Raw genomic sequence first — 229,196 nt, 5'->3', positions numbered from 1 at the left:
GGAGTCGACGAGCCCGGCCCAGCGCGCCATCACCGCAGGCGCGGATGCCTGGCGGGCCGCCTATCCGCTGATCTCAAGCATCTTCGTCGACGCGGCCACCGGCGAGATCGTGCTCAATGTCCGAGGTTCGGAGGCGGAGGCGCGAGCCGCAGCCGCCGGCGTTCGGCAGCTGGCCGCGGACACCACGTTGCGGTTCCGCGCGGTTGCGGTCGGCCAGGTGAAGCAGGCCTCCGCCCCTCACTGCCTGTGTCAGGACATCGACTCCGAGGGCAAGCTCAGCCGTTGACCCGGGAACGTCGCGGCGCTGCCACCGAGTCGCGCAGCACCGGCGGGCAGGGCAGCTTGAGGGTCACCGGCGCCGGGCGGGCTCCTCCACTCAGCTGGCTCAGCAGCATCCGCATCGACTCCTCGCCGATCTGGCGGTGCGGCAGGGCGATCGTGGTCAGCCGCGGTGCCATGCAGGGGGCGACGTTCTCGTCGTCGTCATAGCCCACCACCGACAGGTCCTCCGGTACCGCGAGCCCGAGCCGGCCGGCCGCCAGCACCACCCCGACCGCGGCTCGGTCGTTGGCGCAGAGCACGCCGGTCGGGCGCCGTGGCCCGCTCAGCACCTGGATGGCGGCCTGGTAGCCCTTGTCGATCTCCCAGCCGCTGATGATCGGCTCGGCCACCGGAAGGCCGGCCTCGGACAGCACCTGACGGTATCCCTCGATCCGGTGATGGGTTGCCTCGACGTCGGTGGTGCCGGCCAGCATGACGATGTCGGTATGGCCGGCATCGACCAGGATCTGGGCCGCCGCCCGGCCGCCGGCCAGCTCGTCGGCCGTCACGGCCGCGATCGAGCTCGCCGGGTCGAAGCAGTTCGCCAGCATCGCCGGCACCGACCGCAGCAGCTCAGGTGGGGTGTACGGCCGAAGCCCCATCGCGGCGTACAGGTAGCCGTCCACCTGGCGGTCGCGCAGGGTGATGAACGCCTCCCGCTCCCGGTCGGTGTCGTAGTGGGTGTCGACCACCAGCAGCAGGTAGCCGGCCTGGCGCGCCTGCTCGGCGGCACCCTGCAGCAGACCGCCGCCGAAAGCCGTGGTCGCGATGGCATCGGTGACGACACCGATCGTGCTGGTCCGTCGGTTGCGCAGGCTGAGCGCCACCGAGTTGGGCGTGTAGTTCAGCTTCTTGGCCGCAGCCAGGATCGCCAGCTGCTTGTCCGCGGCGATGTTGCCGTCTCCGCGTCCGTTGAGGACCAACGACACCGCACTGCGCGACACTCCCGCCAGCGTCGCGACGTCCTGCGACGTTGCCTTGCGCACCATGCGGACACTCTAACCTAACGCGAGTGAGGTCGCCCTCCGGGGATCGCCGGGCTCCGGTCAGAGCAGGTCGTGAAGAGTGATCGACTGCTCGCGGCTCGGACCAACGCCGATGCCCGAGATGCGGGCACCGCACAGCTCCTCCAGTCGCCTGACGTAGGCCTGGGTCGCCTTGGGCAGGTCAGCGAAGTCGCGGCACCCCGAGATGTCCTCGGTCCACCCGTCCAGCTCCTCGTAGATCGGGACGGCATGGTGGAAGTCGGACTGTGACATCGGCATCCGGTCATGTCTGGTCCCGTTCACGTCGTAGCCGACGCAGACTGGGATCTTCTCCCACCCGGTCAGAATGTCCAGCTTGGTCAGGAACAGGTCGGTGAAGGCGTTGGCTGCGGTGGCCGACTCGACGACCAGAGCGTCGAACCAGCCACAGCGGCGCTTGCGCCCGGTGGTGGTGCCGAACTCGGCGCCGACCTGGCGCAGCCGCTCACCGTTCTCGTCGTTCAGCTCCGTCGGCATCGGCCCCTCCCCTACGCGGGTGGTGTAGGCCTTGACGATCCCGACCGTACGGTCGATCCGGGTCGGCCCGACCCCGGTGCCGACACAGGCCCCGGCCGCGATCGGGTTGGACGAGGTGACATAGGGATAGGTGCCATGATCAACATCAAGATGGTGCGCCTGGGCCCCCTCGAACAGCACCACCTTGCCACGGTCGAGGGCATCGTTCAGGACCCGGCTGACGTCGGTGACGTGCGGCTTGATCCGGTCCGCGTGCGACAGCAGGTGTTCGGTCACCTGCACCGGGTCGAGGGCGCGACGGTTGTAGACCTTGACCAGCAGATGGTTCTTCTGCTCCAGCGAGGCCTCCACCTTCTGGCGCAGGATCGACTCGTCGAAGAGGTCCTGGATCCGGATGCCGATCCGGTTGACCTTGTCGGCATAGGCCGGGCCGACACCGCGTCCGGTGGTGCCGATCTTGGCCTTGCCGAGAAAGCGCTCGGTGACCTTGTCGATGGTCTGGTGGAAGGAGGCGATGATGTGCGCGTTGGCCGACACCAGCAGGTGTGAGGCGTCCACACCTCGGGCAGCGAGCCCCTCGATCTCCTGGAACAACACGTCCAGGTCGACGACGACGCCGTTGCCGATCACCGGAACGGTGTTGCGGTTCAGGATCCCCGAGGGAAGCAGGTGCAGGGCATAGCGTTCGCCGTTGACGACGATGGTGTGACCCGCGTTGTTGCCGCCGGAGTAGCGGACACAGAAGTCAACCCGGTCGCCGAGTTGATCGGTGGCCTTGCCCTTTCCTTCGTCGCCCCACTGTGAACCCACTATCACAATGCCCGGCATGTGATCGCCGCCTCTGCTCAAAGAGTGAAGTCCCCAGGCACTCGCCGCGGGGACTCTTGCGGCGTCACTCTACCGGGTTTCAGTGCTGCGTGCCCGATCCCGTCAGTTCGGCGTACGCGGTCTCGGAGGAGTCCCGCAGGAACTGTGCACACCGTTGCTGTTCGACGGTGTCACCGATCCGCTCGGCTGCGCGGGTGAGTGCCCACAGCGCCCGGAGGAAACCGCGGTTCGGCTCGTGCTCCCACGGGACGGGCCCGGCACCCTTCCAGCCGGCCCGGCGCAGCGCATCCAGCCCGCGGTGGTAGCCGGTCCGGGCGTACGCATAGGCGGCGACATTGCCGGCCGGGGTGTCAGGTTCCAGTGATTCCTCGGCCAGCATGGCCCAGCACAGGCAGGAGGTCGGGTGCGCCGAGACGATCTCGAGGAACCGTTCCCGGCCACCCTGGGCCAGCTCGGCGGCCGCCGGGTCCACCGGCAGCTGGGTCGGTGCAGGTCCGGCGCCGCCGGCAAGAAGGTTCTGGTGCACGTGAGGCTCGGTCATCTCCCCATCCTGCCCCATCGTGCGGTGCGCTGAACCAGCGGGAGGCGCGGCGCAGTGGAGGCGCTGAGGGTCAGACCCAGTCGATCCGCTTGAACAGCGCGTAGAGCGCCAGCGAGCCGGCGACCATGATCACCAGGTAGAGCCAGAACCCCTCCTCGGTGCCGTCCAGCGGGAACAGGACGTTCATCCCGACGAAGCCGGTCACCAGGGTCGGGACCGCGATGATCGCGGCCCAGCCGCTGAGCTTCTTCATCACCTGGTTCATCCGCAGGTCCGCGAGGGCCAGACTAGTGTCGAACACCGACGAGAGGGCCTCCCGCAGCGAGTCGGCGGCGCTGGCCACCCGGGTATGGCGCTCCTTCAGGACCGCCCACTGCCGAGAGATCCTGCCGGCCCGATCGGCGAAGCTGTCGGACACCTCGGTGACCACCGAGCGCATCGGTTCGGTGAGCCGGCGCAGCTGGGACAGCATCGAGCGCAACCGGAAGGCCCAGAGCTGCTCGTTCTTGGTCAGCGGACGTTCCTCGAACAGCGCATCGGCCAGCCGGTCGCTGGCCTCCTCGAGCCACCCGACCGCCTCCTCGTAGGAGATCACCACGCCGGTCAGCAGCACCTGCAACGCCCGTTCGACCCCGTCGGCGGAGATCTCGTCCGCGCGCGCCGCCAACCGGGCAGCGGGGTTGAAGGCTCCCGCTGCAGGGTCGGCGAGACACACGATGGCCCGCTCCGAGAGCACCATGGAGATCGGCTGCGTGATCAACTCGGCCGCGGTCGCGTCGAACGAGACCGCGCTGGTGACCAGCAACCGGTTCTGGGCCAGCTGCTCGAACTTGGTCCTCCGGTCGTCGGCGGTGAGATCGTCGATCGCGGCATCGTCGAGATCCAGCGCCCGGGCCAGGTCGTGCAGGTGACCGCCGGCCTCGCGTGGCAGGACCCACCAGGCGGCGGCGTCCTTGTCGTGCTGCAGGACGTCGGCAAGATCATCGCCGTACAGGTTGTCGGCGATGATCTTGCCCCTGGACCACACCCGACTGGTGGGAGTGGGCCGCGTCCTGTCCTGCTGGTTCACCGACTGCGACGCTGGCTCAGGCCAGCAGCGAGGTGCCGGTGCTGCGCAGGTCCTCGCAGGCGGTGACGACGCGGGCCGCCATACCGGCCTCTGCCAGCTTGCCCCAGGCACGGGGGTCGTAGGCCTTCTTGTTGCCGACCTCGCCGTCGACCTTCAGCACACCGTCGTAGTTGGTGAACATGTGACCGGCCGCCGGGCGGGTGAACGCATACTGGGTGTCGGTGTCGATGTTCATCTTGACGACGCCGTAGTCGAGGGAGGCCCGAATCTCCTCCAGGGTCGAGCCGGAGCCACCGTGGAAGACAAGGTCGAACGGGTTCTGCTTGCCGATCTCGGCACCGACGGCGTCCTGGATCTCCTTCAGCACCTCGGGACGCAGCTTCACCGCGCCGGGCTTGTAGACGCCGTGGACGTTGCCGAAGGTGAGCGCGGTGATGTAGCGACCCTTCTCGCCGGTACCGAGCACCTCAACAGTGCGGAGCCCGTCGGCGACGGTGGTGTACAGCTTCTCGTTGATCTCGTGACTGACGCCGTCCTCCTCGCCACCGACCACGCCGACCTCGATCTCGAGGATGATCCTGGCCTTCGAGGTCAGGCCCAGCAACTCCTCCGCGATGGAGAGGTTCTCCTCGACGGGAACCGCGGAGCCGTCCCACATGTGCGACTGGAACAGCGGGTTCTCACCGCGCGCGACCCGCTCGGCGGAGATCTGCAGCAGCGGCCGGACGAAGCCGTCCAGCTTGTTCTTGGGGCAGTGGTCGGTGTGCAGGGCGATGTTCACCGGGTAGTTCTTGGCCACCTCGTGGGCGTACGCAGCGAGTGCGACGGCACCGGTCACCTGGTTCTTGATGGTCGGTCCGGACGCGTACTCCCCACCACCGGTCGACACCTGAACGATGCCGTCGGAGCCTGCCTCGGCGAAGCCCTGCAGCGCCGCGTTGAGCGTCTGCGAGGAACTCACGTTGATCGCCGGGTAGGCGAACGAGTTCTGCTTGGCCTTGTCGAGCATCTCGGCGTAGACCTCGGGAGTGGCGATAGGCATGGTTGCTCTTTCTGTCGGCTGTGGATGGGAACGGGCGGACCCGACGCAGTCAGTCTCTCAAAAAGGACCGGCCCAGGGACATACCGGCCCAGGTGCTGGTCTTAGCCGGTGCTCGATGGGGATGCAGCGCAGGCGACTCAGCTGTCGAGAGCGCTGAGGTCGACACCGTGCCGGCCACCGGAGTAGGCACGCGCCACACTGTCCAGGGTCGCCGGCGGCACGTCGATGTGGTCGAAGGGCACGGACACCGGCTCGCCCGAGTGGCGGCTCAGCTGCAGCAACGGCCCTGCGAACAGCCGGCCCTTGACCGCGGCAAGCCCGCTGACCTGCTGCCAGGGCACCCGGACGCCGGCGAGCTCGACACCGGAGCGGTCGATCACCACCGCTGTGCCACTGCCCATCGCGGCGAGTTCGTTCTTCGCCATCCGGTAGCCCAGATAGCTGACCACCAGCCAGGCCACCGAAACGGCCAACATCAGGCCGTAGATGCCGAAGACGGCCGCGCCATTGAACCGACGGCCCAGAAAGATGGACAGCGCCAGCAGGACCAGCACGGTCACGCCCAGACTGACCAGTCGCGAGCGGAACCGCTGTCGGCGGCGCCTCACCTTCTGCTCGACCGGGCCCGGGTCATAGGGCACGGCCAGCTCCTCGATCGAACGCGGGCTCATGCACCCATCCTGTCAGGTCGGTCCTGCCTCAGTGGGCTTTGACCCGGGCTCCGCTCGCCGCCAGGATCGCCAGGAAGGTGTGCGCCTGCCGTGCCTGCAAAGGGCGGGGTGGCGGTCAGTTCTCTCGGGCGCCGCGTGGGGTGATGGCCATGTGAATACGGTAGCGATCGGCCCGATACCACGAGGTCGAGAGCTCGATGGCGCGCTCGCCGGCGCAGGTGACGCGTTCCTGCACCAGCAGCGGCGCGCGTTTGGCGATGCCGAGGATGCGGGCCTGGTGCGCGTCGGCCGACTCGGCCCGCACCGTCTGTTCGCCGCTGGTCACCACCACCCCGTACTCGGCGGCGAAGACGTCGTACAGCGACCCGAGCTCCCGGTTGAGCAGCCCGGGGAAGAGTGCCGAGGGGTAGTAGCCCACTTCGTAGGCCATCGGAGTGCCGTCGGCGGTCCGCAGCCGCTCGACCCGGATGACCGGGCGCCCCGGACGAATCCGCAGCGCGTACGCGACGTCGTCGTCGGCGGAGTCCTCGCTGGCCGACAGCACCACCGTCGCCGGGATCAGTCCACGATCACGCATCTCCCGCGAGAACGAGGTCAGATGCAACCGGGAGTCGACCTGTGGGCCGGTGACGTAGGTCCCCTTGCCGTGTACCCGTTCCAGGGCGCCGGCGTCCACCAGGTCGGCGATGGCCTGCCGGACCGTGACCCGGCTGACGCCGAGACGGACGACCAGGGCCCGTTCGGAGGGGATGGCGTCGCCGGGGTTCAGCTCTGCGTCGATGAGCTGCTCGAGGATGCCTCGCACCTGAGCCCGCTTGGTGGTGGCTGACCCGAGCGGCCGGTCCATCCGATAGCCCCCGAAATCGCCTCGTTCGAAGTCATACGGCAACTGGGGCTCCTCTGCGATAAGTTGACGGTCGACAAGACCAGTCCATACCAGTATGGCTGAGGGCGGTGGCGTCGACCAAACGCCCCTCCGAGCCGGCCGCCGGGCAGGGATCCGGAGGCCGCCGGGCTGCGTCGGTACCGTCGGCAACGCCCCATCGTCAGGAAGGTGACTCCGCTGTCTGAGCGCTACCCCACGAACCAGCTGCCTGCCTACGGTGCGGGTGCCCAGGACGGGCACCCCGTCGGCAACCCGTTCCTCGGCGGCGCTCCGACCTCAGGTGCGCCCGCACCGCCCGCACCCGAAGGCGGTGCCGACACGCTGTGGCTGCCGATCGCGCTCTCGGTGGTGATGAACCTGGTCAGCATTGTCGGCGTTGTGGTGTTCGGTTGGCCGGCCGGGAACATCTTCGCCCTGTTCTGGGTCGAGAACGTGATCATCGGATTCTGGAGCCTGATCAAGGTCGCCTCGGCGCGCGGTACCGGCGGGTCGGGAGTCACCAACTTCACGGTCAACGGCGTGCCGCGCCAGCCCACCTCGGCGGCCCTGGCGCCGTTCTTCTGCCTGCACTACGGGATCTTCTGCCTGGTGCACGGCGTGTTCACCAGCATCGTGGCGTTCCGCGTCGGGGTCGAGCTGAACTTCTGGTTCTTCGGTTTCCCAGCGATCCTGATCATGATCCGCTATCTGGTCGAGACGCTGACCACCTGGTTCGGTCGAGGGGGCCAGCGCGAGCGGGTCTCCCCCGGGGCGGCCATGATGGCCCCGTATCCGCGGATCATCGTGCTGCACCTGGCGGTGATCCTGGCCTTCATGGTCACCATGGGCGGCGTCGCCCACTCGGAACGTCTGGCTCAGCTCAAGGAGGCGCTGGCTCCGGTGCTCGCCCGGCTGCCGGAGGGGGCGCAAGGCGACGGCGTGCTCATCGTGCTGATCCTGATGGTGATCAAGACCATCGTCGACGTGCTGACGACCAGGAAGGCGCTCCGGGCCGGCAGGTGAGCAGGGGGCCGGTCAGCGAGCGAAGCGGAGCAGCCGCACCCCGTGCGATGCGACCTCCAGCGGCAGCACTGCGTCATCGGCGATCACCGACTCCCCCGACCAGAGGTCAACGGCACTGCCCGGGTCGACGCCGACCGAGCTGAGCGGCAGCTGGATCGTCGTCGGTGCAGCACCGGTCCAGAAGACTGCCACACTGCGGTCGGCGCCGTCGGAGCTGTCACTGACCCAAAGGACCAGGTCGCCCTCGCGGACCACCTCCCGGCCGCCCTCGGCCGTCAGCAGGGAGAGCACTCCGCGGTTGGTCAGCAGGCTGAGCGTCGCCTGGTCGTTGGACGGCAGGTCACCGCCGAACATCAACGGTGACCGGCCCAGGCACCACAGCGTCATCAGTGTCTGCTGCTCGTCCAGGGTGAGCCGGCTCATCCGGTCCTCGCCGCGTTCGGCCCGGATCCCGATCCGGCCGAGCGGCAGCATGTCGGCGTCAGCCCAGCCGCCGGGCTGCTGCAGAGCGGTCCAGCGGGCCATCCGTGTGAACTGGGCGTAAACGTCCTCCCACCGGTCCCACAGGTCCTCTGAGACGCGCCACATGACCGCGTTGGCACGGAGAAAATCCAGGTGCATGGTCGACAGGTGGGTGCCCGGCGAGAGACTGAGCGCGATGTCACGGCCGGAGCGGCGGATGGCCTCGGCGTACGCAGCGATCTCACGGTGATGGAACGGGCTGAGCATGTCGTCGGCCTTGATGAAGTCGACACCCCAGTCAGCGAACTGCCGGACCTGAGCGTCGTAGTAGGCCTGAGCGGCCGGATGATCATGGTCGAGGCCGTAGTTGTCGGGGTTCCACGGGCAGGTGGACGTCTGGTCGGCGGCGTCGCGGGCGGTGAACGAGGTGCCCTCGATCGGCAGGTCCAGCTCGACGGCCCGGCGTGGGATGCCGCGCATGATGTGCAGCCCGAAAGCGAGTCCGAGGTCGTGGATCTGTTGAGCCAGCGGCCCGAAGCCCCGGCCGTCCGCAGCCGAGGGGAACCGGTTGATGGCGGGCAGCTGCCGCCCGAACTCGTCCAGCACCACCGGAGGGTTGTCGTTGTAGCCACCCGAGCGAGCCGTCGGCTCGTACCACTGGATGTCGACCACCACATAACGCCACCCGTACGGCAGCAGGTGCTCGGCGAGGTAGCTGGCGTTGGCGAGGACCTCATCCTCGGTCACCGCCGTGCCGTAGCAGTCCCAGCTGTTCCAGCCCATCGGTGGGGTCGCGGCTCTGGCGTGGTCGAAGTTGTCGGCAGACACAGTCGGCATTCTGTCAGGTGGCGGTCGAGTCTGATCACGGCACTAGACTCACCGCCATGAGCGCTGGCCCCGGCTGGTATCCCGACCCCGGCGGCCAACGGGGCCGCTTCCGCTACTGGGACGGCCACACCTGGTCGGCGCAGACGACAGCGAACCCTGCTGCCTCCTTGTCCCCGGCTCAGCCGCCGGCGCGACGCCCTGGCCGCGGCAGCCGCGCCGGCTGGTGGGTGGCCGGCGTGGTGGCTCTCGTGGTGCTGACCATCGTCGGCGTCTTCGCGATCAGGACGGTGGCTCGGCAGGTGGTGAGCCCCACCGCGGAGCCGAGCAGCAGCAGCACGGCGACGCTCTGCCCGGATGCGAGCGAACAGACCGCCGGGCCTCAGCCGGAGGGCGGCGCCCGGGTCCGCAGCGGTCGGCTCTCCTACCCTCGGTTGCCGGCACCGTTCTCCTCGCCGAAGTGGGACAGCAGGGTGCCGTTCGGTCGCGACGTGCAGAGTCAGGATGCGACCGTCGAGACCGCCACCAACGGCGGACCCAGTTGGGTGGCGGGTGTACTGATCGCTCGGCTGCTGGCCGGGGACGGGTTCTACGGGCCGAAGCAGGGTGCCACGGTGGTGGCGGAGTGCATCACCGCCAAGTTCTACGGCGACTCCGAGGTGCACCGGGGCGACAAGAAGAACAAGGCGCTGACGATCGACGGGCACGACGCCTGGATCATCGAGTCGCATCTGACCTTCGACGTACCCGACGTGCGGACCAAGGGCGAGCTGATGATCGTTGTCGTGGTCGACGTCGGCGATGGTGAGGGCGGACTGTTCTATGCCTCGATCCCGGACACCTCGCCACAGTTCGAGCAGCCGGCCCGGGACGCGCTCGCCGGGCTGGAGGTCAGCGGCTGATCAGATCAGGGCTTCCCTCTTGTTGCGCCGCCTGGCCAGCAGATACTCGACGCCCATCGGGATGAGGGAGACCACTACGATCAGCAGCAGCACCGCATCGATGTTGTTGTGGATGAACGGGATCTGACCCAGGTAGAAGCCGAGCACGGTCACGCCGACGGCCCACAGGATCCCGCCGACGGCGGTGTAGGTGATGAACTTGCGGAAGTCCATCCGGCCGACGCCGGCCACCAGGGTGACGAAGGTGCGGATGATCGGGACGAACCTGGCCAGCACGAGCGCACGATTGCCGTACCTCTCGAAGAACACGTGCGTCTTGTCGACGTACTGCTGCTGGAAGATCTTGCCCATCAGCCCGTTGCGGGGCTTGAACAGGGGTGGCCCGATCAGCCGACCGATCCAGTAGCCGACCACGTTGCCGAGGATCGCGGCGATGGTGAGCACCACGCAGGCGAACCACAGCGGGTGGTCGATGGCCCCGATGGCGACAAACAGGCCGACCGTGAAGAGCAGCGAGTCACCGGGGAGGAGCGAGAACAGCCCGCACTCGGCGAACACGATGACCGCCACACCCCACAGCGCCCACGGACCCAGCGCCTTGATCAGGGTGTCGGGATCCAGCCACGACGGCAACAGCATCGGCGTCAGGAGCACGGCGTCGAGGATTGGGGTCACAAGGGTTGAGGGTACCGTCGCTTTCTGTGAAGTTCCTAAGCGAGGACGAGATGGCCCGGGCCGAGGAGAACGGCGTCGGGCCCCATCCCGAGCCGTGGCCGGACGACCCCCGGCTGGACCCGGAGCTGCTGGCGGCCGGCGACCGGCGCAACGTCGTGGACCGCTACCGCTACTGGAAGATGGACGAGATCATCGCCGATCTGGACCGCACCCGGCACCCGTTGCGGGTGGCGATCCAAAACTGGGAGCACGACTTCAACATCGGCTCCATGGTCCGGACCGGCAATGCTTTCAACGTCTCCGGCGTCCACATCATCGGCCGGAAACGGTGGAACCGCCGTGGGGCGATGGTCACCGACCGCTACCTGCACGTCCACCACCACCCCGACGTGGCCGACTTCGCCGACTCACTGCGCGGGGCCGGATATGCCATCGTGGGCGTCGACAACCTGGACGGTTCGGTCCCGCTGGAGCGCACCGAGCTGCCGGAGAAGGTCTGCCTGGTATTCGGCTCCGAAGGCCCCGGGCTGACCGACGAGATGGTGTCGGTCTGCGAGAAGCTGGTCGCCATTACGCAGTACGGCTCGAGCCGCTCGATCAACGCCGGCGCGGCCGCCGCCATCGCCATGTACCACTGGGCGCTGCGCTGGGCCTGACAGTGAAATCGGCTCGTCATCGCCGGCGTGGCCAGGAGCGGAGATTCGGCGCGTCAGTGAGAAGCGAAGGGGCAACCCGCGCTCGGGATCGCGATCCGACGGTCAGTGACGAGCCGATTTGTCCGTGATCGCCAGCAGCGCCTCGAGATCATCGCCGTTCGGCACCCACAGTCCAGCCGCGACGTTCTGCCCGATCTGCTCCACGGAGGTCGCGCCCGCGATCACTGAGCCGACGGTCGGCATCGAGGCGAGACCACCGATGGCGACCTGCAGCATCGTGAGGCCGCGATCGGCGGCGAACTTGTCGATCGCCTCCACCGTGTCGAAGTCGGCTGCGCCCAGCCGATCCGGCTGGTTGGCCAGCCGCGAGCCGGCCGGCGCTTCCTGGCCACGACGATATTTGCCCGTCAGCAGCCCTGATGCCAGCGGGAAGTATGGGAGCAGGCTCTGCCCGGTGTGCTCGAGAGCAGGGATGAGCTCGGCCTCGGCGCCGCGCTTCAGCCACGAGTATTCGTTCTGAGCCGAGATGAACGGCTCGTAGCCGCCGCTGGTCGCCGTCCAGTCGGCATCGATCACCTGCCAGCCGGAGAAGTTGGAGCTGCCGAGGTAGCGCACCTTCCCCTCCGTCACCAGCTCACTCAAGGCGGCGAGCGTCTCCTCGATCGGCGTGTGGGGGTCAGGCGTGTGCATCTGGTACAGGTCGATCCAGTCGGTGCCGAGGCGGCGAAGGCTGCTCTCGACGGCAAGCCGGATGTAGCGACGTGAGCCCCGCACGCCCCAGTCCGGGCCGTTGGCGCCGCGCATGTCGGAGCCGAACTTGGTCGCGATGATGACCTCACCGCGGCGAGAGCCGAGAGCCTTGCCCAGCAGAGTCTCCGATCCGCCTGCGTTGCCGTAGACGTCGGCCGTGTCGAACAGGGTGATGCCCGCGTCGATCGCGGCGCCGACCACGGCCGGGACGTCCTCGGCCGCCATCCGGCCGCCGAAGTTGTTGCAGCCCAGTCCGACGGTGGAGACCGTCAGGCCCGAGTTGCCCAGCTGCTGGTAGGTCATCTCTGACGACACGTCGTTGCTCTCCTAGCGTTGGTTCGGGTTCTGACCCTGCGGCGGCGGGCCCCACTGCTGGCCACCCTGCGGCGGGTAGGGCGGCTGCGGCTGCGACGTCTCGGGCGGCAGATAGCCACCCTGCTGCGGCGGGTTCTGCGGCTCGGGATCCTGCCCCCACGGCTGCTGCTGCGGCGGCTGGTTGTACGGCTGCTGCGGTGGCTGGTTGTACGGCTGCTGCGCCGGCTGGTTGTACTGCTGCGGCTGGTTGTACTGCTGCGCGTTGGGCAGGCCTCCGCCGTACTGCTGCACTGGCGGGTTGCTCTGCTGCTGCGGCAGCTGCCGGCCGCCCTGCTGATCGCCGCGGTAGGCGATCTCACCGAAGTTGACATCGGGAGCCTGCCGGACGGCCTGGTCCTGCACCTCGAAGTAGGTCGCCTTCTCGAAGTGGAACATGTTGGCGACGATGTTGGAGGGGACCGACTCCACCTTGGTGTTGTAGACCCGGACATTCGCGTTGTAGAACCGCCGCCCGGCGGCGATCCGGTCCTCGGTCTCGGTGAGCTGGCGCTGCAGCTCGAGGAAGTTCTGGTTGCTCTTCAGGTCGGGGTAGGCCTCGACGCTGACGATCAGGTTGCGTACGGCGCCGGACAGCTGCTCCTCGACGTCGGCACGCTGCTGGCTCGGTAGCGGGCCTTCATGCTGAGACAGGCTCTGGGCCTGGTTCCGCAGCCTGGTGACGTCCTCGAGCGTGTTGCGCTCGTGGGCCGCATAGGCACGCACCGTCTCCACCAGGTTGGGGATCAGCTCGTAACGCCGGTTCAGCTCGACATCGATCTGGCGCCAGGACTCCTGGATCAGGTTCCGGGACTTGACGAATCCGTTGTAGGCACCCATGAAGACCAGGGCGAGGACCACCACGATGACCAACAGAATGACGATGATGATGACGGCTGTAGTCATCGGCGACTCCTCAAGAGAGTGGTTCGGGCCCGCTGCGCACCAGGCCTTCTACAGACTAGTGCCTGAGAGGGTGAACGGGCTCAGGAGAGTCCGAGATCTGCCGAACTGAGCGCATAGCGGTAGGGCAGTCCGGCGGCCTCGATCCGCTCCCGGGCACCGGTGTCACGATCGACGATCACGGCCACCCCGACAACCTCAGCGCCCGCCTCCCGCAGGGCCTCGACCGCGGTCAGCGCCGAACCGCCGGTGGTGCTGGTGTCCTCGACGGCCAGCACCCTTCGGCCGGCCACCTCGGTGCCCTCGATCCTGCGTTGCAGGCCGTGCGCCTTCTCGCTCTTGCGGACCACGAAGGCATCGAGCCGTTGCCCCGAGGCTGCCGCCGAGTGCAGCATCGCGGTCGCCACCGGGTCGGCGCCGAGGGTGAGACCGCCGACAGCGTCAAACTCCCAGTCGGCGACCAGGTCACGCATCACGCGTCCGACCACAGGCGAGGCGACCCCGTCCAGGGTGACCCTGCGCAGGTCGATGTAGTAGTCGGCCTCACGGCCCGAGGACAGGGTGACCCTGCCGTGCACCACGGCCAGCTTCTTGATCAACTCGATGAGGTCGGTGAGGTCTGCTGACATGCCCTCGACCCTACCGGCCCGTTCAGGCCTTGTTCTTGGTGCTCGCCAGATGACCGAAGCCGACCGACCGGTCCGGTGACCGGAACAGGTCCTGACAGGTGGTCAGGGTGATCAACGGCTGGCTGGGTTCGGCGTCGGGCGCACCTGGCACCGGGTCGAGCACCCAGGTGTCGCTGGCGGAGACGGTGAGGTCCTTCGGCGCGACGTCGATGACATAGGTGTAAACGGCGTCTTGGGTCTCCACCACAACGTGATCACCCTTGCGCAGCTCGAGCAGCCGGGCGAAGGGCTGACCGTGGGTGACCCGATGCCCGGCGAGGGCGAAGTTGCCGACCTGCCCGGGGCCGACCGACGACAGGTAGTGCCCGACGCCGTGGGCGAGGGTGTCCAGATCCGTTCCAGCCAGGATCGGCATCTCGTACGTCGACCCGAACCGCGGGATACGCAGCAACGCGAACGCCTCGTCCGGCTGCGGCCGGGCGGGTGCCGGGGACGGCGTCGACTGAGCACCGGCCGAGAGTTGCCATTGCGCCCGCAGCTGCTGCTTCTCGTGCTCGAACGATCTGTGGGACAGCACCGAGGTGCCGACGTACTCATTACCGATCCAGCCGAGGAGGGCCAGCGCAAGTACCAGCAGCAGCGCACCCGCCACTGTGATCGGCGAGGCTCGCCGGGATCGGTGCGCAGAGTTCACCCGCCCATTGTGCCGCCTGAGGTCCGCCGGCGGTCAGGGGCTTGACCGCTGCGTGCCTCCATGGTGAGATGGAGACCTCTTATGAAACCCCCTTTCGTAAATCTGGCCGAGTCGGCGGAGGAGCCACCCGGCGCCACCGTACGTCGTCTCAACTCGATCGCCTGCCTCCAGGCGGTAAGGGACGCTGCGTCGCCTCTCAGCGTCTCCGGGATCGCGGAGCGCACAGGGCTGTCCCGGCCGACCGTGGAGGCCGTCCTGGCCGATCTTGCGGCCGGCGGCTTGATCAAGGAGTCCCATGCCTTCCCGCGCGGAACAGGCCGACCGGCACGCCGGTTCGTCTTCGATGCCACGGCCGGGCGGGTGGCTGGGGTGGACGTCGGCCCACACAGCATCCGGGTGCTCGTCGCCGACCTGTCCGGCCACGTCATCGGCAGGTCAACGACCAGGATCAGTGGACGGGAAGACGCCGACAGCCGGCTTACCACGGTGCGGGATGCGGTCGAGTCGGCCCTCGGGAAGTCAGGGGCAGGCCTCGGTGATCTTCGAGCCGTCGGCCTCGGCGTGCCCGGCATCCTCGGTGTCGATGACCGGATCGTCAGCAGTCTGGCGATCCCGGAGTGGGTCGGGGAAGATCTGACCGGGCGGCTCGGCTCGCTGCTGCACTGTCCCGTCGTGATCGAGAACGACATCAAGCTCGCAGCACTGGCCGAGCTGCACGCAGGTGCGGCACAAGGGGTGCGCAACCTGGCGTTCTTCCAGATCGGTCACCGGGTGTCGCTGGCGTTGATCATGAACGGTCAGATCGTCCAGGGCAGTCATCGACTGGCCGGCGAGCTCGGCAGCCTTCGAGGGATGAAGTGGACCTCCACTTCGGTCCGTGGCGAGCTGCGCTGGAGCTCCGCTCCGACCGCGAGGGACGTCTTTCGCGCGGCCGCCGAGGGAGACGTGAGCGCACGTGCCGAGGTGCAGTCCTTCTGCGCGGAGATCGCTCCTCGCTTCGGGACCATCCTGCTCACCGTCGACCCCGACCTGGTCGTCATCGGTGGCGGCCTCTCCGGTGCCGGCCGGCAACTGCTCGACCCACTGCAGGCAGCGGTCGACCGCGTCCTGATGACCCCGGAGAAGCCACCGATCACGGCATCCGCATTGGCATCGGCCGGCGCGGTCACCGGCGCCCTCGGCAGCGCCTTCCACCACTGTTCGGCCGAGATCCTGCGGCTCCCCGGAGTGCCCGCACCCTGGTCGGTGTGGTCTCCGGAGTTCGGCGAGCTCCAGCCGACACCCGACATCACCCACCACCACTACCCCAACGAAGTCCACAGTAGAAAGAAGGCACAATGAAGTTCGGTTTCAGCTCCTACAGCTTCCACCAGCGACTCCAGAACGGCAGCATGTCGCTGTCCGACGTCATCGACTGGGTGGCAGAGAGCGAGGGTGAACACCTCGAGCTCGCCGTCCTGTCGGGCGTACCCGAGGGTCCCCTCCCGACCATCAACTCCGACCCGGACTTCGTCCAGGCGATCAAGAAGAAGGCCGCCGACGCGGGCGTCGAGCTATCCAACCTGGCCATCCCGGCAGGGTTCTTCCACGACGACCCGGCCGAGGTCAGGGCCGAGATCGACCGGGTGAAGAAGTACGTGGACCTGGCCGACGAGCTGGGCATGCGCCTGCTGCGCCATGACGTCGCCCACCGCAACGAGCCCGGTGACGACACACCGGTCTTCGAGAAGGCCCTACCGATCATCGTCGAGTCGGCCAAGGAGATCGCACAGTACGCAGCTGAGCGCGGCATCACCACCAGCCTCGAGAACCACGGCTTCTTCGTGCAGAGCAGCGACCGGGTGCGGCGCGTCGTGCACGCCGTGGACGAGCCCAACTTCCGGACCACGCTCGACATCGGCAACTTCCTGTGTGTCGACGAGGATCCGACTGTCGCGGTCCCGCAGAACCTGCCCTACGCCTCGATCGTGCACCTGAAGGACTTCTACGTCAGGCCGCAGAACGAGAACCCCGGCGAAGGCTGGTTCCGCAGCCGCGGCGGGAAATACCTGCGTGGCGCCATCGTAGGCAACGGTGACATCGAGATGCGGACGGTGATCAAGTCGATCAAGGAGTCCGGCTACGACGGGTTCGTCTCGATCGAGTTCGAGGGTCACGAGGACTGCCTGATCGGCTGCGCCCGGGGAATCGCCAACGCCATCCGCCTTTTCGACGAAGCCTAGAAAGCGAAATCACTCCATGACCAAATTGAGAGTGGGCGTCATCGGCACCGGAAGCATCGCCGGCTGCCATCTCGACGCCTATCTGGACAACCCCGACGTTGACCTGGTGGCCGTCTGCGACATGAACCTGGAACGGGCCAAGAACGTCGCCGACCGCTACCACGCCCAGCGTGCTTACGGCGAGGTGGACGAGATGCTGGCCGATCCGGAGATCGACGCCGTCAGCATCTGCACCTGGAACAACACCCATGCCGAGTTCGCGATCAAGGCGATCGAGGCCGGCAAGCACGTCCTGGTCGAGAAGCCGCTCAGCCGTACCTACGCCGAGGCGCAGGCCGTCGAGAAGGCGGTGGCCGGGTCGGACCGGGTGCTGCAGGTCGGTTTCGTCCGCCGCCACTCGCCCAACTGCCAGGTGCTCAAGTCGTTCATCGACGAGGGCGAGCTGGGCGAGATCTACTACGCCAAGGCGAGCTGTATCCGTCGGATGGGCAACCCCGGCGGCTGGTTCGCCGACAAGGAGATTTCCGGCGGCGGCCCGTTGATCGACATCGGCGTGCACGTGATCGACCTGTGCTGGTATCTGATGGGTTCGCCCAAGGCGGTCTCGGTCAGCGCCAACGCCTACAACAAGCTCGGCAACCGTTCCCATATCAAGACGATGCCACGCTATCGGGCCGCCGACTACGACCCGGAGAAGAACAGCGTCGAGGACATGGTCAATGCGCTGGTCCGGTTCGAGAACGGCGCGTCGCTGCTGCTGGAGACGTCGTACTCCCTGCACGCTCCGAAGGACAACCTCTCGGTGTCGGTCTATGGCGACAAGGGTGGTGCGGACCTGGAGCCGGGTCTGATGATCGCCACCGAGAAGCACCAGACGATCCTGAACGTCACTCCGCAGCTCGCCTCCTCCACCTTCCAGCTGAAGGAGGGCTTCCAGAACGAGATCGACAACTTCGTCGCCGCCTGTCGTGGTGAGGCCGAGGGTCTCTCCCCGGCCTGGCACGGAGCCGAGATCATGAAGATCATGGATGCCATCTATGCATCCGCCGAGAGCGGCCGCGAGGTGTCCCTCGTCTAGCCGCCCTTCGACAGGCTCACGGCGCGTTCAAGGCCCTTCGACAGGCTCAGGGCGCGTTGAAGGCCCTTCGACAGGCTCAGGGCGCGTTGAAGGCCCTTCGACCGGCTCACGGCGCGTTCAAGGCCCTTCGACAGGCTCAGGGCGCCTACGTGGCCTGAGCCTGTCGAAGGCCTCCTGGTCGTTGCTGACCATGACGTCGGCGTTCGCGCTGCTGCTGGCGCTCACCTGGATCGTTTCGGATGCCGCCGTCCGCCGGTCGTCACCCGATGTGGTGGCGGCCGGCCGGTCCTTCTTCAGCTGTCTGGGCATCTGCCTGCTGGCGACACGCAACAGCGGGGCGCTCCGACGGTCGCTGAACCTCCTCCGGGCCAGGCCCGCCTCGTTGGCACTGTCGGGCCTGCTGGGAGTGGCCCTTTACGCGTTCTCCTCCCTGCAGGCAATCTCCCTGTTGGGGGTCTCGATTCCCAATCTGCTGCTCGCCACCACCCCCTGCCTGTCGATGGGGATCGGTGCACTGCTGTTCCGGCTGCGGAGCCCTCGGATCGCGGTCCTCGGGGTCCTGTTCGCCACCGTCGGTGCGGTGGTCTACGTGCTCGGGTCCTTCACAGTGTCGGGTCCAGGTTCACAGCCGGGTGCCGGGTGGGGAGTCGCGGCTGCCGTGGTGGCAGTGGTGGCCATCGCCGTCTACGGTCAGCACTACGCCCGGCTGTCCAAGGGGCACGATCCGCTGGACCTGCTGCCGGGCATCTTCGGGCTCGGGACGCTGATGCTGCTGCTCCTGCTGGCCGTCACTGGGCGGCTGGTCGCGATCGTCGATATCGACCCGGCCACGCTCGGCCTACTGGTGCTCCTTGGCGTGGTGATCTACGTTCCGGTCTACGTCATCCAGCACCTGCTGATCCACCGCCAGGGCGCGGTCTATATGGCTTCCATCTCGCTGGTGGTGCCCTTCCTCGTCCGGGCCCTGGACATGCTGTTCTTCGACGCTCCACCGCCCAGCCTGGCAGAGGCCATCGGGATGTTGATCTGCCTGGGTGGAGTATTGCTGGTGGTTCGACACCCGTCTCAGCAGCGGCCCCAGGAGAGCGATGACCACTGATCAGCAGCAGGCGCCCACCTGGTCCCCTTGGCGCGCCGTCGTCGGCTTCGGCGTCGTCAGCCTCGCCGCGGACATGGTCTACGAGGGTGCCCGTTCGATCACCGGACCGTTGCTGGCGTCGCTGGGCGCCTCAGCCGTTCTGGTCGGGCTGGTGACCGGCGCGGGAGAGACTGCGGCGCTGGTGCTCCGGCTGGTGTTCGGCTCGCTGGCCGACCGGACCCGGCACTACTGGGGGCTCACCCTGATCGGCTACGCCCTGACCGCGATCTGCGTACCGCTGCTCGCCGTCACACCCTTCGTCGGCGGGGCCGGACTGGCGCTCGCCTGCACCCTGGTCATCGCTGAGCGGACCGGGAAGGCGATCCGGAGCCCGTCCAAGTCGACCCTGCTGGCCCATGCGGCTGCACCGATCGGGCTGGGGCGCGGTCTGGGGGTGCACAAGGCCCTGGACCAGGTGGGGGCGTTCGCCGGCCCGTTGTTGGTGGCTGGGCTGATCGCTGCGACAGCGGCGATCTGGCCGGCGCTGGCCTTTCTTGCGGTGCCTGGCGCTGTCGCCATCGGGCTGCTGCTGTGGCTGCGCGGCCGGCTCGGCGAGCCGGTGATCAAGACGTCGGAACCGGTCCGCGTCGTTCGCGGCAGACGCAGCCGGATTCCGCTGCCTGCCAGGTTCTACTGGTTCGCCGCAGCAGCCGGTGCGACCACCGCAGGACTGGTCACCTTCGGCATCATCTCCTTCCACCTGGTCCGCGAACAGGTCGTCGCCACCCCAGCCGTGCCGGTGATCTACGCCGCCGCGATGGCCACTGAGGCAGTCGCCGCGCTGGCGACCGGCTGGGCCTTCGACCACGTCCACGGCCGGGTGCTGCTGCTGCTTCCCCTGCTGGTGGCCGCCGTCCCAGCGCTGGCGTTCTCGAACCATCTGACGACGGCACTGATCGGCATCCTGGTGTGGGGCGCGGCAGGTGGCATCCAAGACTCCACCGTCAAGGCACTGGTGGCCCAGCTGGTCGCCCCCGACCGGCGGGCGACCGCCTACGGGGTCTTCGCTGCCATCCAGGGGGCAGCAGCGCTCCTCGGCGGTGGCCTGGCCGGCGCCCTGTACAGCCGGTCGATACCGGCGCTGATAGCGGTGATCGCGGCCACCCAGGTGGTCGCGCTGGCCCTGCTGATGATCACGCTGCGCCGCTCGGACCGGCCGAACCGGGCATCCTGACTTGACGTTGAGGGTTCCGTCGCGGAAAGCCATGTGGTTGGATGCGACAAAGATGGACACCGAGCAGAGGAAACCTGTCGCATGCGTCGAACACTGATCGGAGTCGCGGCCCTAGCCACGATCGCCGCCGCCTCTCTGACCCCCGCCAACGCCGCCGATCCGCAGATCGGCATCAACGTCGTGCTCAAGCAGGACATCAGTGCCGCGGTGGTGAAGGACCTGTCCCGCTTCGGCACCGTGAACGACCAGTACCCCGACATCGACGGGGTCACGATGAAGGTGCCCAGCTCGGCACTGACCAAGATCCGTGGCCTGAAGTACGTCGCTGCTGCCAACAAGGATGCCAAGCGGGTGGGCAAGCCGGTCCCGTCGAGCCCGTTCGAGGACACCGCCAACGGCATCACCACCTGGAACCTCGACCAGATCGACGTGAGCGAGCAGGGCAACCCCGACCAGCGCACCGTCGCCCAGACCGGCGCCGGGGTTTACGTGGCCGTGATCGACACCGGCCTGGTGAGCAGCTGGCGGTACTACTTCGGTGAGTCGCGGATCGCCTCCCAGTACGGCATCGCCTTCGGCGGCGGCGGCGGCGACAAGGGCACCGTCTCCACCCAGCCGAACAAATGGTCCACCGACCAGAACAGCCACGGCACCCACGTCACCAGCACCATCCTCGGCTACAACCTCAACGGCACCCCGGTCGGCGGTGTCGCGCCGCAATCGACCGTCATCCCGGTCAAGGTGCTCAACCAGAACGGTTCGGGCCAGTCCTCAGCGGTGGCCGCCGGCATCATGTATGTCGCGGACCTGAAGGCATCCGGCAAGCTGGGCTCAGCACCGGTGGTGATCAACATGAGCCTGGGCGGGCCTGACCTGGATGCGATGGAGAAGGCTGCGCTGGACTACGCGATCAGCAAGGGTGTCTTGATCGTCGCGGCTGCAGGTAACGAAGGGACGGCGGGCATGGGCTACCCCGGTGCCTACGCCCCGGTGATCAGCGTCGCTGCCACCGGCTGGACCGGCGAATGGCAACCGGGCGCCGATGGCAACCCGAGCAACTGGTGGAACGCCGACGACGTGCCCGACCCGACCTCGGCTGCCGATACCTACATCACCGACTTCTCCAGCCGGCAGCTGTCCGGCCAGCAGCTCGACCTGGCGGCGCCCGGGTCCTGGGTGGTGGGGCCCTACCAGACGAACGGGCAGACCAGCTACTACTTCCTGGGTGGCACCTCGATGGCCAGCCCGCACGTGGCCGGGGCGGTTGCGCTGATGCTGCAGAAGAACCACGGTCTCACCCAGGCCCAGGCTGAGACGGCGCTGAAGTCGTCGGCGACCCCTCTGCCGGGTGGCTGTCGAACGGTCCTGACGGGACCCGGCGGACCGACGACCCAGTACTGCTGGGAGACCGGCTCCGACACCGCCGAGGCGACCGGTGCCGGCATCCTGAACGTTCCGGCTGCGCTGGCCGCCACCCGCTGAGTCAACCTGGGCGGGCCGGCTCAACCGAGCCTGGCCCGCATCAGGGTCGGGCCGTCCACCAGCCTGATCTCCACAGCGGAGATCTGGGACCGCTTGAGCCTCGTCGTTGCCACCGGATGCATCACCTTGTTGGGCTTTGCGGTCCAGGTTTTCGCCTCCTCCGCATGGCCCTGCCGGTCCACCAGGTAGATCGCGTACTCGGCGTAGGCCCAGCTCGATGAGCCGGGGCTGGCTATGCCGTACTGGCACTCCACCCGCAGCTCGGTCCCCGACGGCACCGGCACGACATCGACGACGGCCGTCATCGAGGAGGGAACGACCGGGGAGAATGCCAGCCGACTCGACGCGTTCGCCGGCGTGGCCTGCTGGGCCACGCCACGCAGGGCGAAGCCGGCGAGGCCGCCCAGGACCAGGATCAGTGCAGCGGCCGCGGCGAGAAGCAGTGTGCGAGCGGGTCGGGTGGCCCGGCGGCGCGCCACCGCATCCAGCAGGGTGGGGGGCGGCGGCTCCGCCTCCATGTCGATATCGCCGTCCGGCAGCTGGGACAACAGCCCAGGCATGGCGGCCAGCTCGGTGACTGCGGCTCGGCAGTCGGGGCAGCCGGCCAGATGATCTTCGAACTCGTGCCGCTCGGCCGGCGACAGCGCACCCAGCACATAGGCGGCGTCCCACTGCAGATAGCGGTCCGCGCCCGACGCAGACCCTGAGCCGTAGGGGCGATCCGGATCGGGAACGCGTCGGCCGGTGTCCGGGCTCATGATCGGGTCACTCCCTTCTCCTGCAGGATCAGCTTCAACGTACGCAGTCCGTAGTGCAGCCGAGACTTCACTGTCCCCTCCGGGATTCTGAGCCGTTTGGCGATGTCGGCCACCGACTGGCCCTCGTAGTAGGCCGCACCGATGACGCTACGGTGTTCAGCCGAGAGCCCACTCATCGCCTCGGCGATGAGCCAGCGGTCCAGCACCTGGCTCGAGTCGTCGGACACCGACCGGTCCTCGACCACTGCGGTACCGACCTCGTGACGGCTGGCGGCGCTGCGCCACTTGTCCACGATCAGGTGACGGGTGACGGTGAACAGCCACGCTCGGGCAGCCGCGTCGTCGCGGGTGACCAGGTCCGGATCCCGCCAGGCCCGCAGCAGCACTTCCTGCACGACGTCCTCGGCCAGCTCCCGATCGTGGGTCATCCGCAGCGCGAACCGCCACAGCTCGGCGGCGTGCCGGTCGTGCAGCGCCTGCAGGGCCAGATCCTTCCGGCCCACCGCCGCCAGATCCTTCCGGCCAGCCGCCACCGATCGCCTCCTCCGCCATCCTCACCTTACGGCCCGTCCCGCTGTGGCTCGTCGTGATGGAGGACGACACAGGCCCGCGAAAAGTTCAGCTCCAGGAAAGTCACCTCGCTGGTGAACTGTGGAGGGGGTTGTCTCGTCTTGATCACTGCGAAGAGTTCGCGCCGCAGAGAGGATAGCCATGAGATCGAAAACGTTCGTCACGCTGGCCGGGCTGACCCTGTCGGTCGTAGCGCTGGCCGGTTGCTCGTCAGCCCAACAGGCCGCCACACCGGCAGGTGGTTCCACGCCGTCGCCGTCGGCTTCGAAGGCAGCCGCCGAGCTCAGCGTCGCGGACAGCTCGCTGGGCAAGATCATCGTCGATGCCCACCAGATGACCGCCTACTACTTCACCAAGGACACCGCCAACTCTGGCAAGAGCGCCTGCGCAGGCCCCTGTCTGCAGGCGTGGCCCCCGATCACCACCACCTCCGACAAGCCTGTGGTGGAAGGCATCACCGGGAAGGTGGCCACCATCACCCTCGCTGACGGCAAGAAGCAGCTGACGGTCAACGGCATGCCGATCTACCTGTTCGCCAATGACAAGTCGCCTGGTGATGTCAACGGCCAAGGGGTCAACAAGGTCTGGTACGTCGTCGCACCAGACGGCAAGATGATCACCAAGGCCGGCGGCGGATACTGACCGGCCAAGCCATGACCACGATCAATGGGCTGCCCGCACATGTGCTGCTGATCCACATCGTCGTCATTGTGCTGCCGCTGGCCAGCGCACTCGCGGTCATCGGCAGCCTCTGGCCGAAGGCGCAACGCAAGCTCACCTTCCTCACGCCGCTGGCGGCACTGGCAGGCATGGCAGCGGTGCCTTTCACCACTGCGACCGGCGCCCAGCTGGCGCAGCGGCTGGGAAACCCTGCCTTCATCGCCGAGCACATGCGGCTCGGCCTGCAGGTGCTGCCGTGGGCGGTCTCGTTGTTCCTGGTCACGGCCGGCCAGTGGGCCTATCTTGCCTATGCGCCGCGGCGGCGCTGGGTGACCGTACTGCTGTCCGTTGCGGCGGTGGTGAGCGCGATCGGCACCACCGTCATGGTCGCGCTCACCGGCGACGCGGGTGCCCACGCCGTCTGGGGTGGGCTCGCTGCCAGGTAGCCGAGCATTACCTTTCGCCAGGCCCGGTCTGGAAGACTACAAGTTCGACCGGACGGACCGAGGTGAGGACATCAGTGAGCGCAGGACACTCAGTGAAGCCCGGCGCTGAGCCCAGCGCCGCGGAGATCCGGAGATGGCGGCAGTACCTGGCGGACGAGCGGGCCGAGGCGCGCATCTATCGAGACCTGGCGAGCCGGCGCACCGGCGAGGAGCGGGAGATCCTGCTGGCGTTGGCCGAGGCTGAGGGGCGTCACGAGGCGCACTGGCTCGCCCTGCTCGGCGACCGGGTCGGACGAGCGGCCCGGGTGGATCTGCAGACGGTGCTGCTCGGGTTCCTGGCCCGGCGGTTCGGCTCGGTCTTCGTCCTGGCACTCGCCCAGCGGGCCGAGGCCCGCTCCCCCTACGACCAGGACGTGCACGCCACCGACGCGATGGCCGCCGATGAGCGGATCCACGAGGAGGTGGTGCGCGGGTTGGCCGCTCGTGGCCGCAGCCGGCTGTCGGGGAGCTTTCGGGCAGCCGTCTTCGGCGCGAACGACGGACTGGTCAGCAACCTGGCGTTGGTGCTCGGCATCAGCGCCAGTGGCGTCTCCAACCAGACGGTGCTGCTCACCGGCCTGGCCGGACTGCTCGCCGGGGCGTTGTCGATGGGGGCCGGCGAGTTCGTCTCGGTCCGGTCGCAGCGCGAGCTGTTGCAGGCCTCGACGCCCAACGAGTCCGCGCGGGCCGCCCTGCCGCACCTCGATGTCGACGCCAACGAGCTGGCGTTGGTCTATCGGGCCCGAGGCCTTGACCAGGTCGAGGCCGAGGCCCAGGCGGCGCAGGTGCTGCAGGACATCGACGCGGTGTCGCGAGCCGCCCCGCCGTCCGCGCCCGACGATGTCGACGAGCATGAAGCGATCGGTACCGGACTCGGCGCGGGACTGGCCAGCTTCTGCTTCTTCGCGTCCGGCGCGATCATTCCCGTACTTCCGTTTCTGTTCGGGATCGGCGGCCTGGCGGCTCTCGCGGTGGCCTCGGTCCTGGTGGGGATCGCGCTCTTGAGCACGGGGGCGATCGTCGGTCTGCTCTCCGGTGGACCTCCGCTGCGGCGGGCGCTACGCCAGCTCGCGATCGGATACGGCGCCGCTTCGGCGACCTATCTGCTCGGGCTGCTGTTCGGCACCGCGGTCGGATAGTCAGGTCAGGGCTGCTCGTACAGCAGATCGCGCCGCCGGAAGCCGACGAAACCGACGAGCCCCAGCACCAGCGCGATCCCGCACAACCAGCCCAGCGGCCACCAGTCGACGGCCTCGGCTGTGACATTCGGTACGTGCCTGAGCGGGCTGACGTCCAGCAGCCAGCCTGGCAGGTTGAGGCTAGGACCGAGGATGGTCAGCCCGAAGGTGGCGACCACTCCCACCCAGGCCGCCAGTCTGGCTGCCGGATGCACGCCGACCACGACCATGCCGACGCCGACGAGGATCCACAGGGCCGGTACCTCGACCACGCTCTGCAGCACCAGGTCGTGGACCGATACCTCGGTGCCGGTGGCCTGCGCCGTCAGCGCGAGCACCAGGCCACCCAGCACCAGCACCAGTGCGGGTCCAGCCAGAGCGATCACCACATGGCTGGCCATCAGCTGTGGCCTGGAGACGGCGGCCGCCAGGACCGGCTCGGCCCGATATTCGGTCTCCTCGGTCAGGAACTTCATCAGCACCTGGATGCCGAAGACCGCGGCGATGATGGCGAGGATCTGCAGCAGGGTGTGCAGGAAACCGAAGACGAGATCGGCCCGGGTATTACCGGTGACCGCGAGGAAGATCTCGACCTGCGGGTTGTTCGCGAACAGGTCGCCGATCGAAGGTGACAGCAGCCCGAACACCGTGCCCAGTACGACGAACGCGACCGCCCACGAGGTCATCAATCCGCGCTGCAGCCGAAGGGCCAGCCCCGCAGAGCTGGTCACCAGCCGACCGCGGTCCGGGCCAGGCGCCGGTGGCAGCAAACCCATTCCGAAGTCGCGGCGACCGGCCAGGACGAAGGCGATCAGGAGCAGCACCAGGCTCAGCCCCAGGCAGGCCAGCAGCGGCCACGGGTTGTTGTCGCTGTTCGGCGCCACCTTCTGCGTCCAGCCGAGCGGGGTGAACCAGAGCAGCCAGTCCTCGTCCGGCGAGGCGGTGGCGAACCCGCGGGCGAGGTAGCAGACGCCGAGCAGGGAGACGGCGAGGCTGTTGGCGGTCTGTGAGAAGGATCCGATCTGTGCCGTCACCGCAGCGACCGCACCGAACACCATTCCGCTGGCGGTGAAGGCGGCAGAGGTCAGCAGCGTCGCCACCAGGTCACCGCCCAACAGCAGGGTCACGGCGCCGGAGACGACGCCGACCATCAGTGAGGCGATCCAGGCGAGGCCCACGGCGGCAGCCAGTCGCGCCTGCCTGCCGACGACGCCGGAGGCGACCAACTCCGCCTGACCCGAGTCCTCGCCGGCCCGGCTGTTCGCAGTGACGACCAGGATCGCCATCAGCGAGGTGAAGAAGCTACCCAGCCCGAGGGCTCGCCAGACGTTGAACGCGTCGGCGGTGGCGAAGTCCGAGGGTGGGCCGAACAGCAGGCTGAAGGCGGGGTTGGTGCCGATGGTGGCACTGAACGTCCGGCGGAAGACCGGATCGTCGAAGACGATGGCATAACCGATCATCGACGACGCGGTCAGCACAGTGACGATCCCGACCCACGGAGCGATGATGCGACGGCTCTGCCGGGCGTCGACCTCGAGCAGCTGCCGGAACCCGACGAAGGCGTTCATGCTCCGCCTGTCCGGGTGCCTTCGAGGTCGTAGTGACGCAGGAAGAGATCCTCCAGCGAGGGCGGGACGACCTCCAGGGTGTTGATTCCCAGGGCGGCGAGGCGCGCCATCACAACCCCCACCTGGTCCACCTCCACCAGCAGGCTGACCCGTCGGCCGTCGACACGGAGCTCGGAGACGCCCGGCAGGGTCTCGAGGCCGGTGGGCGCGACGGACAACACCGCGGTAATGGTGGTTCGGCCCAACCGGCGCATCTCGGCCAGCGTCCCGGTGTCGACGACCTTGCCGGCACGGATGATGCTGATCCGGTCCGCCAACGCCTGCACCTCGCTCAGGACATGGCTGGACAGCAGGATGCTGCGGCCCTGCTCCTTCTCCTTGGCGATCTCCTCCTGAAAGACCGCGCCCATCAGCGGGTCCAGGCCGGAGGTCGGCTCGTCCATGATCAACAACTCGACCTGGGAGGACAGCGCGGCAACGATGGCCACCTTCTGTCGGTTGCCCTTCGAGTAGCTGCGACCACGCTTTGTCGGGTCCAGCTCGAAGCGGGCGAGGAGGTGCTCTCGTCTCTTCTCATCCAGTCCGCCGCGCAGCTTGCCGAGCAGATCGATGGCCTCGCCGCCGGTGAGACTCGGCCACAGGCTGACATCACCGGGGACGTAGGCCAGCCGACGGTGCAGCGGCACCACGTCACGCCAGGGGTCACCACCCAGGACCGAGACCGACCCCGAGTTGGCCTTGAGCAGCCCCAGCAGCACCCTGATGGTGGTCGACTTGCCAGCCCCGTTGGGGCCGAGGAAGCCGTGCACCTCGCCTTGTTCGACCTCCAGGTCCAGATGATCGAGGGCGGTGAACCGACCGAAGGTCTTCACCAGGCCCTTGATGCTGATCGCCCGATCCATGACACCACTGTGATCCTGTCGGGACGGTTTGTCAGGCACGGCAGCAAGGTTGTCCGCCTGGCCGCCGGCGGCCTGCCGGTGGGGCGGGGACCAGCTGATCCCCGCCCCGGCAGGATCAGCTGACTTCGCTGAGTCCGTCGATGGCGGACACCTCGTCGGCGCTCAGCTCGATCCGTGCCCCAGCCGCATTGGCGACGATGCGCTCCTGGTGGGTCGACTTCGGGATGACAACGAACTCATGCTTGACGTGCCAGGCGACGATCACCTGAGCCGTGGTGGCGTCGTGGGACTCGGCGATCGATACGAGCGTCGGGTCCTCGAGGTTGCTCGCCCGGAAGGGGCTGTAGCCCTCAAGCACGACACCGCGGTCCTTGAGCCCGTCGACGATCGTGGCGTCGAAGAGCGACGGACCCCACTTGATCTGGTTCACCGCGGGCGCGACCCCGGTGGCCTTGATCAGCTCATCGATCTGGTCCAGGGAGTAGTTGCTCACCCCGATCGACCGGGCCAGGCCATCCTGCTGGGCCTTGACGAACTCTTCCCACGCTTCCGGCGTGGCCTGCTTGTTCGGCGGCCAGTGCACGAGCCACAGGTCGACCTGGTCGAGGCCGAGCTTGCTCAGGCTCTCCTCCAAGGTCTGGCGTTCACGGCCCACGTTGTCGGGCGGCATCTTGGTGGTGACGAAGATGTCGTCGCGAGGCAGTCCAGCCTCAGCAAGTGCCTTGCCGATCCCGGCCTCGTTGCCATAGCCGGTGGCGGTGTCGATGTGTCGGTAGCCCGCCTCGAGCGCGAAGCGGGTGGCCTCGCCGACCTCGGAGTCCTCGATCTGCCAGGTCCCGAATCCCAGCAGCGGCATCGAGGCTCCACTGTTCAGCGCAACCGCGGGTGTGGCGTAGTCCAAAGTAGTCATGTTGCATCCTGTACCCGGTCCGGGCTACGTTCACTCAGCGGTCTTGAAGGATGAGAAATCGTTCCCACAGCGGCCGCCCGACGGGATGGCCGTTACGCGCCGGGGGTCTGGCTCGAGTCACGCCGAGTTCCCTCGGGGTCGTCGGTGCGTTCATCCGACTCCTCCAGGATTGCCTCCGCCTGGCTGCGCGCGTCATCGCTGCCAGCCGCCAGCTCCTCGGGCAGCAGGTGCGCCCGCTCCTCGATCCGGTCATCGTCAGGGATTGAAGTCATGCCGACGACGATACGCGCCACGCGCGCCCTGAGCCTGTCGAAGGGCTCAACCTGGCAGCAGCGCAGCGATCCCCAGGCGCGTGATCATGACCACAGCAGCGGCCACCACCAGGGTCATCAGGACCGTCGCCCATATCAACCTCCTCCGGCGCGCCTCGATGACCTGTGTGTGTAGGGCCTCGAACTCCGCCTGGTCAGCGCGGGCTCTCTCCCGCTGAGGCGTGGAGCGCCAGGTGTCCCAGCGTTCCGCCACCGAGGCGATCCGGCACACCTGGTCGGCGTTCAGGCAGGTCCTGCGTCGTCGGAGGCTACGCAACAGCCGGGAGTCGGTGACGACCAGGACATCCACGGGCTTATCGCGGATCGTGAGGCGCGCGGGTCGGACGACCACGATCATCCCGGTGACCTCGACCGAGGCGCCGACCGCGGCCGACAGGAGCTTCGCAGCCCTCGCCGCCTCGTGCGCCGCATTGAACAGATGACGCTGTTTCTTCCCAGCCACCAGGAAGGACCGGCCGGCCACCCAGACGGCTTGTCCGGAGTGGTTCTTCGTGTTCAAGGTGAAGACACCCGGCGGTCCGATGATCACGTGGTCGATGTCGGAGTCGCCACGGCCGACCGGGATCGAGTGCAGCACCCTCCATTCCGGGCCAAGCTGCGCCAGCTGTTCACCGACGGCGATCTCACCCAGCACACCCTTGTACCAGGAGGAGCTGTCGCTGCCGAGCGGCGATGCTCCGAACGTCCGCCCGAGCCAGCCGCGGGGCCGGTCGAGGGCGTGTACCCGCATCAGCTGGTCGATGGCCTCCTGGCCAGCTCGACGGCTGCTCAATTGATCTTCGGCTGCTGGCTGCACGGCAGGCATCCTAGGGGTGATCGATCAACTCGGCGCTCGCTGGCCCAGTTCGACTCTACCCTCACGTGAGGGTAGAGTCTGGCACCGCAGTGACGAAGCCGCGCGACCGCAGCAGCGCCACCCGATGTCAGGCAGCAGTCGTCGGTCGGGCTCCGTCCTGAAGTGTCCTCCTCGATACAGCTCGGCGATGGGAATGATCATGACCTCTGCGGCACCCGCCCCAGCCAAGGCGGCTCCTGCCGTCGACCGTGAGCTCACTGTCCTCGGCGCCCTCCGCTCGCCGCGCCGGCTGCGGACCGAGGTGTTCGCCGGCCTCGTCGTCGCGCTGGCACTGATCCCCGAGGCGATCTCGTTCTCGATCATCGCCGGGGTACCACCGCAGGTGGGGCTCTTCGCTTCGTTCACCATGGCAGCCACCATCGCCATCGTCGGCGGCCGACCGGCGATGATCTCGGCGGCCACCGGGGCAGTCGCCCTCGTCGTCGCGCCGCTGACCAGGGAACACGGCTTCGACTACCTGGTGGCCACCGTGCTGTTGGCGGGCCTGTTCCAGATCCTGCTGAGCCTGCTCGGGGTCGCCAAGCTGATGCGCTTCGTCCCGCGCAGCGTGATGGTCGGCTTCGTCAACGCACTCGCCATCTTGATCTTCCTGGCCCAGCTCCCCCAGCTGATCGGCGTCCCCTGGCTGGTGTACCCGATGGTCGGCGCCGGCATCCTGATCATCGTCTTGCTGCCGCGCCTGACCCGCATCATTCCCGCCCCGTTGGTCGCCATCGTGCTGCTCACCGTGCTGACCGTAGGCCTGGGCGTCAGGGTGCCGAACGTCGGCGACCAGGGCGAGCTGCCGCACAGTCTGCCCTCCTTGATGGTGCCGAAGGTGCCACTCAGCCTAGACACGTTGGCCATCATCGCTCCGTACGCCTTGGCGATGGCGCTCGTCGGGCTGTTGGAGTCGCTGATGACCGCGAAGTTCGTGGACGACATCACTGACTCCCACTCAGACAAGACCCGAGAGGGCTGGGGTCAGGGCGTGGCCAACCTGGTCACCGGTCTCTTCGGCGGCATGGGAGGCTGCGCGATGATCGGGCAGACCATGATCAACGTCAAGGTGTCCGGCGCACGGACGCGGATCTCCACCTTCCTCGCCGGTGTCTTCCTGCTCATCCTGGTGGTGGGGTTGGGCGACATCGTGGGCCTGATCCCGATGGCAGCGCTGGTCGCGGTCATGGTCATGGTGTCGGTCGGCACCTTCGACTGGCACAGCGTCCAGCCGGCGACACTCCGCCGGATGCCGCTCAGCGCGACCACCATCATGCTCACGACGGTCGTCGTCACCGTCGCCACCCACAACCTGGCGTACGGAGTCATCCTCGGGGTGATCGTAGCCATGATCTTCTTCGCCCGTCGGGTGGCGCACTTCACCGAGGTGGTCGACATCGCCCACCCGGACGAGAACACGAGGGTGTACGCAGTGAAGGGTGCGCTGTTCTTCGCCTCCAGCAACGATCTCGTCTACCAGTTCGACTACGCCGGTGATCCGGCGAACGTGATCATCGACCTGAGCGACTCGCAGATCTTCGACGCCTCCACCGTCGCCGCGCTCGATGCCATCGTCTTCAAGTACGAGAGCAGGGGCAAACACGTCGAGATCGTGGGTCTCAACGAACCCAGCGCCAAGTGGCACGACACGTTGAGCGGCAAGCTCGGCGCAGACCACTGAGGCACGTGAGCCGACGGTGAGCGAGACCCAGTTCCAGATCGGCCAGGTGGCCGAGCGCACCGAGCTGTCCATCCGGACGCTGCGCCACTATGACGAGGTGGGCCTGGTGACCCCGTCCGCGCGCAGCGCGGGAGGCTTCCGCCTGTACACCGAGGACGACGTTCGACGCCTGCTGGTGATCCGTCGGATGAAGCCGCTGGCCTTCAGCCTGGACGAGATGCGCCGACTCCTTGAGGCCCTGGACACACTGGCCACGTCGACCTCCACTGCGACGGAGCGGGCGGCGGCGCGGGCGTTCGTTGTCGAGTGTCATCGGCGGGCCGAGGACAGCTGTCAGCTGCTACGACGTCAGCTGGGCTATGCCGAGGAGCTCACCGAACTGCTGGCCCGGCTCGGCGCAGACACCCCACCCGATCCGGACGATCAGCCCAGTCACAGCTAGCGACCGGAGGGGATCGGCGGGGGCAGGGTGACCCCGAAACCTGCGACGGCCAGCCGCAGCAGCACCTGACCCGGCCGCAACAGGTCCGCGACCTTGGCTGCGCTGAGCAGCTCGAGCTCGGCCAATCGGACGGAGTAGTCCTCGGCTCCAGCGACCCTCGCGTGGTGTAGCTCGACGGTGTTGTGCCAGACCTTCTGTCGGGCCTCCCGGAGGAACCGCCGCGAGCCGAGCCGGTTCAACGGTGTCAGCAGCCGGTCGAGCAGGGTAGTCGCTCCGGAAGCATCCAGCTCGTGGTCCTCGGCCGCAACCCGCGAGGCCAGCACAGTGTCGATCCGTTCATGATCCCGACGGCGGCGCTCGATCACTGCCGAGACGGCGAAGTCGTCCACGCTGATGACAGCAAGCAAGGCCTGCGGGAGGTCGAAGTTGATGTGCGCGTTGATCCCGAGCAGGACGTGTCGTAGCGGGGGCTGATCCGGCCCGGCGCCGAAAGCGAGCCGCCAGGGCCGGGGCACCCGGCCACCGGCGAGCTCGGCGTCGAGGGCACGCAGGTACAGCTCAGCGAAGGCCACGTCCCAGCTCTCCACCCAGTCGCCGTCGTCAAAGAGACCCTGGTCGATGGCCCGTCCCACCGCCTCGGTCGTGCGCTGGTAAGTCGAGAGAAACACCCGCTGGCTGCCGAGACGCGGCGGGAGCAGGTCCAGGCGCTGCTGCAGTCTGGCCACCACCGCCGCAATCGGCGAACCCGCCCCCTGGCCCGCTGCCGTCATGGGCGCTCCCCTCACCGACGTGGATACGACGATTCTCGTCCTTCCGCGGGCGGGCCGGAAGACCACCACCCGAAGACCCTCATCGGGCCGCGGGTCACGACGCCGGCATGGAGGGCTCAGGTCCGCCGATAGGGTGTTGACGTGATCAAAGTCGTGGTGAGCCGTTCGATCGTGGATGACGTCAGAGCCCTGCTTGAGGAGTCAGGTGATCACGCACCATCGGTGGACACCGCCGCGATCGAGCTCGTCGCGGTGGACGAATCCGCAGCCGGCGCAGAGCTGGGCGACGCCGAAGCCGCGGTCCGGTGGGACCTCGACGATGACGGCTTCCAGCGGCTGCTGAACGAAGCCCCAAGACTGCGCTGGCTGCACAGTCCGGGAGCAGGAGTTGAACGCTGGCCGCTGCAGGAGTTGGACGCCCGGGGGATCACCCTGACCAACGGCGCCGGAGTCTTCGCCATCCCGATCGCCGAATGGGTCCTGTCGACGATGCTGACGGTCGTCAAGCACTCGGACGCCGTGCGTCAGGCACAGACGCAACACCGCTGGGCGGGAGATGAGCCGGCCGACGAGCTCTACCGAAGGACGCTGCTGGTTCTCGGGACCGGAGGGATCGGTCAGGAGATCATCAAGCGGGCCAGCGCGTTCGAAATGCGGATCTGGGGCTCCAACCGTCAGGGCCGCCAGGTCGAGCATGCGGATCGGGTCGTCCAGGGCGACGAATGGCGCGCCCTGCTGCCGGACGCGGACTTCGTCGTCTCAACGGTGCCGCTCACGGCCGAGACCGCGCACATGATCGGCGCCGCCGAGCTCAGCTCCTTCAAGTCCGGCGCCTGGCTGATCAATGTCGGGCGCGGAGGGACCATTGACGAAGAGGCACTGCTGCAGGCTCTGCACGACCAGACGATCGGCGGCGCCGCTCTCGACGCCTGGACGACTGAACCACTTCCCGCCGACCACCCCGCCTGGTCGCAGCCGAACATGATCGTCTCACCGCACCGATCGGGCAGCTCTCCCGCGGGCCGGGACCGCGGCCTGCGCCTCTTCGTCGCCAACCTGCGCAGGTTCGCGGCGGGTGAGCCGATGGCCAACGTCGTCGATCTGTCGGCAGGCTACTGACCGACCGGCCGTCATGCGAAGGACCCGAGGGGGCGGCCCGACACCGGTCCGGGTCAGCCGCCGGCCAGCGACCCGACAGCGCGGGCGATGACCAGCAGTGAGATGAGCAGGGCTGCCGTCGCTTCCAGGCCCATCAGGATCTTGGCCCGGGTCGTCAACGGCATGGTGTCTGTCGGGCTGAAGGCGCTGGAGTTGGTGAGCGAGAGGTAGAGGTAGTCGATGAAGGTCGGCACCCAGCCGGACTTCGCACTGGCACCGATGGAGACCTCCACCACAGCATCGTCATTCTCGTCCTGCGAGAACCGCCAGTCTGCGGGAGGCAGCTCCTCCCGACGCACATTACGCCGGGCCACCGGGCCGCCGCGGTCGAGCTCCCAGTACACCAACCCGAAACCGATCACATTCGTCAGCCAGACCTGCATCGCCCCCAGCAGCAGTGAGCTGCCGGACGTGCTGGGCACCAGGAGCGTGCGGATAAGCATCCCCAGGGCGACCAGGTTGGCGGCGATGACCAGTGCGGCGAGCAGGACGGCAGCGATCCTCGACCACCGGCTCTGCCGGACCATCCGGCGCGGGTTCATCAGGACCACAGCAGTCAGCAGGGCCAGCTCGATGAGCGGGATCGTCAACCGCGGCCCGAACAGCAGAGGCTCCGGCAGGAGGGCGTAGGCGACGGCCGCAACCAGCGTCGCTATGGCGGGCGGCAGCCGATTCTCACCGGCAGCCGTACGACGGTGAGACAGTTCCTCGTCGAACGGGTTACGGCCGGTCACCCGGTCAGTATCACAGACGCCGTCGGGCCTGAAGACGGCTCACCACCTCGACCGCGACACCGCCAGCCACGCTCAGCACCAGGGACGCCCAGACGAGGCTGGTCGGTGGCCACTCCAGGGTGAAGAAGTCTCTCAGCGTCGAAAGGGTGAACAGCAGCACCAGTCCGGCGTACATGGCGCCGATGATGGTCATCCTGCGGAGGTTCACGGGTCTGGCGACGACCACCAGGATCCACAGGCCGACGAGTGACAGGACCAGGACGGAGCTGCTCTGCACCGCCCCGCCGGTGAAGCAGCAACTGACTCTGCTGAAGACATTGAGGCCAACGACGATGGCACCGATGATGAGACCGGCTGGCCCTGCGAACATGAGTGATCGTCGAAGCAGGCCCGGACGATAGCGACGAGGGTTGGCCATGATCGCGAGGAAGAACGCAGGGATCCCGATGGTCAGCCCGTCAACGGCCGAAAGCTGCCGGGAGAGGAACGGAAACCCCCACAGCAGAGCGCCGAAGACCAGCGAGATGCTCATCACATAGACGGTCTTCGTGAGAAACAGGATCGAAATGCGCTCGATGTTGGCAATGACGCGTCGTCCCTCCGCGACCACTGTCGGCAGCCGGTCGAGACGACCGTCCAGCAGCACGAGCCGGGACACCGCCTTGGCGGGCGCCGCCGCCGAGTCCAGGGTGACGCCGATGTCCGCCTCCTTCAGGGCAAGGGCGTCGTTCACGCCATCACCCGTCATCGCGATCGTGTGTCCGCGACGGCGAAGGGCCAGCACCAGCTCCCGCTTCTGCGCAGGGGTGACGCGGCCGAACACCATCTGCTCCTCCAGGACTTCCGCCATCAGGTCCAGATCAGTCGGCAGCTCACGGGCGTCGTAGCCCTCCCGTGCCTCGAACCCCAGCTCCCGAGCCACCGCAGCGACGGTGCGGGGATCGTCGCCGGAGATGATCTTCAGGGCCACACCCTGGTCACGGAAGTACGCCAGCGTGCGGGCTGCCTCGGGACGCACCCGCTCGCGGAACGTGAGCACGAGGACGGGAACAAGGTCGCTGGGCAGCCCGATCCGGCCGTCGTAGCGGGATGGTGGCGTAGACCCGTGGGCCAGTACCAAGGTCCGCAGGCCGGTCGCCGCAAGGGCGGTCGCCACCGTCTCCGCCTCATCCCGGTGCGAGGCGTCCTGGCCGAGAACCACGTCAGAGGGGCCGAGGACCCACGTGCCCGCGGCACGGTCGGCGCCGAAGGTGACCGCGCTCCACCTCCTCACCGAGGTGAAACCCACCGAGTCGACCGGCTGGAGGGCACCATCGGACAAGAACCGCTCGGCCAGGCACTTGGCGGTAGCGTTCGCCTCAACGTCGGCGCCGAACCAGGCAAGCGCCCTGTGCCAGCCGCGCGGCGGCGTCCCTCCGACCTGGTGGGTGGCATCGAAGACGATCCTGCCGTCGGTCAGCGTGCCTGTCTTGTCCAGGCAGAGCACATCCACACGCGCAAGGACCTCGACCGCTGCCAACTCCTGGATGAGGGCCTTGTGGCGCGCCAGCCGTACCGCACTGACAGCGAACGCGACGCTGGTGAGAAGCACCAGGCCGAAGGGGATGACGCCGATGACGCTCGCAATGGTGCCCACCACAGCACTGCTCCAGGTGCCGGTGGAGAACGCCTGGGCCCAGCCACCGCGGGCCTGCATCTGTCCATTGGCGACGATCAGCACGAGCGGAAGGAGCGCCCAGCTGACCCAGCGGAGAACACGGTTGAGCCCGTTGCGCACCTCCGAGCTGACCAGGGAGAAGCGTTTGGCTTCGACACTGATCCGGTTGGCGAAGGCCTCGGCACCCACCCGGACGACCCGAGCGCTCCCATGTCCGGCAACGACGCCGGAGCCCGACAAAACCTCGGCGCCGCTTCCCTTGGCGACAGAACTGGATTCACCCGTCAGCAGGGACTCATCCACCTCAAGCCCTTGAGAGTCGAGAATCGTGGCATCGGCCGTCACCTGATCCCCGACGCGGAGCATCAGCACGTCATCACGCACGACGTCGCCCCGGTCGATGACCTGGATGACACCATCACGGACAACGCGGGCGTGCGGCGACTCGAGAATCGCGAGCCGGTCGAGTAGCCGCTTGGCCCGATACTCCTGGGTGACGCCGATGACCGCGTTGCCGACCGCGGTGAGTCCAAAAAGTGCGTCCTTCCACTGACCCAACACCAGCAGCGATACGAAACTGACGCCGACGATGGCGTTGACGAGGGTCAGGACATTGGCGCGGACGATCTGCCACAGACTCCTGCTGGAGGCACTCGACACCCCGTTGGTCAGGCCCGCCCCGACCCGAGCCGCAACGTCAACGCCGGTCAAGCCGGTCATGGACGCCGTTCCTTCGGCTGGTCGTGCCGGGTCCTGGCCACCTTCTTCCACCCCCACCCCGGCAATTCTGGCAGCCCTGTCGCCAGGTAGTGCGCACCAGCATCAGGTGAGCGGCGCACAGGTGTCTCCCACCGCGCCACCAGACACGAGAAGTGATCAAGACGCGACTTGTGCGTCGTGATCCAGACGCCCGCACCTGTGGCCCGCGTGCACGGTGGGCTCGGCGGGACCATCGACTCTGCCGGTCTCCCCCGGCCTGTCGGATGCTGTTGATGGAAGGGTCGTCAACCCGGTGAGAAGGAATCGCAGTGTCTGCAGTCACGGCGCAGGGCCTGACCACAGCCGAAGCGGCCAGCCGGCGAGCTGAGCACGGCCCCAACCGGCTGCCAGCATTGAAGCGGCCCTCCGCCGGGCGGCGCCTGGTCGGGGAGCTCACCCACTTCTTCGCCGTGATGCTGTGGGTCGCAGGGATTCTCGCCCTCGCCGCCCGACTGCCCCAGCTCGGGATCGCGATCTTCGCGGTCATCGTCCTGAACGCCGTGTTCGCCTTCGCGCAGCAGGCTCGGGCGGACCGCGCTGCAGACCGGCTGCGCGCCCTGCTCCCGACCCAGGTCTCGGTGTGGCGCGACGGCCGGCGACGGATCATCGAAGCCGAGGACGTGGTGGTCGGTGACGTGCTGCTGCTGGAGAGCGGTGACCGAATCCCGGCGGATGCCGCCCTCACCATGGCGAACCGGCTACTGGTGGACTCGTCGCTGCTCACCGGCGAAAGCCTGGCGGCGGCCATGGGGTCCGGCGACCTCGTGTTTGCCGGGACGTTCGTGGTCGAGGGCGAAGCACGGGCCGTCGTCCAGGCCACCGGGGATGAGACGCGGTTGGCTGGGATCGCCAGGCTCGCCACCACCTCGGCCAAGCCTGACACCCCGCTGACGCGCGGACTGAAGGGTGTGGTGCGGCTGATCGCCGCCATCGCGCTCGGCGTTGGGGGGCTCTTCCTGGTGATCTCGATGCTGGTCGGCAACCCGATCCAGGATGGTTTCATCTTCGCCATCGGCGTCACAGTGGCACTGGTGCCTGAAGCGCTGCTGCCGACGGTGACCTTGTCGCTGGCCTGGGGTGCCGAGCAGATGGCCAAGCGGCAGGTCCTGGTACGCAACCTGGAGGCCGTCGAGACCCTCGGTTCGACGACGTTCATCTGCACCGACAAGACCGGGACGCTAACCCGCAACCAGATGGCTGTCGTCGAGGCCTGGACTCCGGCCGGGTCGGTGACGGTGAACGGCTCGGGTTATGACCCGGACGCCACTCTCAGCTGGTCGGGGACCGGCCACGAGCCGTGCACCGCTCTGGCTCTGGCGGCGATGCGGTGCTCGACCGGCTACGCGCAGCGGGTCGGCGGTGAGTGGCGGGCACACGGCGACCCGATGGAGGCCGCGCTGGATGCGTTCGCCCGACGCCTGGGGATCGACACCGACGGTGACCGGTCCAGGCATCCGGTGGAGCTGCGCTTCCCCTTCGATGCGCACCTGCGCAGGATGTCCGTCGTGGTCGATGACGGGGTCATCGTCAAGGGCGCGCCCGACGAGGTGATCCAGTTGTGTGGCAACGGGGTGGCCGCCCGAGCCGTTGTGGACTCCCTGGTGGTGCGGGGGCTGAGGGTGTTGGCGATCGCCGCCGCCCCCCTCGCCGGCCGCAGGCCGAGCAGTCCGGAGGAGTGCGGGCAGGGCCTGCACCTGGTCGGTGTGGTCGCCCTCGAGGACCCGCCGCGCGACAACGTCACCGAGGCGCTCGCCGCCTGCCGGAGGGCTGGCATCAGCGTCGCGATGGTGACCGGTGACCATCCGGCGACGGCGAAGGCGATCGGAGACGAGGTGGGGCTGCGCCTGCCCGGCGCCCCGGTGCTCACCGGTGCGGACCTCCCGGCGAACGAGCGTGTCCTGGCCGCCCTGCTCGACCACGATGGGGCGGTCGTCGCGCGCGTCTCACCCGAGGACAAGCTGCGCATCGCCAGGGCGCTGCATTCCCGGGGTCATGTGGTGGCCATGACAGGCGACGGGGTGAACGACGCCCCGGCGCTGCATGAGGCGGACATCGGCATCGCCATGGGGCGGTCGGGCACCGACGTCGCGCGCGAGGCGGCGGACCTGGTGCTCCTCGACGACGCGTTCGCGAGCATCGTCGGTGGTGTCGAGCAGGGTCGGGCCACCTTCGTGAACATCCGCCGGTTCCTCACCTACCACCTGACCGACAACGTGGCCGAGCTCACCCCGTTCCTGATCTGGGCTCTCTCGGGCGGACGCTTTCCCCTCGCTCTGGGCGTGTTGCAGATCCTCGCCCTCGACCTCGGCACCGACACGCTGTCGGCAGTCGCCCTCGGCGCAGAGCCGCCGGCACGCCACCTCCTCGATGGGCCACCAGTGCAAGGTCGACTCATGAATGCCACCGTGCTGAGGCGGGCGTTCGGGCTCCTGGGGCCACTGGTGGCGCTGTTCACGATGATCGCGTTCGTGGTGTCCCTGCTGGCGGTCGGCTGGTCGCCGGGCCGGCCGTTCCCCACCGGGCACGATCTGATGGCCGCCTCCGGTGCCGCGTTCATGACGGTGGTGATCGCGCAGACGGCCAACGCCTTCGCCTGCCGCAGCTCGACCCGATGGCCCGGTGCCCTCGGCTGGACCACCAACCGCCTGCTGATACCGGCCGCGTCCACCGAGCTCGCCTTCTCGCTGGTGGTGCTGCTGGTGACCCCGATCGCCCTGGTGCTCGGTCAGGCCCCCCCGCCGCTGGCGGGCTGGGCGGTGGCTTTCGGCTCAGCAGCGGCCCTGCTGGCCGTTGACGCCCTGGACAAGCGGATCCGGTCCCGGCGGCCTCGACCGCCAAGCCCAGTTAGGCAGCGCTGATCTTGATCACCTTGGTCTTGGTCTTGACGTTCGCGTAGGCCTTGAGCGATCTGCGCAGCACCGTGCAGTTGTCGGCCCGCCACGCAACGGTCACCTTGAAGCTCGGCTTGGCGCCCCTGGCCACCCGCACCCACTTCTGCACCGACCAGGTGCGGAACCGGTTCAGGCTGTAGATGTCATAGCGCACAGCGTTGCTGGCCAGCCGCGTGGTGTGCAGCTGAGCCTTGTCGCAGGTGGAGAACTGAGCAACGGTCGAGCCGACACCGACCGGGCCCATCGACAGCCCGATGTTCAGCGGATAGGTGTGGCAGTCGTCCTTGAGCGTCTTCTTGGAGTAGATGTTGGAGGTCATGTTGACCTTCGAGGTGGGATCGATGGTGATCGACATCCGCCCCTTGTCGCCGTCACCCTTGCGCTTGTAGGTGTTGGCCGTGACGTCGACGAAGTAGTAGTCGTAGCGCTTCTCGCGCTCCTTGAGCCGGTACATCTTGACCGAGTACCGCACCTTGCCTCGGTTCGGTGGGTACTTCGCACACCCGTCAGGGTTGGCACCGTAGTAGCAGACCAGGTCACCTTGTCCGATGTGGTCGATGTGCTCGTAGTAGCTGAAGGTGTACGGCGACTTGTCCTTGATCAACACTGCCTGCTGCACCACGGGCGGGTCGGCCGCGGCAGGCAGCGCCGCGCTCCCGCCAACGAGAGTGGCGCCGAGCGCGAGAGCGAGCACCGATGCGGCAAGGCGTGTCCGCAGCATGCCTGGGACTGTAGCAAGGTGGAGGCTCATCCGACAGGCAAGCCTGGCGGGATTGTCAGACCAGCTCCAGTCGGTCGGCACAGGAGCCGAGCACGGTCTCGTCGTCGCTGGCAAGGACGCACGAGACTCCCTGCGCTGTGACCTCGTGTAACACCCCGTCCACCAGCTCGACGGTGTCCGGGTCGAGCTCGCTGGTCGGATGGTCCAGCACCAGCAGCCGCGGCCGGAGAACGAGTGCCCGCCCCAGCGCCACCCGTTGCTGCTGGCCACCGGACAGTTGCTCGACCAGGTTGTGCCAGGTCGCCGGCGCGAGCGCGAGGGCTTGGAGCTGTTCTTCGGCCCGCAGCGCTGTCGACCGGTTGGCCGGTTCGCCGCCCGCGATCATGGTCACCAGCAGGTTCTCCACCGCGGTCAGGGTGCCGATCAGTCGATGATCTTGACTGAGATAGCCCACCCGGTCCGGCGGCGGGGCCAGGCCGACCGGACTCTCGTCGATCATGATCGAACCGGTGGCCGGGGCGCGTAGTCCGGCGAGAGTCGCCAGGACAGCCGTGACGTCGGCGCTCGACGGGCCGGTGACCGCTGCGCGGTGACCGGGCGGGACGTCCAGCGTCAGACCGCGCGCGATGTCCCTGGAACCGTCTCGGACCACCAGCTCGCGGACGACCAGTCCCGTCGATCGGGTGTCTGCGGAATGGGTCACTGCGTCTCCTCGGCCGGTGGACGGCGTTTGATGGTGATCTCGTCGGCCGAGGCGGCCTCGACGGCCACAGTGGAGCCGGCCGGCCAGGCCAACAGCAGCTCCTCCGGCAGCTGCACCGATCCGTCCGCGCCGATCACCGCGTACTGCTCGTGCCGCTGCCCCTCGGCACCGACCCGGCCGTCGCGCATCCGGACCATCCGCTGCATCCGGTGGGCGACGTTCTCGTCGTGGGTGACCATCAGCAGCGTCGTGCCGGCGGCGGCGGTCGCCTGGACGAGGGTGTCCAGCAGGCTCTCCCGGGCATCGTCATCCAGCTGGCTGGTGGGTTCGTCGACGAGCAGCAGTCGCGGGTCGCCGGTCATGGCGACGGCGAGAGCGGTGGCCTGTTGGTCGGCGCGGCCGAGGCGGGCGACCGGACGACGCTCGTCGGCCAGTCCCGCAGCCTCGAGGGCCACCGAGCTCGTACTCTGAGCGCGCCGACCCTTGCGGGTCCTGCCGGCGACAAAGGCGACGTTCTCGCGTGGGCTGGCGTAGGGCAGCAGGTTGGACACCGTCCCCTGCATCATCAGCCCGAGGCTACGCGTCCGGTAGTCGTAGAGCTGCGACTCCGAAAAGCGGGCGATGTCGTCGCCGTCGACCAGCACCGCCCCTGCCGAGGGCCTGCGCAGGCCGGCCACCACGCTCAGCAGCGTCGACTTGCCCGAACCGGAGGGCCCCAGCAGCGCAACCCGCTCGCCGGGGGCGACCGACAGGTCGACGCCGCGGAGGGCCGCCACGTCCGTACCGGCCACCCGGAAAACGTGCACCACACCCACTGTGCGGATCGCCGCTCCGGTGCTCACCGGCCCTCCTTCGATCGGGTCTCGGCCATGGCTCCGACCTGGGCGATCACCATGATGACCAGCACAGTACCGAGGCCCAGCAGCAGGATAGGCGGCCAGGACAGGTGCAGACTCAGCGGCGGTCCAGGCTCCGTCCGGTCCACCAGCGGGAGCCGTGCCCCCGCGATCCGGGCAGCAACGGCGCCGCTGAGCATCCCGACCAGGACGCCCAGCACGGCGGGAACGGCGATCTCCACCCGGACGAGGTGGCGGAGCCTGCGGGGGCTCACGCCGCCCTCACGCAGCGCCCGCCAGTCCTCACCTCGTTTACCGGCGTCGGCCCAGCGGGCCGCGACCAGGGCGAGCATCGTCAGCAGCAGAGCTGCGAAGCCGACGATGACCGCCACCGCGGCGCCCCGGGTGCTCGCCTGTTGCTGCAGGTCGTCGCGGGTGTCGCTCAGCAGCTCCCTGGTCTGCACCCGGATCCCCTGAGCCGCCAGCCGTTTTGCGATGCTGGGGGCGGCGTCCGGCGCCAGCCACACCTCGTTGCTGGTCCGGCTCAGGGAGGGGTCGGACAGACCCTGCGCGTTGGCGAGGTCCACCAGCACCCCCTCGTCAAGCGAACGGGGCAGGACCGCCGCCCGCCCGACGATGGCGAGCTTCTGCTGCTGACCGTCCAGCCCGGTCCCGAACCCCGCGCCGGCACTGCCCGGCACCGGTTCGGCGGAGGTGGTCGGGCCCAGGACCGCCGGGAGTGGGTCCGCTGTGTCGGAGGGTGAGACCGAGGTCAGGTTGGCACCCTGGGTGTCGAAGGCCTCGATCGCCAACCCCTCGGCAGTGGCGCTGGGTATGGCCATCGACACCGGCTTGGGCAGGGTGTCGTTGGCCGACTGCGATCGCCAGCGCCCGCCGGTCGTCAGCCAGGTTGCCGAGTCCCCCATCGGTTGCTTGTCGGTGGCGATGCCGGCCACCGTGAACCACGCCTTATAGGGTGCGTTCTTCCCGGCCAGCAGGCCGAGGGACACCAGTCGGCAACCCTGCACGCATGGAAGTTCGGCGCTCAGCTGCCTGCTGCGCGAGCTCTCAGGCCCCTTGATCGGGCCCAGGTTGACGGTCTGCCAGTGGCCCTTGCCCTCCACGGTCAGCACCAGCGCCGGTGGCTGCACTGGGGCGTTCGCCGGCGCACTGGTGGGGTCGGCGGGCGGCTGCGGAAGCACCCGCACCCCGGCCAGGTCGACCTGAACCCGGCTACCCTGCAGGGTGATCGGCGGGGTCGTGCGGCCCCGGAGCGCTCGGGTGAGGTCTGCCACCCCAGACCACTCGGGAGACCAGCTCGAGACCGCCTCCAGGCGAGGGGTGTCGACGGCGACGATCCGGGAGATGCCGTTGAAGCCCTCGACCGGAGTCTCCTTGACGGCCATCGCCTGCCGACCGGTGGGGTCGGCGGCGCGGACGGCCGCAAGCAGATCGACGTCGGGTGGTACAGAAACAGTGAGCACCGTGCTGGCTCCGGTGACGGCATCGGCCCGCAGAGCCTGGTTGCGGACCGACAGAGCGAAGACCTGCGTCGCGAACACGGCCAGCGCCACCCCGACCGCGATGATCATGGCCGGGTTCAGGGCCGATTGCATCCGGGCCGCATGCCGGCCGACCACCAGCGCGGCCAGGCTGCGGGGTGGTCGGGTGGTGCTCCGGCGGACCACCAGGACGGCCACGCGCACCGTCACCAGGGCAGCGGCGAGCGCAAACAGCCCGGGGGCGAGCAGCCCCAGCTGGGGGCCGCCCGAGGTGAGTAGGCCGCCCGTCACCAGTTGATAGATGGTGACGGCGGCAAGCAGGAACACCCCAGAGTGGACCACGGCGCCGAGCGTGGACAGCCGCCGGCTCTCGGCCTGCTGCTGGACGAGATCTGCCAGCGGTTGACGTACGCTGCGGAGGCTGACCGCAACCAGGGCGCCGAAGGCGATCACTGTGGCCACGCCGGCAGACGCGAGCACCGGCCAACGCCAGATCTCCAGCGGCGTGCCCGGACGCAGGGTGAGGGTCACGCCCAGCCGTGCGACCGCAACTCCTGCGGCGAAGCCGAGCGGTAGCCCCAGTAACAGGGCAGCCGCCGGTTCGACGTAGACCGAGCTCAGCCAGCGCCGCCGGGTCACGCCACGGAGGCGCCCCACGCTCCACTCCGCGGCGCGTGCCCGCCCGATCCGCTGCAGCACCACCGCGAGGGCAAAGACGGCGAGAAACAGTGCCTGGACGTCGGTGACCAGGACGAGCACCTGCGCCAACCTCGCCTGGTCGTCGACCCCGTCCAGCAGCTCCGGCAGGTCGGTGCCGATAGCGATCACCCGATCCTGGGCGTTGGCTGACATCTTGATCTGCTCGACCGAGGTCTGCACCGCCGGCTCGTCGGCGATGGTCATCCCGGGGAGCGCCGTCATCCGGGCGGTGATCTTCACCGGGAGCGGCAGGTTCTCTGACTGGATGGCGGTCATCACCACCGGATCGCTCTGGACTCCCGCCAGCACGCCGCTGGTGCTGCCCGGGCGGGTGAGATCAGCGGCGGTCGAGGTGACGGGATCGTAGATGCCGACGATCTTGACCTTCGTCACCGGAGCCCGGGCCAGAGCGAACGAGATGACCGAACCAGTCTTGATCTTCGAGCGCTCAGCGTCGACGCTACTGATCATGGCCTGGCCGACACCCTCTGGGCAGCGACCGGAGGTGATCACATAGTCGTCACAGCCGTCGTCGAGGGCGTTGACCAGCGCATTCCGCTCGCCATCGTCCGAAGCAGACTTCCAGATGATGATCGTGGTCGACTTGATCAACACCGCTGGCCGGTGCCATAGCTGCTCCGACCCATCCTCCTGGCCGGCGGCGAGCACGCCGACGGCCAGATCCCTGGCGGGCTGCCAGGGCTCATCGGCTGAGACGTCGCCGGACACCGAGATCGATGTGCCGTCCAATCCCGCGGTCTCCAGAGCCCCGGTCAGAGCCGACTGATGAACGGCGCGCACCAGCAACGGGCCCACGATCGACGTCATCACCACGACCGACGACAGCAGAAAGAGCAGCACCGCAGTGTGCGGCCGCCGCTGGATGCTGCGCAGCCACAGAGGAACGGTCACCGCCGCCGTACCGTCCGCCGATGAGCCACAGCGCGCGTGACATCGTCCGAGTGATCCTGATCGCACCATCCTGGGGTGGGTCCAGGACGGTTACGAGGTGTGGCGCTGAGGATGGTCTGCTCCTTCACCGGGGAGAACGGACAACGCTCCCGAAGGAGACCTTGACTCTACCCCGACACCCAGGAGCCGATCACGGCGCCGACCAGACCCGGAGGCGAGTGTTGACAAGACACCGTGTTCGTGGTGTATTTGACGTGTTGTTTAATTAACTAGATAGGCAAATGCAATGCCGGATCCGCTCAGCGCGATCTTTGCAGCGCTGGCCGACCCCACCCGGCGGGCCATCCTGGCGCAGCTGGCGAGGGGCGAGTCGACGGTGAACGAGCTGGCGGCACCCCATCCCATCAGCCTGCCGGCGGTGTCCCGACACCTGAAGGTGCTGCAGAACGCCGGCCTGGTGGTCAAGGGCCGCGATGCCCAGTGGCGACCCTGCCGGCTCGACCCGACACCGCTGCATGACGTCGATGCCTGGCTGGCGAGCTACCGCGAGTTCTTCGACGGCCGCCTCGACCGCCTCGAGGAGCACCTCAAGACCCTGGGGGGCGGCCGACGAACGCCCGCCGGCGCTGCTCAGCCGAACCAGCCCGGCAGCACTCAACAGCACGACCGGAAGAACCGACCGACGAAGGAGAGATCAACATGACTGCAGCAACCCAGGTGGAACGCAGCTTCACCATCACCCGACGGCTGGACGCCCCCCGGGAGCTCGTCTTCCAGGCCTGGACCGACCCGGATCAGCTGGCGCAGTGGTTCGCAGGCGAGATGCCGAGCCAGGGCATCGCCACCACCGTGGACCTGCGAGTAGGCGGCTGCTGGCGCCTTCACATGATCGAGGACGAAAACAGGTCGTACATGACAGGCGGGATCTACCACGAGATCGTTCCGCCGGAGAAGCTGGTGTTCAGCTTCGGCGCCATCGACGGCTGGCCGCAGCTCGACCCCAGCAACCTCGATGACGCACCCCTCGTCACGATCACCCTGGACGAGATGAACGGTGCCACCGAGATGGTGTTACAAGTCGCCTTCGCCGACCGGCTGACCGATGATCGCGTCCGCGAGTGGCTCGCCACCGGCATGACCGAGGGGTGGAATATCACCCTCGACCGCCTCGCCCCATACCTGCACGGGATGGTCGGCTGAGGAGGAGTGGACCGTTGTCAGGTGTCGGCGGACGAGGCTTCGCGTACTGTGAGAACTACCAAGGAACTTCTCCGCTGACATCTGGTCGACGGGTCCCTGGCGATCGACAGCCGGCCCGACCGATGGGCCTTTACGGACCTCGATATGAACACCATTCCTCCGGTCGTCCTCCCCGACGTGCTGTGCCCGACCTGCCACCATCCGTTGTCAGCGCACGACGCGATCAGCTCGCGTTGGTGCGCCGTCACCGGGTCGGGAGTGGGCCATCGCGAATGCATCTGCTCCGGCGTGACGCACCAGCGGGTACCGGCTCACTATTGACCGGGCTGCCTCGCCCTAGTTGACGGGCGCCTCGCCCGACTTGAGGGCTTCCGCGATCTCGGCCGCCCAGGCCTCGATAGCCGGCCAGTCGCGAAAGTCGCCGGCGGGCAGCGCCTCCTTGGAGGCAGGCATGTGGCGCAGCAGACGCTCACCGATCCCGACCGGAGGTGCGGAGGGGTCCCAGGCGCCGAAGAAGACCTGCTCGCCACGCGGGTGAAGCAGACCCTTGAGTTCCTCGAACTCCTTGGGCTGGCCAGTCTCCAGGACATCTCGGCCCTCCTTGTCCACCCGGTCAGTGCCGAGCGGACCGCTGCTGAAGAGCCACACCGGCCGCTCGGCCAGCTCTGCCCGGTGGCGTTTGACGAAGGCGGTCGCGTCCTTCAGCCAGTGGTACATGTAGGCGGCGCCACCGATGACGAACGCGTCGTAGGGCGTGAGGTCGGCGACCTCGCTCACCGGGTGCGCCTCGGCCGACACTCCCGCCGTGCCGAGAGCTGCGGCGATCCGCTCAGCTATCCCGGCAGTCGAACCGTGTCTGGTGGCGTAGGCGACGAGGACATTCATGACAGTGCCTTTCTCGGGTCGGTCATCCTCTCCAGCCAAGCAAGGGACGGCCACACGGGTCAGAGTCGAAAGTCCCCCGTCGATGGGTGCCGAGCGCCAAGGGCAGGCCGAATGGTTCACCGGTGACGTCTGGTTCGACGTGATCGCGAAGGTCGAGAAACTCTCCGGCCTGAGCAGGAACCGTCGCTAGAGCGCAGCTGCGGCCGCGTTCCGGTCGTACTCGTGACCACGGGGAGCGTGGATGTGGTCGATCGGGTCGTCGGTGAAGGTGGCCGCGGTGATGAGGATCGGGTGGTCGAAGAAGGGTTCGGTCCCGGTCGGAAAAACCAGCGGATTGCCGGTGGCCAGCCACTGGCTGCTGTGGACCATGGCGATCATCGGCCGCGGTGCAGTGGTGTGGTTGGGCATGCCGGCATGCCAGAGCCGAATGTCGCGGATGAGCACGCTGCCCCGCCGGACCGTGGGCTGCATCGGCGGGCAGATCGCGCGGCGGGCCTCAAGCGCCTCGGGTCCGATCTTGATGTCATCGCCGACACCGACGCCGAGCTCGCGGTGGGTGCCGGGCCAGATCTCGGTGGCGCCGTTCTCCGGCGAGACGTCGACGGTGGCCACATTCACCACCAGCTGGGCCGCCGGGTGCGGGCCTTCGAGCATGCTGGTCGGCCACAGGTGGGCGTGGTCGGCGTGCACAGGCTGGCGCTGATCACTCGGCAGCGAGGTGTTGCCGCCGTACATGACGTTCTTGATCCGCGGGCCCAGCACCGCCGAGGTGACCGAGATGACGAACGGGTTGAGCAGGACGTCGTCGAAGAGGTACGGCGGGAACGGTGGTGGATCCTGCTGGAGGTTGCCCGCGGTCCAGTTGTATGGTGCGTCCGATCGCGCCTGCAGGGCCCTGACATCAGCGATCATCCGTTCGTGCAGGATATCGAGATGGGCCAGGTCGACGACATCGTTCAACACGACGAAACCGTCGATGCGCAACGCCTCCACCGCCTCCCGCAGGGCATCGCCGGACAGCTGCCCGGCAGTGCGATCAGCCTCGGGAACGTCGATCGTGATCATGGTCCAGCTGTCCTTTTCTGCAGGTCGACCCAGGGGTGCATCGGACAAGGAAATTGACCGATCCTGGCACAAGGATAGGGGTGCAATAGAAGGCGCGGGGGCCAACCCGTGCGGCGCCGTCCAACCAACACGAACCGGGCCGAGCTCGGGTCGATGCCGCGGATCTCCCACCCCTGGGCCATCCGTGGTTTTGTAGTCAGTGTCAGCGCGCAACAGTGCGGTGACGCCCGGCATGGTGACTCAGGACCTGAGGAGGGAACATGACTATTGATTGGACCAGCGAGGTGAAAGGTGTCGGCGCGTATGCAGAGATCAACGGGCTGAACCTCTATTTCGAGACGCACGGGGCCGGACGGCCGATGATCCTGCTGCACGGCGGACTCGCCTCGGGGGAGATGTTCGGGCCGATACTTCCCGCCCTGGCGGAGCGCCACCAGGTCATCGCGGTCGACCTCCAGGGGCATGGCCGTACAGCAGACATCGACCGGCCGATCGACATCCGGCTCATGGCCGACGACATTTCGGCTCTCATCGACCACCTCACACTCGAGAAGCCGGACGTTGTGGGCTACTCACTCGGTGGCGGTGTAGCGCTCTTCACCGCAGTGAAGTATCCGGAGAAGGTGGGAAAGCTCGTCAGCGCAGCTGCGAATGTGCGGCGTAACGCGATCCCGGCGGACATGCTCGCGCAGCAGGCCCAGGTGAATGCGGCGGCGATTCCCTTCATGAAGGACACCCCGATGTACCGGCTGTACCAGCGCGTCGCGCCGCGGCCGGAAGACTTCGGACGGCTGCTGGACAAGATGGGCGAGTCGATGAGCAAAGACTTCGACTACAGCGAGGAGGTTCGAGGTTTGCAGGTGCCCACGCTCATCGTCGCCGCCGATGCCGACATGGCGCCGCCCAGCCACTATGTCGAGGTGTTCAAGTTGCTTGACGGCGGCCTACGCGACGGCGGCTGGATGGGTGAGGGGCGACCGAAAGGCGGCCACGCGCTCGCGATCCTGCCCGGACTGACCCACTACAACCTGGGCACCTCACCCCTCTTCGCCGCGGTGACCCTGAACTTTCTCGACGGCCAGGAGTGACGGCTGAGGCGACCACCGGTAAGACGGGCTATCGAGCGAATAGCTGCGACTGTGCCCCACGGATAGCCCTTCGACAGGCTCCACCTCGGGCGGAGAAGCTTGGAACAGTTTTATCTCTTATCGCTCTTGACTTTTCGCAGACTGTCAATGCATCTACGTTTCCTTCCCGATTCACCTAGACAAACCACGGGCCAAGGAGTACCGATAGTCATTAAGATCTAGTGGAACTTGGGGGAAATCATGCGAATTCTACGTTCCATGACCGGCGCTGCACTGCTGGCCATCGTCCTGTCCATTGGCGGCCTGCCCGCGATGGCCGCACCACCCAGCAACGACACCATTGCCGGCGCCATCCCGGTTTCACTCGGTTACAGCGCCACTAGCGACACCACCGAGGCCACCACGGATGCGACCGATGCCCAACTCAACGAGACCTGCGGTGCGCCGGCAACTGACGCCAGCGTCTGGTACAGCCTCACCGTCCCGGCCGATTCGGGAGTGATCGTCGACGTCTCCGGTTCCTCCTATTCAGCCGGCGTGATCGTGGGTGTGGGGACTCCTGGCGCCCTGACCAATGTCGCGTGCGGACCAGGAACAGTGGCCTTCTCCGCGACGGCTGGCACGACGTATTACGTGCTGGCAATCGACTACCAAGGAGATGGTTCCGGCAATGGTGGCACCCTGAGCATCTCGTTCAGCGTCGCGCCACCGCCCCCGACACTGAGCGTCACCGTCGACCCGCGGGGAACCTTCAACAGCAAGACAGGGGTGGCCACGCTGCGTGGCAGCTACACCTGCACCGACGCGGATTACATTGACGTCTACGGCGACGTCGCTCAGTCCGTGGGACGCATCGCCACCATTCGAGGATCGTTTGACTTCTTCGAAGTCGGAACCTGCGACGGCACCAGTCACCGATGGACCGCCGAGGTGGCCCCCTACAGCGGAAAGTTCAAGGGCGGTAAAGCCCTCACGGTGGCTTTCTCATACGCCTGCGGCGTCTACCAATGCGCTGAGGGCGGCTTCGCCGAGCAGACCGTCCAGCTCAGTGGTGGCGCCAAGTAGGAGATTGACACGCATGCACAGCCGAGGCCGGATCAGCACCGAGACTGACCGTGATTGTCCCAGTGAAAAGCGCAGACACACCGCGCTACCAGCTGGTTGACACTGGAGCCGCCTTGGGGAATCGAACCCCAGACCTACGCATTACGAGTGCGTTGCTCTGCCATCTGAGCTAAGGCGGCCTGCCCGCTGGCCGGACACTGAGCCCAGGCTACGAACGATCGCCAACTATAGCGATTCTCACACAGAGCCGTGAAATTGAGCGATGCGTCAGCCTGCGGCCCAGGCACCCCAGGGTGACACGACCTCGAAGGCATCCTCGGCGCGCAAGGCGAGCGCACAGTGGTCGGGCATCCGTAGCGATCGCCAAGCCGCGACATCGGGCGGGGTTCCGGTGAGGGCACCGACGAGCAGGGTGAAGGCGATACCGTGACCCACCAGCACACTGTCCTCGTCGGGGAAGGCGGCTAACACCCCCAGTGCCGTGTCGACGATCCGCAGAGCGACGTCCACTCGCGGCTCCCACCCTGCCCCGTCGGGAACGGTGCCCTTGACGAGGTAGTCCTCGACGGCACGGTCAAGCTCCGTCGGATCTTCGAACCAGGAGTCCCTGGCCGCCTCTCGCAGGCTGTTGACCACCTCGACCGTGCCGTCGACCAGAAGGCGGGCGGTCTGCTGCGCCTTGGGCTCCGGAGAGGAGAACCAGCGTGCCGGCGTGGGCAGGACTCGGCTGTCACGCAACGCAGCGATGCCCTCGGACTCTGCTGCGAGTGACCAGTCGCTCGGACGTACGGCGGGGTCGATCGCCGGGCGGGCATGGCGGATCAGGTGCAGGGTGGTCACGGGCCGAGACTGCCACAGGGCTGGGCTTGGGTGAGAGCGCGGCCCTTCGACGGGCTCAGGGAGCCGGGCTCAGGGTGCGGCCCTTCGACAGGCTCAGGGCGCGGACCTCAGGGCGCGCGGCCCTTCGGCAGGCTCTGGGCGCAAGGGAACACACCGCAAGGGGACACACGAAATGGCGCGTCAGAGCGGGGTGGTCGAGTTCCACGCTCAGGGGCGGCGGGGAGTCAGCGATGACGCGCCGATGCATCTGTGGCGGGCGTTCAGCAGGTGGTGCCGTTCCTGGGTACCGTCCCCTTGACCAGATAGGCGACGGCGATCTGCTGGATGCAGGTGCTCTGGCCGTAGGCAAGGTGGCCTTCCCCCTTCAACGTCACCAGCACCCCGGACTCGAGCTGTTTGGCCATCATCTGGGCGAACTCGTAGGGCGTGGCGGGATCGCCGGTGGTGCCGATGACAACGATTGGTGCTGCCCCGGCCGCAACGATCTTCGGATGGTCGGGCACCGCGGCGACCGGCCACATCGGGCAGGTCATGTCGGGGCCGAAGAACCGTCCGATGGAGGGCGCCCGCTTGGCGTCCTTGGCGGCGTCGGCCCGGGCGCCGGTGACGCCCTTGTCCTTGGTGTCGAGGCAACGCACGGCCGGGAACGAGTAGTTGGACTGGCCGTAGTTCCCCCGCCGATCGCGCTGGTTGTAGAGGTCGGCGAAGTACAGCAGGTAGGAGCCGTCGCGCTTGAAGACGGCATCCTCGAGGCCCTCCCGCAGGTATTTCCAGGAGTCCTCGTTCTCATACAGCACCAGGGCCACACCGGTCACCGCAAGAGACTGGGTCAGCTCCCGGCTGCCCACCGGCAGCGCGTTCCGGTCCAGGTCGTCCCAGAGCGCGATGATCGACTTCAACACCGCCGCCGTCGTCGCGCCCAGCCGGCAGCCCTGGCTGGCGCACCAGCTGGCGAAGTTGTTGAGGGCCCGGTCGAAACCCTCGGTCTGGCTGACGGTCTCATCGTCGGTGATGTTGACCGCACCGTCGAGCACCATCCGGCCGACGTTCTTGGGGAACGTCTGCGCGTACAGCGCTCCGATGTACGTCCCGTACGACGAGCCGAAATAGTTCAGCTTCCGATCACCGACCAGGCCGCGCAGCAGGTCGAGGTCGCGCACGGTCTCCGGCGTTGACACGTGCTCGAGCAGGGCGCCGGACCGCCGCAGGCAGGAGGCGCCGAACTCCCGGTTGACGTCGATCCAGGCCTTGTCCTCGCTGGCGTTGTCTGGCGAGTTATCGACCTCGGTGTAGTTCTCCAGGTCCTTGCCGGTCAGGCACTCGACCGGCGTCGACTGCCCGACCCCACGCGGGTCCCACCCGACGATGTCGTAGTCCTCCAGGCCCTTGTGCTTGAAGTAGCCGGTGTACTCGACGCCCGAGCCACCCGGCCCGCCCGGGTTGATGAACAGGCTGCCGAGCCGGTGGCCCGAAGTGCTCGCCCGACGCGACAGGGCCAGCGTGATCGCCGGCCCGTCGAGGTGCGCATAGTCCAAGGGCACCAGAGCCGTGGTGCATTCCAGTGTCTTCTGACAGCCGGACCAGTGCAGCTGCTGGCCGCGGTAGCGGGCCATTCCCTGCCCCGCGGGCGGGTCCACCATGCCCTTCGGTGTGACGTCAGGTACGGGTTGGAGCGGTCGACCGCTGGCGGTGGCGTCCGGCTTGCTCTTCTGCCACGGTATCTCCACGCTCCACACCGAACATCCGCCGGCGACGAGCAACAGCGCCAGCAGACCGCAGAGCAGGGTGAGTCGTCGCACGTAACGAGCCTAGCCGGGCTGAGCGTTTCAGCCTTCGGAACTACCTGACTCGCCACTCTGGGTACGGCGCCGCCGCGGCTTGCTCCCCTCGTAGGCCTTGCGGGAGCCACAGACGTCTGCCTTCGAGCAGCTGCTGGTCGCACCGGTGGCGTTTATCCGCACCACCACCGAGTCGGCGGGCACCTGATGACCCACCACCACTCCGTCTCCCTCGGGGGTGCTGACCGCCGAGCCGATCGACGGCGCGGTCCGGTTGAACTCGACATAGAGCGGGTGCTCGTACTTCAGGCAGCACATCAGCCGCCCACAGGCGCCGGAGATCTTCATGGGGTTGGGCGGCAGGTCCTGCACCTTCGCCATCCGCAGGCTGACCGGCTCGAAGTCCTTCAGGAAGGTTGCACAGCACAGCTCGCGGCCACAGCTGCCGATCCCCCCGAGCAGCTTCGCCGCGTCCCGCGAGCCCACCTGGCGTAGGTCGATCCGCGCGCGCAACGCCCGCGCCAGCTCGCCCACCAGCACCCGGAAGTCCACCCGGTGCGGGGCGTTGAAGTAGATCACGATCAACTCGTCGAAGTCTTTGCCCTGATCCAGATAGTCGACCCCGACCACCTTCATCGGCAGCTCGGCCCGCTTGATCAACTTCTTCGCCACCAGCTTCGCCTCGGCCCGGCGGCGCCGGTTGGTCGCATCGCGATCAAGGTCTGCCGGGGTGGCCGGTCCGCCGCACTTGGGCAGGTCCTGGTAGCCCGTCTCGGCGTCGTCGACCCACTCGGGAGCCCAAACGCACTCGGCCACCTCGAAGCCGGACTCCGTCGGCACCAGCACCCGATCCCCCACCGCGTACGAACGCGAGTCGGGGTCGAGGTAGTAGAGCCTGCCGTACCGCTCAAAAGAGACGGCCATCACCTGCGCCATGGACCAAGGGTAAGCGAGGAGCCACGCGGGCGCGCCAGGTGTCGTGATCGGGAGGGCGACTGTGACAAACTCGGTCCGGTGACGTTACGTGTCAGTGTGATCGGGACGAACTATCTCGGCGCCACCACCGCCGCCGGAATGGCGGAGTTCGGCCACCAGGTCATCGGCGTCGACATCCTGCCGGAGCGGATCGCGAAGCTCAACGCCGGCACCTCGCCCATCTACGAGCACAACCTCGAGCCGCTGCTGGAGCTGCACACCCGCTCGGGACGGCTCCGCTTCACCACCGACTATGCCGAGATCGCCGACTGGGCCGACGTGCACATCCTGTGCCTCGGCACCCCGCAGAGCGCCTCCGGCGCCGCCGACCTGAGCCAGCTCCATGCCGCCATCGACACCCTGGCGCCACAGCTGACCCGGCCGGCGCTGATCCTCGGCAAGTCGACCGTCCCGGTCGGCACCGCCGCCGAGTTGCAGGAGCGCGCCCGCCGACTCGCTCCCGCCGGGGACGGTGTCGAGATCGCCTGGAATCCGGAGTTCCTGCGCGAGGCCTTCGCCGTAGAGGACACCCTGCGGCCGGACCGCATCGTGCTCGGCGTGCAGTCCAGCTCGGCCAGGACCCTGCTCGAGCAGGTGTACGCCATCCCGCTGAGCGAACAGACCCCGCTGGTCACCTGCGACCTGGCAACTGCCGAGTTGATCAAGGTCGCCGCGAACGCGTTCCTTGCGACCAAGATCAGCTTCATCAATGCGATGGCTCAGATGTGCCAGGCCGCCGGCGGCGATGTCACCCTGCTGGCCGATGCCATCGGCTACGACTCCCGGATCGGCCGGGAGTTCCTCAATGCCGGCCTGGGCTTCGGTGGCGGCTGCTTCCCGAAGGACATTCGCGCCCTCGCGGTACGCGCCGACGAGCTCGGCGTCGACGTGCTCAGTGACTTCATCAGCAGCGTCGAGGCGATCAACGAGGGCCAGCGCGCCGCGGTGGCCGAGCTCACCGTCGCCCAGGTCGGCGGTGACATCAGCGGCAAACGGGTCGCCGTACTCGGTGCCAGCTTCAAGCCGGGCACGGACGACACCCGCAACTCGCCCGCCCTGACCGTCGCCGCCCAGCTTGCCGACCAGGGTGCTGAGGTGTACGTCTTCGACCCGCAGGCGGTGGTGGTACGTCCGGGGCTGACCCAGGCGGCATCGGTCGAGGAGGCGGTCACCGGGGCCGACATCGTGCTGCACCTGACCGAGTGGCCGGAGTTCCGCTACCTCGACCCAGCCCGGCTGGCGGAGCTGGTCCGCACCCGGATCATCATCGATGGGCGACTCAAGCTGCATCAGCCGACCTGGCAGCAGGCCGGCTGGAAGATCGTCCAGATCGGGCGCGCGGCGACTCTCTGAGACCGGAATGTGACCAGGCTGCGAACAGCGCAGAGGCCCGACGGATGGTGTTTCCGTCGGGCCTCTGTGCGTTGGTCAGCTGCTCGCCCCTCGACAGGCTCGGGGCACGTCCGACAGGCTCGGGGCACGTCCCGGGAGGTCGGGGCACGCCCCGAGAAGTCCGGGCAGAACGTGGGTCAGCGGACCCGCAGCACCTGACCGATGTAGATGGCGTTCGGGTTCTTCACGGTCCGCTTGTTCAGCTTCCACAGACCCTTCCAACCGCCACGGACGTGGTGACGCTTGGCGATCTTGGCGATGGTATCGCCGCGCTTGACCCGCACCGTCTTGCCGTGGACCTTGTGACTCTTCTTCTTGGCCTTCGTGGCCTTCTTCTTCGTCACGGTGGTCTTGTGCGCACTCGCCGAGGCGTTGGTGCTCGCACCACCGTTGGCTCGGGTCAGCCCTGCCTTGCGGCCGCAGACCGGCCAGGCGCCGGGTCCCTGGGCAGCCAGTGTCCGCCGTGCCACGGCGATCTGCTCGGCCTTCGATGCCCTGTTGGCGGTGGAGGCATACTGCGTGCCGCCGAAGGCCTTCCAGGTGCTCCGGGAGAACTGCAGCCCGCCGTAGAACCCGTTCCCGGTGTTGATCGACCAGTTGCCGCTGCTCTCGCAGTCCGCCACCCGGTCCCACACGCTGCCACCCGCACTTGCCGGCGCCGCGGTGGCGGCGCCCATGCCGACCGACAGCGCGACGGCGGCGGCAACGCCCACCAGCCGCTTCATGATCTTGGAGTTGTTCAAGTTCCTCGCCCTTCCTGACGAACGCCTCCGGGGTTAGCTGTCGGATTCGGGCTGTCAGGTGCCCTGGGCCTTGACGCGAGGTCATCGCGCTCCGGCCGTTCACCCCAAGGTCAGGTCCTCACGGACATGACCAGAGTGGTTTCCCCACCTTCACTGCGCTCGGGGCTCTCCCGACGAGGTGTCCGACCAGTGAAGTTCGGCGTATCGGACACGCGATCTCGCCGGCATATCCGATGCGCAGCGAGTCCTGCAGGCCCCGTGAACGACACGCGTGTAATTGATAACGAATTGGACACGAAACCGGACACACCGTAAGCCGTGCGGACCACCCTGTGCAAGTCCGACGACGCGCCCGGGAACCGTTTACCGGGCCGTGGGTTCAGGACTAGCCCTCGACCAGCCCGATCAGCATGGCCTCGACCGCGAGCAGCGGGCTCACATTGGTCTCCAAAGCCACCCGGCAGGCCAACAGGGAGTCGATCCGTCGCAGCGTCGACTCGGGGGTCGACTTCCGTGCCAGCACAGTGATCTGAGCCTCCAGCTCGGGGTTGACCAGGGCAGCGCCGGACCGGGTCTGGATGCTGAGCACGTCGCGGTAGTAGGCGGTGAGCTCGGTGAGCGCGCGGTCGATCGCGTCGCGCTGGTATCGCTTGGCTCTGGCCTTCTGCTGGTCGTCCAATTCCTTGAGTGCTGCTTGAGCCTGCCGGGGCCGGGCGCCCTTGGTGCCGAACCCGAGGGCCTCCTCGAGCTCCTTGCGCTCCCGGGCGTCGATGTCGGTGGTCGCGCGGGTCGCCTCCTCGGCGCAGGCCTCGACCAGGTTGGCCGCGGCCGTCAGGCAGGCTCCGAGCCCGCGCAGCTGGGTGGGGATCTGCAGGATCTCGTGCCGCCGGTTCCGGGCCGCCTCGTCTCGGGCCAGCACCCGGGCTCGGCCGACATGGCCCTGCGAGGCTCGGGCGGCGTACGCAGCCAGGGCCGGGTCGACGCCGTCCCTGGTCTGCAGCAGCTGGGCCACCGCAGGAATGGTCGGGGTCTGCAGCGTCAGCAGCCGGGACCTGGACCGGATGGTCGCCACCACGTCCTCAACGGTCGGCGCGCAGAGGATCCAGACGGTCCGGGCAGCCGGTTCCTCGATGCTCTTCAGCAATGCGTCAGCGCCCCGCTCGGTGACCCGGTCGGCGTCCTCGACCACCAGGACCTGGGCCCGGCCCATGGTCGGGCTCATCGCCGCCCGCCGCACCAGGTCGCGCACCTCGTCGACCCCGATGGACAGCATCTCGGTCCGCACCAGCGTCACATCGGGATGGGCGCCGCTGAGCGAGGTCCGGCAGTCGTTGCAGGTGCCACAACCGCCGTCGCGGCACTGCAGCGCCGCCGCGAACGCGCGGGCGGCGTTGGAGCGACCCGACCCGGGTGGCCCCGTGATGAGCCACGCGTGCGACATCGCATGCCGCGCCCCACTGACGGCCCGGCGCAGCGTCGCCACCGACTGGTTCTGCCCGATCAGCTCCGCCCAGACCCCGGTCAGCTGTTCGGCGGCCGGAGCACTCATGAGACCAGTCTGCCGGGGGGTGCCGACACCAGCTGGTGCACCCGGTCCTGGACGGCGGCCGCGATCTGCTCCACCGAGTCCCGGGCATGCAGCACCAGGTAGTGCTCCGGATCGCGGGCGGCCAGCTGCAGAAAGTACTCGCGGGTGCGCTGATGGAACACGTCCCCGGCCGCCTCCAGCCGGTCCTTGTCGACCTTGGAGTGCACGGCCTCGCTGGGGTCCACATCCAACAGCACTGTCAGGTGCGGCCGCAGGTCGCCGGTGGCCCAGCGGGCCACCCGCTCCACCTCGGCGATGTCGAGCACCCGGCCGGCGCCCTGGTAGGCCAGCATCGAGTCGACGTAGCGGTCACAGACCACGACCGCTCCGCGGCGCAGCGCCGGCTCAACCAGCTCATAGAGGTGGTGGGCCTTGTCCGCGGCGTAGAGCAACGCCTCGGCCCTGGGGGCGAGGTCCCCGGTGGCAGGGTCGAGGACGATCTGCCTGATCTTCGTGCCGACCAGGGAGTCGCCGGGTTCGAAGGTGCGTACGCACTCGACTCCCGCCTCGGTCAGCCAGCGGCAGAGCAGGTCCGCCTGGGTTGACTTGCCCACGCCGTCACCGCCCTCGAACACGATGAACAGGCCCTGGTCCGGGCGCACCGGCTCGGACCCGCTCACTGGTCCAGCTTCTTGGCCGCCCGGGACCATTCCTGCAGGAAGGCCGCTCGGGCATGCTCCGCCCGCACCAGCTCCTGCTCGTACCGTCGACCGGCTTCGAAGGCCTGCGTCGGGGGCGTGCCTTCGGCCAGCACGCCGACTCCCTGCGCGGCTCGGGCGTGCCGGTTCGCCTGACTGAGCAGCTCGACCGCGTCCTTGATCCGATCGGTCAGCTTCCGGCTCGGCCGATCCCCGATCTGGGCGGCGATCTCGCAGACGCGGAAGAGGTCCGCGGCGGCGACCTCCACCGCGTCCCAGTCCTGCTGGGAGGACTCCGGACGGACCCGGTCGGCGAGCTTGCGGAGCCGCTTCAGCCGGCTCTCGACCAGCGTACGCACCACCTCACCCGTCGGCAGCGTGCTCGAGTCGCCCAACCGGGGCGCGCGGCTGGCATTGACCAACCGGTCCAGCATGGTCAGGTAGCGCTCGCCGCGCAGCCGGTCGGCCAGGCTACCCGGAGGCTGGCCGTCGAAACGGTCGGTCACCCGCAGGTGCTCCGTCTCGGCTTGGCCGGCGATCCACTCGAGCTCCTCGTCGAGGTCCTCGGTCCAACCCGGGTCCATCACGGCCGACAGTCCCGCCAACTGACGGTCCAACAGCGAGGCGCGGCTACCGAGCTCGGCGGCCGCGTCCCGCCGCCCGACCCGGACCGCGAGATCGGCCTCCAGGATCTCCCTCAGCCGGGCGGCCAAGAGGGCCGAGACGAAGTGGGCGAACGGGGTGTCAGCGTCGGACGGCTTGGGCACCGGGAAGTCCGTGAGCCCGGTGGCCGGCGCACCCAGCCGGATGGGCAGCGGCGGGAAGGCCTCCACCTCGGTTGAGCCGCAGGAGAGCAACGCCTGAGTCAGCCAGGCCTGCTGTTCGGCGGTCAGGCCCGGGCCGATCGGGGTCAGGGTCACCTCGCGGTAGCGGGCGGTGGTCAGACCGCCTCGGCGTACGGTCACCCGGTCGTCGCGGAGCAGGGCCAGCGTGTGGCCGCGGTCGTCACGGAGCGCGAACTCCCGTCGCTCGCAGCTGAGCGCCGCCACCGGGCCGAGCGTGGCCCGACGTCTGAACGGCGCGATCAGATCGGCGAACTCCTGCGGGATGTCGGTATGCCCCATCGGCTCGATCCGCTCCTCCGGGAGCAGCGGTGCCCACTCAGGCGCCCCGAGATACCACTCGCCGCGCCCGTCCACCACCCGGTGCGCGAGCAACACCCCGGAGCGGATCAGCCGGTGGTCGGGCGCGTCCAGCAGGGTCACGTCGATCAGATAGCCGGCGTTGTGACCGGCGCGGGCGACCAGGTTGTGCAGCCCCAGCTCAGGGTTGATCAGCCGCGGTGCCGTAGCGCTGTAGGGCATGTCGAACAGACGCGAGACCGCCTCACTGGCGCGGCTCGGCTTGACCTTGGTGCTCTTGGTCTTGGTCACATCTCGTCCTCGAGGCATCAGCTGGGTTTGGCGACAGCCTTCTTCGCCGGGGCCTTCTTCGCCGGGGCCTTCTTCGCTGCCGTCTTCTTCGCCGGGGCCTTCTTGGCGGCCGACGTGGCGGGCGCCTTCTTGGCGGGCGTCTTCCTGGCGGTCGTCTTCTTCGCCGCGCGTTTCTTCGGCGCCGGACCCTTGGCCCGTTTCTCGGCCAGCAGCTCGGCCGCCCGTTCGGCGGTCATGGCCTCGATCTCGTCGCCACGCCGCAGGGTGGCGTTGAACTCGCCGTCGGTGACATAGGGGCCGAACCGGCCGTCCTTGATCACCATCGCACCACCCGACACCGGGTCCGGACCCAGCTCCTTCAACGGCGGCTTGGCTGCGGCCCGCCCACGCTGCTTCGGCTGGGCGTAGATCGCCTCCGCCTCGGGCAGGGTGATGGTGAAGATCTGCTCCTCGTCGGTCAGCGACCGTGAGTCGGTGCCCTTCTTCAGGTACGGGCCGTAACGGCCGTTCTGGGCGGTGATCTCGACACCCTCGGCGTCGGTGCCGACCACCCGGGGCAGGCTCATCAGCCGCAGCGCCTGCTCGAGGGTGACCGACTCGACGCTCATCGACTTGAACAGCGACCCGGTCCGCGACTTGGCGCTCTTCGGCGCGTCCTCCTCCAGCACCTCGGTCACGTACGGGCCGAACCGGCCGTTGCGTGCCACCACGGTGCGACCGGTCTCCGGATCCGTGCCCAGCTCCCGCTCAGCTCCCATCGGGTTGGACAGCAGCTCCCGGGCCAGCTCGACGGTCAGCTCGTCCGGCGGCAGGTCCTCGGGGACGTTGGCCCGGTGTTCCTCGGCGTCCTCGACGTAGGTGCCGTAGCGGCCGACCCGGACGACGATGGGTCCGGCCGCGCCGTTGCCCGACTCGAGGTCGCCGATCGGGAAGGTCGACAGCCTGCGGGCGTCGATGTCTCCGAGCTCGGAGACCAGCTTGTGCAGCCCCTCCTGGTCGGCCTGGCCGAAGTAGAAGCCGGTCAGCACCGCCAGCCGCTGCGCGTTGCCGGCCGCGATCTGGTCCAGCACGTCCTCCATCTGCGCGGTGAAGGTGTAGTCGACCAGCCGCGGGAAGTGCTCCTCCAGCAGTCGGGTGACCGCGAAGGCCAACCAGGTCGGGACCAGCGCCGAGCCTTTCTTGAAGACGTAGTCGCGGCTGGTGATGGTGCGGATGATCGAGGCGTACGTCGACGGCCGGCCGATGTCCAGCTCCTCGAGCTTCGCCACCAGCGACGGCTCGGTGTAGCGGGCCGGTGGACGGGTCTCGTGCCCGGATGCGGTGACCTCCTCCGGGCGCAGGGACTGGCCCTCGGTCAGCCGCGGCAACCTGGTCTGGGCGTCGTCGGACTGCCCGCCCTCCACCTGCTCGTCGACCGACTCGACGTAGGCCTTCAGGAACCCGTGGAAGGTGATCGTGCGTCCCGACGCTGCGAAGGTGCAGGGATCGCCCTGAGCCGGGAGCGCGTTGATGCGGACACTGATGCTCTGCCCTTCGGCGTCCTTCATCTGGGAGGCGATGGTCCGCATCCAGATCAGCTCGTAGAGCCGGAACTGGTCGCCGTGCAGACCGGTCTGGGCCGGCGTCTGGAAGACCTCTCCGGCTGGGCGGATCGCCTCGTGAGCCTCCTGGGCGTTCTTGACCTTGGAGGTGTAGACCCGCGGCTGGTCGGGCAGGTAGTCGGCTCCGAACAGCTGCCGCACCTGGTTGCGGGCAGCGGTGATCGCCGCACCCGACAGGATGACCGAGTCGGTACGCATATAGGTGATGAAGCCACCCTCGTACAGGTCCTGAGCGACCGACATCGCCCGCTGTGCGGTGAAGCCGAGCTTGCGGCCCGCCTCCTGCTGCATGGTGGTGGTGCGGAACGGGGCGTACGGCCGGCGGGTGTACGGCTTCGACTCGACCGACTCGACCGTGAAGGCGGCGTCGCCGAGACGGGCGGCCAGCTCACGGGCGGCAGTCTCGTCCAGATGGACCAGCGCACCGGCCTCGGACGCCTTGGCGGTCAGGTTGCCGCGCTGGTCGAAGTCGCGCCCCTGCGCGATCCGGTTGCCGTTGACGTGGGTCAGCCGGGCCGGGAACTGCGGCGGCTCGGCCCCGCTGCCGGCGTCGAGGACGGCGTCCAGGTCCCAATACGAGGCGCTGCGGAAGGCGATCCGCTCCCGCTCCCGGTCCACCACCAGTCGGGTGGCGACCGACTGCACCCGCCCTGCGGACAGCCGTGGCATCACCTTCTTCCAGAGCACCGGCGAGACCTCGTAGCCGTACAGCCGGTCTAGGATCCGCCGGGTCTCCTGCGCGTCGACCTTGTCCTCGTCCAGGTCGCGGGTGTTGGCCAGCGCCTCGTCGATCGCTGACTTGGTGATCTCGTGGAAGACCATCCGCCGGGTCGGCACCTTCGGCTTCAGCTCCTGCAGCAGGTGCCAGGCGATGGCCTCACCCTCACGGTCGTCGTCGGTGGCGAGCAGCAGCTCGTCCGCACCGGCGAGAGCGTCCTTCAGGGAGCGGACGGTGGCGCGCTTGTCCGGGTTCACCACATAGAGCGGCTCGAAGTCGTTGTCGATGTCGACGCCGGTGCGGGCCCACTTCTCGCCCTTGTACTTGGCCGGGACCTCGGCCGCTCCGGTCGGCAGGTCACGGACGTGGCCCCGGCTGGACTCGACGACGAAGCCGTCGCCGAGGTAGCCCGCAATCGTCTTCACCTTGGTCGGTGACTCGACGATCACGAGCCGGTGCCCGTTTGTTTTCCCTGCCACGCTGGCCTCTCTCGTTCATCCCCGCGACATGCTCGACCCATAGCCGAGACACGTGATCTGTTGCCTATTGCGGCGCTCACTCTACGTTGTCGCGCCGCGGTCGCCGCCAACCCATCAGATGCTAGCCACGACGTCAAGACCGGTTCGTCTTGATGTGCTGGGCGGCATCGCGGACCTCGCCGACCAGCTCCTCCAGAACATCCTCGAGGGCAACGACCCCGATCAGAGTCCCGTCGTCATTGACGACCCGGGCCAGGTGCGAGCCGCGCCGCTGCATGATCCGGAGCGCATCTCGAAGACTACTCGTCCGTCGCAGACTCGCCATCGGACGGATCCACTTAGCGCTGATCGGGCGGCTGCTGCGCTCCGGATCGGTCTCCAGCACATCCTTGATGTGCAGATAGCCGATCACGTCGGTCGCATCCGCCGGATGCTCGGCTGACCGGGCCCGGGTCACCGGGAACCGGGAGAAGCCGGTCTCCGCGCAGAGGGCCTCCACCTCGGCCAGGGTGCTGTCCGACCGGACGGCGCGCAGGGCGGCTGTCGGCAGCAGCACCCGCTCAACGGTGCCCTCGGTGAACGTCAGCGCCCCGGCCACCAGCTGATAGGAGTCGTCCTCGATCAAGCCCCCGCGCCGCGACTCGTCGATCAGCCCGGACACCTCCTCCCGGGTGAACGTGGTCGCCACCTCGCGGCGAGGTTCGATCCGCATCAGCCGCAGACACCCGTTCGCCGACACGTTGAGCAGCCAGATGAACGGCCGCAGGATCCACACGATCGCCACCAGTGGCGGCCCGAGCAGCAGCGCAGCCCGCTCCGGGCCGGCCAGCACCAGGTTCTTGGGCACCATCTCACCCAGGACGACGTGCAGGGTCACCACCAGCGCCAAGGCCAGCCCGAACGAGACCGGGTAGACGGCCACCGCGGGCAGGCCGAGCAGCGTGAACAGCGGCTCCAGCAGATGGGCGACCGCGGGTTCGCCGACGGCGCCGAGACCCAGCGTGCAGGCGGTGATGCCGAGCTGGGCCCCGGCCAGCATGTCCGACACGTGCTCCAGCGCACCCAGGGTGGTGCGGGCGGCGCGGGATCCCTGCATCGCCCGCGGCTCGATCCTGGTCCGGCGCGCCGAGATGAGCGCGAACTCGGCCGCGACGAAGCCGAAGTTGAGCGCGAGCAGCAGCGCGGCCAGGCCGAGGGCGGCGGGCGTGCTCATCCGTCCTCCTGGTTCAGGTCGTCGTGGCTGCTGAGCAGGATGCGGTCGATCCGGCGCCCGTCGAGCCGCTCGACCGTGAGTGTGACGGTGAACTCGCCGACCTCGTCGGGCCCGTTGCCGTCGAGGTCGATCAGCCGCGGGAGGGTGACCTGGACCGAGTCGCCGACGTCGGGAAGTGAGCCGATGCGTTCGAGCACCAGGCCGGCAAGGGTGTCGTAGTGCTCCCCCTCCGGCAGCGCGATGCCGGTGATCTGGGCCACCTCATCGGGCCGGAGCAGCCCGGAGAGGTGCCAGCTGCCGCTGTCCTCCTGCCGGGCCCGCACACCGACCCGGTCGTGCTCGTCGGCGATCTCGCCGACGATCTCCTCCAGCAGATCCTCCAGGGTGACGACGCCGGCGGTGCCCCCGTACTCGTCGATCACCACAGCCATCTGCAGCCCCTCCTGGCGGAGCATCGCCAGCAGCGGGTCGAGCTCGAGGGTGTCGGGGACCAGCACCGGGGGTTGCATCACCTGGCGGACGAGGGTCTGCGCGCGCCGCCCGGGCTCGACCGCGACAGCGTGCTTGATGTGCACCATCCCGGTCACCGAGTCGGCGTCGGCGTCGACCACCGGGAAGCGCGAATGCCCGGTCCGCCGGGCCGCCTCGATGATGGCTGCCACCGTGTCGTTCTGGTCCAGCGACTGCAGCCTGACCCGGGGGGTCATGATGTCGTCGGCGGACTTGTCGCCGAAGGCGATGCTCCGCTCCACCAGGGTCGCGGTGGCATCGTCCAGCACCCCGTGCCGCGCCGACCTTCGGACCAGCGAGGTGATCTCCTCCGGTGTCCGGACCGAACGCAGCTCCTCCTGCGGCTCGACGCCGAGCGCCCGGACGATCGCGTTGGCGGAGCCGTTGAGCAGCCGGATCGGCCAGCGCATGACGGTGGTGAAGGCGCGCTGGAAGGTGCTGGTGGCGAGGCTGACGGCGAGCGGCTTGGCGATGGCCAGGTTCTTCGGCACCAGCTCGCCGAACAGCATGGTCACGACATTGGCCACCACCAGGGCGACGGTGAGGGCGATCGGCGCGACCGTGGCCGGCGGCAGCCCGACTGCTCGCAGCGGGCCGACCAGCAACTGGGCCAGCGCCGGCTCCGCCAGGAATCCGATCGCGAGGTTGGTGATGGTGATCCCCAGCTGCGCACCCGACAGCTGGGTGGACAGCGACCTGAGGGCACGCAGCGTCCCGACCGCTCGACGGTCGCCGCCGGCAGCGGCACGCTCCACCGTGGCCCGGTCGACGGTGACGAACCCGAACTCCGCTGCGACGAACAGCCCGCAGGCCAGCACCAGCAGCAGCGCCACGCCGAGCAGGATCCACTCGGTCATGGACTGAGCAGCCCGTCCACGACCAGCTCGCGGATCCTCGGCAGCAGTGACCGCCTCAGATCGGCCTGGTCGGCATCGAGCAGATCGGCCACGACGGCGATGATCCGGTCCAGCCGCAGGTCACCGTCGCAGGCGCCCAACACGCCCGCCAGCGCGGTATCGGCCTCGACGGCCCGGCGGAAGCCCCGTTGTTGGCGGAGCACGATGTGCTGCGGGTCCGGTTCGCCCGGGCGGCCGATCGACTCCTGGACGACGTCGTCCGCCAGCACCCAGGCGGTTTGCAGAACGGCCGCGTCGTCCAGGCCGGCCTCCAGGTCGACCGCCGCCTCACGCCTGCCGAAGGCGGGACCGATCGGCTGCTCGACCGGATAGGGCCAGTCCTCGATCCGCACCCGAGGTGACTCCCGGTCCGTCCGATGCAGCGAGATCCAGCCCATCCCGACCGCCTCGACGCCGAGCGCGCCGAAGTAGTCCAACCACTCGACGTAGCGCCGCGGATAGTCCGGCGCCCCGGTCAACCCTGCGTCGGCGAGCCACAGCTCGATGTACTCGTAGGGGTCCAGGGTCTCGCGCTGCACGACGTGGGCGTCGCAGCCGGTGCCGGCCACCCACCCGGCGAGCCGCTCGGTCCAGTCCTGACCGCGCCGGTGGGCCCAGTTGCCGAGCACCTGACAGCTGCCGCCAGGCGCCAGGTGCCGGGCACCGTCGCGGACCACCTGCTCGACCAGGGCATCACCACGGTGGCTGCCCTCGCGATAGACGAGCCGGCTCGAGTCGGTGCTGGGCGGCGACATCACGTACGGCGGGTTGCTCACGATCAGGTCGAACAGCTCGCCCTCGACCGGCTCGAACAGGCTGCCGAGCCGCAGGTCGAGGTCGACGTTGTTGATCTTCGCCGTCAGCCGGGCGTGCTCGACCGCTCTGGGGTTGAGGTCGGTCGCCACCACGGTGTCGGCGTGCCGGGCCAGGTGCAGGCTCTGCACACCACAGCCCGCGCCCAGGTCGAGGGCGCGCGCCACCGGGCGGCGGATCGACATCTGCGCCAGGGTGGTCGACGCCGACGAGACGCCGAGCACGAAGTCGGGCCGGATCGGGGACCGGTCACCGTCCAGGCCCGGCGACAGGTCGGAGACGATCCAGCCGCCGGCGCCGTCGTCGCTGGCGTACGGCCTAATGTCGATCACCGCGCGGATCTGGTCACCGACGGCGCTGAGCAGCCCGGCGTCGAGCAGCGGGCGGACCAGTCCTGGCAGTGCCTGGTCAAGGTCGGCCCGGCTGACCGGCTGCTGCAGCAGCCACATCATGGTCAGCGTGGCCAGCACTCCATGATCATCGGCAAGCACGGTCCGGGCGGGAAGGGTGCTGTTGCGACCCAGGGCCCGATGGGCCGGCTCGCCGATCAGCTCGACGACGGCGTCGACGGTGTAGTCCGCCTCGACGAACGCCTGCCGCAGCCCGGCGCAGACCTGGTCACTCAGCATGCACCCATGCTTGCATGCAGTCAGCTGAAGTCGATCTGACCGGTCCGCTCGCGCTTGAGCTCGGAGAAATAGGGGAAGCCGGCCAACGTGACGGTGGCGTCCCAGAGGGTTCCGGCCTCCTCGCCACGCGGGATCTTGGAGATGACCGGGCCGAAGAATGCCATCCCGTTGACGTGCAGCGTCGGAGTTCCGACCCCCTTGCCCACCTTGTCCATGCCGGCGTGGTGGCTGCGGCGCAGCTCCTCGTCGTATTCGGTGGAGGTCGCCGCCTCGGCCAGCTCGAGCGGCAGACCGAGCTCGTCCAGCGACTCGACGATGACCACGTCCAGGTCCTTGTTGCCCTGGTTGTGGATCCGGGTGCCCATCGCGGTGTACAGCGGGGAGAGGATCTCATCGCCCTTGAACTGGGCTGCGGCGATCGCCACCCGAACCGGGCCCCAGGCCCGTTCGAGACCCTTGCGGTAGTCCTCGGAGATGTCCTGGCCCTCGTTCAGCACGGCCAGGCTCATGACATGGAAGTTGACCTCGATGTCGCGCACCCTCTCCACCTCCAGCACCCAGCGGGAGGTGATCCAGCAGAACGGGCAGAGCGGGTCGAACCAGAAGTCGGCGCGGTTGCGGGCGGTCTCGGGGGCGATCGTCATGGCTCTCCTGTCGGTGGGTGCGGGACATCCAGCCCCGGGCACTCGTCATCCGTATGTTCCATAGTCATAGCAATAATGAGCACGGCTTTGTTCCCGACCCCACCCGGGAACGGCCACCCCTGGTGCCTCCAAGAATGTTGTGTTGTCCCACATATCGATGGGAGGCTCGTTCACGTTCACGGCAGGTGCAAGGATGGGACCCGTGACTGCTGACAAGAACGCACTGGTCGTCCGTGGTGGGTGGGAAGGGCATCAGCCCAGAGAGGCCACCGACCTCTTCATCCCGTTCCTCGAGAAGAACGGCTTCGTGGTGCGGGTGGAGGAGTCCCCCGACATCTACGCCGACGCCGGTGTGATGGCCGACACCGATCTGGTGGTGCAGTGCTTCACCATGGGCAGCATCGAACGCGAGCCGCTGCAAGGCCTGATCGCCGCCGTCGAGGCGGGCACCGGCATGGCCGGCTGGCATGGCGGCATCGCCGACTCGTTCCGCAACTCGTCGGACTACCTGCATCTGATCGGTGGGCAGTTCGCCTGCCACCCCGGCAAGGCACCCCACCTGCGGGTAGGCGGCGCGGAGGACAACTTCGTCCCCTACCGGGTGAACTTCCTGCCGGCCGCCGCCGAGCATCCCATCACCCAGGGCCTGTCCGACTTCGACCTCGTCACCGAGCAGTACTGGGTGCTGGCCGACGACTACTGCGATGTGCTGGCCACCACCACCCAGGCGGTCCGCGAGGGTGACCCCTGGCATCGGCCGGTGACCTCCCCGGCGGTCTGGACCCGCAGCTGGGGCCAGGGCAAGATCTTCGTCTGCACCCCGGGGCACCAGCTCGACGTGCTGGAGGACCCGAACGTCCGAACGCTGGTCGAGCGCGGCCTGCTGTGGGCGAGCCGATGAGCGCCGCGCGGGTCGGCATCGTCGGTTGCGGGAAGATCTCCCAGCAATACCTGACCACCCTGGCCAAGACCTCGAACCTCGAGCTGGTGGCGGTGGCCGATCTCGACCTTGCCCGGGCCCAGGCGGTGGCTGCCGACTACCCGCAGGTCCGTGCCCTCAGCGTCGTCGACCTGATGGCCGATGACGAGGTGGACGTGGTGCTCAACCTGACCGTCCCGGCCGCGCACGCCGAGGTGGCGCTGCTGGCGATCGACGCCGGCAAGGACGTCTACCTGGAGAAGCCGCTGGCCAGCACCACCCAGGAGGGGCGCACCATCCTCGCGGCCGCGCAGGCCGCCGGCGTCCGGGTGGGCTGCGCGCCCGACACCGTGCTCGGCACCGGAACCCAGACCGCCAGGAACGCGATCGACTCGAACCTGATCGGCCGGCCGATCGCCGCGACGGCGACGATGGTGACCCCAGGCCACGAGCGCTGGCATCCGGACCCCGACTTCTACTACCTGCCCGGCGGCGGCCCGCTGCTCGACATGGGCCCCTACTACGTCACCTCACTGGTCACTCTGCTCGGTCCGGTCTCGTCGGTGATCGGCGCGGCCAGCCGCACCCGGGACGAGCGCCTGATCGGTTCCGGGCCCCGGGCCGGGGAAAGCATCAAGGTCACCATCGACACCCATGTCACCGGCGTCCTGGTGCACGAGTCCGGCGCGCTGTCCACGCTGGTGATGAGTTTCGATGCGGTCGCGACGAAAGCCTCCAACATCGAGGTCCACGGTGACCAGGGATCCCTGGTCGTGCCCGACCCGAACCAGTTCGCCGGCGAGGTGCAGCTGCACCGGCTCGGCGGGAGCGGCTGGGAGACGCTGCCGGTGAGCGCCGGCTACCCCGAGGCCGGCCGCGGTATCGGCCTGTCCGACATGATGGCCACCCCCGCCGGAGTGGAGCACCGGGCCGGCGGCAAGCTCGCCTACCACGTACTCGATGTGATGGAGTCCCTGCTGGACGCCGCCCACATCGGCACCTCGGTCAGCGTGGCCAGCAGCTGCGAGCGTCCGGCGGCTGTCGAGCTGCCCTGAGGCGGCTCTGCTGCACCTGCCAGAGGGCGGGCGGGCCCTCTCAGGAGGGCGCCACCTGCACGGGCCAGAACACCGTCGTGCGGGTCTGTTCCGGAGCTGTCTCCGGGCCGCTCCAGTACTCCTCCCACATCGGCCCCGCGGTATCGACGAGTAGGCCCCGCTGTCTGGCAGACTCCTGGAGGGCCTCATACGCCTTGCCGAGGTCCTGGTAGGGCCCGATGTGCGTCGTGGTCGCCACCGGTCCCGCTGGCAGCTGCAGCGGGACAACGGTGCGGTCACCTTCGATCGGGGCGTCGACCAGGAAGCCGGAGGTGACGTCGAAGTGATCCCCCACCATCGTGTAGTAGCTCACGGCCGGCCCGCTCGGGTTGATGCCCTTGCTGGACAGGTAGGCCATCACCGTCCCGAAGGCCTGCCCCACCAGCCGGCCCATCTCCTCTGGCCGGGCCGAGTATCTGGTCACCGCCAAATGGCGTCCCGGCTCGTCCACGATCTGCACCTCGTAGCTCATCACTGCCTCCCCATGGCTCCGCTGTCACAGTAGGCGCGCGCTGCCCGCCGCTACCAGGGCCGAATGGCACGATCCGGCTCAGGAGGCGCCCGGTCAGCGTCTCGAGGAGGGGCTGACGTCTGGGATGGAGGGACCGCAGGTCGCGGTGAGCACCTTGGCACGGTGCTCCTCGACCAGCTTCGCGAACCCGTCGTCATCCTGGGGTCCGACCGGCTCGCCCTCGTGCAGCAGCACGGTCGCGCCGACCAGCAGCGGTGCGTAGTCGTACGCCGGCTCCGCCCGGGCCGCTTCGGTGGTGGTGTAGACCACCTCGCCAGGATGGATGTCATGGCTGACGCGCATCGAATGGCACAGCGCGACCGCCTGCCCGCCGGTGTCCCGGACGATGCCTTGCGGTCTTCCGCTGATGCCGGAGGTGTAGAGGATGTCGAGCGGGTCTTCGGCGGCCACCGCCACGCAGGCTGCCGGCTCGAAGGCTCCCGGCCGCATCAGCTGGCGGAAGTCGAGATCGCGCGGGCCGCTGAGCTCGGCCCGCGCCTGGTGTCGTTGCACGATGATGCAGTGGTCGGGTCCGTGGTTCGCGTTCGCCAGGGCGGCGTCCAGCATCGGCTTGTACTCCACTACCTGCTCCCCAGCCAGGCCACAGGAGGCCGCCACGACCACCGTGGGCCTGGCGTCATCGACCCTGTCGGTGAGCTCGCTCGGCGCAGCCCCGGCGTCGACGACCGAGTGAACGGCTCCGATCCGGGCACAGGCCAGCATCGCCATCACCGCCTCGGCAATCCTCGGGAGCTGGATGATGACCCGGTCTCCGCGGCGTACGCCCAGCCCGCTCAGTGCCCCGCCGAGCCGCGCCACCCGGTCCAACAGCTCGGCGAAGCTGAAGGAGCTGCGCTCCCCGGGAATGGCCGAGTGGAAGATCAGCGCCGGCTCGTCGGCTCGGCCGCGGATGATGTGCCGGTCCAGCGCGTTGTAGCAGACGTTCAGTGAGCCGCCCTCGTACCTACGGTCGTGCGGAGAGCGGCTGTCCAGGTTCCGCCGCGGTCGGGTGAACCAGTCCACCGCGTCTGCCTGCTCGACCCAGGACTCCTCGGGGGCGGACAGCCTGCGCTCACCGGATCCGTCGCTCATGGGGCCCAGCGTACGATCACAGGCGTGACCCCGACACTCGGCAGTGCGATCTTCGAATCGGACCTGCTGGACCGGCCCCGGGCCAGCGTTGCCCGGGCCGTACGCAACAGGATCGCCGGGAAGGACTTCGAGGAGGTGCACGCCCGGATCTGGTACGCGCCCGGCGAGCGTTGGTTCGTCGAGGCTGACCCGATCTGGCAGGTGCATGCCGATACCTCGATGTTCATTGGCGGGATCCGTGCCCTGCTGCTGCAGTCGCTGCACCCCGTCGCGATGTGGGGGGTGCACGAGCACTCCGGCTACCGGGGCGATCCGTGGGGCAGGCTGCAACGGATCAGCCACTTCCTGGCCTTCACCACCTATGGTCCGGTCGACGCCGCCGAACAGCGGATCGACCGGCTCAACCGCATCCACGCCTCGATCAGCGGTGTCGCCCCTGACGGCAGGCCGTACCGCGCCGACGACCCCCAGCTGCTGGCCTGGGTGCATGCCGCGGAGGTGGACAGCTTCCTGAGCGCCCATCAGGCCTTCGGTCGGCGTCCCCTGACCGCTGAGGGCTGCGATACCTATGTGGCCCAGAGCGCGCTGGTCGCCGGCAAGCTGGGAGTGCTCGAACCACCCCGGACGGTGGCGGAGCTCGACGCCGTTCTCACGTCGTATCGGTCGCAGCTGCGCTGGACCGCGCAGGCGCAGGAGGCGGCCGACCTGCTCATCTCCGATCCACCACTGCCGAGACTGGCCCGACCCGCGTACGCGCCGCTGGTAGGGGCCGCAGTGGCCCTGCTGCCGTCCTGGGCGCGGACCGAGCTCCGGCTGCCATCCACACCGATCGCCGATCGGCTGCTGTCCCGACCGCTGGCTGCGGCCGTGACCGGTCTGATCCGCTGGGCATTGAGTGGCACCGGCCCCCAGGGCGGCGCCGTCTGAGCTTGCCGCCAGCAGCGTCAGCTGTCGAGCCGAGCAGTGGCGAGCGCTCGGGCCTCCCCGGTCGGCGGCGACGTCACCGTCGGCTGGTAGAGCCGCTGGATGCCGGCCCGCTTGGCCTGCCAGAGGATCAGCGCCAGCGCCACGCCGTTGACGAGGGCCGAGATGCCCAGCGCAAGAGGCGTGCTGGTGGTGTTCTCGCCGACGAACGCGTCCTCCCAGCCGCCGAACAGGATCACGGTGAAGAAGACGGACATGTTGTTCACGGCATGGATGGCGATGCCCGCCTCCAATCCGCCGGTGCGCCAGGTGGCGATCGCAGCGACGACGGCGAACAGCCCGAGGTCGGCGAGCACCCAGAAGTTCGGACTGCCGTGGGCCGCCGCGAAGGCGCCGACCGACAGCACCATCGGGACGACGAGCGCAACAATCGGGTGGCGGAACCAGGAGCCGATGCTCTGCAGCACGAAGCCGCGGAACGCGTACTCCTCACCCGCCGCCTGCAGCGGGGTCATCAGTACGACCATCACCAGCAGCAGCACCCAGTGGGCCGGGCGCGCGCCACTCTGCGGCTCGACCAGCAGCGAGATCGTCATATAGACCAGCCAGACGGGCACCGTGATCAGCACGCAGCGGAGCAGCCACCGCCAGCGCAGCCCGCCGGCCACGGACGACAGGAAGCGTGGCCGGATGCGGTGAGCGATCCAGATCGCCAGCATCGCCGCCGGGATCAGCACGATGAGCGAGAGGTTGGTCGCCAGGAAGCCGGTGGCGGACATGTTCTTCTGCACCGCGAGCGTGTCCAGTGCCCAACGCAGTGGATGCGGTTCGCCCAGCGCCACCCCGATCAGCAGCACGACTGGGAACACCAGCTGGATCAGCAGGAAGGCGATCACCGCGAACAGCAGCAGCGACAGCAGCGGTCGCCACCACCGGTGTCGCGGTCCTCGCAGCATCTGCTGGTATTCGCGCGGTCCGTCGGGCAGCGCGCTGGGCTTGGCCGTCGGCATCGGCAAGCCGGGGGCCGGCATCGCCGGATATCCCGGCGGTGGCCCGTACGGCTGCAGCTGCCCGTAGCCGGGATCACCGTACGGCTGCCGCGGGGCAGGCCCGGGGATGGGCGCCCAGGTGGCGTCGGTCGGACGGTCCGGCGGCTCGGTCTGCGGCCACTGCGGGCCGTGGTCATCGGTAGTCATCGCGCCTCCAGTGTTTCATCGCTGCCCAACCTCGCCACCCTCCCCGGCACATCTGTGGAGATCCCCGCTGGGCCCGCCCCTGTCGTCCTCGGTGGTGTCGGTGTCGGGGGTGTCGGCCTCGGTGTCGGGGGTGTCGGCCTCGGTGGTGTCGGTTTCCCAAGTCGACTTGGGAAACAGTCACGAAGCCAGGGAAATCTGCCACGCTGAGTGACAGTTTTGTACGTCATGTGGCCGGCCCGGGCCTCCAGTCAGCGGAGCCACGAAGCGGCGGCCCGGGTGTCGACGGGGCAGCAGACGACTGAAGGCCCCGCCCGGAGGGGCAGGGCCTTCACGTCAGGGTCGTGCTTGGGTCAGCCGGCGGAGTGCGTCTCCGTCTCGCGTTCGGTGTTCGCGGTGTGCGACGTACGGCGGCCGGCTCCGCTCCCCGGAAGGGAGCCCAGGCTCGGATCGTTGTCGTTGTCGCTGTCGCCGATCGCGACGTCCCGCCGGGTGCTGATCACGACAGCGACCACCACGATGGCGAAGGCGACCAGCGCGATCACGTAGCGCAGTGCGGAGGGTGAGTCGCTCATGGTGGACATGCCCACCACAGCTGGGGCGATCAGTACGGCAACCAGGTTCATCACCTTGATCAGCGGGTTGATGGCCGGCCCGGCGGTGTCCTTGAACGGGTCGCCGACAGTGTCACCGATGACGGTGGCCTCGTGAGCCGGGGAGCCCTTGCCGCCGTGGTGGCCGTCCTCGACCAGCTTCTTGGCGTTGTCCCAGGCCCCACCGGAGTTGGCGAGGAAGACCGCCATCAACGTCCCGGCCGCGATCGCGCCGGCCAGATAGCCGGCCAGCGCCGGTGCACCGAGGCCGAAACCGACGGCGATCGGCGCCATGATGGCCATCAGGCCCGGCGTCGCCAGTTCGCGCAGCGAGTCACGGGTGCAGATGTCCACGACCTTGCCGTACTCCGGCTTGCCCGTCCCCTCCATGATCCCGGGGATCTCCTTGAACTGCCGGCGGACCTCGAACACGACCGCGCCCGCGGCCCGGCCGACCGCACTGATCAGCAGACCGGAGAAGAGGAAGACGACAGCGGCACCCACCAGCAGGCCGACCAGGGTCTGCGGTGCGAACACCACCGACTGGGCGGTGAACTTGGAGTAGTTGTCGGCCAGCACACCCTTGATCGAGTCGGTGTAGGAGCCGAACAGCGCGGTGGCCGCGAGCACCGCGGTGGCGATGGCGATGCCCTTGGTGATGGCCTTGGTGGTGTTGCCGACCGCATCCAGCTCGGTCAGGATCTGGGCCCCCTCACCGTCGACGTCGCCGGACATCTCGGCGATGCCCTGGGCGTTGTCCGACACCGGACCGAAGGTGTCCATCGCCACGATCACACCGACCGTGGTCAGCAGGCCACAGCCGGCCAGCGCAATCGCGAACAGCCCGACGACGCCCGAACCACCGATCAGGAACGCCCCGTAGACGGCGGCGGCGATGACCAGCGCGGTGTAGACGGCCGACTCCAGGCCGACCGAGATGCCGGAAAGCACCACCGTCGCGGCGCCGGTCAGCGACGTCCGACCGACGTCCTTGACCGGGCGGTCCTCGGTGCCGGTGTAGTAGCCGGTCAGCGACAGGATGATGGCGGCCAGCACGATGCCGATCAGCACGGCGACCAGGGCCACGACCCGTGGGTCGTCGACCGGTCCGGTGAAGGCGAGCCCTTCGACGCCGAGATCGGCGAAGTTGCTGGGCAGGTAGGCGAACGCGGCGATCGCACACAGCACTGCCGAGATGCCGGCCGACAGGTAGAACGACCGGTTGATCGTCTTCAGACCGTTCTCGCCGGTACGCGGGCGGGTCAGGAACACGCCGATGATGGCGGTGATGACACCGATCGCGGGCACGATCAGGGGGAACACCAGTCCGTAGGAGCCGAACGCGGCCTTGCCGAGGATCAGTGACGCGACCAGGGTCACGGCGTAGGACTCGAACAGGTCGGCGGCCATACCGGCGCAGTCGCCCACGTTGTCACCGACGTTGTCGGCGATGGTCGCCGCGTTACGCGGGTCGTCCTCGGGGATGTTCTGCTCGACCTTGCCGACCAGGTCGGCACCGACGTCGGCAGCCTTGGTGAAGATACCCCCGCCGACACGCATGAACATGGCGAGCATCGCCGCGCCGAAACCGAAGCCCTCGAGAATCGTCGGGGCGTCGCTCTTGAAGATGAACACCACGATCGACGCACCGAGCAGGCCCAGTCCGACCGTTGCCATTCCGACATGGGCCCCGGTCCGGAAGGCGATCTTCATGGCCGAGTCACGGCCGTCGGCACGGGCAGCAGCGGCCACCCGAACGTTGGCCCGTACGGCCAGCCACATGCCGAGGTAGCCGATCAGGGCAGAGAAGATGGCGCCGGCCAGGAAGGCGATCGAGCGACCGATCTTCAGAGTCCAGATGCCGAAGGCGGAGTCACTGTGCACGGGAAGCAGCAGCAGCAGGAAGAAGGCCGCCGCCGCGAACCCGGCCAGGGTGCGGAACTGCCGGCCGAGGTAAGCCGACGCGCCCTCCTGCACCGCCAGGGCGATCCGCTGCATATTGTCGGTGCCCTCACCGGCCGCCAGCACCTGACGGCGGAAGACGACAGCCATCACCACGGCGACAAGCGCAATGACCCCCACGATGGCTACAAAGGTGAGGTTGGCCCCGGCCAAGACCACTTCCATCGGAAGTCGGAACATAGAGAAACTCCTGAAAGCTGAGAAATAGCACGCCCCATCCATGGCGTGAACCATGCCGGAGTCTAACCAGATATACAGGTGGTCCGCTCGATCGGGTCCATTCCAGAGAAACATGGCCGTCAATTGACACTTTAGAGTCGTGACACCCTGGGAGGGTGCCTCTTTCTCTTTTCGACCCGATGACCTTGCGTGATGTGACCATCCCGAACAGGATCTGGCTGGCGCCGATGTGCCAGTACTCGTGCCTGGAGCGCGATGGGATGCCCGGCGACTGGCATCTGGTGCATCTGGGTGCGCGAGCGACCGGAGGTTTCGGCCTGGTGCTGACCGAGGCCGCGGCGGTGTCCCCCGAGGGCCGCATCAGCGTGCACGATGCCGGTATCTGGAACGACGACCAGGCCGCCGCCTGGGCCCGGATCGCGGCCTTCATTTCGGCCCAGGGCGCAGTGCCCGGCATCCAGTTGGCTCACGCCGGGCGGAAGGCGTCGACCTTCTCCTTCCGCCAGCACGGCCACGGAACGGTGCCGCTGGCTGAAGGCGGATGGCGGACCGTGGCCCCGTCCGCCCTCCCGTTCGACTCCTACGCCACTCCGTCGGCTCTGGACCAGGCCGGGATCGACCAGGTGGTGGCCGACTTCAGCGCCGCAGCCGCGCGCGCCGACCGCGCCGGGTTTGCCGTCGCCGAGCTGCATGCTGCGCACGGCTACCTGCTGCACGAGTTCCTCTCCCCGCTCTCGAACCGGCGCACCGACTCCTACGGTGGGTCGCTGGCCAACCGCGCCCGGCTGCTGATCGACGTGGTGCGTGCCGTACGGGAGACCTGGCCGGCGACGAAGCCCCTGTTCGTCCGGTTCTCCGGTACGGACTGGACGGAGGACGGCTGGACGGTCGACGACACGGCCGAGGTGGCCGGCTGGCTGGCCGATGAGGGGGTGGACCTGGTCGACATTTCCAGTGGCGGCAATGTGGCCTCGGCGCCGATCCCGGTCGGCCCCGGCTACCAGGTGCCGCTGGCCCAGCAGGTCCGCACCATCAGCGGCCTTCCGACGGCGGCCGTCGGCCTGATCACCGAGCCTGGCCAGGCGGCCGACATCGTCGCGTCCGGCCAGGCCGATGCGGTGCTGCTGGCCCGGGCGGCGCTGCGCGAGCCGGCCTGGCCGCAGCGGGCCGCGGCCGAGCTCGGGCTGCCCACGACGGAGTCGCCCTACCCGGCCCAGTACGTCCGCGGTGCCTGGCCCGAGCAGACGGTCCGGCCCTCCTACCTGGACCTCGGGCGCAGCGCCTGAGCATGACCACCGACACCTCCTGGCTGGTGGACTCCCCCCAGGTCCGGCACGTCCACAGTCGGCCAGCCCGGACCGGATCGGTGGCCGACTGGCCGAGATGGCTGCCCGCACCGATCCGCCAGGCCTGCCAGCAGCAGGGCATCGTCGCTCCCTGGCGGCACCAGGTGGAGGTGGCGGAGAACCTGTTCGCTGGTCGGCACACTGTCGTCTCCACCGGCACGGCGTCCGGCAAGACGCTCAGCTATCTGCTGCCGGTGATGGCCGCCTGCTACGGCGGGCCGGAGGCGACCGCCGGGGTGGTACCGGCGACGGTACGCGAGCAGCTCGTGCGGCCCCGACGTCCGCACACCTCGCTGTACCTGGCACCGACGAAGGCGCTGGCCCACGACCAGCTCCGGGTCTGCACCGAGTTCGGCCTGGACTCCTGGTCGGTGGCGACGCTGGATGGCGACACCGAACGCCCCGAGCGCGACTGGGCCCGTGAGCACGCCAGCTCCATCCTGACCAACCCCGACATGCTGCACCGGTCGCTGCTGCCGCAACACGCGCGGTGGGGAGCGTTCCTGTCCTCGCTGCGCTACGTGGTGATCGACGAGTGCCATCGCTACCGAGGCGTGTTCGGCGCCCAGGTGGCGGCGGTGATCCGGCGGCTGCGGCGGATCTGCGCAGCGTACGGTTCGGACCCCACCTTTGTGCTGGCCTCGGCGACGAGCACCAACGCCAGCGAGGCAGCGGCCGAGCTGGTCGGGGTCAGCGCGGATCAGATCAGTCTGGTCGACCACGACTCCTCGCCCCATGGGGCACTCCGAATGGTTCTCTGGGAGCCGGACGGCGCCGCCGACGATGACGCGGCGATGCTGCTCGCGCGGCTGGTTGACGAGGACCGCCAGACGCTCGCCTTCATCGGCTCCCGGAAGATGGCCGAGCTGGTGGCGGTCCGGGCCCAGGACCTGAGCAGCGGCCATGCTCGGGTCGAGGCCTACCGCAGCGGCTACCTCGCCGCCGACCGGCGGGCGCTGGAGCGCGCCCTGCAGGATCGCACCCTGCGCGGCGTCGCCGCCACCAACGCGCTCGAGCTGGGAGTCGATATCGCCGGGATGGACGCGGTGATCATCTCCGGCTTCCCTGGGACCAGGGCGGCCCTGTGGCAGCAGGCGGGACGGGCCGGCCGGAGCGGTGCCGATGCGACTGTGGTGCTGATCGCACGCCAGCAGCCGCTGGACGCCTATCTCTTCGACCATCCCGAACTGCTGCTGGCCACACCGGTCGAGGCCACGGTGCTGCACGCCGACAACCCGTACGTGCTCGGGCCGCACCTCGCTGCGGCCGCCCAGGAGATCCCGCTCACCCCCGCCGACCAGGTCTACTTCGGGCCCAGCATGCCAGCCCTGCTGGATCGACTGGTCGCTCAACAGACGCTTCGGCGCCGGCCCACCGGGTGGTTCTGGACCAGGACCGACCGCGCCGTCGACCACATCGACCTGCGGGCGATGGGCGGGAAGGCCGTCGAGATCGTCGAGATCGACACCGGGCGGGTGATCGGCCACGTCGATCCGGCTGCCGCTGACGGGACAGTCCACCCCGGTGCGGTCTACCTGCATCAGGGAGACACCTACCTGTGCGAGGAGCTGGACCTGGCGGCCGGCGAGGCCATGGTCCGCCCGGCCCGTCCGGGCTACTACACCCAGCCCCGGGTGCATGCCGGCATCAGCATCGTCGCCGAACGTCGCACCCGCGCGTTCGGCCGCGGCGCCGTGCACTTCGGCGAGGTCGACGTCTCGTCGCAGGTCGTGGGCTATCTCCGCCGGGACGAGGTGACCGGTGACGTCTGGGACGAGACAGCACTCGACCTTCCGGAGCGGAGGATGCGCACGACAGGCATGTGGTGGACGCTCGATCCGGCCGCGATCGGCAGACACCTGAACCCCACCCAGCTGGCCGGCGCCGCCCATGCCGCCGAGCACACCGCGATCGGGCTGCTGCCGATGTTCGCCCCCTGCGACCGCTGGGACATCGGTGGCCTGTCGATGCTGGACCACCCAGACACCCAGACCCTGACCGTGTTCGTCCACGACGGTCAGGCGGGCGGTGCCGGCTTCGCCGAGCGGGGGTACGAGGTCGCCGGGCAGTGGCTGCCGGCGACACTGGAACGACTCCGCTCCTGCGAGTGTGCGAGCGGCTGCCCGTCCTGCGTCGTCTCGCCGAAGTGCGGGAACGCGAATCAGATGCTCGACAAGCAGGCGGCCATGCTGCTGCTGGCTGCTCTTTGCGAGACGGCGAGGCCGGCCGTCGTCTGAGGGCCGGGTCGGCGCGCCGCACGCCGGGCGTGGGTCGGGTTGCCCGGATCGGGCAATACTTGGTTCATGATTCCCATCGCGATCGTCCTGCTGCTGATAGTGATCGTGTTCACGATTGCGGTCGTGGTGAGCAACCCGGGCGTGCAGAACCTGTCCATCTTCGGGGCCAATATCCCGGTCAACGATGCAGGCCTCTACCTCACCGGTGCTGGCGCGATGCTGGTGCTCGTGCTGGCGCTCGCCCTCCTCCGTACCGGTCTCCGGCGGGCCAACACCAAGCGGAAGGAGATCCGCGCGCTGGTGGCGGCCGCCTCGGCCAACCCGCGCCCGGCGGCCGAGAGGACCGCAACCGCTGGCCGCCCGAGCATGCAGCCGGCGAGCACGGAGTCGGCGAGCACGGAGTCGGCGAGCACGCCGCCGCGAAGCACCACCCCGGAGACCACCGCCAAGTCCAGCCCTCCGCAGCAGCCGGAGAGCTCTTCGCTCGACCTGGAGTCAACGACCGCCGAGCGACCCGACGCCGCCCCGTCCTCACGACAGGCCGATGAACCGACGGAGAGATGACCTCGTTCTTCGAGATCTTCCAGCCGGGTCTGCAGCATCTGCGTGAAGAGAGGGACAGACAGAGAATGCTCGTCTCCAAACCCACCCACGGTGGTGGCGCCCCGCTCGGGATCGACCTCGACGGCGGCGTCGCCAAGATCACCCTGCCGGCCCGGCGCGCCGACGAGGCGGCCACCACGGACCTCGTTGCGGAGGCCGACACGGCCGCGATGCGGTCCGCCGGTGACAGCCATCCAGCACCGCCGACTCAGGACGGCGCCGAGCCGGCATAGGCCTTGGCCGTGACGGCGGTCGGCAGCCCTGGGACGATGGCTCTCAGGGTGACCACGGCCGTCAGGCTGACCACGAAGTCCTGACGGTCGCCCACCACCGCGCAGTCGCCGACCCTGGCCCGGTTCTGCGCAACGCTGACGCGGGCCGCCGAGCAGGCGTCCGCTCCGGTGGCCACCGCGCCGGCCGCAGCCAGGGCACCCAGGTCGGCTGCTGCCTTGGCCCGATGCGCGGCCACCAGGTAGCCGGCGATGCAGAGCGCGGCGAAGCTGAGCATCACGGTGACAGCCGTCAGGCCGAGCACCAGGACGGTGCCGCTCCCGCGTTCCGACCTCCGGAGTCCCCAGGAACGGCCGCGCGCACCGATGGCCTTCATCGCTCGTGCTCACCTGGTTCCCAGATCGCGACCGCCCCTGCTCGAATCGGGACGGCAGGCAGCCCGCGGCGAAACGGTCGGGCCCGCAGCTCGACCTGGACCCGGACGGCATCCGGTCCTTCGTGAATAGCGATCGTGGCATCCGCTGGAGCGTCACGACGGCTCTGCCGTACGCCGGCGGCGTCTCCCCTGGCCGCCTGCCGGGCCACCTCTGCAGCGGTGTCGATGCAGCGGACCTGCATCACCACCAGGAACACGGCCCAACAGATCATGATCAACAGTCCGACCAGGGCCAGGCTGCCGAACGCGAGCTCGACGGTCACCATCCCTCGATCGGATCGGGATCGCGCCCAGTGGGCGTGGAGTGGCGGAACAGACCGGACCACTCCACGCCCTCCGGAGACGGCGGCCTGCGGCACCGTCAGTCGCCCCAGAACTGCCGCAGCACCCACAGGATCAGCTTCAAGATCAGCTGGTAGACCGACGGGTCCAGCAGCACCTTGATCAACACCCCGACGAACGTGACAGCCGCCACGGTGCCGACGGCGTACTCTGCCGTGGTCATCCCCCGCTGACCGCGGTTCCGCCACCAGGCCAGACCGGCGCATGGCCCAGCACCCTCTGGTACCACCCGGACCAGCTCGGTGCCGGGCGTCTCTGATTGCGACATGCTTGCTCCTTTCGACCGGCGCCTGCTCTGTGACGCCGCACCCGTTGTTGGGTGTGACAGAAGGTTGCGTACAAGTGCGGGAATCGGTCACCCTCAAGGTCAATCTGTTGACAACGCTTGGTGGTCGTTGCGCCCTGTGCACAGTGATCAGCTTCCGAGAAAGCAACCCCCGTGGTCGGCACGCCTGCCTCCGGCAACTGTTCGTCCCATCCATGACGATCTCCCTTGCGCCCCCCGTGTGGGCGCACCGGCGTCCATCTGAAGGATGTCTTTCGACGGAACGAGACCGGCCACGAATGGAAAAGTCTGTGCACGACCGGATGGCTGCCGGCGATACTGTGGATGGCGCTAGCCTCAAGAGGTGGACACCTGACCTGATGGGCATCCAGAGTGTGGAGCTGCTCCTCGACGAGCAGGGCGACGCGGCGATCCGAGCGCAGTGGCAGGCGCTGCTGGACGCGGGCCTGCCCAGTTCCGGGAGCCATCCGGCGCCGTCGAACCGCCCCCACATCACCCTGACAGCCAGACAGCGGATCGATCCTGCCCGCGAGAACGTGGTTCAGCGGCTGCTCAGTGCGCTGCCACTGCCCATCCAGATCGGATCCCCGACGATCTTCGGCCGACCGCACCGAAGCATGGTGCTGGTGCGGACTGTGGTTCCCACCGCCGCCCTGCTCCGCTTCCAGCTGGCCGTGCACCTGGCCCTCGGTGACTCGCCAGACGTCAGCCGGGTCTGCCTGCCGGACGCCTGGACCCCGCATGTCACCCTGGCCCGGCTACCCGCGGCGCAGATCTCGGCGGCCATCACGGTCATCGCCGGCATGGACTGCCCACCGGTCAACGCCGTGCGGCTACGCCGCTGGGACTCCGACGCCGCGCGTGAGTGGATGCTCTGAGCCTGTCCCACTCGCGGCTGCTCTCTCACTGCAGGGCCGCCGCCATGGCGCTCACCACCGTCGGGACGATCCCGATCAGGAAGAAGGCCGGCAGGAAGCAGATCATCAACGGCAGGACGCTGCGGACGCCCACCGTCTTCGCGGCCGCCTCGAGCTCCGCGCGGCGATGGCGGCGCGCCTCCTCGGCGTGGTGGCGGAGGGTCTGCACCAGCAGGCTTCCGGTCTCCACCGAACGGGCCAGATCGGTCGCGGCCCGGCCCAGCAGAGGGTGGTGGCGCAGCGACCGCCACGACTCGGCCTCCCCCGCACCCAGCTCGATCCGGCTGACGACCTGTTGAAGCTCCCACCCCACCGGACCCCCCATGGCTGCGGCGACCTCCGCGGTGGCCGAACGCAACGGAAGGCCGGCACCGAGGCAGGCGCCGAGCAGCTCATAAGCCTGAGGGAGATCCAGCACCATCCGGCGTCGCCGCCGGGCCGCTGAGGCCGGCTCCAGTCGCCCCAGTCCCACATACACCACGCAGCCGAGTACGGGCAGGGCGACCAGGCCGAACGCCCACCAGCCACCGCCGTACAGCAGCCACCCGCCGACGGCTGCGAGCGCGGCGGATGCCGTCGCCCGTCGTCGCGCAGGCCAGGCGTCGGGCCGAGCCTGCAGCCAGCCCGGCATCCTCGACCGCCGGGCACTGTCGCGCTGGAGCATCCCCAACGTCACGCGGAACCGCCGAGGCGAGCTCACACCTGCGACCGCGGCCAGGACCGCCGCCGAAACCGCCACCACGAGCCAGCAGACGTCGACCATCTACCACCGCTCCGAGGCGCCGGCGGAGATCCGCTCCATCCAGAGCACACCGAAACACGCCAGGCCGACGCCGAGGAGCAGACAGCCCCAACCGTACGGCGACCCCAGCAGGAACCCGAGCGGGTCGCCGCCGATCAGGAAGCCCAACGCCAAGCCCACCGCAGGCAGCACCGCCAACATCCGCCCGGTGGCTCGTGCGGCGGCCAGCTCCGCCCGCACCACCCGGTCCAGCGCTCGATCGGCATCCAGCGCGACGGACACCTGTTCCAGTGCCGTGGCCAGCTCGGCGCCGGTGGTGCGACTGATCTGCCACGCCCGGGCGAGATCCGCCAGCCCCTCCTGGCCTGGTCGGTGCGCGCAGTGCCGCCAGGTCTCCACCACATCTCCGCCGATCCGCAGCGCAGCCGCCGCCTCGACCAGGGGCCGGCAGTCGGCGGCCGCGATCAGCAGCGCCTGTTCGGGAACCGCACCGATCCTCGACTGCCCGGCCAGCACGGAGCACGCCTGGGCCACCTCGGTTCGCGCTTGGACGACCAGCCGGGATCGCCGCTGCAGCAGCACCAGTCGGGCCGTGGTTCCGCCGACCATCACCGCCGCGGTCGCCGACACCACACCCGCTGACCCGGCAGTGGCGCGCACAGCGAGCAGCAGCCCCAGCAGAGGTACAGAAAACAGCAACCAGCGCGCCCAGTTCCCGCGTCTCGGACCAGGTGATCCTGCCGACCGGCTGTCTGTGGGTGCGCCGCCGCCAAGGCGTCGCAGCAGCCTTCCACCGCCCGAGGGTGGCAGCAACAACAGCATGGTGAGAGCGGCGAAACCCGCCGACACGGCGGTCATCGGCCCACCAGGGCTTCCATCCGGCGACTGCCCGGCCCGCGTTGGACCGTCCCGTCGGACCCGAAGGAGAGGGCCATCCTTGTCGCTACCAGCCCGGTTCTTGGGTCTCGGACGAGGACGTGGATCTCCGCCACCCGGCGCTGGCCCGTGGGGTCCCGGCGCAGATGGATCACGACATCCAGCGCGGCGGCCAGTTGGGCGTGCAGGGCGTCTCTCCTCAGCCGCCCCAGCGCCGCCAGCGCCTCCAGCCGGGCCGGTACATCGGTCGCCGAGTTGGCGTGGACGGTGCCGCAGCCGCCCTCGTGCCCGGTGTTCATCGCCGTCAGCAGGTCACAGATCTCCGCCCCTCGGACCTCCCCGACCACCAACCGGTCCGGCCGCATCCGGAGCGACTGTCGCACCAGGTCGGTCAGGGTGACAGCCCCGGCGCGCTCCGCATTGGGCGGTCGGCACTCCAGCCGGATGACGTGGGGATGGTCCGGCGCCAGTTCCCGGGAGTCCTCGACGATCACCATCCGTTCAGCCGGCGGCACCAGACTCAGCAGAGCGGCCAGCAGAGTGGTCTTGCCGGAACCGGTGCCACCGCTGACCAGGAACGCCAGCCGGGACTCGACTATCTGACCCAGCAGCTGGGCCGCACCGTGGCTGAGCGAGCCGGCGCTGACACAGTCGCGCAGCGAGAAGGTTCGTCGGGCCGGCACCCGCAGACTGAGACAGGTGCCGGGCGCAGCGAGCGTCGCCAGTACGGCGTGGACCCGGGTGCCGTCGCCGAGCCGGGCATCGACGAACGGGGCCGCCTCATCCAGTCGCCTGCCGACCGAAGCAGCCAACCGTTGCGCCAGGCGACGCAGCTCCGCCTCGTCGCGGAAGCGGACATCGGTCAGCTCCAGACCGTGGCCACGGTCGACGTAGACGCGGTGCGGCCCGTTGACCAGAACGTCGGTCACACCTTCCGCCCGCAGCAGCGGCTCGAGCCGACCGGCTCCGACGCTCTCCCGGCGGAGCGCCTCCAGCGTCTCCAGCAGGGACTCATCAGTGACCACCTCTCCCGCCGACTTCATGGCCAGCGCCACATCGGCTGGTGTGTGAGCCCGGCCCAAGCCGATCAGCTGGTCGCGGATCGGATCCAGGTCGTCAGCGACGCTCATGCCGCCTCCGCCGCGTTCACACCGTCCAGGATCTTCCGGCAGGCGCGAGCCAACGGGCCACGGCTGACCCGCCCGGGTGGGTCGGCTCGTTCCACGCCGCCCCGCAGTGTCGGGTCGTCCGCAACAGTCGCCAGCAACGGGAGCCCTAGTCCCGAAGAGACCAGTCGGGAGTCCAGGGCCAACGGCTGCGAGCTGCGGACGACCAGCCGCAGGTCGGCTGCCGTCTCGACCAGCTGAAGGCGCACCTGTCGCGCTGCCGCCGCACCGCGCAGGTCGGCAGCCGCGAGCAGCAAGGTGCAATGCGCGTGCAGCAGCGCCTCCCTGGCGACCGGTGGAAGGTCGCGGCTCAGGTCGACGATCACCAGGTCATGACTCCGCAGCGCCGAAGTCAGCACCGCGCGGATGGCCGCAGCGGGCAGCCCCGTCGTCGGTTCGCCTCGTGCTGCGGACAGCACATCGACGCCGGCCGATCTCGGCAGCTGCCCAGCCAGGTCACCAAGGCTGCCCCGGGCGGACACCAGCCGCGGCCAGCGCCATCCTTCCACCCGTTCGGCGCCCAGCAGCAGGTCGAGGCCACCACTCAACGGGTCGGCGTCAACAAGCAGGGTCTTCAGCCCGCGGTCGGCGGCGACCACAGCGAGACCGGCGGCCAGCGTCGAGGCTCCCACGCCACCGCAACCACCGACCACGCCCAGCACCCGCCCACCGCCGCGGTGACCGCCCGCGCCTGTCACCGCGGCAGCGAGCAGGCCGACGCCGGCTGGCAGGGCCACGACTGCCGCCCCGAGCGGCGCCGACCAGGAGCAGGCGTCGTCACGCCGCTCGTCATCGGCCACCAGATAGACCTGCAGTCGAGGCGGCAGCACGAGCCCAGCCAGCTGTTCAGCAAGGTCGACGCCGACAATCACTATCGAGGCACCCGACCAGAGGGGCCGCACGGTTGCCGGGTCCGCGAGCACGGCCGGTTCGAGCCCGGCCGATGCCGTCACTGCCAGGATCCGTTCCAGGAGCGCCGTGTCAGCGCTGACCACCAACAGTGCAGTGCCGGCGGGGTCGGCAGCTCGGAGCTCCATGCCTGAAGGTTGTGCCGGCGCCTCGGGAATCGGTCACCTCCGTTGAGATCTGTGGATGACGCTTCGACGAGATCCGGCCCTGTGGACAGCGCGGCCAGCACGCGGGAGACGCTGCGCAGCCGACACCACAACGCGTAGGCTCCGGCTGTGGGAAGCGCGGCATTCTTCGACCTCGACAAGACCATCATCGCCAGGGCGAGCGTGCTGGCCTTCGCCGGCCCGCTGTATGAGGCGCAGCTGCTCACCAGGCGGCATCTCACCCGCAGCGCCTACGCCCAGTTCGCCTTCGCCACAGGACGGGCGGACCACACCCAGATGGAGAAGATGCGGACCTATCTGTCGGCGATGGTCGCCGGTTGGAACACGACCACGCTGCGCCGGGTCGTCAAGGCGCATCTGGCCCAGATCGTCTCCCCGCTGGTCTATGCCGAGGCGGTCGAGCTGATTCGCCAACACCAGCTGGCCGACCGCGACGTGATCATCGTCACGTCGACCGGCGCCGACCTCGCAGAACCCATCGGAGCGCTGCTCGGAGTTGATCATGTCCTGTCGACCAGGATGGTGGAACGCGACGACAGCTACACCGGCGAGATCGCCGACTACATGTACGGCGAACGCAAGGCCGAGGCCATCCGGGAGCTGGCGGCCGAACGCGGCTACGACCTCGAGGCGTCGTACGCCTACTCCGACTCGGGCACCGACCAGCCTATGCTGGCCGTTGTCGGGCACCCGCACGCGGTCAACCCCGACCGCGATCTGCGGCGGATCGCCGCCGCGAGTTCCTGGCCCATTCTCGAGTTCCGCCGGGCCCCAGTCTTCAACCCGGGGCGGGACCGGTCGCAGTTGATCATGACCTTCCTGGCGGTCGGTCTGGTCGGTGTCGCGATCGCGTTCTGGATGGGCCGTCGCCGAGGCATCGAGGAGACCACCGGCTGACGTCCGAACCCCCCGGCTCGACGGATTTATCTTTCACCCCAACCCTTTTCTTCCGGTCGAGTTCACGGTAGAAAGGTGTCAAGGAATGCTGACTCGTTGGTATTGAGTGCGTGACCAGGTTAACTCCTGCGGAACCTGAAGTGGTTCCGGCGCAGTCGGGACTGACGATGCAGAGGACCTGGCGCGGCACCGAAGTACCCACGCGGCGATCACCCATCCGCAACGGGCAGTTGAGTCCAGGCTTTGTCCCGGACCAACGTTGAGAACTGCACGCATGGTCACTTCGACTGCCACGCAAGGCGGCGCCCGTAGGATTACGGGCGCCGTATCACGTCCGGGCCGTTCCGCCCCCGGGTGGCGACTGCGCCAACGGTGACAGCTCAGCGCCGTAGGCGACCGCCCGGGCGCAATGGATCAGCCAATCCCTCACCCCCCGCGCAGTCCCGCTGCGATAACTCGTTAGCGATGCGAAGTAACTTCCGCCCTGTCGCTCGGCCCGAAGATGGCCGGCGGCCGGGACTGTCGCCGCCCGCGGGTCGAGCCCAGCCGAGATCAAGATCATGTGCTCGACAGCGCGGCCGAGGATCCCGTCGCCGGGGCCGAACGGCACCAGGGTGGCAAGCTCAGCGTGAGCCACCGCGGCCAGCACCAGAGCCGGCGCCTCGGTCCGGCCGGTCAGCGTCTGGTTGAGGCCTCGCACGCGCTCCGAGACCTCGCCACCCGGCCGAAGGCGGCCGAGGGACTCCTCTGGCGCCTGGCCGTGCGCCAGCAGGGTGTGTGCCCTGGCGAGCACCTGACCCGGCGAGGTCCGGATGAGCTGGGCCAGATCGATGAGCTCGGTCGACAGTCGCACCGCCCCGGGCAACCACCGCTCCCGGTCGCCCTCCAGCTCTGCCGAGGCGCTGGCTCCGGCGAGCAGGGCCTCGGCTGTCGTCGCTGCCGGGATCTGGCGCAGCCCGCGATCGCGCAGAACGGCATCCACGGCGTCTCTGGCGGCTACCACGGCTGAGGGTACGCCCTCCAGCCGAGCGAGGTCGGCGAGCGGATCGGTCACGCTCTAGAGTCTGTCGTATGGATCGACCTCGACGTACTCCCTATCCAGCCGCTGCGCCAGGCTGGCTGGTGGGTGGCAGCCGACGGCGGGTGCTCGACCTGGGCTCCGGGTCGGGAGCCTTCGCTGAGATGCTGACCGGCGATGGCCACCAGGTGTTCTGTCTGGATCGCGAGGCGGCCAACGTGGCTGCCGTCGCCGAGCGGCTCGGCACCCGGCTCCACCTGGTGGCCCGAGCCGAGGCACTGCCGTTCGAGTCCTGTCATTTCGACGTCGTCACCGCTTCGCAGACCCTGCACCGTTTCGCACCGGGCCTGGCATTGTCAGAGATCGCCCGGGTATTGGTGCCTGGCGGGCATCTGGGCATCGCCTACAACACGCGTGACGACACGGTGCCGTGGGTGAAGCGACTGACCCGACTGATGCGGGAGGCGGACCCGAACTCGATGACCGGCGACTTCGGTGTCGACTCCATCGAGATGGTGGCCGAGAGCCCCTACTTCGGTCCGCTGCAGCGTCGTGACTTCCGCAACTGGGTGCCGATCACCCGTTCCGGACTGATCAAGCTGGTCGATCGACGACCATCGACCCGAGATCTCCCGGCAGACGTTCGAGAGCAGCTCCTGCGCGACGTGGGTGAGCTCTACGACACCTCCGCGCGGCCACCTGAGCCGCTGCTGCTGCCCTTCCAGGCATCCTGCTGGCGAGCAGAGGTGGATCACTCCCAGCTCACCTTGACCGATCCCGACGACGACGGCCTGGAGATCCCCCTGCGCTTCTGATCCGGCTGCCCCACAACGGCCCTGAACGCTGTCGCTCCACCTTCGCGACCGAAGGTCGATGATGATCATGATCGTCATGGTCATGATCATCAACGGCCGGTGCGGACGTCCGTGGGCGCCGTCCCGGCGTCAGTGGGACCCGAGGATGCGCCACCCGTGTGCTTCGACGACATCGCCGGAGTGTTCACCCGAACCCTCGAGCCGGTCCAGCCCACCCGGCTGCAGATCGAACGAGACGGCCGAGGCGCCGATGTTCAGTAGCACGACCAGCTGCCGCGCCGGGTGGTCGGGATCGAACGTGCGAAACGCGAGACTCTCGTTGGCGACCTGGAGAGTCTCGGTCCTCGCCCGAACCAGCCAGGGATGCCGCCGTCGGAGACCGATCAGCCTCTGATGCAGGCGATAGGTCGCCCAACCGAAGGGCGCCAGACCGCCGGGCGTCGGCGGGAACTCCGGCCTGACCGCATCATCGCCGCCGACCCTGTCCTCCTTCACTCCCCTGAACGCCTGCTCGTCGCCGGCATAGATGGAGGGGATGCCGCCCACCGTGAGCAGCGCGACCAGCGCATGCTGGAGACGGCGCTCATCCTCCACCCGGGTGCCGATCCGGGTCACGTCGTGGTTGCCGACGAAGATCAGGGGCGTGGTCGAGGCCAGGAAGTCGTTGTGGCGCTGCAGCGTCCATTCCAGCTCGAAGAAGTTGCCGTCGTTCAGGCTGCTCCAGATCGCCTTCCACAGCTCGTACTGGGTGACCGAGTCCACTCCCGAGGCGCGCGCAAAGTCTCCGTAGTCGCCGTGGATCACCTCGGCGACGAACCAGGCCTCCGGATGTGTCTCGCGCACCTGCTCGATCGCCTTCCGCCAGAAGCCGGTCGGCACTGCATAGGCGGCGTCCAGCCGCCAACCGGATGCGCCCCGATCCAGCCAGTGACGCAGGACCTGGACGACGTAGTCGAGCACTTCGGGCTCGTCATGGTTCAGGCAGACCAGCTGGTCGTGGCCCTCGAAGGTGTCCCAGCCGCCATCACGGCGCCTGAACCACCGCCCCGCGGCAGACTCCGGGGCGCACTCGGCCTCGACGAACTTCGGGAAGGCGCGACCGACGTGATTGAACACGCCGTCCAGCACCAGGTGCAGACCGTGCTCCGATGCCAACCGCTGGAGCCGCTCGAAGTCCGCGTCGTCCCCCAACCGGGGGTCGATCCGGAAGTGGTCGACGGTGTCATAGCCGTGGCTGGCAGAGGCGAAGATCGGACCCAGCATCAGCCCCGAGCAACCGAGGTCGGTGAGGTAGTCCAACCACCCCTCGAACCTGCCCAGCGGATGCGCCACCCCGGTCTGCAGGGGTGCTTCCTTGGCTGCGCCCACAAAGCCCAGCGGGTACACGTGCCAGAAGATCGCATGATCTGCCCACAAGGTCATCTGTGCATCCTTCCAGCAGTGGGCTGGGTCGGCCAGCTCCCGCCCCGGGGCCTCACAGTGCGGCCCTGCGCGGAGCGGCTTCCGCACCCGCGGACTCCAGTCCCCGCCGCTCCGCTCGACGGCGCTTGGTGGTCTCGACGAGCTCGTACAACACCGGCACCAGCACCAGCGTCAGCGCCGTCGAGGAGATCAGGCCACCGATCACGACAATGGCCAACGGCTGCGAGATGAACACCCCGCCCCCCGTGACGCCGAGGGCCATCGGGGTCAACGCCATGATCGTCGCCACCGCCGTCATCAGGATAGGTCGAAGTCGCTGCCTGGCCCCGTTGATCAGTGCATCCTCGATCGACTGACCTGCTGTCCGGTAGTGGTTCACCAGATCGATCAACACGATGGCGTTGGTCACCACGATGCCGACCAGCATCAACAGCCCGATCAACGATGGTACGCCCAGAGGCGTGCCGGTGATCAACAACGCCAGTAGCGCGCCGGTGGCGGCAAACGGCACGGAGACGAGCAGGATGAGAGGTTGAATCAGGCTCTTGAAGGTCGCCACCATCACGACGTACACGATGGCGATGGCCACCAGCAGCGCCAGTCCGAGTTGGGTGAAGGCGTCCGCCTGGTCTGCGGTCACCCCGCCCAGCTTCGCGTCCACCCCCTCCGGCAGGTCGACCCGGGTCAGGGCCTGAGTGACTGCTGCGTTCACCTCTCGCAGGTTCTCACCGGCAGGGGTGAGTGAGACTGTGGCGCTGCGTTGGCCGTCGGTGTGGGCCACCGAGGTGGCCACCTTGACCTCCTCCACCCGCGCGACGTCCCGCAGCTTCACCTGACCGGTGGAGCTGTTGATCATGAGGTCTCGCAGCTCGTCCAGGCTCACCGGGACGTCCCCGCTGCTCAGCACCACGTCCTGGGTGCTGCCGCCGGTCTCGATCGAGCCGACCGTGGCCGGCGCCAGAACTCCCTTCAGGGTCTGCGCCACGGCCCGGTCGCTGACTCCTGCCTTGGCCGCCTTGGCCCGGTCGACACTGACCTGGATCATCGGTTGGTCGGCCGACAGGGAGGAGCTGACCTCAGCTACCCCGGGCACCTTCTTCATCTCCGTCAGGACGGCAGTGGCGGCATCGCTGAGCCTGCCGGAGTCGGGGGCGTTGATCACCACCTCCACCGCGTTGCTGCCGAACCCGGAGTCACTGGCCGAGACGGTGAGCGCGTCACCATTGGGCAGCCGGTCCAGTGACGCCCTGACGTCCGCCTCGATGGTGGCCTGGTCGACCTTCTCGTCGGTGGTGACGGAGAAGATGGCTGAGTCGCTGCTGCTGCCTCCGAAAGCCGCCTCGGCGCCCCCGCTGCTGCCGACCGTCGTCTGCACCGTGACCACTCCGTGCACGTCTCGGATGGCCTGCTCGACCTTCCGCGCCTCGTCACTCTTGCTGTCCAGGCTGAGGGAAGGCTCGTACTGTTGCCGTACCGTCAGCGTGTTCTGGCCGCTGGATCCGAGGAAGTTCGTCTGCAGCAGCGGGGTGAGCGCCACCGTCCCACCCAGGATCACTGCGGCAAGCAGCAGCGTGATCACCGGATGCCGGATGGTGCGTCGCAACAGCGGCAGATAACCCCGTTGCAGGATCGAGGTGCGCTCCTTCTCTTCCGCCCTGTGGCGGACCTCGGCCGGGACCACCCGGCCGCCCGGCGAGCGCAGGAACCAGTAGGCCAGCACCGGAACGATGGTCAACGAGACCAGCAACGACGCAAGCAGCGCGAGCCCAACGGTGACCGCGAACGGCCGGAAGAGCTCCCCCACCTGGCCGCCGACCAGGCCGATCGGCAGGAACACCGCGACAGTCGTCATGGTGGCTGCGGTGATGGCCGATGCCACCTCTCTGACAGCGGTCAGGATCGCCGTGAGTTTGGGTTCGCCGTACGACAGGTGCCGCTTGATGTTCTCGATCACCACGATGGAGTCGTCGACGACGCGTCCGATGGCGATCGTCAAGGCGCCCAGCGTCAGGATGTTGAGCGAATAGTCGCTCACTCTGAGTCCGATCATGGTGATCAGTACCGAGACCGGGATGGAGATCGCCGTCACCAGGGTGGCCCGCACCGACAGCAGGAACACCAGAATCACGATGACGGCCATCAGCAGGCCGAGGCCACCCTCGGTGGTGAGATCGTCGATGGACTGGGTGATGAACGGGGCCTGGTCGAAGACGGTGGTGAAGGCGGCGCCTTTGCCGAGCTTCTTGGCAAGGTCGGGAAGCGCCGCGTTGACAGCGTCACTGACGTCGACGGTGTTGCCGTCCGGTGTCTTGGTGATCGACAGGGACAGCGAATCCTTGCCGTTGGTCCTGGCCACCGAGGTGGCGGGCGCCACCGCGTCAGTGACCTTGGCCACGTCACCGATGGTGGTCTGCTGACCGCGTGGGTTCACCATCGGCAGTCCAGCCACGTCGGCGGCGGACCGGAGCCGCTTCCCCACGGTGACAGCCAGTGTCCGCGATCCCTCGGTCAGCGTTCCGGCCGAGATGACCGCGCCGCTGGCCCCCAGGGCACCGGTAACGGCGGTCGGCGCCAAACCGGCGGCGGTGAGCTTCTTCAGATCGAGATCGATCTGGACGCGGGGCTGCGGGGCGCCCGCTACTGAGACGGCCCGTACGCCGTCCACCTTCTCCAGCTCCGGCACGACGACGGTCTTCAACCGTTCGGCGAGGGCGCTCTTGGACCCCTCGTCGGTGACACTCAGCTGCAGGACCGGGAAGTCGTCGATGCTGCCGGTGATCACCTGGGAGTCCGCCTCATCGGGAAGCAGGGCCTTGATCCGACTGATCGCCGCCTGCAGATCCTGCTGCACGGTCGACATGTTGGTGCCGTAGGTCATGTTGACCGTCACCGCCGAGACGCCGGTACTCGAAGTGGACGACGAGGACTCCAACCCGGAAAGCCCCAGCACGGCCTGCTCGACCGGGACGGTCACCCGTTCCTCGACGACCTGCGGCGAAGCTCCCGGGTAGGTGGTGTAGACCACCGCCGTCGGGATCGTCAGCGACGGGATCAACTCGCGCTTCAGCTGCGTGGTGGTGATGACGCCGAAGATCATCACGAACACGGTGACGAGGGCGATCAGGGCCCGATTGCGGAGGCTGAGGTGCGCCAGCGTTGACATGTGATTCTGCTTTCGTATCCGTGGTGCGAGGTCAGCTGTCGGAGTCGAGGGTGGCCCGGCAGGCGGGCAGCACGACCTCGTCGATGATCTGCCTGATGCGCTCAGGGGTGGTCTGGACCCCGAACAGGAACGCCTCGTGGCTGCAGAGGGCGGGCAGGATGGAGCCCAGGGTCTGGAGGTCGGCCTGTCCGGCGACCTCGCCGCGATCCCGGGCACGCTCGAAGATCGTCCGGGTCTGGGTCAGCTTGGGCTCGAGGAACCTCGTTCTGAAGGCCTCGGTCAGCTCCGCGTCCCGATGCAGGGCGGCCACCAACGCCCCGATCATTCCGGGCAGATCGTCGGCGAGGTCACCAGGCGTCTCGGCAGCCGCCATCAGGTCACCGCGGAGCGAACCGGTATCGATCACCCGATCGGCGCCACCACCGGCAACGGCGTCGATCACCAGGTCGGCCTTGCCCGACCAACGGCGATAGAGCGTCGCCTTGCTGGCCTTCGCGGCCGACGCGACGGCGGCCAGGGTCAGTCGGTCGTAGCCGTACTCGACGAGCAGTTGGCGGGTCGCGGAGAAGATCTCAGCCTCACGTTCGCCCTCCACCCGGGGGCGGCTACGCGGTGATGTGGTCGTCATCGGTCCAAGGGGTCGCAGGGCCTCGCGGCAGTCCGCGACGGATGAAACGCGATCGTTTCATCCCGACCCTAGGCCGGTCCCGGCCGGCCGTCAATCGGAACGGCGCCCGCAGCTAACCGGAGGACGGTGCCCTGCTCACCAGCCCGACCAGATTGTCCTCAGAATCGCGGACGAAGGCCATCCACTCGTCGGTCCCTGCCGGGCCGAGTGCGTCATCGGCATGGCTGAAGATGACGTGCGGCTCGCTTTCGACCACCCCGCCACGCTCGCGCCAGTTCCTGGCGAAGTCTCTGACGTCGGGGACCTCGAAATACAGCAGCGCCGTCGGCGCCCCCCGGTCGAGGAGCAGCCGCACCCCATCGACCTGGAAGAAGACCAGGCCCGGCGGATCGAAGACTGCGCTTGGTCCGACACCGAGCAGGTCGGAGTACCAGGCTGCCGCACGCTCGAGATCGGCAGCCCGCTGAGCCACCTGCAACACCTTCATCTGGCCTCCCCTCACCGCGACTACGACCAATCTAGCGACGCTGGGCATGACACGATCGTCCAACGAAGCAGATGCGGTCGACCATCTTGGGGCAGATCCGGCCTAGTCTGTGATTATGAACACGATCCAGTTGACCGATGCCGAGTTGGCGATGGTCCATAACGCGATGTTGACCTATCTGCGGTCCTTTGGACACGACGAGGCAGAGGTGGTCGCGCAGGTGAAGCAGATCCTGCTCAAGCTGTCGCTGGCGACCCGCGATGAGAAGAGCGAGATCGTCGGATAGCTGCCGGTGGCCTGCACAGACGACAGCCGGTGCACCGAGATCTACGAACTCGGTGCACCGGCTGCGTCATGTCAACTTTCGGTGGGTCAGATCCCCTTGCCACCCTCTGTCGCCAGTGCCGGCCGCAGCCGACCCGGCCTGACCATCGACCGCTGCTCCTTGTTCCGACGGAACTGCGGAGCCAGGATCGACCTGGTGTCGTAGCTCTCGTTCGGGCAATCGCGAAGCTCAGCTTCGGTCCTGATCCATTGGGTCATCGTGCCCATGGGCGTTCCATTCATGGTCTTGCTCCTCATTCGTGCTGGTGATCGTCAACGCGGTGGCGACACTGACACGCTTTGGGACATCTCCAGTGTCCCCCAGGACGAGGACTTTCCACGAACGATCTCAGCCCGAGACCCGTTTCCGTCAGGTTACGTGTGGCGGTCGAAGCCGCCTCGGTAGTCTGAAGCCGATCGAATCATCCCCGAGGAGGATCTCCAGTGAGCGACGAAGCCCTGTCCAATCTGCTGCGTGAAGACCGGCGGTTCCCGCCCCCGGCCGAGCTCGCGGCGCACGCCAATGTGACGACCGCCACGTATGAGCAGGCCGACGCTGACTTCGAGGGGTTCTGGGCAGCGCAGGCCGAGCGGATCAGCTGGGGCAAGGCTCCGACCCAGGTGCTGGACTGGAGCAACGCGCCTTTTGCCAAGTGGTACGCCGACGGCACCTTGAACGCCGCCTACAACTGCCTCGACCGTCACGTCGAGAACGGGCTCGGCGACAAGGTCGCCTACCACTTCGAGGGCGAGCCGGGAGACACCAGGTCGATCACCTACGCCGAGCTGACGGCCGAGGTGTGCCAGGCGGCCAACGCGCTGACCGAGCTCGGCGTCAAAGCGGGTGACCGCGTCGCCATCTACATGCCGATGATCCCCGAAGCGATCATGGCCATGCTGGCCTGCGCTCGGATCGGCGCCCCGCATGTGGTGGTGTTCGGAGGTTTCTCGGCCGAAGCGCTGGCCACCCGGATCCAGGACTGCGGTGTCGAGATCGTGGTCACCACCGACGGCGGCTTCCGTCGCGGGTCGCCGTCGCCGTTGAAGCCGGCCGTCGACGAGGCGCTGCTGGAGTGCCCGACGGTCCGCAACGTGCTGGTCGTCCAACGGACCAAGCAGGACACCCCGATGACCGAGGGCCGCGACCTGTGGTGGCACGAGTTCGTCGGCAAGCAGTCCACCCAGCACGCGTACGAGAACTTCCCGGCCGAGCACCCCCTCTATGTGATGTACACGTCCGGCAGCACGGGCAAGCCGAAGGGCATCCTGCACACCACCGGTGGCTACCTGGTCGGCACCTCCTACACCCAGTGGGCGACCTTCGACCTGAAGCCCGACACCGACATCTTCTGGACCGCGGCCGATATCGGCTGGGTGACCGGGCACTCCTACCTCGTCTATGGCCCGCTGGCCAACGGCAGCACCAGCCTGATGTACGAGGGGACGCCGGACACGCCGCACCGCGGTCGCTGGTGGGAGCTGATCGAGAAGTACAAGGTGAGCATCCTCTATTGCGCGCCGACCGCCATCCGCACCTTCATGAAGTGGGGGGCCGAGCATCCGGAGAAGTTCGACCTGAGCTCGCTCCGGGTACTCGGATCGGTGGGTGAGCCGATCAACCCGGAGGCGTACGTCTGGTACCGGCACTTCATCGGCGGAGACCGGACCCCGGTGGTCGACACCTGGTGGCAGACCGAGACCGGGATGCACATGATCTCCCCGATGCCGGGCGTGACCGAGGGCAAGCCCGGAGCGGCCATGCGGGCCATCCCGGGCGTCGTGGTCGACGTCGTCAACGACGAAGGCGTCCCGGTCGCCGACGGTGAGGGCGGCTATCTGGTGGTGCGGAAGCCGTGGCCGGCGATGCTGCGGACGCTGTGGGGCGACGACAAGCGCTACGCCGAGACCTACTGGTCGCGGTTCCCGGGCGCCTACTTCGCCGGCGACGGCGCGAAGAAGGACAGCGACGGCGACATCTGGCTGCTGGGCCGGGTCGATGACGTGATGAACGTGTCCGGCCACCGCCTCTCGACGACGGAGATCGAGTCCGCACTGGTGTCCCACCCGAAGGTGGCGGAGGCGGCCGTGGTCGGCGCGACCGACGAGACGACCGGACAGGCGATCGTGGCCTTCGTCATCCTGCGCGGCGATGCCGGTGACGGCGGACCCGATGTGGTCACCGAGCTCCGCAACCATGTGTCCAAGGAGATCGGTCCGATCGCCAAGCCGCGCCAGATCATGGTGGTGGAGGAGCTGCCGAAGACCCGCTCGGGCAAGATCATGCGACGGCTGTTGCGCGACATTGCCGAGAATCGGGAGCTGGGCGACGTCACCACCCTGACTGACTCCAGCGTGATGCATCTCATCAAGGAGAATCTCAGTTCTTCTTCGTCAGCCGAGGACTGACCCAGCACGACGAGCGCAAGGAATCGACCACTCGTGAGACTCGCGGGTGCCGCGCGCGGAGGGCGCCGTGCCACTCGCGTCAACGAGTGGTCGTTTCCTTGCAGCCACCGTCGGTGAGCTGACCAGGTAGAGTGGCCGCCATTGCACGGGTGTGCCGGGAAGTCTGGTCGGCGATTGTTGCCGCCGACCCGGAAGAAGTAGATGAACCTCGCCCGCAAGAAGCTCGTTCTGTTCGGCGCTGCGGACAGCCGCGACCAGATCGCCGTCGCAGACGTGCTGCGTCAGGAGACCGTCGGTGGCGCACTGATGCTGGTGGCCACGGTCGTCGCACTCGGCTGGGCCAACCTCGGCACCTCCTCCTACGACCACGTCCGGCATCTGCAACTCGGGCCGCTCAGCCTTCAGCACTGGGCCGCCGACGGGATACTGACCATCTTCTTCTTCGTCGCCGGACTGGAGCTGAAGCGTGAGCTGACCGTGGGATCGCTGTCCCGTCCGGCCGAGGCGCTGGTGCCGATTGCCGCGGCCGCCTGTGGCATGGTGGTTCCGGCCGCGCTCTACCTCGCTGTCAACGTGCCGATCCCTGGTGGTCAGCCGCAGGGCTGGGCGATCCCGATGGCGACCGATATCGCCTTCGCCCTGGCGATCCTGGCGGTAGTGGGTTCGAGACTCCCGGCCTCGCTGCGCGCCTTCCTGCTGACTCTGGCGATCGTCGATGATCTTGGTGCCATCGTCATCATCGCCACCGTGTTCACCTCGGGCATCCAGCTGCTCTGGCTCGCGGCTGCGGCCGGCTGTGCGGGCCTTTGGTGGCTGCTGCAGCGTCGTCAGGTCCCAGGCTGGTACCTCTACCTCCCGCTGGCCGTCATGACCTGGGCCTGCACCCTGCAGAGCGGTGTGCACCCTACTATTGCCGGGGTGGCGCTGGGGCTGCTGACACGGTCCGGGACCGCTACCCACGACCCGCTGATCGACCGCTGGGAGCATCTCTGGCGGCCTGTCTCGGCCGGCTTCGCCGTGCCGGTCTTCGCCCTGTTGTCGGCCGGTGTGGTGCTCTCACCAGCCGTCCTCAGCCAACTCGTCCGCGAGCCCCTGGCGGTGGGGGTGATGGTCGGCCTGCTGGCGGGGAAGTCGCTGGGCATCTTCGGCGGGGCCTACCTCACCGCCCGGTTCACGCGCGCCGAGCTCGCTCCCGACCTGCGCTGGCGGGAGGTGTTCGCGGTCGCCGTGCTGGCAGGCGTCGGTTTCACGGTGGCGCTGCTGATCTCCGACCTGGCGTTCGCCGGCGACACCGAGAAGGCCGACCAGGCCAAGGCGGCCGTACTGATCGCCTCCCTGGTCGCCGCGGTTGTGGGGGCCGTCCTGCTCAGACGCCGGGGCAACCAGCGGCGCGGCGGTGGCACCGCCGCCAGGCAGTCCCACGATGACGACCTCCCAGCCGAAGAAGGGTCCTGATGCGCGCTCGTGATCTTGTCCTCCACCATCCCGTCCTCAGGTCCGACGACGACGCCCTCGATGCTGCCCGGGTGCTCGCCGAGCAGCGACTGCCGGGTGTACTCGTGCTCGACTCCCGGGGCCAGCCCAGCGCGGTGCTGCTCGCCTCCCGCCTCATCCAGCTGCTGGTGCCCGGCTACGTCCTGGAGGATCCGACCCTGGCGGCCGTCGTCGACGAACCGCACGCGGACAGGCTCAGCCGCGCCCTGGCCGGACTCACGGTCGGCGACTGCCTGCCCAAGGCGCCGATGACGCCGTCGGTGGCCGACCCGAATGACACTGCGCTCGAGATTGCCGCCTTGATGGTCCGCGAGCACACCTCGATGGTGGCTGTGGTCGAGCGGCGGTCAGAGGAGAAGGAGCCTGCCGTGCTCGGAGTGATCACCGCCTCGCACCTGCTCCAGCGCCTGCTCGACGTGCGGGCCTGAGCGAGGACCGAGATGAGCGACTGGGTCAGCTGGGCTGCCATTGCCGCGTTTGTGGGTGCCTACGCCCTGATCATCAGCGAACGCATCCACCGCACGGCCGCCGCGCTCGGCGGCGCCGGCGTGATGCTGGCGCTCGGGGCGATCGACGCCTCCGGAACCTTCTTCGACGAGCACACCGGCATCGACTGGAACGTGATCTTCCTGCTGATGGGGATGATGGCGATCGTCGGTGTCCTTCGGCAGACCGGAGTCTTCGAGTATGTGGCCATCTGGGCTGCCAAGCGGGCACGGGGTAAACCGTTCCGGGTGATGGCGATGCTGGTGGTGATCACCGCACTCGCATCGGCCCTGCTGGACAACGTGACCACCGTGCTGCTGATCGCACCTGTCACCCTGCTGGTCTGCGAACGACTGGCGCTGCCTGCGGCGCCGTTCCTGATCGCCGAGGTGCTGGCCTCCAACATCGGTGGCGCGGCCACCCTGGTCGGCGACCCACCCAACATCATCATCGCCAGCCGGGGAGGCCTCTCGTTCAACGACTTCCTAGTCAACCTGGCTCCGCTGTGCGCCGTGTTGATCGTGGTGCTGCTCGCCTTGTGCCGGTTGATGTTCCGCAAGATCTTCGTCTTCGACGAGGTCCGGGCAGCCGAGGTGATGGAGCTGGAGGAACGGGAGGCCATCCATGATCCGCGACTGCTGATCCAGGGTCTGGTGGTGCTGGCGCTGGTGGTGGCCGGGTTCGTCCTGCATCCGGTGCTGCACTACGAGCCCAGTGTCGTGGCGCTGCTCGGCGCTGGACTGTTGATCGGGATCTCCAAGGTGGAGACCCGTGAGGTGCTGAACGAAGTGGAATGGCCCACGCTGGCCTTCTTCGCCGGACTTTTCGTGATGGTCGGAGCGCTGATCAAGACCGGTGTGATCGCACACCTCTCCGCAGCTCTGGCTGCCGCCACCGGGAGCAACCCGTTGGGGCAGGCACTGCTGTTGCTGGTCGGGTCCGCGGTGCTGTCCGGGATCGTCGACAACATCCCCTACGTCGCAACCATGGCACCGATCACCGCAGACCTGGTCGAGGCCAGCGGTGGCAAGAGCCACGTCCTCTGGTGGGCCCTCGCCCTCGGTGCCGATCTGGGCGGCAACGCCACAGCCGTCGGCGCCTCAGCCAATGTCGTCGTGCTGGGCATCGCCGAGCGGAACGGGGCCCGGATCAGCTTCTGGCAGTTCACCAGGTATGGGTTGGTGGTGACCGCCGTCACCATCACCCTGTCCGCGCTGTACCTCTGGTTGCGGTACTTCGTCTGAGTCTGGTGTCCCGGGCGAATCGCGCTCGTCTCGCAGGATCGGTGGGGGACCGGTTAGGCTGCCAGTAGTCTGACAGGCGCCCGGTCCTCCGGGGGAACCAGGCTGGCGGGTGTACGGGTCGACCGGCGCACCCAGACGACAGAACTCGAGCAACAGGCCGAAAGGAGATACGCGATGGCTGAGTCCCCAGCGGTGGGCGACATCGTCAAGAACATCACCGACGACGTGAAGATCTTGGTTCAGGGCGAGATCGACATGGCCAAGGCCGAGCTCGCCCCGTCGGCGAAGAACGCAGGAGTGGGGGCCGGCCTGTTCGGGGCGGCCGGCTACTTCGGCCTGAACGCCCTCACCCTCCTCTACATCGCCGGTGCTCTCGGCATCGCCGCCCTCGGCCTCCCGATCGCGCTCGGGTTCGTGATCATGGCCGTGATCTTGTTGGTGATCGCCGCGATCCTCGCCCTGGTTGGCCGAGCGGCCGTGAAGAAGATCAAGGGGCTCGACAAGACCGTCGCCGAGGCCAACGCCTCGGTGGCCGCGGTCAAGGGGGCCGTCTCGCGCGCCACAGCGGCCGCAAAGGCACCGCAGATCGAGGGACGTGTGGTCAGCGAGCGGGCCGCCCTGCGTGACACGTTCGGACGGTCGAACGGATCACCGCGCTGAGCTGAGCCGATGGCGGGCGCCGGCGTCCGGGACCTCCTGATCGAGGGCCCGTGGCAGCATCACGATATCGCTGCCAACGGCATCCGGTTCCATCTGGCCGCCGGTCGATCACTCGCCCCGGACCGGCCACTTGTGCTGCTGCTGCACGGCTTCGGCGAGTTCTGGTGGGCGTGGCGGCATCAGATCCCGGCACTGGACGAGGCCGGTTTTGCCGTCGCCGCCCTCGACCTGCGCGGCTACGGCGCCAGCGACAAGACTCCTCGCGGTTACGACCCGCTGACCACGGCCGGCGACATCGCCGGCGTCATCCGCAGCCTGGGCCATGGCACCGCCGTTCTGGTCGGACACGACTGGGGAGGCATCGCCGCCTGGTCCACGGTCGCCTACGCTCCTGCTCAGGTGCGCGGCCTGGTGAGTGTCGCCGCTCCGCACCCGCTGGCCTACCCGTGGCGCCACGGCCTGCGCGATCTCGCCTTCTTCCAGATCCCTCTGCTGCCCGAACGCCGGATCATGGCCGAGGACGGCGCCTTCATCGAGAACCTCCATCGGAGCAGGACCGCACCCGCCAGCCTATTTCCGAACGCAGCGGAGGCGCGCCGCTACCGTGACGCCCTGATGTTGTGGCCGAGTCCCCACTGCGCACTGGAGTACCAGCGCAGCTTCGTGCGCAACCAGGTACGCAGCGCGGGCCGGAGCTATCGACGGGCCTTGCACGCCACCTTCGCGGGCCCGGTGCTGTCGGTGCACGGCCAGCTGGACCCCATCGTGCCGCTGGCAGCCATGGCCGCGGCAGGCCCCTACATCGACGGCCCGCATACGGTCATTGATCTTCCCCGGGTGGGGCACCTTCCGCACGAGGAGGCACCGGAACTCTTCACCGCTGCGCTGCTGCAGTGGCTCGAGCAGCGGTCCTGACCGGCGCGCCTTCACTCGGCGAGCATCAGGTCCATCACCCGGAAGGCGTTGGCGAAGATCGTCAGCACCGGATTGACACCCCCGTTGGTGACGTTCAGGGAGCCGTCCACCACCCGCAGGTTGTCGTGGCCCCAGACCCGCCCGTGCGGGTCGGTGACGGAGGTCTTCGGGTCGATACCCATCCGGCAGGTACCGGCCTGGTGCTGGCCACCGCTCGGGCCGACACCCAGCGGGCGGGCGGGCGCCTTGATCACCCTGTGCGCCCCCGCCGCTGTCAACCAGTCGGCGGCGCGTTCGCTCAGGAAGGCCTGGGTGCGGTTGTCCTCCGGATGGTGCGATCCGCTCAGCCTGACCACCGGGATGCCGAAGGAGTCCCGGACGCCCCGGTCGAGGCGCACCCGAGCCTCCGCCGACGTGAGCTCCTGGATGGGGCCCACCACCCGCTGCATCCTGGGCACCAGGTGGCGCATCCCCCTTTTGGCCTCGAAGCCGTGCAGCGTCAACAGACCGGCCCCGAACAGGTAGGAGTGATAGCCCACCGGGGTCGGGACGAACTCGTTGGCGAGCATGCCACCGCCGATGATGCCCGGGTTGTGATGGCGGAAGTCGTTGGTGGCCACTGCCGCGCCCGGACCGACATGGTCGTTGACCGGGTCGGGGAAGATGCCGAGCGCCCCCGCATACACATGCCCCTGCAGATGCCTGCCGACCTGGTCCTGGTTGTTCCCCAGCCCGTCGGGCTCCTGGTCGCTGGGGCTGTTCAGCAACAGCCGCGCAGTCTCGATCGCACCTGCGGAGATGATCACCTCATCGGCGTCCACCTGGGCCCGCCACTGACTGCCGCCGATGTCACCGACCAGCGTCACGCCGCTGACCCTTCCGCGGGCATCGGTGGTCACCCGCTCGGCCCGGGTGCCCAACAGCAGCGAGGTTCTGCCGGTCGCCAGCGCCCTGGCCAGCACGGTGTTGTGCGCGCCGTTCTTCGCCTCGACCGGGCAGGCGAAGCCGACGCACTGGGCGCACTGCACGCAGGCGTTGCGACCGCCGTACGGCTTCGAGTTGATCAGGAGCGGGACCGCGAGCGTGCTGATCTCGAGCCGTTTGGCTGCATCCGCCAGCAGCTGGCCGGGTCGGGTGATCGGCAGCGGCGGCATCGGGTAGTCGGTGCTGCGCCACGCACCCGACGTATCACCGATGACCGAGCCGCTGACCCCGATCTCGCGCTCGGCCCGGCCATAGTACGGCTCGAGATCGGCGTAGCTGATCGGCCAGTCCACCAGAGCGCTGCCCTCCGGTACCCCGTAGGTGCTGGCCATCTGGAAGTCCTCGGGTGCGAACCGCCACGCCTGCGCACCGTAGATGCGGGTGCCACCGCCGACGGTCATGGCGTTGTTGCTCCATCGACCGTCGGTGGGCACCAGCTCGACAGCGCTGCCCCCGAGCTGCAGGGTCCGCGGGTTCCCCCGGGTGGAAGGGGCGGTCCGGTGGTCGAACCCGACGTCGGTCCGGGCGTTGCGCAGATGGTCCCGGGCGAGGAAGTCGGCAGTGGGGAAGTCGCCGCGCTCCACCACGAGCACTCTGCGGCCGGACTCGGCCAGCACACAGGCGGCCACGCCGCCGCCGGCGCCGCTGCCGATGACGATCGCGTCGTAGTGCGGCAGGAGCCCGTCGCGGCTGACCCAGCCAGACCGGTCGATCGGCGCGCTGCTCGACGGCCAGCCGCCGGCCGGGTCGGGCGTCCAGCCGATCATGTCCCAGGACGCGGCGTCGTCGTTGCCACCGTTGGCCGGGTCGGCGTAGAACCCGTCGGTGACCAGGAGGGCGAACCACCGGTAGTCGGGATCGTCGGACAGCGTATCCAGGACCGCGAGCCGCTGATCGATGTCCAGTCGGTCGAACGTCACCTCACCACGGCTGCCGGTCGCGGCCGACACCACGGCTAGGGCGCGACGGACCCGGTCGAGCCATTCGGGGCGGTCACCCGTCAGCACGCCGTAGAGGAAGCGCAGTCCGCCCGACTGCAGTGCCGAGGGATAGTCATCCTCGGGCACGATGGTGTCGAGCAGGGCCCGCAGCAGCAGCCGCTCCGCAGGTTCCGGGATCAGTCCGTCGATCGGTTCGGCGGCGTGCTGCCCTGTTGCGGCGGGCGCTTCGTTGTTCACGTGATGATCCTGTTCAGTTGGCCGGCGACATGCAACAGCACGACTATCTGGTGGGACGCCCGAGCCTGCCGGAGCAGTCCGGTCGTCTCGGTCGGATGGTCACCGCTTCAGCAGCAGGATCCTCGACTCCCAGGGCTGCAGCGTCGCGGCGGAGCTGTCGCGGTGCGTGCCCAGCAACAGCTCGGCACCGGCGAGATCGGGCAGCGCCCCCGGCGGAATCTCCACCACGCCCGACGAACAGTTAGCGACGGTCAGCAGCACCTGCTCCTGATAGCTCCGGGTGAACGCGTAGAGGTGATCATGCTCGGGCAACAGCAGCGCGAAGGTGCCCTCGACCACCACCGGGTGGTCGTGCCGGAGCTTGATCAGCTTGCGGTAGTGGTGGAAGACCGAGTCGGGATCGGCGACTGCGGCTGCGGCGTTGACCTCGACGTAGTTCGGGTTGTTCGGCAGCCATGGGATGCCGCCGGTGAAGCCGGCGTGTCTGGAGTCGTCCCACTGGACCGGTGTCCGGGCGTTGTCGCGGCTCTTCACCGCCAGCGATGCCAGCACATGGGCCGCTTCCATCCCCAGACTGGTCGCGTCGGCGTGGTAGTTGATCGACTCGATGTCCTGGTACTGGGTGATCTCGGTGAAGTAGCTGTTCGTCATCCCGAGCTCTTCACCCTGGTACACATACGGAGTCCCCTTGTGCATGTGCAGGATGGTGCCGAGCGTCTTGGCCGAGTTCACCCGATGCTCGTGCGAGTCGTCGCCGAATCGCGACACCGCACGAGGCTGGTCGTGGTTGTTCCAGTACAGCGAGTTCCAGCCGACCTCATCCAGCGCGGTCTGCCAGTGGGCCAGGTTCTCCTTCAACCGTGGCAGGTGCAGCTCCATCAGGTCCCACTTGCTGGATCCCGCCACCTGGTCGAGGTTCATGTGCTCGAAGGTGAAGACCATGTCCAGCTCCTGGCGAGCAGGATCGGTGTAGAGCCTGGCCTCCTCCACCGAGGCACCCGGCATCTCGCCGACGGTGAGCAGGTTGTTGCCGGCCAGCACCTCGCGGTTCATCTCGTGCAGGAACTCGTGGATCCTGGGCCCGTTGGCGACGCTCCGGAACGAGCTGGCGAACCGGCGTCCTGGCTTCACCTCGCCGTCCGGCAGGGCCGGATCCTTGGAGATCAGATTGATGACATCCATCCGGAAGCCGTCGACGCCACGCTCGACCCACCAGCGCATCATCGCGTAGATGGCCTGCCGGACCTCGGGGTTCTCCCAGTTCAAGTCGGGCTGCTTCCTGCTGAACAGGTGCAGGAAGTACTCGCCGCTGACCTCGTCGAACTGCCATGCGGAGCCGGAGAAGGCCGACTCCCAGTTGTTCGGTTCGGCCCCCTCGGTACCTGGTTCGTGCCCCGCACGGGCCGGCCGCCACCAGTACCAGTCACGCTTCGGTGAAGCCGGATCACGCGACTCGACGAACCACGGGTGCTCGTCCGAGGTGTGGTTGACCACCAGGTCCATCACCAGCTTCATCCCACGCTGGTGCAGACCGCGGATCAGGGCGTCGAGGTCAGCCAGCGTGCCGAAGGTCGGGTCGATGTCCTGGTAGTTGCTGATGTCGTAGCCGTTGTCGTCCTGCGGTGACGTGTAGACCGGCGACAGCCACACCACGTCCACGCCGAGCTGGTGCAGGTAGTCCAGCTTGGAGGTGATGCCGGGCAGGTCGCCCATGCCGTCGGTGTTGCTGTCCATGAACGAGCGGGGATAAATCTGGTACACGACCGCGTTGCGCCACCATCCTTCCGGCCGCGCGGCTGAACCACCGGCGCTCACCGGGCGGCTCTCGTTGCCTGGGATCTGGGTCATCGTCGCTCCTGCCAGAGGTCTTCTGCGGCCTGGTCGCCCGCGAGGTCACGGTACTGGCGCTCGAGTGCAGCCAGCTCGGTCTCCAGATTGGTACGGGCCTGCGGCAACAGTCGCCGACCCTTCGCAGTACGAAAGATGTCACCGTCCGAGAGGGTGGTCAAGAGATCATGGCGGCCGAGGATGAAGTCGAGCCGGTCGACGTGCGCGTACTCGGCGGTGATGTCCTCGACGTAGCGGCGGTACTCCTCGGCCGGTGCCGCCAGGATGGCCAGGTCGGCGTCGCAGAGCAGGTCACCGTTCCGGTCCTGCGAGCTGGGCTGGTGGGTGGCAGTGACCCGGACCAGGCGGGCGACCTCATTCAGGTCCTCCTGCTCCAGACCGGTCCGCCCCAGCTCGCGGATGGTCAGCCGTGCGGATGCCTCTTCGTTGCTGACCTGTCCTTCCGGAACCGCGTAGACAGCGTCGTGGAACCAGGCGGCCAACCGAACCAGGAACAGGTCATGATCTTGGTCGGCGAACTCCTCGATCCTCCTCAGCACCATCGCCAGGTGCTCCGTCGTGTGGTAGCGACGGTGAGGCTCGGCATAGCGAGCCAGCAACGCGGCCCCCAGTTGCCGCTGACCTGGGAGGTTCCGCTCCCAGGCTTCCAGCAGCTCCTCTTCGAGTGCGGTCAGGTCAGTAGGCATCGTTACCCCTTCGGGATCGACTGTCGGTGAGATAGCGCTCGGGAATCGAGGCCATCCTGGTCTTGTCCCACGCGGTCTGCCAACCGGCAAGGTCGAGCAGGCCGTCGACGAAGTGGGCGGTGAGGCCCCAGATGAAGAGGTCGTGAACCTCAAAGGCCGGCCCGGTATAGCCCGAAGGGTGCCGCACCTGCACCCTGCTGGCCGGATCGCTGAGCTCGTGTACGCCGACCCGATGGACCGAGGCGACCTCACGAGGGTCCGCGGCAGCTACCGGGCTGGGTTGGCGCCACCAGGCGGTGACCGGAGTGACGTCGTAGCCGCTCACCGCCACGTGCGCGGTCGGCAGCGACCCGAAGACCTCGATCCCCGAAGGTTCCACCCCGGTCTCCTCCACCGCCTCCCGAACCGCGGTCGCAGCAAGATCAACATCAGCCTGGTCGGCACCTCCGCCGGGAAAGGCGATCTGTCCGGGATGTGACCGCATGGTTGCAGCCCGCTCGACGAACAGCAGGTCCGGTCCCTGGTCGGTCTCCCCGATCAAGATCAGGACCGCCGCCTGCCGGGCCCCGACACCGGGCCGCAGTGACCGAAGTCGCTCCAGCCGCTGGGCGTCGGCCAGGGCCGACTGCAGTGGCTGCAGCCAGCCGGGCAGCTCGGCTGGGTCGCCGCTGCTCACAGCGTCACCCCCAGATGGGTCTGGGCAAGTTCCCGGATCTGTTCTGCGGAACTGAACGGGCCCGAGTGACGGTAGACCACGACCCCTTGCGCGTCGACGAACAACGTCTGCGGCGGCCCGATGATCTTCAGCGGGTCCTTCAGGGCATGATCCTGGTCGACGAGCTGCGGGAACCGCCACCCTGACAGCTGGGCGAACTCGATCGCCAGCTCGGGTCTCGGATCGGCATAGTCGACGCCGAGGACCAGCAGCCGGTCCTGCTTCTGCTGCGCCACCTCGGAGATGAAAGGAGCCTCCTGCCGGCATGGCGGACACCACTGGGCCCAGATGTTGATCATCATCGGCCGGCCCCGCAACCCGGCCAGCCGCACCGGTCGGCCGCCGCCGAGGCACTGAAGGACCAGGTCGGGCAGACCCTGCTGGTGTGCGGGCACGGACGGGTCGGAAGCCGGGCAGTCCTCGATGGCTGCCTTCTTCTTGGCCGCCGACAGCTCCCCGGTTGCCGGGGTGGTCGCCGGTGCGGCCAAGCCGGTCGACGACGCCGGCCCGGCACCTCTGGTGACGGCTGGTTGACCGCAGCCGGCGAGCAACAGCAACAGGCCGAGGACGAGCCCCGAGCTGCGACGCAACCTCATCCGCGCGGCTCCCGGACGAGCTTGGCGGCCTTCTTCGGGTCAGTCTCCCCCTCACCGAAAGCGGGACACCAGCGCGCCACCGGGCAGGCGCCGCAGGCGGGGTTGCGGGCATGGCAGCGCCGCCGACCATGCCAGATCAGGTTGTGGGAGAGCTGGGTCCAGTCACGCCGCTCGAACAACGCGCCGACCTCGGCCTCCACCTTGTCCGGGTCCGTCTCGGTGGTCCAGCCGAACCGCCGGACCAGCCGGCCGAAGTGGGTGTCGACGGTGATTCCCGGCACCCCGAAGGCGTTGCCCAGCACGACGTTGGCGGTCTTCCGGCCGACACCCGGCAGTGAGACGAGATCGGCGAGGTTACCCGGGACCTGCCCGTCGAACCGTTCCACCAGGGCAGCGCCCAGCTTGAGCAGAGCGTCGGTCTTGGCGCGGAAGAACCCGGTCGGCTTGAGCAGCTCCTCCAGCTCGGCCCGGTCGGCACCGGCGTAGGCAGCCGCGTTCGGGTAGCGCGCGAACAGCACCGGCGTCACCAGGTTGACCCGCTTGTCGGTCGACTGGGCGGACAGGATGGTGGCCACCAACAGTTCGAGGGGGGTGCCGAAGTCGAGCTCGCAGTGGGCCTGGGGATACGTCGCGGCGAGAGTGCGGTTGATGGTGCGAGCCCGGCGCACCAGGGCGGTCCGGGTCTTGTCCATCGATGCGATCTCTGGTTTGGCCGCCGCGGTTGTGCTCATAAGGGCCAGCCTACGTGAGGCGTGTCGAAGCCCGTACGCCCTCGGACGAGGGGCAGGGAACCCGTTTCCTGCCATTGCCCGACATTCGACGGTAGCCTTGGGCCGACAGTTCGTCTGGATGCCAGGAGGATGCGTGGACCCGGAAGTCTTGAAGCAAGCCCCGCTCTTCAAGGGGCTGGAAGACGAGGCTGCTTCGGCGCTGTCCGCGGCGATGGGGACGATCAGACTCAGCAAGGGCGAGATCCTCTTCCACGAGGGTGAGCTCGAGGACCGGTTGTACGTGGTGGTGAAGGGCAAGATCAAGCTCGGCCGCAGCGGGTCCGCCGGACGGGAGAACCTGCTCGCCGTGCTCGGTCCGGGGCAGATGTTCGGCGAGCTGTCGCTGTTCGACCCTGGACCCCGATCGACGACCGCGACCGCGGTGACCAACTGTGAGCTCCGGACTCTCGAGCATGACGAGCTGATGACCTGGTTGACGGGTCGACCCGAGGTGGCTCGCGGTCTCCTGGGCCAGTTGGCGGCCCGGCTCCGGCGTGCCAATGACGTGGTCGCCGACCTGGTCTTCTCCGATGTCCCTGGCCGGGTGGCGAAGGCGCTGCTGGACCTCGCGACCCGGTTCGGTGAACGCAAGGACGACGGGATCCATGTCCATCACGACCTCACCCAGGAGGAGCTGGCCCAACTGGTCGGGGCCTCCCGGGAGACGGTCAACAAGGCGCTCGCCGACTTCGCCGCCCGTGGTTGGATCAGGCTGGAGCCCCGCTCGGTGACCCTGATCGATGTGGACCGGGTCGAGCGTCGGGCCCGCTGACCGCTAACGCGAGCCGAGTGTCACCCGGGTGGTGTCGGTGGCACCGCTGCGCTGGTAGGTGACGGTGACGGTGCTGCCTGGCGCGTAGAACCGGGTGGCTGCGATCAGGCCGTCGGCGCTGGTGGTGTCGAAGTCGTTGACCTTGGTGATCACGTCACCGGCCCGCAGCCCCGCCTTGTCCGCCGCACTCCCCTTGGTCACCGACTGCAGGGCCACGCCGGTCGCCGTCGGGTCGGTGCTGTCGCTGCCGGCCACGCTGACCCCCATCACCGCATCCGGTGAGGTGCCATGGGCGATGATGTCTCCTGCGACGCGGCTGGCCACGTCGGCCGGGATGGCGAACCCGATGCCGATGCTTCCCGACTGGCTGCCCTGGCCCTGGCCGGAGCCGGTGCTGGCGATTGAGGAGTTGATGCCCAGCACGGAGCCGTTCAGGTCGACCAACGGTCCACCAGAGTTGCCAGGGTTGATCGCCGTGTCGGTCTGAACGGCCAGATAGACCGCGTTGCCGTCGACGCCGGAGCGCACCGGCCGGGCGGTGTTGGAGACGATCCCGCTGGTGATCGTCTCGGACAGGCCGAGCGGTGCACCGGCCGCCACCACACTCTGGCCGACAACAACCGAGGACGACTTGGCGAACACGACCGGCACCAGGTTCTTGACCCCGTCGACCTTGATCACTGCCAGGTCATTGGTGCTGGACGATCCGATCAGGGCGGCGGTGGCGGTCTGACCGTCATGGAGCGTGACGGTGATCTTGCCGTTCTTGGCGGCTGCCTCGACCACATGCCAGTTCGTCAGGATGTGGCCGGCGGTGTCCAGGACGATGCCGGTGCCGATGTCCTCGGCCTGCGCTCCCTGGACGGTGATGGTGACGACCGACGGCTCGATCTTGGCTGCCGCGGCTGAGATCGTCCCGTTCAGGACGGCCGTCTTGGCCGCGGGCGCGGTCGTCACCCTGATCGGGACCTGGACGCTGTCGGAGTGCGTCGCGTACGCGAAGGAACCGATGCCGGTGCCGGCACCGACCAGCGCCGAGAGGGTCACCGCCGCAATGAGGCTGCCCATTCGGCGCCTCGGTCGCTCCAGCACGGCTACCGGGGAGGTCGCTCGCGCACGGGACTCATCGGGGCCGGCCGGGAACACCTGGGTCGGCTGATGATCGGAGTGCTGGTGCGGGAAGGGGTGCCCACCGGGAGGAACGAAGCCGGGGCCGACGTCGGGGCCGGTGTTGAACCCTGACCCCGGGTCGGGATGGCCGGCAGCCCTGTCGCGCTGGTCGAGAGGTCCGCCGTGCGCGACGTGGCCGAAAGGGGGTGTGTTCAGTCCGCTGTGCTCGTCGTTGTTCATGTCTTCGACGATGCCCGCCGACCCTGTGCCTCACCTGTGCATCTTCGATGAGGCACCTACGGACCTGGATTGGGGGCGAAATGGAGGAGTCAGGCGGCTCCGGCGCGCGCACTGCGGTGTCGCTCGCAGAGTGCTGTCGAGGCACAGTCGTCGCACAGCAACGCCCGGCCCTTGCATCGATCCGCCACGCAGTCGCGGTAGTCCTCCGTCGGTTCGGCGCAGACCTCGCACCGACCGATGATGACCGCGTCCTCAGAGAAGTTGATCTTGATCCGGTTGTCGAAGACATACAGCGCGCCCTGCCACAGCCCGCGGTCTCCGTACTGCTCGCCGTAGCGGACGATCCCACCGTCGAGCTGGTAGACCTCCGAGAAACCCCGGTTGATCATCATCGACGAGAGCACCTCGCAGCGAACCCCGCCGGTGCAGTAGGTGACGACCGGTCGGTCCTTGAGGTGATCGAACTTGCCGCTGTCGAGTTCCTGCACCAGGTCGCGGGTGGTGGTCGCCGCAGGCACGACCGCATCCTTGAAGCGGCCGATCTCGGCCTCGAAGGTGTTGCGCCCGTCGAAGAAGGCGACCTGGTCGCCGCGCTCAGCCACCAGGGCGTGCAGCTCGTCCGGTTTCAGGTGTCGACCGCCACCCACCACTCCGCGATCGTCCACCCGCAGCTCGTCTGGGGCGCCGAAGGTGACGACCTCGTCGCGGACCTTGACACTCAGCCGCGGAAAGTCGCTGGCCGTACCGTCGCTCCACTTGAAGTCGATGTCGCTGAAGGCTGGGTACTCACGGGTGCTGCGGGTGTACTGCTTGATGGCACGGACCTCTCCTCCCACGGTCCCGTTGAGACCGTGGGAGGAGATGATGATCCGGCCCTTGAGCCCGAGGCGGTCACACAGCTCGCGCTGCCACAGCCTGATCGCCTGGGGGGCGACGATCGGCGTGAACTTGTAGAACAGCAGCAGCTTGTGGATGGCCATAGCGGTACTCAGGCTATGGGTTGGCCCCCTGTCGTACCAACGGAGCGCGGTCCAGGAGGCGCGCGCAGGCGCCATGGTGCGTAGACATTGTGCAGACTCCCCCGAGACTTGAGCAGCCGAGCGGACCGCGCCGCGGTGCCCGTGCAGACAACCGCACGGCCGATGACCGCCGTGCGCCCCAGATACTAGCGAGTGATCTCTGGGCGCCGGCAAATCGGCAAGCACCGGACACGCATCCCCTGTGAAATCGTTATCCTGTCGTGACCAGGCTGCCGGAAGACCGTCAGGGGTCCTCAGCCAGATATTTGAGCTGCGCCATCACGGACTGCTCCGCCGCCGGCCAGAGCGAGTGGTCCACGTCCGCGTACACCCGGGCCACCACCTCGGCCGCGGTCCGGTCGCCGGCGGCCAGCGCGGCGCGTACCTGCTCCAGCCGCTCCAGCCGGTGCCGGCGGTAGAAGTCGAGCAGCTCAGCCGGTCGGCGCACGACCGGTCCGTGCCCGGGAAGGATCTCCGTCACGTCCTTGTCGACGACCAGGCGGCGCATCAGCTCGACGGATGCGAGGTAGCAGGCTAGGTTGCCGCCGGGATGCGTGATCACGGTGGTCCCTCGTCCAAGCACCATGTCCCCAGTCAGCAGCCGGGCCACCCCATCGGGACCCTGGAGCAGCAGTGAGTACGAGTCATCGGTGTGCCCGGGGGTGGCCACCGCCGTCAGCGCGGTGCCGCCGGCGACGAGGAGGTCACCGTCGGCCAGCGGGCGGGAGCCGATCTGGAACCGCGGGTCGGCGGCACGCGCGTCGCAGCCCGCCAATTCCGCCAGCCGGGCCACCCCGTCGGAGTGGTCAGGATGACGGTGGGTCAACACGATGGTGCCGATCCGGCCGCCACAGGCCTCCAGCACGGCGCGCAGGTGCCCCTCGTGCAACGGCCCCGGGTCGACAACGATCGGTGGCGCTTCGCCGGGGTCGCCGACGATCCAGGTGTTCGTCCCCTCCAGCGTCATCGGTCCCGGGTTGGGCGCCAGCACCCTCGACAGGTACCAGGGATCAGGCACGGTCGACACCCCCGGGATAGCTGAAAACCCAACGACGGCCCGCCCGGGTGAGGACCGGCAGGACCACGTCGACTCTCCGCTCCGCGGCCAGGCTGAGGGCGCCCTTGACCGAGCCCACGTCCGCCAGCTCCAGCAGGATGGACAGGGTCGGCGGCATCAGCGCGATCACCGAGTCGGCCGCCTGCCGGAGCGCGTCGGCCGGCCTGGCCCACAGCGCGCGGTCGGTCTCGCCCGAGATGTCGCGTGCGGTCTGGAAGGGCGGCATCGCGGCCAGGAAGAAATGGGTGTCGTAGCGCCGCGGCTCCATCTCGGGGGTGATCCAGTGGGCCCACGGCTGCAGGTGGTGGTCGCCGAGTTGGACGCCGGTCTCCTCGGTCGTCTCGCGGAGCGCGCAGGCGCGGACGGGGTCGCGGCCGTCGCTGTCGTCGGCCGGGTCGACCCTGCCGCCGGGGAAGACCACCATGCCGGCCGCGAACGGCATCCGCGCGTGCCGGTGCAGCAGATAGGTCTCGATTCCCTCTATGCCGTCGCGGACAAGGATCACGCTGGCCGACAGCGCGGGGGTGGCAGCCACGCTGTCCGGGCTCCAGGCCTCGGCGCGACGGGCGAGAGCGTCCGGCACCTCGACCGGGAGCCGGCTCAACACCTCCCAGGAGTGCGACCCCATGCCGGTCAGGCCTCGCGTACCGGCTGCATCCTGGACTGGGCGGCCACCTCGACGACCAGCTCCACCTCGACCGGGGCGTCCAACGGCAGCACCGCGACACCGACCGCACTGCGGGCATGCTTGCCGGCCGCACCGAACAGCTCACCGAGCAGCTCACTGGCACCGTTGGCCACCTGGGGTTGGCCGGTGAAGCTCGCGGCGCTGGCCACGAAGACGACCAGCTTGACCACCCGGACCAGCTGGTCCAGCCCGCCCGCCTCGGCGGCCGCCGCAGCCACCGCGTTCAGCACGGCGGTCCGGGCCGCCTCGGTGGCGAGCTCCGGTGTCACCTCGGCGCCGACCTTGCCGGCCACGGTGAGCTTGCCGTCCACCATCGGCAGCTGGCCCGAGGTGTGCACCAGGTTCCCGGTGCGGACCGCCGGGATGTAAGCCGCCAGCGGGGCGGCCACCGGAGGCAATGCCAGGCCGAGCTCAGCCAGCCTGTCGGTCGGTCGGCTCACGCATCGGCCCCGGCGTTCTGACCCGGCAGCGGTCGCTTCAGGTACGCCACCAGGTTCTCCGCGTTCATCCCCGGCACCACCTGCACCAGCTCCCAGCCGTCGGCACCCCAGTTGTCCAGGATCTGCTTGGTCGCATGCACCAGCACCGGCACGGTCACGTACTCCCACTTAGTCATGGCCTCACCCTACTCAGCCGGCCGCGCCGCCCACACGTACACGTCGAGGGGAACTCCGGCGGCTGCGGCGGCCACCTGACCAGGGAAACTGTCACTGGGCTAGGAGGATCTCCCTGGCTGAGTGACAGTTTCCCAAGTCGACTTGGGAAACCGACCTGCCCGACCTGCCCGACCTGCCCGACCTGCCCGACCTGCCCGACCTGCCCGACCTGCCCGACACGCCCGACGCGCCAGGCACACGGCAGCTAGCGGGCCAGCTTGGGCAGCACGTCGGCGGCGAAGGTGTCGATCCACTCGCGCTGGTTGCGGCCGACGTTGTGCAGGTAGATGCGGTCGAAGCCGAGGTCGACGAACTTCTGGATGTAGGCGCGGTGCTCGTCGGGGTCGGAGGAGATCACCATCCGGCCCTCGAAGTCCTCCAGTCGGACCAGCTTGGCCATCTCGGCGAAATCGTGCGGGGAGCGGATGTCCGCCTTGGGAAACTTCATCCCGCCGTTGGGCCACTCGACCAGTGCGTTGCGCTGGGCCTCCTCGTCGGTCGTCGCCCACGACAGGTGCAACTGCAGCACCTTCGGCATCGTGTCCGGGTCCTTGCCGGCCTCGCGCGCCCCCTCGGCGAACTTGTCGAACAGGCCCTGGATCTTCCCCAGCGGTGCGCCGACGGTGATGATGCCGTCGGCGAACCTGCCGGTCCGCTTGGCGTTGAACGGGCCGGCCGTGGCGATCAGGATCTCCGGCGGCGTCTCCGGCATGGTCCACAGCCGGACGGTCTCCATCTTGTAGTACTCGCCGGAGTGCTTGACGTCCTTGCCGGTGAAGAGCTTCTTGATGATCTCCACCGCCTCGAACATCCGGTGCGAACGCTCCGCCGCCTCCGGCCAGTAGCCGGCGATGAGGTGCTCGTTGAGGGCCTCGCCGGCACCGATGCCGAGCCAGTGCCGACCCGGATACATCGCTGCGAGCGTCGCCGACGCCTGGGCGGTGATCGCCGGGTGGTAGCGGAAGTGTGGCGCGATCACGCCGGGGCCGATGTCGCCCACCGTGCGCTCCCCGAGGGCGGTCAGCACGTTCCAGACGAACGCAGACTGCCCCTGCTGGGGCACCCACGGCTGGAAATGGTCCGCGGCCATCACGCCGGAGAACCCTTTCTGCTCCGCATAGGCGCTCAGGTCGACGACCTCGGTCGGATGGAACTGCTCCAGCATGGCTGCATAGCCAATCGTCAGGCTCATGACCTTCATGATGGCACCCGGATGCGAGACTGAGGCATGCAGTACCGCTCCTCGGTGCGCAGCCAGGTGGCGCCGTTCCAGGTGATGACGCTGCTGGCCCACGCCCAGGCCCGGGCCGCGGCCGGTCGGCCGGTGGCCAACCTCACCGCAGGCCAGCCCGGTACGGGTGCGCCAGGCCCGGTCCGCGAGGCGGCCCGGCAGGCGCTGTCGCTGCCGCTCGGCTACACGCCCGTCCTCGGCCTTCCGCAGCTGCGGGAGGCGATCGCCGGTCACTACGCCCGGTCCGGCGTGCGCGTCGACCCGGCCAACGTCGCCGTCACGACCGGCTCCTCGGGCGGGTTCCTGCTCGCTTTCCTGGCGGCGTTCGAGGCGGGGGACCCGGTCGCGATGGGCCGGCCCGGTTACCCGGCGTACCGCAACATCCTCAGCGCCCTCGGCAACCGGGTGGTCGAGCTTCCCTGCGGTTCCGACAGCCGGTTCGAGCCGACGGTGCCGATGCTGCGGGGCCTCGACCGTCCGCCGCGCGGGCTGGTGGTCGCCTCGCCGGCGAACCCGACCGGCACCATGCTCGACGCGGACCGGCTGGCCGCTCTGGTCGGCTACTGCGCGGAGCAGGGCACCACCCTGGTCAGCGACGAGATCTACCACGGGCTCACCTACGAGCGGGCCGCGATGAGCACCTGGGGACCCGAGGTGGCGACAGTCCTGGGCGACGATCGGGCCCGGGAGAGCTCGATTGTGGTGAACAGCTTCAGCAAGTACTTCGGCATGACCGGCTGGCGACTCGGTTGGCTGCTGCTGCCGGACCATCTGGTCGGCCCAGTCGAGGCGCTGGCCGGCAACCTGGCGCTGTGCCCACCGGCGATCTCCCAGTACGCCGCCCTGGCCGCCTTCACCGAGGAGTCGTACGCGGAGTGCGAGGCGGCGCTCGACGGCTACCGGCAGAACCGTCAGCTGCTGCAGTCCCGGCTGCCAGCGATGGGTCTCACCCGGCTGGCACCGGCGGACGGCGCCTTCTACGTCTACGCCGACATCAGCGAGCTCACCGAGGACTCCCCCGCCTGGTGCGAGCGGCTGCTGGACGCCACCGGCGTGGTCTGCGCTTCGGGCCTCGACTTCGACCCCGTCGACGGGCACCGCTTCATCAGGATGTCGTTCGCCGGACCGCGAGAGGAAGTGGCCCGCGCGCTGGACTGGCTGGAGGGCTGGCTGGCTTCGACGCGCTAGCGTTCGGCCGGCTGCACTAGCCTGGGGCCATGGCCGGCCCACCCCACACCCTGCACATCGTCAGCGGCAAGGGCGGAACCGGCAAGACCACCGTGGCCGGAGCGCTGGCCTGCGCGCTGGCGACCCGGGGCAGGCGGGTGCTGCTGTGCGAGGTGGAGGGCCGCAACGGGCTGGCGGAGCTGTTCGAGTCGACGCCGCTGGCCGGGACCGAGGAGCGTCGGCTGCGGCGCACCCCGGACGGCGGACAGGTGTTCGGGCTGGCGGTCGACGCCGAGGACGCGCTGATGGAATACCTCGACACCTTCTACCATCTCGGTCTCGCCGGGCGGGCGCTGGACAGGGTCGGCGCCGTCGACTTCGCCACCTCGATCGCCCCGGGACTGCGGGACGTGCTGCTCACCGGCAAGGTGTACGAGGCCGTCCGCCGCCAGACCAAGAAGCTTCCCAACGCCTACGACGCCGTCGTCCTCGACGCGCCGCCGACCGGCCGGATCGCCCAGTTCCTCAATGTGCACGAGGCTGTCGCGGGGCTGGCCCGGATGGGCCCGATCCGCAGCCAGGCCGACTCGATCATGCGGGTGCTGCGTTCGTCCCAGACCATCGTCCATCTGGTCACCCTGCTGGAGGACATGCCGGTGACCGAGACCGAGGAGGCGATCAAGGACCTGCGGCCGACCCAGATCAGGGTCGGCTCGGTGATCGCCAACATGGTCACCCCCACGCCGCTCACAGGCGACCAGCTGGCATTGGCCGTCAAGGGCCAGCTCGAGTTGTCGGTGCCCGGGTTCAGTGCCCGGGAGAACGCCGCGCTGGCGGCCGAGTTCAGCACCGTAGCGTCCCGCATCCAGCTGGAACGTGAATGTCACGAGAGCCTGGCTGGTCTCGGCCTGCCGCTCGTCGAGGTGACCTACGACGCCGCCGGGATCGACGAGGGCGCCCTGTTCGGCATCGCAGATCAGTTGGCAGCACAGCTGCCGGCCGAGGTGGCCCGATGAAACCGGCCTTCCTGGACATCGACGCGATCACTGCCGACCTTGGCACCAAGATCATCATCTGTTGCGGCTCGGGTGGCGTGGGCAAGACGACGACGGCGGCCGCCATCGCCGTCCGGGCCGCTGAGGCGGGGCGCAAGGTGGTCGTTCTGACCATCGACCCGGCCCGCCGGCTGGCCCAGTCGTTGGGGCTGGGCGAGCTGGACAACACCCCCCGCCCGGTGGCAGGTCTCGACCCGGTGAACGGCGGCAGCCTGGACGCGATGATGCTGGACATGAAGCGCACCTTCGACGACGTCGTGCTCGCCCACTCGAGCCCGGCCAAGGCGGAGGCCATCCTCTCCAACCCCTTCTACCAGGCCCTGTCCTCCTCCTTCGCCGGAACACAGGAGTACATGGCGATGGAGAAGCTGGGTCAGCTGCACACCCAGGCCGAGGCGGACGGCAGCTGGGACCTGATCGTCGTCGACACCCCACCGGCCAGGTCTGCTCTCGACTTCCTGGACGCGCCCGAGCACCTCAGCTCGCTGCTTGACGGACGTTTCCTGCGGATGCTGCTGGCTCCGACCAAGGGTCCGTTCAGGATCATGAGCGTCGGGTTCAACCTGGTCTCGTCAGCCATGAACAAGGTCCTGGGCGCTCAGATCCTGACCGACGTGCAGACCTTCGTGAGTGCGTTCGAGGCGCTGTTCGGCGGCTTCCGGCAGCGTGCCCAGGAGACGTTCACACTTCTGTCGTCCGACCACACCACGTTCGTGGTGGTGGCGACGGCGGAGCGCGACGCACTGCGTGAGGCGGCGTACTTCGTCGACCGGCTCAGCGACGAGGACATGCCGCTGTCCGGCGTCGTCGTCAACCGGGTGCACGCCACCGAGCTGCGCGTCTCGGCCGAACGGGCGATCTCGATCGCCGAGGATCTCGACAGCGAGCAGCAGCTCCCGATCGAGGAGGTCGCGCTGCGTCGGCATGCCGACCTCATGCGCGTAATCGCCCGCGAGAAGCTGATGATGGAACGCTTCGCCAGTGCCCGGCCGGAAGTCCCCCGGGCACTGGTTCAGGCGTTACCCACCGACGTGACCGACCTCTCCTCGCTTCGCAGCGTGGGGGCTCTTCTTGCCGCAGAGGACTGAGCTCCACGACGAGACGTCCGAGCGCTGACGGAGCAGCAGCCGCCGCTCCCGCTCGGTCATCCCGCCCCACACACCCCATTCGATCCTGTTGTCCAAGGCCTCGGCCAGACATTCCGACTGCACCGGGCAGCCAGCGCACAGCAACCGTGCCCGCTTCTGGTCCGACGCTTCCGGGAACAAGGCATCTTCCATGCCACGACACTTGGCCTTGATGGTCCAATCGTCTTGATACACCGCAGTCACGAGCTCTCCCCTTTTCTCCAAACCACCTCAGCGCATCTGCACCGAGCCCTGAGCGTGGCACTTCGTATGCTACGAATGCTTTGAGGGCCTGCATAGCCCACAGGAGACACAAAAACGCGGAATAGCGCCTGAAACCCGTAACAATTCGGTAAGCATACTTTCGTCACGTACCCTGGTCAGCATGCCTTTGAGCCCTAAACGTGTCGGCAGCGTCGTGTACTCGATGGCGATGTTCGTCGTCGTCAGCGTTCTGGCTGGTCTCCTGGTCGCCGGGCTGTTCGTCCCGTTCGCCGGGATCGCCGGGGTCGGTAGCCGGGCGGCGGCGGCCGAGCTGGAGAACATTCCCACCGCGTTCACCACTCCGCCCCAGTCCGAGCGCTCCAAGGTGCTGCTCGCCGACGGGTCGGTGCTGGCGTACTTCTACAACGAGAACCGCAACTACGTGAAGCTGGACAAGATCGCGCCGGTGATGCGGCAGGCCCAGCTGGCCATCGAGGACCACCGCTTCTACGAGCACGGCGCCCTTGACCTCAAGTCGACACTGCGTGCGTTCGTGAAGAACCAGGCTGCCAGCGGGGTCGCCCAGGGTGGCTCGACGATCACCCAGCAGTACGTGAAGATGGTGCAGATCGAGGAGGCCGTCAAGAAGGACGACGACAACGCGGTCAAGAAGGCGCAGGAGACCACCTACGCCCGCAAGATCCAGGAACTGCGGTACGCGATCGCACTGGAGAAGGAGCTCAGCAAGGACCAGATCCTCGAGCGCTACCTCAACATCGCCTACTACGGTGACGGCGCGTATGGGATCGAGTCGGCGGCGCAGCACTACTTCGCGATCCCCGCAAGCAAGCTCTCCCTGCCGCAGGCCGCCCTGCTGGCCGGACTGGTACAGAACCCGGACGCCAACAACCCGGTCCGCAACGAGCCGGCCGCGATCGACCGCCGCGACGTGGTGCTCAACCGGATGGCCGAGCTGAAGCTGATCACCCCGGCGCAGCTGACCCCGGCCAAGTCGGTCAAGTTCGACCGCACGAAGGTCAAGACCACCCGCAACGGCTGCGTCGGCACCAAGTACCCGTTCCTGTGTGACTACGTCTACCGCACCCTGCTGCAGCAGCCGAGCCTCGGCAAGACCGTCCAGGATCGCGAGGACCGGATCAAGCGGGGCGGTCTGACCATCACCACCAAGATCGACAAGCAGTCGCAGAAGGCGGCCCAGAAGGCCGTCAGCAAGATGGTGGACCCGCGGGACCCGATCATCTCCACCATGGTCATGATCGAGCCTGGCACCGGACTCATCCTAGGTATGGCTCAGAGCCGTCCGGTGATGGGCTCCAACAAGAAGAAGGGCGAGACCTACTACAACTACGCGGTCTCCCAGGGCATGGGTGGGGCCGAGGGCTACCAGGCGGGGTCGACGTTCAAGGCGTTCACAGCTGCGGCTGCGCTGGAGAAGGGCATTCCGCTGACCAAGCGGTACAACGCCCAGCGGACCATGAACTTCAGCGGGAAGACCTTCCGCAACTGCGACGGTCCGTTCAAGGTGGGTGGCAAGTGGACCGTCGGCAACTCGACCGCAGCCAGCGGCGTGATGGACATGTACCGGGCCGCGGCGATGTCGGTGAACACCTACTTCGTCCAGCTCGAGCAGACGACAGGTCTGTGCGAGGTCACCAAGATGGCCAAGAAGCTCGGCGTCCAGCTCTCCGAGGGTGACCGGGACCTGGTCGACTACTACCAGAACGTGCCATCCTTCACCCTCGGCACCGCCGAGGTGACCCCGATGTCGATGGCCGAGGCGTACGCGACGTTCGCGGCCCGCGGTGTGCACTGCAACCCGATCATCGTCGACAAGATCAAGACGAAGAGCGGCAAGGAGCTCGCCGCCCCCGACGCCGGCTGCAAGCGGGTCATCTCCAAGGATGTGGCCGACGGGATGAACAAGCTCCTCAGCCGGGTCATGCAGCCGGGAGCCACCGGCTTCCGGGCCCGGATCCCCGGCGTCGAGGACCAGGCCGGCAAGACCGGGACGATCGACGGCAACGAGGCGGTCTGGTTCGCCGGTTACACCCCTGAGGTCGCCGGCACCGCCATGATCGCCATCGACAAGACGAAGAAGCCGTTCCGTAAGGGCAGCGCCAACCGCAAGACCAACGGACTCAAGAACTACACCCTGCCGCACAGCGGCACCTTCCTCGAGGGCTCCGGCGGTGGCGACGCCGGTATGAAGATCTACAAGCCGGCGATGGAGGCGGCGCTCCAGGGCCGCGACCACAGCAGCTTCGCGAACCCGTCCAAGAAGGTCGTGGAGGGCAAGAAGGTGGACATGCCCAACGTCTGCTCGATGGGACCCGCCGAGGGCAAGGCTGCCCTCGAGGCCGAGGGTTTCACGGTCGCGATGACCCAGCGGTACAGCAGCAGGCCGGCCGGTGCCTTCCTGGGCTTCTCCCAGTGCAGCGGATCGATCAGCGAGTTCGCCACGATCTACCAGATCTACTCGGCGGGTGAGGATCCGACGATCGCGGCGGAGCGGCAGCGCAAGGCGCAGGAGCAGGCGGCCAAGCAGAAGGCCGCTGCGGAGAAGGCCGCTGCGGAGAAGGCAGCCAAGGACAAGGCAGCCGCGGACAAGAAGAAGGCCGAACAGAAGAAGAAAAAGAAGAAGCCGGGCGGCTAGGTCCGCCGACCGCGACTGGGCGCTCTCGACTGGATCGGGGGCGCCCAGTCTCGTTCTGGGGGTTGATGTTCAGCCCTGGGCGGCTGCCAGCTGGCGCTTCACCTCAGCGGCGACAGTGCCGCCGTCGGCCCGGCCCTTCGTCGCCGGAGTGACCAGACCCATCACCTTGCCCATCGCCCGCATCCCCTGCTCGGCGGCACCGGACTGCTCGATGGCGTCGGCGACCAGCGCGGTGATCTCCTCCGGGGTCAGCTGCTCAGGCAGGTAGTCGGCGAGCACCTCGGCCTCCGCGCGTTCCTTCTCGGCCAGCTCTGGGCGCCCGGCAGCGGTGTAGGCCTCCTCGGCCTCGCGACGCTTCTTGGCCTCGCGTACGACGACGTCAATCACCTGCTGCTCGGACAGCTCCACCGCCTGCTTGCCGGCGACCTCGGCCTCCGTGATGGCGGCGAGCACCATCCGGATGGTGCCTGAGCGGACCTTGTCCCGGCCCTTGATGGCGGCGGTGAGGTCGTTGCGGAGCTGCTCTTTGAGTCCTGAATCGGGTTGAGACATGCCTCAAGTGTGACAGTGCCGTCGACCGGTAATCTTCCGATCATGTCTGCCCGCACCCGTCCGCGTTCTCTGCCCCGGCTTCTGGGTCGTGCTGTGCTGGGGGTCGGTGCTGTCGGTGCGGGCACCCTGGGCTACGCCATCTGGGAGGCACGGAGCTTCCGGCTGCGCCGAGTCGACGTCCCAGTGCTGCCCGCCGGCACGGACCCGATCCGGGTGCTGCACATCTCGGACCTACACCTGACCCCGGACCAGCGGGCGAAGCAGCGCTGGCTGTCCCGGCTGGCCGAGCTGGAACCCGACCTGGTGATCGACACCGGGGACAACCTGGCGCATGTCGACGCGGTCCCCTACGTCACCCGCAGCCTGGGCCGGCTGCTGGACCGGCCCGGCGTCTTCGTCTGGGGATCCAATGACTACTACGGCCCCTCGTTCAAGAACCCGCTGCGCTACCTGACCCAGCCCGAACGCAAGGGTGCCGCTTCGACCAATGTCCTGCCGTGGGGGGACCTGCGGGACGCGTTCGTGAACCGGGGCTGGCACGACCTGACCCACCGGGAAGTGCGGCTGGAGGTCGCCGGTGTCCGGATCACCTTCCGCGGCACCGATGACGCCCACCTCAACCAGGACGACTATCCGCAGGTGGCCGGTCCGGTGGACCCTGCCGCGGACCTCACCATCGGAGTCACGCATGCGCCCTACCTGCGCGTACTGGACCCGATGGCGGCCGACGGCCACGACCTAATCGTCGCCGGGCACACCCATGGCGGTCAGGTCTGCGTGCCGCTGTACGGCGCCCTGGTCACCAACTGCGATCTGGACACCGCCCGGGTCAAAGGACTGAGTTCGCACCGTGCCGGCGGTCACGAGTCGCTGCTGCACGTCTCGGCCGGTCTCGGCACCTCGCCGTACGCCCCGATCCGGTTCGCCTGCCCGCCGGAGGCGACCCTGATGACGCTGGTGCCGCGCCCGGCGGCTTGAGTCGGCGGCCCTCTGGCGTACCGATTGCCGACTCCGGTCGGAGATGGGCTAGACTCTCCGAGGTCCTCGATGAGACTTCATCGGGTGCGGGGTGTGGCGCAGCTTGGTAGCGCGCGTCGTTCGGGACGACGAGGTCGCAGGTTCAAATCCTGTCACCCCGACCATGGTCGAGATACTCAGCCTTACCTGGTCCCCCAGGTCGAACTGAGTCGTGCGGCGGCAAAGGTCCTGAGCACCTCGTCGGGTCGAAGTCGCGGCGGCCGGCCAAGCAGATAGCTGCAGAGCCGATCGCGGCTGACGACATTCACGTCGGGCGGCTGTTCCTTGACCACCAGAGCCCGGACATTGACGGGCACCACGAGCCCAGTAGCGGATACCTCCAGCCTGGTCGCGCGCGAGAGCAGGCGAGCGGCCCGTTGCGCCTCGAACCTGCTGTTACGGACGTACGGATGCCGGACCCCGTTCACCATCAGCGTGTCGCCGCCCACCCAGATCCTCGCGCCACTGTGGTACTTCGCGTTGATCGTGAACACGCCGCCCGAACCAATGACCAGGTGGTCGATATCAGCCCCGTTGGACCCGACGGGTATGGAGTTCAAGAACCCCCAGCGCAGATCGGCCTGGGCCATCTGCCGCAGCGCTCCGAAGACCAGAAACTCGCCCAACGCGCCACGCTCCCACGGGAGTCCTGGCCTGCGGGCGGACTGACCCATACACGGGACGCACACCAGGGGCCGCCTGTCCTCCCGTCATCCAACGGGTCGGCGAGTCAACAGCAGTCCCCGAAACCGGGGCCGCCCTGAGATGCCATCCGTCCACGGCGTGCCTGAGCAGGTCAGCCAGCTGAGGAGTAATCGGATGCCCGTCGTCGGTGGCCAGGTCCCACCACCCGAGATCATTGCGTTGGCATCCCGGACATACAACCGGTCCCTGCCGTACCGTCTCCACCGGGTCACCTGCACGCCGGGAGCCTATCGATCACGAAGGCGAGCCTGAAAATCTGGATCGCGTGAGTGCGGCGCCCTCGCGTTCAGGCTCAGCCGCGGCGTATCCGCCTCGCCGAGATCCAGATATTCAGGGTCTCGGCCGAAGCCTTCATGTGACCTTTATCATGTCGGCTGTCTGGCGGTGGCACACCCCTGGCAAAAGCCGCTATATTGTCCCGCGTTGGCCCGAAAGAGGACCTTCGGGGAAGTACTCGGGGCCCTGCATCCCTCCGTGGGTAAATCTGATTTACCTCACATCTGTTTCAGACAGCGCTGCTTCGGTGGCAATCGTGAAGCCGGTCTGAACTGGGGGGAACTCGGGGTCGGGGCATCAGAAGTCCGCCCACAAAGGAGCTATCTCCCATGCGATCCACATCCCTTGTTGCACTTGCAGCGGCCGCAGCCACTGCATTTGTCACCGTCCCAACTCCCAGTCTGGCAGCGGAAACCGCGCCGGCTGGCGTCACCGTTGCTGGAGTCAGCGCGAAAGCGACGAGCACTCCGGTGCGTTTCGCCACCTTCAATGTCCGCACCTCGCGCGCCGACATCGGGACCTCCCGCCAATGGCTACGACGAGCCAATTCAGTCGCGCGAGAGATCAACGCCAAGAAGCCAGGGATTGTCGCGATCCAGGAGCTGGGCCCCGGCCGAGCCGACGGCAAGAGGATTTCCGTTGGAAAGGGACTCCGCCAGACCCAGAGCCTGGTGAATGCCCTGCACAGCGTCGGTGCCAGCCAGTACCGGCTGACCCGGACAACGGCGTATGTGGCGCCCGGGGAATACCACGGCAGTCAGGGCCCTCGGATCCTCTATGACGCGAACAAGTACACGTTGGTCAGCAAGTGCATCGAGACCACCGGTAAGTCGAACTGGAACCGGTCCTGCAGCATGACCATGCCGATGAAGAACGGGGCCCCGACGAGCGCCGCGTATGCCGAGTTCGAAGATCGCAGAACGGGCCTGAACTTCTTCGTGGTCTCTGCGCACCTCGACGCCCGGCACGGCAGCACTGCCAAGAAGGAGCAGTTCTACGACTCCCTCCGCGCTGCGCAGGTCCGCGCCATCTACACAAGGGTGAGCCGCCTTGCCGGCAGCAAGCCGATCCTCTTCGGTGGGGATCTCAACTCCTGGAAGACCAAGATCGGCAGCCATGCGCCGTTCAACTACCTGTCCAGCCAGGGCTTCCGCGATTCCACCCGAGCCTCGCGCCGGATCGACTCCAGGTTCCCGACGGTCAACCACTTCAAGACGAGGCTGAAGGCCAACAGGCCAGGTCGACAGGTGGCTCTCGACGTCGTCATGGCGAAAGGTGCCAAGAAATTCAGCACATACGAGAATGTGATGAAGGTCGTCGACTCCCGCCGGTCGTCGGACCACAACATGGTCATCGCGAACCTGGTTCTCTAACCGAACCTGAAAAGCTGGATCGCGTGCGGGCGGCGCAACCGCCTCCAGCCTGAACGGCGGCGCGAACGCCTCTTGAGATCCAGATATTCAGGGTTTCGCAGACCGATGACTCGGTCGCGCTACCGTGTTGGCACACGGATCGAGGTTCGGAGGGCGGATGGACAAGGTGGTTCCGAGCGCCGTCGACGCGGTGGCGGACATCAGTGACGGTGCCTCACTGGCGGTCGGAGGGTTCGGTCTGTGCGGAGTCCCGAGCGTACTGATCGCCGCCCTGCTCGAAGCCGGGGTCAAGGACCTCGAGTGTGTCTCCAACAACTGTGGCGTCGATGACTGGGGGCTCGGTCAGCTACTGATGGCCAAGCGGTTGCGCCGCATGGTCGCCTCCTACGTCGGGGAGAACAAGGAGTTCGCCCGGCAATACCTGGAGGGCGAGCTGGAGGTCGAGCTGACCCCCCAGGGCACCTTGGCCGAGCGGATGCGGGCCGGCGGGTCGGGGATCCCCGGCTTCTTCACCGCGACCGGGGTCGGCACCCAGGTCGCGGACGGTGGCCTGCCCTGGCGCTACGACAGCGCAGGCAACGTCGTGGTGGCCTCGCCGCCGAAGGAGACCCGCGTGTTCGAAACTGCCGAGGGCGACAAGACCTTCGTCCTGGAGCGCGCCATCGTCTGTGACTTCGGGCTGGTCCGGGCCTGGAAGGGCGACCGGCACGGCAACCTCGTCTATCGTCGGGCCGCCCGCAACTTCAACCCGGTCGCGGCGATGTCGGGCCGGATCACCATCGCCGAGGTGGAGGAGCTGGTCGAGCCGGGTGAGATCGACCCCGACCAGGTGCACACCCCAGGGGTCTTCGTCCACCGGGTGGTGCCCCTGACCCCGGCACAGGTGGCCGAGAAACGGATCGAGAGGGTGACGGTACGTCCGAGGGTTGCTGGTGCCCTTCGACAGGCTCAGGGCACGGAAGAGGCGGCTCAGGGCGCGGCGGGGGGCGCGGCCCTTCGACAGGCTCAGGGCGCGGAAGGGGCGGCTCAGGGCGCGGAAGCGGCGGCGGCTCAGGGCGCGGCGGGGGGCGCGGCCCTTCGACAGGCTCAGGGCGCGGAAGAGGCGGCTCAGGCCGTGGAGGGGGCGAGCTGATGGCCTGGTCACGCGAGCAGATGGCCGCCCGAGCCGCCGGAGAGCTGGAGGACGGCAGCTATGTGAACCTGGGCATCGGCCTGCCGACACTGGTGCCGAACTATGTCGCCGACGGGGTCGAGCTGGTGCTGCAGTCCGAGAACGGGCTGCTCGGCGTCGGCCCCTACCCGTGGGAGGGGGACCAGGACCCGGACCTGATCAACGCGGGGAAGGAGACGGTTACGCTGCGCCGCGGCGCCTCGGTCTTCGACTCGGCCACCTCGTTCGGCATGATCCGCGGAGGCAAGATCGACGCGGCCATTCTGGGGGCTATGCAGGTCTCGGCGTCCGGGGACATCGCGAACTGGATGATTCCCGGGAAGATGATCAAGGGGATGGGTGGCGCCATGGACCTGGTGCACGGCGCCAGAAAGGTCATCGTGCTGATGGAGCATGTCGCCAAGGATGGCTCCTACAAGATCGTCAACGAATGCTCGCTGCCCTACACCGGTCGCGGAGTGGTGCAACGGATCATCACCGATCTCGGCGTGCTCGACGTCACCGCACGCGGGCTGGTGGTGACCGAGCGTGCACCCGAGGTCACCGAGGCCGAGATTCGAGAGAAGACCGAGCCGCCGGTCACCTTCGGCTGAAGTCAGCCCCGCCCGGACCGTGCTGTTCGACCGGCCGCGGGTGGCCCGGCACCGAGTTCGAGTTCCGCCCAACGATCGCCGCGCCGATTAGCAGCGCAAGTCCGATCACATCGATGATCGAGAACAGGACGTTGGCGAAGCCGAACGCCAGAGCCATGTTGCTCCCGCGGGCCAGCGTCGGCACCAGGGCGTAGAACAGGATGCTCGTCACCGCCTCGAAGGAGAGCAGGATGCAGCCGACGACGCCCAGCACCCGTGCCGTGCTCCTCAACCGCAGAGCGATCACGACCACACCGGCCAACGGCACGACCAGCCGGATCAGGACAGGCAGATACTGCAGCGGGCTGGCGAACTCCATCTGCTCAGCGCCCGGTACCGGCGTAGACGACGGCTTCCTCGGTGCTGTCCAGCCCGAAAGCGGTGTGTGCCGCTCGCACCGCTCGGTCGACGTCGTTCTCGTCGACCACCACCGAAATTCGGATCTCCGAGGTGGAGATCATCTCGATGTTCACCGCTGCCTCGGCCAGCGCCGAGAAGAACTTGGCGGTGACGCCGGGGTGGGACCGCATCCCGACCCCCACCACGGACACCTTTCCGATCTGGTCGTCATAGAGCACGTCCTCGAAGCCGACGTCGTCCTTCAGGGCGTTCAGCGCCGCCACGGCCGTCTTGCCGTCCGTCTTGGGCAGCGTGAAGGAGATGTCCGTACGCGAGGTGGAGATCGCCGAGACGTTCTGCACGATCATGTCGATGTTGATCTCCGTCGCGGCCACGGCCTCGAAGATCCGGGCCGCTTCGCCGATCCGGTCCGGCACCCCGACGATGGTGACCTTGGCCTCGCTGCGGTCGTGGGCAACCCCGGAGATGATGGCCTGTTCCATGCGTGTTCCTTCCTCGAGATCTTTCACCCAGGTGCCCGGCATGTACGAGAACGACGACCGGACGTGCACTGGCACACGTTCCCGGCGGGCGTATTCGACACAGCGGAGGTGCAGGATCTTGGCGCCGCAGGCGGCCATCTCCAGCATCTCCTCATAGCTGATGTTGGGGATCCGCCGCGCGCCCGGGACGATCCTCGGGTCGGCGGTGTAGACACCGTCGACATCGGTGTAGATCTCGCAATAGTCGGCGTCCAGGGCCGCCGCCAACGCCACTGCTGTGGTGTCGGAGGCGCCGCGGCCCAGCGTGGTGATGTCCTTGGTGTCCTGGGCCACACCCTGGAAGCCGGCCACGATGACGATGTCGCCGCCGTCCAGCGCGGACTTGATCCGACCGGGAGTGATATCGATGATCTTGGCGTTGCCGTGGGTTCCGGTGGTGATCACGCCCGCCTGCGAGCCGGTGAACGACCGCGCGGTCGCGCCCAGATCGGAGATGGCCATGGCGAGCAGGGCGGCGCTCATCCGCTCGCCGGTTGTCAGCAGCATGTCCAGCTCGCGTGGGGCCGGCTGAGGCGACACCCGCAGCGCGAGATCCATCAGCTCGTCGGTCGTGTCCCCCATCGCGGAGATGACGACAACCACCTCATGACCGTCCTGCTTGGTGGCCACGATGCGCTTGGCGACCCGCTTGATGCTGTCCGCATCCGCAACGGAAGACCCGCCGTACTTCTGCACTACCCGGCCCACGCCGTCTCCTTCTGGACTCGCGCGGGAGACCCGCTCGGTGGCTCTTGCCGAAGCCACTCTAACGGCGGCTCGGGGGCGGTCCCCCGGCCATTCATCCCGTGGACCATCGACGGACTAGCGCCGCTGCCCGCGGTTGAGCCACCACGGAAAGAACAGCGGGATCAACATCACCCACCAGTAGCGCCAGTCGGTGGCGAAGCAGAAGATGATCGCGGCCGGCCAGGCGAGGGCGGACACGATCCCCCAGACCTGGTTGAGCCGAGCCACCTGCTGCGGCTGGGACGGCTGCGAGACCACGGCCTGCGGAGCGGGCTGCTGGTTCTGCCATGGCGGTGGCTGGAACGGCGAGGCGGGTTCGAGGTCCTGCACCGGTCTCGGACCGGGCAGGTCGGCGAACAGTGGGTCGAGATCGGCCTGGGTCCGTGCGGACAGCGCCAGCGTGAGGCGGTCGTCGAACTCCTGCTGGTCGAGCCGCCCCTCGGCCAGATGATCGCGGAGCAGCGCGACGGCCCGGTCACGCTCGACATCGCCGATGCGCTGGGGCAACGGCCGGCTGTCGTCAGTCACAGCACCAGTCTCCCACCGTCGGCCGGTCAGTTGGACCGGGCATCCCGCCGCAACTGCAACTGGACCCTCGCTCAGTACGAGCCCCGGACCAGCGCATCGGCCGTGGTCTGGCGCTTCCGCGCGGTGGCCATCACGCTCACCGTCACCGAGACCAACAGCCAGGCCGCGAGCAGGCCAACCTGGCGGCCGGCGCCCGTACCACCCCCGGCCACCGCCTTGATCCCCTCCAGAGCCGGAGAAAGCGGCAGCAGCGGGCGGACGACGTCGAAGAAGCCCGGTACGGCCGAGAGCAGCGAGCCAGCAGCGGTCAGCACCACCAGAACGACCGAGATGAACCGACCGGCCCCGCCGAAGGCGGCCACCAGGGCATGGTTCAGGGCAACGAAGGTGAGCCCGGCCAGCAAAGAGAGGCCCAGCACACCGGCGAACCGTCCGGGACTCAGATCCAGCAGGTGCCCGGTGATGATCGTCAGCCCGATCGCCTGCAGCACGCTCATGGCCCAGCCAGGGGCCAGCGCCTGCAGCGCGAGCAGCCAGGATGGCCGCATCGAGCTCAGCGTCCGGGCCGAGACGGCTCGGACCACCAGGTAGGTGGCGAGCGCGCCCAGCCAGAGCGCGACCACTGCCAGGAAGGCCGCGGCGGAGACGTCGGAGAAGATCGACGCCTGCTGATCACCGGTGGTGACCGGCGCCGCCACCACCTCAGACAGGTTCTTGCGCTCGGCGGCTGAGTAGGTGGGCACCTGTCCGGCACCCTTCACCAGCCCTCGGTGCAGTGCCTGGGTCCCGTTCGCCAAGCCGGTGGCACCGGTGGCCAGCTTGCCGAGCCCGTCGGCGAGCTGGCCGGCGCCGTCTGCAGTGCCCGCCGTGCCCTTGGCCAGCCCGTCGGCGCCGAAGCTCAGCTGGTCGGCCCCGTCGGCGAGCTTCTTTGCACCGTCTGCCGCATCGGCCATCCCCTTGGCCAGGCCGGGAACGCCACTGGCCAACCGTTCCGCACCGTCTGCGGCATCGGAGATCCCCTTCACCAGCGGGGCCGCTCCGTCGGCGAGCTGCTGGGCGCCGTCGGCCGCACCGGCGATCCCCTTGACCAGGGCCGGCACCCCCTTGGACAGCTGACCGGTGCCGTTGGCCAGCTGGGTGGCTCCGGCCGCCAGGGCGTCCGCCCCATCGGAGAGCTTGGCGCTCCCGGTCGCCAGACCGGCGACACCGGCCACCAGACCCGGCTGCTGGGCCGTGCCGTTCACCCCGGAGGCCAGCTGGCCGGCGCCCTTGCTGAGGGCCGCAGCCCCGACAATCAGGCTGGGCTGGTTGCGCGGGCCCGGCTGCTCGAGTCCCTGGACGGCGGCCTTGCTGGCAGCCGACACTCCGGCCTCGAAGGCGCGGCAGGAGGCCGGATCGGTGATTCCGGCCGCCTGACAGGTGATGGCCGTCGGCAGACCAGCGACCGCGTTGCGGTAGGTGTCCAGCCCGGCGGCGAGTCCCGACGCGCCAGTCGCGACCTGAGTCGAACCGCTCGCCAGGGCGGGCAGGTTCCTGTCCAACTGCGCCGCGCCGTCGGCAAGCCTGCCGGCACCGTCAGACAGACTGCCGACGCCGCCGGCGAGTCCGGAGGCTCCCTTGTCGAGGAGCGCAACCTGAGACGGAAGGTCCTTGCTGCCGGACTTGAGCTTCTGCAGCCCGCTGGCAAGGTCCGCGGTGCCGCTCTGCAGGCCACCGCTGCCGTCGGCGAGCTTGCGCATCCCGTCAGCCAGGCCCTGGGTGCCGGTGCTGAGCGCCTTGCCACCGGTGGCCAGGTCCTTCAGGCCGGCGGCCAGGTCACCGGTCCCGGTGCTCAGTCCCTTGACGCCGGTCGCCAGCTCTCCGGCACCGCCGCTGAGATCCTGCAGTCCGCCAGCGAGGTCCTTGGCGCCCTGGTGGGTGTCGCCGATGCCCCCGGCCAACTGCTGAGCCCCGTCATCAAGCTTGCCGGCGGCGTCGGCGACCGTCCCGAACTGCTTGTTCAGTTGGTTGAATCCGACGTAGATGTTGTCCAGGTACGTCGTGGTCAGCTGGCTGTTCAAGGCGCCGGTGGCAGCCGCAACGATCGCCTGGCTCAGCGCCGGATCGACGATCTGGGTGACCGCGGACACCTGGACGTCAATGGTCGCCTGTCGCGCCTTCGCCGGGTCGTCGCCCCCGTACGAGGTGGCGGCCGCGGAGAAGTTCTCCGGGATCGTGACCACCGCTGTGTAGCGACCCGACCGGAGCCCTTCGGCGGCGTCGGCGTCGGAGCTGAGGGTCCAGTTGTAGTTCTTCGGCGCCTCCTCGGCGGACTGTCCGCTCGTCGGTTCGGGCACGTCCTTCATCAGTCCGGCGCTCAGCTGTCGGCCGAGCGGCACGACCTGGCCCTTGATGGTGACGGGCTTGTCGTTGTTCACGATCGCGGCATCCACCCGGTCCAGCCGCTGGGTGTTGTCCCAGGTGGCCCAGACGAAGCCCCCCGCGATCAGCAGCGGGATGAGGAGCAGTCCCACCAGCCCCGGCCAGCCCACCTTGCGACCGGCAGTGGCGTGTTCGATGTGCACAGGCATGTGGTTGAGGATCCCTCTTGGTTCGGTCGGACTGGGTTCGGTGCTGTCGGAGTTACCGCGCGGCTCAGTGGTGGCCAGGCCCGGCGGCAAGCGAGGCGCCGGAGCGGCCTGCCGGTACGTCGCCCAGGCTCGGGTCGGGTGGCGGTGCGAGCACCAACTGCCACGCCGAGTCGGGCACCAGGTCCGCGACCGCGCTGCGGTGGACGACGCCGAGCAGCACGGCAGGGGCGCCGTCGAGCGGGGCCACCGCGTCCGCTGGCGCTGCGTCGCCGCTGGCCGGGGACACCAACTCCGCCAGGGCGGCGCGGGCGGTGTCGCTCCTCACCTCGTCGGCGTCGTCGATGACGATCACCCGGGCACCGGCGCGCCGGGCCGCGGCCAGTCGGCGCTCAAAGGCCGCCTCGTCCCGGCCGTCGATGTACGCGGTTCGGCGCCGGACCAGGCCGGCCTGCTCGGGCAACACCAGGCCGGCGACCTTGACCTGGCCCGAGTCGATCTTGAGCCGTCCGACCAGGGCCAGCAGGAGTGCGGTCTTGGCGGTGGCGGACGCATCCTCGACCACCAGCAGCTCACCGGGGCGGAGACCGACGTCGACCTTGCTGAAGAGCCCACCCTTGCGGCCTTCGACGCCGACGCCCTCGGCATAGACGGCGTGGTCGTCCGCCGGACGCGGCCAGTCGGCCAGCGCCAGCTGGTGCTGCAACGACTCGCCCTCGACGTCGAAGGTGGGCAGGATCCGGTCCAGCCACCGGGGCAGGTACCAGGCTTTCGGCCCGAGCAGGGCGAGCACGGCGGGGACCAACGTCATCCGCACCACGAAGGCGTCCACGAACACCCCGACAGCCAGCCCGAGAGCGATCGACTTGATGGTCGCCTCGCCCTCCGGCACGAAGGCGGCGAACACCGAGAACATGATCACAGCAGCGGCGACGACAACCTTGGCCGAGGAGGTGAAGCCGGACTCGACCGCATGCCGGGCGCGCTCGTGGGGGGCAAAGTGGCCACTGTGCACGTAGTTCTCCCGCATCCGCGAGACCAGGAAGACCTCATAGTCCATCGCCAGCCCGAACAGGACCCCCATCAGGATGATCGGCAGGAAGGAGATCACCGGTCCGGTCTGGTCCACGTTCAGCAGCCCGTTGAGCCAGCCCTTCTCGAACACGAGCGCCACCGTCCCGAAAGCCGCCCCCACGCTCAGCAGGTAGCCGACGGTCGCCTTGAGCGGGACGGCGATCGAGCGGAACACCATGGTGAGCAGGATCAGCGACAGGCCCACCACCAGCACCGCGAAGGGCACCAACGCCAGCGCCAGTCGCGTGGACACGTCGATCTGCATGGCGGTGGCCCCCGTCACGGCGATGTCCACCCCGTAGCGGTCGTTGAACTCGGGGGCCATCGCCCGGATCCGGTTGACGAGATCCTGGGTCTCGGACGAGCTGGGCCCCGCAGCCGGGATCACCTGGATGATGCCCGTGTCAGCGGACCGGTTGGGCGTCGCCAGCGGCACCTGGACCACGCCGGGAAGCTTCCTGATCTCCGCCGCCAGACTCTTCATCAGGCCCAGAGGGTCGGTGCTCTGGATGATGTCAGCGGTGACGATCAGCGGCCCGTTGTAGCCCTCGCCGAAGTGATCGGTCACCAGGTCGTAGGTGACCCGGGCCGGGGTGCCGGCCGCCTGGGTGCCGTTGTTGGGCAGGGCCAGCCGCAGCGAGCCGGCCGGGATGGCCAATGCCCCGAGAGCGACGATGACGAGCACGACAGTGGCGACCGGCCACCGGGTCACCGCCTGTACCCAGGCGAGCGCGAACCTGGTCCGGGCCGGCGTCCTTGGCTCCGACAGAGGGAGACCCGCCGACCCTCGCCGCGCCAGACTGCGGGTCTTCGGCGTACGCGAACGGGGCGGCAGCCGGCCGCCGGCGAAACCCAGCAGGGCGGGCAGCAGGGTGAGGGCGATCATCACCGCGATGGCGACGGCGACCGCCGCGGCGACGCCCATCGTGCCGAGGAACGGGATCCCGGCGACCGACAGCCCGGCCAGGGCGATCATCACCGTCAGCCCGGCGAACACCACCGCCGATCCGGCAGTAGCCACCGACTGGGCGGCGGACTCCTCGGGGTCCATCCCGGAGGCCAGCTGGTCGCGGTGGCGCGAAACGATGAACAGCGAGTAGTCGATCCCGACGGCCAGTCCGAGCATCAGAGCCAGCATCGGGGTGGTGGAGTTGACCTTCGCCACCGCGGTGGAGAACACGATCAGGCCCATCGAGATGGCCACCCCCAGCAGGGCGGTCGCCAACGGCATTCCGGCCGCTCGGAAGGAGCCGAGGGTCAGCAGCAGTACGACCAGGGCCACGGCGACCCCGATGACCTCGACGATGCTGAGTTGAACCCCGGTCTGGGTGTAGATCTCGCCCCCGACCTGCGCTGTGGATCCGGGGACCCGCTGTTGAAGATCGGCTGCCAGGTGTTCCAGCCGGGACTTGGTGGACTCGGTGACATTCTGCATCTGGGTGTCGAACTGGACGCTGACCATCGCAGCCGAGTCGTCTGCGGAGACGGCGCCGGAGATCAGCGGGTCATACGGTGACACGACCGTGTCCACCTGGGGCACCGCGCGGATGTCCTTGACGGTCCGCTCGACCTCGGCGCGGAGCCCGGCGCTGCGGGCCGACTGACCCGACGGAGCGACGAAGATCAGCTGGCCGCTGGCGCCGCTCATCTGCGGGAAGGTCAGCCGCATCGAGTCGAGGGCTTGCTGGGACTGGGTGCCGGGCAGCGTGAACGCGTCGTCGAAGGCCTTGGAGAACGCACCGGCGGCTCCACCCACCACGATCAGCACGACCAGCCAGGCGCCGAGGGTGAGTCCGCGGCGGCGGTAGGCGGCGCGGCCGAGCCGGTACAAGAACGATGACACGGGCTATCTCCTGTTCGGGCCGCGGCGACCATCCGACGGGTCGGCGGCCACGGTTGGATACATAACTGTATTCGATGCAGTACTGTATGCGAATCGTGCAGGTCAGTACAGCGCTAGCCTGTGCGACGTTCATCACGGCGCCCTCGCACCACCGGCGCCCGACAGCATCCGAGGGGGTGTTCCGATCGTGACCGAGGCTCCGCACCTCACCCGCCGCAGGGCAGAGACGCGCGACAAGCTGCTGGACGCGGCTGTCTTCGTCTTCGCCGAGAAGGGCATTCTGGGGGCCAGCGTGGAAGAGATCTGTGAGCAGGCACAGTTCACCCGTGGCGCCTTCTACTCCAACTTCGCCTCCCGCGACGAGCTGGTGCTGGCCCTGCTGGAACGGGAGGCCAAGCAACAGATCGCCCGCGCCCAGGCTGCCATCGACACGATCCTCACCCGTGACCCCGGCGAGGACTACACCTCGAACACCAGGATGGCGATGACCATCAACGCCTTCGCCCAGGCGCAGCCGGCCGACCGCAGCTCGATCCTGGCCCAGCGCGAGCTCCGCCTCTATGCCATCCGCAACCCGGACATCACCGAGGAGTTCCTCGCCTTCGAGGAGCGCTCCATCGCCGAGGTCACGCAAGTGATCATGGATGCGCTGGCCTCCGTCGAGCGGGAGTTCACGATACCGGTGGAGTCGGCGATCGCCATGATCACCGCGCTGTACGAGGACAGCATGGTCCGCTCCCTGTTGCGTCCGCGGACAGCGGAGTCGGACGCGACATCCTTCGACCTGATGACGGCCTTCCTGGAGACGATCACCCGCCCGCTGGAAGGCTCCGATCCGGGCCGTTAGCCGTCCACTGCGGGTCAGGGAATGATCCCGACCCACCGTCCCTTGACCCGGCGGGTGATCCGCACCGCGCCGTGGCTGGCGACGACATCCACCGACTCTGCCAGCACCACCGCCGCACGCCGGGCCAGGGCGTCCTCCTCAGCTCGGGTGGAGGCTTCGACCAGGAACCGCACGGTGATCACCGGGACAGCGCCGACGATTTCGAGGCCGTTCGCCTCCAGGTGATGGACGCTGCCGATGCCCTCCAGCGCCGCCTCCATGACCTCCTCGGGCGCATGTCCGGGTCGGACGTCGAAGATCGGGATCATGCAGCGGAAAGACGGCATGGCCCTATCCTGCCCACCCCTGGAAGGCCTAGGGTGATGGCACCGGGCGTCGCGGCCCAGATCATGATCATGAAAGGCGATCCGGGCCCACCGCGGCCCGCGGGCTCGTCCCTTGGGAAGGAATGATCATGGCAGAGCAGCATGTCGGCACCGAGCCGACCGAGGAGCTCCCACGGACAGTGGTTCCCTATCTGGCAGTGGCTGGGGGTGGCGAGGCCCTCGACTTCTACGCCAGGGCCTTCGGAGCCCGCGAGGTGATGCGGATGGATGAGGGCGGTCTGATCGCCCATGCCGAGTTCACCATCGGCGGAGCGCGCTTCTTCCTCTCCGACGAGTGGCCCTCACTGAACGTCCGAAGTCCGGCCACACTGGGCGGTTTCTCGGTGTCGCTGGCCATCGAGGTGGCCGACGCCGACGCGCTGGTCGAACGGCTGGCCGAACACGGAGCCACGATCGAGCGGCCGGTCGAGGCCGGCCCGGTCGAAGGTACCCGCGCCGGCTGGGTGGTGGATCCCTACGGCCACCGCTGGCACATCTCCAGCCGGGGCGACGCCTGACCCGTACGGGCTAGGCGTCGACGAAGCGTCGACCCTCGAACGCGCGGCCGAGGGTGATCTCGTCGGCGTACTCCAGGTCACCGCCGACCGGCAGCCCGCTGGCCAGCCGACTGACCTTGACCCCCATCGGGAGCAGCAACCGACTGAGATAGGTGGCGGTCGCCTCCCCCTCGAGGTTGGGGTCGGTCGCCAAGATCACCTCCGTCACGGTGCCGTCGGCCAGTCGGGTGCAGAGCTCACGGACCTTGAGGTCGCCCGGTCCGATGCCGTCGATCGGACTGATGGCGCCACCGAGGACGTGGTAGCGGCCCCTGAACTCACGGGTCCGCTCCACCGCGACGACATCCTTGGACTCCTCGACCACACAGATCATCGTCTGGTCGCGCCGCGGGTCACGGCAGATGCGGCATTGGGTGTCCTCGGCGACGTTGAAGCAGGACTCGCAGAACTTCACCGTGGCCTTCACCTCCCGGAGGATGTTCGACAGCCGCATCACGTCGTCCGCATCGGCAGACAGGATGTGGAAGGCGATCCGCTGGGCGCTCTTCGGTCCGATCCCGGGCAGCCGCCCGAGCTCGTCGATGAGATCCTGGACCGGACCTTCGTACACGTGTTCTCCTCAGTCTTGCGTCGATCTTGGGCCTGGCTCGATCAGAACGGCAGACCCATGCCGCCGGCCATCGGGCCGAGCTTGGCGGCAGCCAACGCCTGGGACTTGCTGCTCGCGTCGCGGACCGCAGCGAGGACGAGGTCGGCCAGCGTCTCGGTGTCCTCGGGGTCCACCGCTTCCGGCTTGATCGTCAGCGCGACCAGCTCGCCGGCGCCGGTGACCGTCGCTGTGACAAGGTCACCACCGGCCGAACCCTCGACCTCCGTCTCGGCCAGCTCCTGCTGGGCGTTCAGCAGTTGCTGCTGCATCGCCTGCGCCTGCGCCATCAGACCGGACATGTCTCCGTTGCCGGGAATCATCGGATACTCCTCGTGATCGGGGTCGAGAGCCATCGCCCTCGAAGGGTTCGCTGGCAAGCCTATGCGCCATGGTCCTCTTCAGCGATGATCTCCGCGCCGAGATGCCTGGCCAGCAGCTCGGTGTGCGACTCGGAGTTCTCCTCCAGATCGGTGTCGTTGCGGTCGACGGCGGCGTCACGGTCGTCCACGCCCTCCTCGGCCGGCGGTCCGGTTCGGGTGGGCCGGATGCTCTGGCGCAGGTGTTCCTTGAGGGGGTGTTGCTTGAGGGCCGGGTCCATCGGAGACGTGGGCGCACCCGGCGGCTGGCGGGAGGCAGCGTGTGGACCAGCCGGCTGGGCGGCCTCCGAGCGGCCGGGCACATCCCAGGGTGGCGTCTCCTCGCGGATCGGCTCAGCTGTCTCACCGGCGGCCGGGGCGGTCTCGGGCATGGTGCGCCACGAGGCGGCGGCCGCGTCAGCTACCGGCTGCGGCGCAGCCGGGGCGGCCGACGGGCCGGTGCGCCCCTGGCCGGCACCCGACTCGACGATGGCGTCAATCTTGAGGTCCGCTCCGAGCACCACGACCAGCGCTTCCCGCAGGATGTCCTCGCTGCCGCCCTTGGCGAAGCTGTCTCTGGCTCCGACGTTGGGCATCGCCAGCACGAGGGTGCCATTGCTGACGTCGGCGACGTGCGCGTTCTGACTGAGCAGGATCCAGGTGAAGCGCCGCTTGCTCTTGACCTCTTCCAGCACCTCCGGCCAGAGCCGGCGTACGTCGGTCACCGAAAGCACCTGCGCCGGTGCGGCCTGGCTGGACCCGGTCGGTTCGGCTGCCTTTGGTGCGGGGCTGGTCCGGGTCGCCTGCGCGGGCGGGACATCCCCGTTCGCCGACTGCGGCGAGGACGGGGTTTGCCGCCGCTGACCAGCAGCGGCTTCCGTGGCCGGCGTCGGTGGCGTGACCGTACGTTCTACCGCGGGCAGCTCGTCCCGATCTTGTGGGCTGGCGGAGTCCGGTGACCGGGTGGGGTCAGGTCGCTGCGGGGTGGGCGACGGCGAGCCGAGCAGGATCGGGGCGTCGCTCTCGATCGCACCCGTACCGGTCATCCCGATCCGCCGCTCAAGCCGGTCCAACCGGGCGTGGATGCCGCGGTCGTCGACGTCGGCGCCGGGCAGCAGCACCCGCGAACACATCAGCTCGAGGTGCAGCCGGGGGGCCGTGGTGCCGCGCATGTCGGTCAGCCCCTGGGCGATCACCTCGGCGGCCCGGGTGAGTTCACCGGCCCCCAGCGCGGCGGCCTGGGAGGTGAGTCGTTCCCCCTGGTCGTCCGACACCTCCACGAGTCCGCTGCTCAACGCGTCGGGTACGGCCGCGACGATGACCAGGTCCCGCAGCCGCCGCAGCAGGTCCTCACCGAACCGGCGCGGGTCCTGACCCACCTCGATCACCTTGTCGATACAGGAGAAGACGCCGCCGGCATCCCCCGCGGCAAACGCGTCGAGGAACTCGTCCAGCAACGAGTCCGGGGTGTAGCCGAGCAGGGCCGCTGCCTGCCGGTAGGAGACGCCGGTGTCGGCGGCGCCGCCCAGCAGCTGGTCGAGCACCGACAGCGAGTCGCGTACGGACCCAGCACCGGAGCGCACCACCAGCGGGAGCACGGCCGCCTCGACCGCGATCCCTTCGGCCTCGCAGACCTTGGCCAGATAGCTGCTCAGCACCCGCGGCGGCACCAGCCGAAACGGGTAGTGGTGGGTCCGGGAGCGGATGGTGCCGATCACCTTCTCAGGCTCGGTGGTGGCGAAGATGAACTTCACATGGGGCGGCGGCTCCTCCACCAGCTTCAGCAGGGCGTTGAACCCCGCCGGAGTCACCATGTGCGCCTCGTCGACGATGTAGACCTTGTAGCGGCTGCTGACCGGGGCGAAGAAGGCGCGCTCCCGCAGGTCGCGGGCGTCGTCGACACCACCGTGGCTGGCGGCGTCGATCTCGATCACGTCGATGCTGCCAGGACCACCGGTGGCGAGGTCCTGGCACGAGTCGCAGGTCCCGCAGGGCTCCGCTGCCGGGCCCTGCTCGCAGTTGAGCGCCCGAGCCAGGATGCGGGCCGAGGTGGTCTTGCCACAGCCCCGCGGCCCGGAGAAGAGGTACGCATGGTTGACCCGGTTGTTGGCCAGGGCGCGCTGCAACGGCTCGGTGACGTGCTCCTGGCCGATGACGTCGGCGAAGGTGTCTGGCCGGTAGCGCCGATAGAGCGCCAGCGGCGCCCCGGACGGGGCGACCCTCGGCTCGACCAGCGCATCTTCGATCACAGCGTCCTCCACAGGTGAACCTTAGTCGCTGGGTCGGACAGTCGCTGGGCCGGACAGTCGCTGGGCCGGGCGGGTGGTGGCCGGGCAGGGGCCGGGCCACGGCAGAATGGGAGGAACCATGATCCGCATCGGCATCTCCGGCTGGAACTACCCGCCCTGGCGAGGGTCGTTCTATCCGCGCGGCCTCCCGCATCGCAAGGAGCTGGCCTATGCCGCCGAGCATCTCAGCTCGATCGAGATCAATGGCACCTTCTATGCGCTGCAGCGGCCGACCAGCTTCGCCTCTTGGCATGACCAGACCCCGGACGACTTCCTGTTCTCGGTCAAGGGGCCAAGGTTCATCACCCATATGAAGAAGCTGTCCGATGTCGAGGCACCCTTGGCCAACTTCTTCGCCTCCGGTGTGCTGGCGCTTGGTCGCAAGCTCGGCCCGGTGTTGTGGCAGCTGCCGCCCAACCTCGGTTACGACCGCCACCGGTTGTCCCGGTTCTTCGACCTGCTCCCTCGTACTCAGGCGGCGGCGGCCGAGCTCGCCCGCCGGCACGACGACAAGATCGGCGAGGACCGCGCCCTGCTGACCAGCACCGCCCCGGAACTGCCGATCCGGCACGCCCTCGAGGTCCGGCACGACACGTTCCACTCGGCCGACTTCCCTGCCCTGCTGCGGGAGTACCAGATCTCCGCCGTGCTCGGCGACAACCCGGGCAAGTGGCCCATCATCGAGAAGGTCACCACCGACTTCATGTACGTGCGACTGCATGGCCACGAGGAGCTCTATGCCAGCGGGTATACCGACGAGGCGCTGGACTGCTGGGCGACCAAGGTCGCCGGCTGGCATGCCGCAGGCCAGGACGTCTTCGTCTACTGCGACAACGACGCCAAGGGTCATGCGCCCTTCGACGCGATGAATCTGATGAGTCGCCTCAGCCCCGTGCGATGAGACTCTCCCACGTGCCCTGAGCTTGTCCCACGTGCCCTGAGCTTGTCCCCCGTGCCCTGAGCTTGTCGAAGGGCCCCCTCGCTACATTCAGTGCATGCCGGAACGCCTGAGCCCCTCGCAGCTCAGGGAGCGGGCCCTTCCCATCGCGATCTTTCTCACCGGCCTCCCGATCGGGCTGGTGGTGTTCGGCGTCGCGGGCCACTGGCTGGCCGAACCCGTCGCCCTGACCACCCTGCCGGCGTACCAACCCGGCTCGGACCCGACCGTGCACCGCCTGCTCGGGCTGACGACCTCGATCGTCCCGTTCACTCTGCTGTGCCTGCTCATTGCCGTGAGCGTGCGGGCACGGAGCCCTTTGTCACGTCGGCTGTCGGCAGGCAGCTCGACAGTCCTGACCCTGGCGCTGGCCAGCAATGCGCTCTGGCTCCTGCCGGGACATGGCTCGAACGCAGCGCGCAGCGTCGCGAGATTCGGGTCGGCGTATCTGCGCGTCCAGGCATTCCAGATGGGAATGGGTGCGGGACTCCTCGGCATCTTCACCGCGCTGGCGCTGTTCGGCGGCGGAGTGTTAGTCCAGGACCGGTCGGCCCGGGCGCGAGGCTCCCGCCGCCCGACCGATCGAGGGTTCCAGGTCGGCTTCGTATTGGCGATGCTGCTCGGCTGGATCCTGGCGCTGCTGCTGGTGTTGCTGCGGTAGCCCCCGAGGAGATCACGGCGCGTGAAGGGGCCCACCACCACCTGCGCCGCTAACAGATCAATTGGGCGCGTCATCGCTGGTGCCTGCGTCCTCTGAACGTGGAGCTCGACGGGGGCCCTCGCTGCCTCACGCGGAGAGGCTCGAAAACTCGACAGAACGCGACTTCTGCCGCCCAATAGCGCCGATCCGGGCCTAGATCTCGACACAACGCGACTTTTGGCACGACAGGGTCGGCGAACGGTCCCCTCCTTCGACGCTTCGCCGCACCCACCACCGTGACGTCAACCAGGAGCATCAGGCTTACGGCCCGGGGCTAGCGCGAGGCCCTTCGACAGGCTCAGGGCACGGAGACAGGCGCGAGGCCCTTCGACAGCCTCAGGGCACGGAAGCGGCGCGAGGCCCTTCGACAGGCTCAGGGCACGGGAACGGGCTCAGTGCGCGGGGACGGGCTCAGGGCGCGGGGACAGGCTCAGGGCGTGGGGACAGGCTCAGGGCACGGGGACGCCCGCTGCATCAACAGCCGAGCCATCACGGAGAATGGAAAGCGTGTGCGCGCCGAGGCCGCCCTGGTCCGATGCACGCGGAATGGGTGCCCTCTGCTGATGTCTGTACTCCTCGACCTGACGCCACTGCGTGCCAGCCCAGCGTTCCGCCGCCTGTGGTGGGGGCTGGGCATCTCCAACTTCGGCACCCAGTTGACGGTCGTCGCGGTCGGTCTGCAGGTCTACGACCTGACCCGGTCGACGCTCGCTGTGGGGGTTCTGGGCATCTGTGCCCTGGTGCCGCTCGTCGGTCTCGGGCTGTACGGAGGCGCGCTGGTCGACGCGCACGACCGGCGGCGGGTGGCGCTGCTGTCCTCGTTCGGCCTCTGGCTGGTGGTGCTGGCGCTGGCCGCCCAGGCGTGGCTGGGCGTCGGTTCGGTCGAGTTGCTCTACGCCCTGGTCGCGCTGCAGTCGGCCGGGTTCGCCATCAACAACCCGGCCCGGTCGGCGATCGTCCCCAGGCTCATCGACCCCCAGCTGCTACCTGCGGCCAATGTGCTGCAGACGATCGCGTGGAACGTGGCACTGACCGTGGGGCCGCTGGTCGGGGCGTTCCTGGTGGCCAGCTGGGACTTCTCCGAGGCGTACACGATCGATGCAGTGCTGTTCACTGTGGCGTTGTGGGCTCTCTGGCGGCTGCCCGAGCTGCCTCCGCTGCATGAGAGCGCCGACAACCCGGAGGCGGCCGCGCCGAAGCGAGGGCTCTCCTCGGTGCTGGAGGGGCTGCGCTATCTTGCTACCCGGCCCAACGTACGGATGACCTTCGTCGTCGACCTGATCGCCATGATCCTGTCGATGCCTCGGGTGCTGTTCCCGGCGGTCGGCGTGCTGTTCCTCGGCGGCGGCGCCACCACCACCGGCATCCTGAGCGCCGCCTTCGCCGCTGGTGCGGTGCTGGCCGGGCTCTTCTCCGGAGGCCTGGTGGGGATCCGCTGGCAGGGCCGGGTGATCGCTGTCGCGATCTGCTGCTTCGGGCTGTCCGTAGTGGGCTTCGGCGTGGTGCTGGTGCTGGTCGGGCCGACCTCACCGGATCGGGTGCTGGTCGGTGCCCTGATCGTGGCACTGGCCTTCCTGGCGCTGGCCGGAGCCTCCGACGCGGTCAGCTCGGTATTCCGGCAGACCATCCTGCAGTCGGCCACGCCGGACGACATGCGGGGCCGGCTGCAGGGCATCTTCATCGTGGTGGTGGCCGGCGGGCCCCGACTCGGGGACCTGGTGCTGGGCGCCGAGGCGTCGCTGCTGCACGAGGGTTGGGCGGCCGTGATCGGCGGCGCCTGCTGTGCGGTGCTGGTGGTGGCGGTGACCGTCTGGCAGCGGCGTTTCCTGGCGTACGACGGCCGCCATCCGGTGCCCTGAGTTCGTACGCCGAGAGGGCCACGGGCATGAAAGGGCCCCCCGCGTACCCGAAAGAGCTCACTTACCCTTGCTGTCTTCCGACCCTGGGGGAGTTGGGCGAGTTATCGCCACACGGGGGGCTGACTAGCAAGTGTACGGGATGGCGCGCTCCGGCCCGAAACCCGATCGCCTCTCCCTAGCGCCGGCTGCCCGGTTCGCGGTTGCCAGGCATTACCGGTAATCTTCCGCGCGGAGGATTCGCCTAGTGGCCTATGGCGCTCGCTTGGAAAGCGGGTTGGGTGCAAGCCCTCAGGGGTTCGAATCCCCTATCCTCCGCCAACTCTGTCCAGGGCAAGTGCTCTGGCAGCAGCAGTCGACTTGAGCCGCCGCCCGTCGCCGGCTCACCTGCATCCTCGGGCCCGTCCAGGATCCCACCCCGGCTGTTCTGGTCAACGCTCACGCCGTCCGTCCGGACGTGGCGGCGGGCCTGGTGACCGCTGGGGGGCGACGACGTTCCAGTTGCCCAGGCCACCCTGCGCCTGGGGGGTTCTGCCAGACCCTGGTTCGACAGGGCCTCCCTGTGGCACCTTCGACACGGTTAAGTGGAAGCAAGCAGCAAAGCCCGCGCACGCCGGGAGAATGATCATAGGCGTCGCGCCGCTGCACCTGATCCACACGAGGAGGTGACCGACTGATGCGAGAACCATCTTGTACGCCCCGGGCTCGGTGCCGAACGGATCATCGCCATGAGCCGGCACGAGACTCGGCAGAAGCTCGCGATCGAGTTCGGGGCCACCGACATCGTCTCGGCCCGGGGCGACGAGGGGGTGGCGGAGATCATGCAGCTCAGTACCGGCATCGGCGCTGACGCCGTGTGCGAGGCGGTCGGCTCCGGGGAGTCGATGACTCAGGCGGTACGAGCGGTCCGACCGGGCGGCAGGGTCGAGGTCGGGGTTGTACCGCACGACGTCGACCTGCCGCTGAAGCAGATGGTCTTCCGCAATGTCGGGATCCAGGGCGGCCCCGCGTCGGTGCCGCAGTACCTGCCCGAACTGCTCGACAAGTTGCTCGAGCGGCGGATCGAGCCCGGCAAGGTTTTTGATCTTGAGCTCCCCTTGGAGGAGATCGCCGACGGCTATGCGGCGATGGATGAGCGTCGTGCCATCAAGGCCCTGCTGTGGCCCTGATCACAGGCCAACCGGTGACCGCACCTCGCGGTCACCTTCGAAACCGCCCGGCGCCGCAGCCGGACAGAGAGGGACGAATCGATCATGGAGTACACCCGCCTCGGCAACTCTGGACTGAAGGTCAGCCGGATCGCGCTCGGTTGCATGAGCTTCGGTGAGAATCGCGGCTTCAACGAGTGGTCGCTGGGCGAAGAGGAGGCCGGACCGTTCTTCTCGCAGGCCGTCGAGCTCGGCATCAACTTCTGGGACACGGCGAACGTCTACCAGAAGGGGAGCTCTGAGGAGATCACCGGAAAGGCGATCAAGATCTACTCCCGCCGCGAGGACATCGTGCTCGCGACGAAGGTGCACTTTCCGATGCACGCGGGTCCGGGTGGCTCGGGCCTGTCCCGGAAGGCGATCATGGAGCAGATCGATGCCTCCCTCACGCGGCTCGGCACCGACTACGTCGATCTCTACCAGATCCACCGCTTCGATCCGAACACACCGATCGAGGAGACGATGGAGGCGCTCCACGACGTGGTCAAGTCCGGCAAGGCTCGCTACCTCGGCGCCTCGTCGATGTGGGCCTGGCAGTTCGCCAAGATGCAGCACGCTGCCGACCTCAACGGGTGGACCAGGTTCGTGTCGATGCAGGATCTGTAAAACCTGCTGCAGCGCGAGGAGGAGCGGGAGATGTTCGGCCTGCTGGCCGACGAAGGCGTGGGTAGCGTCCCCTGGAGCCCGCTGGCGAAGGGTCGGCTCGCCCGCCCGTACGGGGAGCACACGACCCGCGGGGACTCTGACCCGGTGGCCCAGAGGTTCTTCGGCGACGGCAACCAGGAGATCATCGACACCGTCCAGCGAATCGCCACTGATCGCGGCATCCCGATGGCGGCGGTTGCCCTGGCCTGGGTGCTGAACAACCCGGTGGTGAGCGCTCCGATCGTCGGGGCGACCAAGCCGCACCACCTGGCCGATGCGGCCGCCGCCCTGGACGTCCGGCTGACCGACGACGAGATCGCCGCCCTTGAGGCTCCGTACGTACCGCAGCTGCCGGCCGGTTTCTGAGGCGAGCGAGGAGAAGGCATGACCATCAGCGAGAACGCCGGGCGCAACCACGACGAGCTGTTCCCCGGGCAGGTGTCCACCCTCGCGACCACCGATCCGGAGCTGATCGAATGCTTCGACCTGATCATCTGACCCGGAACGGTCTGGAGCTGGCCCCCGGGAGTTGATCACGTTCTCGCTCCTGACCTCGTTGGGTGGTTGCGATCCGCAGGTCAAGGATCACCTCCGCGGCAACCTGCACGTGGGCAACGATCGGGAGTCGTTGATCGAGGTCGGCACCCAGCTGCGGCCGTTCATAGCTATCCCAGGTCGATCAATGCGATCAACGAGATCGTGCCGCTTTTCAGTGGCGGCCGCGTCGACGCGACCGGCGGCAACGCCAGCCGACCGAGTCGTATCGTCAGGCTCCCGCTCTCCCCCGCACTCGGCGAGACATTGGGACTGCCCACACCCGGCCCGGCCTACTAGGGTCCTGATCATGAGCGAACAGTCGGGGCCCGTGTCACCCTGGGCGCCGTTTCGACGTCGCGCCTTCTTCTGGCTGTGGCTCGGCGTCGTGGTCAGCAGCGTCGGCATGTGGGCACAGACGGTCGGAGCCCAGTGGCTGTTCGTCGACGACCCGCACGCGGCCACCATCGTCACGCTGGTGCAGACCGCAAGCACGCTGCCGATGATGCTGCTGGCCCTGCCGGCAGGCGTGCTGGCCGACGCGTTCGACCGGCGCTGGCTGCTGTTCGGCGTGCAGACCTACTTCATCGCGGTGGCCGTCCTGCTCGCTGTCCTCACCGCCGCCGGGCTGATGCCGCCGGCGTTGCTGCTCACGTTCACGTTCGCCATCGGTGCCGGCGGCGCCCTGCTGTCTCCCACCTGGCAGGCCCTGATCACCGACCTGGTACCCAGAAACGAGCTGGCGGCCGCCACCCGGCTCGACATGGTCAGCGTCAACGTGGCACGCGCGGCAGGCCCGGCGCTGGCCGGCTTCGTGATCGCCCATTGGGGGGTCCCGCCCGTCTTCGCGATGAACGCGGTCTGCTTCGGCTTCCTGGCCCTCGTGCTGCTGGCCTGGCGTCGTCCACGCGTCACTCACCGGGAGCGGGAACCCTTTCTCCCGGCGCTGGTGGCCGGCGGGCGCTATGTCCGTCACGAGCCGGTGGTCCGCAGGATCCTGTTGCGCCTGGCCACCTTCATGCTGCCGGCCTGCGCGGTGTGGGCGCTGCTGCCGCTGGTCGCGAGCCGGCAGCTCGGCCTGGCCGCGGACGGGTACGGGCTGCTCTTCGCGGCCCTCGGGATCGGTGCCGTCATCGGCGCACTATGCCTGGGCTGGGTCAAGCGGTATCTGTCATCCAACGGGGTGCTGGGGCTGGCAGCGATCTCGTTCGCACTCGCCTTCGGGTCTGTGGTGCTGGTGCCGAACCTCTGGCTGGCGCTGCCCCTGCTGGTGGTGTGCGGCTTCGGCTGGACGGCCACCGTGTCCACCATCATCTCCGAACTGCAGCTGTTCCTGCCCGGCTGGGTGCGTGCCCGGGCCATCGCGATCTATCTCATGGTCTTCCTGGGCGCCCAGGCGGTCGCCTCGCCGATCTGGGGACTGGTCACCCAGCAACGGGGTCTGAGGACGTCCGTGCTGGCCGCCGCCGTCCTGGTGGCGGTCAGCGCGATCGGCGGCCTGGTGCTGAAGGTCCCCGAGAACCAACATCTGGACCGCTCGCCGATGGCCTACTGGGGCCCGACAACGGTGGCCCTCGAACCGGAGCCGGATGCCGGACCGATCATGGTGTCCATCGAATACGAGGTGTCAGCCGACGAGGAGGAGGCCTTCCTTCAGGCGATGGAGTCGATGCGCCGCTCTCGACTGCGCAGCGGCGCCTCACGCTGGGACCTTTACCGGGTCGGCGAGAGCCCTGACCTCTTCTTCGAACAGTTCCAGGTGCCGACCTGGCAGGAGCACCAACGGCAGCACGACGGACGCCTCACCGCCGAGGACCAGGCGATCGAAGACGCGACCTTCGCCCACGTCGTCGGAACGCCGCGCGCCCAGCATCTCCTCCCGCCGGGTACCGCACGCAACTCGCTCTCTCCGCATCCGGACGATTCCGCAGCGCAGGAGCCCTCCTAGGCCGGTCAGGGGGTGCGCTACCGCTGCTCGCTCATCCGGGCGGCGAGCTGGGAACGTGAGTCGATGCCGAACTTCCGGTAGACGTTTCGGAGGTGGTACTCGACCGTCTTGGGGCTGAGGAACAGCGCGCTCGCCACCTGACGGATGGTGCGTCCGTCGGCCAACGGCACCGCGATCTGCAGCTCGCGGGGGGTGAGCCTGCTGATCGGGTTCTGCCCCGGCCGGGCAATGGTCATCCCGGTGGCCTGGAGCTCGTCGGCGGCAGCCTCGGCCCAGGGCCGCGATCCCAGCCGGGTGAAGGTCTCGAGCGCCGAGCTCAGCATTGCCCGGGCATCGACCCGGCGGCGTGCTCGCCGCAGCCGACCGCCGTAGCTGAGCTGGGTGCGGGCCCGCTCGAAGGCGTCGAGAGTCGCAGTGTGCAGTTCGAGGGCCCGGCCGAATGCTTCGTCGAGCTGGGCGTCATCGCACAACAGCGCCTGCGTCCGGGCCGCTCGCGCCAGCGCCCACGGTTGGCCCTTCGCGACGGCCCGGTCCTGATAGGTCCGGCTCATCACCGCCGTCCCGCCGGTCTCTCCGCAGCGCAGCATGGCCTCGACCAGCTCGGGGACCGGGGACAGGTCCACGTCGAGCAGCCCCAGCTGGCCGAGCACCCTATCGACCGAACGGTAGTGCTCCAGCGACGACGCGATCGATCCGTACCCCAGCGCAAGGTCCCCCAGCGCGAACAGCGCCCAGATCCGGCCGATCTCGACGCGATGGGTCTCAGACAGCTGCAGGGTCTCGGCGGCATGGGTCCTCGCCTCACCGGATCGACCCTGGCGGGCCTCAAGCCAGCACAGCCCGGCCAGCGACATCGCCAGTTCCGTGCTCTGGCCGGACTCGCGGGCCAGCCCGATCGCCTCGTTGTAGTCAGCCTCGGCGTTGGCCCAACGGTCTGTCGTGGCCTCGTCGCGGGCGATGTGAAACAGCAGATGGGGCAGGGCGCCGATCGCCGACCGGGCCCGCTGGTCCGCCACCACCCGCTGCACCAGCTCGCGACCCCCGCCGGAGTCACGGAGGAACATCGGACCCATCACCAGCCAGAAAGCCTCGTACGGCTGTCCGACGGCCGCGTCCTGCCCGGGTGTGGCGATTCCGGCCCGTTCCGCCCGCTGCACGGCCTCCCGAATCAGCGGCGCTCCGTCCTGACCGGCCAGCACCTTGGCCATTCCGGCCGCAATGAGACCCAGCACGCCGGCCTCGGCGTCGGCCTGCCTGAGCAGGGTCTCGACCCGCTCGGCGGCCAGCACTGCCGTAGCCGCATCACCCAGGTAGTAGCAGGCATCGATGGCCTCGGCATAACAGGCGATGGCCTCAGAGGCGTCCGGCGACTCGGCTCCGGCGTGCATCAAGAGGTCGCGGGCCTGATCCACCGCGCCACAGCGCGCGGCGATCACACCCTGCAGTCGTCGACTGCGGACGCGACCGGTGGAGGTCGCCTCCAAGGCTGCCGCCCGCGCCAGCAGGGCCTGCGCTGCGACGACCTCACCTGCATGCCAGGACCAGGTGCCCGCTGCGCTCAACCTGGCCGCCTGCTCGGCGGCTGTCGGCGACAGTACGGCAGCCCGCTCGGCCGCCTTGGCTGCGACCGCGTAGGCGCCGCGACCGGCCGCTCGTCCGGCTGCCGCTTCCATTTCATCGGCCGTCGCCGCGTCGGGGCCCAGCGCCGCCTCGCTGCGATGCCAGCAGCGCCGGTCGGCGTCGGCAGCGGCGTCGCCCATGGCATCGGCGATGGCCGCGTGCAGCAGCCGCCGCCTCGCCGGGGTCGCGGCGGCATACACACCTGACCTGACCAGGGGGTGCCTGAATCGGACGCGGTCCGCCGTCACGCTCACCAGACCCGCCGCCTCCGCGTCGGCGAGCGCAGCCACGGGTGCGCCCAACACATCACAGGCTCGGCGCACCACCGCCAGATCCTCACCCGCAGCAGCCGCCACCAACAGAGCCGTCGCGGCAGCCGGGTCCAGGTCAGCGGCGCGACGGGAGTACAAACCGGCCAACACCGCCGACAGTGGCCCCGGCGCGTCGGGCGGTAGGGAAAGCAGCCGGTCCCGCTCGAGCACCAGCTCACGCACCGCCAGCGGGTTGCCGCCGGAGAGGGCGAACACCCGGTCGGACAGTTCCGCGGTGGCCAGCACACCGAGATCGGCTCCGACCAGCTCGCGGGTCGCCACCGCGTCGATGCCGGCCAACCTGAGCTGAGGCAGGTCGTCGGCAACCAGCAGGCATGGTTCGCCGGTTCGCGCGGCCACGATAAGCGCAACCGCGTCGGCGAGCAGGCGCCGCGCGACGAAGACCAGGGCCTCCTGGGACGGACGATCGACCAGATGGGCGTCATCGATGACGAGACACAGGGGCCGGTCCTCACTGCGCTGGGTCAACAGCGTCAGCAGGCCCGCCCCTACCGAGAACCGGTCAACGGCCTGGCCGGACCGCAGGGCCAGCGCGACCGCCAGAGCCTGGGCCTGCGGCGCAGGCAGCCGCTCCAACTCAGTCGCGGTGAGCCGCAGCAGCTGCGCAAGCCCGGCGAAGGGCAGGTCGCGCTCCGCGTCGGTGCCGACCGCGGTCAGGATCACCATGTCCTCGGTCAGGCGCTTCGCATGCTCGAGCAACGCCGTCTTGCCGATGCCCGGGTCGCCGGTGATCACCAGGACGCCGCTCTGCCCGACCCGGGCCGCCGCGAGCAGGGCACCGATCCGTTGCTGCTCCCGATCCCGACCGACCAGCACCCACGTCATCCTATCCGGGACCGCGGCTCCTTGGGATCCCTGCAGCAGGGGGTGATCTCAGCCCAGGGGGCTGCTCCGCAAGGACTAGGTGGGGCACCTGATGCGGGTCAGCGCCCGTCTAGCTGTGATGTCCAGCGAGGTTGGTCAGCCGGGTGACTGGCGGCTTGCCTCCGATGGCGGAGTGGGCTCGGTGATGATTGTAGAAGTGGAGCCAGCCGGGCAGGGCGGTGTTGCGTTGCTCGGTTGATTCATAGAACCGGGCGTAGGCCCACCCGTCGGCCAGTGTGCGGTGGAACCGCTCGATCTTTCCGTTGGTCTGCGGCCGGTAGGGACGTGTGCGCTTGTGGGTGATGCCAAGCTCGGCGCAGGCGTCGCGCCAGGCGTGGGACCTGTAGGCCGATCCGTTGTCGGACAGCACACGCTCGACGGTGACACCGTGGTCTGTGAACCATGCCGCGGCACGATGGAGAACCTCGATCGCCGTCGCTGCCTTCTCGTCGGCACAGATCTCGGCGTAGGCCATCCGGGAGTGGTCATCGATGACGGTATGCACGTATGCGGTGCCGATCAGCGGGCCACGCACTGGGCCTCTTCGCCGCTGGGTGTCGGTTGCAGCGCGGTTGCGATCTCCTTGCTGCTTGCCGAGGTAGCGCCATCCACCACCATCGGGAATGTTGCCGAACTTGGTGACGTCGACGTGGATCAGCGAGCCGGGGTGTGGGTGTTCGTATCGGCGCAGCGGCTCGCCTGTGACCCGGTCGATATGGCAGAGCCGGTTGATCCGACAACGCACCAGTACGGCGTGCACGGTGGAGGCCTGCATCCCAAGCCGGCCGGCGATCTGGACCGGGCCGAGCCGGTGCCGCCACCGAAGCCGCACGATCCGCCGGACCACGTCCGGCGTGGTCTTTGTCGGGCTCGAATGTGGCCGCGAGCTGCGGTCGACCATCCCGGCAGCACCTTCGCTCCGATAGCGGTCGGCCCACTTCTTCGCTGTGCGAGGCGCGACCATGAACATCTTCGCAGCGGCGGCGAAGGTCCAGCCGCGGTCGACGACGAGTTCGGCGAGCCGTAAACGGGCGCGGGGGGTGAGGGCAGCGTTAGCGTGGGACACGAGGGCCTCCGGTCAGCGAAGCGGTGAACTAGACAGCTCCACTTCACAACCGGAGGCCTTCGTCTGTCAGGCAGGCTCACCGATCCCCGGCGATACAACCTCCCTGGACATCACATCTAGCCGACCCTGAGTGGGAGGTCCGGAGAGGCCGGGCAGCACAGAGGGGACAGACAGCATGACCATCCAGGAAGAGGTCAAGACGGTCGATGGGGAGAAGCTGATGGCGTTCGTGTTTCGCGCCGTCGACGAGGTGGGCGCCGCCCTCAACGCGGCACTTGTGGTGATGGGAGACAAACTCGGCTACTACCGGGCGCTGAACGCACGCGGCCCGTCCACACCGGCCGAACTGGCGGAGGACACCCAGACCGGGGAGAAGTACGCACGGGAATGGCTCAACGCGCAGGCCGCCGGCGGCTATGTCGCCTACGACCCCGGCACCGGGACCTACACCCTGCCGATCGAGCACGCCGTCGCGCTGACCGACGAGACGAGCCCGGCCTTCGTCCCTGGGCTGTTTCAGATCGCCCACGGCACGATCCGGGATTCGTCACGGATCGTCGACCTGGCGCCCAGCGGTGACGGCCTGGGCTGGCACGAGCATGTCTCCGACGTGCACGAAGGGTGCGAGCGGTTCTTCCGGCCCGGCTACCTGGCCAACCTGGTCGACGGCTGGCTGCCGGCTCTCGAGGGCGCCGTCGAGAAGCTGCGCCGGGGTGCGCGGGTGGCCGACGTCGGTTGCGGATTCGGGGCCTCGACCGTACTGATGGCCCAGGCCTTCCCCAACTCGACTTTCATCGGGTCCGACTATCACGAACCGTCCATTCGGACCGCGCGTGAGCGCGCCGAGACAGCCGGGGTCCTGGATCGGATCAGTTTTGAGACATCGTCGGCGGCAGCTTTCTCGGGCAGCCGCTACGACCTGGTGACGACCTTCGACGCGCTGCATGACATGGGCGACCCGGTCGGCGCGGCTCGACACGTCTTCGACGCTCTCGACGACGACGGTAGCTGGATGATCGTCGAGCCTGCTGCTGGAGACCATGTCGAGGACAACCTCAACCCGATCGGACGCGTCTACTACGGCTTCTCGACCCTGCTCTGCACACCGGCCTCCCTGTCCCAGGACGTCGGTCTGGCGCTGGGGACCCAGGCCGGTCCCGCCCGCATCCGCGATGTGGTCGTCGCTGCTGGCTTCAGCTCGTTTCGCAAGGCCGCCAGCACGCCGTTCAACAACGTCTTCGAGGTACGCAAGTGACGAGAGGCCACTGGCCGCTGCGGCCCGCTGAAGCGAGACGACCCCGCCCCCTCGACGAGGGAGCGGGGTCGCAGGCGTCGGTCTCCGAGATCAACAGGCGCGAGCTTCAGAGATCGGCGGTCTTGGTCTCGGTCTCGGTGTCGGTGCCCGTCTTGGGTGCGACCACGGTGATCTTGGACTGAACGACCGCCAGACCGGCAGCGTCCAGCCGGGAGTACGAGCCGTGAGCGCCAAGATTGTAGGCGCGGCCGGTGGCCGGCAGAGCCCTTCGCACGGTGACGGTGCGGACCTTGACCGCCTTCTTCTTGCCGACGGTCTTGGACACGGTCCAGCTGGCGGTGACCTTGGCGGTAGCGGTTCCGGTGTTCTTGACCTGGACGGCGCCGCGGACCTTCACGGCCTTCTTGCCGGTCTCCTTGGTAGTGACGCAGGTGCGGGCGGAGACCGTGCTGTTGCCGATGGCCTCCCAGCTGCTGCAGGTGGTGACCGGCTTTGCCGGATGGGTGGGGGCGGCCTGCGCCGCTCCACCGGTGAAGCCGGCGGCCATGACGACGAGGCTGGCGACGGCGACGGACCTGGACAGGAGATTGTTCATGGTGTCCTCAGTGACGGGGTGGTGGGGTTCGCGTTGACTATAGACGGTTAATTGCTGATTCCGCAAGTTTGCCCATCGGGAACCAGCGTGCGCAACGAGGTCTCTGGGCGCCACAGCACTCGGGACCTTGGACCCTGTTCGTCCCTCATGGCTCTCTGCAGGGTGGAAAGTCAAGGACGGCTACGGACAACTGGGGGACACGATGTGGAGTAGCAGATCAAGACTTGCAGCCGGCGTGGCGGCGCTGGCACTGATTCCGGCTGGCCTGCTCGGCTGGGCGGCGACACCGGCGGCCGCAGCGCCGGCGTGTGGGACGGACCCGATCGTCGGGGACGTCAACGGCGACGGTCATGCTGAGGCGGTGGTCGGCGAACCCTTCAACGCAGATGGCGCGGGAGCCACCCACCTCTTCTACGGCACTCAGGCCGGCCTGGTCGCCGATCCGTCGGGCACGGCCCGCAACGACCAGTACTTCACCCAGGACTCGGCTGGAGTGCCCGGCGCCAGCGAGCACAACGACCTGTTCGGCATCAGCTCGGTGCTGGCCGACTTCAACGGCGACGGCTGCTCGGATCTGGCGATCGGCTCTCCCGGAGAGAACAGTGACAGCGGCATGGTCGTCGTGCTCTACGGGTCGCCCACCGGCATCAGGACCGTGGGCGCCCAGTCGTTCACCGAGAACAGCCTGTTCGGAGCCGGGTCGAGCCGGAGCAGCGAACAGTTCGGCCGGGAACTCAGCTTCGGGGATCTGAATGATGACGGCGTCGCCGATCTGGTGGTCGGCGCCCCCGGTGAGGTGTCGGCAGGGGCCACCTCGGCCGCGGGCGGAGGGGTCGCCGTCATCTACGGCCACGCCGGCGGACTCGGCAAGGGCGCTACTCCGTCGGTCCTCATCACCCAGGCGAGTCCGGGCGTGCCCGGGGTCCCGGAGAGCTTCGACAGCTTCGGCACCGCCCTGGCCACCGGTGACTTCGACGGCAACGGCGTGGCGGACCTCGCCGTCGGCGTACCGGGCGAGGACGCCTTCCGTGGCATCGTCCAGATCCTGCCCGGCAAGAAGGGGGCCGGAGTCGGTGCTCTCGCCGCCCACACCTACAGCCAGGACACGCCGGGCTTCCTCGGTGTGGCCGAGCCCAGGGACGGGTTCGGCTCAGCGCTGGCGGCGGGCCGGGTCACGGCTGACCGGTACGACGACCTGGCGATCGGGGCACCCGGGGAGAACGGGACCCTGACACCGGCCGGACCGCACATCGCGATCGGCGCGGGCGCCGTGTCGTTCGTCCGCGGATCAGCCACCGGGCTGACCGCGAGCCACAACCAGATCTGGTCCCAGGACTCGCCCGGGGTCACCGGGGTGGCGGGACCGACCGACCAGTTCGGGGCCTCGCTGGCGATGGCGATGCTGGACAACGGGCCGCTGCTCGATCTGGCCATCGGCACGCCGAACGACTCCATCGGCTCGACCAGGAGCGCAGGATCGGTCACCGTCCTGCTCGGCGCAGCCTCGGGCCTGACCACGGCCGGCGAAGGCGGCATCCGCTTCGACCAGAGCATGCAGGGGATCGCCGGCGTGCCCGAGTCGGGTGACGGTTTCGGGCTCTCCGTGGCGGCGCCACTGATCCAGACGCCCGACGAGGGCAGCCTGCTCATCGGCGTACCCGGGGAGACGATCAACGGGGTGTCACAGTCCGGCATGTTCACCCAGCTGCAGACCTTCGAGTTCGGCCCGAACCCGATCGGCAGCAGGTCGTTCGACGCCGGCTCGCCGGGGGTGCAGGGCGGCCGAGGGTCCAATGACCTGTTCGGCTTCGATGTGAACTGAAGGCCTCCCCCCAGGGGTCGGCGACGGCGGCTCAGCTGTCCTCGTTCGACCCCCACGGGGCGGCCCAGGCCTCGGTGGCCTCCCGGCTCAACCGGGCGAGTGTGACGAGGAGCTGCTCGGTCGACGTCGAGCGCAGCAGCGCGAGCTGGTCGAGGGGGCCCAGCGGCGCGATCCCGGCCAGCTGCCAGCAGCGCTGCAACGGCTCGTCCGCGAGCTCGATGTCGGCCCACCACTGGGTCTGGTCGAACTCGCTTGCCAGCGCCAGCGCCCGCCGGACCACACCCTCGGTCCGGTCCAGCTGGCTGTGCAACTCCGAGTCCCAGACCAGGTCGGGCAGCGGACGAACTTCGGCTCGGGGGAACGGTTCCTCCGGCAGCCAGTCGAGGACCTGGATCCGATGCTCGCCCTGGGCAGCCAACTGGACGACACCTTCGTCGGCTGCGAGCTCCACCACCTGGGCGATGGTGCCGGTGTCGAACCGCTGTTCGCCGCCACCGACCTCCTGGCCGCGTTCGATCAGCACGACCCCGAACTCGGCGCTGTCGGAGCTGAGCAGCTCCTTCAACATGATCAAGTACCGCTCCTCGAACACCCGCAGCTGCAACGGCATGTAGGGGAACAGCACGGAACCCAACGGGAACATCGGCATCGGCGCCATGGGCACTACAGAACCACATCGACCCAACCCGCGGCGACGGCGACCGAATCGGCCGCAATCTGTCCCGAGGCAACCCTGCCCAGGGCAGCGGCCCGGGACTAGACTGAGACTGCCGAGGTTCACGGAAGCGTCGTCGGTTGACGCCCCAGTCGTGGACGCGGTCGGTTGACACCTTCGGAGGCGCCCGTGCTACACATCGACATTCCCAGCAGAGCTGATGTGGAGAGGCTGGCGGCCGTTCGCCGCCCCGCTTGCGTCTCTCTCACGATCGCCACCAGTCCCGTCGACTCGGAGCCGGCCCGGCTGGAGCTGAAGAACCTGCTGTCGACCGCAGACTCGCTGCTCGGGGATGCCGGAGCCGAGCGGGAGGACGTGGACGCGGTCCACAAGCTGGTGGCGGACCTCATCGAAGACGGCGAATTCTGGCAGTTCCAGGCGAACAGCCTGACGATCTTCGCCACTCCCGACACGATCCAGACGTTCCGTTTGCCCCACCGGTTGGGATCCTCGGTCGAGGTGTCGGACCGTTTCATGATCAAACCGTTGCTGCGGGCCATCTCCTTCCCGCAGACGGCCTTCGTGCTCGCCCTGGCGCAGAACTCGGTCCGGTTGATCGAGATCTCCGCCGACCTGCCGCCTCACCAGGTCGAGGTGGCCGGCCTGCCGACCGACATCGCCAGTGCGGTGAACCTTCCGTCGATCCGCGGCCGAGCCGTGCCCGGAGGGGGCCGGATCCGTGGCTCTGAGGGCCAGAAGGTCCGCCAGGGCCAGTACGCGCGCGCGGTCGACCGCGCCCTCCGCCGCGTCCTGACCGGTGTCGACCTGCCGCTGATCCTGGCAGCCGCCGAGCCGCTGGCGAGCATCTACCGCTCCGTCAACAGCTCGGCCAGGCTCGCCGCCGAGACCCTCACCGGGAACCCGGAGGAGCGGTCCGATGGCGAGCTCGCAGATGCTGCCCGGGCGGTGCTGGACGGCATCTACGCGGCCGATCTGCTCTCGCTCAAGGAAGTGTTGGAGAACCGGGCCGCTGCCGGCCGGGCCGTGACCGAGCTGTCCGACATCGCCCGTGCGGCCACGTTCGGAGCCGTCGAAACCCTGGTGCTCGATATCGACCAGGCGATCGCAGGTCGGATCGACGATGAGACGGGAGTGCTCACCCTGACCGAGCATGGGGACCCGTCCAGTTATGACGTCGTCGACGAGATCGCCCGGCGTGCCCTGATGAACGGTGCGCGGATCCTCGCTGGGCACGCCGACGACGTGCCGGCCGGTGGACCCGTCGCAGCGACGGTGCGCTTCCCGGTCTGAGCCGTCGGCGGCTGATCGACTAGATGTCTTCGGGCACCATCTGGATGGCTCCGGAGGGACACTCGGCCACGCAGAGGCCGCAACCCTTGCAGTAGTCGAGATCGATCAGGTACTTCTCCCCCGGCTTGCCGATCTTGAGTACGGCGTTGTCGGGGCAGACCCCGAAGCAGTTGTCGCAGGAGAAGCAGTTGCCGCAGGACATGCACCGGCGCGCCTCGTAGAGCGCGTTCGACTCGTCCAGACCCTGCAGCACCTCGTCGAAGGTCGACTGCCGCCGGACCATCTCCAGCTGCGGCCGATGCACCCTGGGCGCATCCGCGTAGTACCAGGTGTTCAGCGTGCTGAAGTCGGCCAGCTCATGCTTCACCCGCGGCTCGGGCACGACCCCGGAGAACCAGGCGTCGATGTTGCGTGCGGCCTTCTTGCCGTGGCCGATGCCGACCGTCACCGACCGCTCGTACGGGACCATGTCGCCACCGGCGAAGATCCCGGGATGCCCCGTCATCATGTACGCGTCCACTCGGACGACGCCGTCCTCGACCTCGAGGTCCGGGACGTTGTCGAGCAGGCTGAGGTCGGTCTCCTGGCCGAGCGCCAGCACCAGCGAGTCGGCCTGCAGCTCCTCGAGCTCTCCGGTCGGCTGCGGGAACCCGCTCTCGTCCAGCTCCATCTTCTCGACGGTGAGAGTTCCCTCCTCCGCCTGGGTGATGGTGGTCAGCCACTTGAACAGCACCCCCTCCTCCTCCGCCTCCCGCAGCTCGCTCTCATGCGCAGGCATCCGGTCCCGGGTGCGCCGGTAGACCACGATCGCCTCTGCCGCGCCGAGCCGCTTCGCAGTCCGGGCGGCGTCCATCGCCGTGTTGCCGCCGCCATAGATCGCGACCCTGCGGCCCAGCAACGGCCGCTCACCCTCCTCCAGGTCGCGCAGCATCGACACCGCGTCGATCACGTGCGCGGCGGAGCCGGCCGGGATGTAGGCACGCTTGCCCAGCTGGGCGCCGACGGCGAGGAAGACCGCGTCATAGGAACCCTGCTTGATCTCCGCCATCAGATCGGTCACCTTGGCGTCCAGCTCCAGGGTCACTCCCAGGTCGAGGATCCGCTGCACCTCCGCGTCCAGGACGTCGCGTGGCAGCCGGTACTGCGGGATGCCGAACCGCATCATCCCACCGGCCATCGGCCCTGCCTCGCGGATCGTGACTGCGTAGCCGCGACGTGCCAGGTGGTAGGCGGCCGAGAGTCCGGACGGCCCGGCACCGACGACGAGTACCCGCCTGCCGGTCGGCGGGACGTCGACGCTAACCCGCCAGCCCTGACGGATCGCCTCGTCACCGATGAAGCGCTCGACCGAGTTGATGCCGACGGCCTCGTCGAGCTGCGCCCGGTTGCAGGAGGTCTCACAGGGGTGATAGCAGACCCTTCCCATCACTGCCGGGAACGGATTCTCCTCCATCATCTTGCGCCAGGCACGCTCGTAGCCGTCGCCGCCCTCCTCGGCCTCGAACAGCCACGCCTGGATGTTCTCTCCGGCCGGACAGGCGTTGTTGCACGGCGGCATCCGGTCGGTGTAGACCGCACGTTCGGTCCGCCAGGAGCCGGTCTTGTTGGCTTTGCTGGAACCGACGTCGAGGGTGATCGCAAACGGTATGTCCATCTCAGGCTCCCGGAAGTTCTGCGCCGTCGTCCGGACCGGCCAGCAGTCCGAAACGTTGGATGTTGCGGTCCGCACCGGCCTGGATCCGGGCGACGACGTCGTCGCGGGGATGGTCGCCGAACAGGTGGGCGAACCTGCGCTGCAGTTGGAGGTACTGCGTCACCGGGACCTGGTGACGGATCTTGCTGACACCGGTGACCACCCCGTGCTCGGCCTCGAAGACCGGGAAGATGCCGGTCTCCTTGGCGAGCCGGGCGATCCGGATGGTGTCCTTGGATGCCGACCCCCAGCCCAGAGGGCAGGGCACGAACACGTGCAGGTAGCGGGCTCCGTGCATCGACATGGCCTTCTCGACCTTGTACTCCAGGTCGCGGAGCTCGGCCACGGTCGCCGTCGCAACGTAGGGGATCTCGTGCGCCATCGCGATCAGGGGAACGCTCTTGCCCTGGCCGAAGACGTTGCCGGGTTCGCTGCCCACCGGTTTGGTGTTGGCCGTCCGAGCTGCGGGAGGAGTGGCGCCCGAGCGCTGGACGCCGGTGTTCATATAGCCCTCGTTGTCGTAGCAGACGAAGAGCACGTCGTCGTTGCGTTCGAACATCCCCGACAGGCAGCCGAAACCGATGTCGACGGTGCCGCCGTCGCCCGCTTGGCCGACGACCCGGGTGTCGGCGCGACCCTTGGCCCGCAGCGCAGCGGCGACCCCGCTGGCCACCGCGGGCGCGTTGCCGAACAGCGAGTGCAGCCACGGGATCTGCCAGGAGGACTCCGGGTAGGGAGTCGAGAAGACCTCGAGACAGCCGGTGGCGTTGACCGCCACCATGTTGCCGCCGGTGGCACGCATCGCCGCGTCCAAGACGTAGCGGGCGCCCAGCACCTCCCCACAGCCCTGGCAGGCGCGATGTCCTGACGTGATGGAGTTGGAGCGGTCCATCCGGGCCTGGACCGAGCGCTGCTCAAGGTCGAGCAGCCGGTTGCCGGCAACGAACGTCCCCACCTGGTAGAGCTTGATCTCCTGTACGGCCATGGTTTCTCCTCGGCTGCTCCTGCTCAGTGCGATCCGGAGCCGACGCTGCCCAGCTCACGCAGCATGTTCTCCGCATGCGGTCCCGGTCGGCCCGACCGTGACCGTGCGAGCTCGCGCTCGACCAGCTCGCGGTTGAGATCGAGGAAGTGCAGCTGGTGGGGCTCCAGTCGTCCGGCGAGCACGTCGTCGAACAGCCCGCGCAGCGAGGCTCGGGTGATCGGCCGGCCGCCCAGACCGGCGACGACGTTGTAGACGGTGGTCGGCAGCCCGGCCAGGGCGAGCCTGGTGTTCTGCCCGACGATGCCCCCTGCCCCGACGGCGAAGGCCTTCTCGAGCACGATCACCCGCTTCGCGCCGGCCAGCGCCTCCCGGACCTCGTTGATCGGCCAGGGCCGGAAACAGGTCACGTCCAGGGCCCCGATCGCGACTCCCTCCTCGCGCAAGGCATCGACCACCACTTCGATCGAGCCCAGCACCGAACCCAGCGCGACGACGATCGTCTCCGCATCATCGGTGCGATAGGGGCGGACCAGGCCGCCGGCGGCTCGGCCGAAGACCTGCTGGAATTCCGCCGCGATCCGCGGAATGACGTCGAGTGCCTCCACCTGCTTGGCATGCATCAGGAACTTGACCTCGGCGAACGCCTCGGGCCCGACCATCGCACCGATCGACATCGGATCGTCGGGGTCGAGCATCTGACGCGGTTCGAACGGCGGCAGGAAGGCGTCCACCTGCTCCTGGTCCGGCAGCTCCACCTCTTCGACCGCATGGGTCAGTATGAAGCCGTCCATGCACACCATCACCGGGACCGAGAGCGTCTCGGCCAGCCGGAAGGCCTGCAGGTGCAGGTCGACCGCTTCCTGGTTGGAGTCGGCGAACAGCTGGATCCAACCGGAGTCGCGCTGCGACATGGTGTCGGAGTGGTCGTTCCAGATGTTGATCGGCGCCCCGATCGCCCGGTTGGCCACCGTCATGACAATCGGCAGGCCGAGCCCAGAGGCGTTGAACAGCGCCTCGGCCATGAACAGCAGCCCCTGGCTCGCGGTCGCGGTGTAGGTGCGAGCACCGGCAGCAGAAGCGCCGATACAGGCCGACATGGCGCCGAACTCCGACTCCACCATCAGGTATTCGCACGGACTCAGCTCGCCGGTGCGGACCATGTCGGACAGCCCCTCAACGATGTGGGTCTGGGGCGAGATCGGGTAGGCCGAGATCACCTCTGGCCGGCAGAGCGCCACCGCCCTGGCGACGGCGAGCGAGCCCTCGATCTGACTAAGCATGGGCCAGGCTCCCCTTCTGTTGCAGGACGTACTCGTAGGCGTCCTGGGCCGCGGCGGCATTTCCCTCGCCCACCGGCCCGGCGAAACGCTGCCGGATCGCGTCGAGCACCGAACCGATGCCGACGACGCCGGTCAAGGCGGCGAAACCCCCGAGCAGGGCCGCATTGGGCAGCGGCCGCCCAAGTCGGCGACGGGCGAATTCGGTGGCCGGAACCGCCAGCGCCCGACCTTCCTGTGAAGCTGACGTGAACTCGCCGATGCCCAACTCTGCAAAGGAATGTGAGGTGTTGATCAAGACGTACGCCTCCGGTGCCACTCCCTCGAACACCTTGACCTGGTGCAACAGGGTCGGGTCGCAGATGATCAAGGCATCGGGGACGGCGATCGGCTCATGGATGCGGATCGGCACACTGTCGATGCGGCAGAACGACACCACCGGCGCGCCGGTGCGCTCGGATCCGAAGGTGGGAAACGCCTGCGCGTGCATGCCCTCGTCGAAAGCTGCGACAGACAGCATCTCCGCGGCTGTGACGGCGCCCTGGCCGCCGCGACCGTGAATGCGTACGTTGAACATCCCGCCTCCTGTTTCGGAGACTAGGCCGGGACCCGCCCCGGAGGTAGGGCCTTTCGTCCCCGTCGGCGCCGGTGAGAGGAGTCGAGGCCGGCCGCGTTCGCTACAGTCGGGACGTGACAACCACTCCGGAAACATCGGGCGCGGCGGGCGCCACGGATACAGCAGGCTCGGACACGGCGGGCACCGGCATCGCCGGATCCGAGCTCATCGGCGTCGGGCACTACCAGCCCAGCAGGGTGGTGACCAACGATGACCTGGCGAAGATCGTCGAGACCAACGACGAGTGGATCCAGCAGCGAACCGGCATCGTCACCCGACATCTCGCCGCCGACGACGAGACCGTGGCCGATATGGCGATCCAGGCGGCCCAGGCGGCGCTCGCTGACGCGGGCATCACCGCTGCTGAGGTCGACCTGATCGTGGTGGCGAGCTGCACCGCTACCGACCGCTCCCCCAGCACCGCAGGCCGGGTCTCGGCCGCCCTCGGCGCAGGCCGCCCGGCGATCTTCGACATCAACGCCGCCTGCTCGGGCTTCGCCCACGCGCTGGCCATCGCCGACCAGGCGATCCGCGCCGGTGCAGCGACGACGGCACTGGTCATCGGCGCCGAGAAGCTGAGTGACTACACCGACTGGACCGATCGGACCACTTGCATCCTGGTGGCCGACGCCGCCGGCGCCTTCGTCATCCGGCGTAGCGACATCCGAGGAGTCAGCGACGTCACCTGGGGCTCGGAGCCGGAGCTGGCGGACGCCGTCCGGATCGTGGCGCCCAGCCTGAAGTTCGCCCAGGAGGGGAAGTCCGTCTTCAAGTGGGCCATCAGCGAGGCGGCCGACATCGCCCGGGCCACGGTGCAGACCGCCGGCTACCAGCTGGCCGACATCCGCGCCCTGGTGGCGCACCAGGCCAACCGCCGGATCATCGAGCCGCTCGCCCGTCAACTGGGGATGGAGAACGCGATCGTCGCGACCGACATCAGCGAGTCCGGCAACACCTCCGCAGCGAGCATCCCGATGGCCTTCTCCAAGCTGTGGCAGGCGGGCGAGCTGCCGGCCGATGTGCCGGTGCTGCTGTACGGCTTCGGCGGCGGCTTCGCCTACGCCGGGCAGGTGGTCCGCACCCCGCGCCGCAGCCGGCCAAGCCCGACCGCGGTCGGCGCCCAGAGCGGCTGACCGCACGACGCATAACTCCGCACACTTCTGTGCAGAACCGGTTCCGCACGGGCCCCAGACGTGATCATCGGCGCGATAAATCAGTGGTCCGCCCTGGATCGCCCTGCGTACGCTGGTGAACGCCCGAGTGGTTCGGGCCCGATGATCGTCACAGCTGATCATCACCGCCCTGATGGCGTTCGATCATCGGGGCCGACAGCTACCGGAGAGGAGGTGCCTTCCCCTTGATCACGTTCACCAACAGCCCAGTTGGCGCGGAGGCCGCTCTTCCGGCCGCCGCTGCCCTCGTCGAGGACCTCAGCGGCACCGTCTCGGGCATCGTGCGTCGCTGACCTCCCTTCGACAGGCTCAGGGCACGCTCTGACCTCTTCGGCGACGCCAGGCCCCCATCCGGCGGAGCCGCCTACCCTCGTCAACCCCTTCGGCTGCGACCGGAGTCAGGCACGCCCATAAGTTCTCGGGCGCGGCGCCCGGAGTCGAAGACGTCCTGCCTCAGACAACCCTGCGTCCCGCCTCACCCACCCTGCCATTTTGCTGACGCCAACCTGCTTGACTATGACGTCATTGTGATGTCATAGTGGTGTCACCGCGACACCACACCGCACAGCTCAACCTCATCACATCCAAGGAGAAGGCGACATGTATCGCTCCAGCGAGGTCCTTGACCTCAACCAGTGGGCCGTTCGCGACGCTCTTGTCGCTGATCCCCACACCCACGGCCTCACTCAGGGACCGAACCTCAGCGCGCTTGCGGCCGAGCGTTCCGCCCTGCTTCAGGCTCTGGCCGATCGGGCGCCGGCAGCTGCCGACTCCCGCCGGCTCCGTTTGCCTCGCCTGGCGCGACTCTGGCGAGCAGCACCGGTCAAGTCGCCGGCCTGACCACCCGCACCGCACGACACACCGTGACGTCACATGACGTCATACCCACCACCCTGCATCAGCACACTGAAAGGACACCACCATGTACGACACCGTCAACCTCGCCGGAGGCTACGCCGCCTTCCTCAACGCGATGGACGAGCGCCGCGCCGCCAAGCCGAGCCGTCGGCAGGGCCGGAGCCGCACTCGGACGACTCGCCAGCCTCGTCGCGCTGGATGACCTCTCGCCCAACCGGCATGACCCCACCCCACAACCCTCCCCGAAGCCCACACATCCCCGTCACCACAGAACAAGCGGTGACGGGATGTGTGGTCTCAGCGGCCGGTGCGCAGGCCGGCTGGCTCACTCAGGGTCACGCCACGAGTGCAACGGGCGCCAGCCGATGATCTTCTCGGCCCGGTCGATGGCGAAGTTGCCACGGTGACCGGGCAGGGCTGACCTGATCTCGATGTCCGGCGCATGCCGGCGGATCAGTTCCTCGGTCGGCACCTCGGACAGGGTGTCGGCTGCAACGATGTTCAGCGGTGCGAAACCGTACGGCTTCTCCTTCGCTGCTTCAATGGCCAGCCGGCAGGCTCGGGCAGCGTCACGGATGTCGATGTAGGACCACAGGTTGCGCAGCTCATGATCAAGGTCCGGGCTGGTCCGGCAGCGTTCGGCCGCGGCGAGCTGCTCCTCCCGCTCGGACACCCAGTGGAACCGCAGACACGCGATCGACATGCCCTCACGCCGACAGAACATCTCCGCAGTCCGCTCGTCCACCTCCTTGGACAGTCCGTACGGGTCGGAGTTGACCAGCGGATGGTCCTCGTCCACCGGCACGTAGCGGGCGTGGCTGTGCTGCGGCGAGTACGGCGTGCCGTAGGCGGAGGCGCTGGAGGCATGCGCCACCCGCTTGATCCCCAGCAGCGCGGCCGCCTGCAGCACCGCGAAGGTGGCGGAGGTGTTGTTGGTGAAGACCACCTCGTCCGGGTGCAACCAGGGCCGCGGGATCGCACCGAGGTTGATCACGGCGTCACAGCCGCGCAGGGCGCCGGCCACCTGCCCGACATCGCGACTGTCCAGCTGGATCTGCGGGATGCTGTCCGGAAGCCAGTCCGGCCGCGGCACGCGATCCACCACCGTGACCGGATAGTCCGCAGCCACCAGCTCGGCCACCACCGCCCGGCCGAGCCGACCGCAACCACCGGTCACCAACACTCTCTCCATCAGTCTCTCCTCGTTCCTGCTCGTCTTGATCAGCTGCTGCGGTGGACCACCGAGGTCAGCGCCGACGCCGGGCGGTGCCGAACAGTCCCCGGAAGATCTCCCGGGTCGCCGTACGCGCCAGCTGCCGGAAGGCAGTCGACCCGACGACCTCCTCGACGATCCCCTTCTGCGGTCTGCTGCGCGTCGTCCTCGGGCTTCGCTGTTGCGACCTCGGCGCCGACGGCTCTCGGTCCTGTCGGGCCCGTTCGTCGGCCTCGGCCTCCGCCTCGGCCGCCCGGGCCCCGGCTTCGAGCCTGGCTGCCAGCATCTCGCGGGCAGACTGACGGTCGATCGGCTGGCCGTAGCGGGCCATCAGGGCCGAGACGGCGATGCCGGTGCGGAGCTGGTCCTCGGGTGTCGGCGCCATCAGCGACTGGGGCGCACGCATCCGCGTCCAGGCCACCGGTGTCGGAGCGCCGTCCGGGTCCATCACGGTGACGATCGCCTCGCCGATCCCCAGCTGTTGCAGCGTCTCGGCCAGGTCGTAGTGCGAGTGGGGGAACGTCGCCACAGTCTGCCGGAGCGCCTTGGCGTCGTTCGGGGTGTGCGCCCGCAACTGGTGCTGGACTCGCGACCCGAGCTGCGCCAGCACGTCGTCCGGAACATCCTTGGGCGTCTGGGTGACGAAGAAGACACCCACCCCCTTGGACCTGATCAGCCTCACGGTCTGGGCGATGGCGTCGAGGAAGGCCTTGGAGGCGTCCTTGAACAGCAGATGCGCTTCGTCGAAGAAGAAGACCAGTTTCGGCTTGTCGATGTCGCCGACCTCGGGCAGGTCGTGGAACAGGTCGGCGAGCAGCCACATCAGGAAGGTGGAGAACACGGCCGGCCGGTCCTGCAGGTTGGGCAGCTCGAGCAGCGACACCACTCCGCGCCCGTCCCTGGTGACCCGGAGGAAGTCAGCGGTGTCGAACTCCGGCTCGCCGAAGAAGGCCTCCGCGCCCTGGTCGGAGAATGTGATCAGCGACCTCAGGATCACCCCGACCGTCGCTGCGGACAGGCCGCCGATGCCCTTGAGTTCCGCCTTGCCCTCGTCACTGGTCAGATGCTGCAGCACGGCCTGCAGATCGGCCAGGTCCAGCAGCGGCAGGCCCTGCAGGTCGGCATAGTGGAACACCAGGCCGAGCGACGACTCCTGGACGTCGTTGAGGCCCAGCACCTTGGACAGCAGCACCGGTCCGAACGAGCTCATGGTGGCGCGCAGCGGGATCCCCAGGCCCTGCCCGCCAAGGGCGAAGAACTCGGTCGGACACGCCGTCGGCTGCCAGTCCTGGCCGATCTTCTGGGTCCGCGCCAGCAGCTTCTCATTCGGCTGGCCGGGCGAGGCGATGCCGGACAGGTCACCCTTGATGTCGGCTGCGAAGACCGGCACCCCAGCGGCGGAGATCTGCTCGGCCATCAGCTGCAGCGTTTTGGTCTTGCCGGTGCCGGTGGCACCCGCCACCAGGCCGTGCCGGTTGAGCATCGCCAGCGGGATCCGGATCTTGGCCGTCGGCACGGATGCGTCATCCTCCATCAGTACGCCCAGCTCGATCGCCGGCTCGTCGAAGGTGTAGCCGTCGGCAATGCTCTGAACCTCGGCGGCCCTGCCCTCTGCGCCGACCGCTTCATCCGTCATGGCGGCCAGCGTTGCATATCGCCGCTGTGCAGTGAACCCCGACCCGCGTTCAAATCGTAACGTGGCCGTGTTCACAGATGAGCGGCAACGTTGACTAGAGTGACACAGTGATTTTCAAGCGCGTTGGTGACGTACGCCCGTACCCAGACCATGGCTACGTGCAGAAGCAGTGGGCTGCCATTGCGCCCCACCAGGTGCGTTTGGACCAGCTCGTCACCACCAAACGGACGCTGGACCTCGAGGCCCTGCTGGAGGAGGACTCCACCTTCTATGGCGACCTTTTCGCCCACGTGGTCTCGTGGCGCGGTGAGCTGTATCTGGAGGACGGCCTGCATCGGGCCCTCCGCGCGGCCCTGCAGCAGCGCCAGACCATGCACGCCCGCGTGCTTGATCTCAAGTAAGCATGCGGCCGGGTAGGCTACCGATTCGGTACACCCAAGGGAGGGTCGGTCGGTGATAGGTCGTGTCTTTCGGATCGTCCGGACACCGCTGACGTTGCTCGCTCTGCTGGCGGTGCTCTGTTACGGAGCCTGGTGGGGTTGGCAGAACGTGATCGCACCCACCCCGCCACCGGCGGCGAAGCCCTGCGTCAACACGTCGGTGGACAAGGGCCGGCTCCGGTCCAGCCAGGTGACGGTGAACATCTTCAACGGTGGCAACAAGCGTGGACTGGCCGGGGACATCGCGCGAGCCATGCGGGCCAAGGAGTTCAAGGTCGCCAAGGTGTCGAACACCGAGCAGGCGGTGTCCAAGACAGTGATCATCGGGGCCAACGCGAAGAACCCAGAGGTGCTGTTGGTGAAGAGCTTCTTTAAGTCAGCCAGTGTCAAGGCTGACAAGCGCGCCGACCACACCGTCGACGTCCTGGTCGGCAACAAGTACGCCGGGTTCAACAGCAAGGCGAAGACGAGCATCGCGGTGAAGAGCCAGACCGTCTGTCTGCCCGCGAGCAAGAGCCCGTCGCCCGCGGTGGGTGGCTGAGCGATCAGCTGGAGCTGAGGCTCAGTCGCCCCGCTGGCCCCGCCATTTCGCCAGCCGGCCACCCTTGCTGAGCGCCCGGATACGGTCCTCGGTATCGGCTCTGATGTCGGACGGAGTCACGATCAGCAGCTCGTCGCCGGCCTTGATCCGGTCCTGATGGCCCGGTACGGAGGGATTGCCTTCGCGGATGATCAACGACACCAGTGTGTTCTTCGGCAGCCTCAGCTCTCCGATCTCGAGACCGCTGAGCCGCGACCCCGACGGCACACGCACCTGCAGCAGCTCGGCCGAGATGCGTTCCAACGGCGCCACCTCCACGTCCAGCTCGGCGGTGTCCTCACCCTTGGACAGGCCGAGCAACCGAGCAGCCAATGGCAGCGTGGGCGCCTGCAGGACGGTGAACACGATGACGAACACGAGCACCACGTCGAAGAGCGCCGTCGCACCCGGAACGTTGACCGACAGCGGGATGGTGGCGACGACGATCGGCACTGCGCCGCGCAGGCCTCCCCAGGACAGGAAGACCTGGTGCCGCCACGGCACCTTGAACCAACTGGCCGTGCTCAACACCGACACCGGGCGGGCAACCACGGTCAGGAAGGCCCCCGCCGCCAGCGCGGTCAGGGCCACCTTCCAGGTCAGCCGGTCGGGGGTCGCCAGCATCCCCAGCATGACGAACAGGCCGATCTGGGCGATCCAGCCGATCCCTTCGACGAACGACCGGGTGGCGCCCCGGTGGGGCAGCTGGGCATTACCCAGCATCAGAGCGCAGACGTAGACGGCAGCGAAGCCGCTGGTGTGCAGCGTGGCGGCGATCGCGTAGGAGAAGACGGTCCAGACGAGCGCAGCGAGCGGGTAGAGCCCGGAGGAAGGCAGTGCCACCGAGCGCAGGATGACCACCCCGATCCAGCCGAGGGCGACGCCGATCAGCAGGCCGAGGGTGAGCTCGAGAGCGATCAGGCCGATCAAGCCGCCGACGCCGCCCTTGGTCGGCTCACCGAGGGCCGCCGAGCTCGCCAGCACGACCAGCAGGACCGTCGGCGCATCGTTCAGCCCGGACTCGGCCTCCAGCGCCCCGCGCACCCGGTGGGGCAACCCGACGTTGCGCAGCACAGAGAACACGGCCGCAGCGTCGGTCGGCGACGTCACCGCGCCAAGCAGCACCGAGAGCCACAGGTCCAGGCCGAGGACGTAATGACAGAACAGGGTCATCAGTCCCACGCTGATCCCGATGCCGACCGTGGCCAGTGCGCCGGCGATGCCGACCGACGGCCTGATGTCCTTCCACCGGGTCGTCAGCCCCCCCTCGGCCAAGATCAACACCAGCGCACCGAAGCCGAGCGCGCGGGCGACATCCGCGTCATTGAAGGCGAATCCGAAGCCTGAGTCACCGAGCGCCATGCCGAGACCGAGGAACAGCAGCAGCGAGGGAAGCCCGATCCGGGCGCCGATCCGGGCGGCGACGATGGCGGCGATCATGACGACGGCACCCACCAGGAGAATGCCGTCGAGATTGATCATCTGCCTACTTCCCGCCACCCGAGGGCATGCGTTTGAGCGGTGTCGGGCCTAGTTTTTCACAGACGGCCGGGAACGGGGCAGGCGTCCGAGGGCGGAAATCACCAGGTCCGCCTGAGCGATCAGGCGGACCTGGTGTGGCCGTGGGCCCCTACCGGGAGCTCGGCACTGCGGTGGCGGAGGGATTTGAACCCTCGGAGGTTTTACCCTCACGCGCTTTCGAGGCGCGCTCTTTAGGCCGCTCAGACACGCCACCGCGGGAGAGATTACCCGAACTGTCGCGGCTGGGGCCAATCGAGCCGACTCAGAGCCCTGCGGGGCCGCCGTCACGGCGAGCGCCGAAGAACCGGCGCAGCACGGCGCCGCAGGCCTCCTCCTCGATGCCTCCCACAACGGTGACCCGGTGGTTCAACCTCGGGTCCCGGACCACGTCCCAGAGCGAGGCCACCGCACCGGCCTTCGGGTCGTAGGCACCGAACACGAGCGTCCCCACCCGGGCCAGCACGAGCGCGCCGGCGCACATGGTGCACGGTTCGAGGGTGACGACGAGGGTGTGGTCGTCCAGCCGCCAGCTGCCGGTGACAGCAGCGGCGCGGCGGAGCGCGAGGATCTCGGCGTGCGCGGTCGGGTCACCGGTCAGCTCGCGCTCGTTGCCGGCAGCCGCCACCACCGCCCCGGCTGGGTCGAGCAGTACCGCTCCGATGGGGACGTCACCGTGCGACTCGGCCAGCCGCGCCTGCTCGAGGGCCAGCTGCATGGGGGGCGACCACTGGTTGGCCACCGGCGGTCAGGACCGGAAAGCCGCTTCGGCGACCCGGCGGAACTGCGGCCCGACATTGATCTTGTCGGCCAGCTCGGACAGCATCTGGTCGCTGCCGAGGTCGAGGTTCTCGCAGGTGGCGGTCATGTCGAAGTCGCTGACCCCGAGGTCGCTGAAGATCCCCAGGTCACCCATCGGCTCGGTGTCGTCCTCAGTGTCCGGGATCTCAGCCCCGAGGAAGTCGGCGACGTCGTGGGCAATCGGCCAGTCGGCAGCGGCAGCGCCATCGGACAGCAGCACCTGCACGTGGCGGCCACGCACCCGGACGATCACGAAGACCTCCTCGACCAGGCTGACCAAGCCGATCGCACCGGCGTCTCCGGGCAGCCGCCGCAGCTGCACGACCAGTTCTTCGAGATCGTTGGCCAGGTCCTTCGACAGCGCCTGGGCGACCACTTGCCCGTCCTCGCGGTAGACCGCGATCACATAGTCGATCTCGTCCTCGGCGGCATCGTCAAGATCATCTTCGAAGTCGTCGTCATCATCGTCGTCGTCATCATCGTCGTCATCGTCGTTGTCGTCGTCCTCGAGGTCCTCGTCTTCGGTGTCCTCGTCATCGGTTGCGGCCGCAGCCGGGTTCTTCCGCGCGGTCGAACCGTCCAGATCGAACGACTCGTACTCGTCGTCGTCGAATCCCGCCATGACCCTCTTCCTCCGTTGCCCTGCCCACCGTGCCGCGCTCTGCCCTGCCTATGGTGTCAGAGTTTGACTCCAGGTACGACACGGATATCCAAGTCTGCCCGATCGCGCACTGGGTTCAAGGGGCGTACCGGGTTCGAGGGGTGCACGACGTCCGACGGGTGCATAAGGTGCATAGCGTGGAACTACGCATCGTCGACCACCCGCTCGTCGCGCACAAGCTGACCACGCTCCGCGACCAACGGACGGACTCACCGACCTTCCGGCGCCTGACCGAGGAGCTGGTGACGCTGCTGGCGTACGAGGCCACCCGCGAGGTCCGGGTCTCACCCCAGACGGTGCAGACACCGGTGGCCAGCTGCGCCGGCGTCAAGCTGTCGCCTCCGCGACCGTTGGTCGTGCCGATCCTGCGGGCCGGGCTGGGGATGCTCGAGGGCATGACCCGGCTGATCCCGACGGCCGAGGTGGGGTTCGTCGGGATGGTCCGCAACGAACGCACCCTGGAGGCCTCCACCTACGCGGAGCGGCTGCCCGACGACCTGTCCGGGCGGCAGTGCTACGTGCTGGACCCGATGCTGGCCACCGGCGGCACACTCGCCGCCGCGGTCAAGTTCCTGGTCGACCGCGGCGCCGACCACATCACCTGCATCTGTCTGCTGGCCGCACCGGAAGGCATCGATCGGCTGCGCCACCTGCTGGAGGACCTGGCGGTCCCCTGCACGCTGGTGGTCGCCGCCGTCGACGAGCGGCTCAACGAGGTCGGCTACATCGTGCCGGGCCTCGGCGACGCCGGTGACCGGCTCTACGGCGTCGCGGGCTAGGCGACTGTCGGCACGGACAGTCACTCGGCTCGGACCGCCGTCTGTCGTTCAGTAGTAGTAGGGGAACTTCGACCAGTCGGGAGCCCGCTTCTCCAGGAAGGAGTCCCGGCCCTCCACCGCCTCGTCCGTCATGTAGGCGAGCCTGGTGGTCTCCCCGGCGAACACCTGCTGGCCGATGAGGCCGTCGTCGATGGCGTTGAAGGCGAACTTCAGCATGCGCTGCGCGGTCGGGCTCTTGGCGCAGATCCTCCGGCCCCACTCGAGACCGGTGAGCTCCAGGTCCGCATGCGGCACGACAGCGTTGACCATGCCCATCCGGTGCCCGGCCTCGGCGTCGTAGACGTCACCGAGGAAGAAGATCTCCCGGGCGAACTTCTGGCCGACCTGGCGCGCGAGGTACGCCGACCCGAACCCGCCGTCGAAGCTGCCCACATCGGCGTCGGTCTGCTTGAAGCGGGCGTGCTCGGCGCTGGCCAGGGTCAGGTCGCAGACCACGTGAAGGCTGTGCCCGCCGCCGGCCGCCCAGCCGTTGACCAGTGCAATCACCACCTTGGGCATGAACCTGATCAGCCGCTGCACCTCCAGAATGTGCAGCCGACCGAGCGCGGCGGGGTCGACCGAGGCTGCGTCCTCACCCTCGGCGTACTGGTAGCCGGCTCGACCCCGGATCCGCTGGTCGCCGCCGCTGCAGAAGGCCCAGCCGCCGTCCTTGGGCGAAGGGCCGTTGCCGGTCAGCAGGACACAGCCCACATCGGAGGACATCCGCGCATGGTCCAGTGCCCGGTAGAGCTCGTCGACGGTGTGTGGGCGGAAGGCGTTGCGGACCTCGGGGCGGTTGAACGCGATCCGGACCACCGGGGCCTCCACCGCTCGGTGGTAGCTGATGTCGGTGAAGTCGAAGCCGGGCACCGGGGCCCACAGCTGCGGATCGAACGGTGTCTCGGTCGAGTTGCTCACCGCCCAAAGTTAACGCGCCCTGAGCCTGTCGAAGGGCGCCACCGTGCCCTGAGCCTGTCGAAGGGCCGCGCCGTGCAAGAAATCGACCACTCGCTGGGGATGCCGCCTCGCCACAAGGCTGAGCCTTCCTGCCCGAGGCCGATGAGTGGTCCCTTTCTTGCACCCGAGCCTTCGACAGGCTCAGGGCGCGAGGGTGAGGGAGTCACTGCACGCAGAACTCGTTGTCCTCGGGGTCGATCATCACGACAAAGTGGCCGCCTTCCTCGTGCACCTCGCGCAGCTGGCTCGCTCCGAGCGCGATCAGCCGCTGCACTTCGGCCGCCATCTGCTCGTGGCCGACGTTCAGATCGATGTGCCACCGGTTCTTGACCGTCTTGGGCTCCGGCACGGTGTGGAACAGGATGCGACGGCCGTCGCCGCGGATGGCCTCGAAACCGCGCCAGGACCGGATGCCGTCGGGGCGCACGAAGGTCGCGTCCAGGGTGGCGCGACCATCGGCGACCACGCGTTCGATCACGGCCGTGTTGTCCTCGAGCTCATAGTGCAGCGCTTCGGCCCAGAAGTCCGCCAGCGTATGGGCATCCACCGCGTCAACGGCGAGCTGCCAGTTCGTGGGGTTCATCAGCAATCTCCTTCGTCCGGTGCCGCAACTGGAAGACGACGTACGCCATCAATGCGAGCACGAGTGCTGCCAGGACCACAAGGGCCGTCGGTCGTGACACCGCCTACAGCCGAAGCCCCACCTCGAGAGTGACCAGTCCGAAGGTGGCGTACAGGAACGACCAGCGGATGGTGGCTCGCCCGAGCCGATAGGTGGCGTTGGCGCGGATCATGATCACCACGAACAAGGTGCCGACAGCCACCGGATACGGCCATTCCCTAGGCCTCGCCAGCGGGCCGGTGCCCGGCCGGATGCTCGGGCGGCACGATAAGATCGTCCCAGCTCTCCTCAGCGGCGGGCGGCGAGGCGGCCGAGGCGGCTCCCGGCATCGCCGAGCGAGCTCCGACCACCGGGCCGGACGCCGACGCCATCGTGGGTTGTTCCCGCTGGGACGAGGACGCCACCCGGTGAGTCCGCCGATAGACGTTCGACCCGTTCCGGGTGAGGACCACGACGAGGGCGGCCAGCGCGGCCACGATCACGACCACCACGGCCAACATGGCCCACCCCATGGCATTTCCCTCCGTCTCCCCTCAGGTCGGCGCGCGCTCCGCCCGACCGGCAGATCAAGCCTAGTCCGCGGACCGGTCGCCAGACGGGTCATGACTCGGCTGCTCGAGCCCGGGGCTGTGGAACACCTTGATCACAACCTGACAAGGTCCAGGCGTGAGAAGGGACTCCCCGCGTGCCAGGGGACGGCATAGGTTGACCGGGTGGGAAAAGTACATGATCGGATCGACGGCCGGCTGCGGGAGTTCATCGAACGACAGCACGTGTTCTTTGTGGCCACGGCTCCCAGTGGGTCGGACGGACACGTCAACCTTTCACCGAAGGGCATCGGCGGCACGTTCACGATCCTCGATGATCACACCGTCGCCTACCTCGACATCACAGCGAGTGGTGCGGAGACGATCGCCCATCTGCGGGAGAACGGCCGCATCACGCTGATGTTCTGCGCCTTCGACGGGCCGCCCAACGTCGTGCGACTGCACGGCCATGGACGCATCGTCACCCTGTACGACGCGGAGTTCCCCGCCCTCTCCGCCCTGTTCAGCGAGCAGCGTGGCGCCCGCGCAGTGGTGGTCGTGGACGTCGAGCGGGTCTCCGACTCCTGCGGTTACGGGGTGCCGCTGCTGGACTACGTCGGCGAGCGGGACCTGCTGCCGGCTCACATGGAGCGCAAGGGACCCGAGGGTGTCGCGGCCTACCGCCGGCAGAAGAACCGAACCAGCATCGACGGGCTGCCCGCGTACGACTTCGACCCGAGCTGACCCGGCGTCGGGCCCACTGCCATGACCCGGGACACCGCCCTCACGGCCTGCTCCATCGCGGCCGACCCCCACCCGTCGGCCCGCATCCGGTACGGCATCGAGCTGCTCAGCCGAGCGTTGGAGGGCAGCGGGGTGGCGGTCCAGGCCGCCGAGCACGATCGGTGCGAGACGTCCGCCGATCAGGAGCTGCGGATCCTCGTCGGTGCTCGCGGTGCGTCGCCCCTGATCGCGGAGCTGGAAGAGCGCGACGTTCTGCTCTACAACACCGGCGCACCCGGAGAGGACGGCTACTACCTGTCGATGCTGCCGGGTCGGCTGCTGGTCGTGACCGGCGGCAACGACACCGGCGTGTTGTACGGCTGCCAGGAACTGGCCCGTCTGCTCGAGTGCGAGAGGGAGATCCCGTGGGACCTCGATCGTGGTGAGACCCCGGATCTGGCACTGCGGGGCCCGGCGATCGGGTTGCAGAAGACCACGGTCGAGCCACCCCGCCAGGCGTACGAGTATCCGATCACTCCGCAGCGTTTTCCCTGGTTCTATGACCGTCAGCTCTGGGCGGATCTGCTGGATCGCCTGCTCGAGCAACGCGCGAACGTCATCTATCTCTGGAGCGGGCACCCGTTCTCCTCCTTCGTCCAGCTGCCGGAGTTCCCGGAGGCGCAGGAGGTCACCGACGACGAGCTCACCACCAACCGCGAGGCGCTGCACTGGCTGACCACCGAGGCGGACCGCAGAGGGATCTGGATCGTGATGAAGTTCTACAACATTCACATCCCGCTGCCGTTCGCCCAGCACCATGGCATTCCGCTGCGCCAACCTCGACCGACCGAGCTGACCAGTGCCTACACCCGTGCCTCGATCGCGGCCTTCGTGGCGAGCTATCCCAACGTCGGGCTGTACGTCTGCCTGGGCGAGGTGCTGCAGGGGGACCTCTACGGCACGGAGTGGTTCGTCGACACGATCCTGCCGGGAGTGGAGGATGGCCTCACCGCCGGCGGGATCAGCGAACGGCCACCCGTGATCCTGCGCGGGCATGCGATCGATCCCCAACCCGTGGTGGAAGCTGCCCGTGAGCGCTACCCGCGGTTGTTCACCGAAGCCAAGTACAACGGCGAGTCGCTGACCACCTGGAATCCGCGCGGCCCCTGGCAGCAACAGCACCGCTACCTGTCCTCGCTCGACAGCGTGCACATCGTCAATGTGCACATCCTCGCCAACCTCGAGCCGTTCCGTTATGGCGCGGTGTCGTTCATCCAACGCAGCGTGCAGGCCATCAAGCACCGCCTGGGGGCCAACGGTCTGCACCTCTACCCGTTGTTCTACTGGGATTGGCCCTGGTCTCCCGACCAGGTGCAGCCGCCGCTCAGACAGCTCGACCGCGACTGGATCTGGTACGAGGCCTGGCACCGTTACGCCTGGAGGGCCGATCGTGACGCCGAAGCTGAGCGCGGCTACTGGTCGAGGCGTCTGGGTGATCAGTTCGGCAGTCTCAAGGCCGGCGATGCCGCACTCCAGGCGTACGAGGCCATGGGCCAGATCGCACCACGGCTGGTACGCCGCTTCGGCATCACCGAGGGCAACCGGCAGACCCTCAGCCTGGGGATGACGATGAGCCAGCTGACCAATGCCGAGGCCCACCGCCCCTGGCCCGATCTCTGGGAATCGCATGCCCCGAACGGCGAGCGGATCGACAGCTTCGTCGAGCGGGAGCTGGCGGGAGAGGAGCACATCGGCGAGACTCCGCTGGACGTGATCAGGGACACCCGGCACTTTGCCGGCCGTGCCGTCGAGATGCTCACCCAGGGCGACCCGGAGGTGCGGTGCAACCGGGCGGAGTACCAACGACTGCGCTCCGATGCCAGCGCCCTGGCCGAACTGACGGAGTTCTACGCTCTGCGGGTCCTGGCCGCGATCGAGATCCTGACGTACCGCGCCGGCCCCGCCAACAACCCGCAGCCAGCCGCGGTCGACCGCCTGCGTCGGGCGGTGGACCTGGCCGAGGCCAGCGTCGGGCACTACCGCAGGCTCACCGACATCACTGAGGCGACGTACCGGTACGCCAACAGCATGCGCACTCCGCAGCGGCGCGTCCCGTTCGCGGACGGTGCTGCCTTCGGCCACTGGCGACAGTGTCTGCCTCGTTATGAGCGTGAGCTCGCCAATCTCGCGGCGAATGTCGAACGCCTAGCTGTGATGTCCAGCGAGGTTGGTCAGCCGGGTGACTGGCGGCTTGCCTCCGATGGCGGAGTGGGCTCGGTGATGATTGTAGAAGTGGAGCCAGCCGGGCAGGGCGGTGTTGCGTTGCTCGGTTGATTCATAGAACCGGGCGTAGGCCCACCCGTCGGCCAGTGTGCGGTGGAACCGCTCGATCTTTCCGTTGGTCTGCGGCCGGTAGGGACGTGTGCGCTTGTGGGTGATGCCAAGCTCGGCGCAGGCGTCGCGCCAGGCGTGGGACCTGTAGGCCGATCCGTTGTCGGACAGCACACGCTCGACGGTGACACCGTGGTCTGTGAACCATGCCGCGGCACGATGGAGAACCTCGATCGCCGTCGCTGCCTTCTCGTCGGCACAGATCTCGGCGTAGGCCATCCGGGAGTGGTCATCGATGACGGTATGCACGTATGCGGTGCCGATCAGCGGGCCACGCACTGGGCCTCTTCGCCGCTGGGTGTCGGTTGCAGCGCGGTTGCGATCTCCTTGCTGCTTGCCGAGGTAGCGCCATCCACCACCATCGGGAATGTTGCCGAACTTGGTGACGTCGACGTGGATCAGCGAGCCGGGGTGTGGGTGTTCGTATCGGCGCAGCGGCTCGCCTGTGACCCGGTCGATATGGCAGAGCCGGTTGATCCGACAACGCACCAGTACGGCGTGCACGGTGGAGGCCTGCATCCCAAGCCGGCCGGCGATCTGGACCGGGCCGAGCCGGTGCCGCCACCGAAGCCGCACGATCCGCCGGACCACGTCCGGCGTGGTCTTTGTCGGGCTCGAATGTGGCCGCGAGCTGCGGTCGACCATCCCGGCAGCACCTTCGCTCCGATAGCGGTCGGCCCACTTCTTCGCTGTGCGAGGCGCGACCATGAACATCTTCGCAGCGGCGGCGAAGGTCCAGCCGCGGTCGACGACGAGTTCGGCGAGCCGTAAACGGGCGCGGGGGGTGAGGGCAGCGTTAGCGTGGGACACGAGGGCCTCCGGTCAGCGAAGCGGTGAACTAGACAGCTCCACTTCACAACCGGAGGCCTTCGTCTGTCAGGCAGGCTCACCGATCCCCGGCGATACAACCTCCCTGGACATCACACCTAGCGACCCGACGTCCCGTGCCCGGGTCGCCCGCTGCCGCCCCGGCGCCGAGCCTCCGTCCGGTGCGGTTCACAGCGTCCGGGCAGGGGGTGGAGATGTTCCGGCTGAGGCCGGGCGAGAACGTGCTGACGGACACCGGGTCGACGCTGTCGCGGGTGGCGCCCGGACTGGCACGACTGGAGGGGATCCGAATGTCTCGGGCGGACGCGGCCGCCCGTGAGGTCAGCATCGACTTCACCCTGTTCGAGCCGGCGCAGGTGCTGGTCGGCTACTTCCGCGATCCCGATCCCGGCTGGCTCCAGCCGCCCAGTCTGGAGGTCGACACCTACGCCGACGCCCGTGGCGGGCTCGAGCCGGTGTTGCGTGACGCGCTGGGAGTGGAGCAGGGACCGTCGGTGGACATCCACGCGCTCAGCTACAAGGCGGGACAGCACACCCTGGCACTCGGCAAGGGCGCTTTCCTGGTCGCCGGCGTCGTCGCTGCAGACCAGAAGCTCAGCGGTCGACCGACAGCCGCGGTGAACAGCCGACTCGACTCCCTCGACTGGCTGTACGAGGACCCTCCGGCCGAGGATGGCCAACCAAGGATCGGCGACTGACGGCTCTAGGCAAGGCTGGCCAGCGGGACGCCGTAGTGGGGCTGGGCCGAGGCGTAGGTCTGCGGCCGGTCCGGCGCCGGGAGCGGGGTGCCGACGACGACATTGGACGCGACACCGGCCGCGGTCCCCTTGACCGGCTGCAGTTTGAACTCGTACTCGGCGCCGTCGGCCAGTGCGGTGACGACCCAGGTGTTCTGCTTGACGCCGATCAGGTTCCCCAGAGGCCTGAAGGACGTCTCGCCGGCGGTGAGGTCCCGCACCCACAGCCGGTACCCGGTCGCGCCCGGCGTCACGGTCCAGCTGAAGCGGACGACCCCGACCGCGGATACCACACTCAGACGCGGCGGCTGGGTGGGACCGATCGCCGGCAGCACCAGCGGACGTGGGTAGCGATGCCCGACGCCGTACCCGGCCATGGCGTCGACGAAGGCCGCAGCGATCTTCACCTCACCGCGCGCATTGGGGTGCAGGCCGTCCCAGAGGTCCGTCCGGGGGTCGATGCCGGTGGCGACGTCGGCCACCCGGATCGGCGACCTTCCCGTCGTGAGTTCCTTGGCCACGACCCGCAGTCGCTCGTTGTACTCCACCCGCCGAGCGGCGATCGCGGGGACCTCCGCGTTGCGGGTGTTGGGTGGCAGGGTCCCGAGGACGAACTTCACCGTCGGCCGACCGGCCCGCGCCTCAGCTATGGACGAGCGAAGGCTCTGTTCCGTCTGTGCGGCCGACCGGTGGCCGGACATCATGTCGTTGATGCCCATCAGCAGCAGCAGATAGTCGGGCTGGGCCGTCCTGACCTCTCCGCGAATGGTCGTCGCCTCGTCCTCCAGTCGCCGGCCCCAGGTGGCATCGTGGTCGCGGTCGAAGTGGGCGTCGGCGTAGTGCGTGTCACCCTGTTCGCGGTGGATGTGGTCGTAGAGGTAGTTCCGCGGGCCGACCATGCTGACCTGCGTACCATCGGCTGCCAGTTGGGTGGCGAACCGGTATCGCCAGGTCCAATCACCGGCACTGCCCTGGCTGATCGAGTCGCCGACGACCATCACCGACGGGGCAGCCACCTGCTGGGAGCCGGTCGCCGGTCGGGCATGGGCATAGCCGACAACGCTGATGACGAGTGCCGCAAGGATCGGCACCCAGATCCAACGTCGGCGTCGCATCAACCCAGTCAATCCCGGTTCGGTCGGGTCCCGCCCAGCCGCGAGACGTTCGACGAAACAGTACTTGGGCTGCGGGGCACGCGCTCATTCGCTGCGACACCGTTAATGGATCGTGATGGCCGGCACCCACGGGGGACCTTCGTCCTCTGGCCGGGCAGTCCGCGCCGCGACCACGATGGTGGTGGAGAGGGGATGTGCATGATGAGAATGACGAGACGCACTTTGCAGCGCACCAACGCCGTCGTCGCCGCGCTGATGGCCATCGGCGGCTTCGCCGGCGCCGTCGGCCTGATCGGCGGTGGCATCGACTTCGGCCCGCTTCAGGAGACGATCATGGACCGGGTCCCGCTCGGCAGCCCGGTGCTGGCGGGGCTTGCCCTGACCGTCGCAGTGGGGCTGCCGATGACGGCGGCCGCGCTCACCTCCTGGGCCGGGTATCGCTTCGCCGACCAGGTCATGATGCTCGCCGGGACCGCCTTGGTCGGCTGGATCGCGATCGAGATCATGATCGTCCGCGTCTATTCCTGGATGCAGCCTGCCTGCGTCGGCTACGGCCTGCTGGTGATGCTTCTGGGTTGGCTGTCCTACCGTCGGGCGCACCAGTCATCCGGGATCATCGGGGCGGGTCCGCGAGTCGATCGCACCCATCCGGTGAGCTAGTCAGAGCTGGTCGACGCTGGTCACCGTGATCACCGCCGCGCCCTGCTCATCGCTGGCGGCCAGATCCACTTCGGCACCGATGCCCCAGTCGTGATCGCCGGCAGGATCGTCGATGATCTGTCTGACCACCCACCGATCGGGCAGGATGTCGATGATCAACAACGCCGGACCGCGCGCGTTCGCCCCGGTGAGGATGCCGTGATGCTCAGCGAAGTACGGCTCGAGTGCGGCAGCCCAGGCCTCGGCGTCCCAGCCGGCCTCGGCATCGAGCTCCGCCAGTTCGGCATACCGGCGGCGGGCTGCGAGCTCGACCCTGCGAAACAACGCATTGCGCACCAGCACCCGGAAGGCACGGGTGTTACTCGTCACCGGGGCGGGGCGCTGGTCGAGCACACTCCCGGTGCCCAGCGGGGCCTCCACGGACGCGGTCGGGTTGCGCAGTTGCTCCCACTCGTCCAGCAGGCTGGAGTCGACCTGCCGGACCAGCTCGCCGAGCCAGGCGATCAGGTCGGTCAGCTCCTCGGTCCGGGCCTCCTCAGGCACCGACTGCCGCAGCGCCTTGTAGGCGTCGGCCAGATAGCGCAGCACCAGCCCCTCCGAGCGCGCCAGCCCGTACCAGGAGACGTACTCGACGAAGGTCATCGCCTGCTCGGACAGCTCGCGCGCCACCGACTTGGGCGAGAGCTCATAGTCACGCACCCAGGGATGGCCCTGGGCGTAGACCGTGAAGGCGTGCCGCAACAGCTCCTCGAGCGGCTTCGGGTAGGTGATCTCCTCCAGCAGCTCCATCCGCTCGTCGTATTCCAGCCCTTCGGCCTTCATCGCCTGCACCGCCTCGCCCTTCGCCTTCGAGCGTTGTGCTGACAGGATCGGCCGTGGGTCCTCCAGTGTGGACTCGATCACCGAGAGCACGTCCAGGGCGTAGGTTTCGGAGGTCCGGTCCAGCAACTCCACCGCCGCCAGCGCGAACGGCGACAGCGGCTGGTTGAGCGCGAAGTCCGGCTGCAGGTCCACCGTCAGACGGGCGGACCGACCCAGCTCGTCGGGGTGGGCGAGCTGCTCCACGACGCCCGTGGCGAGCAGTCCCCGGTAGATGGCCACGGCACGACGGATGTGCTTCAACTGCCGGGCCTTGGGCTCGTCATTGCTGGTCAGCAGGTGTCTCATCGCGTCGAAGCAGTCACCTGGACGGTTGATCACGTTGAGCAGCATCGAGTGGCTGACGGCGAAGCTGGAGGTCAGCTCCTCCGGCTCGGCCGCCACCAGCCGCTCGAAGGTGGGGAGGCCGTATCCGACAGTGCCCTCGGGTGGCTTCTTGCGCACCACCTTGCGCCGCTTCTTCGGATCGTCACCCGCCTTGGCCAGCGCCTTCTCGTTGGCGACCACGTGGTCGGGTGCCTGCACGATGACGGTGCCGGACGAGTCATACCCGGCTCGGCCGGCACGACCAGCGATCTGATGGAATTCGCGTGCCGTCAGCAGCCGAGCCCTGACCCCGTCGTACTTGCTGAGGCTGGTCATCAACACCGTACGGATCGGGACGTTGATGCCGACTCCGAGCGTGTCGGTGCCGCAGATGATCTTGAGCAGCCCGGCCTGGGCCAACAGCTCGACCAGCCTGCGGTACTTGGGCAACATCCCGGCGTGATGGACACCGATGCCGCTGCGTACCAGCCTGGTCAGCGTGCGGCCGAAGCCGGCGGTGAACCGGAAGCCGCCGATCAGGTCGGCGATCGCATCCTTCTCCTCACGGGTGGTCACCTTCAGGCTCATCAGGTTCTGGGCCTGCTCCACCGCGGCCGCGCGACTGAAGTGCACAACGTAGATCGGTGCCTGGTGGGTGCTGAGCCGCTCCTCGATGGTCTCGTGCAGGGTGCTGGTGACGTATTCGTAGTGCAGCGGCACGGGTCGTTCGACGGAGGTCACCACCGCGGTCGAGCGGCCGGTGCGTCGGGTCAGGTCACGCTCGAACCGGGTGACGTCGCCGAGGGTGGCCGACATCAGCAGGAACTGCGCCCTGGGCAGCTCGATCAGGGGCACCTGCCAGGCCCAGCCGCGGTCCGGATCGGCGTAGTAGTGGAACTCGTCCATCACGACTGACGCGACATCAGCGTCCGGCCCCTGCCGCAGTGCCAGGTTGGCCAGGATCTCCGCCGTGCAACAGATGACCGGCGCCCCGGAGTTGACCGACGCATCGCCGGTCATCATGCCCACCTTCTCGTGTCCGAAGATCTCGACTGCGGCGAAGAACTTCTCCGAGACGAGCGCCTTGATCGGCGCGGTGTAGAAGGTACGGCCGCCGGTGGCCAGGGTGGCGAAGTGCTGCCCGGTGGCGACCAGGCTCTTCCCCGAGCCGGTCGGGGTGGACAGGATGACGTTGGACCCGGAGACGATCTCGATCAGCGCCTCGGTCTGCGCCGGGTACGGTGGCAGGCCGCGACCAGTCGCCCAACCGGTGAAGGCGTCGAAGATCGCGTCCGGGTCCGGGGTCGTGGGGAGGAGGTCGGTCAGTGTCATCGCGACAGTGTCATCGCGTCAGGGCCATCGCGGCCGGCGGACCCGCCTTGCTGGACCTCATGCGACTCCTCATACCGCGGGCTGCTGTCCCAGCACTCTAGCAACCGGCGGTGGGGTACCTATCCGGCGACGGCCCGGTCCAGGATCGCTGCTGCATCGACTCCGGCCGGGAGGGTGCCGAGCGTGTGCCCCCAGTCACCGCCAAGACGGCTGGCGCAGAACGCGTCTGCGACGGGCGCCGGCGCGAACCGGATCAGCAGCGACCCCTGCAACGCGAGGGCCAGGGCTGCTGCCACCCGGCGGCCGTTGGCCGGGTCGGCGCTGCCGATGGTGATCTTCAGCCGGTCCAGGGCCCGGTCGTAGTGATCATCACCGCCGCGGGCCGCCTCGAGCTCGTCCAGCACGGACTGCACAGCGTCCGGCTCACGTCCGAGGGCCCGCAGCACATCGAGGCAGATGACGTTGCCCGACCCCTCCCAGATGGAGTTCAGCGGCGACTCCCGGAACAGCCGCGGCAGGCCGGACTCCTCCACATACCCGTTGCCGCCCAGGCATTCGAGCGCCTCGCCAACCACCGTCGGCGACCGCTTGCAGATCCAGAACTTGGCGGCCGCCAGCGCCAGCCGCAGAAACGCCTGGTCGCCAGCATCGACGGCAGCGGCGAGCCTGAGCATCAACGCGGAGGCGGCCTCGACCTCGAGGGCCAGGTCGGTGAGCACCATCCGCATCAGCGGCTGGTCGACCAGTACGGCACCGAACGCGGCCCGGTGCCGGGCATGGTGCACTGCCTGCACCAGTGCCGCCCGCTGGCCCGCGGCTGAGCCGATGACGCAGTCCAGCCTGGTCATGGTGACCATCTCGAGGATCGTCGACACCCCACGTCCCGGCTCGCCGACCAGCCATCCCACCGTGCCGTCGAACTCCACCTCGGCGGAGGCGTTGGACCGGTTGCCCAGCTTGTCCTTGAGCCGCTGCAGCCGGAAGATGTTGCGCTCGCCGCCCGGCAGCACCCGCGGCACGCAGAAGCAGGACAGTCCGGCGCCCTCGATCTGGGCGAGGACCAGGAAGACGTCACACATCGGCGCCGAGCAGAACCACTTGTGGCCGGTCAGCCGATAGCTGCCGTCGGCACTCGCGACGGCGCGGGTCGTGTTGGCCCGGACATCTGAGCCGCCCTGCTTCTCGGTCATCCCCATTCCGGCCAGCAGACCCCGTTTGGTCGCCGGATCACGCAGACCCGGATCGTAGACGGTCGAGGTCAGCCCTGGTGCATACGCGGCGGCCAGCTGGGGTGCGTGCCGCAGAGCGGGCACGACCGCGTAGGTCATCGAGATCGGGCACCCGTGACCTGCCTCGGCCTGGCTCCAGAGGTAGAAGCCGGCCGCGCGCCGCAGATGCGGGTGCTCCGTCGTCGCTGCCCAAGGTGCTCCATGCAGTCCTTCGGCGACGGCCACCTCCATCAGCCGATGCCAGGCGGGGTGGAAGTCCACCTCGTCCAGCCGATGCCCATAACGGTCGTGGGTGCGCAGCACGGGCGGCCAGGTGTTGGCTTCCGCCGCCCAGCGCTGCACCTCAGGATCCCCGACACGGCGGCCGAGTCCAGCCAGGCCCCCGGCCAGCGCCGCCCCACCGAGTCGGCCCAGACCCTCCTGCAACGGCCGGTCGGTCGCCGCCGCGTCGTAGTCCACCAGCGGCGGAACCTGGTTCGTCACCTCGTGGGTTGCCACAGCAACGAGTGTGTCGCTTCCCTTGGCCTGCGTCTGCCAGACCAGCGAACTTGTCCCGCCAAAGGGCCTACTGCCGCGGGCCCGGCGGGCGGTCGCAGCAGCCGGACAGCAGCGCAGAGCGGATGTCCTCGACCGCCTGCGGATTGCCGGCCACGTGCCAGGACTGGCCGCGGTGCTCGATGACCTCCGCCACGCCGCCGGCCGCCCGAACCAGTGCCACCCCGGGGAACCAGTCCCAGGGGCTAGGGCCGGCCTGCAGGAATGCGCCGAGCCGTCCAGCCGCGACGGACGCCAACTCGACCGAGCCAGATCCGAGTGAGCGCATCGTGGCGGCCCCGGACAGGGCCGACAGCCAGGGCTGCCGCAGCTCGTCGCGACCCATCCGTGCCGGGTGGAGATAGCTGGCGAGGGACAGCTCGGCCAGCGGCCGCGGGTCGAGCTGCGGCACCGGCTGTCCGTTGCAGGTGGTCGGCAGGTCACGGCCGCCGAGCCACAGCTCATCCATCGACGGATGATAGACAGCCCCCAGGACCGGGCCTTCGCCATCGACGAGGCCGAGCGCGGAGCACCACACCGGGATGCCGGACAGGAAGTTGTAGGTCCCGTCCACCGGGTCGATGTACCAGGTGCGGTCTCCGGACCGGCGAGCCCCCTCCTCACCGACCAACCCGTCGCCGGGTCGCTCGTCGGCGAGGCGATCCACGATCAGCTTCTCGGCCGCGAAGTCTGCGGCCGAGACCACGTCCGAGACCGACGTCTTGTGCTGGGTCTCCAGACCCTCGGCGAGCATGCGGGCTGCCAGCGCTCCGGCAGCCCGCACCAGCTGGGTAGCGAGAGCTGCGTCGTCGAGGGTCACGACGCGCCCCCCCGCTGCGCCTCGGCTCGGGATCTGCTCAGCATCAGACGAACAGCGGCGCCATGTCCCAGCGCTCGGCCAGCGTCCGCATGTCCTCCTCAGACGGCCGGTCGCTGAAGCGCTCGGCCGCGTCGAGGACCTTCGGCAAGATGTGGATGTCACCCACAGTGTTGAGGTAGATGCCGGGCCGGCCGAGCACCCAGTGCACGGCTGTGTCGATGGCCTCCTGGTCGCGCAACGGCTCGTACCAGGTGGAAGCGTCCTGCTCCTTGTCGCCCCAGGGAGCCTTGGTGATCGACTTGATCGTCTGCATCGCCACGTTGCGGCTCTGACAGACCTCGGCCAGGGCGTTGAAGTCGTCCATGTACTGGGTGTTCTGTGACATCGGGAAGTTGTAGGGCAACAGGACCGAGTCGAAGTCGAACTGCTCCAGCGAACGCAGGTGCTGGGACGCCACGGTCACACCGTGACCGGTGACACCGATGTACTTCACGAGTCCCTCGTCGCGGGCCTGCACCGCCGCCTCGAGCGCACCACCGCTGGCGAAGGCGGTCTGCCACTCCGCCTCGTCGACGAGGTTGTGGAGCTGGATCAGGTCGACGTGGTCGGTCCGCATCTTCTCCAGCGACTGACGGATCTCGTCGTAGGCCGCCTGGTACGACCGCTCGCCGGTCTTGGTGGCCAGGAAGTAGTCGTTTCGGTGCTGCTCGATGAACGGGCCGAGACGCACCTCGGCGTCACCGTAGCTCGCCGCCGTGTCGATGTGGTTGATCCCGTGCTGGCGGATCAGCTCGAGGGTCTGGTCGGCTTCGGCCTGCGTAACGGAACCGAGCGCCGCAGCGCCGAAGATGATGCGGGTGCTGTCGTGGCCTGTCCGGCCGAACGTCTGTGTAGGGATCATGGGACCCATCTTGCTCCTTCCAGGGAACGATTTCACCGGGGGGTCCGGGAAATGTCGATCTGTGCGGCGACCGCGGTCTCAGCTGACCCGCAGCCCGCCGTCGGCCGTCCGGACCACCAGGCCGTCGGCCACCGCGAAGGCCAGCGCTCGGTCGAAGCGGTGGGGCTCCCAGTAGGCGGCGCCTACGGCCTTCGCGAGCTCGTCCGGCGTCAACGGGCCTTCCGCCTTGAGCGCCCGAAGGATCTGACCCATCTCGTGGAAGACGTGGCGGTCCCGTGCGGTTTCCGTCGACGGCTTCGGTGGGGGCATCGGTGTCATGACGGGACGGCCTCCCACTCCCGGCCGCCGGCCGGCTCGGCATCGTCCTCGGCGGTCAGCGGGGTCGCGATGCTCTCCAGCGACTGGCCCTCCGCCTTCACCCCGAGGATGATCTCCACGACGCCGCCGACGATCATCAGCGCCGACCCGATGAAGTAGCCGATCGCGATCTTGCTGATGTCGCCGCTGCCGGACGCATCCTCGATCAGCTTGCCGAACAGCAACGGGCCGGCGATGCCACCTGCGGCCGTCCCGATGGCGTAGAAGAAGGCGATGCACAGAGCCCGGGTCTCCATCGGGAAGACCTCGCTCGCGGTCAGGTAGGCCGCACTGGCCCCAGCGGAGGCGAAGAAGAAGATGATCGCTCCGATCAAGGTCAGACTCACGGCCGTCACCGAGCCGAGGAAGAAGCCGGTGATGCCGAGCAGGACTCCCGACAGGATGTAGGTCCCGGCGATCATCTTGACGCGTCCGACGGAGTCGAAGAAATGGCCCAGTAGAAGTGCGCCGGCGAAGTTGCTGACCGCGAATGCCGCGATGTACCAGCCAGTCTGCTTCACATCGAGGAACGTCGTCAGCGTGTCGCCATAGGTGAAGAAGAAGGCGTTGTAGAGGAAGGCCTGGCCGACGAACAGGGAGAAGCAGAGCACGGTGCGCTTCGGGTACATCGTGAATACGGTCCTGGCGATCAGACCGATGCCGATCGACTTGCGCTGCCGGATGGTGATCGTCTCGGACACGGAGGGCAGCTCCCTGCCGCTGTCCTCGTGAACCCGCTTCTCGATGTCCTGGACGATCCGCTCACCCTCCTCCTCGCGCCCATGGATGAACAGCCAGCGCGGACTCTCCGGGACGTGGCGTCGGACCAGCAGTACGGCCAGCGCCAGCACGGCGCCGAGGCCGAAGGCGAGCCGCCAGCCGATCTTGGGATCGAGAACGGTCGGGTCGAGCAACGGGATGGTGAGCAGGGCGCCACCCGCTGCACCGACCCAGAAGGACCCGTTGATCGCGACGTCGACCCGGCCCCGGTATCTGGCGGGGATGAGCTCGTCGATGGCGGAGTTGATCGCGGCGTACTCCCCGCCGATCCCAGCACCGGTCAGAAACCGACAGACGAAGTACCAGGTCGGGTTCATCGAGAACGCCGTCAGGACCGTTGCAGCGGTGTAGATCAGCAAGGTCAGGATGAAGAGCTTCTTCCGGCCGAACCTGTCGGTCAGCTGGCCGAAGAACAGGGCACCGGTGCAGGCTCCCGCGACGTAGACGGCGCCCGCCAGACCGATGTCGAAGTTGCTCATCCCCAAACCGGTGCCGGCGGGTTTGAGCGCCTCCGACATGGATCCGACGATGGTCACTTCGAGCCCGTCCAGAATCCAGACGGTGCCCAGGCCGATCACGATCAACCAGTGGAAGCGCGCCCAGGGCAACCGGTCCATCCGAGCCGGTATGTCAGTGGTGATCCGTCCGGTTTCGACACCCGCAGACATTCATCCTCCTCGACGGCGACAACGTGGATGGCGTTGTGAGGAGTCCCTGGCTCGCCGGCTGGTCGTCGACGCCGCAACGGCGCTGATCCAGTGGCTCTCCGCAGGCCGGAGGGATCGTACCCCGCTTCCTCGACGCCGAAACATCGCCAGCACTGGCGGCAGAAGGTGGTGATCATCCGGGGGAGAGCGTCCCGGCTCGGCCGACCCGGGGGAGATCGGCCGAGCTCCGCGAGTCAGGCTTCGGGTCGGGGGGGACCGAGCAGCCTCGACGCTCGTGGGACACGGATGTCCGTGCCCGAAACACTAGCGGAATCTGGACAGTCGTCAAAATTACCTTGGACGCACGTCAAGCGAATCCTGCCCGATGGTCAAGATCAACTCACCGAGTGTCGGCACCCGCTATATTGCGACCAGGGTTCGCGGGGGCGGACCAGGATCAAGGAGTCGTAGCGTGGAGGTCTCGACCAAGAACGAGGACCGCGTCTCTCGTCGCAGGGTCGACAAGTTCGCCGAACGGCGAGCCGAGCTGGCCGACGCGGCGCTGCAGACGTTGGCCGAACTGGGCTATGCCAGGACGAGCCTGCGCGAGATCGCCCAGAACTCGGAGTTCTCCCATGGTGTGCTGCACTACTACTTCACCGACAAGGCCGATCTGATCACCTTCTGCGTGCGTCGCTACAAGACGCAGTGCGTTGCCCGCTACGACGACATCCTGGCCGGAGCCGCTACTGCGGACGAGCTCAGGGACGGTTTCGCCGGTGGTCTCGCGGTCACCCTGCGCGAAGACGCCACCATGCATCGGCTCTGGTACGACCTGCGCAACCAGAGCCTCTTCGACCCTGCGTTCAGCGCCGACGTCCGAGACATCGACCAGAGTCTTCAGCGGATGATCTGGCGGATCGTGGACCGGTATGCGGAGCTGTCCCGCGACCGTGTCCTGTTCTCACCCGAGACCGCCTACGCCGTCATCGACGGGCTGTTCCATCAGGCGCAGCGGCGTCAACTGGCCGGGGATGACACCGCAGCCAAGCATCTGGAGGCCGAGATGGTGCTGCTGCTTCCCCGCCTGCTGACGTCCTGCGGTCTCGATCAGCCTGCGCAACCCTGAACGCGCCCTGACCCCCCAAGCGCCCTGAGCTTGTCGAAGGGCTCTTCGACAGGCTCAGAGCGCGTACTCCCCGAAGGGCTCTTCGACAGGCTCAGAGCGCGTACTCCCCGAAGGACGCTTCGACAAGCTCAGAGCGCATAGTCCCCGCTACGTCGGTCAGTTGCGCTGCTCGAACTTCGCCTCTTCGGCGATCCGCTTGTTCAGCTCGGCAAGGTACTCGTCCTCGTCGAAGTCGAGCGGGACCTCCCTGCCGGTCCAGCTGGACAGATGGATGGCGTTGGCCAGCCGGACTCCGTTGATGCCGTCGGAACCGGGCGCCAGCAGCGGCGTCCCGTCCAGGATGTTGGCGGCGAAGTTCTCGAGTACGCCGGCGTGCTGGCCGCCCCAGGCGGATTCGAACTCGATCACTTCCTGCTCGTAGTAGTCGGCCGTGTTCACCTCGCCCTTGAACAGCTTGCGGACATCCTCGAGGCTGAGGCCGTCGCTGAGCTCACGTTCGGGGCGCTTCAGTCGGGTGACGGTCGCGGTCTTGCTGCCTTCCACCACGATCTTGCCCTGGTCGCCCAGGATCTCGAACCGGTCGGTGCCGATCAGGTCGTGGGTCGCGGTCACGAAGACGCCGGTCGCTCCGTCACCGTAGTCGACCACCGCGGTGACCTCGTCCTCCACAGCGATGTCCCGACGGAAGCCGTAGGCGACCTTGGAGTAGACCGACCGCGGGACACCGCAGATCCACTGCCACAGGTCCAGCTGGTGCGGAGCCTGGTTGACCAGCACGCCGCCGCCCTCGCCACCCCAGGTGGCACGCCATTCACTCTGGTTGTAGTAGCCCTGCGGCCGCCACCAGGTGGTGATGATCCAGTTGGTGCGTCGGATGGCACCGATCTCACCGGCGTCAACGATCTCCTTGATCCGGCGATACAGCGGGTTGTTCCGCTGGTTGAACATGATGCCGAAGGTGAGGTCCGGCTTCGTCTCGGCGAAGGCGTTCAGCTCCTTGACCTGCTTGGTGTAGACACCGGCCGGCTTCTCCACCAGGGCGTGCAGGTTGTGCCGCAGCGTCTCGATGCCCATCTCGGGGTGCAGGTAGTGCGGCACACAGGTCACGACGGCGTCGACATCACCGCTTTCCAGCATCGCGATGTAGTCGTCGTAGAACGGCGCATCGGGATAGTTCTCGGCGGCGACGTCCTTCTTGGCCGGGTCGATGTCGCACAAGGCGCCGATTTCCATATTGGGCACCAGGCCGTCCGTGATGAACCTCGCGTACATCGAACCCTGTGTGCCCAGACCGATGATGCCGAGCCGTACCTTCTCCGCCATTCCGCACTACTCCTCTGACTCCTGGTTCCGGATGGTCACCGTGGACGACTCTGGCCGCACCCGAAGGCTCGGGTCAATCAGTTGCACGATGTTGCCGTCAGGCCTCACCAGCCGGCAGCGTCCTCCGGCGGCTCCCCGGAGAGCTCGGCAAAGCGGTCGAGCGCCGACCGCAGCTGTTCCCGCTCCCGAGGCTGCATCCGGTCGAGGATCCGCCTGAAGGCCTCGCGCCGGTGGTCCATCACCGAGGACACCAGTTCGGAGCCCGCCGACGTCAGGGACAGGACGACGTGACGCCGGTCGGTGGACGACTCCCGACGGTCCAGCAACCCGGCCTGCACCAGCCGGTCGCACAACCTGCTCGCGTTGGACGGGTGGATGTCCAGCTCGGCCGCCACGGCGCTCGTATTCACAGCGCTCCGGGTGCCGACCAGGACCAGCACCCGGAGTTGAGGCATGGTCACCGCGTCCCCGGTCTGGGCGACCGACTCGGCCACGATTCCGGAGATCACCCGGGACGCCCGCATGACCGCATCGAGCTCGTGGGGAGTGGTTCTCGTGGTGCCGGAAGGGGTACTCACAGCAAACATTCTGGCGCAATCATTGCGTTAACGCAATGGATGCGCGTATACATGAATCAAAGACCCCCAAGAACATGAAGATCCACCAACGAGGGAGTGCAGATGACAGGTCGCGTTGTTGCCGTCACCGGAGCGAGCGGAGGTATCGGTCGTGCCGTCGTACGTGAGTTCGCCCAACGCGGAGATCACGTTGCGCTGCTGGCCCGCGGCGAGAAGGGGCTAGAGGCCGCGGCAGAGGAGGTCCGAGCGCTCGGCGTCCGGGCCCTGGTGCTGCCCGTCGACGTTGCCGAGGTTGACCAGGTCGAGAAGGCCGTCGAGAGGATCGAGGCGGAGCTCGGACCGATCGACGTCTGGGTGAATGTGGCCTTCACCTCGGTCTTCGCCCGCTTCGCCGAGATCGAGCCGGCGGAGTACCGCCGGGTCACCGAGGTCAGCTACCTCGGTTACGTCTACACCACCATGGCCGTCCTGAAGCGGATGCGCGAGCGCGATCAGGGCACCATCGTGCAGGTCGGCTCGGCGCTCGCCTACCGGGGGATTCCCCTGCAGACGGCCTACTGCGGCGCCAAGCATGCCATCCAGGGTTTCCATGAGTCGCTGCGCTGCGAGCTGATGCACGAGAACAGCAATGTGCGCGTGACCATGGTGCAGATGCCGGCCGTGAACACCCCCCAGTTCTCCTGGGTGCTGTCCAAGCTGCCCCGGCACGCCCAGCCGGTGCCGCCGATCTACCAGCCGGGGGTGGCCGCCCGAGCCGTCGCCTTCGCCGCCGACCATCCTCAGCGTCGCGAATACTGGGTCGGCGCCAGCACGGTCGCGACGCTGGCCGCCAATGCGGTGGTCCCCGGGCTGTTGGACCGCTACCTGGCGAAGACCGGCTTCAACGCGCAGCAGACGTCGGAGCCGAAGGACCCCGACCAGCCGGCCAACCTGTGGGAGCCCGCCGACGGTCCGGACGGCCGGGACTTCGGCGCGCACGGAGCCTTCGATGCGGTGGCCAAGGCCCGAAGCCCCCAGCTATGGGTGGCCCACCACTACAAGCCGCTGGCGAAGGCCGGTGTGGTGGCAGCCGCTGCCGGGTTGATGTTGGCGCGGCTGGTGCGCCGATGACCACCGACCGCAGGCAGAGTTTGACGCCGACGCGGATGATCGGCCTCGGGGCGGCCGAGTGGGGGGGCCTACTCCTGCTCAGAGGCCCCGAGCTGTGGCGCCTGGTGGCCGGTGACTCACCAACAAAGGCGGAACAGCGGGCCATCCGTGTGCTCGGCTGCCGGCACCTGGCGCAGGGTGCCCTGCAGGCGCTGGCGCCGGCCCGGCTGCAGCGGCTGTGGGTTGCCGTCGATGTGACCCACGCCGTGAGCATGGTTGTCCTCGCCGCGCTGGATCCCGGCCGCCGCCGGCCGGCGATCGTCAGCGCAGCCGTGGCCGCAGCAAGCGCTGGCTTGACGGGTGTGCAGAGCGTCTCCGGGCAGGCCGGGGCCCGATGACCGGTGACGGTGAGCGGGGAGGCCCCGCCGGGTCGACAGCCCTGGCCTTCCCCCCGCACGTCCTTCGGGAGTATGCGGTCGTCGCCGACGGCTACCGGGGAGCGGTTATCGGCCCTCGCGGCGATGTCGGCTGGCTGTGCGCGCCCCGGTGGGACTCCCCCGCCGTGTTCGCCAGTCTTGTCGGGGGGCGCGGGACCTATGCCGTGACCCCGGCCGATCCCTTCGTCTGGGGCGGGTCCTACGAACCCGGTTCGCTGATCTGGCGCAGCCACTGGGTGACGAGCTCGACCGTGATCGAGTGCCGGGAGGCGCTGGCCTACCCGGGCCACCCCGACCGCCTGGCCCTGCTCCGCCGGATCGAGGCGGCCGACGAGCCCGCCACCGTCGACATCGTCCTCGACCTCAGGGCCGATTTCGGTCGCAGCGACCCGATGGAGGTGCGGGCCGACTCGGACGGCGTCTGGGACATCCGGGTCGGCGGACTGCGTTGTCGCTGGTCCGGCGCCGCGGATGCCCGCGCCGGCGCCGACGGCACACTTCGACTGAGGCTGAGCGTCCCACCCGGCGGCCACCATGACCTGGTGCTCGAGATCAGTGACCGGCCGCTGGCCGAACCCGTCCGGGCCGACCGGGCCTGGGAGAGCACCGAACGTCACTGGCACGCAGCGGTACCCACCTTCGACCGGTCCGCCGCCCCGCGCGACAGCCGGCATGCCTACGCCCTTCTTCGAGGTCTGACCGTTCCCGGCGGCGGGATGGTGGCGGCCGCCACGATGGGGCTGCCGGAGCGCGCCGAGGCGGGCCGCAACTACGACTACCGCTACGTGTGGTTGCGCGACCAGGCCTATGCCGGTGTCGCGGTCGGCGTCGACACCCCGGATCCGCTGCTGGACGAGGCGGTGGCGTTCACGACCGCGCGAGTGCTCGAGCACGGTGACCGCCTGGCCCCCGCCTATCGTGTCGACGGCCGGCTGCCTCCGGACGAGACGGACCTCGGCCTGCCGGGCTACCCGGGCGGCAAGGACATCGTCGGCAACTGGGTGCGCGGCCAGTTCCAGCTCGACGGCCTGGGCGAGATCCTGCAGCTCTTCGCGACCGCTGGACGTCACGACCACCTGACCTCCGACGATCAGCGGGCGGTGCGGCTCGTGATCGACCTGATCGAGCGCCGATGGGATGACCCGGACGCCGGGATCTGGGAGCTCGACGACGCGTGGTGGACCCATTCGCGACTGGCCTGCGTCGCGGGCCTCCGCGTGATCGCCCGACAGGTCTCGCGCTCCGACGCCGCACGGACGAGCACACTGGCCGACACGATCCTGGCCGAGACCTCACGGCGCTGTCTCGGTTCCAACGGGGCCTGGATGCAGCGCCCGGATCATCCGGGGGTGGACGCGGCGCTGCTGCTGCCACCCGTGCGCGGTGCGTTGAGCTCTGCCGACCCACGCAGTAGGGCAACTCTGAAGGCGGTGCGCCATCAGCTGGTCGAGGACGGTTACGTCTACCGGTACGCCGAGGACGGGCAACGCCTCGGCCAGGTCGAAAACGCATTCCTGATGTGCGGTTTCGCCGTCTGCCTGGCGGAGCTCGACGCCGGCCACCTGACCGAGTCGTTCCGCTGGTTCGAGCGACAGCGGGCGGCCTGCGGGCCCCCGGGCCTGTTCGCCGAGGAGTTCGACGTCCGCGAGCGCCAGCTCCGCGGCAACCTGCCGCAAGCCTTCGTCCACGCGCTGATGCTCGAGTGCAGTCAGCGCCTGGGACACGCTGCCGAATAGTCATCACCGAGCAAAGGCCACCGAGAAAAGGAGCAGAGATGGAGGAAGGGGCACCCAGCCCGGCAGGGGAGAACAACGACGTCTATGCCGCCCAGCAGCAGATCATCATCGATGTGCTCGAAAGCCATGGCGGTGCGGCGATCGGTGTCATCCAACAGGCGCTGAAGCGCGAGCTGACGGACCGGCAGGTGCCGAGCCCGCCTCCGCAATGGATCGAGATGGTCGCCGAGGAGATCTCCCGCGACCGCCTCTATGTGGTGGCCAACGGGTTGGTCCCCCGCGACCAGTTCAGCAACCCCTCTGCCGCCCACCCGTCATGACGAGCAACACGAGCGTGGCAGTGGAGATCTCCCCCTCGCTGCCGGCCGAGCTCCGGGCGCAGGTCGACGGCGAGGTGGACTTCGACCTCGGCACCAGGGCGGCGTACGCCATGGACTCCTCCAACTACCGCCAGCTGCCGATCGGCGTGGTCACGCCACGGACGATCGACGCCGCGGTGGCGGCCATCCGGGTCTGCAGCCGCCGTGACGTGCCGGTTCTCTCCCGCGGCGGCGGCACCAGTCTCGCCGGTCAGAGCACCAACGTCGCCGTCGTCATCGACTGGACTCGACACTGCCGCCGGCTGGTCTCGGTCGACGCGGCGGCCCGCACCTGTGTAGTGGAACCGGGGATCGCTCTGGATGACCTCAATCGGCAGCTCAGTGGATACGGGCTGATGTTCGGGCCCAAGCCGTCAACGCACCGCAGCTGCACGATCGGCGGCATGATCGGCAACAACTCCTGTGGAGCCACGGCCCAGGCGTACGGCAAGACGGTGGACAACGTGCGCCGACTCGAGGTGCTGACCTATGACGGGGAGCGGATGTGGGTCGGGCCGACGTCCGACGACGAATACGCCGCCATCGTTGCCGAGGGCGGCCGCAAGGCTGAGATCTACACCGGCTTGCGGCGACTCCGCGACTCCCATCTGGCCCAGATCCGGACCCGCTACCCGGACATTCCCAGGCGGGTGTCCGGCTACAACCTCGACTCGCTGCTGCCCGAGAGCGGTTTCGATCTCGCCCGCGCGCTGGTCGGCTCCGAGGGCACCCTCGTCACGGTCCTGCAGGCCGAGCTGGACCTGGTCCAGGTGCCGACCGCGAAAGCCATGGTGGTGCTGGGCTACCCGGATATCGCCGCCGCCGGGGATGCGGTCGAGGCGATCGTCAAGCACCGGCCGTGGCAGCTCGAGGGGCTGGACCAGGTGCTGCTGGAGCTGGAGACGCGGGCACAGCTGGCGGGCACCGCGCTGGACGAGCTTCCGCAGGGCAGCGGCTGGCTGATGGTGCAGTTCGCCGGTGACACCCAACAGGAGGCGGACGACCGGGCGAGAGCGCTGATGGACGACCTCGCGGGCCGCGAGCACGCGCCGCAGATGACCTTTCTCGACGATCCAGCGGGAGAGGAGCGGCTGAGCGAGCTTCGGGAGGCGGGGCTCGGCGCGACCGCCCACCCCATCGGCGGGCACGAGAACTGGGAGGGCTGGGAGGACTCGGCCGTCCCGCCCGAGCGTCTCGGTGACTATCTCCGTGATCTCCGCCGGCTGCTGGACGACTTCGGCTTCGACCGGAACACGACCGCCCTGTACGGGCACTTCGGCCAGGGGTGCGTGCACACCAGGATCCCGTTCGAACTTCGGACAGCCGACGGCGTCAGGCACTTTCGAGCCTTCCTGGAAAAGGCCTCCGACCTGGTGATCTCCTACGGCGGCTCGCTGTCGGGTGAGCACGGAGACGGGCAGGCTCGCGGCGAGCTGCTGACCAAGATGTTCGGCACCGAGATCGTCGGGCTGTTCACCGAGGTGAAGGGCCTCCTCGACCCGAAGAACAAGATGAACCCCGGCAAGGTGGTGCTGGCCAATCCGCTGGACCGCCAGCTGCGGCTGGGCCCCGACTACAGCCACGCCGAGCCGGCCACCTACTTCTCCTACCCCCGCGACGAGCACAGGTTCTCCAAGGCTGCGCTGCGTTGTGTCGGCATCGGCAACTGTCGCAACAGCTCCAGTGAAGACCAGGTGATGTGCCCCTCGTACATGGTGACCCGGCAGGAGGAGCACTCCACCCGCGGGCGGGCCCGGCTGCTGTTCGAGATGATCCGGGGCGAGTCGATCACTGACGGCTGGCGCTCGACCGAGGTCCGAGACGCCCTCGACCTCTGCTTCGCCTGCAAAGGCTGCAAGTCCGACTGTCCGGTCAATGTGGACATGGCGACCTACAAGGCGGAGTTCCTGGCCCACCACTACGAGCACCGGATCCGACCGATGGCGCACTATTCGATGGGCTGGCTCCCGCTGTGGGCAGCCCTGGCCGGCCGGGCGCCGGGACTCGTCAACCGCGTCACCCATGCGCCTGGCCTGTCCGGGCTGATCAAGAAGGCCGGTGGCATCGCCCCGGAGCGTGAGCTGCCGGCCTTCGCTGCCGAGCCGTTCACCCGTTGGTGGCGCAATCGCACCCGGACCGCTGGCGGCGGGTCCCGCGGGCCGGTGTTGCTGTGGCCGGACACCTTCAGCAACGCCTTCCATCCGGGCGTGGCCCGGGCGGCTGTGCAGGTGCTGGAGGACGCCGGCTTCGAGGTACGGGTCCCCCGGGAGCCGGTCTGCTGTGGCCTGACCTGGGTGTCCACCGGACAGCTGGGCGTTGCCCGGCGGGTGCTGCAACGCACGCTGCGTGTGCTGCGGAAGGAGATCAGGGCCGGCGTCCCGGTCATCGGTCTCGAGCCGTCATGCACCGCCATGTTCAGGGCGGACGGGCCCGAGCTGCTGGACGGCGACGAGGACATGCGCCGGCTGTCGAAGCAGACCCGTACGCTCGCCGAGCTGCTGACCGAGCGCGCGCCCGACTGGGAGCCGCCTCAGATCCCGGTGAACGCTCTGGTGCAGACCCATTGCCACCAGCACGCCGTTCTCGGCACCGACGCCGAGACGGACGTGATGCGGCGCGCCGGCATCGAGGCGAAGACGCTGCCGTCGGGATGTTGCGGGCTGGCCGGCAACTTCGGTTTCGAGGCCGGCCACTATGCGGTCTCCAGGGCGGCCGGCGAGCGCGTCTTGCTGCCACGGGTGCGCGCCGCGGATCAGCGGACCGTCATCCTGGCCGACGGGTTCAGCTGCCGAACCCAGATCGAGCAGGGTGACACCGGGCGTACCGCGGTGCATCTCGCCGAGCTGTTAGCCGCAGGGTTGGAAGGGAACGCATGGGGTGGTGAGCGGCCGGAGCAGCTGATGGCCGAGCGACCATCGAGCACGAGCGGACCGACAGGCGGAACATCATCCGAACCAGCAGAGGAGCGATCATGAGTGGAACCGTTGGCGACTACGTCCTGCAGCGTCTGCGCGAATGGAACGTGCAGCAGGTCTTCGGCTATGCGGGTGACGGGATCAACGGGTTGCTGGCAGCCTGGCAGCGCGCCGACAACCAGCCGCCCTTCATCCAGGCGCGGCACGAGGAGATGGCCGCCTTCGCCGCCACCGGCTACGCCAAGTTCAGCGGCAGAGTCGGAGTCTGCACCGCGACCAGCGGTCCTGGCGCGATTCACCTGCTGAACGGCCTCTACGACGCCAAGCTGGACCACGTCGGCGTCGTCGCCATCGTCGGTCAGACCGCCCGCTCCGCGATGGGCGGCTCGTACCAGCAGGAGGTCGACCTGCTCAGTCTCTACAAGGACGTGGCCAGTCAGTACTGCCAGATGGTGACGGTCCCCGAGCAGCTGCCGAACGTGCTGGACCGGGCCCTGCGGATCGCCAGCAGCCAGCGGACCGTGACCGCGGTGATCATCCCCTCCGACGTCCAGGAACTGGAGTACACGCCACCCGAGCATGCGTTCAAGATGGTGCCGTCCAGCCTCGACCAGACCTGGTCGTCGCCGGTGCCCGACCCGGCGGACCTGCAGCGGGCCGCCGAGGTGCTCAATGCCGGCAGCAAGGTGGCGATCCTCGTCGGTCAGGGCGCCCGGGCAGCCGCCGAGGAGGTGACCGAGCTCGCTGAGCTGTTGGGCGCCGGGGTCGCCAAGGCATTGCTGGGCAAGGACGTGCTCTCCGACGAGCTGAGCTGGGTGACCGGGTCGATCGGCCTGCTCGGCACCCGGCCGTCCTACGAGCTGATGACGGACTGCGACACCCTGCTGGTGGTCGGCTCCAACTTCCCCTACACGCAGTTCCTACCGGGCTTCGACGGCACCGAACCGAAGGTACGCGCTGTGCAGATCGACGTCGACCCGACGATGGTGGGCCTTCGCTACCCGTTCGAGGTCAACCTGGTGGGCGACTCGGCGGCGACCCTTCGGGCGCTCATCCCGCTGCTGCGCCGACAGCAGGACCGGTCCTGGCGCGACACGGTGGAGTCGAACGTCAGCCGCTGGTGGGACGTGATGGCTCGTCGCGCCCAGGTGTCCGCCGACCCCCTGAACCCCGAGCAGGTCTTCTCCGAACTGTCGCCGCGACTGCCCGACGACGCCATGATCAGCGCAGACTCCGGCTCGGGGACCAACTGGTATGCCCGGCACGTGCGGATGCGCGGCCGGATGCGCGGAACCCTGTCCGGGACGCTGGCGACAATGGGCTGCGGCGTGCCGTACGCCATCGGGTCGAAGTACGCCCATCCCGATCGGCCGGCGTACGCGCTGGTGGGTGACGGCGCCATGCAGATGAACGGCATCAACGAGTTGATCACGATCGCCAAGTACTGGCGGGATTGGGCCGACCCACGGTTGGTGATCGCAGTGCTGCACAACAACGACCTCAACCAGGTCACCTGGGAGCTGCGGGCGATGGGCGGCTCGCCGCAGTTCCTGCCGTCCCAGCAGCTGCCCGACTTCGACTACGCCGGCTTCGCCCGTAGCATCGGCCTGGACGGCATCGCCGTCGACGACCCGGAACGGGTGGGAGCCTCCTGGGACGAGGCGATCGCGGCCCAGCGCCCCTGTCTGATCGAGTTCAGGACCGACCCGGCCATCCCTCCGATCCCGCCGCACGCGACCTGGGACCAGATGATCAAGTCTCTCGAGTCGCTGGTCCGTGGTGACTCGGACCGGCTGGACGTGGTCAAGGAGGGCTTCAAGACCAAGCTGCAGGATGTGCTGCCCGGCCGTGGAGACTCCTGACGCTGGAGCGGAGGTGACATGAGCGGACCCGACCGCATCCGGCAGGTGGAGGTCTCCGCCTACACGGTGCCGACCGACGCACCTGAGGCCGACGGCACGTTCAGCTGGAGCGAGACGACGATGGTGCTGGTCCAGGTTCACAGTGACGACCTGGTCGGGACCGGGTGGACCTACGGGGCCGGCGCGACCGCGGCGCTCGTGCGGGAGACGCTGGCGCCGCTGGTCGTCGGCCGGTCGGCCCTGGAGGTGGTCGGAGCCTGGTCGGCGATGGTCGCCCGACTGCGCAACATCGGCCGGCCGGGGATCGGGTCCATGGCGTTGTCCGCGGTCGACTGCGCCCTGTGGGACCTGAAGGCACGCGCCCTGGGGGTGCCTCTGCATCGGCTGCTGGGCGCTGCCCGGTCCGCGGTCCCCCTCTACGGGTCGGGCGGCTTCACCAGCTACGACGACGATCAACTGGCCTGCCAGCTCCGGCGATGGACCGAGGGCGAGGGGATGAGCCGGGTCAAGATCAAGATCGGTGAATCCTGGGGTGGCAACGAGAGCCGCGACCTCGACCGGGTGCGGCAGGCGCGCCAGCTGATCGGTGACGACGTCGAGCTCTATGTCGACGCGAACGGTGGCTACAACGTCGGTCAGGCCGTCCGGGTGGCGTCGACGCTTGACGCGCTGGATGTGGGCTGGTTCGAGGAGCCGGTGTCCTCCGACGACCTCGACGGACTCAGATCCGTCCGCGGGCGGACCCGGGCTGACGTCGCCGCCGGCGAATACGGCTATGACCTGGTCTACTTCCAGCGCCTCTGCAGCGCCGGCGCGCTCGACTGCGTACAGGTCGACGTCAGCCGCTGCGGGGGGATCACCGAGCTGCTGCGGATCGCCGCTGTGGCGGCGGCGTACAACCTTGACATCTCCGGCCATTGCGCGCCGTACCTGCACGCCCCGGTGCTCGCCGCCGTCCCCAACCTGCGTCATCTCGAATGGTTCCATGATCACGTCCGGATCGAACGACAGTTCTTCGCCGGCGCCACCGCACCCGACCATGGTTCACTCGCCCTCTCCGACGACGTCGTCGGCAACGGGTTGACCTGGCTGCCCGAGGTGGCGGAGTCCTTCCGGGTCCGTTAGTCGGTAGGTTCGAGCGGCAGCGTGTGGCTCCATATTCGGCGTTTGGAGCGCCACATGCTGCCACTCGGCAGCTTGGGACCCGCCTAGACGTTCGCCCGCAGTACCTCACGCAGCCGCGCCGCGAAGGCCGGCGTCTCACCGGCGAAACCCCCATGATCACCGGGAAACTCGGTGGCCACCTGACCCAGCTGCTCGGCCAGCGCGGCTCCGGTCCGATGCGCGAGCTGACCGGCGGACGTCGCTCCGACCCCGACCACGATCCTGGTCGGGGCCGCCTGCAGGGCCGCCAAGTCCGGCCGGAAGGCGGTGGTGGCTCGGATCTGGTTGGCATAGAAGAAGTCGTTGTCCGACTGCGGGATCTCCGGGGCCGGCACCGGCTCGGGCTCCGGGCTGGCCGCGAACTGGCGCGAGCCCTCCTCGCCCAGCACACCGATCGACAGCAGGAACTGCCGCATCGCGGCGTCGCTGCCGGCACGCAGATACGTCTGGTAGATGTCCTCCACCGTGGCCAGCTCCTCCGCCGCGTTGCTCAACAGGGTGAGCACCGGCGGCTCGTGCGCGACCAGGACGCTGACCTGCTCCGGATGGGCGGTGACCAGGGCCAGCCCGGTGACAGCGCCGCCGCTGCTGCCCAGCACCGCGACCGGCTCGTCGGTGACCGCTGCCAGCACTCGGTGGACGTCGTCGGCCAGCAGCTCGGGCGTGGTCGCCGCGGTCCGATCGGTCACCGTGCTGCGTTCGCTGCCTCGCGGGTCATAGGTCAGTACGGTGAAGTCCGAGGCCATCGCCTCGGCCAGCGCCGCGAAACCTGAGCTGCCCATCGGGGCACCGATCATGGCAAGCAGTGGCCCGGCTCCGCGCAGCTCGTAGTGGATGCTGGCTCCGGGAACGGTCAGGGTGTGGGAGGTGCTGGTCATGGCGTACAAGGTCCTCTCGCGTGCTGATCTTGGAAGGGTGGCCGATCGTCGGCACGTCTGTAAGCCTGCGCGCTGACCGGGCGGATGTAAACTGCGTCAATGAGGCAAACTCCCGACGCATGGGCTCACCGTGACCGCGCCTGAGGGTTTCGATCCCGCGGATCTTCCCGACCTCGGTCCTGGTGATGTGATCTGCTTCATGGGCCTGTACCAGTCCCGCTCCGGCATGATCGCCAAGGAGCCTGTGCAGGGACGCATCACCTCGATGGTTCCGACCCGGAGCCGATGGCGTGGGACGCTGGTCGGCCTCCAGGGCGACCTGGAGGATGAGTTCGGCCACACCCACCACTTCCGGTTGACCCGCCGGGATGCGGTCTTCGTGCGGCGACAGCCTGCCGGGGTGATGCCGGAGGACGACGTCGGACCAGACCCGGCTGCACACGTCGCCGACCAGACGGCGCGGGTCGACGGCGTCGATCACTGAGGTGGCCGACCGGCCCTCTTGCTGACGACGCTCATTGTTTCGTCGCAGGGCAGAAGGTCCCGAAGCCAGACCCGCGCGCTCGCAGGGTCTCCTCCCTGAAGGTTCGGGTGTAGCGACCGGTGCGATCGGTGTCGAAGTACTGATGGGTCTCATACCGGACCTGGTCGGCCGGGTCGTCGATCCACGCCCGGGGGTGGTAGCGGACCCATTGGCTCGGTGACGCCCCGCCGTAGCCGGTGACGAAGACGGTGCGATGATCACCGGTCTGCCGGATCGCCTGGACAGCGGCCTGCGAGGCCACCTGCCAACGGTGGGCCCCTTCGGTCGGATCGGCGGCCAGGTTGGTCGGCTCATTCATCAGCCCGTATCCGATGATCGCGGTGGAGTCGCGCAAGGCGGTACTCAGCTGGCGCCACAGGTCAGCGAACTGGTCATCGGGAAGGTCAGGGGTGCCCAGGGTCAGCCGGCGGTGTCCCGAGCCGTCAGCCACCCAGTAGTCGCCGTAGTTGTGCAGGTCCAGCACCACACCGAGACCGACGGTCTCCGCCGCTCGCAGGGTCGCCCGCACCCGTTCCAGCTCGGTCTGGTCGAGGGGACCGCCCGGCTGGTGCTGCAGCCGCTCCCAGGTGACCGAGATCCGCACGACGTCGGCACCGGTCTTGGCGACCTGGCGAAGATCAGCGGCGTCCTCGTAGTAGTAGTCCCGGCCGTAGCGTCCCGGTGTGGTGCCGCTGTAGGTGCTCGGGCCCTCAGGTCCGGAAGCGAACGCGCCGCTCGGCAGGTCGACTCCGCGCAGCGCGCCGGACACGTCGGCGTGTGCCTCCACGACTGCGGCCTGGGCACCGGCGTCCGCCGGTTCGCGCGCTCCAGTGAGTCGATAGACCGTCAGTTGGTACGAATCCGGCCACCACTTCCCCGCCGCCCAGGCGGTGACCCAGAGGCCGTCGCGGTCAGCGGCGTCGTACCAGTGGGAAGCCACCTCATTCCAGTCGCGCGCGTCCGGCCCCGACGGCCAGCCGACCTCGCCGACGTAGCCGCGCACCTTGTTCTTGTGCAGCCAGTCGACGTAGCCGCCCAGGTCGGACAGCGCCTGGGCAGTGACCGGCGAGTCGACACAGTCCGGGCTGGAGTTGCTGCTGACGAGGAAGGTGGCAAGGCCGGCGATCAGGGACAGGGCCGCGCCGGCCGCGATCAGCCTGCGCCGGCGGGGGTGGCGGGACAGCGTTGCCGGTGGCTCGGCGGTGCGGCTGAGCCCGGCCAGCTGCTGGCCCATCAACGCTTCTCTCTGGCAGCGATCGGCGGCGCCGGGGGCGACACCCGCCAGATCGTCGCCCGGTCCTCGGGCGCTCCGAAGCTCGCCACGATCCGGCCATTCTCGATGGCCTTGGCCAGGGTTGGGAACTGGTTCTTGGTGTCGCGGCTCGGGGTCAGGTCGTCGTTGAGGTGCAGCGACAAGGCGTCCTGCCGGTCCAGCGCGATGAAGTCGATGGTGCGCCACGGCTGACTGGCCGGCAATGCAACATCCTTGTCCACATCGAGCTTGGTGAACCAGATGACCTTCTTGCGGGGATGCCCGGAACGGACCAGGTCGACCCAGAAGGCGTCATCGACAACGAGGGTGTCCTCATGGTCGACGTTGCTCTTGAGCCAGGACAGCGCGGCCGCCTTGCCGGCGTCCCGGTTGCTCGTCCACAGGTCCTCGAGCCCGTACCGCCAGGGCCCGGACACCACCAGGGAGAGCGCGACCACGGTGCCGGCGACCAGCAGACGGGTGCCGATATGGAGGGTGATGCTGGCCACGGCCCGGAGCCGGTCGACCGGCCAGGCATGCCGAGGGAGCCGCTCCGACACTCTCGACCACTTCCACAGGATGTCGATCACACCGGCGAAGGTGAGCGCCGCAAACGGGATCATCGCGATGATGAACGGGTACGGCAGATAGCCGTTGCGCAGCAGGCTGCTCACCTGGATCGCGAAGGCGACGGCGAACGCCCGGGTGCGACGGAGCAGCAGGCCGGGAACGATGGCGACGAGGCAGGCCAGACAGGACCAGTGGTCGAGGCCCAGCCAGGTGGTGACGACCTTGTGGGCGGTGCTGGCGGGGTCGAAGATGCTTCCGCTGCCGACCCGGTCGAACAGCTGCCACTGGATCGCCCACTGCAGGCTGACGTGGCCCGGCCCAGCCCAGAGCTCGTTCTTGATCTGAGCGTACAGCGGATACATCAGCCCCAGCAGGGATACCACCATCATGTACATGGTCACGGTGAACTTGCGGTTGCGCTGGTCGGTGCGCTGCCAGAAGAGCAGCAGGAGCGCGGGCATGAACAACAGCGCGGTCTCCTTGGTCAGCACAGCGATCGCGAAGCAGGTTGCACTCGCCGCGGCCGCCTGGATCGAGCGTCTCGGTGAGGCGGCGAAGAAGAAGGCCGCCAACAACCAGGGCGTCACCAGGTTGTCCAGCAGCGCGGTCCGCTGGAAGTAGACCGCCAGCGGGCTCAGCGAGAACATGATCACCGCAAGCGTCGTCGTGGCACGGCCGAACTGGAGCCGACGAGCCAGCCGGAACAACAGCACCACCGAGATCAGCTTGCACACCAGCATGAACTCACGGCCCGTGGCGACGGCGTACGGCAGCCGTTCGAAGGCGTCGGTCACCACGTTGTAGAACGCCATCTGCAACTGCCCCAGCGGCGGATGCGCATACCAGTACGTGTAGTGCGCCAGCCGGTGCAGGTTGGGCACGGACCAGGCGTAGGCGGTGTAGGTGCCCTCGTCATCGAAGCGCGCCGGCGACAGGTACATGCCTCGGGCATGCACGACGGCCGCCACGACGAACAGGGTCGAGAGCAGGGTCAGGTCCAGCCAGTCGCGGCGCAGCCGGTCCACCAGGCGCTCACGCAGGCGTTGCAGCCGCTCGGCCGGCGTCGGCCTGACTGCACGTTCGAGCGCCTCGAGATCAAGCTCGAGATCGAGCGGAGGCAGTTCTGTTCGGAGGCTCACAGCACTGACTCCTGCTGATCGGTGACGTGGACAGGTCGATGGGCACCGACGTGGCTCGTCTTCTCCCAGGTCCGGACCCCCTGCAGCTCACGCGCGGAGGCGCGCATCGCCGCCGCGGCGAGGATGAGCTGGTAGGGCAGCGTTCCGAGAACCAGCTTGACGTAGTCGCGCAGCCGCACCTTCTCGTCGAAGGCACGCCCGAACTCGTGCAGACCCACCACCTCCACGGCCACCGTGGCGACGGTGGGCAGCAGCGGTGCGAAGGTCGCCATCACCGCCAGGTCGGGTGCCTTCAGCAGGAACATCGACACCAGCGCTACTGGCACCAGTGCTCCGGAGAACGCCTGCAGGAAGGGCATGACGAGCAGATACGCCGCCATCAGCTTCTGCCGCCGGGTGGGAAGCCTGCGCCACTCGCCCTTGCGAAGGACCTGCAGAAAACCCTGGCTCCAGCGCGTGCGCTGCTTGAACAGGCCCTTCAGCGTCGGTGGGGTCTCCTCGCGCGTGGTGAGCTCCGGGCTGTACGCGACGGCGACACGAGCGCCCCAGCTGGACAGCCGGACTCCCAGCTCGCAGTCCTCCGCCAGGCAGTCCGGGTCCCAGCCCTTCGCCTTCCGCAACAGGTCGGTGCGGACGAAGACGGTGTTGCCACCCAGCGGGATGAAACGCTTGCGTGCATGCAGGTGGAGCCGCGAGGAGAACCAGAAGAAATACTCCAGCACGTTGCGCAGCGACCACCAGGAGGACTGGAAGTTCATCAGCTGCACGCCGCCCTGCACGACATGCGCCTGGGTGGAACGGAAGCAGGCATCCACGTGCCGGAGCAGCGCTGGGGACGCCTCGTCCTCGGCGTCGAAGACGCCGACGATAAGACCTCGGCAGAGCGGCAAGGCCGTGTTGAGCGCCTTGGGCTTGTTCTTCACCGGGTGCGCGTCGACGGCCACCCGCACCCGTTCATCTGTGGCGGCGATCTGCTCGGCAACGCCGGCTGTCCCGGGATCGTCGTCGCCGACGATGATGATCACCTCGAAGTCGGGATGGTCCGACTCGAGCAGCCGCGAGATGGTGTGCGGCAGCACCTGCTCCTCGTCGCGGGCGGGGACCAGCAGCGAGAAGGACAGTCGTGGCTCGTCGGGCTCGGGGAACCGGGTCATGGCGATCGACTCCGGGGTGCGCCAGGAGTCGACCATCCAGGTCAGGGTGCTGATGGCCACCACCAGGAGGATGACAGTCGCTCCCAGGTAGGCGACGACGACGACTGTGTTCAACATCTGCGCTCAGCCCTCCGCTGACGGTCCGGCTGCGGACTGCCGCTCGGGTACTGGCACTCCCCAGCCGAGCTCGACCGCTGAGGTGACCTGCGACGGTGCCGGCCGAGCACGCAGGCTGAGCCGCATGTCGACGAGCAGTCGCAGATAGCGGAACCCTTCCTTGAGGGTTCCCTTCGACGTACCTGCGCTTCGCTCGACGAAGACGAACGGGACCTCGCAGCGCACCAGGTCAGGGTGACGAACGGCGATCTCCAACAGGATCTTGAACCCGCGAGGCGTCATGGGCTCCGTCAGCGCCTCACGGCGGAACAGGAAGAAGCCGCTCATCGGGTCGCGGATGTCACGAAGTCGATGGGGGAAGACCGCCTTGGCCAATACCGTCGATCCCCAGGAGACGGCGGTTCTCAGCACGCCGAGGCCCTCGTTCCGGCCGCCGCGGACGTAGCGGCTGCCGACCACCAGGTCGGCACTCCCGTCCACGGCGGCCGTCAGCAGCGAGGCCACGCACTCGGGTGGGTGCTGAAGATCACCGTCCATGACACACACCCAGGTCGTGTCGGTCCGGGCGAGGCCTGCCAGGACGGCGCCCCCAAGGCCCCCGCGGCGCTGTTCCCCCTGTCGATGCAGGAGCTGCACGTCCAGGCCCGGATAGCCTCGACGGCCGGCCTGCTCAACCACGAGCGGTGTCTCGTCGTCACTGTCGTCGACGAACAGCACCGTCGCGGGCGACGGCAGGCTGCTCGACAAGCGGGCAAGCAGAGGTGCGACGTTGTCAGACTCGTTCCTCGTCGGGACGATGATCGTCAAGGAGCCGAGGTCGGCAGCAGGTAGTGACATAGCAAGCCACGTGGCCTTTCACAGGTACGAGTGGGATCGGGTCAGGGAGGGCCCAGACCCGAAGGGTGGGACGGATTGGAGGCTCGGCGGACGATGGTGGCGTGGCCACATCAGGCGGGGATGGACTCGTCCCGCTCGTCGTCCAGGTAACTGCCGGGCGGTGGAGCCTTGCGCAGGACCGCCACCCTGACCAGGCCTCGAGCCGTCGCGCTTCGGACTCGGGCTGGTGGACGCCTCGAGGGCCGCCGCACCGTCTGTACCTCACAGCCGAGGTAGTAGCCGAGCGCTTGGGGCGCGGCGCCCACCAGAAGGCAGGGTCGCCCCCCGATCAGGGGTCGGATCGCGGCGGCGATCCTGATGGCCGGCGTCCGCACCGTTCCCATCCTGTGCAGCATGCCGTCCGCCTTGTAGAGCATCGGACCGACGTGCGCGACCAGCCCGACAGCGATGACCGCGGCCACGGCCTTCCGCCTCTTGCCCTGGCTGAGCTGGATCATGCTGACCAATGCCCCGGCAACCGCCAACGACAGCAGAGCGAACACCGGCAGCAGAAAGCGCAGCGCGGTGAAGGACGGCAGCAGCAGGTAGAAGGCCGCGAGCAGACCCGCCGGAACGCAGACCAGCAGCAGCTCTGGCAGCCGGCGCTGTCGAGCGGCGAGGAGGAGCCCCACCGCGGACACCATCGGTATGGCGACCAGCCAGAGAGTCGGCAGCAGTGGCAGTGGCCCCGCGTCCGCGAGCGACCCGCGTTGACAACAGTAGGTGGGGATGCCATCGAGGAGACGCGGGTAGATCTGCACATTGGCCAGGCTCACGTGGAGCCCACCGGGCCCGGCGCTCTCGCCCGATCTCAGTCTCGCCAGAGGCCCTCCGAACCGCGCGTAGGCCTCCATGACCCAGGGCAACCAGCCGAGGAGCTCGCCGACGGCGACGGCGCCGAGTGCGCCGAGACGGCGAAGTCGCGGCACCACCAGAGCACAGACGAAGATGGGCACGATCACCAGGACGCTGTCCGTGGGCCTGACCAGGGCGACCAATGCCGCGGCAGTCGCAACCAGGGCCGCTCGCCACCACCTCGGGTCCTGTACGCAGCGCAGGAACAGCCCGATCACCGCCACAGCGAACAGTGCGACGTACAGGTTGGGCATGACCAAGGGTCCGAACCACACGGTGAACCATGTCGTCGAGAACAACAGGGCCGCCAGCGGAGCGACGGCCGGATGCAGGATGCGCAGCCAGGGCCAGAAGGCGAGGATCAGTAGGCAGCTCGAGAGGACGCTGAAGTAGAGCCGGATGACCCCCAGACCGGGAGAGAAGACGGCAATCGGGGCTGCGAGCACCGGAACCCCCCACGCCCGGGACGAGGACCAGTACAGCTCCGGCACCGACGGGTCGACCATGGCCAGGTAGGTCGCTTCATCCGTGGCAAGCCCCAGGGGTCGCGGCACCAGCACCAGCTGCACCACGAGAAAGAGCAGGCCGACCACGACCAGCGTGCCCCTGCCCCCGCGGAGGGGACTCCTGACCGGAGGCAAATCGGGCGGTTCAGCCCCCTTCTCCGGCGTCGCAACTGTGGCCACGGGTCCCCCTCAGTGCGCGACCTCCCAGGCGCACCCGGCGCGATACCGACCTCGAGAACCGCACATCTTCAACCAATTGCAGACGTTCCCCGATTGTGCGACCTCAAACGCCCACATCCTTCGGCTCAACGCAACCGCTCAGCAACGCGCGTGAACGTGGCATGATCAGCTATGTCCGAAGGGGGCGAGCGCCGATGGTGCTCGGCAAGGAGGCGCGGTGTCCCAGTTCATGACCCTCGTGGCCGACCTCGCCCTGGTCGAGTCACCGCGCTGGCATGACGATCGGCTGGTGTTCTCCGACTGGGGTGCCCGGCAGGTGCTGTCCGTGACTCCTGACGGCCAGCGCGACGTCGTTGCCGACGTGCCTGCGATGCCGTTCTGCCTCGACCGGCTGCCTGACGGGAGGCTCGTTGTCACGGCTGGGCAGCAGCTCCTGGTTAGGGCGGCTGACGGCCGGCTCGCTCCCTACGCCGACCTCAGCCAGCTGTCCGACAAGGCCTGGAACGACATCGTCATCGACCGCCACGGCAATGCCTATGTGAACAACGTCAACTTCGACTTCCCGGGCGGGGAGTTCCGGCCAGGTCTGCTGGCCGTCGTCACTCCCAACGGCGAGGCTCGACTGGTGGCCGACGGGTTGGTCTTTCCCAACGGGATGGCCATCTCCCCCGACGGCTCGACACTGGTGGTCGCCGAGTCGTACGCCAGCAGGCTCACCGCCTTCGATATCCAGGCGGACGCGACGCTCAGCAACCAGCGCACCTGGGCCGCCCTGGAACAGGCGGCGCCGGACGGGATCTGTTTCGACGCCGAGGGCGCGGTGTGGTTCGCCGAGGTGCCGGGACAGCGTTGTGTCCGGGTCGCCGAAGGCGGCGAGGTCCTTCAGCAGCTGAACTCCGAACTGGGCTGCTTCGCCTGCATGCTCGGTGGTCCCGACGGTAGGACCCTCTTCGTCACCGCCGCAGCATGGCCCGACGCGATGACACCCGGCTCTCGGACGGGTCGGATCCTGACCGCAACCGTACGAGTTCCGGGGGCGGGCTGGCCCCGTTGACACCCGAACGACGACCACGATCACGAGAGGACGACACACCATGGCCGATGTTCAGCATGCCTTGATGCGTGCCTTTGCCGAACTTCACATCCGCGTGTACCGAGCGTCCGGCGGGCGATTGATGGGCAAGGTCCGCGGCATACCGGTGTTGTTGCTCAGCGTTGCCGGCCGCAAGACGGGAAGGACGCGCACAACCCCTGTCTCCTACTTCGAAGACGAAGGCCGCTTCATCGTCACCGGGTCGGCCGGTGGCGCTCCTGCCGAGCCGCAGTGGTTCCTCAACCTGAGGCGAGCGGATCGGGCAGAGATCGAGGTCGGACGTCGACGGATCGAGGTCACGGTGGCCATCGCCGACGCCGATCAGCGGGAGGCGCTGTGGCCCCGGCTGCTGACCCATGCCCCCTTCTTCGCCGACTACCAGGCGAAGGTCAAGCGGCAGCTACCGATGGCGATCCTCACGCCGACAGCATGATCACGTTCTCTGTGCGCTGCAGCTCGCGCGAAACTGATGCTCAGTAGTCGCGGGCGATGTCGGACCTGGCAACCGTGGCGAGGACCTGTTGCTGGTAATAGATCGGGCCACCCTCATCGGCGATGACGCTCGACGGGTAGTGCGTCGACACGAACAGCCCGTAGACCGCCCGACCGGAGATGGCCAGACCGAAGTAGTCGCCGATGAGGGCCCCGCTCGTGCACGGGTCGCTGTGACCGGCGCAGGCCATCTGCCCGATCCCGTCAAGATGCTGGGCCGGGTTCATCGGATCCCAGGTGAAGTCTGAGATGCGGGTGTTCGACGCTACCGGCTTGGCGCCCGACCCGGTGTCCTTGTACGCCTGAAGCGAGGTGGCGATGCAGAAGTTGGTTCGTCCGACGTCCGCGGCGAGCACGCTCGGGTCGTTGGGACAGGCGGCGCGGCGGTCGTAGAAGGCCACGGCCACCGCGCCCTCCGGCCCGGCGGCGACCGACGGCTGGAACTGGTCGGTGGCTACGCCGGCATCGCTGTTGTCGTTGACGAGTGTCGGATCTGACCAGGTCAGCCCGCCGTCGGTCGACTGGGTGAACTTCACGTCCATCTGCGTGCCGACCCAGTCTTCATACGTGAGGTACAGGTGGCCGGCATGGGTAGGGCTGGCCGCAAAGCTCTCGGTGATCCCGTCACGGAAGGTCGTGTTGGGAAGTTCAGCGGTCGGAAGCGTACCCACGGTGGCGGCCGCGACGAACGGGGAGAAGCTCACGCCGTCATCGGTGGATCGGGTGACGAAGATCGTCACCGGCCCCCGGTTGCGGTTCATGGGGAAGGACGCGAACGCGACGTAGAGGTTGCCCGCCGCGTCGACGGACGGATAGACGTACGTGTTCGACGGCCCGGTCTGCGACGGAGCGGTCATCGTCACCGCCTTGGCGAACGTCTGGCCCCGGTCACGCGAGACGGCGATGCGGATCTTGGTGGTGTTGTTGTTGAACACCGACCACATCGCATACACATGGTCGCGGTACGGGCTGCCGGGCAGAGCGTTGACGGCGACCCACTGCTTGTCCTCGACATGGCCCAACTGCTTCGCCGAGGCGTTGGGCGACTGCTCCAGGTCCTGACCGCCGTTGCCCTTCAGCCAGGTGCGGCCCAGGTCATCGGAGTACGACAGGTCGATTGCGCCGTCCGGATGGAGCTTCGTGCCGTCCCAGTAGGCGTTGAACGGCAGCGTGACCTGGTACGCACGGCCCTGGGAGTCGAACGCCACGTTGGGATCGGTGTTGTTCGTCCACGACGGCGGCATGGCCTGGCTGCCGGTCGACACGCAGTCATAGCCCTGCACCTGCGTCGTCTTCGTCGGCGTCGCGTTGGGCATGGTCATGGCGCCGAGATGGAACAGGTAGAAGGTAGAGTACTTGTCGAAGAAGATCTTGGACGCACCGAGCAGGTCCTCGGTGCCCGGTTTGACCGCGATCCAGGACTCCGAGTGGTTCGCGTTGTACGGTCCTGGCCGGCAGGTGCCGGCCACCGGCGCCGTCGACCCGGCGGGCACCGGATAGCCGCCTCCGGAGGTCGGCTGACTGGCGACCACATTCGTGAAGGGCGTACTTCCCTGCCACGGGGAAGGTGCAGCTCCGCTGGGCAAGGTCCCGACCAGCAACCCCGCGGTGACGACCCCAGCAGCCACCAGCAAGCGCCTCATCGCAACCTCCCCAAGTTCGCGTAATGCGCGCTGCTATCCGCACTATCACAACGGAATGGTCCTGCCAAGAGCCTGCGGGGAGCGGGCTCGACGACACGGCGAGCCGCAGACGAAAAGGGCTTGCCTGACGCCGGACCACCGGTGAGGCTGACCGGGTGAAGAACTTCGACCCGGCCAAGAGCTTCCTCGGCGACGCCGCGCGTCACAACGACGACAGCCCACGAGGAGACGAGCGGGAGACCGTTCAGCTGCTGGCAGAGCTGGCCCGAGGCCGAGCACTGGAGCTGGCGATCGGGTCCGGTCGCATCGCCCTCCCGTTGGCGGCCGCGGGAGTCGCCGTTGACGGCATCGAGCTGTCACCGGACATGATCGACATCCTGCGCAGCCGACCCGGCGGAGACAGGATCGACGTCCGGATGGGAGATATGACCACCGTGGGGACCGGTCGTCGCTACTGTCTGGTTTTCCTGATCTTCAATACCATCTTCAACCTGCTGACCCAGGACGACCAGGTCCGGTGCTTCCAGAACGCCGCCCGCCACCTCGACGAGGACGGCCTGTTCCTTGTTGAGGCTGCGGTCCCCAGCGCCTGGACAGCCAGCAACAGCTACGTCAACGCCGAAGACGTGGAGCTGGATTTCGTCACCCTCGACGTCTGCCGTTATGACCCGGTCACCCAGATCCTCGACGAGAGCCATGTCCGTCTCGACGCTGCTGGCGTGCAGTTGAGGCCCATCTCCTGCCGGCTGGCCTGGCCGTCCGAGCTGGACCTGATGGCCCGGCTGGCCGGTCTGGAGCTCCGCGATCGCTGGGGCGGGTGGCAGCGCGAGCCGTTCACCGCCGACAGCGTTCGCCATGTCTCCACCTACGGCCCTGGACGGGCGTGAGCCAGGACCAAGTCAGCCGATGACGAGGTTGGCCATATCGGCGACCGGGCGGAACCCCAGGGCCTGGTAGATCCGGTTGGACACGGGGTTGGCCTGGTCGGTGAAGAGGCAGACCCGGGCTCCCTGGCCGAGCAGGTGCCGGGACACCGCGGCGACGGCGGCACTGGCGTACCCGTGGCCACGGTGTGCTTTCGGTGTGAACACCGGACCGATCCGGGCCACCCCGAACGCCGGCGCGTTGGCACCGGTCAGGTGCACCGGCCGACCCTCGCCGTCCTCCCAGAACCAGATCCGCCGCTGCTCGATCCGGCGCAGCATGCTTTCGAGATCCTCCGTTCCCAGGTCTCCGCTCCGCGGCTGCCGGCCAGACTGCTCGTCGGCGGCGGCCCTGAACGCGTTCACCCAGCGAACCGCCAGGTCCGCCTCGCCGACGCTGACCAGCCGCAGCCGGCCCGGCACCGGGTCGGGCATGATCAGCTCGCCGAGCTCGAAGAGCCGGGTGTGCTCCGAAGTCCGGGGCGTGCCGCCGGCCAGCCGGCCGAGCTCATCCATACAGAGCCGGACGGCGGGCAGCGCGCCGTTGGCGGCCGGGCTCCACTCCCCTGTCGCGTGGAGCTGACGAGCCACTTGGACGGCGGCCTCGTCCGGCATCGGCAGCAGATACATCGGGTAGGGCGGCGCGGGTGCCGACCGCATCCCGGCACCGACGATCTGGCCGGAGTCGTCGGTGACGACCAGCCACCAGTAGGGCACGTGCGGGTCGCGGGGCACTCCCTCGGCCCAGTCGGTGCGGAGTCGACTGGTCACACTGGCGACCACGGTGTTGATCAGCGGGTCGGCTGCCAGGTAGTCCCCGGCACGCTCCAGGAAGGAACCGGGCTGGTCGAAGAAGGTCAGCTCCATGCGGTGACGCTACGTGGTCGGACCCGCATCAGCCACTCGTGGGCACAGCGGTGAGCCCGACGGTCAAGGGCTGGCCAGCACGGGGGAAGTCACCCTGCGGCACGCTCGAGCACGATCAGCGGGGTGAGGTAGTGCTCGACCACACGCCCTCCGAACTGGTCCGCTGCCTGCGCAGCCTCCTCGACCTCAGCGGCGCTCCAGTTGCTGAACGTGGTGAACAGATCGCGGATCTGATCGGTCCGGAACTCGACCGTCCAGTGGAACTCCTCGATGTGGATGGTGACGAAGTGCCCGCTCTCGGTCAGCTGCGCCGCCCAACCCTCGGTAGCGAGCTCGCCAGGGCCGCGTCGCGGCGGCTCGCCCCCACGGCGCGCGGTGATGGCCGCAACCCGCTCGCGGAACGGGCTGACCGGCACCGAGGGGTCGCCGAACACCGTTCGCCAGACGGCGAAGTGGCCACCGGGCACCAACGCGCGATGAAGCTTCGGCAGCACGACGTCGAGGTCGAACCAGTGCACCGCAGTCGCCGCGACCGCGAGATCGAACGTCGCCGGCGGCACGGGCATGGACTCCGCGGTGGCGACGTGCACCGCAGCTTCGGGCCAACGCCGGCGCAGCCGGTCGGCCAGGGCCTCACCGGGTTCGACCACGGTGACCGCGGCGCCGGCCTGCAGCATCGGTCCGGTCGCCTGTCCGGTGCCGGCGCCGAGTTCGATCACCCGTGTCCCGCGGCGCAGCCAGCCCTGCTCCTGCAGTCGGATCCACAGTGCGTCCGGATACGGCGGTCTGGCGCGGTCGTAGATCTCCGCGTGCGCATCGAAGTGCATGGGATCCGGCACTCGGCGCAGCCTAGTCCCCTTCAGCGCCATGGCCGGCTCACACTCGAGGGTCGCAAGAGCCTCGGCACTGCTCACGTCGAACACGAGCAGGACCGAGCCGCCGGCCTGCGATGCGAGGCAACCGTGCAGACGCTCGCCGTTCCATGCAGGCCCTCCAGGGGCTGCACGGGGTGCGTACGGTCTGCACGGCCGCGACGGTCCCTCCGGCAGGGCCGCAAGTCCGGTGAGATCGGGCCATGGGCCCTGCTCAGGAGGGCCGTCCGCCGCGAAGATGGCCTTGTTGAGGGGAGGCGCGCCATGACGCGAAGCCAAGAAGTCTTGGCCGCTCTCGAGACCACCCGAGGCTGGCAGGAAGAGCTCTACGAGAACCTGCATGCCCACCCGGAGCTCAGTTCCCCTGAGGCCGACCAACATCCTTGTCGGTCCGTACACGGTCCTCGCCGTGATTGCCTACACCCTCTTCGGCATCGGCCAGGCCTGCTACACCACTCGGTCGACCGACGCGGCCGTTCGCCAGGCCGGGCTGGTGACCTTCATGCTCACCCTGATGCTGGCCCTCATCGCCATCATCTCGATCGCCCTCACCATCCCCAAGGGCAGGAAGTACCACGAGTGAATGCGGCCGTTCTCGTCGGGCGATGCTAGCGTCGGCCAGTGACTTCGCTCATTCACCTCAATGGGCCTCCGGGAATCGGGAAATCCACGCTCGCGGCTCTCTATGCGGAAAGACATCCCGGCACGCTCAACCTGGACATCGACAGCCTGCACGGCTTGGTGGGTGGCTGGCGGGATCCGGACAACCACACGCACGAAGTCCTGCGACCGATCGCTTTGGCGATGGCATCGACTCATCTCGGCGGCGGACGCAACGTCATCCTCCCCCAGTATCTGGCTCGTCTCGAAGAGATCGATGCCTTCGAAAAGACGGCTCGCGACCAAGGCGCCGATTTTCGCGAGGTCGTGCTCCTTGCCGAGAAGGCGGAATCGATCGCGCGCTTTGACACGCGTAAGGACGACAGCGCTTGGGGTAGGCACAACCACTGGCTCGTTGAGGTCCAGGGAGGACAGGTGATGCTCGCTGCCATGTATGACCAGCTGCTGGAGATCCTGCAGTCTCGACCATCGGCCGTGGTCGTGCGCAGTGCGCCTGAGGCGGTGGAAGAGACCTACGCGTCGCTGACGCAAGCACTACTGCAGTCCGGGGACAGGGCTGAGCCGGTCGAAGGGTCTCCCGCGCCCTGAGCCTGTCGAAGGGCCTCCCGCGTCCGCGATATCGGCTACGACACACTCTGGAGTGTCGCACGATCGGGCCGAGGTGTCCTACTGGTCGCGCCAGCTGTAGCTCGGAGTCCAACCGAACAAGGTCTGCATCTTCGTACAGTCGAAAGCCGACCTTGAATCGTCGAAGTCGGGGGCGAAGCGGTCGTAGCCGTCGTAGAACTCGGCCATCAGCTCACGCAGCCCGCGCTTCGCCCGGGTATCGGCGGCCGCGATCAGGCACACCTCGTGACCGGTGCTCGTCCCTTCCAACGCGGCACGGTACGCGGTCCCCACATCACGGGCGTCGATGTAGCTCCAGAAGTTCCCCTTGCTGCGTCCCGGGTCCTCCCACTCGTCGGCGAACCGGTCGTAGTCATCGGGCGGGATGACGTTGTTGATACGCAGGCCCACCCAGGCCGTCTGCGGGTAGCGGACCGCGAGCGAGTCCGCGATCACCTCGCTCATGTACTTGCTCAGGGCGTACGCATTCGGCGAGGGGTAGCGTTCGGCTTCATTGAAGGGGATCTGCGAGGGGACTTTGCCCTCCGTCAGCAGTCCGGTCGCCATCTCACTCGAGGCATAGACAACCCGCGACACCCCGAGATCACCAGCCGCCTGCATGATGTTGTAGGCGCTCAGCACGTTGTTGTTGAAGACGTCAATCTGCGCTTGGCCACTCGGAGCAGGATTCGCGGCGAGATGACAGATGCCCTCGGGGCGGAACTGAAACAGCGCGTCGTAGACCCTGCCCGCATCTGCGAGCTCCACCCGGCAGAACTCTCCCGGAAGCTCCAATTCCGGTCGACGAGCGACATCGAAGTTCACCACCTCGTGACCCGCCTCAGCCAACTGACGAACAACCCACTGCCCGGCTCGTCCGGTCCCTCCTGTTACGACGACTCGCATCTGTGCAGACTTCCTCTCCGTCGATACGTCCAGCGGTGTGTCGCGGCCGCCAGGCACGGCGGCCTCCCCAGACCAGGGGTGCGCACGGACGAGTGAGTACGCACCGTCACGCTAGCAGGAGGAGGACGGCGTAACCGTCCCCAGCCGCCGTTGGAGGTATCGCCGTTCGGTGTCGCTCGGGGCAAGTTCCAAAGCCTCGCCATAGGCCGCGGCAGCCTCCGCGCTTCGCCCCAACCGGTGCAGCAGGTCAGCGCGGGTGGCGGGCAACAGGTGGTAGCCGGCGAGCTCTGGCGAGGACCGCAGCGCATCGACCAGCTCGAGGCCGGCTCCGGGGCCCTCGGCCATGCTCACGGCCACCGCACGGTTGAGCTCGACTACCGGGGACGGGACGAACTCCGCCAGCCGTCCGTAGAGGGCCGCAATCTGCGACCAGTCCGTGTCGTCCGCGACGGCGGCCGTCGCATGACACGCCGCGATCGCGGCCTGCACCTGGTATGGGCCGGGCCGCGCCTGGCGAAGCGCCGCGTCCAGGACCCCAGTGGCCTCGACGATCTGGGTCTGGTTCCACCGGCTGCGGTCCTGGTCTTGGAGCGTCACGAGCTCGCCGCGTTCGTCGACCCGGGTGACCCGCCGGGCGTCGTGCAGCAACATGAGGGCCAGCAGACCCTGCGCTTCGGGCTCGTGGGGCATCAGGCCGACCAGGAGTCTCGCAAGCCTGATCGCCTCGTCACTGAGGTCGCGGCGCGTCAGCAGTGCACCTGCCGTAGCCGCATAGCCTTCGTTGAACACCAGGTAGAGAACGGACAGGACTCCGGGCAGGCGTTCGGGCAGCAGGTGGCTGGGCGGTACCTGGTAGGGGATCCCGGCGTGTCGGATCTTCTGTCGCGCCCGTACAAGTCGCTTGGCCATCGTCGGCTCGGCCACCAGAAACGCCTTGGCGATCTCGGCCGTCGACAACCCGGCGAGGGTGCGCAGGGCGAGGGCGACCTGCGACTCCAGGGCCAGCGCCGGGTGGCAGCAGGTGAAGATGAGCCTCAGCTGGTCGTCGGGGAGATCGGGGTCCTCCTCCGCGCTGGTGCGCTCGGTCAACAGGGCCACCTCTCGGAGCTTTCCCGAACCAACCGCCTGCCGCCGGAGGAGGTCCACAGCACGGTTGCGTGCCGTCGTCGTCAGCCAGGCCCCTGGTCGCGCCGGTATCCCATCCCGCGACCAGACCTGCAGTGCCTGGGCGAAGGCGTCCTGGGTGCAGTCCTCGGCGAGGTCCCAGTTGCCGGTGATGCGAATCAGGGTCGCGACGATCTGGGTCCGCTCTTCGGCGAAGGCGCGGACCGCGGCTGCCTCCACCTGCCCGGTCACGGGAGGTACCGACTCACGGATGACACGCGATCATGGGGTGTAAAGGGGGCGGATCTCGATCGTCCCGTAGCGCGCAACAGGATGTTGGGAGGCCACCGCGATGGCCTCGTCCAGATCGGCGCAGTCGATCACGCACACCCCACCGATCTGCTCCTTGGTCTCCGCGAAGGGTCCGTCGCCAAGCAACACCTGGTGATCCCGCGCCCGCACCGTGGTGGCGTCGCTGGGCGGCCGCAAGCCGGTGCTGCTCTCCAGAATGCGACGGCGCCGCATGTCCTCGGTCCAGCTCCCGCACCCCTCCTCGAGGTGCTGTTCGGCCACCTCCGGTTCGGCGCACAGCAACAGCATGTACTTCATCGGGGTTCCTTTCCCTGCCGGACCGGATGGGTGAGGTTCATGGTGGGGGTCATCAGACTTCCTCAGGAGTGGTGGCTGTGAGACAAGGACGGCGGTTGCCGGGCTCAAGGGGCTGTGAAGCGCGCGCTGATCGGGCCCGAAAGCCGACCGACGGGAAGTTGGCGACCACAGAGGACGAGGAGGAGGTCCTGGGCGGCCCCCAGCACCGCTGTCCCCGAGCCCAGGGACCAATCTATATCCGTCGCTCGCAGCTGGACGTCGCTCAGGTCGACGCCGAAGAACTTCCTGGGTCGGGGGCTGCTCAGATTGTCGAGCACCATGTGCAAGCGCTGTTCCGAGATGTCGCGTGGGATCCCCAGCGCGGTCGTCCAGTCGAGTCCGTGTACCACCTCGTGCGTCAGGGCTCCCTGGTAGCCGCCTCCCGGTGGCTTCCACCCGTCCTCGGCGTGAGCCCGGACGTCATGCAGGAGCTCGCTCGTCGACAACCTGGCGGCGTCACACCGAGCGCATCTGTCGGCCATCGCGTTGAAGTTGCCCCGTGACTTGACCATCTCCCACACGAATCGGGGGGCTGACTGGCGGTACGGCATGGTCACGTGTGCGACCACCTCCCGCACGCGCCACCCCGAGCACAGCGTGGGCAGGTCCCAATCGTCCGCACTCAGACCCGCGAGAAGATCGGCCAGTTCACGACGTTCGGCCGCGACTTCAGCCTTGGCGGCTCCGGCCATCACCCGATCGGCTCGACCCGGGCGAGGCCTGGGTCGGCGCGTGCTGTTGCTGTGCTGCATCTGGTCACACTCTTCTCTCTCTGGAAGTACAGTCACCCCACCGACGAACGGGAACGTCGCAGAAGGACACCCCTACCCGCGACACGGTGGCGGCCGAGCGTGCAGTGGCCTCCGCAGAAGAGTGAGCGCGGCACTGGCGGCGGCGTAGCGAACTGCGGGCGCGACGCCATCGCCGATCGATACACTCGGGGACTCCAAACCGAGGAAGGGCGGTGCAGGTGCCAGGAACGGTGGGGCGCACCGCCGCGCGTCAGTTCGGCACTATCGGGCGTCATCTCCGGCTGGCGTGGCCGGTGTTCCTGATTTTCCTCACGCAGCGGCTGCTCACGGTCGCGTTCGTGTACCACCAAGCCGGCGGGCTGCGTTGGCTGGTCACCCGGTGGGACGCCGGGTGGTACCTGGGGCTCGCAGAGGGCGGCTACGTCTACCCCAACCTCTTTCCCGATGGTCGACCACGGGTGAGCAACCTCGCGTTCTTCCCGCTCTATCCGTGGCTCGTACGCGGCATCGACGACATCGGCCCGCTCTCTCCGAGCCAGGCCCTGCTGGCCGTGTCGTGGTTCGGCGGGCTGCTGGCGGTGTGGGCGATCTTCGCCGTCGGGAACGCCCTGTACGGGCGCTGGGCCGGCATCGCACTGTCCGCGCTGTGGGGGATGGCACCGGCCTCGCTGGCGCTCACCATGGGTTACCCAGAGGGCCTGTTTACCGCCGCAGCGGCCGCGGCGCTGTTTTGCCTGATCCGCCGGCGTCCGGTCTGGGCGGGTGTCTGCGCGCTCGTCGCCGGCCTCTTGCGCCCGTCTGCCGTCGCGGTGATCGCCATGGTCGGGGTGTACTTCCTGGTGGAGCTCGGACGGTGGCTCGCGCTGCGTCGAGCACGATCCGGCGACGAGCCGACACCGCGTGGGCGTGCCGCGCCGAACAGCGCTGAGCCCTTCCCGGTTCGTGCATTCGTGGGTGCAGTCGTGTCGACGCTGGGACTGGGCGGGTTCATGGTCTACGTCGGGATCCGGACCGGTGAGGTGTTCGGTTACTTCACCGTCCAGGGCCAGTGGGGTCAGCAGACCGCCAGCATCGCGGGATATGTGCATGGCGTCGCGCAGGGGCTGTTCAATGCGGGGCCGGGATCATCCATACCGCTGAACATCGCCGTCTCGATCGTGTATCTGCTGTTGTTCTGCCTCATCCTGTTCGACCGCAAGCTCGCCTTCGCCAGCGTCTATGCCGCCGTCCTTCTCGTCATGAGCCTGACTCACGTCACGTACCAGAACGTCTACGCGCGACAGCTGCTGCCGGCGTTCGTCCTGCTCATCCCGTTGATCCGGCTGCGGGTCCCCCGCATTGGTGCGATCACCGCCCTGACCTTGGGCAGCATCGTCATGAGCTGGTGTAGCGCCCACTACCTCCTCACTTCAGCCTTGGCGTTGTGAGTGGGCGATGTCCTCGTGGATACGGTTGACCGTGGGCCACTCAGTTGACGTTGTCCCCAGATAGCGAGTGACTCGTCAAATTCGATATCGGACACTTCTTGACACTCCCCTGGTCCGGTGCCATCGTCCTGAATATGACCGGAGTACGGCACCGGTTGCGCCTTGAATTTCTGCGGGCTTACAGTCCGCCATTGATCATCGCTGCGCCCCTCTCAGATGTCATCACATTCGAGAATGAACGAGGAGCGGAAACCCTCAGCGCACCTCATGCCTGCGCCCCCACCTGCTGCATTGTGAGCCGCTTTGTCGACTCCGACTCGATCGCGGTAAGGAGTATGACGATCGGCGGTCCAAGCCACCGACCAGCCTCGTAACGTCTGATTCGCGCCGCCCCGGGACGGCTCCCGGGCCCTGGCACACATTGCAGGAGGATTCCGTGAGAACTCGCATCATCCGCATCACCATCTGCCTGATGGGCTTCGGCTTGGTTGCCGGCATTTCCCCGGCCGCGGTTGCTCGGCCAGCTCCCGAGTCGCGAAATGCCGCTGGTGCCTACCTGGCCCGTTTCGGCGCACCGGCCGGCGCCGGCGTAGTGGCCGGCCCGGACAGCCCCAGCTCGTTTGACGCCACTCTGCCGAATGGGCGCCGGGTCACCCCGGCCGGGATCAGCGTGCAGGTGGGCCAGAACCCACTGAACAGCGCCTTGACCCCGGATGGCCGCTACCTGGTCACGAGCAATGACGACGAGCGCAACACCACCGACATTGCCAGGTCCGTGGTGCCCACCGACACGAAGCCGGGCAGCGATGTCTCGAGGGGCCTGTACACCCTGGGCGTGATCCGGACGGCGGATATGACCCTGGTGGCCTCCGTTCCGGTCCCGAAGCGGCTGGCTCCCGCCAATCCGGGTTCGACGTTCAACGGGCGCACCAACGGCGACGGTGTTGCGGGTCTGTTCCTGGGGCTTGTCATCGTGCCCACGGCAGACGGCTACACGCTGTACGCGGCCGGCGGCGTCGCCGACGTGGTGTACCGCTACCCGATGCAGGCGGACGGAACGCTCGGCACACCGACCCAGATCCCCGTCCCGGTACCGAACGACAAGACGCAGGCCACCTACGGCATGGCGGCCCCCGGCTGGCTGACACTCTCAAAGGACGCGCGAACCCTGTACGTCGTCAACAACAACGGCAACAGCGTGACGCCGATCGACCTCACCTCGGCGCCACCGGTCGCAGGAACTCCGGTCCCCGTCGGTTATTTCCCGTACGCCGCCCAGCTGTACCGAGACAAGCTCTTTGTCAGCAACTGGGGCTTGACGCAACGCTCCTTTGCCGACGGTGAAGGCACGACCAATGCGAGCAAACGGCAGGTGCACCATGGCACGCCGTACATCGGCGGTGGATCGACCAACCTGTTTGCCAATCCGGTCACCGATCCCGAGAAGAGCTCCAGCCTCTCGGTGCTGTCCCTCAACAGCGGCACACCGGTGGCGCAGGGGTCGCTGAGCCTGGCCCGGCCGATCGACGGCGTGCACATCGTGGGTGGAACTCATCCCTCCGCACTTGCGCTGGCGAGGGGCGGTCACGGACGTCCAAGCGCGCTCTATGTGACGGACACCAACGAGGACCGGATCGCAGTCATCGATCCCGACAGCGAGCGGGTCGTGCGCAAGGTTGCGCTTCCCGCCCCGACCGTCGGAGACGTCTCGTCGTTGGATCAACGGGAACATGTGGTCTTCGGCCTGCAACCCAATGCGCTCGCGGTCAGCCCTGATCAGCGTCGCCTCTATGTGGCCGAGGCCGGTCTCAATTCCGTCGCAGTTTACGACCTTTACCGGCGGGCACAGAAGCCGCGTTTCCTGGGACGCATTCCAACGGGGTGGTACCCCACGGGTGTCACCGTTTCGGCGGACGGTGCGTCGCTGTTCATCACCAATGCCAAGGGTGCTGGTTCCCCTTACGGGTTCCAGGGCCCCGTCAACGGCGTCACCAGGGAAGTCAACTGGATGTTCGGGTCAGTGCAGAAAGTGGATCTCACGGCGCTTGACCTCAAGCGCTCGACCCATCGGGTCTATGCGAACACGGCGGTTCAGCGGAAACCGGACCGACACTTGCTGAGCACGCTGCAGCACAAGATCACCCACGTCGTCTATATCCTGCGAGAGAACAAGACGTATGACACCTATCTCGGTGACGACGCGATTCTCAACGCACGCGGCGCCAACGGCGGCGGGGGCGAATATGCACGCTACGCCGCCGATGTGCCCAATACCCGTAAGCTCGCTGAGCAGTTCGCTGTAGGCGACAATGTCTATGCAGATGCAGAAGAGAGCAATGCTGGCCATTCCTTTGCGCTCGCCGCCACGTCGACCGATTTCCAGCAGAAGACGCAACTCGAGCGCGGGGCACGGCCTCTGACCAATATCAAGAACCAGGATCCGGAGGACTACCCGCTCCGCGGCTACCTCTTCAACGCCATGGCTCGAGGCAAGCGGTCATTCAGAGACTACGGCGACAGCATCCGGATCAGCGGTTACGACGAGGGCTCCTTCAGCGACTACTGCGCCGATGACCCCAAACTTGGCTGCTCCAACACCACCTACAACAACATCCAGGACACCACCTCCCCGACGGTCGGCCTCGGTGGGCTGTACAGCGAGACCCTGCCCGCGCTGAAGGTGCTCGGCGGCCACCTTGATGAGCACTACCCAGGCTGGAACCTGCGGATCAGCGACCAGCGGCGCGCACGGGAATTCATCACCGACTTCCAGGCCCTGATCGACCAGGGGCGGGCCCCTCAGTTCACCTACGTGTGGCTGCCCGGTGACCACACCGGGGGATGCTCCACGGGCACGGTCAGCTGTCGACCCGACCAGGAAGTGATCGACAACGATAAGGCTCTCGGCCAGATTCTGGACTATCTCACCCACTCCGCCATCTGGCCGCGGACTGCGGTGTTTCTCGCCGAGGACGACGGGCAGAGTTCCCCCGACCATGTATCCCCGCACCGCACGTATTCGATGGTGATCTCTCCGTACGTCAAGCACGAGACGGTCATTCACCGGCTGTCGTCGACCGTGTCCATCCCCAAGACGATCGAGGAGATCCTCAATCTGCCGGCGATGGGCTACGGCGACCTTCTCGCCAACGATCTGCTCGACTGGTTCACGACCAAGCCCGATTACACGCCGTTCACTCCGGTGAGCGACTCGGCCTATCCGGCAGAGAAGCCGGTGCCGGCCGTTGCTCAGCGGATCTGGGACCTGACCGCCGAGCTGACCGATGAGGGCTATGACAATGCGACTGCGCAACTTGGTGTCCTGGACCGCCTGTACAACGAGTCCCGCCGACTCGCCGAGCACCCTCAGGCTGTCAAGGACTACGAGCGCAGGCAGGAGGCGCTCTATGCACAGGCCCGCCGGGTTGCGGCGTCGGGCGGATAGCCCGCGCGGCAGCAAGAGCTCTGGTGGACCCGGATCCACGGATGGGTAGACGCCGCTGGACGGTGGTGGAAACGCGCAGCAGCCGGTACCGTCGCCGTACTTCGCTGCTACACGGCAACCCACCATTGGAGGAGCGCGCGGATGTCACTCACCCGGATCCACAACTTGTCCATCTCCCTCGACGGCTTCGCCACCGGTGAGCCTCAGTCGGCCGAAGCGCCGTTCGGCCATGCGGGCCAGCGTCTCCATCAGTGGATGTTCGGTACGCGATTCTGGGACGCGAGTGGAACCGCGGGGGTCGACGACGCCTTCGCCGAGCGTCACAGTCAGGGCATCGGCGCCGAGATCATGGGGGCCCACAAGTTCGGTCCGCCCGGCTGGCAGGACGACCGGGAGTGGAAGGGCTGGTGGGGGCCGAACCCGCCGTTTCACACCCCGACCTTCGTGCTCACTCACCATCCGCGGCCCTCGATCGAGATGGAGGGCGGCACCACGTTCCACTTCCTCAACGCCGCCCCAGCGGAGGCTCTCGATACCGCCCGCGAGGCAGCCAATGGCCTGGACGTCCGGATCGGCGGCGGACCGAGCGTCGTACGGGACTTCCTCGCGGCCGGGCTCGTCGACCACATGCACCTGGTCCAGGTCCCGATCGTGCTTGGCCGTGGCGTCCGGATCTGGGACGGCTTGGAGGCCCTCGAGGATGCGTACGACGTCGAGGCGGTCTCGTCGCCCAGCGGCGTCACCCACCTGACGTTCACGCGGAGGGTCGCCCCGTGACGCGACCCGACTGCAGGTCCTGACGGGAGGGCAGTGGTGGAAGAAAAGCCCTTGGTTGAGGGCCGCAACGGGCGGACTCAGCTGGGAAATCGCTGGCGCACCCGGAGAGATTCGAACTCCCAACCTTCTGATCCGTAGTCAGATGCTCTATCCGTTGAGCTACGGGTGCGTGCCGCTCTTTCGAGCAACGACGTGAAAGTCTAGCGACTAGGAGGGCGATGGACCAATCCGCCTCAGCACCCGCGCCAGTCCTTGACCAGACCACGACCGAACTGGTACGGCCAGTTTGACAGGAATGCGCGTTCACCTATTGTTCAAGGGGCGTAAACGATAGCGTCTGTCGCAGGTGTTGCCCGACATCTGTGTGTCTCGGCCTGAGGATTAGGGAACCTTGTGACCACCCTGTTGTTCGTCGTGATCGCCGTCATCCTGGTGGCGCTGGTCTTCGACTTCACCAACGGCTTCCACGACAGCGCCAACGCGATGGCGGGTCCGGTCGCCACCGGTGCCCTCAAGCCCCGCACCGCGGTCATCATCGCCGCCGTGCTCAACCTCGTGGGCGCCTGTCTGTCCACCGAGGTCGCCAAGACCATCTCCAACGGATTCTTCGACGAGGCCCTGATCACCGCGCCCATCATCCTGGCGGGCCTGGTCGGCGCCATCGTCTGGAACCTGCTGACCTGGCTGCTGGGCCTCCCGTCCAGCTCGTCCCACGCCCTGTTCGGTGGCCTCATCGGGGCCGTGATCGTGGGCGCCGGGTTCTCCTCGGTCAACGTCTCGGTGGTGATGTCGAAGGTACTGCTGCCGGCCCTGATCGCCCCGGTGGTCGCGGGCATCGCCGCGGCACTGGCCACCCGGTTGGCCTATCGGGTCACCCGCAAGACGCCCAGCTCCCACAGCGAGACCGGCTTCAAGTACGGCCAGGCCTTCACCGCCTCGCTCGTCTCGCTGGCGCACGGCACCTCCGACGGCCAGAAGACGATGGGCGTGATCACGCTGGTACTGATCGCCGCCGGACTGCAGCCGGCCCAGACCGGGCCGCAGTGGTGGGTGATCCTGGCCGCAGGACTCGCGATCGGGCTGGGCACCTACTCGGGTGGCTGGCGGATCATGCGCACCATGGGCAAGGGCATCGTCGAGATCGAGACTCCCCAGGGCTCAGCCGCCGGCGCGGCCTCGACCGCCACCATCCTGGCCTCGTCCCACCTCGGCTTCGGCCTCTCCACCACCCACGTCAGCACAGGCAGCATCCTCGGCTCCGGGATCGGTCGCAAGGGCGCCGAGGTCCGCTGGAGCGTCGCCCGCAGGATGCTGTACGCGTGGCTGCTCACCCTTCCGGGTGCGGGGCTGGTCGCCGGCCTGGCTGCCCTGCTCTCCGGCCTCGGCATCGGCGGCGTGATCGCCCTGCTCGTCCTCCTGGTCGTCGCCTGCGTGGCCATCTGGGCCGTCTCCCGCAAGCACGTCATCAGCCGCCACAACGTCACCGACAGCCACGAGGTGATGGTGCTGGCCTCCGCCGCGGCGAAGAGCTTCGCCAACGACCCGCGGTTCGGCGACGCCGACAAGCGCGCCAAGTCGACCACCGCGAAGGAGCAGCTGTGAAGATCGACTGGACCGCTCTCGGCGTCGTCTCGGCCGTCTCCGTCGTCTCGACCGTGCTCTTCGTGCTGCTGCTCTCCCTCGGCGTCCGCTTCGTCTCAGCGGCCCGGCTTCGGGCCAACCAGGGCGAGACCTCGGCCGCTGTCCTCGGGTTCGGCTACACCTTCATCGCGCTGGCCGGCCTGCTGGTGCTGTTCGGCATCTACCTGATCGTTCCCCAGTTCCACTGACGCGAGCGGGTACGCCCCGTACCCGCTGCCCGCGGGACCTGGTTACGTCCCCAGCCGCCGAGTGGTGTTCGCCCCGTCCAACGACTCGCGGATGATGTCGGCATGGCCGGAGTGGTGCGCCGTCTCTCTCAGCAGATGCAGCAGGATCCGTCGGGTGGTCCAGTACTGCGTCTCCGGCGGAGACCAGGGCGCCTCGGGTAGTGGCACCCGCCGCTCGAGGTCCGGCAGGGACGCGACAGCCGCGTCGGTGGTCCTGATCGCCTCCGCATACTCCGCCAGCAGGCCCGCCAGCGTGTCACCCTCGGTCAGGTAGTACTGCTCGAAGTCGAACATCCCTTCCGGATCACCGGGCTGTTCGGTCATCACATGGGTCCACACCCGCTCCGTGCGGGCCAGGTGCTTCACCACCCCGCCCAGCGTCAGGTCACTCACCGTGCTGCGGGACGCGGCCTGTTCCTCGGTCACGTCACGCAGCGTGATCAGCAGGGTCTCGCGCTGCTCGGCGAGCATCTCCAGGAGTTCGGACTGCTCGTCGAAGGCTGTCTGTGTGGTCATGGGGTTCCTTTCGGCTCAGAGACGCAACATCGCCGCACGGGGTCGGCATTCCGTCCCCGCAGCCGGCTCGTGACTCGCTGTGAGCAGCCTCACACCAGAAACTGGACTGGTTTGGATAAGACCAGTAGTGGTGGTGGGCTATGGTCATACCACTATCGCTACTGGTCCTATTGGAGTCGCCTCATGACCACTCTTGTCCGGCCCCCGCTGGTTACCGCCCCACTGCCCACGACCCACTCGCGGCTGCTGGCCTGGGTGCGCGAGGTCGCCGAGCTGACCCGGCCTGCCGCCATCCGGTGGTGTGACGGCTCTGCCGCGGAGTGGGAGGAACTCACCGGCGAACTGGTACGAGCGGGCACCCTGATCCGGCTCAACCCGGCCGTCAAGCCGAACTCGTTCTATACCCGTACGGATCCCACCGACGTCGCGCGCGTCGAGGACCGCACGTTCATCTGCTCCCGCGACGAGGCGGACTCCGGCCCGACCAACAACTGGGTGGCGCCGGAGGAGATGAAGGCCACCATGACCGAGCTTTACCGAGGCTCGATGCGCGGCCGGACGATGTATGTCCTTCCCTTCTGCATGGGTCCGCTCGACGCCGATCAGCCGATGTTCGGAGTGGAGATCACCGACTCCGCCTACGTCGCCATCAGCATGGGCATCATGACGCGGATGGGTTCCGACGTCCTGGCGGCGATGAGCGCCGGCGGCGATGCGCCGTTCGTCCCCTGCCTGCACTCGGTGGGTCACCCACTCGAGCCCGGCGAGCCTGACTTGCCATGGCCCTGCAACGAGACCAAGTACATCAGCCACTTCCCCGAGGAGCGGATGATCTGGAGCTACGGCTCCGGCTATGGCGGCAACTCCCTGCTCGGCAAGAAGTGCTACTCGCTGCGGATCGCCAGCGCGATCGCCCGGGACGAGGGCTGGCTGGCCGAGCACATGCTCATCTTGAAACTGACCTCACCGGCGGGGAAGACCTATCACCTGGTGGCCGCCTTCCCCAGCGCCTGCGGCAAGACGAACCTGGCGATGCTGGAGCCCACCATCCCCGGCTGGCAGGTGGAGACGCTGGGCGACGACATCGCGTGGATGCGGTTCGGCTCCGACGGGCGGCTGTATGCGGTGAACCCGGAGTACGGCTTCTTCGGGGTCGCCCCCGGCACCGGCTGGCACACCAACCCCAACGCGATGCGGACCATCGAACGAGGCAACTCGCTGTTCACCAACGTTGCCCTGACCAACGACGGCGACGTGTGGTGGGAGGGGCAGACGCCACGGCCACCAAGCCAGCTGACCGACTGGATGGGTCGCTACTGGACGCCCGACCAGGGACCCGCGGGCGGCACGCCCCGGGAGCCCGCCGCCCACCCGAACAGCCGGTTCTGCACCCCGATCAAGCAGTGCCCCATCCTGTCCGAGGACTTCGACAGCCCGACCGGGGTGCCGATCGACGCCATCCTCTTCGGCGGTCGACGGGCCACCACGGTCCCGCTGGTGGCCGAGGCGCGGGACTGGGCGCA

Annotated in this window: 210 protein-coding genes, 5 tRNA genes, 1 other RNA gene, 2 pseudogenes and 1 riboswitch (2 of these 219 cut by a window edge); of the genes and pseudogenes, 90 read left to right on the top strand and 128 right to left on the bottom strand. The window is 68.2% G+C overall.

What is annotated here, in order from left to right; all coding sequences use genetic code 11:
* On the top strand, positions 1-286 hold the 3' portion of the coding sequence (locus JOE57_RS11145) for a hypothetical protein (protein ID WP_204917964.1). The gene continues 110 nt to the left of window position 1, outside the view; 286 of the gene's 396 nt are visible here — the last part of the coding sequence; its start codon lies off the left edge, out of view; the stop codon is at positions 284-286.
* On the opposite strand, the gene JOE57_RS11140 is transcribed toward JOE57_RS11145, so the two are convergent.
* The 7 genes from JOE57_RS11140 to JOE57_RS11110 all read right to left on the bottom strand — a co-directional run bounded on the left by JOE57_RS11140 (position 276) and on the right by JOE57_RS11110 (position 6,863).
* Complete coding sequence (locus JOE57_RS11140) at positions 276-1,310, bottom strand: LacI family DNA-binding transcriptional regulator (RefSeq protein ID WP_204917962.1); 1,035 nt, start codon at positions 1,308-1,310, stop codon at positions 276-278. The two genes, JOE57_RS11145 and JOE57_RS11140, sit on opposite strands and share 11 nt — an antisense overlap.
* 57 nt (positions 1,311-1,367) lie before the next feature.
* The gene (locus tag JOE57_RS11135) at positions 1,368-2,651 is read right to left on the bottom strand and encodes an adenylosuccinate synthase (RefSeq protein ID WP_204917960.1); all 1,284 of its coding nucleotides are present in this window, start codon (positions 2,649-2,651) and stop codon (positions 1,368-1,370) included.
* Between the two features lie 79 nt (positions 2,652-2,730).
* Entirely contained in the window at positions 2,731-3,192 is a 462-nt protein-coding gene (locus JOE57_RS11130) for a DUF3151 domain-containing protein (protein ID WP_204917958.1), read from the bottom strand.
* 70 nt (positions 3,193-3,262) lie between these two features.
* On the bottom strand, positions 3,263-4,261 hold the full coding sequence (locus tag JOE57_RS11125; RefSeq protein WP_204917956.1) for a CorA family divalent cation transporter: 999 nt from the start codon (positions 4,259-4,261) through the stop codon (positions 3,263-3,265).
* Between the two features lie 16 nt (positions 4,262-4,277).
* Positions 4,278-5,303: a class II fructose-bisphosphate aldolase gene (gene fbaA / locus JOE57_RS11120; protein WP_204917954.1), complete on the bottom strand. Its 1,026-nt coding sequence runs from the start codon at positions 5,301-5,303 to the stop codon at positions 4,278-4,280.
* Positions 5,304-5,440: 137 nt separating this feature from the next.
* The gene (locus JOE57_RS11115) at positions 5,441-5,974 is read right to left on the bottom strand and encodes a hypothetical protein (RefSeq protein WP_204917952.1); all 534 of its coding nucleotides are present in this window, start codon (positions 5,972-5,974) and stop codon (positions 5,441-5,443) included.
* Positions 5,975-6,089: 115 nt separating this feature from the next.
* Positions 6,090-6,863: a GntR family transcriptional regulator gene (locus JOE57_RS11110; protein ID WP_239578919.1), complete on the bottom strand. Its 774-nt coding sequence runs from the start codon at positions 6,861-6,863 to the stop codon at positions 6,090-6,092.
* A gap of 165 nt (positions 6,864-7,028) precedes the next feature.
* On the opposite strand from JOE57_RS11110, the gene JOE57_RS11105 reads away from it, so the two are divergent.
* On the top strand, positions 7,029-7,862 hold the full coding sequence (locus JOE57_RS11105; protein ID WP_204917951.1) for a DUF6498-containing protein: 834 nt from the start codon (positions 7,029-7,031) through the stop codon (positions 7,860-7,862).
* A 12-nt stretch (positions 7,863-7,874) separates the two neighbouring features.
* Here the strand turns inward: JOE57_RS11105 and JOE57_RS11100 are convergent, their stop codons facing one another.
* Positions 7,875-9,152 (bottom strand): alpha-galactosidase, encoded by a 1,278-nt coding sequence (locus JOE57_RS11100; RefSeq protein ID WP_338041268.1) that lies wholly within the window; start codon positions 9,150-9,152, stop codon positions 7,875-7,877.
* 56 nt (positions 9,153-9,208) lie between these two features.
* Between JOE57_RS11100 and JOE57_RS11095 the strand changes: the two genes are divergently transcribed.
* A complete protein-coding gene (locus JOE57_RS11095) occupies positions 9,209-10,051 on the top strand; it encodes a DUF2510 domain-containing protein (RefSeq protein ID WP_204917947.1) in 843 nt (280 codons plus the stop codon).
* Here JOE57_RS11095 and JOE57_RS11090 read toward each other — a convergent pair whose 3' ends face one another.
* Positions 10,052-10,690, bottom strand: a complete 639-nt coding sequence (locus JOE57_RS11090) for a DedA family protein (protein ID WP_204920392.1) — start codon at positions 10,688-10,690, stop codon at positions 10,052-10,054.
* A gap of 86 nt (positions 10,691-10,776) precedes the next feature.
* On the opposite strand from JOE57_RS11090, the gene JOE57_RS11085 reads away from it, so the two are divergent.
* Complete coding sequence (locus JOE57_RS11085; RefSeq protein ID WP_204920391.1) at positions 10,777-11,382, top strand: TrmH family RNA methyltransferase; 606 nt, start codon at positions 10,777-10,779, stop codon at positions 11,380-11,382.
* A gap of 102 nt (positions 11,383-11,484) precedes the next feature.
* On the opposite strand, the gene JOE57_RS11080 is transcribed toward JOE57_RS11085, so the two are convergent.
* The 4 genes from JOE57_RS11080 to JOE57_RS11065 all read right to left on the bottom strand — a co-directional run bounded on the left by JOE57_RS11080 (position 11,485) and on the right by JOE57_RS11065 (position 14,709).
* Positions 11,485-12,447 carry an aldo/keto reductase gene (locus JOE57_RS11080; RefSeq protein WP_338041267.1) on the bottom strand — a complete coding sequence of 321 codons (963 nt, stop codon included), beginning with the start codon at positions 12,445-12,447 and terminating at the stop codon, positions 11,485-11,487.
* A gap of 12 nt (positions 12,448-12,459) precedes the next feature.
* The gene (locus tag JOE57_RS11075; protein WP_239578918.1) at positions 12,460-13,389 is read right to left on the bottom strand and encodes a LemA family protein; all 930 of its coding nucleotides are present in this window, start codon (positions 13,387-13,389) and stop codon (positions 12,460-12,462) included.
* A gap of 80 nt (positions 13,390-13,469) precedes the next feature.
* Complete coding sequence (gene pyrE, locus JOE57_RS11070) at positions 13,470-14,015, bottom strand: orotate phosphoribosyltransferase (RefSeq protein WP_204917945.1); 546 nt, start codon at positions 14,013-14,015, stop codon at positions 13,470-13,472.
* Between the two features lie 22 nt (positions 14,016-14,037).
* Positions 14,038-14,709, bottom strand: a complete 672-nt coding sequence (locus JOE57_RS11065) for a class E sortase (protein WP_204917943.1) — start codon at positions 14,707-14,709, stop codon at positions 14,038-14,040.
* Positions 14,710-14,790: 81 nt separating this feature from the next.
* Between JOE57_RS11065 and JOE57_RS11060 the strand changes: the two genes are divergently transcribed.
* The 6 genes from JOE57_RS11060 (at position 14,791) to JOE57_RS11035 (ending at position 21,803) form a co-directional block, all read left to right on the top strand.
* Complete coding sequence (locus tag JOE57_RS11060; RefSeq protein ID WP_204917941.1) at positions 14,791-16,050, top strand: ROK family transcriptional regulator; 1,260 nt, start codon at positions 14,791-14,793, stop codon at positions 16,048-16,050.
* Positions 16,047-16,931, top strand: coding sequence for a sugar phosphate isomerase/epimerase family protein (locus JOE57_RS11055; RefSeq protein ID WP_204917940.1), 885 nt, complete (start codon positions 16,047-16,049; stop codon positions 16,929-16,931). The genes JOE57_RS11060 and JOE57_RS11055 overlap by 4 nt, the downstream gene beginning before the upstream one ends.
* 16 nt (positions 16,932-16,947) lie before the next feature.
* Positions 16,948-18,009, top strand: a complete 1,062-nt coding sequence (locus tag JOE57_RS11050) for a Gfo/Idh/MocA family protein (protein ID WP_204917938.1) — start codon at positions 16,948-16,950, stop codon at positions 18,007-18,009.
* A 190-nt stretch (positions 18,010-18,199) separates the two neighbouring features.
* On the top strand, positions 18,200-19,108 hold the full coding sequence (locus JOE57_RS11045; protein ID WP_204917936.1) for a DMT family transporter: 909 nt from the start codon (positions 18,200-18,202) through the stop codon (positions 19,106-19,108).
* Entirely contained in the window at positions 19,098-20,321 is a 1,224-nt protein-coding gene (locus tag JOE57_RS11040) for an MFS transporter (protein ID WP_204917934.1), read from the top strand. The genes JOE57_RS11045 and JOE57_RS11040 overlap by 11 nt, the downstream gene beginning before the upstream one ends.
* Positions 20,322-20,402: 81 nt before the next feature.
* Positions 20,403-21,803, top strand: coding sequence for a S8 family peptidase (locus JOE57_RS11035; RefSeq protein WP_204917932.1), 1,401 nt, complete (start codon positions 20,403-20,405; stop codon positions 21,801-21,803).
* 20 nt (positions 21,804-21,823) lie between these two features.
* Here the strand turns inward: JOE57_RS11035 and JOE57_RS11030 are convergent, their stop codons facing one another.
* Both JOE57_RS11030 and JOE57_RS11025 read right to left on the bottom strand, forming a co-directional pair.
* Positions 21,824-22,561: an anti-sigma factor family protein gene (locus JOE57_RS11030; protein ID WP_204917930.1), complete on the bottom strand. Its 738-nt coding sequence runs from the start codon at positions 22,559-22,561 to the stop codon at positions 21,824-21,826.
* Complete coding sequence (locus JOE57_RS11025) at positions 22,558-23,094, bottom strand: sigma-70 family RNA polymerase sigma factor (RefSeq protein WP_338041266.1); 537 nt, start codon at positions 23,092-23,094, stop codon at positions 22,558-22,560. The genes JOE57_RS11030 and JOE57_RS11025 overlap by 4 nt, the downstream gene beginning before the upstream one ends.
* Positions 23,095-23,272: 178 nt before the next feature.
* Here JOE57_RS11025 and JOE57_RS11020 point away from each other — a divergent pair, with 178 nt between their 5' ends.
* From JOE57_RS11020 to JOE57_RS11010, 3 genes are all read left to right on the top strand, one after another.
* Positions 23,273-23,773 carry a COG4315 family predicted lipoprotein gene (locus JOE57_RS11020; RefSeq protein ID WP_204917928.1) on the top strand — a complete coding sequence of 167 codons (501 nt, stop codon included), beginning with the start codon at positions 23,273-23,275 and terminating at the stop codon, positions 23,771-23,773.
* An 11-nt stretch (positions 23,774-23,784) separates the two neighbouring features.
* Positions 23,785-24,237, top strand: coding sequence for a hypothetical protein (locus JOE57_RS11015; RefSeq protein WP_204917926.1), 453 nt, complete (start codon positions 23,785-23,787; stop codon positions 24,235-24,237).
* A 74-nt stretch (positions 24,238-24,311) separates the two neighbouring features.
* The gene (locus JOE57_RS11010; RefSeq protein ID WP_338041265.1) at positions 24,312-25,415 is read left to right on the top strand and encodes a VIT1/CCC1 transporter family protein; all 1,104 of its coding nucleotides are present in this window, start codon (positions 24,312-24,314) and stop codon (positions 25,413-25,415) included.
* Between the two features lie 5 nt (positions 25,416-25,420).
* Here JOE57_RS11010 and JOE57_RS11005 read toward each other — a convergent pair whose 3' ends face one another.
* From JOE57_RS11005 to JOE57_RS10985, 5 genes are all read right to left on the bottom strand, one after another.
* Positions 25,421-27,022, bottom strand: a complete 1,602-nt coding sequence (locus tag JOE57_RS11005; RefSeq protein WP_204917924.1) for an ABC transporter permease — start codon at positions 27,020-27,022, stop codon at positions 25,421-25,423.
* On the bottom strand, positions 27,019-27,924 hold the full coding sequence (locus tag JOE57_RS11000; protein WP_204917922.1) for an ABC transporter ATP-binding protein: 906 nt from the start codon (positions 27,922-27,924) through the stop codon (positions 27,019-27,021). Before JOE57_RS11000 ends, JOE57_RS11005 begins: the two co-directional genes overlap by 4 nt.
* A gap of 115 nt (positions 27,925-28,039) precedes the next feature.
* Positions 28,040-28,834 carry an aldo/keto reductase gene (locus tag JOE57_RS10995; RefSeq protein WP_204917920.1) on the bottom strand — a complete coding sequence of 265 codons (795 nt, stop codon included), beginning with the start codon at positions 28,832-28,834 and terminating at the stop codon, positions 28,040-28,042.
* Between the two features lie 92 nt (positions 28,835-28,926).
* Entirely contained in the window at positions 28,927-29,106 is a 180-nt protein-coding gene (locus tag JOE57_RS10990; protein ID WP_204917918.1) for a hypothetical protein, read from the bottom strand.
* A 46-nt stretch (positions 29,107-29,152) separates the two neighbouring features.
* Positions 29,153-29,962: an NERD domain-containing protein gene (locus JOE57_RS10985; protein WP_204917916.1), complete on the bottom strand. Its 810-nt coding sequence runs from the start codon at positions 29,960-29,962 to the stop codon at positions 29,153-29,155.
* Between the two features lie 199 nt (positions 29,963-30,161).
* Between JOE57_RS10985 and JOE57_RS10980 the strand changes: the two genes are divergently transcribed.
* The gene (locus tag JOE57_RS10980) at positions 30,162-31,682 is read left to right on the top strand and encodes a SulP family inorganic anion transporter (RefSeq protein WP_204917914.1); all 1,521 of its coding nucleotides are present in this window, start codon (positions 30,162-30,164) and stop codon (positions 31,680-31,682) included.
* A gap of 16 nt (positions 31,683-31,698) precedes the next feature.
* Positions 31,699-32,124, top strand: a complete 426-nt coding sequence (locus JOE57_RS10975; RefSeq protein WP_338041264.1) for a MerR family transcriptional regulator — start codon at positions 31,699-31,701, stop codon at positions 32,122-32,124.
* Here JOE57_RS10975 and JOE57_RS10970 read toward each other — a convergent pair.
* Positions 32,121-32,894, bottom strand: a complete 774-nt coding sequence (locus JOE57_RS10970; protein ID WP_204917912.1) for a DUF5995 family protein — start codon at positions 32,892-32,894, stop codon at positions 32,121-32,123. The genes JOE57_RS10975 and JOE57_RS10970 overlap by 4 nt on opposite strands.
* A gap of 141 nt (positions 32,895-33,035) precedes the next feature.
* Between JOE57_RS10970 and JOE57_RS10965 the strand changes: the two genes are divergently transcribed.
* Positions 33,036-34,013 carry an NAD(P)-dependent oxidoreductase gene (locus JOE57_RS10965; protein WP_204917911.1) on the top strand — a complete coding sequence of 326 codons (978 nt, stop codon included), beginning with the start codon at positions 33,036-33,038 and terminating at the stop codon, positions 34,011-34,013.
* A 53-nt stretch (positions 34,014-34,066) separates the two neighbouring features.
* On the opposite strand, the gene JOE57_RS10960 is transcribed toward JOE57_RS10965, so the two are convergent.
* Together JOE57_RS10960 and JOE57_RS10955 are read right to left on the bottom strand one after the other, a co-directional pair.
* A complete protein-coding gene (locus tag JOE57_RS10960; protein WP_338041263.1) occupies positions 34,067-34,786 on the bottom strand; it encodes a hypothetical protein in 720 nt (239 codons plus the stop codon).
* 10 nt (positions 34,787-34,796) lie between these two features.
* A complete protein-coding gene (locus JOE57_RS10955; RefSeq protein WP_204917909.1) occupies positions 34,797-37,163 on the bottom strand; it encodes an HAD-IC family P-type ATPase in 2,367 nt (788 codons plus the stop codon).
* Positions 37,164-37,471: 308 nt separating this feature from the next.
* On the opposite strand from JOE57_RS10955, the gene JOE57_RS10950 reads away from it, so the two are divergent.
* Positions 37,472-40,060, top strand: coding sequence for an HAD-IC family P-type ATPase (locus tag JOE57_RS10950; RefSeq protein WP_204917907.1), 2,589 nt, complete (start codon positions 37,472-37,474; stop codon positions 40,058-40,060).
* On the opposite strand, the gene JOE57_RS10945 is transcribed toward JOE57_RS10950, so the two are convergent.
* The 4 genes from JOE57_RS10945 to JOE57_RS10930 are packed head-to-tail and all read right to left on the bottom strand — an operon-like array spanning position 40,047 to position 45,466.
* On the bottom strand, positions 40,047-40,814 hold the full coding sequence (locus JOE57_RS10945; protein WP_204917905.1) for a hypothetical protein: 768 nt from the start codon (positions 40,812-40,814) through the stop codon (positions 40,047-40,049). The two genes, JOE57_RS10950 and JOE57_RS10945, sit on opposite strands and share 14 nt — an antisense overlap.
* 55 nt (positions 40,815-40,869) lie before the next feature.
* Positions 40,870-41,517, bottom strand: a complete 648-nt coding sequence (locus JOE57_RS10940) for an ATP-binding cassette domain-containing protein (RefSeq protein ID WP_204917903.1) — start codon at positions 41,515-41,517, stop codon at positions 40,870-40,872.
* A complete protein-coding gene (locus JOE57_RS10935) occupies positions 41,514-42,359 on the bottom strand; it encodes an ATP-binding cassette domain-containing protein (protein WP_204917901.1) in 846 nt (281 codons plus the stop codon). Before JOE57_RS10935 ends, JOE57_RS10940 begins: the two co-directional genes overlap by 4 nt.
* Positions 42,356-45,466: an FtsX-like permease family protein gene (locus tag JOE57_RS10930; protein WP_204917899.1), complete on the bottom strand. Its 3,111-nt coding sequence runs from the start codon at positions 45,464-45,466 to the stop codon at positions 42,356-42,358. Before JOE57_RS10930 ends, JOE57_RS10935 begins: the two co-directional genes overlap by 4 nt.
* Positions 45,467-45,752: 286 nt before the next feature.
* Between JOE57_RS10930 and JOE57_RS10925 the strand changes: the two genes are divergently transcribed.
* The 3 genes from JOE57_RS10925 (at position 45,753) to JOE57_RS19305 (ending at position 46,987) form a co-directional block, all read left to right on the top strand.
* Entirely contained in the window at positions 45,753-46,169 is a 417-nt protein-coding gene (locus tag JOE57_RS10925) for an ArsR/SmtB family transcription factor (protein ID WP_204917897.1), read from the top strand.
* Positions 46,166-46,666, top strand: coding sequence for an SRPBCC family protein (locus tag JOE57_RS10920; RefSeq protein WP_204917895.1), 501 nt, complete (start codon positions 46,166-46,168; stop codon positions 46,664-46,666). The genes JOE57_RS10925 and JOE57_RS10920 overlap by 4 nt, the downstream gene beginning before the upstream one ends.
* Positions 46,667-46,810: 144 nt before the next feature.
* Positions 46,811-46,987, top strand: a complete 177-nt coding sequence (locus JOE57_RS19305; protein WP_204917893.1) for an RGCVC family protein — start codon at positions 46,811-46,813, stop codon at positions 46,985-46,987.
* A 15-nt stretch (positions 46,988-47,002) separates the two neighbouring features.
* On the opposite strand, the gene JOE57_RS10910 is transcribed toward JOE57_RS19305, so the two are convergent.
* Complete coding sequence (locus JOE57_RS10910; protein ID WP_204917891.1) at positions 47,003-47,551, bottom strand: flavodoxin domain-containing protein; 549 nt, start codon at positions 47,549-47,551, stop codon at positions 47,003-47,005.
* A 186-nt stretch (positions 47,552-47,737) separates the two neighbouring features.
* Positions 47,738-48,616 (bottom strand): phytanoyl-CoA dioxygenase family protein, encoded by an 879-nt coding sequence (locus tag JOE57_RS10905; RefSeq protein WP_204917890.1) that lies wholly within the window; start codon positions 48,614-48,616, stop codon positions 47,738-47,740.
* Between the two features lie 359 nt (positions 48,617-48,975).
* Between JOE57_RS10905 and JOE57_RS10900 the strand changes: the two genes are divergently transcribed.
* Together JOE57_RS10900 and JOE57_RS10895 are read left to right on the top strand one after the other, a co-directional pair.
* On the top strand, positions 48,976-49,704 hold the full coding sequence (locus JOE57_RS10900; protein WP_239578917.1) for an alpha/beta fold hydrolase: 729 nt from the start codon (positions 48,976-48,978) through the stop codon (positions 49,702-49,704).
* A gap of 258 nt (positions 49,705-49,962) precedes the next feature.
* Positions 49,963-50,769: a DUF6299 family protein gene (locus tag JOE57_RS10895; RefSeq protein WP_204917886.1), complete on the top strand. Its 807-nt coding sequence runs from the start codon at positions 49,963-49,965 to the stop codon at positions 50,767-50,769.
* Positions 50,770-50,872: 103 nt separating this feature from the next.
* Here the strand turns inward: JOE57_RS10895 and JOE57_RS10890 are convergent.
* The 4 genes from JOE57_RS10890 to JOE57_RS10875 form a co-directional block, all read right to left on the bottom strand.
* A tRNA-Thr gene (locus JOE57_RS10890) sits at positions 50,873-50,948 on the bottom strand.
* Between the two features lie 88 nt (positions 50,949-51,036).
* Positions 51,037-51,609 carry a histidine phosphatase family protein gene (locus JOE57_RS10885; protein ID WP_204917884.1) on the bottom strand — a complete coding sequence of 191 codons (573 nt, stop codon included), beginning with the start codon at positions 51,607-51,609 and terminating at the stop codon, positions 51,037-51,039.
* A gap of 260 nt (positions 51,610-51,869) precedes the next feature.
* Positions 51,870-53,408, bottom strand: coding sequence for an alpha/beta fold hydrolase (locus JOE57_RS10880; RefSeq protein WP_204917882.1), 1,539 nt, complete (start codon positions 53,406-53,408; stop codon positions 51,870-51,872).
* 27 nt (positions 53,409-53,435) lie between these two features.
* Positions 53,436-54,323: a PSP1 domain-containing protein gene (locus JOE57_RS10875; protein ID WP_204917880.1), complete on the bottom strand. Its 888-nt coding sequence runs from the start codon at positions 54,321-54,323 to the stop codon at positions 53,436-53,438.
* 78 nt (positions 54,324-54,401) lie between these two features.
* Between JOE57_RS10875 and JOE57_RS10870 the strand changes: the two genes are divergently transcribed.
* Positions 54,402-55,715: a nucleotide sugar dehydrogenase gene (locus JOE57_RS10870; RefSeq protein ID WP_204917878.1), complete on the top strand. Its 1,314-nt coding sequence runs from the start codon at positions 54,402-54,404 to the stop codon at positions 55,713-55,715.
* A gap of 176 nt (positions 55,716-55,891) precedes the next feature.
* Here JOE57_RS10870 and JOE57_RS18960 read toward each other — a convergent pair whose 3' ends face one another.
* The 9 genes from JOE57_RS18960 to JOE57_RS10825 all read right to left on the bottom strand — a co-directional run bounded on the left by JOE57_RS18960 (position 55,892) and on the right by JOE57_RS10825 (position 67,659).
* Entirely contained in the window at positions 55,892-56,497 is a 606-nt protein-coding gene (locus tag JOE57_RS18960) for a LysM peptidoglycan-binding domain-containing protein (RefSeq protein WP_275588341.1), read from the bottom strand.
* A gap of 7 nt (positions 56,498-56,504) precedes the next feature.
* Positions 56,505-56,709: riboswitch (cyclic di-AMP (ydaO/yuaA leader) on the bottom strand.
* Positions 56,710-56,882: 173 nt separating this feature from the next.
* Positions 56,883-58,046, bottom strand: coding sequence for a DNA polymerase III subunit delta' (locus JOE57_RS10860; protein WP_204917877.1), 1,164 nt, complete (start codon positions 58,044-58,046; stop codon positions 56,883-56,885).
* Complete coding sequence (gene tmk / locus JOE57_RS10855) at positions 58,043-58,705, bottom strand: dTMP kinase (protein WP_338041262.1); 663 nt, start codon at positions 58,703-58,705, stop codon at positions 58,043-58,045. Before tmk ends, JOE57_RS10860 begins: the two co-directional genes overlap by 4 nt.
* Positions 58,702-60,156, bottom strand: a complete 1,455-nt coding sequence (locus JOE57_RS10850; protein ID WP_204917873.1) for a CYTH domain-containing protein — start codon at positions 60,154-60,156, stop codon at positions 58,702-58,704. Before JOE57_RS10850 ends, tmk begins: the two co-directional genes overlap by 4 nt.
* Positions 60,157-60,173: 17 nt before the next feature.
* Complete coding sequence (gene topA, locus JOE57_RS10845; protein WP_338041261.1) at positions 60,174-62,954, bottom strand: type I DNA topoisomerase; 2,781 nt, start codon at positions 62,952-62,954, stop codon at positions 60,174-60,176.
* Between the two features lie 133 nt (positions 62,955-63,087).
* Complete coding sequence (locus JOE57_RS10840) at positions 63,088-64,167, bottom strand: hemolysin family protein (RefSeq protein ID WP_204917871.1); 1,080 nt, start codon at positions 64,165-64,167, stop codon at positions 63,088-63,090.
* Positions 64,164-65,534 carry a hemolysin family protein gene (locus JOE57_RS10835; protein WP_204917869.1) on the bottom strand — a complete coding sequence of 457 codons (1,371 nt, stop codon included), beginning with the start codon at positions 65,532-65,534 and terminating at the stop codon, positions 64,164-64,166. The genes JOE57_RS10840 and JOE57_RS10835 overlap by 4 nt, the downstream gene beginning before the upstream one ends.
* The gene (locus JOE57_RS10830; protein ID WP_204917868.1) at positions 65,531-67,015 is read right to left on the bottom strand and encodes a DUF7059 domain-containing protein; all 1,485 of its coding nucleotides are present in this window, start codon (positions 67,013-67,015) and stop codon (positions 65,531-65,533) included. The genes JOE57_RS10835 and JOE57_RS10830 overlap by 4 nt, the downstream gene beginning before the upstream one ends.
* Positions 67,016-67,035: 20 nt before the next feature.
* On the bottom strand, positions 67,036-67,659 hold the full coding sequence (locus JOE57_RS10825) for a mycothiol-dependent nitroreductase Rv2466c family protein (protein ID WP_204917866.1): 624 nt from the start codon (positions 67,657-67,659) through the stop codon (positions 67,036-67,038).
* Positions 67,660-67,861: 202 nt separating this feature from the next.
* On the opposite strand from JOE57_RS10825, the gene JOE57_RS10820 reads away from it, so the two are divergent.
* On the top strand, positions 67,862-68,560 hold the full coding sequence (locus JOE57_RS10820) for a ThuA domain-containing protein (protein WP_338041260.1): 699 nt from the start codon (positions 67,862-67,864) through the stop codon (positions 68,558-68,560).
* The gene (locus JOE57_RS10815) at positions 68,557-69,633 is read left to right on the top strand and encodes a Gfo/Idh/MocA family protein (RefSeq protein WP_239578916.1); all 1,077 of its coding nucleotides are present in this window, start codon (positions 68,557-68,559) and stop codon (positions 69,631-69,633) included. Before JOE57_RS10820 ends, JOE57_RS10815 begins: the two co-directional genes overlap by 4 nt.
* A 40-nt stretch (positions 69,634-69,673) precedes the next feature.
* On the opposite strand, the gene JOE57_RS10810 is transcribed toward JOE57_RS10815, so the two are convergent.
* A complete protein-coding gene (locus JOE57_RS10810; protein WP_204917860.1) occupies positions 69,674-70,144 on the bottom strand; it encodes a GyrI-like domain-containing protein in 471 nt (156 codons plus the stop codon).
* Positions 70,145-70,237: 93 nt separating this feature from the next.
* Positions 70,238-71,275, bottom strand: coding sequence for an AMP-binding protein (locus JOE57_RS10805; RefSeq protein WP_204917858.1), 1,038 nt, complete (start codon positions 71,273-71,275; stop codon positions 70,238-70,240).
* Positions 71,276-71,299: 24 nt separating this feature from the next.
* Between JOE57_RS10805 and JOE57_RS10800 the strand changes: the two genes are divergently transcribed.
* The gene (locus JOE57_RS10800) at positions 71,300-72,202 is read left to right on the top strand and encodes an oxygenase MpaB family protein (RefSeq protein ID WP_338041259.1); all 903 of its coding nucleotides are present in this window, start codon (positions 71,300-71,302) and stop codon (positions 72,200-72,202) included.
* A 17-nt stretch (positions 72,203-72,219) separates the two neighbouring features.
* Here the strand turns inward: JOE57_RS10800 and JOE57_RS10795 are convergent, their stop codons facing one another.
* A complete protein-coding gene (locus JOE57_RS10795) occupies positions 72,220-73,395 on the bottom strand; it encodes a CPBP family intramembrane glutamic endopeptidase (RefSeq protein WP_204917856.1) in 1,176 nt (391 codons plus the stop codon).
* Between the two features lie 350 nt (positions 73,396-73,745).
* Positions 73,746-76,127, bottom strand: coding sequence for a sodium-translocating pyrophosphatase (locus tag JOE57_RS10790; RefSeq protein ID WP_204917854.1), 2,382 nt, complete (start codon positions 76,125-76,127; stop codon positions 73,746-73,748).
* Between the two features lie 155 nt (positions 76,128-76,282).
* On the opposite strand from JOE57_RS10790, the gene JOE57_RS10785 reads away from it, so the two are divergent.
* The 4 genes from JOE57_RS10785 (at position 76,283) to JOE57_RS10770 (ending at position 80,546) form a co-directional block, all read left to right on the top strand.
* Complete coding sequence (locus JOE57_RS10785) at positions 76,283-77,413, top strand: NADH:flavin oxidoreductase/NADH oxidase (RefSeq protein ID WP_338041258.1); 1,131 nt, start codon at positions 76,283-76,285, stop codon at positions 77,411-77,413.
* Between the two features lie 2 nt (positions 77,414-77,415).
* A complete protein-coding gene (locus JOE57_RS10780) occupies positions 77,416-79,710 on the top strand; it encodes a DEAD/DEAH box helicase (protein WP_204917849.1) in 2,295 nt (764 codons plus the stop codon).
* Positions 79,711-79,776: 66 nt separating this feature from the next.
* Entirely contained in the window at positions 79,777-80,274 is a 498-nt protein-coding gene (locus tag JOE57_RS10775) for a hypothetical protein (RefSeq protein ID WP_204917847.1), read from the top strand.
* Positions 80,271-80,546 (top strand): DUF6191 domain-containing protein, encoded by a 276-nt coding sequence (locus JOE57_RS10770; protein WP_204917845.1) that lies wholly within the window; start codon positions 80,271-80,273, stop codon positions 80,544-80,546. Before JOE57_RS10775 ends, JOE57_RS10770 begins: the two co-directional genes overlap by 4 nt.
* Here the strand turns inward: JOE57_RS10770 and JOE57_RS10765 are convergent.
* The 3 genes from JOE57_RS10765 to JOE57_RS10755 all read right to left on the bottom strand — a co-directional run bounded on the left by JOE57_RS10765 (position 80,522) and on the right by JOE57_RS10755 (position 81,590).
* Complete coding sequence (locus tag JOE57_RS10765; protein ID WP_204917843.1) at positions 80,522-80,920, bottom strand: Rv3654c family TadE-like protein; 399 nt, start codon at positions 80,918-80,920, stop codon at positions 80,522-80,524. The two genes, JOE57_RS10770 and JOE57_RS10765, sit on opposite strands and share 25 nt — an antisense overlap.
* Positions 80,917-81,246: a TadE family type IV pilus minor pilin gene (locus JOE57_RS10760; protein WP_204917841.1), complete on the bottom strand. Its 330-nt coding sequence runs from the start codon at positions 81,244-81,246 to the stop codon at positions 80,917-80,919. Before JOE57_RS10760 ends, JOE57_RS10765 begins: the two co-directional genes overlap by 4 nt.
* A 95-nt stretch (positions 81,247-81,341) precedes the next feature.
* A complete protein-coding gene (locus JOE57_RS10755) occupies positions 81,342-81,590 on the bottom strand; it encodes a DUF4244 domain-containing protein (RefSeq protein ID WP_204917839.1) in 249 nt (82 codons plus the stop codon).
* A 377-nt stretch (positions 81,591-81,967) separates the two neighbouring features.
* Here JOE57_RS10755 and JOE57_RS10750 point away from each other — a divergent pair, with 377 nt between their 5' ends.
* Positions 81,968-82,486: a 2'-5' RNA ligase family protein gene (locus tag JOE57_RS10750; RefSeq protein WP_204917838.1), complete on the top strand. Its 519-nt coding sequence runs from the start codon at positions 81,968-81,970 to the stop codon at positions 82,484-82,486.
* A gap of 25 nt (positions 82,487-82,511) precedes the next feature.
* Here the strand turns inward: JOE57_RS10750 and JOE57_RS10745 are convergent, their stop codons facing one another.
* From JOE57_RS10745 to ssd, 4 genes are all read right to left on the bottom strand, one after another.
* On the bottom strand, positions 82,512-83,288 hold the full coding sequence (locus tag JOE57_RS10745; protein WP_204917836.1) for a type II secretion system F family protein: 777 nt from the start codon (positions 83,286-83,288) through the stop codon (positions 82,512-82,514).
* Complete coding sequence (locus JOE57_RS10740; protein ID WP_204917834.1) at positions 83,289-83,966, bottom strand: type II secretion system F family protein; 678 nt, start codon at positions 83,964-83,966, stop codon at positions 83,289-83,291.
* A gap of 155 nt (positions 83,967-84,121) precedes the next feature.
* Positions 84,122-85,273, bottom strand: a complete 1,152-nt coding sequence (locus tag JOE57_RS10735) for a TadA family conjugal transfer-associated ATPase (RefSeq protein ID WP_204917832.1) — start codon at positions 85,271-85,273, stop codon at positions 84,122-84,124.
* A complete protein-coding gene (gene ssd, locus JOE57_RS10730) occupies positions 85,270-86,346 on the bottom strand; it encodes a septum site-determining protein Ssd (RefSeq protein ID WP_204917830.1) in 1,077 nt (358 codons plus the stop codon). Before ssd ends, JOE57_RS10735 begins: the two co-directional genes overlap by 4 nt.
* 147 nt (positions 86,347-86,493) lie before the next feature.
* On the opposite strand from ssd, the gene JOE57_RS10725 reads away from it, so the two are divergent.
* On the top strand, positions 86,494-87,282 hold the full coding sequence (locus JOE57_RS10725) for an HAD-IB family hydrolase (protein WP_204917828.1): 789 nt from the start codon (positions 86,494-86,496) through the stop codon (positions 87,280-87,282).
* Between the two features lie 328 nt (positions 87,283-87,610).
* Here JOE57_RS10725 and JOE57_RS10720 read toward each other — a convergent pair whose 3' ends face one another.
* A complete protein-coding gene (locus JOE57_RS10720) occupies positions 87,611-88,336 on the bottom strand; it encodes an oxidoreductase (RefSeq protein WP_204917826.1) in 726 nt (241 codons plus the stop codon).
* A 17-nt stretch (positions 88,337-88,353) separates the two neighbouring features.
* Between JOE57_RS10720 and JOE57_RS10715 the strand changes: the two genes are divergently transcribed.
* Positions 88,354-89,115, top strand: a complete 762-nt coding sequence (locus tag JOE57_RS10715; protein ID WP_204917824.1) for a class I SAM-dependent methyltransferase — start codon at positions 88,354-88,356, stop codon at positions 89,113-89,115.
* A gap of 129 nt (positions 89,116-89,244) precedes the next feature.
* On the opposite strand, the gene JOE57_RS10710 is transcribed toward JOE57_RS10715, so the two are convergent.
* From JOE57_RS10710 to JOE57_RS10695, 4 genes are all read right to left on the bottom strand, one after another.
* Positions 89,245-90,537, bottom strand: a complete 1,293-nt coding sequence (locus JOE57_RS10710) for an alpha-amylase family protein (protein WP_204917822.1) — start codon at positions 90,535-90,537, stop codon at positions 89,245-89,247.
* A gap of 52 nt (positions 90,538-90,589) precedes the next feature.
* A complete protein-coding gene (locus tag JOE57_RS10705) occupies positions 90,590-93,700 on the bottom strand; it encodes an efflux RND transporter permease subunit (protein WP_204917820.1) in 3,111 nt (1,036 codons plus the stop codon).
* A gap of 31 nt (positions 93,701-93,731) precedes the next feature.
* Positions 93,732-94,328, bottom strand: coding sequence for a TetR/AcrR family transcriptional regulator (locus JOE57_RS10700; RefSeq protein ID WP_204917818.1), 597 nt, complete (start codon positions 94,326-94,328; stop codon positions 93,732-93,734).
* A 112-nt stretch (positions 94,329-94,440) separates the two neighbouring features.
* The gene (locus JOE57_RS10695) at positions 94,441-94,815 is read right to left on the bottom strand and encodes a VOC family protein (RefSeq protein WP_204917816.1); all 375 of its coding nucleotides are present in this window, start codon (positions 94,813-94,815) and stop codon (positions 94,441-94,443) included.
* 115 nt (positions 94,816-94,930) lie between these two features.
* Here JOE57_RS10695 and JOE57_RS10690 point away from each other — a divergent pair, with 115 nt between their 5' ends.
* Positions 94,931-95,101 (top strand): hypothetical protein, encoded by a 171-nt coding sequence (locus JOE57_RS10690; protein WP_204917814.1) that lies wholly within the window; start codon positions 94,931-94,933, stop codon positions 95,099-95,101.
* A gap of 86 nt (positions 95,102-95,187) precedes the next feature.
* On the opposite strand, the gene JOE57_RS10685 is transcribed toward JOE57_RS10690, so the two are convergent.
* Positions 95,188-95,382 (bottom strand): hypothetical protein, encoded by a 195-nt coding sequence (locus JOE57_RS10685; RefSeq protein ID WP_204917812.1) that lies wholly within the window; start codon positions 95,380-95,382, stop codon positions 95,188-95,190.
* Between the two features lie 201 nt (positions 95,383-95,583).
* Between JOE57_RS10685 and acs the strand changes: the two genes are divergently transcribed.
* The 6 genes from acs (at position 95,584) to JOE57_RS10655 (ending at position 102,344) form a co-directional block, all read left to right on the top strand.
* Positions 95,584-97,545 carry an acetate--CoA ligase gene (acs, locus tag JOE57_RS10680; protein ID WP_204917810.1) on the top strand — a complete coding sequence of 654 codons (1,962 nt, stop codon included), beginning with the start codon at positions 95,584-95,586 and terminating at the stop codon, positions 97,543-97,545.
* A gap of 201 nt (positions 97,546-97,746) precedes the next feature.
* On the top strand, positions 97,747-99,000 hold the full coding sequence (gene nhaA / locus JOE57_RS10675; protein WP_204917809.1) for a Na+/H+ antiporter NhaA: 1,254 nt from the start codon (positions 97,747-97,749) through the stop codon (positions 98,998-99,000).
* Positions 99,000-99,467 (top strand): CBS domain-containing protein, encoded by a 468-nt coding sequence (locus JOE57_RS10670; protein WP_204917807.1) that lies wholly within the window; start codon positions 99,000-99,002, stop codon positions 99,465-99,467. The genes nhaA and JOE57_RS10670 overlap by 1 nt, the downstream gene beginning before the upstream one ends.
* 12 nt (positions 99,468-99,479) lie before the next feature.
* Complete coding sequence (locus JOE57_RS10665; RefSeq protein ID WP_204917805.1) at positions 99,480-100,769, top strand: ArsB/NhaD family transporter; 1,290 nt, start codon at positions 99,480-99,482, stop codon at positions 100,767-100,769.
* A gap of 174 nt (positions 100,770-100,943) precedes the next feature.
* Complete coding sequence (locus tag JOE57_RS10660) at positions 100,944-101,429, top strand: phage holin family protein (protein ID WP_204917803.1); 486 nt, start codon at positions 100,944-100,946, stop codon at positions 101,427-101,429.
* A gap of 9 nt (positions 101,430-101,438) precedes the next feature.
* Positions 101,439-102,344 carry an alpha/beta fold hydrolase gene (locus tag JOE57_RS10655; RefSeq protein WP_204917801.1) on the top strand — a complete coding sequence of 302 codons (906 nt, stop codon included), beginning with the start codon at positions 101,439-101,441 and terminating at the stop codon, positions 102,342-102,344.
* Between the two features lie 11 nt (positions 102,345-102,355).
* On the opposite strand, the gene JOE57_RS10650 is transcribed toward JOE57_RS10655, so the two are convergent.
* The 6 genes from JOE57_RS10650 to nth all read right to left on the bottom strand — a co-directional run bounded on the left by JOE57_RS10650 (position 102,356) and on the right by nth (position 109,082).
* Positions 102,356-104,506 (bottom strand): GMC family oxidoreductase, encoded by a 2,151-nt coding sequence (locus JOE57_RS10650; RefSeq protein WP_338041257.1) that lies wholly within the window; start codon positions 104,504-104,506, stop codon positions 102,356-102,358.
* A gap of 99 nt (positions 104,507-104,605) precedes the next feature.
* Positions 104,606-106,354 (bottom strand): glycoside hydrolase family 13 protein, encoded by a 1,749-nt coding sequence (locus tag JOE57_RS10645; protein ID WP_204917799.1) that lies wholly within the window; start codon positions 106,352-106,354, stop codon positions 104,606-104,608.
* Complete coding sequence (locus JOE57_RS10640) at positions 106,351-107,040, bottom strand: HD domain-containing protein (RefSeq protein WP_204917797.1); 690 nt, start codon at positions 107,038-107,040, stop codon at positions 106,351-106,353. Before JOE57_RS10640 ends, JOE57_RS10645 begins: the two co-directional genes overlap by 4 nt.
* Entirely contained in the window at positions 107,030-107,716 is a 687-nt protein-coding gene (locus JOE57_RS10635; RefSeq protein ID WP_420827672.1) for an NUDIX hydrolase, read from the bottom strand. Before JOE57_RS10635 ends, JOE57_RS10640 begins: the two co-directional genes overlap by 11 nt.
* Positions 107,713-108,351: a TlpA family protein disulfide reductase gene (locus JOE57_RS10630; RefSeq protein WP_204917795.1), complete on the bottom strand. Its 639-nt coding sequence runs from the start codon at positions 108,349-108,351 to the stop codon at positions 107,713-107,715. Before JOE57_RS10630 ends, JOE57_RS10635 begins: the two co-directional genes overlap by 4 nt.
* Positions 108,348-109,082: an endonuclease III gene (gene nth / locus JOE57_RS10625; RefSeq protein WP_239578915.1), complete on the bottom strand. Its 735-nt coding sequence runs from the start codon at positions 109,080-109,082 to the stop codon at positions 108,348-108,350. Before nth ends, JOE57_RS10630 begins: the two co-directional genes overlap by 4 nt.
* A gap of 133 nt (positions 109,083-109,215) precedes the next feature.
* On the opposite strand from nth, the gene JOE57_RS10620 reads away from it, so the two are divergent.
* Positions 109,216-109,893, top strand: a complete 678-nt coding sequence (locus JOE57_RS10620; protein ID WP_338041256.1) for a Crp/Fnr family transcriptional regulator — start codon at positions 109,216-109,218, stop codon at positions 109,891-109,893.
* 3 nt (positions 109,894-109,896) lie between these two features.
* Here JOE57_RS10620 and JOE57_RS10615 read toward each other — a convergent pair whose 3' ends face one another.
* The 7 genes from JOE57_RS10615 to JOE57_RS10585 form a co-directional block, all read right to left on the bottom strand.
* Entirely contained in the window at positions 109,897-111,243 is a 1,347-nt protein-coding gene (locus tag JOE57_RS10615; protein ID WP_204917790.1) for a S1C family serine protease, read from the bottom strand.
* An 89-nt stretch (positions 111,244-111,332) separates the two neighbouring features.
* Positions 111,333-112,223: an oxygen-dependent tRNA uridine(34) hydroxylase TrhO gene (gene trhO / locus JOE57_RS10610; protein ID WP_204917789.1), complete on the bottom strand. Its 891-nt coding sequence runs from the start codon at positions 112,221-112,223 to the stop codon at positions 111,333-111,335.
* 283 nt (positions 112,224-112,506) lie between these two features.
* A complete protein-coding gene (locus tag JOE57_RS10605; RefSeq protein WP_338041255.1) occupies positions 112,507-113,280 on the bottom strand; it encodes an MBL fold metallo-hydrolase in 774 nt (257 codons plus the stop codon).
* The gene (locus JOE57_RS10600; RefSeq protein ID WP_204917787.1) at positions 113,273-113,947 is read right to left on the bottom strand and encodes an NUDIX hydrolase; all 675 of its coding nucleotides are present in this window, start codon (positions 113,945-113,947) and stop codon (positions 113,273-113,275) included. Before JOE57_RS10600 ends, JOE57_RS10605 begins: the two co-directional genes overlap by 8 nt.
* Positions 113,948-113,952: 5 nt before the next feature.
* Positions 113,953-114,447, bottom strand: a complete 495-nt coding sequence (locus JOE57_RS10595; protein WP_204917786.1) for an Atu1372/SO_1960 family protein — start codon at positions 114,445-114,447, stop codon at positions 113,953-113,955.
* Complete coding sequence (locus JOE57_RS10590) at positions 114,444-114,623, bottom strand: Sp36 family protein (RefSeq protein ID WP_204917784.1); 180 nt, start codon at positions 114,621-114,623, stop codon at positions 114,444-114,446. Before JOE57_RS10590 ends, JOE57_RS10595 begins: the two co-directional genes overlap by 4 nt.
* Positions 114,624-114,868: 245 nt before the next feature.
* Positions 114,869-115,855: a TIGR03557 family F420-dependent LLM class oxidoreductase gene (locus JOE57_RS10585; RefSeq protein ID WP_204917782.1), complete on the bottom strand. Its 987-nt coding sequence runs from the start codon at positions 115,853-115,855 to the stop codon at positions 114,869-114,871.
* A gap of 36 nt (positions 115,856-115,891) precedes the next feature.
* On the opposite strand from JOE57_RS10585, the gene JOE57_RS10580 reads away from it, so the two are divergent.
* From JOE57_RS10580 to bagB, 3 genes are read left to right on the top strand one after another with little or no spacing between them, the layout of a single operon-like run.
* A complete protein-coding gene (locus JOE57_RS10580) occupies positions 115,892-117,082 on the top strand; it encodes a pyridoxal phosphate-dependent aminotransferase (RefSeq protein WP_204917779.1) in 1,191 nt (396 codons plus the stop codon).
* A 29-nt stretch (positions 117,083-117,111) separates the two neighbouring features.
* Complete coding sequence (gene bagA, locus JOE57_RS10575; protein WP_204917777.1) at positions 117,112-118,077, top strand: ATPase BagA; 966 nt, start codon at positions 117,112-117,114, stop codon at positions 118,075-118,077.
* The gene (bagB, locus tag JOE57_RS10570; protein WP_204917775.1) at positions 118,074-119,204 is read left to right on the top strand and encodes an ArsA family ATPase; all 1,131 of its coding nucleotides are present in this window, start codon (positions 118,074-118,076) and stop codon (positions 119,202-119,204) included. The genes bagA and bagB overlap by 4 nt, the downstream gene beginning before the upstream one ends.
* On the opposite strand, the gene JOE57_RS10565 is transcribed toward bagB, so the two are convergent.
* On the bottom strand, positions 119,136-119,447 hold the full coding sequence (locus JOE57_RS10565; RefSeq protein ID WP_204917773.1) for a WhiB family transcriptional regulator: 312 nt from the start codon (positions 119,445-119,447) through the stop codon (positions 119,136-119,138). The two genes, bagB and JOE57_RS10565, sit on opposite strands and share 69 nt — an antisense overlap.
* Positions 119,448-119,628: 181 nt before the next feature.
* On the opposite strand from JOE57_RS10565, the gene JOE57_RS10560 reads away from it, so the two are divergent.
* Positions 119,629-122,121, top strand: coding sequence for a transglycosylase domain-containing protein (locus JOE57_RS10560; RefSeq protein WP_204917771.1), 2,493 nt, complete (start codon positions 119,629-119,631; stop codon positions 122,119-122,121).
* Positions 122,122-122,190: 69 nt separating this feature from the next.
* On the opposite strand, the gene JOE57_RS10555 is transcribed toward JOE57_RS10560, so the two are convergent.
* The gene (locus tag JOE57_RS10555; RefSeq protein ID WP_204917770.1) at positions 122,191-122,673 is read right to left on the bottom strand and encodes a GatB/YqeY domain-containing protein; all 483 of its coding nucleotides are present in this window, start codon (positions 122,671-122,673) and stop codon (positions 122,191-122,193) included.
* Between the two features lie 42 nt (positions 122,674-122,715).
* Between JOE57_RS10555 and JOE57_RS10550 the strand changes: the two genes are divergently transcribed.
* Positions 122,716-123,651: a metallophosphoesterase gene (locus JOE57_RS10550; protein WP_204917768.1), complete on the top strand. Its 936-nt coding sequence runs from the start codon at positions 122,716-122,718 to the stop codon at positions 123,649-123,651.
* Positions 123,652-123,738: 87 nt separating this feature from the next.
* Positions 123,739-123,815 (top strand) — tRNA-Pro (locus tag JOE57_RS10545).
* 18 nt (positions 123,816-123,833) lie between these two features.
* Here the strand turns inward: JOE57_RS10545 and JOE57_RS10540 are convergent.
* The gene (locus JOE57_RS10540; RefSeq protein ID WP_204917766.1) at positions 123,834-124,316 is read right to left on the bottom strand and encodes a nuclease-related domain-containing protein; all 483 of its coding nucleotides are present in this window, start codon (positions 124,314-124,316) and stop codon (positions 123,834-123,836) included.
* An 825-nt stretch (positions 124,317-125,141) separates the two neighbouring features.
* On the opposite strand from JOE57_RS10540, the gene JOE57_RS10535 reads away from it, so the two are divergent.
* The 3 genes from JOE57_RS10535 (at position 125,142) to JOE57_RS10525 (ending at position 127,808) form a co-directional block, all read left to right on the top strand.
* Entirely contained in the window at positions 125,142-126,044 is a 903-nt protein-coding gene (locus tag JOE57_RS10535) for an endonuclease/exonuclease/phosphatase family protein (protein WP_204917764.1), read from the top strand.
* A gap of 157 nt (positions 126,045-126,201) precedes the next feature.
* On the top strand, positions 126,202-127,176 hold the full coding sequence (locus JOE57_RS10530) for a CoA transferase subunit A (RefSeq protein ID WP_275588338.1): 975 nt from the start codon (positions 126,202-126,204) through the stop codon (positions 127,174-127,176).
* Positions 127,176-127,808 carry a 3-oxoacid CoA-transferase subunit B gene (locus JOE57_RS10525; protein WP_204917763.1) on the top strand — a complete coding sequence of 211 codons (633 nt, stop codon included), beginning with the start codon at positions 127,176-127,178 and terminating at the stop codon, positions 127,806-127,808. The genes JOE57_RS10530 and JOE57_RS10525 overlap by 1 nt, the downstream gene beginning before the upstream one ends.
* Here the strand turns inward: JOE57_RS10525 and JOE57_RS10520 are convergent.
* The 5 genes from JOE57_RS10520 to JOE57_RS10500 all read right to left on the bottom strand — a co-directional run bounded on the left by JOE57_RS10520 (position 127,795) and on the right by JOE57_RS10500 (position 135,487).
* Positions 127,795-128,166 carry a hypothetical protein gene (locus JOE57_RS10520; RefSeq protein ID WP_204917761.1) on the bottom strand — a complete coding sequence of 124 codons (372 nt, stop codon included), beginning with the start codon at positions 128,164-128,166 and terminating at the stop codon, positions 127,795-127,797. The genes JOE57_RS10525 and JOE57_RS10520 overlap by 14 nt on opposite strands.
* 4 nt (positions 128,167-128,170) lie before the next feature.
* A complete protein-coding gene (locus JOE57_RS10515; protein ID WP_204917759.1) occupies positions 128,171-129,436 on the bottom strand; it encodes an aspartate kinase in 1,266 nt (421 codons plus the stop codon).
* Between the two features lie 114 nt (positions 129,437-129,550).
* Entirely contained in the window at positions 129,551-130,003 is a 453-nt protein-coding gene (locus JOE57_RS10510) for a DUF1707 domain-containing protein (protein ID WP_204917757.1), read from the bottom strand.
* Positions 130,004-130,074: 71 nt separating this feature from the next.
* Complete coding sequence (locus JOE57_RS10505; protein WP_204917755.1) at positions 130,075-132,573, bottom strand: YhgE/Pip domain-containing protein; 2,499 nt, start codon at positions 132,571-132,573, stop codon at positions 130,075-130,077.
* A gap of 64 nt (positions 132,574-132,637) precedes the next feature.
* The gene (locus JOE57_RS10500; protein ID WP_204917753.1) at positions 132,638-135,487 is read right to left on the bottom strand and encodes an MMPL family transporter; all 2,850 of its coding nucleotides are present in this window, start codon (positions 135,485-135,487) and stop codon (positions 132,638-132,640) included.
* A gap of 187 nt (positions 135,488-135,674) precedes the next feature.
* Between JOE57_RS10500 and JOE57_RS10495 the strand changes: the two genes are divergently transcribed.
* Positions 135,675-136,334 carry a TetR family transcriptional regulator gene (locus JOE57_RS10495; protein WP_204917751.1) on the top strand — a complete coding sequence of 220 codons (660 nt, stop codon included), beginning with the start codon at positions 135,675-135,677 and terminating at the stop codon, positions 136,332-136,334.
* A gap of 14 nt (positions 136,335-136,348) precedes the next feature.
* Here the strand turns inward: JOE57_RS10495 and JOE57_RS10490 are convergent, their stop codons facing one another.
* Positions 136,349-136,660: a hypothetical protein gene (locus tag JOE57_RS10490; RefSeq protein ID WP_204917749.1), complete on the bottom strand. Its 312-nt coding sequence runs from the start codon at positions 136,658-136,660 to the stop codon at positions 136,349-136,351.
* Between the two features lie 128 nt (positions 136,661-136,788).
* On the opposite strand from JOE57_RS10490, the gene JOE57_RS10485 reads away from it, so the two are divergent.
* Positions 136,789-137,217, top strand: a complete 429-nt coding sequence (locus tag JOE57_RS10485) for a VOC family protein (RefSeq protein ID WP_204917747.1) — start codon at positions 136,789-136,791, stop codon at positions 137,215-137,217.
* Between the two features lie 10 nt (positions 137,218-137,227).
* Here the strand turns inward: JOE57_RS10485 and recR are convergent, their stop codons facing one another.
* From recR to JOE57_RS10470, 3 genes are read right to left on the bottom strand one after another with little or no spacing between them, the layout of a single operon-like run.
* On the bottom strand, positions 137,228-137,827 hold the full coding sequence (recR, locus tag JOE57_RS10480) for a recombination mediator RecR (RefSeq protein ID WP_204917745.1): 600 nt from the start codon (positions 137,825-137,827) through the stop codon (positions 137,228-137,230).
* A 41-nt stretch (positions 137,828-137,868) separates the two neighbouring features.
* Positions 137,869-138,186: a YbaB/EbfC family nucleoid-associated protein gene (locus JOE57_RS10475; RefSeq protein ID WP_204917743.1), complete on the bottom strand. Its 318-nt coding sequence runs from the start codon at positions 138,184-138,186 to the stop codon at positions 137,869-137,871.
* Positions 138,187-138,245: 59 nt separating this feature from the next.
* Entirely contained in the window at positions 138,246-140,483 is a 2,238-nt protein-coding gene (locus tag JOE57_RS10470; protein ID WP_204917741.1) for a DNA polymerase III subunit gamma and tau, read from the bottom strand.
* A 106-nt stretch (positions 140,484-140,589) separates the two neighbouring features.
* Between JOE57_RS10470 and JOE57_RS10465 the strand changes: the two genes are divergently transcribed.
* The 3 genes from JOE57_RS10465 to JOE57_RS10455 all read left to right on the top strand — a co-directional run bounded on the left by JOE57_RS10465 (position 140,590) and on the right by JOE57_RS10455 (position 144,006).
* The gene (locus JOE57_RS10465; protein WP_239578913.1) at positions 140,590-141,411 is read left to right on the top strand and encodes a DUF72 domain-containing protein; all 822 of its coding nucleotides are present in this window, start codon (positions 140,590-140,592) and stop codon (positions 141,409-141,411) included.
* Between the two features lie 94 nt (positions 141,412-141,505).
* A complete protein-coding gene (locus tag JOE57_RS10460) occupies positions 141,506-142,108 on the top strand; it encodes a hypothetical protein (protein ID WP_204917737.1) in 603 nt (200 codons plus the stop codon).
* A 602-nt stretch (positions 142,109-142,710) separates the two neighbouring features.
* Positions 142,711-144,006 (top strand): MFS transporter, encoded by a 1,296-nt coding sequence (locus JOE57_RS10455; protein WP_204917736.1) that lies wholly within the window; start codon positions 142,711-142,713, stop codon positions 144,004-144,006.
* Positions 144,007-144,033: 27 nt separating this feature from the next.
* On the opposite strand, the gene ffs is transcribed toward JOE57_RS10455, so the two are convergent.
* Positions 144,034-144,130: signal recognition particle sRNA small type (ffs, locus tag JOE57_RS10450), an RNA gene on the bottom strand.
* Positions 144,131-144,236: 106 nt separating this feature from the next.
* Between ffs and JOE57_RS10445 the strand changes: the two genes are divergently transcribed.
* From JOE57_RS10445 to JOE57_RS10430, 4 genes and pseudogenes are all read left to right on the top strand, one after another.
* A tRNA-Ser gene (locus JOE57_RS10445) sits at positions 144,237-144,324 on the top strand.
* A 395-nt stretch (positions 144,325-144,719) separates the two neighbouring features.
* A pseudogene (locus tag JOE57_RS10440) lies at positions 144,720-145,172 on the top strand (zinc-binding dehydrogenase); the annotation flags it as partial.
* Positions 145,173-145,256: 84 nt separating this feature from the next.
* Positions 145,257-146,222, top strand: a pseudogene (locus tag JOE57_RS10435) (aldo/keto reductase).
* A 478-nt stretch (positions 146,223-146,700) separates the two neighbouring features.
* The gene (locus JOE57_RS10430) at positions 146,701-148,338 is read left to right on the top strand and encodes an MFS transporter (protein WP_204917732.1); all 1,638 of its coding nucleotides are present in this window, start codon (positions 146,701-146,703) and stop codon (positions 148,336-148,338) included.
* Between the two features lie 17 nt (positions 148,339-148,355).
* On the opposite strand, the gene JOE57_RS10425 is transcribed toward JOE57_RS10430, so the two are convergent.
* Together JOE57_RS10425 and JOE57_RS10420 are read right to left on the bottom strand one after the other, a co-directional pair.
* Positions 148,356-151,106, bottom strand: a complete 2,751-nt coding sequence (locus JOE57_RS10425; RefSeq protein ID WP_204917730.1) for an AAA family ATPase — start codon at positions 151,104-151,106, stop codon at positions 148,356-148,358.
* Positions 151,107-151,224: 118 nt separating this feature from the next.
* Positions 151,225-152,220 carry an IS481 family transposase gene (locus JOE57_RS10420; protein WP_204916074.1) on the bottom strand — a complete coding sequence of 332 codons (996 nt, stop codon included), beginning with the start codon at positions 152,218-152,220 and terminating at the stop codon, positions 151,225-151,227.
* Positions 152,221-152,395: 175 nt separating this feature from the next.
* Between JOE57_RS10420 and JOE57_RS10415 the strand changes: the two genes are divergently transcribed.
* Positions 152,396-153,475 carry a class I SAM-dependent methyltransferase gene (locus tag JOE57_RS10415; RefSeq protein ID WP_204917728.1) on the top strand — a complete coding sequence of 360 codons (1,080 nt, stop codon included), beginning with the start codon at positions 152,396-152,398 and terminating at the stop codon, positions 153,473-153,475.
* A 106-nt stretch (positions 153,476-153,581) separates the two neighbouring features.
* Here JOE57_RS10415 and JOE57_RS10410 read toward each other — a convergent pair whose 3' ends face one another.
* Complete coding sequence (locus JOE57_RS10410; RefSeq protein WP_204917727.1) at positions 153,582-154,070, bottom strand: hypothetical protein; 489 nt, start codon at positions 154,068-154,070, stop codon at positions 153,582-153,584.
* Positions 154,071-154,305: 235 nt separating this feature from the next.
* Between JOE57_RS10410 and JOE57_RS10405 the strand changes: the two genes are divergently transcribed.
* Positions 154,306-155,892, top strand: a complete 1,587-nt coding sequence (locus tag JOE57_RS10405) for an FG-GAP repeat protein (protein ID WP_204917725.1) — start codon at positions 154,306-154,308, stop codon at positions 155,890-155,892.
* A gap of 31 nt (positions 155,893-155,923) precedes the next feature.
* Here the strand turns inward: JOE57_RS10405 and JOE57_RS10400 are convergent, their stop codons facing one another.
* Positions 155,924-156,550, bottom strand: coding sequence for an LON peptidase substrate-binding domain-containing protein (locus tag JOE57_RS10400; RefSeq protein ID WP_204917723.1), 627 nt, complete (start codon positions 156,548-156,550; stop codon positions 155,924-155,926).
* 186 nt (positions 156,551-156,736) lie between these two features.
* On the opposite strand from JOE57_RS10400, the gene JOE57_RS10395 reads away from it, so the two are divergent.
* Complete coding sequence (locus JOE57_RS10395) at positions 156,737-157,858, top strand: baeRF11 domain-containing protein (RefSeq protein WP_204917721.1); 1,122 nt, start codon at positions 156,737-156,739, stop codon at positions 157,856-157,858.
* A 19-nt stretch (positions 157,859-157,877) separates the two neighbouring features.
* On the opposite strand, the gene JOE57_RS10390 is transcribed toward JOE57_RS10395, so the two are convergent.
* The 4 genes from JOE57_RS10390 to JOE57_RS10375 are packed head-to-tail and all read right to left on the bottom strand — an operon-like array spanning position 157,878 to position 162,390.
* The gene (locus JOE57_RS10390) at positions 157,878-159,512 is read right to left on the bottom strand and encodes an NAD(P)-binding protein (protein ID WP_204917719.1); all 1,635 of its coding nucleotides are present in this window, start codon (positions 159,510-159,512) and stop codon (positions 157,878-157,880) included.
* Between the two features lies 1 nt (position 159,513).
* Complete coding sequence (locus tag JOE57_RS10385) at positions 159,514-160,536, bottom strand: thiamine pyrophosphate-dependent enzyme (RefSeq protein WP_204917718.1); 1,023 nt, start codon at positions 160,534-160,536, stop codon at positions 159,514-159,516.
* Positions 160,537-160,559: 23 nt separating this feature from the next.
* Positions 160,560-161,816: a transketolase C-terminal domain-containing protein gene (locus JOE57_RS10380; protein WP_204917716.1), complete on the bottom strand. Its 1,257-nt coding sequence runs from the start codon at positions 161,814-161,816 to the stop codon at positions 160,560-160,562.
* Entirely contained in the window at positions 161,809-162,390 is a 582-nt protein-coding gene (locus JOE57_RS10375) for a 2-oxoacid:acceptor oxidoreductase family protein (protein WP_204917714.1), read from the bottom strand. Before JOE57_RS10375 ends, JOE57_RS10380 begins: the two co-directional genes overlap by 8 nt.
* A 113-nt stretch (positions 162,391-162,503) precedes the next feature.
* Here JOE57_RS10375 and JOE57_RS10370 point away from each other — a divergent pair, with 113 nt between their 5' ends.
* Together JOE57_RS10370 and JOE57_RS10365 are read left to right on the top strand one after the other, a co-directional pair.
* Positions 162,504-163,562, top strand: a complete 1,059-nt coding sequence (locus JOE57_RS10370; RefSeq protein WP_338041254.1) for a beta-ketoacyl-ACP synthase 3 — start codon at positions 162,504-162,506, stop codon at positions 163,560-163,562.
* A gap of 961 nt (positions 163,563-164,523) precedes the next feature.
* Complete coding sequence (locus tag JOE57_RS10365; RefSeq protein WP_204917712.1) at positions 164,524-164,661, top strand: hypothetical protein; 138 nt, start codon at positions 164,524-164,526, stop codon at positions 164,659-164,661.
* 123 nt (positions 164,662-164,784) lie between these two features.
* Here JOE57_RS10365 and JOE57_RS10360 read toward each other — a convergent pair whose 3' ends face one another.
* Positions 164,785-165,651, bottom strand: a complete 867-nt coding sequence (locus JOE57_RS10360) for an NAD-dependent epimerase/dehydratase family protein (RefSeq protein WP_204917710.1) — start codon at positions 165,649-165,651, stop codon at positions 164,785-164,787.
* Positions 165,652-165,706: 55 nt separating this feature from the next.
* Positions 165,707-167,308, bottom strand: a complete 1,602-nt coding sequence (locus JOE57_RS10355) for a helicase HerA-like domain-containing protein (RefSeq protein WP_204917708.1) — start codon at positions 167,306-167,308, stop codon at positions 165,707-165,709.
* Positions 167,309-167,415: 107 nt separating this feature from the next.
* Between JOE57_RS10355 and JOE57_RS10350 the strand changes: the two genes are divergently transcribed.
* Complete coding sequence (locus JOE57_RS10350) at positions 167,416-167,709, top strand: type II toxin-antitoxin system VapB family antitoxin (protein WP_204917706.1); 294 nt, start codon at positions 167,416-167,418, stop codon at positions 167,707-167,709.
* Positions 167,710-167,761: 52 nt separating this feature from the next.
* A complete protein-coding gene (locus JOE57_RS10345) occupies positions 167,762-168,289 on the top strand; it encodes a LytR C-terminal domain-containing protein (RefSeq protein WP_204917704.1) in 528 nt (175 codons plus the stop codon).
* Between the two features lie 21 nt (positions 168,290-168,310).
* Here the strand turns inward: JOE57_RS10345 and JOE57_RS10340 are convergent, their stop codons facing one another.
* The 4 genes from JOE57_RS10340 to JOE57_RS10325 all read right to left on the bottom strand — a co-directional run bounded on the left by JOE57_RS10340 (position 168,311) and on the right by JOE57_RS10325 (position 171,269).
* A complete protein-coding gene (locus JOE57_RS10340; protein ID WP_204917703.1) occupies positions 168,311-169,810 on the bottom strand; it encodes a potassium/proton antiporter in 1,500 nt (499 codons plus the stop codon).
* Between the two features lie 168 nt (positions 169,811-169,978).
* Positions 169,979-170,063 (bottom strand) — tRNA-Ser (locus JOE57_RS10335).
* A 48-nt stretch (positions 170,064-170,111) separates the two neighbouring features.
* Positions 170,112-170,564 carry a nucleoside deaminase gene (locus JOE57_RS10330; RefSeq protein WP_204917701.1) on the bottom strand — a complete coding sequence of 151 codons (453 nt, stop codon included), beginning with the start codon at positions 170,562-170,564 and terminating at the stop codon, positions 170,112-170,114.
* A 30-nt stretch (positions 170,565-170,594) separates the two neighbouring features.
* Positions 170,595-171,269, bottom strand: a complete 675-nt coding sequence (locus JOE57_RS10325) for a tRNA adenosine deaminase-associated protein (RefSeq protein WP_204917699.1) — start codon at positions 171,267-171,269, stop codon at positions 170,595-170,597.
* Positions 171,270-171,445: 176 nt separating this feature from the next.
* Between JOE57_RS10325 and upp the strand changes: the two genes are divergently transcribed.
* Entirely contained in the window at positions 171,446-172,087 is a 642-nt protein-coding gene (upp, locus tag JOE57_RS10320) for a uracil phosphoribosyltransferase (protein WP_204917698.1), read from the top strand.
* Positions 172,088-172,135: 48 nt separating this feature from the next.
* Here the strand turns inward: upp and JOE57_RS10315 are convergent, their stop codons facing one another.
* The 4 genes from JOE57_RS10315 to JOE57_RS10300 form a co-directional block, all read right to left on the bottom strand.
* A complete protein-coding gene (locus JOE57_RS10315) occupies positions 172,136-173,044 on the bottom strand; it encodes a 1,4-dihydroxy-2-naphthoyl-CoA synthase (RefSeq protein ID WP_204917696.1) in 909 nt (302 codons plus the stop codon).
* A gap of 202 nt (positions 173,045-173,246) precedes the next feature.
* Entirely contained in the window at positions 173,247-173,666 is a 420-nt protein-coding gene (locus JOE57_RS10310; protein WP_204917694.1) for a VOC family protein, read from the bottom strand.
* 103 nt (positions 173,667-173,769) lie between these two features.
* A complete protein-coding gene (locus tag JOE57_RS10305) occupies positions 173,770-173,907 on the bottom strand; it encodes a hypothetical protein (RefSeq protein ID WP_204917692.1) in 138 nt (45 codons plus the stop codon).
* A 16-nt stretch (positions 173,908-173,923) separates the two neighbouring features.
* Positions 173,924-174,217, bottom strand: a complete 294-nt coding sequence (locus tag JOE57_RS10300; protein ID WP_204917691.1) for a hypothetical protein — start codon at positions 174,215-174,217, stop codon at positions 173,924-173,926.
* A 201-nt stretch (positions 174,218-174,418) separates the two neighbouring features.
* On the opposite strand from JOE57_RS10300, the gene JOE57_RS10295 reads away from it, so the two are divergent.
* A complete protein-coding gene (locus JOE57_RS10295; protein ID WP_204917689.1) occupies positions 174,419-174,976 on the top strand; it encodes a pyridoxamine 5'-phosphate oxidase family protein in 558 nt (185 codons plus the stop codon).
* Between the two features lie 2,184 nt (positions 174,977-177,160).
* Here JOE57_RS10295 and JOE57_RS10290 read toward each other — a convergent pair.
* Positions 177,161-178,156 carry an IS481 family transposase gene (locus JOE57_RS10290; RefSeq protein WP_204916074.1) on the bottom strand — a complete coding sequence of 332 codons (996 nt, stop codon included), beginning with the start codon at positions 178,154-178,156 and terminating at the stop codon, positions 177,161-177,163.
* Positions 178,157-178,335: 179 nt separating this feature from the next.
* Between JOE57_RS10290 and JOE57_RS10285 the strand changes: the two genes are divergently transcribed.
* The gene (locus JOE57_RS10285) at positions 178,336-178,872 is read left to right on the top strand and encodes a hypothetical protein (protein ID WP_204917687.1); all 537 of its coding nucleotides are present in this window, start codon (positions 178,336-178,338) and stop codon (positions 178,870-178,872) included.
* Between the two features lie 5 nt (positions 178,873-178,877).
* On the opposite strand, the gene JOE57_RS10280 is transcribed toward JOE57_RS10285, so the two are convergent.
* Positions 178,878-180,026 (bottom strand): SGNH/GDSL hydrolase family protein, encoded by a 1,149-nt coding sequence (locus JOE57_RS10280; protein WP_204917685.1) that lies wholly within the window; start codon positions 180,024-180,026, stop codon positions 178,878-178,880.
* 207 nt (positions 180,027-180,233) lie between these two features.
* Between JOE57_RS10280 and JOE57_RS10275 the strand changes: the two genes are divergently transcribed.
* Positions 180,234-180,686 (top strand): hypothetical protein, encoded by a 453-nt coding sequence (locus JOE57_RS10275; protein ID WP_204917683.1) that lies wholly within the window; start codon positions 180,234-180,236, stop codon positions 180,684-180,686.
* Here the strand turns inward: JOE57_RS10275 and JOE57_RS10270 are convergent, their stop codons facing one another.
* The 6 genes from JOE57_RS10270 to JOE57_RS10245 form a co-directional block, all read right to left on the bottom strand.
* Positions 180,687-183,203, bottom strand: a complete 2,517-nt coding sequence (locus JOE57_RS10270; RefSeq protein ID WP_204917681.1) for a DEAD/DEAH box helicase — start codon at positions 183,201-183,203, stop codon at positions 180,687-180,689. It lies immediately after the preceding gene.
* A 119-nt stretch (positions 183,204-183,322) separates the two neighbouring features.
* Positions 183,323-184,930, bottom strand: coding sequence for an acyl-CoA dehydrogenase family protein (locus tag JOE57_RS10265; RefSeq protein ID WP_338041253.1), 1,608 nt, complete (start codon positions 184,928-184,930; stop codon positions 183,323-183,325).
* Positions 184,931-184,997: 67 nt separating this feature from the next.
* Positions 184,998-185,786 (bottom strand): inositol monophosphatase family protein, encoded by a 789-nt coding sequence (locus JOE57_RS10260; RefSeq protein WP_338041252.1) that lies wholly within the window; start codon positions 185,784-185,786, stop codon positions 184,998-185,000.
* A 43-nt stretch (positions 185,787-185,829) separates the two neighbouring features.
* Complete coding sequence (locus JOE57_RS10255) at positions 185,830-186,687, bottom strand: aldo/keto reductase (RefSeq protein WP_204917680.1); 858 nt, start codon at positions 186,685-186,687, stop codon at positions 185,830-185,832.
* 78 nt (positions 186,688-186,765) lie between these two features.
* Complete coding sequence (locus JOE57_RS10250) at positions 186,766-187,005, bottom strand: MarR family transcriptional regulator (protein ID WP_204917678.1); 240 nt, start codon at positions 187,003-187,005, stop codon at positions 186,766-186,768.
* Positions 187,002-188,492, bottom strand: a complete 1,491-nt coding sequence (locus JOE57_RS10245; protein WP_204917676.1) for an MFS transporter — start codon at positions 188,490-188,492, stop codon at positions 187,002-187,004. The genes JOE57_RS10250 and JOE57_RS10245 overlap by 4 nt, the downstream gene beginning before the upstream one ends.
* Before the next feature lie 451 nt (positions 188,493-188,943).
* Here JOE57_RS10245 and JOE57_RS10240 point away from each other — a divergent pair, with 451 nt between their 5' ends.
* Positions 188,944-189,600: a TetR/AcrR family transcriptional regulator gene (locus JOE57_RS10240; protein WP_338041251.1), complete on the top strand. Its 657-nt coding sequence runs from the start codon at positions 188,944-188,946 to the stop codon at positions 189,598-189,600.
* Between the two features lie 156 nt (positions 189,601-189,756).
* Here JOE57_RS10240 and JOE57_RS10235 read toward each other — a convergent pair whose 3' ends face one another.
* On the bottom strand, positions 189,757-190,923 hold the full coding sequence (locus JOE57_RS10235) for a Gfo/Idh/MocA family protein (RefSeq protein WP_204917672.1): 1,167 nt from the start codon (positions 190,921-190,923) through the stop codon (positions 189,757-189,759).
* Positions 190,924-191,027: 104 nt separating this feature from the next.
* Positions 191,028-191,501: a MarR family transcriptional regulator gene (locus JOE57_RS10230; RefSeq protein ID WP_204917670.1), complete on the bottom strand. Its 474-nt coding sequence runs from the start codon at positions 191,499-191,501 to the stop codon at positions 191,028-191,030.
* A gap of 102 nt (positions 191,502-191,603) precedes the next feature.
* Here JOE57_RS10230 and JOE57_RS10225 point away from each other — a divergent pair, with 102 nt between their 5' ends.
* The 7 genes from JOE57_RS10225 to JOE57_RS10195 are packed head-to-tail and all read left to right on the top strand — an operon-like array spanning position 191,604 to position 201,024.
* Positions 191,604-192,611 (top strand): SDR family oxidoreductase, encoded by a 1,008-nt coding sequence (locus JOE57_RS10225; RefSeq protein ID WP_204917668.1) that lies wholly within the window; start codon positions 191,604-191,606, stop codon positions 192,609-192,611.
* On the top strand, positions 192,608-192,988 hold the full coding sequence (locus tag JOE57_RS10220) for a hypothetical protein (RefSeq protein ID WP_204917666.1): 381 nt from the start codon (positions 192,608-192,610) through the stop codon (positions 192,986-192,988). Before JOE57_RS10225 ends, JOE57_RS10220 begins: the two co-directional genes overlap by 4 nt.
* Positions 192,985-194,763 (top strand): glycoside hydrolase family 15 protein, encoded by a 1,779-nt coding sequence (locus tag JOE57_RS10215; protein WP_204917665.1) that lies wholly within the window; start codon positions 192,985-192,987, stop codon positions 194,761-194,763. Before JOE57_RS10220 ends, JOE57_RS10215 begins: the two co-directional genes overlap by 4 nt.
* 38 nt (positions 194,764-194,801) lie before the next feature.
* The gene (locus tag JOE57_RS10210; RefSeq protein ID WP_204917663.1) at positions 194,802-195,083 is read left to right on the top strand and encodes a hypothetical protein; all 282 of its coding nucleotides are present in this window, start codon (positions 194,802-194,804) and stop codon (positions 195,081-195,083) included.
* Positions 195,080-198,097 carry an FAD-binding and (Fe-S)-binding domain-containing protein gene (locus JOE57_RS10205; RefSeq protein WP_204917661.1) on the top strand — a complete coding sequence of 1,006 codons (3,018 nt, stop codon included), beginning with the start codon at positions 195,080-195,082 and terminating at the stop codon, positions 198,095-198,097. Before JOE57_RS10210 ends, JOE57_RS10205 begins: the two co-directional genes overlap by 4 nt.
* The gene (locus tag JOE57_RS10200; RefSeq protein ID WP_204917659.1) at positions 198,094-199,899 is read left to right on the top strand and encodes a thiamine pyrophosphate-requiring protein; all 1,806 of its coding nucleotides are present in this window, start codon (positions 198,094-198,096) and stop codon (positions 199,897-199,899) included. Before JOE57_RS10205 ends, JOE57_RS10200 begins: the two co-directional genes overlap by 4 nt.
* Positions 199,900-199,917: 18 nt before the next feature.
* Positions 199,918-201,024 (top strand): enolase C-terminal domain-like protein, encoded by a 1,107-nt coding sequence (locus JOE57_RS10195; RefSeq protein WP_204917657.1) that lies wholly within the window; start codon positions 199,918-199,920, stop codon positions 201,022-201,024.
* Between the two features lie 83 nt (positions 201,025-201,107).
* Here the strand turns inward: JOE57_RS10195 and JOE57_RS10190 are convergent, their stop codons facing one another.
* Positions 201,108-201,941 carry an alpha/beta fold hydrolase gene (locus tag JOE57_RS10190; protein WP_204917656.1) on the bottom strand — a complete coding sequence of 278 codons (834 nt, stop codon included), beginning with the start codon at positions 201,939-201,941 and terminating at the stop codon, positions 201,108-201,110.
* A gap of 130 nt (positions 201,942-202,071) precedes the next feature.
* Here JOE57_RS10190 and JOE57_RS10185 point away from each other — a divergent pair, with 130 nt between their 5' ends.
* Positions 202,072-202,425 (top strand): hypothetical protein, encoded by a 354-nt coding sequence (locus JOE57_RS10185; RefSeq protein WP_204917654.1) that lies wholly within the window; start codon positions 202,072-202,074, stop codon positions 202,423-202,425.
* A gap of 31 nt (positions 202,426-202,456) precedes the next feature.
* Here the strand turns inward: JOE57_RS10185 and JOE57_RS10180 are convergent, their stop codons facing one another.
* From JOE57_RS10180 to JOE57_RS10160, 5 genes are all read right to left on the bottom strand, one after another.
* Positions 202,457-203,698, bottom strand: a complete 1,242-nt coding sequence (locus JOE57_RS10180) for a glycoside hydrolase family 5 protein (RefSeq protein ID WP_204917652.1) — start codon at positions 203,696-203,698, stop codon at positions 202,457-202,459.
* Complete coding sequence (locus JOE57_RS10175; RefSeq protein WP_204917650.1) at positions 203,698-205,425, bottom strand: glycosyltransferase family 39 protein; 1,728 nt, start codon at positions 205,423-205,425, stop codon at positions 203,698-203,700. The genes JOE57_RS10180 and JOE57_RS10175 overlap by 1 nt, the downstream gene beginning before the upstream one ends.
* Complete coding sequence (locus JOE57_RS10170) at positions 205,422-206,696, bottom strand: glycosyltransferase (protein WP_204917648.1); 1,275 nt, start codon at positions 206,694-206,696, stop codon at positions 205,422-205,424. The genes JOE57_RS10175 and JOE57_RS10170 overlap by 4 nt, the downstream gene beginning before the upstream one ends.
* 6 nt (positions 206,697-206,702) lie before the next feature.
* A complete protein-coding gene (locus tag JOE57_RS10165) occupies positions 206,703-207,533 on the bottom strand; it encodes a glycosyltransferase (protein WP_204917646.1) in 831 nt (276 codons plus the stop codon).
* Between the two features lie 110 nt (positions 207,534-207,643).
* On the bottom strand, positions 207,644-209,113 hold the full coding sequence (locus JOE57_RS10160) for a hypothetical protein (RefSeq protein ID WP_204917644.1): 1,470 nt from the start codon (positions 209,111-209,113) through the stop codon (positions 207,644-207,646).
* Between the two features lie 217 nt (positions 209,114-209,330).
* Here JOE57_RS10160 and JOE57_RS10155 point away from each other — a divergent pair, with 217 nt between their 5' ends.
* Both JOE57_RS10155 and JOE57_RS10150 read left to right on the top strand, forming a co-directional pair.
* Positions 209,331-210,167, top strand: a complete 837-nt coding sequence (locus tag JOE57_RS10155; RefSeq protein ID WP_338041249.1) for an SMP-30/gluconolactonase/LRE family protein — start codon at positions 209,331-209,333, stop codon at positions 210,165-210,167.
* A gap of 40 nt (positions 210,168-210,207) precedes the next feature.
* Positions 210,208-210,639 (top strand): nitroreductase/quinone reductase family protein, encoded by a 432-nt coding sequence (locus tag JOE57_RS10150; RefSeq protein WP_204917642.1) that lies wholly within the window; start codon positions 210,208-210,210, stop codon positions 210,637-210,639.
* A 40-nt stretch (positions 210,640-210,679) separates the two neighbouring features.
* Here the strand turns inward: JOE57_RS10150 and JOE57_RS10145 are convergent, their stop codons facing one another.
* A complete protein-coding gene (locus tag JOE57_RS10145; RefSeq protein WP_204917641.1) occupies positions 210,680-212,341 on the bottom strand; it encodes a sialidase family protein in 1,662 nt (553 codons plus the stop codon).
* A 155-nt stretch (positions 212,342-212,496) separates the two neighbouring features.
* On the opposite strand from JOE57_RS10145, the gene JOE57_RS10140 reads away from it, so the two are divergent.
* On the top strand, positions 212,497-213,228 hold the full coding sequence (locus JOE57_RS10140) for a methyltransferase domain-containing protein (RefSeq protein WP_204917639.1): 732 nt from the start codon (positions 212,497-212,499) through the stop codon (positions 213,226-213,228).
* Positions 213,229-213,240: 12 nt separating this feature from the next.
* Here JOE57_RS10140 and JOE57_RS10135 read toward each other — a convergent pair whose 3' ends face one another.
* Together JOE57_RS10135 and JOE57_RS10130 are read right to left on the bottom strand one after the other, a co-directional pair.
* Entirely contained in the window at positions 213,241-214,131 is an 891-nt protein-coding gene (locus JOE57_RS10135; protein WP_204917637.1) for a GNAT family N-acetyltransferase, read from the bottom strand.
* Between the two features lie 89 nt (positions 214,132-214,220).
* Positions 214,221-214,970: a methyltransferase domain-containing protein gene (locus JOE57_RS10130; protein WP_204917635.1), complete on the bottom strand. Its 750-nt coding sequence runs from the start codon at positions 214,968-214,970 to the stop codon at positions 214,221-214,223.
* A gap of 373 nt (positions 214,971-215,343) precedes the next feature.
* Between JOE57_RS10130 and JOE57_RS10125 the strand changes: the two genes are divergently transcribed.
* Both JOE57_RS10125 and JOE57_RS10120 read left to right on the top strand, forming a co-directional pair.
* Positions 215,344-215,586, top strand: coding sequence for a hypothetical protein (locus tag JOE57_RS10125; protein ID WP_204917633.1), 243 nt, complete (start codon positions 215,344-215,346; stop codon positions 215,584-215,586).
* Between the two features lie 38 nt (positions 215,587-215,624).
* Positions 215,625-216,212, top strand: a complete 588-nt coding sequence (locus JOE57_RS10120) for an AAA family ATPase (RefSeq protein ID WP_204917631.1) — start codon at positions 215,625-215,627, stop codon at positions 216,210-216,212.
* Positions 216,213-216,290: 78 nt separating this feature from the next.
* Here JOE57_RS10120 and JOE57_RS10115 read toward each other — a convergent pair whose 3' ends face one another.
* The 4 genes from JOE57_RS10115 to JOE57_RS10100 form a co-directional block, all read right to left on the bottom strand.
* Complete coding sequence (locus tag JOE57_RS10115; RefSeq protein WP_204917629.1) at positions 216,291-217,136, bottom strand: NAD-dependent epimerase/dehydratase family protein; 846 nt, start codon at positions 217,134-217,136, stop codon at positions 216,291-216,293.
* Positions 217,137-217,247: 111 nt separating this feature from the next.
* On the bottom strand, positions 217,248-218,492 hold the full coding sequence (locus tag JOE57_RS10110) for an RNA polymerase sigma factor (protein ID WP_338041248.1): 1,245 nt from the start codon (positions 218,490-218,492) through the stop codon (positions 217,248-217,250).
* Between the two features lie 30 nt (positions 218,493-218,522).
* Positions 218,523-218,849 carry a YciI family protein gene (locus JOE57_RS10105; protein ID WP_204917628.1) on the bottom strand — a complete coding sequence of 109 codons (327 nt, stop codon included), beginning with the start codon at positions 218,847-218,849 and terminating at the stop codon, positions 218,523-218,525.
* A gap of 104 nt (positions 218,850-218,953) precedes the next feature.
* Complete coding sequence (locus JOE57_RS10100; RefSeq protein WP_239578912.1) at positions 218,954-219,640, bottom strand: maleylpyruvate isomerase family mycothiol-dependent enzyme; 687 nt, start codon at positions 219,638-219,640, stop codon at positions 218,954-218,956.
* Positions 219,641-219,852: 212 nt separating this feature from the next.
* On the opposite strand from JOE57_RS10100, the gene JOE57_RS10095 reads away from it, so the two are divergent.
* The 3 genes from JOE57_RS10095 (at position 219,853) to JOE57_RS10085 (ending at position 225,289) form a co-directional block, all read left to right on the top strand.
* Entirely contained in the window at positions 219,853-221,067 is a 1,215-nt protein-coding gene (locus tag JOE57_RS10095; RefSeq protein ID WP_204917626.1) for a hypothetical protein, read from the top strand.
* A 436-nt stretch (positions 221,068-221,503) separates the two neighbouring features.
* Positions 221,504-224,512 (top strand): alkaline phosphatase family protein, encoded by a 3,009-nt coding sequence (locus tag JOE57_RS19175; protein WP_204917624.1) that lies wholly within the window; start codon positions 221,504-221,506, stop codon positions 224,510-224,512.
* Positions 224,513-224,653: 141 nt separating this feature from the next.
* Positions 224,654-225,289 (top strand): dihydrofolate reductase family protein, encoded by a 636-nt coding sequence (locus JOE57_RS10085; RefSeq protein ID WP_204917622.1) that lies wholly within the window; start codon positions 224,654-224,656, stop codon positions 225,287-225,289.
* 93 nt (positions 225,290-225,382) lie between these two features.
* Here JOE57_RS10085 and JOE57_RS10080 read toward each other — a convergent pair.
* Positions 225,383-225,458 (bottom strand) — tRNA-Arg (locus JOE57_RS10080).
* Between the two features lie 224 nt (positions 225,459-225,682).
* On the opposite strand from JOE57_RS10080, the gene JOE57_RS10075 reads away from it, so the two are divergent.
* Together JOE57_RS10075 and JOE57_RS10070 are read left to right on the top strand one after the other, a co-directional pair.
* Positions 225,683-226,891 carry an inorganic phosphate transporter gene (locus JOE57_RS10075; RefSeq protein WP_204917620.1) on the top strand — a complete coding sequence of 403 codons (1,209 nt, stop codon included), beginning with the start codon at positions 225,683-225,685 and terminating at the stop codon, positions 226,889-226,891.
* A complete protein-coding gene (locus JOE57_RS10070; protein WP_204917619.1) occupies positions 226,888-227,118 on the top strand; it encodes a hypothetical protein in 231 nt (76 codons plus the stop codon). Before JOE57_RS10075 ends, JOE57_RS10070 begins: the two co-directional genes overlap by 4 nt.
* Positions 227,119-227,160: 42 nt before the next feature.
* On the opposite strand, the gene JOE57_RS10065 is transcribed toward JOE57_RS10070, so the two are convergent.
* Positions 227,161-227,673 (bottom strand): DinB family protein, encoded by a 513-nt coding sequence (locus JOE57_RS10065; RefSeq protein ID WP_204917617.1) that lies wholly within the window; start codon positions 227,671-227,673, stop codon positions 227,161-227,163.
* A 183-nt stretch (positions 227,674-227,856) separates the two neighbouring features.
* Here JOE57_RS10065 and JOE57_RS10060 point away from each other — a divergent pair, with 183 nt between their 5' ends.
* On the top strand, positions 227,857-229,196 hold the 5' portion of the coding sequence (locus JOE57_RS10060; protein WP_204917615.1) for a phosphoenolpyruvate carboxykinase (GTP). It continues 517 nt past the right edge of the window; only the first 1,340 of its 1,857 coding nucleotides appear in the window; it begins with the start codon at positions 227,857-227,859; its stop codon lies off the right edge, out of view.

The sequence above is a fragment of the Microlunatus panaciterrae genome (assembly GCF_016907535.1).
Taxonomy (GTDB): domain Bacteria; phylum Actinomycetota; class Actinomycetes; order Propionibacteriales; family Propionibacteriaceae; genus Microlunatus; species Microlunatus panaciterrae.
Note: the sequence above shows the minus strand (reverse complement) of the source record. Positions and strands in the feature narration are given on the sequence as shown.

Coding starts and splice junctions, on each gene's coding strand:
- JOE57_RS11140 (WP_204917962.1), bottom strand. CDS start 1,310: ATGGTGCGCAAGGCAACGTCGCAGGACGTCGCGACGCTGGCGGGAGTG.
- JOE57_RS11135 (WP_204917960.1), bottom strand. CDS start 2,651: ATGCCGGGCATTGTGATAGTGGGTTCACAGTGGGGCGACGAAGGAAAG.
- JOE57_RS11130 (WP_204917958.1), bottom strand. CDS start 3,192: ATGACCGAGCCTCACGTGCACCAGAACCTTCTTGCCGGCGGCGCCGGA.
- fbaA (WP_204917954.1), bottom strand. CDS start 5,303: ATGCCTATCGCCACTCCCGAGGTCTACGCCGAGATGCTCGACAAGGCC.
- JOE57_RS11115 (WP_204917952.1), bottom strand. CDS start 5,974: ATGAGCCCGCGTTCGATCGAGGAGCTGGCCGTGCCCTATGACCCGGGC.
- JOE57_RS11095 (WP_204917947.1), top strand. CDS start 9,209: ATGAGCGCTGGCCCCGGCTGGTATCCCGACCCCGGCGGCCAACGGGGC.
- JOE57_RS11090 (WP_204920392.1), bottom strand. CDS start 10,690: ATGCTGTTGCCGTCGTGGCTGGATCCCGACACCCTGATCAAGGCGCTG.
- JOE57_RS11085 (WP_204920391.1), top strand. CDS start 10,777: ATGGCCCGGGCCGAGGAGAACGGCGTCGGGCCCCATCCCGAGCCGTGG.
- JOE57_RS11075 (WP_239578918.1), bottom strand. CDS start 13,389: ATGACTACAGCCGTCATCATCATCGTCATTCTGTTGGTCATCGTGGTG.
- pyrE (WP_204917945.1), bottom strand. CDS start 14,015: ATGTCAGCAGACCTCACCGACCTCATCGAGTTGATCAAGAAGCTGGCC.
- JOE57_RS11060 (WP_204917941.1), top strand. CDS start 14,791: ATGAAACCCCCTTTCGTAAATCTGGCCGAGTCGGCGGAGGAGCCACCC.
- JOE57_RS11055 (WP_204917940.1), top strand. CDS start 16,047: ATGAAGTTCGGTTTCAGCTCCTACAGCTTCCACCAGCGACTCCAGAAC.
- JOE57_RS11050 (WP_204917938.1), top strand. CDS start 16,948: ATGACCAAATTGAGAGTGGGCGTCATCGGCACCGGAAGCATCGCCGGC.
- JOE57_RS11045 (WP_204917936.1), top strand. CDS start 18,200: ATGACGTCGGCGTTCGCGCTGCTGCTGGCGCTCACCTGGATCGTTTCG.
- JOE57_RS11040 (WP_204917934.1), top strand. CDS start 19,098: ATGACCACTGATCAGCAGCAGGCGCCCACCTGGTCCCCTTGGCGCGCC.
- JOE57_RS11035 (WP_204917932.1), top strand. CDS start 20,403: ATGCGTCGAACACTGATCGGAGTCGCGGCCCTAGCCACGATCGCCGCC.
- JOE57_RS11030 (WP_204917930.1), bottom strand. CDS start 22,561: ATGAGCCCGGACACCGGCCGACGCGTTCCCGATCCGGATCGCCCCTAC.
- JOE57_RS11020 (WP_204917928.1), top strand. CDS start 23,273: ATGAGATCGAAAACGTTCGTCACGCTGGCCGGGCTGACCCTGTCGGTC.
- JOE57_RS11015 (WP_204917926.1), top strand. CDS start 23,785: ATGACCACGATCAATGGGCTGCCCGCACATGTGCTGCTGATCCACATC.
- JOE57_RS11005 (WP_204917924.1), bottom strand. CDS start 27,022: ATGAACGCCTTCGTCGGGTTCCGGCAGCTGCTCGAGGTCGACGCCCGG.
- JOE57_RS11000 (WP_204917922.1), bottom strand. CDS start 27,924: ATGGATCGGGCGATCAGCATCAAGGGCCTGGTGAAGACCTTCGGTCGG.
- JOE57_RS10995 (WP_204917920.1), bottom strand. CDS start 28,834: ATGACTACTTTGGACTACGCCACACCCGCGGTTGCGCTGAACAGTGGA.
- JOE57_RS10990 (WP_204917918.1), bottom strand. CDS start 29,106: ATGACTTCAATCCCTGACGATGACCGGATCGAGGAGCGGGCGCACCTG.
- JOE57_RS10980 (WP_204917914.1), top strand. CDS start 30,162: ATGACCTCTGCGGCACCCGCCCCAGCCAAGGCGGCTCCTGCCGTCGAC.
- JOE57_RS10970 (WP_204917912.1), bottom strand. CDS start 32,894: ATGACGGCAGCGGGCCAGGGGGCGGGTTCGCCGATTGCGGCGGTGGTG.
- JOE57_RS10955 (WP_204917909.1), bottom strand. CDS start 37,163: ATGACCGGCTTGACCGGCGTTGACGTTGCGGCTCGGGTCGGGGCGGGC.
- JOE57_RS10945 (WP_204917905.1), bottom strand. CDS start 40,814: ATGCTGCGGACACGCCTTGCCGCATCGGTGCTCGCTCTCGCGCTCGGC.
- JOE57_RS10925 (WP_204917897.1), top strand. CDS start 45,753: ATGCCGGATCCGCTCAGCGCGATCTTTGCAGCGCTGGCCGACCCCACC.
- JOE57_RS10920 (WP_204917895.1), top strand. CDS start 46,166: ATGACTGCAGCAACCCAGGTGGAACGCAGCTTCACCATCACCCGACGG.
- JOE57_RS19305 (WP_204917893.1), top strand. CDS start 46,811: ATGAACACCATTCCTCCGGTCGTCCTCCCCGACGTGCTGTGCCCGACC.
- JOE57_RS10910 (WP_204917891.1), bottom strand. CDS start 47,551: ATGAATGTCCTCGTCGCCTACGCCACCAGACACGGTTCGACTGCCGGG.
- JOE57_RS10905 (WP_204917890.1), bottom strand. CDS start 48,616: ATGATCACGATCGACGTTCCCGAGGCTGATCGCACTGCCGGGCAGCTG.
- JOE57_RS10900 (WP_239578917.1), top strand. CDS start 48,976: ATGATCCTGCTGCACGGCGGACTCGCCTCGGGGGAGATGTTCGGGCCG.
- JOE57_RS10895 (WP_204917886.1), top strand. CDS start 49,963: ATGACCGGCGCTGCACTGCTGGCCATCGTCCTGTCCATTGGCGGCCTG.
- JOE57_RS10875 (WP_204917880.1), bottom strand. CDS start 54,323: ATGGCGCAGGTGATGGCCGTCTCTTTTGAGCGGTACGGCAGGCTCTAC.
- JOE57_RS10860 (WP_204917877.1), bottom strand. CDS start 58,046: ATGAGTGCTCCGGCCGCCGAACAGCTGACCGGGGTCTGGGCGGAGCTG.
- JOE57_RS10840 (WP_204917871.1), bottom strand. CDS start 64,167: ATGAGCACGCCCGCCGCCCTCGGCCTGGCCGCGCTGCTGCTCGCGCTC.
- JOE57_RS10835 (WP_204917869.1), bottom strand. CDS start 65,534: ATGACCGAGTGGATCCTGCTCGGCGTGGCGCTGCTGCTGGTGCTGGCC.
- JOE57_RS10830 (WP_204917868.1), bottom strand. CDS start 67,015: ATGCTGAGTGACCAGGTCTGCGCCGGGCTGCGGCAGGCGTTCGTCGAG.
- JOE57_RS10825 (WP_204917866.1), bottom strand. CDS start 67,659: ATGACGATCGCCCCCGAGACCGCCCGCAACCGCGCCGACTTCTGGTTC.
- JOE57_RS10815 (WP_239578916.1), top strand. CDS start 68,557: ATGAGCGCCGCGCGGGTCGGCATCGTCGGTTGCGGGAAGATCTCCCAG.
- JOE57_RS10810 (WP_204917860.1), bottom strand. CDS start 70,144: ATGAGCTACGAGGTGCAGATCGTGGACGAGCCGGGACGCCATTTGGCG.
- JOE57_RS10805 (WP_204917858.1), bottom strand. CDS start 71,275: ATGAGCGACGGATCCGGTGAGCGCAGGCTGTCCGCCCCCGAGGAGTCC.
- JOE57_RS10795 (WP_204917856.1), bottom strand. CDS start 73,395: ATGACTACCGATGACCACGGCCCGCAGTGGCCGCAGACCGAGCCGCCG.
- JOE57_RS10790 (WP_204917854.1), bottom strand. CDS start 76,127: ATGTTCCGACTTCCGATGGAAGTGGTCTTGGCCGGGGCCAACCTCACC.
- JOE57_RS10780 (WP_204917849.1), top strand. CDS start 77,416: ATGACCACCGACACCTCCTGGCTGGTGGACTCCCCCCAGGTCCGGCAC.
- JOE57_RS10775 (WP_204917847.1), top strand. CDS start 79,777: ATGATTCCCATCGCGATCGTCCTGCTGCTGATAGTGATCGTGTTCACG.
- JOE57_RS10770 (WP_204917845.1), top strand. CDS start 80,271: ATGACCTCGTTCTTCGAGATCTTCCAGCCGGGTCTGCAGCATCTGCGT.
- JOE57_RS10765 (WP_204917843.1), bottom strand. CDS start 80,920: ATGAAGGCCATCGGTGCGCGCGGCCGTTCCTGGGGACTCCGGAGGTCG.
- JOE57_RS10760 (WP_204917841.1), bottom strand. CDS start 81,246: ATGGTGACCGTCGAGCTCGCGTTCGGCAGCCTGGCCCTGGTCGGACTG.
- JOE57_RS10755 (WP_204917839.1), bottom strand. CDS start 81,590: ATGTCGCAATCAGAGACGCCCGGCACCGAGCTGGTCCGGGTGGTACCA.
- JOE57_RS10750 (WP_204917838.1), top strand. CDS start 81,968: ATGGGCATCCAGAGTGTGGAGCTGCTCCTCGACGAGCAGGGCGACGCG.
- JOE57_RS10745 (WP_204917836.1), bottom strand. CDS start 83,288: ATGGTCGACGTCTGCTGGCTCGTGGTGGCGGTTTCGGCGGCGGTCCTG.
- JOE57_RS10735 (WP_204917832.1), bottom strand. CDS start 85,273: ATGAGCGTCGCTGACGACCTGGATCCGATCCGCGACCAGCTGATCGGC.
- ssd (WP_204917830.1), bottom strand. CDS start 86,346: ATGGAGCTCCGAGCTGCCGACCCCGCCGGCACTGCACTGTTGGTGGTC.
- JOE57_RS10715 (WP_204917824.1), top strand. CDS start 88,354: ATGGATCGACCTCGACGTACTCCCTATCCAGCCGCTGCGCCAGGCTGG.
- JOE57_RS10710 (WP_204917822.1), bottom strand. CDS start 90,537: ATGACCTTGTGGGCAGATCATGCGATCTTCTGGCACGTGTACCCGCTG.
- JOE57_RS10705 (WP_204917820.1), bottom strand. CDS start 93,700: ATGTCAACGCTGGCGCACCTCAGCCTCCGCAATCGGGCCCTGATCGCC.
- JOE57_RS10700 (WP_204917818.1), bottom strand. CDS start 94,328: ATGACGACCACATCACCGCGTAGCCGCCCCCGGGTGGAGGGCGAACGT.
- JOE57_RS10695 (WP_204917816.1), bottom strand. CDS start 94,815: ATGAAGGTGTTGCAGGTGGCTCAGCGGGCTGCCGATCTCGAGCGTGCG.
- JOE57_RS10690 (WP_204917814.1), top strand. CDS start 94,931: ATGAACACGATCCAGTTGACCGATGCCGAGTTGGCGATGGTCCATAAC.
- JOE57_RS10685 (WP_204917812.1), bottom strand. CDS start 95,382: ATGAATGGAACGCCCATGGGCACGATGACCCAATGGATCAGGACCGAA.
- nhaA (WP_204917809.1), top strand. CDS start 97,747: ATGAACCTCGCCCGCAAGAAGCTCGTTCTGTTCGGCGCTGCGGACAGC.
- JOE57_RS10670 (WP_204917807.1), top strand. CDS start 99,000: ATGCGCGCTCGTGATCTTGTCCTCCACCATCCCGTCCTCAGGTCCGAC.
- JOE57_RS10665 (WP_204917805.1), top strand. CDS start 99,480: ATGAGCGACTGGGTCAGCTGGGCTGCCATTGCCGCGTTTGTGGGTGCC.
- JOE57_RS10660 (WP_204917803.1), top strand. CDS start 100,944: ATGGCTGAGTCCCCAGCGGTGGGCGACATCGTCAAGAACATCACCGAC.
- JOE57_RS10655 (WP_204917801.1), top strand. CDS start 101,439: ATGGCGGGCGCCGGCGTCCGGGACCTCCTGATCGAGGGCCCGTGGCAG.
- JOE57_RS10645 (WP_204917799.1), bottom strand. CDS start 106,354: ATGACCCAGATCCCAGGCAACGAGAGCCGCCCGGTGAGCGCCGGTGGT.
- JOE57_RS10640 (WP_204917797.1), bottom strand. CDS start 107,040: ATGCCTACTGACCTGACCGCACTCGAAGAGGAGCTGCTGGAAGCCTGG.
- JOE57_RS10630 (WP_204917795.1), bottom strand. CDS start 108,351: ATGAGGTTGCGTCGCAGCTCGGGGCTCGTCCTCGGCCTGTTGCTGTTG.
- nth (WP_239578915.1), bottom strand. CDS start 109,082: ATGAGCACAACCGCGGCGGCCAAACCAGAGATCGCATCGATGGACAAG.
- JOE57_RS10615 (WP_204917790.1), bottom strand. CDS start 111,243: ATGAACAACGACGAGCACAGCGGACTGAACACACCCCCTTTCGGCCAC.
- trhO (WP_204917789.1), bottom strand. CDS start 112,223: ATGGCCATCCACAAGCTGCTGCTGTTCTACAAGTTCACGCCGATCGTC.
- JOE57_RS10600 (WP_204917787.1), bottom strand. CDS start 113,947: ATGGGGTCGCACTCCTGGGAGGTGTTGAGCCGGCTCCCGGTCGAGGTG.
- JOE57_RS10590 (WP_204917784.1), bottom strand. CDS start 114,623: ATGACTAAGTGGGAGTACGTGACCGTGCCGGTGCTGGTGCATGCGACC.
- JOE57_RS10585 (WP_204917782.1), bottom strand. CDS start 115,855: ATGAGCCTGACGATTGGCTATGCAGCCATGCTGGAGCAGTTCCATCCG.
- JOE57_RS10580 (WP_204917779.1), top strand. CDS start 115,892: ATGCAGTACCGCTCCTCGGTGCGCAGCCAGGTGGCGCCGTTCCAGGTG.
- bagA (WP_204917777.1), top strand. CDS start 117,112: ATGGCCGGCCCACCCCACACCCTGCACATCGTCAGCGGCAAGGGCGGA.
- bagB (WP_204917775.1), top strand. CDS start 118,074: ATGAAACCGGCCTTCCTGGACATCGACGCGATCACTGCCGACCTTGGC.
- JOE57_RS10560 (WP_204917771.1), top strand. CDS start 119,629: ATGCCTTTGAGCCCTAAACGTGTCGGCAGCGTCGTGTACTCGATGGCG.
- JOE57_RS10555 (WP_204917770.1), bottom strand. CDS start 122,673: ATGTCTCAACCCGATTCAGGACTCAAAGAGCAGCTCCGCAACGACCTC.
- JOE57_RS10550 (WP_204917768.1), top strand. CDS start 122,716: ATGTCTGCCCGCACCCGTCCGCGTTCTCTGCCCCGGCTTCTGGGTCGT.
- JOE57_RS10530 (WP_275588338.1), top strand. CDS start 126,202: ATGGACAAGGTGGTTCCGAGCGCCGTCGACGCGGTGGCGGACATCAGT.
- JOE57_RS10525 (WP_204917763.1), top strand. CDS start 127,176: ATGGCCTGGTCACGCGAGCAGATGGCCGCCCGAGCCGCCGGAGAGCTG.
- JOE57_RS10520 (WP_204917761.1), bottom strand. CDS start 128,166: ATGGAGTTCGCCAGCCCGCTGCAGTATCTGCCTGTCCTGATCCGGCTG.
- JOE57_RS10505 (WP_204917755.1), bottom strand. CDS start 132,573: ATGCCTGTGCACATCGAACACGCCACTGCCGGTCGCAAGGTGGGCTGG.
- JOE57_RS10490 (WP_204917749.1), bottom strand. CDS start 136,660: ATGCCGTCTTTCCGCTGCATGATCCCGATCTTCGACGTCCGACCCGGA.
- JOE57_RS10485 (WP_204917747.1), top strand. CDS start 136,789: ATGGCAGAGCAGCATGTCGGCACCGAGCCGACCGAGGAGCTCCCACGG.
- JOE57_RS10475 (WP_204917743.1), bottom strand. CDS start 138,186: ATGATTCCCGGCAACGGAGACATGTCCGGTCTGATGGCGCAGGCGCAG.
- JOE57_RS10465 (WP_239578913.1), top strand. CDS start 140,590: ATGATCCGCATCGGCATCTCCGGCTGGAACTACCCGCCCTGGCGAGGG.
- JOE57_RS10460 (WP_204917737.1), top strand. CDS start 141,506: ATGCCGGAACGCCTGAGCCCCTCGCAGCTCAGGGAGCGGGCCCTTCCC.
- JOE57_RS10455 (WP_204917736.1), top strand. CDS start 142,711: ATGTCTGTACTCCTCGACCTGACGCCACTGCGTGCCAGCCCAGCGTTC.
- JOE57_RS10430 (WP_204917732.1), top strand. CDS start 146,701: ATGAGCGAACAGTCGGGGCCCGTGTCACCCTGGGCGCCGTTTCGACGT.
- JOE57_RS10415 (WP_204917728.1), top strand. CDS start 152,396: ATGACCATCCAGGAAGAGGTCAAGACGGTCGATGGGGAGAAGCTGATG.
- JOE57_RS10410 (WP_204917727.1), bottom strand. CDS start 154,070: ATGAACAATCTCCTGTCCAGGTCCGTCGCCGTCGCCAGCCTCGTCGTC.
- JOE57_RS10400 (WP_204917723.1), bottom strand. CDS start 156,550: ATGGCGCCGATGCCGATGTTCCCGTTGGGTTCCGTGCTGTTCCCCTAC.
- JOE57_RS10390 (WP_204917719.1), bottom strand. CDS start 159,512: ATGGACATACCGTTTGCGATCACCCTCGACGTCGGTTCCAGCAAAGCC.
- JOE57_RS10385 (WP_204917718.1), bottom strand. CDS start 160,536: ATGGCCGTACAGGAGATCAAGCTCTACCAGGTGGGGACGTTCGTTGCC.
- JOE57_RS10380 (WP_204917716.1), bottom strand. CDS start 161,816: ATGCTTAGTCAGATCGAGGGCTCGCTCGCCGTCGCCAGGGCGGTGGCG.
- JOE57_RS10375 (WP_204917714.1), bottom strand. CDS start 162,390: ATGTTCAACGTACGCATTCACGGTCGCGGCGGCCAGGGCGCCGTCACA.
- JOE57_RS10365 (WP_204917712.1), top strand. CDS start 164,524: ATGTACGACACCGTCAACCTCGCCGGAGGCTACGCCGCCTTCCTCAAC.
- JOE57_RS10360 (WP_204917710.1), bottom strand. CDS start 165,651: ATGGAGAGAGTGTTGGTGACCGGTGGTTGCGGTCGGCTCGGCCGGGCG.
- JOE57_RS10355 (WP_204917708.1), bottom strand. CDS start 167,308: ATGACGGATGAAGCGGTCGGCGCAGAGGGCAGGGCCGCCGAGGTTCAG.
- JOE57_RS10340 (WP_204917703.1), bottom strand. CDS start 169,810: ATGATCAATCTCGACGGCATTCTCCTGGTGGGTGCCGTCGTCATGATC.
- JOE57_RS10330 (WP_204917701.1), bottom strand. CDS start 170,564: ATGCAGCTGGCCCTCGAGCAGGCGCGGCTGGCCGAGTCGCACGGTGAC.
- JOE57_RS10325 (WP_204917699.1), bottom strand. CDS start 171,269: ATGGCGGGATTCGACGACGACGAGTACGAGTCGTTCGATCTGGACGGT.
- JOE57_RS10310 (WP_204917694.1), bottom strand. CDS start 173,666: ATGAACCCCACGAACTGGCAGCTCGCCGTTGACGCGGTGGATGCCCAT.
- JOE57_RS10300 (WP_204917691.1), bottom strand. CDS start 174,217: ATGGGGTGGGCCATGTTGGCCGTGGTGGTCGTGATCGTGGCCGCGCTG.
- JOE57_RS10280 (WP_204917685.1), bottom strand. CDS start 180,026: ATGCGACGCCGACGTTGGATCTGGGTGCCGATCCTTGCGGCACTCGTC.
- JOE57_RS10275 (WP_204917683.1), top strand. CDS start 180,234: ATGACGAGACGCACTTTGCAGCGCACCAACGCCGTCGTCGCCGCGCTG.
- JOE57_RS10270 (WP_204917681.1), bottom strand. CDS start 183,203: ATGACACTGACCGACCTCCTCCCCACGACCCCGGACCCGGACGCGATC.
- JOE57_RS10255 (WP_204917680.1), bottom strand. CDS start 186,687: ATGATCCCTACACAGACGTTCGGCCGGACAGGCCACGACAGCACCCGC.
- JOE57_RS10250 (WP_204917678.1), bottom strand. CDS start 187,005: ATGACACCGATGCCCCCACCGAAGCCGTCGACGGAAACCGCACGGGAC.
- JOE57_RS10245 (WP_204917676.1), bottom strand. CDS start 188,492: ATGTCTGCGGGTGTCGAAACCGGACGGATCACCACTGACATACCGGCT.
- JOE57_RS10235 (WP_204917672.1), bottom strand. CDS start 190,923: ATGGCGGAGAAGGTACGGCTCGGCATCATCGGTCTGGGCACACAGGGT.
- JOE57_RS10225 (WP_204917668.1), top strand. CDS start 191,604: ATGACAGGTCGCGTTGTTGCCGTCACCGGAGCGAGCGGAGGTATCGGT.
- JOE57_RS10220 (WP_204917666.1), top strand. CDS start 192,608: ATGACCACCGACCGCAGGCAGAGTTTGACGCCGACGCGGATGATCGGC.
- JOE57_RS10215 (WP_204917665.1), top strand. CDS start 192,985: ATGACCGGTGACGGTGAGCGGGGAGGCCCCGCCGGGTCGACAGCCCTG.
- JOE57_RS10210 (WP_204917663.1), top strand. CDS start 194,802: ATGGAGGAAGGGGCACCCAGCCCGGCAGGGGAGAACAACGACGTCTAT.
- JOE57_RS10205 (WP_204917661.1), top strand. CDS start 195,080: ATGACGAGCAACACGAGCGTGGCAGTGGAGATCTCCCCCTCGCTGCCG.
- JOE57_RS10200 (WP_204917659.1), top strand. CDS start 198,094: ATGAGTGGAACCGTTGGCGACTACGTCCTGCAGCGTCTGCGCGAATGG.
- JOE57_RS10195 (WP_204917657.1), top strand. CDS start 199,918: ATGAGCGGACCCGACCGCATCCGGCAGGTGGAGGTCTCCGCCTACACG.
- JOE57_RS10190 (WP_204917656.1), bottom strand. CDS start 201,941: ATGACCAGCACCTCCCACACCCTGACCGTTCCCGGAGCCAGCATCCAC.
- JOE57_RS10180 (WP_204917652.1), bottom strand. CDS start 203,698: ATGGGCCAGCAGCTGGCCGGGCTCAGCCGCACCGCCGAGCCACCGGCA.
- JOE57_RS10170 (WP_204917648.1), bottom strand. CDS start 206,696: ATGTTGAACACAGTCGTCGTCGTCGCCTACCTGGGAGCGACTGTCATC.
- JOE57_RS10165 (WP_204917646.1), bottom strand. CDS start 207,533: ATGTCACTACCTGCTGCCGACCTCGGCTCCTTGACGATCATCGTCCCG.
- JOE57_RS10150 (WP_204917642.1), top strand. CDS start 210,208: ATGGCCGATGTTCAGCATGCCTTGATGCGTGCCTTTGCCGAACTTCAC.
- JOE57_RS10145 (WP_204917641.1), bottom strand. CDS start 212,341: ATGAGGCGCTTGCTGGTGGCTGCTGGGGTCGTCACCGCGGGGTTGCTG.
- JOE57_RS10135 (WP_204917637.1), bottom strand. CDS start 214,131: ATGGAGCTGACCTTCTTCGACCAGCCCGGTTCCTTCCTGGAGCGTGCC.
- JOE57_RS10125 (WP_204917633.1), top strand. CDS start 215,344: ATGCCCACCCGGAGCTCAGTTCCCCTGAGGCCGACCAACATCCTTGTC.
- JOE57_RS10115 (WP_204917629.1), bottom strand. CDS start 217,136: ATGCGAGTCGTCGTAACAGGAGGGACCGGACGAGCCGGGCAGTGGGTT.
- JOE57_RS10105 (WP_204917628.1), bottom strand. CDS start 218,849: ATGAAGTACATGCTGTTGCTGTGCGCCGAACCGGAGGTGGCCGAACAG.
- JOE57_RS10100 (WP_239578912.1), bottom strand. CDS start 219,640: ATGCAGCACAGCAACAGCACGCGCCGACCCAGGCCTCGCCCGGGTCGA.
- JOE57_RS10085 (WP_204917622.1), top strand. CDS start 224,654: ATGTCACTCACCCGGATCCACAACTTGTCCATCTCCCTCGACGGCTTC.
- JOE57_RS10065 (WP_204917617.1), bottom strand. CDS start 227,673: ATGACCACACAGACAGCCTTCGACGAGCAGTCCGAACTCCTGGAGATG.